The sequence below is a fragment of the Tsukamurella paurometabola DSM 20162 genome, assembly GCF_000092225.1.
In the GTDB taxonomy this organism is placed as follows: domain Bacteria; phylum Actinomycetota; class Actinomycetes; order Mycobacteriales; family Mycobacteriaceae; genus Tsukamurella; species Tsukamurella paurometabola.
Genome location: NC_014158.1, coordinates 2,402,482 through 2,628,788, shown reverse-complemented (window position 1 = coordinate 2,628,788; position 226,307 = coordinate 2,402,482). Strand labels below are relative to the sequence as shown.

Annotated in this window: 224 protein-coding genes, 2 tRNA genes, 3 rRNA genes, 3 pseudogenes and 3 riboswitches (2 of these 235 only partly in view); of the genes and pseudogenes, 136 read left to right on the top strand and 96 right to left on the bottom strand. The window is 67.9% G+C overall.

Going from position 1 to position 226,307, the window contains the following annotated elements; translation table 11 throughout:
- On the top strand, window positions 1-869 hold the 3' end of the coding sequence (gene ppc / locus TPAU_RS12685; RefSeq protein ID WP_013127158.1) for a phosphoenolpyruvate carboxylase. The gene continues 1,897 nt to the left of window position 1, outside the view; the window shows 869 of its 2,766 coding nt (coding positions 1,898-2,766); its start codon lies beyond the left edge, outside the window; its stop codon occupies window positions 867-869.
- Between the two features lie 28 nt (window positions 870-897).
- Window positions 898-1,341, top strand: a complete 444-nt coding sequence (locus TPAU_RS12680; RefSeq protein ID WP_013127157.1) for a limonene-1,2-epoxide hydrolase family protein — start codon at window positions 898-900, stop codon at window positions 1,339-1,341.
- A 7-nt stretch (window positions 1,342-1,348) separates the two neighbouring features.
- Here the strand turns inward: TPAU_RS12680 and TPAU_RS12675 are convergent, their stop codons facing one another.
- Window positions 1,349-2,941: a serine/threonine-protein kinase gene (locus tag TPAU_RS12675; RefSeq protein WP_013127156.1), complete on the bottom strand. Its 1,593-nt coding sequence runs from the start codon at window positions 2,939-2,941 to the stop codon at window positions 1,349-1,351.
- A gap of 95 nt (window positions 2,942-3,036) precedes the next feature.
- Entirely contained in the window at window positions 3,037-4,185 is a 1,149-nt protein-coding gene (locus tag TPAU_RS12670) for an acyl-CoA dehydrogenase family protein (RefSeq protein ID WP_013127155.1), read from the bottom strand.
- Between the two features lie 161 nt (window positions 4,186-4,346).
- On the opposite strand from TPAU_RS12670, the gene TPAU_RS12665 reads away from it, so the two are divergent.
- Window positions 4,347-4,745 carry a site-specific integrase gene (locus TPAU_RS12665; protein ID WP_049825841.1) on the top strand — a complete coding sequence of 133 codons (399 nt, stop codon included), beginning with the start codon at window positions 4,347-4,349 and terminating at the stop codon, window positions 4,743-4,745.
- Here TPAU_RS12665 and TPAU_RS12660 read toward each other — a convergent pair.
- Window positions 4,720-6,546, bottom strand: a complete 1,827-nt coding sequence (locus TPAU_RS12660) for an AAA family ATPase (protein WP_013127154.1) — start codon at window positions 6,544-6,546, stop codon at window positions 4,720-4,722. The genes TPAU_RS12665 and TPAU_RS12660 overlap by 26 nt on opposite strands.
- Window positions 6,547-6,786: 240 nt before the next feature.
- Here TPAU_RS12660 and TPAU_RS12655 point away from each other — a divergent pair, with 240 nt between their 5' ends.
- From TPAU_RS12655 to TPAU_RS12640, 4 genes are read left to right on the top strand one after another with little or no spacing between them, the layout of a single operon-like run.
- On the top strand, window positions 6,787-7,134 hold the full coding sequence (locus tag TPAU_RS12655) for a YbaB/EbfC family nucleoid-associated protein (protein WP_083773842.1): 348 nt from the start codon (window positions 6,787-6,789) through the stop codon (window positions 7,132-7,134).
- Window positions 7,131-7,436: a type VII secretion target gene (locus TPAU_RS12650; RefSeq protein WP_013127152.1), complete on the top strand. Its 306-nt coding sequence runs from the start codon at window positions 7,131-7,133 to the stop codon at window positions 7,434-7,436. Before TPAU_RS12655 ends, TPAU_RS12650 begins: the two co-directional genes overlap by 4 nt.
- Window positions 7,433-8,362 (top strand): WXG100 family type VII secretion target, encoded by a 930-nt coding sequence (locus TPAU_RS12645; RefSeq protein ID WP_013127151.1) that lies wholly within the window; start codon window positions 7,433-7,435, stop codon window positions 8,360-8,362. Before TPAU_RS12650 ends, TPAU_RS12645 begins: the two co-directional genes overlap by 4 nt.
- Before the next feature lie 17 nt (window positions 8,363-8,379).
- The gene (locus TPAU_RS12640) at window positions 8,380-9,072 is read left to right on the top strand and encodes a VOC family protein (RefSeq protein ID WP_013127150.1); all 693 of its coding nucleotides are present in this window, start codon (window positions 8,380-8,382) and stop codon (window positions 9,070-9,072) included.
- A 7-nt stretch (window positions 9,073-9,079) separates the two neighbouring features.
- Here TPAU_RS12640 and pgl read toward each other — a convergent pair whose 3' ends face one another.
- From pgl to tkt, 5 genes are read right to left on the bottom strand one after another with little or no spacing between them, the layout of a single operon-like run.
- Complete coding sequence (pgl, locus tag TPAU_RS12635) at window positions 9,080-9,844, bottom strand: 6-phosphogluconolactonase (RefSeq protein ID WP_013127149.1); 765 nt, start codon at window positions 9,842-9,844, stop codon at window positions 9,080-9,082.
- Window positions 9,841-10,758 (bottom strand): glucose-6-phosphate dehydrogenase assembly protein OpcA, encoded by a 918-nt coding sequence (locus TPAU_RS12630; RefSeq protein ID WP_013127148.1) that lies wholly within the window; start codon window positions 10,756-10,758, stop codon window positions 9,841-9,843. Before TPAU_RS12630 ends, pgl begins: the two co-directional genes overlap by 4 nt.
- Window positions 10,755-12,293, bottom strand: coding sequence for a glucose-6-phosphate dehydrogenase (gene zwf, locus TPAU_RS12625; protein WP_013127147.1), 1,539 nt, complete (start codon window positions 12,291-12,293; stop codon window positions 10,755-10,757). Before zwf ends, TPAU_RS12630 begins: the two co-directional genes overlap by 4 nt.
- Window positions 12,294-12,300: 7 nt before the next feature.
- The gene (tal, locus tag TPAU_RS12620; RefSeq protein ID WP_013127146.1) at window positions 12,301-13,407 is read right to left on the bottom strand and encodes a transaldolase; all 1,107 of its coding nucleotides are present in this window, start codon (window positions 13,405-13,407) and stop codon (window positions 12,301-12,303) included.
- Between the two features lie 4 nt (window positions 13,408-13,411).
- Window positions 13,412-15,511: a transketolase gene (gene tkt, locus TPAU_RS12615; protein ID WP_013127145.1), complete on the bottom strand. Its 2,100-nt coding sequence runs from the start codon at window positions 15,509-15,511 to the stop codon at window positions 13,412-13,414.
- Window positions 15,512-15,872: 361 nt separating this feature from the next.
- On the opposite strand from tkt, the gene TPAU_RS12610 reads away from it, so the two are divergent.
- From TPAU_RS12610 to TPAU_RS23545, 5 genes and pseudogenes are all read left to right on the top strand, one after another.
- Complete coding sequence (locus TPAU_RS12610) at window positions 15,873-16,853, top strand: heme o synthase (protein WP_041944418.1); 981 nt, start codon at window positions 15,873-15,875, stop codon at window positions 16,851-16,853.
- Window positions 16,854-16,857: 4 nt separating this feature from the next.
- A pseudogene (locus TPAU_RS23840) lies at window positions 16,858-16,953 on the top strand (maleylpyruvate isomerase family mycothiol-dependent enzyme); the annotation flags it as partial.
- 11 nt (window positions 16,954-16,964) lie between these two features.
- The gene (locus TPAU_RS12605; protein ID WP_013127143.1) at window positions 16,965-17,486 is read left to right on the top strand and encodes a maleylpyruvate isomerase mycothiol-dependent enzyme family protein; all 522 of its coding nucleotides are present in this window, start codon (window positions 16,965-16,967) and stop codon (window positions 17,484-17,486) included.
- 15 nt (window positions 17,487-17,501) lie between these two features.
- Window positions 17,502-17,948 (top strand): annotated as a pseudogene (locus tag TPAU_RS23550) (transglutaminase domain-containing protein); the annotation flags it as partial.
- 3 nt (window positions 17,949-17,951) lie between these two features.
- Window positions 17,952-18,338, top strand: a complete 387-nt coding sequence (locus tag TPAU_RS23545; RefSeq protein WP_245537956.1) for a hypothetical protein — start codon at window positions 17,952-17,954, stop codon at window positions 18,336-18,338.
- A 62-nt stretch (window positions 18,339-18,400) separates the two neighbouring features.
- Here the strand turns inward: TPAU_RS23545 and TPAU_RS12595 are convergent, their stop codons facing one another.
- Together TPAU_RS12595 and TPAU_RS12590 are read right to left on the bottom strand one after the other, a co-directional pair.
- Entirely contained in the window at window positions 18,401-18,976 is a 576-nt protein-coding gene (locus TPAU_RS12595) for a TetR/AcrR family transcriptional regulator (protein WP_013127141.1), read from the bottom strand.
- Window positions 18,977-19,032: 56 nt separating this feature from the next.
- Window positions 19,033-19,998 carry a quinone oxidoreductase family protein gene (locus TPAU_RS12590; protein ID WP_013127140.1) on the bottom strand — a complete coding sequence of 322 codons (966 nt, stop codon included), beginning with the start codon at window positions 19,996-19,998 and terminating at the stop codon, window positions 19,033-19,035.
- Between the two features lie 59 nt (window positions 19,999-20,057).
- Here TPAU_RS12590 and TPAU_RS12585 point away from each other — a divergent pair, with 59 nt between their 5' ends.
- Window positions 20,058-20,627 carry a dihydrofolate reductase family protein gene (locus TPAU_RS12585; protein ID WP_013127139.1) on the top strand — a complete coding sequence of 190 codons (570 nt, stop codon included), beginning with the start codon at window positions 20,058-20,060 and terminating at the stop codon, window positions 20,625-20,627.
- Between the two features lie 3 nt (window positions 20,628-20,630).
- On the opposite strand, the gene TPAU_RS12580 is transcribed toward TPAU_RS12585, so the two are convergent.
- The 5 genes from TPAU_RS12580 to mptB all read right to left on the bottom strand — a co-directional run bounded on the left by TPAU_RS12580 (window position 20,631) and on the right by mptB (window position 25,547).
- The gene (locus TPAU_RS12580) at window positions 20,631-20,924 is read right to left on the bottom strand and encodes a hypothetical protein (protein WP_013127138.1); all 294 of its coding nucleotides are present in this window, start codon (window positions 20,922-20,924) and stop codon (window positions 20,631-20,633) included.
- Window positions 20,921-21,901, bottom strand: a complete 981-nt coding sequence (locus tag TPAU_RS12575; RefSeq protein WP_013127137.1) for a COX15/CtaA family protein — start codon at window positions 21,899-21,901, stop codon at window positions 20,921-20,923. The genes TPAU_RS12580 and TPAU_RS12575 overlap by 4 nt, the downstream gene beginning before the upstream one ends.
- A gap of 135 nt (window positions 21,902-22,036) precedes the next feature.
- Window positions 22,037-22,822 (bottom strand): ABC transporter permease, encoded by a 786-nt coding sequence (locus TPAU_RS12570; RefSeq protein WP_013127136.1) that lies wholly within the window; start codon window positions 22,820-22,822, stop codon window positions 22,037-22,039.
- A gap of 1 nt (window position 22,823) precedes the next feature.
- Window positions 22,824-23,756 (bottom strand): ABC transporter ATP-binding protein, encoded by a 933-nt coding sequence (locus TPAU_RS12565; protein ID WP_013127135.1) that lies wholly within the window; start codon window positions 23,754-23,756, stop codon window positions 22,824-22,826.
- Window positions 23,757-23,762: 6 nt separating this feature from the next.
- Window positions 23,763-25,547 carry a polyprenol phosphomannose-dependent alpha 1,6 mannosyltransferase MptB gene (gene mptB, locus TPAU_RS12560; protein WP_013127134.1) on the bottom strand — a complete coding sequence of 595 codons (1,785 nt, stop codon included), beginning with the start codon at window positions 25,545-25,547 and terminating at the stop codon, window positions 23,763-23,765.
- Between the two features lie 105 nt (window positions 25,548-25,652).
- Here mptB and TPAU_RS12555 point away from each other — a divergent pair, with 105 nt between their 5' ends.
- Genes TPAU_RS12555 through TPAU_RS12525 form a run of 7 tightly spaced genes read left to right on the top strand, consistent with a single transcriptional unit; the run spans window position 25,653 to window position 31,919 of the window.
- Complete coding sequence (locus TPAU_RS12555; RefSeq protein ID WP_013127133.1) at window positions 25,653-26,363, top strand: helix-turn-helix transcriptional regulator; 711 nt, start codon at window positions 25,653-25,655, stop codon at window positions 26,361-26,363.
- Entirely contained in the window at window positions 26,360-27,817 is a 1,458-nt protein-coding gene (gene sufB, locus TPAU_RS12550; RefSeq protein WP_013127132.1) for a Fe-S cluster assembly protein SufB, read from the top strand. The genes TPAU_RS12555 and sufB overlap by 4 nt, the downstream gene beginning before the upstream one ends.
- Entirely contained in the window at window positions 27,817-28,995 is a 1,179-nt protein-coding gene (sufD, locus tag TPAU_RS12545; RefSeq protein ID WP_013127131.1) for a Fe-S cluster assembly protein SufD, read from the top strand. Before sufB ends, sufD begins: the two co-directional genes overlap by 1 nt.
- A 20-nt stretch (window positions 28,996-29,015) precedes the next feature.
- Window positions 29,016-29,792, top strand: a complete 777-nt coding sequence (sufC, locus tag TPAU_RS12540; protein WP_013127130.1) for a Fe-S cluster assembly ATPase SufC — start codon at window positions 29,016-29,018, stop codon at window positions 29,790-29,792.
- 2 nt (window positions 29,793-29,794) lie between these two features.
- Entirely contained in the window at window positions 29,795-31,060 is a 1,266-nt protein-coding gene (locus tag TPAU_RS12535; protein ID WP_013127129.1) for a cysteine desulfurase, read from the top strand.
- On the top strand, window positions 31,060-31,515 hold the full coding sequence (sufU, locus tag TPAU_RS12530; RefSeq protein ID WP_013127128.1) for a Fe-S cluster assembly sulfur transfer protein SufU: 456 nt from the start codon (window positions 31,060-31,062) through the stop codon (window positions 31,513-31,515). Before TPAU_RS12535 ends, sufU begins: the two co-directional genes overlap by 1 nt.
- On the top strand, window positions 31,512-31,919 hold the full coding sequence (locus TPAU_RS12525) for a metal-sulfur cluster assembly factor (protein ID WP_013127127.1): 408 nt from the start codon (window positions 31,512-31,514) through the stop codon (window positions 31,917-31,919). Before sufU ends, TPAU_RS12525 begins: the two co-directional genes overlap by 4 nt.
- Here TPAU_RS12525 and TPAU_RS12520 read toward each other — a convergent pair.
- From TPAU_RS12520 to TPAU_RS12505, 4 genes are all read right to left on the bottom strand, one after another.
- Window positions 31,916-32,617 carry a DJ-1/PfpI family protein gene (locus tag TPAU_RS12520; RefSeq protein ID WP_013127126.1) on the bottom strand — a complete coding sequence of 234 codons (702 nt, stop codon included), beginning with the start codon at window positions 32,615-32,617 and terminating at the stop codon, window positions 31,916-31,918. The two genes, TPAU_RS12525 and TPAU_RS12520, sit on opposite strands and share 4 nt — an antisense overlap.
- 37 nt (window positions 32,618-32,654) lie before the next feature.
- A complete protein-coding gene (locus tag TPAU_RS12515) occupies window positions 32,655-33,638 on the bottom strand; it encodes a GlxA family transcriptional regulator (RefSeq protein WP_013127125.1) in 984 nt (327 codons plus the stop codon).
- A gap of 64 nt (window positions 33,639-33,702) precedes the next feature.
- Entirely contained in the window at window positions 33,703-34,584 is an 882-nt protein-coding gene (locus tag TPAU_RS12510) for a bifunctional helix-turn-helix transcriptional regulator/GNAT family N-acetyltransferase (RefSeq protein ID WP_041944416.1), read from the bottom strand.
- Between the two features lie 42 nt (window positions 34,585-34,626).
- Entirely contained in the window at window positions 34,627-35,076 is a 450-nt protein-coding gene (locus TPAU_RS12505; RefSeq protein ID WP_041944415.1) for a hypothetical protein, read from the bottom strand.
- A gap of 92 nt (window positions 35,077-35,168) precedes the next feature.
- Between TPAU_RS12505 and TPAU_RS12500 the strand changes: the two genes are divergently transcribed.
- Together TPAU_RS12500 and TPAU_RS23190 are read left to right on the top strand one after the other, a co-directional pair.
- On the top strand, window positions 35,169-36,392 hold the full coding sequence (locus TPAU_RS12500) for an acyl-CoA dehydrogenase family protein (protein ID WP_013127122.1): 1,224 nt from the start codon (window positions 35,169-35,171) through the stop codon (window positions 36,390-36,392).
- Between the two features lie 81 nt (window positions 36,393-36,473).
- Window positions 36,474-36,644: riboswitch (M-box (ykoK) riboswitch) on the top strand.
- A 227-nt stretch (window positions 36,645-36,871) separates the two neighbouring features.
- Window positions 36,872-37,009 carry a hypothetical protein gene (locus TPAU_RS23190; RefSeq protein ID WP_013127121.1) on the top strand — a complete coding sequence of 46 codons (138 nt, stop codon included), beginning with the start codon at window positions 36,872-36,874 and terminating at the stop codon, window positions 37,007-37,009.
- A gap of 72 nt (window positions 37,010-37,081) precedes the next feature.
- Here TPAU_RS23190 and TPAU_RS12495 read toward each other — a convergent pair whose 3' ends face one another.
- On the bottom strand, window positions 37,082-37,654 hold the full coding sequence (locus tag TPAU_RS12495; protein ID WP_013127120.1) for a LysM peptidoglycan-binding domain-containing protein: 573 nt from the start codon (window positions 37,652-37,654) through the stop codon (window positions 37,082-37,084).
- 127 nt (window positions 37,655-37,781) lie between these two features.
- On the opposite strand from TPAU_RS12495, the gene trxA reads away from it, so the two are divergent.
- Window positions 37,782-38,150 carry a thioredoxin gene (gene trxA / locus TPAU_RS12490; protein ID WP_013127119.1) on the top strand — a complete coding sequence of 123 codons (369 nt, stop codon included), beginning with the start codon at window positions 37,782-37,784 and terminating at the stop codon, window positions 38,148-38,150.
- Here the strand turns inward: trxA and TPAU_RS12485 are convergent.
- From TPAU_RS12485 to TPAU_RS12475, 3 genes are read right to left on the bottom strand one after another with little or no spacing between them, the layout of a single operon-like run.
- Window positions 38,119-39,174 carry a lycopene cyclase family protein gene (locus TPAU_RS12485; RefSeq protein ID WP_013127118.1) on the bottom strand — a complete coding sequence of 352 codons (1,056 nt, stop codon included), beginning with the start codon at window positions 39,172-39,174 and terminating at the stop codon, window positions 38,119-38,121. The genes trxA and TPAU_RS12485 overlap by 32 nt on opposite strands.
- Window positions 39,171-39,797 carry a response regulator transcription factor gene (locus TPAU_RS12480; protein ID WP_013127117.1) on the bottom strand — a complete coding sequence of 209 codons (627 nt, stop codon included), beginning with the start codon at window positions 39,795-39,797 and terminating at the stop codon, window positions 39,171-39,173. The genes TPAU_RS12485 and TPAU_RS12480 overlap by 4 nt, the downstream gene beginning before the upstream one ends.
- Window positions 39,794-40,882, bottom strand: coding sequence for a sensor histidine kinase (locus TPAU_RS12475; RefSeq protein WP_049825839.1), 1,089 nt, complete (start codon window positions 40,880-40,882; stop codon window positions 39,794-39,796). The genes TPAU_RS12480 and TPAU_RS12475 overlap by 4 nt, the downstream gene beginning before the upstream one ends.
- 109 nt (window positions 40,883-40,991) lie before the next feature.
- On the opposite strand from TPAU_RS12475, the gene TPAU_RS12470 reads away from it, so the two are divergent.
- The 7 genes from TPAU_RS12470 (at window position 40,992) to TPAU_RS12440 (ending at window position 50,041) form a co-directional block, all read left to right on the top strand.
- Window positions 40,992-42,464: an ArnT family glycosyltransferase gene (locus TPAU_RS12470; RefSeq protein ID WP_013127115.1), complete on the top strand. Its 1,473-nt coding sequence runs from the start codon at window positions 40,992-40,994 to the stop codon at window positions 42,462-42,464.
- A 33-nt stretch (window positions 42,465-42,497) separates the two neighbouring features.
- A complete protein-coding gene (gene lgt / locus TPAU_RS12465; RefSeq protein ID WP_013127114.1) occupies window positions 42,498-43,532 on the top strand; it encodes a prolipoprotein diacylglyceryl transferase in 1,035 nt (344 codons plus the stop codon).
- 10 nt (window positions 43,533-43,542) lie between these two features.
- Window positions 43,543-44,964, top strand: a complete 1,422-nt coding sequence (gene pyk, locus TPAU_RS12460; protein WP_041944412.1) for a pyruvate kinase — start codon at window positions 43,543-43,545, stop codon at window positions 44,962-44,964.
- 24 nt (window positions 44,965-44,988) lie between these two features.
- Window positions 44,989-45,879: an acyl-CoA thioesterase gene (locus TPAU_RS12455; protein WP_013127112.1), complete on the top strand. Its 891-nt coding sequence runs from the start codon at window positions 44,989-44,991 to the stop codon at window positions 45,877-45,879.
- Window positions 45,876-46,445 carry a hypothetical protein gene (locus tag TPAU_RS12450; RefSeq protein ID WP_013127111.1) on the top strand — a complete coding sequence of 190 codons (570 nt, stop codon included), beginning with the start codon at window positions 45,876-45,878 and terminating at the stop codon, window positions 46,443-46,445. Before TPAU_RS12455 ends, TPAU_RS12450 begins: the two co-directional genes overlap by 4 nt.
- A 98-nt stretch (window positions 46,446-46,543) precedes the next feature.
- Window positions 46,544-49,276 (top strand): ATP-binding cassette domain-containing protein, encoded by a 2,733-nt coding sequence (locus TPAU_RS12445; RefSeq protein WP_049825838.1) that lies wholly within the window; start codon window positions 46,544-46,546, stop codon window positions 49,274-49,276.
- Between the two features lie 42 nt (window positions 49,277-49,318).
- Window positions 49,319-50,041, top strand: coding sequence for a rhomboid family intramembrane serine protease (locus TPAU_RS12440; RefSeq protein ID WP_013127109.1), 723 nt, complete (start codon window positions 49,319-49,321; stop codon window positions 50,039-50,041).
- A gap of 2 nt (window positions 50,042-50,043) precedes the next feature.
- Here the strand turns inward: TPAU_RS12440 and TPAU_RS12435 are convergent, their stop codons facing one another.
- Entirely contained in the window at window positions 50,044-51,024 is a 981-nt protein-coding gene (locus TPAU_RS12435) for a cytochrome c oxidase assembly protein (RefSeq protein ID WP_013127108.1), read from the bottom strand.
- Window positions 51,025-51,154: 130 nt separating this feature from the next.
- Here TPAU_RS12435 and TPAU_RS23185 point away from each other — a divergent pair, with 130 nt between their 5' ends.
- A complete protein-coding gene (locus TPAU_RS23185) occupies window positions 51,155-51,460 on the top strand; it encodes a type 2 periplasmic-binding domain-containing protein (protein ID WP_013127107.1) in 306 nt (101 codons plus the stop codon).
- 28 nt (window positions 51,461-51,488) lie between these two features.
- Here the strand turns inward: TPAU_RS23185 and TPAU_RS12425 are convergent, their stop codons facing one another.
- The gene (locus tag TPAU_RS12425) at window positions 51,489-52,106 is read right to left on the bottom strand and encodes an ANTAR domain-containing response regulator (RefSeq protein ID WP_013127106.1); all 618 of its coding nucleotides are present in this window, start codon (window positions 52,104-52,106) and stop codon (window positions 51,489-51,491) included.
- Window positions 52,107-52,186: 80 nt separating this feature from the next.
- Here TPAU_RS12425 and TPAU_RS12420 point away from each other — a divergent pair, with 80 nt between their 5' ends.
- The 4 genes from TPAU_RS12420 to TPAU_RS22950 all read left to right on the top strand — a co-directional run bounded on the left by TPAU_RS12420 (window position 52,187) and on the right by TPAU_RS22950 (window position 55,079).
- Window positions 52,187-53,293 (top strand): alpha/beta fold hydrolase, encoded by a 1,107-nt coding sequence (locus TPAU_RS12420; RefSeq protein WP_013127105.1) that lies wholly within the window; start codon window positions 52,187-52,189, stop codon window positions 53,291-53,293.
- A gap of 45 nt (window positions 53,294-53,338) precedes the next feature.
- Window positions 53,339-53,412, top strand: a tRNA-Leu gene (locus tag TPAU_RS12415).
- A 150-nt stretch (window positions 53,413-53,562) separates the two neighbouring features.
- Window positions 53,563-54,057, top strand: coding sequence for a hypothetical protein (locus tag TPAU_RS12410; RefSeq protein ID WP_013127104.1), 495 nt, complete (start codon window positions 53,563-53,565; stop codon window positions 54,055-54,057).
- On the top strand, window positions 54,054-55,079 hold the full coding sequence (locus tag TPAU_RS22950; RefSeq protein WP_013127103.1) for a hypothetical protein: 1,026 nt from the start codon (window positions 54,054-54,056) through the stop codon (window positions 55,077-55,079). Before TPAU_RS12410 ends, TPAU_RS22950 begins: the two co-directional genes overlap by 4 nt.
- Here the strand turns inward: TPAU_RS22950 and TPAU_RS23540 are convergent.
- Window positions 55,065-56,024, bottom strand: a complete 960-nt coding sequence (locus TPAU_RS23540; protein ID WP_049825836.1) for a tyrosine-type recombinase/integrase — start codon at window positions 56,022-56,024, stop codon at window positions 55,065-55,067. The genes TPAU_RS22950 and TPAU_RS23540 overlap by 15 nt on opposite strands.
- Window positions 56,025-56,484: 460 nt before the next feature.
- Between TPAU_RS23540 and TPAU_RS12400 the strand changes: the two genes are divergently transcribed.
- A complete protein-coding gene (locus TPAU_RS12400; RefSeq protein ID WP_245537791.1) occupies window positions 56,485-57,606 on the top strand; it encodes a GNAT family N-acetyltransferase in 1,122 nt (373 codons plus the stop codon).
- On the opposite strand, the gene TPAU_RS12395 is transcribed toward TPAU_RS12400, so the two are convergent.
- Complete coding sequence (locus TPAU_RS12395; RefSeq protein ID WP_041944411.1) at window positions 57,590-58,180, bottom strand: TetR/AcrR family transcriptional regulator; 591 nt, start codon at window positions 58,178-58,180, stop codon at window positions 57,590-57,592. The two genes, TPAU_RS12400 and TPAU_RS12395, sit on opposite strands and share 17 nt — an antisense overlap.
- A gap of 60 nt (window positions 58,181-58,240) precedes the next feature.
- On the opposite strand from TPAU_RS12395, the gene TPAU_RS12390 reads away from it, so the two are divergent.
- Window positions 58,241-59,104 (top strand): haloalkane dehalogenase, encoded by an 864-nt coding sequence (locus TPAU_RS12390; RefSeq protein ID WP_013127099.1) that lies wholly within the window; start codon window positions 58,241-58,243, stop codon window positions 59,102-59,104.
- 41 nt (window positions 59,105-59,145) lie between these two features.
- On the opposite strand, the gene TPAU_RS12385 is transcribed toward TPAU_RS12390, so the two are convergent.
- Complete coding sequence (locus tag TPAU_RS12385) at window positions 59,146-59,532, bottom strand: hypothetical protein (protein ID WP_245537790.1); 387 nt, start codon at window positions 59,530-59,532, stop codon at window positions 59,146-59,148.
- A 13-nt stretch (window positions 59,533-59,545) separates the two neighbouring features.
- Window positions 59,546-60,780, bottom strand: a protein-coding gene (locus TPAU_RS12380; protein ID WP_086012687.1) for an IS3 family transposase whose coding sequence is annotated in 2 segments (ribosomal slippage) — window positions 59,546-60,471 and window positions 60,471-60,780 — 1,236 coding nt in all. Because the reading frame shifts where the segments join, the coding sequence is not laid out codon by codon here.
- 147 nt (window positions 60,781-60,927) lie between these two features.
- Here TPAU_RS12380 and TPAU_RS12370 point away from each other — a divergent pair.
- A complete protein-coding gene (locus tag TPAU_RS12370; protein ID WP_245537922.1) occupies window positions 60,928-62,193 on the top strand; it encodes an IS256 family transposase in 1,266 nt (421 codons plus the stop codon).
- Here TPAU_RS12370 and TPAU_RS12365 read toward each other — a convergent pair.
- The gene (locus TPAU_RS12365) at window positions 62,174-63,487 is read right to left on the bottom strand and encodes an HNH endonuclease signature motif containing protein (RefSeq protein ID WP_013127097.1); all 1,314 of its coding nucleotides are present in this window, start codon (window positions 63,485-63,487) and stop codon (window positions 62,174-62,176) included. The two genes, TPAU_RS12370 and TPAU_RS12365, sit on opposite strands and share 20 nt — an antisense overlap.
- A 91-nt stretch (window positions 63,488-63,578) precedes the next feature.
- Here TPAU_RS12365 and TPAU_RS12360 point away from each other — a divergent pair, with 91 nt between their 5' ends.
- Window positions 63,579-63,911, top strand: a complete 333-nt coding sequence (locus TPAU_RS12360; RefSeq protein ID WP_148227402.1) for a hypothetical protein — start codon at window positions 63,579-63,581, stop codon at window positions 63,909-63,911.
- On the opposite strand, the gene TPAU_RS12355 is transcribed toward TPAU_RS12360, so the two are convergent.
- Genes TPAU_RS12355 through TPAU_RS12345 form a run of 3 tightly spaced genes read right to left on the bottom strand, consistent with a single transcriptional unit; the run spans window position 63,912 to window position 67,333 of the window.
- Complete coding sequence (locus TPAU_RS12355) at window positions 63,912-65,216, bottom strand: KasA/KasB family beta-ketoacyl-ACP synthase (protein WP_013127095.1); 1,305 nt, start codon at window positions 65,214-65,216, stop codon at window positions 63,912-63,914.
- Between the two features lie 41 nt (window positions 65,217-65,257).
- On the bottom strand, window positions 65,258-66,403 hold the full coding sequence (locus TPAU_RS12350; RefSeq protein WP_041944410.1) for a DUF7802 domain-containing protein: 1,146 nt from the start codon (window positions 66,401-66,403) through the stop codon (window positions 65,258-65,260).
- A 9-nt stretch (window positions 66,404-66,412) separates the two neighbouring features.
- Window positions 66,413-67,333 (bottom strand): metal-dependent hydrolase, encoded by a 921-nt coding sequence (locus tag TPAU_RS12345; protein WP_041945019.1) that lies wholly within the window; start codon window positions 67,331-67,333, stop codon window positions 66,413-66,415.
- A gap of 65 nt (window positions 67,334-67,398) precedes the next feature.
- On the opposite strand from TPAU_RS12345, the gene TPAU_RS12340 reads away from it, so the two are divergent.
- Window positions 67,399-68,007, top strand: coding sequence for a TetR/AcrR family transcriptional regulator (locus TPAU_RS12340; protein WP_013127092.1), 609 nt, complete (start codon window positions 67,399-67,401; stop codon window positions 68,005-68,007).
- A 43-nt stretch (window positions 68,008-68,050) separates the two neighbouring features.
- Window positions 68,051-68,314 (top strand): Rv1893 family protein, encoded by a 264-nt coding sequence (locus TPAU_RS12335; RefSeq protein ID WP_013127091.1) that lies wholly within the window; start codon window positions 68,051-68,053, stop codon window positions 68,312-68,314.
- Here the strand turns inward: TPAU_RS12335 and TPAU_RS12330 are convergent, their stop codons facing one another.
- Window positions 68,315-69,091, bottom strand: a complete 777-nt coding sequence (locus tag TPAU_RS12330) for a helix-turn-helix transcriptional regulator (protein WP_041944409.1) — start codon at window positions 69,089-69,091, stop codon at window positions 68,315-68,317. It abuts the gene before it with no gap.
- A 66-nt stretch (window positions 69,092-69,157) separates the two neighbouring features.
- On the opposite strand from TPAU_RS12330, the gene TPAU_RS12325 reads away from it, so the two are divergent.
- The gene (locus TPAU_RS12325; protein ID WP_013127089.1) at window positions 69,158-69,667 is read left to right on the top strand and encodes a VOC family protein; all 510 of its coding nucleotides are present in this window, start codon (window positions 69,158-69,160) and stop codon (window positions 69,665-69,667) included.
- Here TPAU_RS12325 and TPAU_RS12320 read toward each other — a convergent pair whose 3' ends face one another.
- Window positions 69,668-70,165 (bottom strand): LppP/LprE family lipoprotein, encoded by a 498-nt coding sequence (locus TPAU_RS12320; protein ID WP_160160266.1) that lies wholly within the window; start codon window positions 70,163-70,165, stop codon window positions 69,668-69,670.
- Window positions 70,166-70,296: 131 nt separating this feature from the next.
- Between TPAU_RS12320 and TPAU_RS12315 the strand changes: the two genes are divergently transcribed.
- Window positions 70,297-71,310, top strand: a complete 1,014-nt coding sequence (locus TPAU_RS12315; protein WP_013127087.1) for a glutathione S-transferase family protein — start codon at window positions 70,297-70,299, stop codon at window positions 71,308-71,310.
- Here the strand turns inward: TPAU_RS12315 and TPAU_RS12310 are convergent.
- Window positions 71,290-72,375 carry an alkene reductase gene (locus TPAU_RS12310; protein WP_013127086.1) on the bottom strand — a complete coding sequence of 362 codons (1,086 nt, stop codon included), beginning with the start codon at window positions 72,373-72,375 and terminating at the stop codon, window positions 71,290-71,292. The two genes, TPAU_RS12315 and TPAU_RS12310, sit on opposite strands and share 21 nt — an antisense overlap.
- 41 nt (window positions 72,376-72,416) lie before the next feature.
- Here TPAU_RS12310 and TPAU_RS12305 point away from each other — a divergent pair, with 41 nt between their 5' ends.
- A complete protein-coding gene (locus TPAU_RS12305; protein ID WP_013127085.1) occupies window positions 72,417-72,776 on the top strand; it encodes a MerR family transcriptional regulator in 360 nt (119 codons plus the stop codon).
- Here the strand turns inward: TPAU_RS12305 and TPAU_RS12300 are convergent.
- Complete coding sequence (locus TPAU_RS12300) at window positions 72,773-73,588, bottom strand: aminoglycoside phosphotransferase family protein (RefSeq protein WP_013127084.1); 816 nt, start codon at window positions 73,586-73,588, stop codon at window positions 72,773-72,775. The genes TPAU_RS12305 and TPAU_RS12300 overlap by 4 nt on opposite strands.
- Before the next feature lie 34 nt (window positions 73,589-73,622).
- Here TPAU_RS12300 and TPAU_RS12295 point away from each other — a divergent pair, with 34 nt between their 5' ends.
- On the top strand, window positions 73,623-74,045 hold the full coding sequence (locus tag TPAU_RS12295; RefSeq protein WP_013127083.1) for a nitroreductase/quinone reductase family protein: 423 nt from the start codon (window positions 73,623-73,625) through the stop codon (window positions 74,043-74,045).
- 3 nt (window positions 74,046-74,048) lie between these two features.
- Here the strand turns inward: TPAU_RS12295 and TPAU_RS12290 are convergent, their stop codons facing one another.
- Both TPAU_RS12290 and TPAU_RS12285 read right to left on the bottom strand, forming a co-directional pair.
- Window positions 74,049-74,663 (bottom strand): hypothetical protein, encoded by a 615-nt coding sequence (locus tag TPAU_RS12290; RefSeq protein WP_013127082.1) that lies wholly within the window; start codon window positions 74,661-74,663, stop codon window positions 74,049-74,051.
- A gap of 39 nt (window positions 74,664-74,702) precedes the next feature.
- Window positions 74,703-76,175 carry an MFS transporter gene (locus TPAU_RS12285; protein ID WP_013127081.1) on the bottom strand — a complete coding sequence of 491 codons (1,473 nt, stop codon included), beginning with the start codon at window positions 76,173-76,175 and terminating at the stop codon, window positions 74,703-74,705.
- Window positions 76,176-76,284: 109 nt separating this feature from the next.
- Here TPAU_RS12285 and TPAU_RS12280 point away from each other — a divergent pair, with 109 nt between their 5' ends.
- Both TPAU_RS12280 and TPAU_RS12275 read left to right on the top strand, forming a co-directional pair.
- Window positions 76,285-76,956: a TetR/AcrR family transcriptional regulator gene (locus TPAU_RS12280; RefSeq protein WP_013127080.1), complete on the top strand. Its 672-nt coding sequence runs from the start codon at window positions 76,285-76,287 to the stop codon at window positions 76,954-76,956.
- Window positions 76,957-77,041: 85 nt separating this feature from the next.
- Entirely contained in the window at window positions 77,042-78,817 is a 1,776-nt protein-coding gene (locus tag TPAU_RS12275) for a phosphocholine-specific phospholipase C (protein WP_013127079.1), read from the top strand.
- Here the strand turns inward: TPAU_RS12275 and TPAU_RS12270 are convergent.
- From TPAU_RS12270 to TPAU_RS12260, 3 genes are all read right to left on the bottom strand, one after another.
- On the bottom strand, window positions 78,804-79,823 hold the full coding sequence (locus TPAU_RS12270) for a HEAT repeat domain-containing protein (RefSeq protein WP_013127078.1): 1,020 nt from the start codon (window positions 79,821-79,823) through the stop codon (window positions 78,804-78,806). The genes TPAU_RS12275 and TPAU_RS12270 overlap by 14 nt on opposite strands.
- Window positions 79,824-79,847: 24 nt before the next feature.
- The gene (locus TPAU_RS12265; RefSeq protein WP_013127077.1) at window positions 79,848-80,504 is read right to left on the bottom strand and encodes a HEAT repeat domain-containing protein; all 657 of its coding nucleotides are present in this window, start codon (window positions 80,502-80,504) and stop codon (window positions 79,848-79,850) included.
- A 136-nt stretch (window positions 80,505-80,640) separates the two neighbouring features.
- Window positions 80,641-80,826 carry a YegP family protein gene (locus TPAU_RS12260; protein WP_013127076.1) on the bottom strand — a complete coding sequence of 62 codons (186 nt, stop codon included), beginning with the start codon at window positions 80,824-80,826 and terminating at the stop codon, window positions 80,641-80,643.
- Window positions 80,827-81,034: 208 nt separating this feature from the next.
- On the opposite strand from TPAU_RS12260, the gene TPAU_RS12255 reads away from it, so the two are divergent.
- The 8 genes from TPAU_RS12255 (at window position 81,035) to TPAU_RS12220 (ending at window position 90,288) form a co-directional block, all read left to right on the top strand.
- Complete coding sequence (locus TPAU_RS12255) at window positions 81,035-82,177, top strand: SPFH domain-containing protein (RefSeq protein ID WP_013127075.1); 1,143 nt, start codon at window positions 81,035-81,037, stop codon at window positions 82,175-82,177.
- Window positions 82,174-83,412 (top strand): TFIIB-type zinc ribbon-containing protein, encoded by a 1,239-nt coding sequence (locus TPAU_RS12250; protein ID WP_013127074.1) that lies wholly within the window; start codon window positions 82,174-82,176, stop codon window positions 83,410-83,412. The genes TPAU_RS12255 and TPAU_RS12250 overlap by 4 nt, the downstream gene beginning before the upstream one ends.
- Window positions 83,409-83,843, top strand: a complete 435-nt coding sequence (locus TPAU_RS12245; RefSeq protein WP_147291091.1) for a hypothetical protein — start codon at window positions 83,409-83,411, stop codon at window positions 83,841-83,843. Before TPAU_RS12250 ends, TPAU_RS12245 begins: the two co-directional genes overlap by 4 nt.
- 9 nt (window positions 83,844-83,852) lie before the next feature.
- Window positions 83,853-86,606, top strand: coding sequence for a DNA polymerase I (gene polA / locus TPAU_RS12240; RefSeq protein ID WP_013127072.1), 2,754 nt, complete (start codon window positions 83,853-83,855; stop codon window positions 86,604-86,606).
- Between the two features lie 263 nt (window positions 86,607-86,869).
- The gene (locus tag TPAU_RS12235; RefSeq protein ID WP_013127071.1) at window positions 86,870-88,117 is read left to right on the top strand and encodes a reverse transcriptase family protein; all 1,248 of its coding nucleotides are present in this window, start codon (window positions 86,870-86,872) and stop codon (window positions 88,115-88,117) included.
- Between the two features lie 186 nt (window positions 88,118-88,303).
- Window positions 88,304-89,203, top strand: coding sequence for a patatin-like phospholipase family protein (locus TPAU_RS12230; RefSeq protein ID WP_013127070.1), 900 nt, complete (start codon window positions 88,304-88,306; stop codon window positions 89,201-89,203).
- Between the two features lie 43 nt (window positions 89,204-89,246).
- Window positions 89,247-89,852: an HAD family hydrolase gene (locus TPAU_RS12225; protein WP_013127069.1), complete on the top strand. Its 606-nt coding sequence runs from the start codon at window positions 89,247-89,249 to the stop codon at window positions 89,850-89,852.
- 94 nt (window positions 89,853-89,946) lie between these two features.
- On the top strand, window positions 89,947-90,288 hold the full coding sequence (locus TPAU_RS12220) for a helix-turn-helix domain-containing protein (RefSeq protein ID WP_013127068.1): 342 nt from the start codon (window positions 89,947-89,949) through the stop codon (window positions 90,286-90,288).
- Between the two features lie 3 nt (window positions 90,289-90,291).
- Here TPAU_RS12220 and TPAU_RS12215 read toward each other — a convergent pair whose 3' ends face one another.
- The 5 genes from TPAU_RS12215 to TPAU_RS12195 form a co-directional block, all read right to left on the bottom strand.
- Entirely contained in the window at window positions 90,292-91,116 is an 825-nt protein-coding gene (locus TPAU_RS12215; RefSeq protein WP_013127067.1) for a hypothetical protein, read from the bottom strand.
- Between the two features lie 147 nt (window positions 91,117-91,263).
- Complete coding sequence (locus tag TPAU_RS12210) at window positions 91,264-91,683, bottom strand: hemophore-related protein (RefSeq protein ID WP_013127066.1); 420 nt, start codon at window positions 91,681-91,683, stop codon at window positions 91,264-91,266.
- Window positions 91,684-91,715: 32 nt separating this feature from the next.
- On the bottom strand, window positions 91,716-92,069 hold the full coding sequence (locus TPAU_RS12205) for a hemophore-related protein (RefSeq protein WP_041944406.1): 354 nt from the start codon (window positions 92,067-92,069) through the stop codon (window positions 91,716-91,718).
- A 139-nt stretch (window positions 92,070-92,208) separates the two neighbouring features.
- Complete coding sequence (locus tag TPAU_RS21930; RefSeq protein ID WP_013127064.1) at window positions 92,209-92,670, bottom strand: hemophore-related protein; 462 nt, start codon at window positions 92,668-92,670, stop codon at window positions 92,209-92,211.
- A 137-nt stretch (window positions 92,671-92,807) separates the two neighbouring features.
- Entirely contained in the window at window positions 92,808-93,590 is a 783-nt protein-coding gene (locus TPAU_RS12195; RefSeq protein ID WP_083773838.1) for a class I SAM-dependent methyltransferase, read from the bottom strand.
- Between the two features lie 154 nt (window positions 93,591-93,744).
- Here TPAU_RS12195 and rpsA point away from each other — a divergent pair, with 154 nt between their 5' ends.
- The 3 genes from rpsA (at window position 93,745) to coaE (ending at window position 97,526) form a co-directional block, all read left to right on the top strand.
- Complete coding sequence (gene rpsA, locus TPAU_RS12190) at window positions 93,745-95,244, top strand: 30S ribosomal protein S1 (protein WP_013127062.1); 1,500 nt, start codon at window positions 93,745-93,747, stop codon at window positions 95,242-95,244.
- 132 nt (window positions 95,245-95,376) lie between these two features.
- Window positions 95,377-96,621, top strand: coding sequence for a hypothetical protein (locus tag TPAU_RS12185; protein WP_013127061.1), 1,245 nt, complete (start codon window positions 95,377-95,379; stop codon window positions 96,619-96,621).
- Window positions 96,622-96,635: 14 nt separating this feature from the next.
- A complete protein-coding gene (gene coaE, locus TPAU_RS12180; protein WP_013127060.1) occupies window positions 96,636-97,526 on the top strand; it encodes a dephospho-CoA kinase in 891 nt (296 codons plus the stop codon).
- On the opposite strand, the gene TPAU_RS12175 is transcribed toward coaE, so the two are convergent.
- The 3 genes from TPAU_RS12175 to TPAU_RS23720 are packed head-to-tail and all read right to left on the bottom strand — an operon-like array spanning window position 97,502 to window position 99,625.
- Complete coding sequence (locus TPAU_RS12175) at window positions 97,502-98,059, bottom strand: zinc finger SWIM domain-containing protein (protein WP_013127059.1); 558 nt, start codon at window positions 98,057-98,059, stop codon at window positions 97,502-97,504. The genes coaE and TPAU_RS12175 overlap by 25 nt on opposite strands.
- Before the next feature lies 1 nt (window position 98,060).
- Complete coding sequence (locus tag TPAU_RS23725) at window positions 98,061-99,104, bottom strand: DEAD/DEAH box helicase (protein WP_281054790.1); 1,044 nt, start codon at window positions 99,102-99,104, stop codon at window positions 98,061-98,063.
- Complete coding sequence (locus TPAU_RS23720) at window positions 99,101-99,625, bottom strand: SNF2-related protein (RefSeq protein WP_281054789.1); 525 nt, start codon at window positions 99,623-99,625, stop codon at window positions 99,101-99,103. The genes TPAU_RS23725 and TPAU_RS23720 overlap by 4 nt, the downstream gene beginning before the upstream one ends.
- A 216-nt stretch (window positions 99,626-99,841) precedes the next feature.
- On the opposite strand from TPAU_RS23720, the gene TPAU_RS12165 reads away from it, so the two are divergent.
- Window positions 99,842-100,600, top strand: coding sequence for a TetR/AcrR family transcriptional regulator (locus TPAU_RS12165; RefSeq protein ID WP_013127058.1), 759 nt, complete (start codon window positions 99,842-99,844; stop codon window positions 100,598-100,600).
- Here the strand turns inward: TPAU_RS12165 and TPAU_RS23835 are convergent.
- Entirely contained in the window at window positions 100,587-101,396 is an 810-nt protein-coding gene (locus tag TPAU_RS23835) for a ribonuclease FAU-1 family protein (protein WP_013127057.1), read from the bottom strand. The two genes, TPAU_RS12165 and TPAU_RS23835, sit on opposite strands and share 14 nt — an antisense overlap.
- An 84-nt stretch (window positions 101,397-101,480) precedes the next feature.
- On the opposite strand from TPAU_RS23835, the gene TPAU_RS12155 reads away from it, so the two are divergent.
- The 3 genes from TPAU_RS12155 to TPAU_RS12145 all read left to right on the top strand — a co-directional run bounded on the left by TPAU_RS12155 (window position 101,481) and on the right by TPAU_RS12145 (window position 105,290).
- On the top strand, window positions 101,481-102,512 hold the full coding sequence (locus tag TPAU_RS12155) for a TRM11 family SAM-dependent methyltransferase (RefSeq protein ID WP_013127056.1): 1,032 nt from the start codon (window positions 101,481-101,483) through the stop codon (window positions 102,510-102,512).
- 34 nt (window positions 102,513-102,546) lie between these two features.
- On the top strand, window positions 102,547-104,709 hold the full coding sequence (uvrB, locus tag TPAU_RS12150) for an excinuclease ABC subunit UvrB (RefSeq protein ID WP_013127055.1): 2,163 nt from the start codon (window positions 102,547-102,549) through the stop codon (window positions 104,707-104,709).
- 134 nt (window positions 104,710-104,843) lie between these two features.
- Window positions 104,844-105,290 (top strand): universal stress protein, encoded by a 447-nt coding sequence (locus TPAU_RS12145; protein ID WP_013127054.1) that lies wholly within the window; start codon window positions 104,844-104,846, stop codon window positions 105,288-105,290.
- A gap of 13 nt (window positions 105,291-105,303) precedes the next feature.
- On the opposite strand, the gene TPAU_RS12140 is transcribed toward TPAU_RS12145, so the two are convergent.
- From TPAU_RS12140 to TPAU_RS12130, 3 genes are all read right to left on the bottom strand, one after another.
- Complete coding sequence (locus TPAU_RS12140) at window positions 105,304-107,586, bottom strand: HelD family protein (RefSeq protein WP_041944405.1); 2,283 nt, start codon at window positions 107,584-107,586, stop codon at window positions 105,304-105,306.
- 149 nt (window positions 107,587-107,735) lie between these two features.
- Window positions 107,736-108,938, bottom strand: coding sequence for an FAD-dependent monooxygenase (locus tag TPAU_RS12135; RefSeq protein WP_245537789.1), 1,203 nt, complete (start codon window positions 108,936-108,938; stop codon window positions 107,736-107,738).
- Window positions 108,922-109,491, bottom strand: coding sequence for an MBL fold metallo-hydrolase (locus TPAU_RS12130; protein WP_083773944.1), 570 nt, complete (start codon window positions 109,489-109,491; stop codon window positions 108,922-108,924). The genes TPAU_RS12135 and TPAU_RS12130 overlap by 17 nt, the downstream gene beginning before the upstream one ends.
- 136 nt (window positions 109,492-109,627) lie before the next feature.
- Between TPAU_RS12130 and uvrA the strand changes: the two genes are divergently transcribed.
- Complete coding sequence (gene uvrA / locus TPAU_RS12125) at window positions 109,628-112,486, top strand: excinuclease ABC subunit UvrA (RefSeq protein ID WP_013127050.1); 2,859 nt, start codon at window positions 109,628-109,630, stop codon at window positions 112,484-112,486.
- A gap of 126 nt (window positions 112,487-112,612) precedes the next feature.
- Window positions 112,613-112,846 (top strand): glutaredoxin-like protein NrdH, encoded by a 234-nt coding sequence (gene nrdH / locus TPAU_RS12120; protein ID WP_013127049.1) that lies wholly within the window; start codon window positions 112,613-112,615, stop codon window positions 112,844-112,846.
- A 70-nt stretch (window positions 112,847-112,916) separates the two neighbouring features.
- Here nrdH and TPAU_RS22945 read toward each other — a convergent pair whose 3' ends face one another.
- Both TPAU_RS22945 and TPAU_RS12115 read right to left on the bottom strand, forming a co-directional pair.
- Window positions 112,917-113,255: a hypothetical protein gene (locus TPAU_RS22945; protein WP_013127048.1), complete on the bottom strand. Its 339-nt coding sequence runs from the start codon at window positions 113,253-113,255 to the stop codon at window positions 112,917-112,919.
- An 83-nt stretch (window positions 113,256-113,338) separates the two neighbouring features.
- Window positions 113,339-113,728, bottom strand: coding sequence for a hypothetical protein (locus TPAU_RS12115; RefSeq protein ID WP_013127047.1), 390 nt, complete (start codon window positions 113,726-113,728; stop codon window positions 113,339-113,341).
- Window positions 113,729-114,056: 328 nt separating this feature from the next.
- Here TPAU_RS12115 and infC point away from each other — a divergent pair, with 328 nt between their 5' ends.
- The 7 genes from infC (at window position 114,057) to TPAU_RS12080 (ending at window position 119,521) form a co-directional block, all read left to right on the top strand.
- Window positions 114,057-114,647 (top strand): translation initiation factor IF-3, encoded by a 591-nt coding sequence (gene infC, locus TPAU_RS12110; protein ID WP_013127046.1) that lies wholly within the window; start codon window positions 114,057-114,059, stop codon window positions 114,645-114,647.
- Between the two features lie 42 nt (window positions 114,648-114,689).
- Window positions 114,690-114,884 (top strand): 50S ribosomal protein L35, encoded by a 195-nt coding sequence (rpmI, locus tag TPAU_RS12105; protein WP_013127045.1) that lies wholly within the window; start codon window positions 114,690-114,692, stop codon window positions 114,882-114,884.
- A 49-nt stretch (window positions 114,885-114,933) separates the two neighbouring features.
- The gene (gene rplT / locus TPAU_RS12100; protein WP_013127044.1) at window positions 114,934-115,314 is read left to right on the top strand and encodes a 50S ribosomal protein L20; all 381 of its coding nucleotides are present in this window, start codon (window positions 114,934-114,936) and stop codon (window positions 115,312-115,314) included.
- Window position 115,315: 1 nt separating this feature from the next.
- Window positions 115,316-116,113 (top strand): TrmH family RNA methyltransferase, encoded by a 798-nt coding sequence (locus TPAU_RS12095; RefSeq protein ID WP_013127043.1) that lies wholly within the window; start codon window positions 115,316-115,318, stop codon window positions 116,111-116,113.
- Between the two features lie 152 nt (window positions 116,114-116,265).
- Window positions 116,266-116,913 carry a response regulator gene (locus tag TPAU_RS12090; RefSeq protein WP_013127042.1) on the top strand — a complete coding sequence of 216 codons (648 nt, stop codon included), beginning with the start codon at window positions 116,266-116,268 and terminating at the stop codon, window positions 116,911-116,913.
- Window positions 116,910-118,031 (top strand): sensor histidine kinase, encoded by a 1,122-nt coding sequence (locus tag TPAU_RS12085; RefSeq protein WP_013127041.1) that lies wholly within the window; start codon window positions 116,910-116,912, stop codon window positions 118,029-118,031. Before TPAU_RS12090 ends, TPAU_RS12085 begins: the two co-directional genes overlap by 4 nt.
- 65 nt (window positions 118,032-118,096) lie before the next feature.
- Window positions 118,097-119,521: an acyltransferase family protein gene (locus TPAU_RS12080; RefSeq protein ID WP_013127040.1), complete on the top strand. Its 1,425-nt coding sequence runs from the start codon at window positions 118,097-118,099 to the stop codon at window positions 119,519-119,521.
- Here the strand turns inward: TPAU_RS12080 and TPAU_RS23300 are convergent.
- Window positions 119,459-120,112: pseudogene (locus TPAU_RS23300) on the bottom strand (2-phosphosulfolactate phosphatase); the annotation flags it as partial. The gene TPAU_RS12080 and the pseudogene TPAU_RS23300 overlap by 63 nt on opposite strands.
- Window positions 120,113-120,116: 4 nt before the next feature.
- On the bottom strand, window positions 120,117-120,452 hold the full coding sequence (locus TPAU_RS12070; protein ID WP_013127038.1) for a DMT family transporter: 336 nt from the start codon (window positions 120,450-120,452) through the stop codon (window positions 120,117-120,119).
- A gap of 188 nt (window positions 120,453-120,640) precedes the next feature.
- Here TPAU_RS12070 and pheS point away from each other — a divergent pair, with 188 nt between their 5' ends.
- Window positions 120,641-121,696 (top strand): phenylalanine--tRNA ligase subunit alpha, encoded by a 1,056-nt coding sequence (pheS, locus tag TPAU_RS12065; RefSeq protein ID WP_013127037.1) that lies wholly within the window; start codon window positions 120,641-120,643, stop codon window positions 121,694-121,696.
- Window positions 121,697-121,742: 46 nt separating this feature from the next.
- Window positions 121,743-124,235 carry a phenylalanine--tRNA ligase subunit beta gene (gene pheT, locus TPAU_RS12060; RefSeq protein ID WP_013127036.1) on the top strand — a complete coding sequence of 831 codons (2,493 nt, stop codon included), beginning with the start codon at window positions 121,743-121,745 and terminating at the stop codon, window positions 124,233-124,235.
- A 7-nt stretch (window positions 124,236-124,242) separates the two neighbouring features.
- Here pheT and TPAU_RS12055 read toward each other — a convergent pair whose 3' ends face one another.
- Window positions 124,243-126,105 carry an NAD(P)-binding domain-containing protein gene (locus tag TPAU_RS12055; RefSeq protein ID WP_013127035.1) on the bottom strand — a complete coding sequence of 621 codons (1,863 nt, stop codon included), beginning with the start codon at window positions 126,103-126,105 and terminating at the stop codon, window positions 124,243-124,245.
- Between the two features lie 169 nt (window positions 126,106-126,274).
- Here TPAU_RS12055 and TPAU_RS12050 point away from each other — a divergent pair, with 169 nt between their 5' ends.
- Window positions 126,275-127,468: a helix-turn-helix domain-containing protein gene (locus TPAU_RS12050; protein ID WP_041945010.1), complete on the top strand. Its 1,194-nt coding sequence runs from the start codon at window positions 126,275-126,277 to the stop codon at window positions 127,466-127,468.
- Window positions 127,469-127,495: 27 nt separating this feature from the next.
- The gene (locus tag TPAU_RS12045; protein ID WP_041945009.1) at window positions 127,496-128,155 is read left to right on the top strand and encodes a PIG-L deacetylase family protein; all 660 of its coding nucleotides are present in this window, start codon (window positions 127,496-127,498) and stop codon (window positions 128,153-128,155) included.
- A 16-nt stretch (window positions 128,156-128,171) separates the two neighbouring features.
- Here the strand turns inward: TPAU_RS12045 and TPAU_RS12040 are convergent, their stop codons facing one another.
- Window positions 128,172-128,387, bottom strand: coding sequence for a hypothetical protein (locus TPAU_RS12040; protein ID WP_013127032.1), 216 nt, complete (start codon window positions 128,385-128,387; stop codon window positions 128,172-128,174).
- A gap of 151 nt (window positions 128,388-128,538) precedes the next feature.
- Here TPAU_RS12040 and argC point away from each other — a divergent pair, with 151 nt between their 5' ends.
- The 8 genes from argC to argH are packed head-to-tail and all read left to right on the top strand — an operon-like array spanning window position 128,539 to window position 137,183.
- Window positions 128,539-129,573: an N-acetyl-gamma-glutamyl-phosphate reductase gene (gene argC, locus TPAU_RS12035; RefSeq protein WP_013127031.1), complete on the top strand. Its 1,035-nt coding sequence runs from the start codon at window positions 128,539-128,541 to the stop codon at window positions 129,571-129,573.
- Window positions 129,570-130,772 carry a bifunctional glutamate N-acetyltransferase/amino-acid acetyltransferase ArgJ gene (argJ, locus tag TPAU_RS12030; protein WP_013127030.1) on the top strand — a complete coding sequence of 401 codons (1,203 nt, stop codon included), beginning with the start codon at window positions 129,570-129,572 and terminating at the stop codon, window positions 130,770-130,772. Before argC ends, argJ begins: the two co-directional genes overlap by 4 nt.
- Entirely contained in the window at window positions 130,769-131,674 is a 906-nt protein-coding gene (gene argB / locus TPAU_RS12025; RefSeq protein WP_013127029.1) for an acetylglutamate kinase, read from the top strand. The genes argJ and argB overlap by 4 nt, the downstream gene beginning before the upstream one ends.
- A gap of 8 nt (window positions 131,675-131,682) precedes the next feature.
- Window positions 131,683-132,864, top strand: a complete 1,182-nt coding sequence (locus tag TPAU_RS12020) for an acetylornithine transaminase (RefSeq protein ID WP_013127028.1) — start codon at window positions 131,683-131,685, stop codon at window positions 132,862-132,864.
- Window positions 132,861-133,799: an ornithine carbamoyltransferase gene (gene argF, locus TPAU_RS12015; RefSeq protein WP_013127027.1), complete on the top strand. Its 939-nt coding sequence runs from the start codon at window positions 132,861-132,863 to the stop codon at window positions 133,797-133,799. The genes TPAU_RS12020 and argF overlap by 4 nt, the downstream gene beginning before the upstream one ends.
- Window positions 133,796-134,281: an arginine repressor gene (locus TPAU_RS12010; protein WP_013127026.1), complete on the top strand. Its 486-nt coding sequence runs from the start codon at window positions 133,796-133,798 to the stop codon at window positions 134,279-134,281. Before argF ends, TPAU_RS12010 begins: the two co-directional genes overlap by 4 nt.
- Before the next feature lie 23 nt (window positions 134,282-134,304).
- On the top strand, window positions 134,305-135,726 hold the full coding sequence (gene argG, locus TPAU_RS12005) for an argininosuccinate synthase (RefSeq protein ID WP_013127025.1): 1,422 nt from the start codon (window positions 134,305-134,307) through the stop codon (window positions 135,724-135,726).
- 8 nt (window positions 135,727-135,734) lie between these two features.
- Window positions 135,735-137,183, top strand: a complete 1,449-nt coding sequence (gene argH / locus TPAU_RS12000; protein WP_013127024.1) for an argininosuccinate lyase — start codon at window positions 135,735-135,737, stop codon at window positions 137,181-137,183.
- A 70-nt stretch (window positions 137,184-137,253) separates the two neighbouring features.
- Here the strand turns inward: argH and TPAU_RS11995 are convergent, their stop codons facing one another.
- From TPAU_RS11995 to TPAU_RS11985, 3 genes are read right to left on the bottom strand one after another with little or no spacing between them, the layout of a single operon-like run.
- Entirely contained in the window at window positions 137,254-137,871 is a 618-nt protein-coding gene (locus tag TPAU_RS11995) for a TetR/AcrR family transcriptional regulator (RefSeq protein ID WP_013127023.1), read from the bottom strand.
- Window positions 137,868-138,626: an ABC transporter permease gene (locus tag TPAU_RS11990; protein ID WP_013127022.1), complete on the bottom strand. Its 759-nt coding sequence runs from the start codon at window positions 138,624-138,626 to the stop codon at window positions 137,868-137,870. Before TPAU_RS11990 ends, TPAU_RS11995 begins: the two co-directional genes overlap by 4 nt.
- The gene (locus TPAU_RS11985; protein WP_013127021.1) at window positions 138,623-139,354 is read right to left on the bottom strand and encodes an ABC transporter ATP-binding protein; all 732 of its coding nucleotides are present in this window, start codon (window positions 139,352-139,354) and stop codon (window positions 138,623-138,625) included. Before TPAU_RS11985 ends, TPAU_RS11990 begins: the two co-directional genes overlap by 4 nt.
- 152 nt (window positions 139,355-139,506) lie before the next feature.
- Here TPAU_RS11985 and TPAU_RS11980 point away from each other — a divergent pair, with 152 nt between their 5' ends.
- The 14 genes from TPAU_RS11980 to recN all read left to right on the top strand — a co-directional run bounded on the left by TPAU_RS11980 (window position 139,507) and on the right by recN (window position 155,141).
- Complete coding sequence (locus tag TPAU_RS11980; RefSeq protein WP_013127020.1) at window positions 139,507-139,998, top strand: DUF4334 domain-containing protein; 492 nt, start codon at window positions 139,507-139,509, stop codon at window positions 139,996-139,998.
- Window positions 139,995-141,071, top strand: a complete 1,077-nt coding sequence (locus TPAU_RS11975; protein WP_013127019.1) for an NAD(P)-dependent alcohol dehydrogenase — start codon at window positions 139,995-139,997, stop codon at window positions 141,069-141,071. The genes TPAU_RS11980 and TPAU_RS11975 overlap by 4 nt, the downstream gene beginning before the upstream one ends.
- Window positions 141,072-141,081: 10 nt before the next feature.
- A complete protein-coding gene (locus TPAU_RS11970; protein WP_041945005.1) occupies window positions 141,082-141,288 on the top strand; it encodes a Trm112 family protein in 207 nt (68 codons plus the stop codon).
- A gap of 8 nt (window positions 141,289-141,296) precedes the next feature.
- Window positions 141,297-141,884 carry a DNA-3-methyladenine glycosylase gene (locus TPAU_RS11965; RefSeq protein WP_013127017.1) on the top strand — a complete coding sequence of 196 codons (588 nt, stop codon included), beginning with the start codon at window positions 141,297-141,299 and terminating at the stop codon, window positions 141,882-141,884.
- Window positions 141,885-141,918: 34 nt separating this feature from the next.
- A complete protein-coding gene (gene tyrS / locus TPAU_RS11960) occupies window positions 141,919-143,187 on the top strand; it encodes a tyrosine--tRNA ligase (RefSeq protein ID WP_013127016.1) in 1,269 nt (422 codons plus the stop codon).
- Window positions 143,188-143,838: 651 nt separating this feature from the next.
- Window positions 143,839-145,357, top strand: a 16S ribosomal RNA gene (locus tag TPAU_RS11955).
- Between the two features lie 395 nt (window positions 145,358-145,752).
- A 23S ribosomal RNA gene (locus TPAU_RS11950) occupies window positions 145,753-148,841 on the top strand.
- Window positions 148,842-148,973: 132 nt separating this feature from the next.
- A 5S ribosomal RNA gene (gene rrf, locus TPAU_RS11945) occupies window positions 148,974-149,090 on the top strand.
- The 16S, 23S and 5S rRNA genes sit together here, the layout of an rRNA operon.
- 134 nt (window positions 149,091-149,224) lie before the next feature.
- Window positions 149,225-150,472: a hypothetical protein gene (locus tag TPAU_RS23525; RefSeq protein WP_083773837.1), complete on the top strand. Its 1,248-nt coding sequence runs from the start codon at window positions 149,225-149,227 to the stop codon at window positions 150,470-150,472.
- The gene (locus TPAU_RS23520; RefSeq protein WP_013127013.1) at window positions 150,469-151,419 is read left to right on the top strand and encodes an HAD hydrolase-like protein; all 951 of its coding nucleotides are present in this window, start codon (window positions 150,469-150,471) and stop codon (window positions 151,417-151,419) included. The genes TPAU_RS23525 and TPAU_RS23520 overlap by 4 nt, the downstream gene beginning before the upstream one ends.
- Window positions 151,420-151,429: 10 nt before the next feature.
- A complete protein-coding gene (locus tag TPAU_RS11930; RefSeq protein WP_013127012.1) occupies window positions 151,430-151,663 on the top strand; it encodes a hypothetical protein in 234 nt (77 codons plus the stop codon).
- Window positions 151,664-151,665: 2 nt separating this feature from the next.
- Window positions 151,666-152,481, top strand: coding sequence for a TlyA family RNA methyltransferase (locus TPAU_RS11925; RefSeq protein ID WP_013127011.1), 816 nt, complete (start codon window positions 151,666-151,668; stop codon window positions 152,479-152,481).
- Window positions 152,478-153,365 (top strand): NAD kinase, encoded by an 888-nt coding sequence (locus tag TPAU_RS11920; protein ID WP_013127010.1) that lies wholly within the window; start codon window positions 152,478-152,480, stop codon window positions 153,363-153,365. Before TPAU_RS11925 ends, TPAU_RS11920 begins: the two co-directional genes overlap by 4 nt.
- A gap of 3 nt (window positions 153,366-153,368) precedes the next feature.
- Window positions 153,369-155,141 carry a DNA repair protein RecN gene (recN, locus tag TPAU_RS11915; RefSeq protein WP_013127009.1) on the top strand — a complete coding sequence of 591 codons (1,773 nt, stop codon included), beginning with the start codon at window positions 153,369-153,371 and terminating at the stop codon, window positions 155,139-155,141.
- 36 nt (window positions 155,142-155,177) lie between these two features.
- Here recN and TPAU_RS11910 read toward each other — a convergent pair whose 3' ends face one another.
- On the bottom strand, window positions 155,178-156,197 hold the full coding sequence (locus TPAU_RS11910; RefSeq protein ID WP_013127008.1) for a questin oxidase family protein: 1,020 nt from the start codon (window positions 156,195-156,197) through the stop codon (window positions 155,178-155,180).
- Between the two features lie 176 nt (window positions 156,198-156,373).
- Here TPAU_RS11910 and steA point away from each other — a divergent pair, with 176 nt between their 5' ends.
- The 12 genes from steA (at window position 156,374) to TPAU_RS11850 (ending at window position 169,030) form a co-directional block, all read left to right on the top strand.
- Window positions 156,374-157,564 carry a putative cytokinetic ring protein SteA gene (gene steA / locus TPAU_RS11905; protein ID WP_041944401.1) on the top strand — a complete coding sequence of 397 codons (1,191 nt, stop codon included), beginning with the start codon at window positions 156,374-156,376 and terminating at the stop codon, window positions 157,562-157,564.
- Window positions 157,565-158,485: a copper transporter gene (locus tag TPAU_RS11900; RefSeq protein ID WP_013127006.1), complete on the top strand. Its 921-nt coding sequence runs from the start codon at window positions 157,565-157,567 to the stop codon at window positions 158,483-158,485.
- A gap of 64 nt (window positions 158,486-158,549) precedes the next feature.
- Window positions 158,550-160,295 (top strand): CTP synthase, encoded by a 1,746-nt coding sequence (locus TPAU_RS11895; RefSeq protein ID WP_013127005.1) that lies wholly within the window; start codon window positions 158,550-158,552, stop codon window positions 160,293-160,295.
- Window positions 160,288-160,935 (top strand): NUDIX domain-containing protein, encoded by a 648-nt coding sequence (locus TPAU_RS11890; RefSeq protein WP_013127004.1) that lies wholly within the window; start codon window positions 160,288-160,290, stop codon window positions 160,933-160,935. Before TPAU_RS11895 ends, TPAU_RS11890 begins: the two co-directional genes overlap by 8 nt.
- 40 nt (window positions 160,936-160,975) lie before the next feature.
- Entirely contained in the window at window positions 160,976-161,914 is a 939-nt protein-coding gene (xerD, locus tag TPAU_RS11885) for a site-specific tyrosine recombinase XerD (protein ID WP_245537788.1), read from the top strand.
- 176 nt (window positions 161,915-162,090) lie between these two features.
- The gene (locus tag TPAU_RS11880; protein ID WP_245537920.1) at window positions 162,091-162,972 is read left to right on the top strand and encodes a ParA family protein; all 882 of its coding nucleotides are present in this window, start codon (window positions 162,091-162,093) and stop codon (window positions 162,970-162,972) included.
- Window positions 162,969-163,856, top strand: a complete 888-nt coding sequence (locus TPAU_RS11875) for a segregation and condensation protein A (RefSeq protein WP_013127001.1) — start codon at window positions 162,969-162,971, stop codon at window positions 163,854-163,856. Before TPAU_RS11880 ends, TPAU_RS11875 begins: the two co-directional genes overlap by 4 nt.
- Complete coding sequence (gene scpB, locus TPAU_RS11870) at window positions 163,853-164,566, top strand: SMC-Scp complex subunit ScpB (protein ID WP_013127000.1); 714 nt, start codon at window positions 163,853-163,855, stop codon at window positions 164,564-164,566. Before TPAU_RS11875 ends, scpB begins: the two co-directional genes overlap by 4 nt.
- Before the next feature lie 46 nt (window positions 164,567-164,612).
- On the top strand, window positions 164,613-165,572 hold the full coding sequence (locus TPAU_RS11865; protein WP_013126999.1) for a pseudouridine synthase: 960 nt from the start codon (window positions 164,613-164,615) through the stop codon (window positions 165,570-165,572).
- Window positions 165,573-165,583: 11 nt separating this feature from the next.
- On the top strand, window positions 165,584-166,261 hold the full coding sequence (gene cmk, locus TPAU_RS11860) for a (d)CMP kinase (RefSeq protein ID WP_041944400.1): 678 nt from the start codon (window positions 165,584-165,586) through the stop codon (window positions 166,259-166,261).
- Window positions 166,258-167,706, top strand: a complete 1,449-nt coding sequence (gene der, locus TPAU_RS11855; protein ID WP_013126997.1) for a ribosome biogenesis GTPase Der — start codon at window positions 166,258-166,260, stop codon at window positions 167,704-167,706. The genes cmk and der overlap by 4 nt, the downstream gene beginning before the upstream one ends.
- Window positions 167,693-169,030 (top strand): MFS transporter, encoded by a 1,338-nt coding sequence (locus tag TPAU_RS11850; protein WP_013126996.1) that lies wholly within the window; start codon window positions 167,693-167,695, stop codon window positions 169,028-169,030. The genes der and TPAU_RS11850 overlap by 14 nt, the downstream gene beginning before the upstream one ends.
- A gap of 6 nt (window positions 169,031-169,036) precedes the next feature.
- Here TPAU_RS11850 and TPAU_RS11845 read toward each other — a convergent pair whose 3' ends face one another.
- Both TPAU_RS11845 and TPAU_RS11840 read right to left on the bottom strand, forming a co-directional pair.
- Window positions 169,037-170,182, bottom strand: a complete 1,146-nt coding sequence (locus tag TPAU_RS11845; protein ID WP_013126995.1) for an MlaD family protein — start codon at window positions 170,180-170,182, stop codon at window positions 169,037-169,039.
- 114 nt (window positions 170,183-170,296) lie between these two features.
- Window positions 170,297-171,073, bottom strand: coding sequence for a siderophore-interacting protein (locus tag TPAU_RS11840; RefSeq protein ID WP_013126994.1), 777 nt, complete (start codon window positions 171,071-171,073; stop codon window positions 170,297-170,299).
- Between the two features lie 161 nt (window positions 171,074-171,234).
- On the opposite strand from TPAU_RS11840, the gene TPAU_RS11835 reads away from it, so the two are divergent.
- The 4 genes from TPAU_RS11835 to TPAU_RS11820 all read left to right on the top strand — a co-directional run bounded on the left by TPAU_RS11835 (window position 171,235) and on the right by TPAU_RS11820 (window position 174,756).
- Complete coding sequence (locus TPAU_RS11835; protein ID WP_013126993.1) at window positions 171,235-172,611, top strand: DUF2252 domain-containing protein; 1,377 nt, start codon at window positions 171,235-171,237, stop codon at window positions 172,609-172,611.
- Window positions 172,612-172,688: 77 nt separating this feature from the next.
- Window positions 172,689-173,252, top strand: coding sequence for a hypothetical protein (locus tag TPAU_RS11830; RefSeq protein ID WP_147291090.1), 564 nt, complete (start codon window positions 172,689-172,691; stop codon window positions 173,250-173,252).
- Window positions 173,203-174,000, top strand: a complete 798-nt coding sequence (locus TPAU_RS11825) for a DUF1684 domain-containing protein (protein ID WP_013126991.1) — start codon at window positions 173,203-173,205, stop codon at window positions 173,998-174,000. Before TPAU_RS11830 ends, TPAU_RS11825 begins: the two co-directional genes overlap by 50 nt.
- 21 nt (window positions 174,001-174,021) lie before the next feature.
- Complete coding sequence (locus tag TPAU_RS11820; protein WP_013126990.1) at window positions 174,022-174,756, top strand: tyrosine-protein phosphatase; 735 nt, start codon at window positions 174,022-174,024, stop codon at window positions 174,754-174,756.
- A 21-nt stretch (window positions 174,757-174,777) separates the two neighbouring features.
- Here the strand turns inward: TPAU_RS11820 and TPAU_RS11815 are convergent, their stop codons facing one another.
- On the bottom strand, window positions 174,778-175,236 hold the full coding sequence (locus TPAU_RS11815) for a hypothetical protein (RefSeq protein WP_013126989.1): 459 nt from the start codon (window positions 175,234-175,236) through the stop codon (window positions 174,778-174,780).
- A 285-nt stretch (window positions 175,237-175,521) separates the two neighbouring features.
- On the opposite strand from TPAU_RS11815, the gene TPAU_RS11810 reads away from it, so the two are divergent.
- Window positions 175,522-175,595 (top strand) — tRNA-Pro (locus tag TPAU_RS11810).
- A 2-nt stretch (window positions 175,596-175,597) separates the two neighbouring features.
- On the opposite strand, the gene TPAU_RS11805 is transcribed toward TPAU_RS11810, so the two are convergent.
- From TPAU_RS11805 to TPAU_RS11795, 3 genes are read right to left on the bottom strand one after another with little or no spacing between them, the layout of a single operon-like run.
- The gene (locus TPAU_RS11805; protein WP_160160265.1) at window positions 175,598-176,389 is read right to left on the bottom strand and encodes a DUF998 domain-containing protein; all 792 of its coding nucleotides are present in this window, start codon (window positions 176,387-176,389) and stop codon (window positions 175,598-175,600) included.
- A 48-nt stretch (window positions 176,390-176,437) separates the two neighbouring features.
- Window positions 176,438-177,016: a GNAT family N-acetyltransferase gene (locus TPAU_RS21920; RefSeq protein ID WP_013126987.1), complete on the bottom strand. Its 579-nt coding sequence runs from the start codon at window positions 177,014-177,016 to the stop codon at window positions 176,438-176,440.
- A complete protein-coding gene (locus TPAU_RS11795) occupies window positions 177,013-177,720 on the bottom strand; it encodes an NAD(P)-dependent oxidoreductase (protein WP_245537787.1) in 708 nt (235 codons plus the stop codon). The genes TPAU_RS21920 and TPAU_RS11795 overlap by 4 nt, the downstream gene beginning before the upstream one ends.
- Before the next feature lie 65 nt (window positions 177,721-177,785).
- Between TPAU_RS11795 and TPAU_RS11790 the strand changes: the two genes are divergently transcribed.
- Complete coding sequence (locus tag TPAU_RS11790) at window positions 177,786-178,442, top strand: TetR/AcrR family transcriptional regulator C-terminal domain-containing protein (protein ID WP_013126985.1); 657 nt, start codon at window positions 177,786-177,788, stop codon at window positions 178,440-178,442.
- Here the strand turns inward: TPAU_RS11790 and TPAU_RS11785 are convergent.
- Together TPAU_RS11785 and TPAU_RS11780 are read right to left on the bottom strand one after the other, a co-directional pair.
- A complete protein-coding gene (locus tag TPAU_RS11785) occupies window positions 178,439-178,837 on the bottom strand; it encodes a GlcG/HbpS family heme-binding protein (RefSeq protein WP_013126984.1) in 399 nt (132 codons plus the stop codon). The two genes, TPAU_RS11790 and TPAU_RS11785, sit on opposite strands and share 4 nt — an antisense overlap.
- On the bottom strand, window positions 178,830-179,606 hold the full coding sequence (locus tag TPAU_RS11780; protein ID WP_013126983.1) for an SDR family oxidoreductase: 777 nt from the start codon (window positions 179,604-179,606) through the stop codon (window positions 178,830-178,832). The genes TPAU_RS11785 and TPAU_RS11780 overlap by 8 nt, the downstream gene beginning before the upstream one ends.
- Window positions 179,607-179,711: 105 nt before the next feature.
- Here TPAU_RS11780 and TPAU_RS11775 point away from each other — a divergent pair, with 105 nt between their 5' ends.
- The 3 genes from TPAU_RS11775 (at window position 179,712) to TPAU_RS11765 (ending at window position 181,566) form a co-directional block, all read left to right on the top strand.
- On the top strand, window positions 179,712-180,266 hold the full coding sequence (locus tag TPAU_RS11775; RefSeq protein WP_013126982.1) for a TetR/AcrR family transcriptional regulator: 555 nt from the start codon (window positions 179,712-179,714) through the stop codon (window positions 180,264-180,266).
- Window positions 180,267-180,382: 116 nt separating this feature from the next.
- Complete coding sequence (locus TPAU_RS11770) at window positions 180,383-181,117, top strand: NAD(P)H-dependent oxidoreductase (RefSeq protein WP_013126981.1); 735 nt, start codon at window positions 180,383-180,385, stop codon at window positions 181,115-181,117.
- On the top strand, window positions 181,117-181,566 hold the full coding sequence (locus TPAU_RS11765; RefSeq protein WP_115329622.1) for a nitroreductase/quinone reductase family protein: 450 nt from the start codon (window positions 181,117-181,119) through the stop codon (window positions 181,564-181,566). Before TPAU_RS11770 ends, TPAU_RS11765 begins: the two co-directional genes overlap by 1 nt.
- Before the next feature lie 58 nt (window positions 181,567-181,624).
- Here the strand turns inward: TPAU_RS11765 and TPAU_RS11760 are convergent, their stop codons facing one another.
- Window positions 181,625-181,810, bottom strand: a complete 186-nt coding sequence (locus TPAU_RS11760) for a hypothetical protein (RefSeq protein ID WP_013126979.1) — start codon at window positions 181,808-181,810, stop codon at window positions 181,625-181,627.
- 201 nt (window positions 181,811-182,011) lie between these two features.
- The gene (locus TPAU_RS11755; RefSeq protein ID WP_013126978.1) at window positions 182,012-182,575 is read right to left on the bottom strand and encodes a maleylpyruvate isomerase N-terminal domain-containing protein; all 564 of its coding nucleotides are present in this window, start codon (window positions 182,573-182,575) and stop codon (window positions 182,012-182,014) included.
- A 52-nt stretch (window positions 182,576-182,627) separates the two neighbouring features.
- Here TPAU_RS11755 and TPAU_RS11750 point away from each other — a divergent pair, with 52 nt between their 5' ends.
- The gene (locus TPAU_RS11750; RefSeq protein ID WP_041944997.1) at window positions 182,628-183,464 is read left to right on the top strand and encodes an alpha/beta fold hydrolase; all 837 of its coding nucleotides are present in this window, start codon (window positions 182,628-182,630) and stop codon (window positions 183,462-183,464) included.
- On the opposite strand, the gene mobA is transcribed toward TPAU_RS11750, so the two are convergent.
- Window positions 183,461-184,021: a molybdenum cofactor guanylyltransferase gene (gene mobA, locus TPAU_RS11745; RefSeq protein WP_013126976.1), complete on the bottom strand. Its 561-nt coding sequence runs from the start codon at window positions 184,019-184,021 to the stop codon at window positions 183,461-183,463. The genes TPAU_RS11750 and mobA overlap by 4 nt on opposite strands.
- Complete coding sequence (locus TPAU_RS11740; protein WP_013126975.1) at window positions 184,018-185,214, bottom strand: molybdopterin molybdotransferase MoeA; 1,197 nt, start codon at window positions 185,212-185,214, stop codon at window positions 184,018-184,020. The genes mobA and TPAU_RS11740 overlap by 4 nt, the downstream gene beginning before the upstream one ends.
- 132 nt (window positions 185,215-185,346) lie before the next feature.
- On the opposite strand from TPAU_RS11740, the gene fdhD reads away from it, so the two are divergent.
- From fdhD to TPAU_RS23180, 15 genes are all read left to right on the top strand, one after another.
- Window positions 185,347-186,201: a formate dehydrogenase accessory sulfurtransferase FdhD gene (gene fdhD / locus TPAU_RS11735; protein WP_013126974.1), complete on the top strand. Its 855-nt coding sequence runs from the start codon at window positions 185,347-185,349 to the stop codon at window positions 186,199-186,201.
- 41 nt (window positions 186,202-186,242) lie between these two features.
- Window positions 186,243-188,588 carry an FdhF/YdeP family oxidoreductase gene (locus TPAU_RS11730; protein WP_013126973.1) on the top strand — a complete coding sequence of 782 codons (2,346 nt, stop codon included), beginning with the start codon at window positions 186,243-186,245 and terminating at the stop codon, window positions 188,586-188,588.
- 278 nt (window positions 188,589-188,866) lie between these two features.
- Window positions 188,867-190,318, top strand: coding sequence for a M28 family peptidase (locus TPAU_RS11725; RefSeq protein ID WP_049825832.1), 1,452 nt, complete (start codon window positions 188,867-188,869; stop codon window positions 190,316-190,318).
- A 45-nt stretch (window positions 190,319-190,363) separates the two neighbouring features.
- Window positions 190,364-192,673 carry an accessory Sec system translocase SecA2 gene (gene secA2, locus TPAU_RS11720; protein WP_013126971.1) on the top strand — a complete coding sequence of 770 codons (2,310 nt, stop codon included), beginning with the start codon at window positions 190,364-190,366 and terminating at the stop codon, window positions 192,671-192,673.
- Window positions 192,674-192,677: 4 nt separating this feature from the next.
- Entirely contained in the window at window positions 192,678-193,286 is a 609-nt protein-coding gene (locus TPAU_RS11715; protein ID WP_013126970.1) for a CDP-alcohol phosphatidyltransferase family protein, read from the top strand.
- A 112-nt stretch (window positions 193,287-193,398) separates the two neighbouring features.
- Window positions 193,399-193,803, top strand: coding sequence for a glycine cleavage system protein GcvH (gcvH, locus tag TPAU_RS11710; RefSeq protein ID WP_013126969.1), 405 nt, complete (start codon window positions 193,399-193,401; stop codon window positions 193,801-193,803).
- 147 nt (window positions 193,804-193,950) lie between these two features.
- Entirely contained in the window at window positions 193,951-194,391 is a 441-nt protein-coding gene (gene odhI, locus TPAU_RS11705; protein WP_013126968.1) for an oxoglutarate dehydrogenase inhibitor Odhl, read from the top strand.
- Between the two features lie 5 nt (window positions 194,392-194,396).
- Window positions 194,397-195,131 (top strand): transcriptional regulator FtsR, encoded by a 735-nt coding sequence (gene ftsR, locus TPAU_RS11700; RefSeq protein ID WP_013126967.1) that lies wholly within the window; start codon window positions 194,397-194,399, stop codon window positions 195,129-195,131.
- 38 nt (window positions 195,132-195,169) lie between these two features.
- Complete coding sequence (locus tag TPAU_RS11695; protein ID WP_013126966.1) at window positions 195,170-195,688, top strand: bifunctional nuclease family protein; 519 nt, start codon at window positions 195,170-195,172, stop codon at window positions 195,686-195,688.
- A gap of 193 nt (window positions 195,689-195,881) precedes the next feature.
- Window positions 195,882-196,499 (top strand): MerR family transcriptional regulator, encoded by a 618-nt coding sequence (locus TPAU_RS11690; protein ID WP_013126965.1) that lies wholly within the window; start codon window positions 195,882-195,884, stop codon window positions 196,497-196,499.
- Between the two features lie 43 nt (window positions 196,500-196,542).
- Window positions 196,543-197,730, top strand: a complete 1,188-nt coding sequence (locus tag TPAU_RS11685) for a macrolide family glycosyltransferase (protein ID WP_013126964.1) — start codon at window positions 196,543-196,545, stop codon at window positions 197,728-197,730.
- 48 nt (window positions 197,731-197,778) lie between these two features.
- A riboswitch (glycine riboswitch) is annotated at window positions 197,779-197,880 on the top strand.
- An 87-nt stretch (window positions 197,881-197,967) separates the two neighbouring features.
- Entirely contained in the window at window positions 197,968-200,787 is a 2,820-nt protein-coding gene (gcvP, locus tag TPAU_RS11680) for an aminomethyl-transferring glycine dehydrogenase (protein WP_013126963.1), read from the top strand.
- 52 nt (window positions 200,788-200,839) lie between these two features.
- Window positions 200,840-201,523, top strand: a complete 684-nt coding sequence (locus TPAU_RS11675; protein ID WP_041944395.1) for a hypothetical protein — start codon at window positions 200,840-200,842, stop codon at window positions 201,521-201,523.
- Window positions 201,520-202,737 carry a hypothetical protein gene (locus TPAU_RS11670; RefSeq protein ID WP_013126961.1) on the top strand — a complete coding sequence of 406 codons (1,218 nt, stop codon included), beginning with the start codon at window positions 201,520-201,522 and terminating at the stop codon, window positions 202,735-202,737. The genes TPAU_RS11675 and TPAU_RS11670 overlap by 4 nt, the downstream gene beginning before the upstream one ends.
- Before the next feature lie 80 nt (window positions 202,738-202,817).
- Complete coding sequence (locus tag TPAU_RS23180; protein WP_013126960.1) at window positions 202,818-202,955, top strand: hypothetical protein; 138 nt, start codon at window positions 202,818-202,820, stop codon at window positions 202,953-202,955.
- Window positions 202,956-202,990: 35 nt separating this feature from the next.
- On the opposite strand, the gene TPAU_RS11665 is transcribed toward TPAU_RS23180, so the two are convergent.
- From TPAU_RS11665 to TPAU_RS11640, 6 genes are all read right to left on the bottom strand, one after another.
- Window positions 202,991-204,097 (bottom strand): substrate-binding domain-containing protein, encoded by a 1,107-nt coding sequence (locus tag TPAU_RS11665; RefSeq protein ID WP_013126959.1) that lies wholly within the window; start codon window positions 204,095-204,097, stop codon window positions 202,991-202,993.
- Between the two features lie 10 nt (window positions 204,098-204,107).
- Window positions 204,108-204,860, bottom strand: a complete 753-nt coding sequence (locus TPAU_RS11660) for a spermidine synthase (RefSeq protein ID WP_218022110.1) — start codon at window positions 204,858-204,860, stop codon at window positions 204,108-204,110.
- Window positions 204,861-204,925: 65 nt separating this feature from the next.
- Window positions 204,926-207,112 (bottom strand): malate synthase G, encoded by a 2,187-nt coding sequence (locus tag TPAU_RS11655; RefSeq protein ID WP_013126957.1) that lies wholly within the window; start codon window positions 207,110-207,112, stop codon window positions 204,926-204,928.
- Between the two features lie 43 nt (window positions 207,113-207,155).
- On the bottom strand, window positions 207,156-208,895 hold the full coding sequence (locus TPAU_RS11650) for an ATP-binding cassette domain-containing protein (protein WP_013126956.1): 1,740 nt from the start codon (window positions 208,893-208,895) through the stop codon (window positions 207,156-207,158).
- Window positions 208,892-210,073, bottom strand: a complete 1,182-nt coding sequence (locus TPAU_RS11645) for a type III polyketide synthase (RefSeq protein WP_013126955.1) — start codon at window positions 210,071-210,073, stop codon at window positions 208,892-208,894. Before TPAU_RS11645 ends, TPAU_RS11650 begins: the two co-directional genes overlap by 4 nt.
- A 33-nt stretch (window positions 210,074-210,106) precedes the next feature.
- Entirely contained in the window at window positions 210,107-211,672 is a 1,566-nt protein-coding gene (locus TPAU_RS11640; protein ID WP_013126954.1) for a fatty acid desaturase, read from the bottom strand.
- Between the two features lie 242 nt (window positions 211,673-211,914).
- On the opposite strand from TPAU_RS11640, the gene TPAU_RS11635 reads away from it, so the two are divergent.
- Window positions 211,915-212,721 (top strand): LppX_LprAFG lipoprotein, encoded by an 807-nt coding sequence (locus TPAU_RS11635; RefSeq protein WP_013126953.1) that lies wholly within the window; start codon window positions 211,915-211,917, stop codon window positions 212,719-212,721.
- A gap of 16 nt (window positions 212,722-212,737) precedes the next feature.
- On the opposite strand, the gene TPAU_RS11630 is transcribed toward TPAU_RS11635, so the two are convergent.
- The 12 genes from TPAU_RS11630 to TPAU_RS11575 form a co-directional block, all read right to left on the bottom strand.
- On the bottom strand, window positions 212,738-213,754 hold the full coding sequence (locus tag TPAU_RS11630; RefSeq protein WP_013126952.1) for an ABC transporter substrate-binding protein: 1,017 nt from the start codon (window positions 213,752-213,754) through the stop codon (window positions 212,738-212,740).
- 9 nt (window positions 213,755-213,763) lie between these two features.
- Window positions 213,764-214,549 carry an ABC transporter ATP-binding protein gene (locus TPAU_RS11625; protein WP_013126951.1) on the bottom strand — a complete coding sequence of 262 codons (786 nt, stop codon included), beginning with the start codon at window positions 214,547-214,549 and terminating at the stop codon, window positions 213,764-213,766.
- Between the two features lies 1 nt (window position 214,550).
- Window positions 214,551-215,522, bottom strand: coding sequence for a FecCD family ABC transporter permease (locus tag TPAU_RS11620; protein ID WP_083773941.1), 972 nt, complete (start codon window positions 215,520-215,522; stop codon window positions 214,551-214,553).
- A gap of 104 nt (window positions 215,523-215,626) precedes the next feature.
- Window positions 215,627-215,752, bottom strand: a riboswitch (cobalamin riboswitch).
- Window positions 215,753-215,844: 92 nt separating this feature from the next.
- A complete protein-coding gene (locus TPAU_RS11615) occupies window positions 215,845-216,366 on the bottom strand; it encodes a M23 family metallopeptidase (RefSeq protein ID WP_013126949.1) in 522 nt (173 codons plus the stop codon).
- 94 nt (window positions 216,367-216,460) lie between these two features.
- Complete coding sequence (locus TPAU_RS11610) at window positions 216,461-217,351, bottom strand: hypothetical protein (protein ID WP_013126948.1); 891 nt, start codon at window positions 217,349-217,351, stop codon at window positions 216,461-216,463.
- Entirely contained in the window at window positions 217,348-218,421 is a 1,074-nt protein-coding gene (locus TPAU_RS11605; protein ID WP_013126947.1) for a hemolysin family protein, read from the bottom strand. Before TPAU_RS11605 ends, TPAU_RS11610 begins: the two co-directional genes overlap by 4 nt.
- Window positions 218,414-219,766: a hemolysin family protein gene (locus tag TPAU_RS11600; RefSeq protein WP_013126946.1), complete on the bottom strand. Its 1,353-nt coding sequence runs from the start codon at window positions 219,764-219,766 to the stop codon at window positions 218,414-218,416. The genes TPAU_RS11605 and TPAU_RS11600 overlap by 8 nt, the downstream gene beginning before the upstream one ends.
- 165 nt (window positions 219,767-219,931) lie before the next feature.
- A complete protein-coding gene (gene guaB1 / locus TPAU_RS11595) occupies window positions 219,932-221,371 on the bottom strand; it encodes a GMP reductase (protein WP_013126945.1) in 1,440 nt (479 codons plus the stop codon).
- A 34-nt stretch (window positions 221,372-221,405) separates the two neighbouring features.
- Window positions 221,406-221,846: a TM2 domain-containing protein gene (locus TPAU_RS11590; RefSeq protein WP_013126944.1), complete on the bottom strand. Its 441-nt coding sequence runs from the start codon at window positions 221,844-221,846 to the stop codon at window positions 221,406-221,408.
- Between the two features lie 121 nt (window positions 221,847-221,967).
- Window positions 221,968-222,909, bottom strand: coding sequence for a M56 family metallopeptidase (locus TPAU_RS11585; RefSeq protein ID WP_013126943.1), 942 nt, complete (start codon window positions 222,907-222,909; stop codon window positions 221,968-221,970).
- A gap of 20 nt (window positions 222,910-222,929) precedes the next feature.
- Window positions 222,930-223,319, bottom strand: coding sequence for a BlaI/MecI/CopY family transcriptional regulator (locus tag TPAU_RS11580; RefSeq protein WP_013126942.1), 390 nt, complete (start codon window positions 223,317-223,319; stop codon window positions 222,930-222,932).
- Between the two features lie 268 nt (window positions 223,320-223,587).
- Window positions 223,588-223,818: a PspC domain-containing protein gene (locus tag TPAU_RS11575; protein WP_013126941.1), complete on the bottom strand. Its 231-nt coding sequence runs from the start codon at window positions 223,816-223,818 to the stop codon at window positions 223,588-223,590.
- Between the two features lie 98 nt (window positions 223,819-223,916).
- Between TPAU_RS11575 and TPAU_RS11570 the strand changes: the two genes are divergently transcribed.
- The gene (locus TPAU_RS11570; protein WP_013126940.1) at window positions 223,917-224,342 is read left to right on the top strand and encodes a PaaI family thioesterase; all 426 of its coding nucleotides are present in this window, start codon (window positions 223,917-223,919) and stop codon (window positions 224,340-224,342) included.
- A 69-nt stretch (window positions 224,343-224,411) separates the two neighbouring features.
- On the opposite strand, the gene TPAU_RS11565 is transcribed toward TPAU_RS11570, so the two are convergent.
- Window positions 224,412-225,863 (bottom strand): NAD(P)/FAD-dependent oxidoreductase, encoded by a 1,452-nt coding sequence (locus tag TPAU_RS11565; RefSeq protein ID WP_013126939.1) that lies wholly within the window; start codon window positions 225,861-225,863, stop codon window positions 224,412-224,414.
- 76 nt (window positions 225,864-225,939) lie between these two features.
- Window positions 225,940-226,307, bottom strand: partial view of a CGNR zinc finger domain-containing protein gene (locus tag TPAU_RS11560; RefSeq protein ID WP_013126938.1) — the 3' portion only. It continues 202 nt past the right edge of the window; 368 of the gene's 570 nt are visible here — the last part of the coding sequence; the start codon falls outside the window, past its right edge — the gene reads right to left on this strand; it ends in the stop codon at window positions 225,940-225,942.

Here is a 226,307-nt window from a genome sequence, read left to right as displayed (position 1 = left end):
TCCTGGCGCAGCCGCCCGGCGCGGTCCGCGGCACGCTGCGACTGACCGAGCAGGGCGAGATCATCGCGGCGAAGTACGCAGAGCCCGCACTCGCCACCCGCAACCTGGAATCGCTGCTCGCGGCGACGCTGGAGTCCACCCTGCTCGACGTCGAGGGGCTCGGCGACGATGCGGAGGAGGCCTATGCCGTACTCGATGAACTCGCCGCTCTGGCGCGCGAGGCCTACGGCGATCTGGTGCACCGCACCGACGGTTTCGTCGAATACTTCACCACGTCGACGCCCGTCGAGGAGATCGGCTCGCTGAACATCGGGTCGCGACCCAGTTCGCGTAAGCAGACCTCGAAGATCTCGGACTTGCGGGCGATCCCCTGGGTGATGGCCTGGTCGCTCTCGCGGGTCATGCTCCCCGGCTTCTACGGCACCGGCGCCGCCATCGAGAAGTGGATCGACGGCGGTCCCTCCCGCCTGGAGCAGTTGCGTGCCTTGTACCGCCGCTGGCCGTTCTTCCAGACCGTGCTCTCGAACATGGCGCAGGTGCTGGCGAAGTCCGATCTCGGGCTGGCGGCGCGGTACGCCGAGCTGGTGCCCGATGCGGCGCTGCGTGAGCGGGTGTTCGGCAAGATCGCCGACGAGCATCGCCGCACCATCGAGATGTACTACGCGATCGCTGAGACCGACGACCTGCTCGCCGATAATCCCGCGCTCAAGCGTTCGGTGTTCAACCGGTTCCCGTATCTGGAACCGCTCAACCACTTGCAGGTGGAGCTGTTGCGCAGGTACCGCGCCGGAGACACCGATCCGCAGGTCCAGCGCGGCATCCTGCTCACCATGAACGGTCTCGCAACGGCACTCCGGAATTCGGGATAGCCATTGATCCGGCGGGTACCGTCGAGACATGACTGAGGTTGCTGTCCTGGACGATCAGGCGACGGTGCGCAAGTTCCTCGCCGACCTCGCGGACGCGCGTGTCGAAGACGCGCTCGCCGCCTTCGACGAGAACGTGGTCTACACGAACGTCGGCCTGCCGACGTTACGCGGCCGGAATCAGGCGGGGCGGGTGGTGAAGCTGCTCGCGAAACCCGGCCTGGGGTTCGGCGTCGAGCTCACCTCCAGTGCCGCCGAGGGCGGTACGGTGCTCACCGAGCGGATAGACGAGCTGCGGGTGGGACCGTTCCGGATGCGATTCTGGGTGTGCGGCAGGTTCGATGTGGTCGATGGCCGGATCGTGTTGTGGCGCGACTACTTCGATAACCTCGACGTCTTCAAGGGAATCATCCGAGGGGTGCTCGCCCTGGCGATCCCCGGTGTTCAGCGCCCGATGACACCGATCACGCGCTGACGCGCGCTCACCTCTGGGTGGTGCCCTCGGGCCCGCGGGTATCGGATATCAGCTTCGCGAAGCAGTGCGCGTTATCGAGTCCTTGGGAGCGGCACCAGCCGTTGGCAGGATCCGGTGTGTCCCAGCTCTGCCCGGCGTAGACGGGTACCCAGAAGATCTTGTTGGTGCTGAATACGGTCCAGTCCGGGCTGAAGAGCACCCGGACATCGCCGAATCGCTGGTCGAAGTAGCCGATCTCGCCGAGGATATCGGCTTCGTACCAGGTCTTCCCGTCGTCGGTCGCACCCGCGAACTTCGACGCGAGCTGTGCGACCCACCGATTGTTCAGGGTCGCCTTGGCGACCGGAAGGTCGGTGGCGGCGCGGCTCTGGAGCGCGACGCGAGGGTCGACTTGCGGGGCTGTGGTCGGCGGTGTGGTCGCTTGCGCAGCCGTCCCCGCCGTGGTCTGCGACGGTGCGGAGGCGGTCACCGTTGCCGTGCTCGCGGCGGGCGATGATCGCCGGTCGGTGAGTGCCAGATAGCCCAGAACCGCGGTCGCACCGACCAGGACGGCAGCGACCACGGCGAGGACCGGCACCATCCGGCTGCGCGATGGCGGTGTCGCCGGCGCACGGTCCGCCGGTGGATATGACGGTGCGACCGGGTAACTCGGCGGTGGAGCCGCCGGCGGGGAGGTGACGGTGCGCGGTCGCGGTGCAGAGATCACCGTCGGGTCGGACCGGCCCGGGACGGGGCGAATCTGCGTGGCCACCGAATCGGTGGGTCCGGGGCCGGCCCCGGCGACTGCGCGACGTGCCGCCGCTGCGAGTTCTCCGCACGAGGAGAATCGTGCTGCCGGATCCTTCGCCATCCCGCGAGCGATCACCTCGTCCATGGCGGGTGGCACGGCCGCTTCCGCGGAGGGCCGTGGGATGGGCGAGGCGAGGTGTTGTTTCACCATCGCGCCGAGGCTGCCACCGCGGTACGGCGGATGGCCGGTGAGTGCCTCGTACAAGACGCAGGTCAGCGAGTACACGTCGCTCGCGACGGTAGCCGAGTCACCGTCGAACCGCTCCGGTGCGGCATAGGCCTGCGATCCGACGAAGATCCCGGCGGATGTCATCCGCGACTGCGTATCCGTCACTGCCAGACCGAAATCGAGCAGGTAGGGAAAGCCCGCGTCGGTCAGCTCGATGTTCGCGGGCTTCACGTCGCGATGCACCAGCCCCTTGGCGTGTGCGGCGTCGAGTGCACCGGCCACTTGATCGACGAGGGCGACGGCGCGGCCGGGCGGGAGCGGACCGTCGCGCAGCACCTCGGACAGATTGCGCCCCTCGACCAACCGCATGTCGATGTACAGCACGCCGTCGATCTCGCCGAAGTCGTGGATCGGGATGACGTGCGGATCGGAGAGCCGGGCCACCGTCTGCGATTCCCGGGTGAATCGCTCGCGGAACTGCGGATCCTGGGAGGCCGAGACGTGCAGGAGCTTGAGCGCCACATCGCGGTCTCGGCGTTCGTCGTGCGCGAGGTACACCTCACCCATGCCGCCGCTGCCCAGGAGCGGGCCGATCGAATAGGGCCCGAGAGTGCTGCCGCTGCGTGTTCCCCTACCGCTCATGATTGCCCGCACCCCCGTCTCGCGACGATCGTAACCGGACGACGAGGGCGCCGCGACGATTCCGTCGCGGCGCCCTTCGTGGAAATCGTGCCCGGTCAGAGGGTGCGGGCGATGATCTCCTTCATGATCTCGTTCGTGCCCGCGTAGATCATCTGGACGCGGTTGTCGACCCAGAAGCGGGCCGCCGGGTACTCGGCCATGTAGCCGTAGCCGCCGAACAGCTGCAGGCATTCGGACGCGACTTCCTGTGCCCGGTCCGAGGTCCACCACTTGGCCATCGCGACGGTGGGGATGTCGAGCTCGCCCTTGACGTGCTTCTCGATGCAGTCGTCGACGAAGACCCGCGCGATGGTGGTCTCGGTGAGCGCCTCGGCGAGCTTGAACTTGGTGTTCTGGAACCCGAAGATGGGGCGGCCGAAGGCCTCGCGCTCCTTGGTGTAGCGCAGCGTCTCCTCGAAGATGACCTCCATGCCGGACACGCAGGCCTGGCCGATGATCAGGCGCTCCTGCGGCAGCTGCTGCATGAGCTGGTAGAAGCCCTGGCCCTCCTGCGTGCCGAGGAGGTTCTCGACCGGCACGTGCACGTCATCGAAGAACAGCTCGGAGGTGTCCTGGCCCTTCTGGCCGATCTTGTTGAGGATGTTGCCCTTGCGGAAACCTTCGCGGTCGGCCTCGACCAGGATCAGCGAGATGCCCGCGGCGCCCTCGTCGGGGTTGGTCTTGCACACCAGGACCACGATGTCGGCCTGCTGACCGTTGGTGATGAAGGTCTTGCTGCCGTTGATGACGTACTCGCCGCCGGTCTTGATGGCGCGGGTCTTCACGTTCTGCAGGTCCGAGCCGGTGCCGGGCTCGGTCATCGCGATGGCACCGACGGCCTCGCCGGAGGCCATCTTGGGCAGCCACGCCTGCTTCTGCTCCTCGGTGCCGTACGCGAGGATGTAGTGCGCCACGATGCCGTTGTGCAGCGACACACCCCAACTGGTGTCGAAGGCCTGAGCCTGCGCGGCGATCAGCACCGACTCGTGCCGGAAGTCGCCGCCACCGCCGCCGTACTCCTCCGGGATCGACAGGCACAGCAGGCCCAGCTCGCCGGCCTTGTTCCAGAGGTCACGGTCGACGTGGTGCTGCTCGGCGAACTTCTCGATATGGGGGGTGAGTTCCTTCGCGAGGAACTTGTCCGCGAGGTCGCGGAGGGCGTCGAGCTCATCGTTCATCCAGCTCGAGCGGCGGCGTGCGGCCATGGGAGACCACCTTTCTGCAGTCGGATCTGCGGAGGGTTGCTGCCACACACTTAATCAGACCGCCCTGACCAGAAACAAGCACGGGTGCATGTTCCTGCGAAACCGCCAGGTGAGAGAGTTCTGCTCAGCTCCTATCATCGGTGCCGCGGTGCGGCCAGCGGATGACCCCAGTGGAGCAGGCCGCCGCACTCACGGTCCACGAGGCAGGGGAGCGGCTGGCGTTCGACTGGGCTGAGCCGATCCACCACAAGGTCTACTACAAGAACGTATACCGGCCCGCGCTGTTGCGGGCGAGCCTTGCGCTCGATGCGGACGGGGTGCGGCCGATCCCGGCGAACACGACGGCGCATAGCCTCCGGCACACCTACGCGAGCTTCTGCGTCAGTGCGGGCCTGCCCCCGAAGCAGATCGCCGGCTACATGGGCCACAGCTCGACCGTGGTGACGATGGAGGTGTACGCCCACCTATTCGAGGACGACCACACCGACGCTATGGCCGCCCTCGGATCGGTGTCGACCCCGCGCCGGAGCAACGTCACTCCGCTGCGGGGGTGGGGGTAGTTTGGGAATCGGATTGGGGCCTCGTCGTGCCGAGAAGTGACGATATGGCGTCCAAAGTCGGCCTGAAGTTCTCAAAAATTTCTGCTGATTTCTTCGGTTGGGCACAGACCTGCTCGCATAGATAGGTCTTCTTGATCGATTTGACCGTCGCTCCGCCACCGTAGCTGTCCGGCTTCTCTTGGATGGCATACGCGTCCTCGGTGAAGACTGAGTCGGGTAGCAGGTTCTCTACGCCTTTGCTGCAGCGAGCACCGGGTATTTGTTCTATCGGCACGATGTGTAGCTTGCCGGAGCTACTGGACGTGGCCTTGGCGTCGCAATCGTATAGAATTACGACATCCTTGGAGACGAGTGAAGGGTTGGCTCGGATGAATGATTCAGCCTTCTGCAGGCTTGAGTCGCCTGTGTTTCGGCCACCGCCTGATCCTCCAGGTTCCCCAACCCACTCAAATAGGTCGGCCAGATCATCGTAACCAAGGGCAATAGAAGCTGCTTTAAAGTAGTCTCGGTCAGTAGTGCCCCCGACCAAGATTGTTGGCGTATTCGATTCCCGGAGTCTTTGGTCTACGATTTCCTCAAACCTACGAGTGTCGTAAAAAGTCTCAAGCGCGGCCTTGAATTCTGTGTATGATTCCGCGTTGATGTTCTGACCCGAAGGTAGGTCGACGATATTGATCTTGCCTGGAAACTTGGACTCCATGCCCAATGCGAAGAACGGCGAGTGGCTGGAAATAATGAATTGGATACGTGGGAACATGGCGATTAGCTCAGGAAGTGCGCTCATTTGAAGTTCGATATGGATATGCGCGTCCAGTTCGTCGATGATGGCGACTCCGGTCAATTCCTCGGGAGTTATCCTGAGCTGGTCGCTGCGACGAAGTAGTGAGCCGAACACGGATAGGAGGGTGCCTTCGCCCGCTGACAGGCTCTTAAGGCCCGACCATAGGTTGACGCCGCCCTTGTGAATTCCAACCTTGGAACTGGCGTGGCGGCTGGACCAATAGAAGGCGGCATCGCTTGATCTGGTGATAGCCTTAAGTATGTTGTTGGCTTGAATGAGTGGCGTCTGACCGACCATGAACTGCGTTGTGTCGCACGTCACCACAACTTTGCTTTCTTCGGATTTCGCTAGGTATGCCGCTTCGAGCACCGGGAGTCGCGATTCTGCGAGGACGCCCAATAGCCATTGCGCGAACTCGTCGAGGCTTCGCTCAACGTACATAGGGTTATTGAGATTGTTTCTAAATCGATCCGAGGTATCAAATTTTTGATCGGGAATCGCCTCGGTGTTGAACCAGTACGGAGTCTCTGACCTGTTTGATGGGAAAAATATGTAGGCGCCGTTCCCGAACACCTGCCGCGCCGCCTCATCGTTGAGGATGATCTCTTTTGAGGATTCTTTGGCGTCCCAGTTTGCGCCTTCGAGGAGCGTGTCCGGAATTAGTGATTTAGCATCGTCGACAGAAATATCTCCGGCATTCTCCCGGTAGAAGACAGATTCGGCTCCGTTTGTGTACTTGACTATCGCAAACCCGTTGCTGGCGCCGGTGGTAACTGTGCTAGCACCTAGAATGCGGAAGTAGCTTCGTCCAAACCCTTTTAGGGTAAGTACGTCGTCGTAAACTTTGCTCGCACCTAGTAATAGAGGCTCGGCCAACGTTGAGAGAAGGTTCGTCTTGCCTGCGCCGTTGCGTCCTACAAACAAGGTCGGGATAGGCCGGTCGTTCTCGTCGACCTCAAACTTGACATAAAGATCCTTGATCGGTCCGCTGTTGTGGATGTATGCCTCGCGGGTGTACACAGGTCGCCTCCTCGCGTTCGCTCCTCCAAGTGGAGCCGCCTCATAGGTCATCTTCTCACTGAGGTCTGACAAGTAGGGTCGGCTCGCCGTACGCGGTGTCGTCGCGGTGTCGTTCGCCGGAACGGTGGCCTTCCGCCCCTCTCGCAGGTCGTCTACCTGCGAGAACAGAAAGTTGGAACCGTTCGCGGACCCGGTGCGTCTAATTGATGCGGAAGAAACCAACGAGATCGGGGGAACGAGTTGGATACGACACCGCAGGTCTGGTCGGACGCGGCGCAAGCGAATGCTGTGCTCGATCAGGCCGTCGAGGTTCGTGAGCTCCTGGCCCGGGTACAGGGCACAGGGACGAGTGCACGGGGGGATGTGCGCGTCACCGTCGGTCTGGGGGGACGGCTCACGGGGGTAGTGATCGCGGGTCGCGCAGGGGAGCTCTCGGGGGAGGCTCTCAGCGCGGAGATCATGACGGCGGCCTCCCTGGCCGAGAAGGCTGCGGCCAGGGAGGTCCACTCGATCGCTACCGAGTTCTATCCGGACCTGGACTTCTGGGATCAGTACACGGATCCATCCACGGGGGAGGCGGCGCGATGAGCGACGACCTGTGTCTCGACCCGGCTGCGCTGGAGGCACATGCCACGAAGCTCGCCCGCATCGCCAGCCAGGTGGAAGCAGTCGGGAAGGCGGCATCGCTGCGGGTGGGCGACGGTGACTACGGCGCCGCATTCGGGTGGTTCGCCTCGATCGTCAACGAGATGTTGGCCGGCACCGAGGAATCCATCAACAACCACAGGGACGACCTCCAGAAGAACGTGTCCGCATTCCGCTACACGATCAGCCACTACGTTTCGACGGACCGGTCCGGTGCGGCCGAAGTGACCCGGGCGGGGTCGTGAGCGGCGGCGAGAGCGGATTCGAGACCGTCGCGGGCGGCGTCGCCGGAATTCCGGTGGCCGAGCAGGGCGTCGATCTGGTCAACGCCGCGGCGGAGGCGCTCGACGGCGAACTGACCGGGGGTGCCGCCGCGGCAGCATTCGGCGTGGGAAGCGAGATCTACTCGGCGGCACAGGACCCGATCGGCTACTTCGCCGCTTCCGGGGTCGGGTGGGTCATCGAACACGTTCCATTCCTCAAAGACGCCCTGGATGCAGTCTCGGGGAACCCCGAAGACATCGACAGAGTCAGCAAGGAATGGAAGGAGAAGGTCGGCGAAGCGCTCGTCACCGTCGGTGACGACGTGCGCGCTGCCGCCGCGGTCACCACCGACGGGTGGAGCGGGGACGCCGGTGACGCCTACCGCAAGGCGACCGAGTCGCTCGCCACCATCAGTGACGCGATGAGTCGGTCCGCGGCGAAGAGCGCAGGCGGCCTTGCGGCGGCTGGCTCCTTCGTCGTCGAGGTGCGCAACACCATCCGTGACGAGCTGTCGAAACTGTGTGTCTGGGTCGTCGCCACGGTGGCCGCAGGAGCAGCGGCATCGGTACCGACCGCGGGCGCCTCCGTCGTCACCGCCACGAACAGCGTGCTGTATCGGGCCGCCGTCACTGCGCAGCGATTCTCCTCGCTGCTGCAGAAACTAGGGGCGAAGCTCAAGACCATGGCAACGAAGATGTCCGACCTGACCTCCGCGACACGAGCGTTGCGAGCGGCCACCAACAGCGTCGACTGGCAGGGGGCCGTGAACGCCGCCACCACGGTCGCCGGGAGTTCGCCCGTCACCGCATCGGCGAGGGAATGGGGGATTACCGGCATTGGCAGCGCGCTCAAGGTTGCGGGTGACGGTATGGCGGCGAGTGCCGCGTCGGCGCCCCCGGCGAGGTGATGCGGCAGGATGGCGGAGTGACCTCCACATCCACGCGCGACCTGGCGATCCTCGACGTCCCGCCGGAGGCGAGTGCGGCCCACGCGCGGCTACTCGGCACCGAACCGGCGGACCGCTACACCGCGGGCGGTATCGACATCGCGGTCGAAGCGCCGTCGTGGGCGGGTGCTTCCGGGATACTCGTCGCCACGGACGACGCCGCTGCCGCTGCGCGACTCATCGAACGGCGCGGCCTGCACATCACCGCCGTCGACGGCGGATTCGCCGGTGTCGCTGATGGACTCGCGCTCGGACTCGTCGGTCCGACGGCGCCAGGATCGACTCCGGGGGCGGAGATCATCGGGGTCGACCATGTGGTGCTGACGTCACCGAACAGCGACCGGATCATCGCGACCCTGTGCGGACGACTCGATTTCGACCTCCGACTCGATCGGGTGCAGAGCTGGGGCGTGCATCAACTGTTCTTCCGGCGCGGCGATCTGCTGGTCGAGGTGGTACTCGCCGAGGGCGACGATGTCGACCCGTCCGGCCCCGATGCACTGTGGGGCATCGCCTGGCGCACGACTGATGCCGATGCCACGTCCGCTCGACTCACCGACCAGGGAGTCACCGTCAGCGAGGTCCGGCGCGGCGCCAAGCCGGGAACCCGAGTGGCCACGATCAAGGATCCCGCCCTCGGCATCCCGACGATCGTTCTCGAACAGTCCTAGACTGCGGTCAGGGCAACTGCGATGCGGCGGCCGGATCCAGGTACCAGACCGTTTCCTCGGATCCGTGCGCCCCTGCGCACGGCCAGTCATCCGGATCGGCTCCGCCGACGCCCGCGGCCACTGCCTCCGCCTTCTCGGCGCCGGAGACCAGCAGCCACACCCGCCGGGCCGCCGCGACCGCGGGCAACGTCAGCGTGAGCCGGTTCGGGGGAGGCTTGGGCGAATCGTGTACGGGCACCACAGGAAGCTTCCGCTCACGCACCGCATCCGTATGTGGGAACAGTGAATTGATGTGGCCCTCGCCGCCCATGCCCAGGAGGTGCACATCGAACTGCGGCACCACGCCGTCGCCGGCCGGGACGGCATTGCCGCGCCGGGTCGCGTTCTGCGCCAGGCGCTGCGCGTACACCTGGGCGGCGAGCGTCGCGTCGCCGCTGAACTCGTCGGCGGCGGGATAGCGGTACACGTTGTCGGGGTCGATCGGCACATGATCGAGCAGGAGTCCCCGCGTCTGCAGTTCGTTGCGATCGGCGCTGCGGTCTGCGACGAACCTCTCGTCCCCGAAGAAGATGTCCACGTTCGCCCAGTCGATCTCGCGGTCGCGCAGTGCTGCGGCGACACCATTGCCATTGCTACCGCCGGTGAGCACGATCGATGCGAAGCCGCGCTCGGCCTGCGCCTGTGCGATCACCGTCGCCACATCATCGGCTGCGGCGGTGACGAGCGCTGCCGCATCGTCGAACCTGCGCACCGTCGTGGTCGAATCCGTCACTCGGACACCTCCGTTCGATCAACGCCGGCCACGCCGGCCAGCGCCTTTTCGTAGATCACATCATCGTCCAGGCGGCGTAGTTCCTCGGCGAGGCAAGCCGCGACATCGCGCCGACGCACCGCGACCCGGCCGTCCGGCTGTCCGGTGCGGGTGAGTACCGCAGTCGAATTCTGGTCGAACTCCAGCGCGAGCGGGCCTCCGGGGCGGTTGAGGCGTACCCCGAAACCGCCGATCCGCCGGGACACCGGGACCCCCAACTGGGCATGAAGCCAGCCCGCTAACAGATCGGTGGCCGCACTCGAGGCGGGACCGGTGACCTCGGCGGACGTGACCTTCTCGTAGGGCGGCTGATCGAGAGCCGAGGCGAGCAGGGCCCGCCACGGCGTGATTCGCGACCAGGTCAGGTCGGAGTCTCCGGGACGATAGCCCTCCAGCCGTTCCCGGAGCGCCCCGACGCCGTCGGCCGCAGACGTGGCATCGGTGATCCGGCGCGACGCGAGCTTGCCGAGGCGATCCTCCGCCGGGATCGCGGGCGCCGATCCGGGCCACCACGCGACCACGGGAGTATCCGGGAGCAGGAACGGGACCACGACGGAAGCACCGTGATCGGCCATCTCGCCGTACAAGCGCAGCAATACCACTTCGGAGGCACCGGCGTCGCCGCCGACGCGGATCTGCGCATCAAGGCGGGTGTCTTCCGAACGTGATCCGCGCGCCAGAACGATCACCCGGCACGGATGCTCGCGCGAAGCGGAGTTGGTCGCCTCGATGGCGCTCTCCGTGGACTCGCCTTCCTCGGCCGAGATGATCAGCGTCAGGACACGTCCCAGGGCGATCGCGCCGCCGGACTCGCGCAACCGCACCAGGCTCTTGGAGACCTCCTGCGTCGAGGTATCCGGGAGATCGAGAATCATGGTCGGCGCCACGTCCTTCCGGTGCGCTCCAGCATCGCGTCGGCGGAGCTGGGACCCCAGGTGCCGGATTCGTACTCCTCCGGATGCCCGTTCGCGGCCCAATGCTCCAACGCGGGATCGAGTATCCGCCAGGACAATTCGACCTCTTCGTTCACCGGGAACAGGGACGGCTCGCCGAGCAGCACATCGAGGATGAGCCGCTCGTAGGCCTCGGGGGACGCCACGGTGAAGGCCTCGCCGTAGCTGAAGTCCATGTTCACATCACGCACCTCCATCGAGGCGCCGGGGACCTTCGAACCGAACCTGAGTGTGACTCCTTCGTCGGGCTGCACCCGGATGACGAGGGCGTTGTGCCCGAGTTCCTCGGTCATCGTGTCGTCGAAGGGCAGATGAGGTGCGCGCTTGAACACCAGCGCGATCTCGGTGACGCGGCGCCCCAGCCGTTTACCGGTACGCAGGTAGAACGGGACTCCCGCCCATCGCCGGGACGCGATCTCGACGGTGATCGCCGCATAGGTCTCCGTGGTGGAAGTGTGGCTGAAGCCGTCCTCCTGCAGGAGGCCCACGACTTTCTCGCTTCCCTGCCATCCGGGCCCGTACTGACCACGGGCCGTCGTCTCGTCGAGGGGCTCCACGAGCGATGCGGCGGAGAGCACCTTGATCTTCTCCGACTGCAGCTCCGAGGGGCGGAAACTGGTGGGCTCCTCCATCGCGACCAGCGCCATCAACTGCAGCAGATGATTCTGGATCACATCGCGAGCGGCGCCGATGCCGTCGTAGTAGCCGGCTCGACCTCCGAGGCCGATGTCCTCGGCCATGGTGATCTGCACGTGATCCACGTAGTGGCTGTTCCACATCGGCTCGAAGAGCTGATTCGCGAAGCGCAGGGCCAGGATGTTCTGCACCGTCTCCTTGCCGAGATAGTGGTCGATGCGGAACACGGACTGCTCCGGGAAGACCTCGTTCACCACGGCATTGAGCTGCTTCGCCGACTCCAGGTCGTGGCCGAACGGCTTCTCGATCACCACCCGACGCCAGCCGCCCTCCGGATTCTCCGGTCCCGCACCGTCGGCCAGCCCGGACCGCTTGAGCTGCTCGCAGACGGTGGGGAAGGCATCCGGCGGAACGGACAGGTAGAACGCGTGATTGCCGTCGGTGCCGCGGGTCTCGTCGAGATCGCGCAGCGTTTCGGCGAGCCGGTCGAACGCCGTGTCGTCGCCGAACTCGCCCTGGACGAATCGGATGCCCTCCGCCAGCCGATCCCACACTTCTTGACGGAATCCCGTGCGCGAGTTCTGCTTCACGGCATCGCGGACGATCTCACTGAAGTCCTCGTGGCTCCACGACCGCCGGGCGAAGCCGACCAGCGCGAAGCCGGGCGGAAGCAGGCCCCGATTAGCGAGGTCGTACACGGCGGGCATCAGTTTGCGGCGCGCCAAATCGCCGGTCACACCGAAGATCACCAGCGCGGACGGCCCCGCGATCCGCGGGAGCCGGCGGTCTCGCGGATCGCGAAGCGGGTTCGTCCAGGTCATCCGGCGGTTAGGCCCCGGCCTTGAGCTGCTCCGCTGTCGCGTCCAGCAACTGCTGCCACGCTTGCTCGAACTTCTCCACGCCCTCGGTCTCGAGCTGATCGAAGACGTCCGAGAGGTCTACTCCCACGCCCTGCAGGTTCTCGAACACCTGCAGCGAATCCTCGGCCTGGCCGATGATCGTGCCGTCGACGACCTCGCCGTGATCGGCGAACGCCGCCATGGTGGCGCCGGGCATGGTGTTCACGGTATTCGGAGCGATCAGGCCTGCCACGTACAGCACGTCCGAATAGGCCGGGTTCTTCACACCGGTCGATGCCCACAGCGGCCGCTGGACGTTCGCGCCCTCGATGTTGGCGAACCGAGCGCCACCGAAGACCTCCTCGTAGGCGGCGTACGCCAAGCGGGCGTTGGCGAGGCCGGCCTGACCACGCAGGGCCAGTGCCTCGTCGGTGCCGATCGCGTCGAGCCGCTTGTCGATCTCGGTATCCACGCGGGACACGAAGAACGAGGCGACACTGTAGATCTTCGAGACGTCGTGGCCGTTCTTCGCGGCCGCCTCGATGCCTTCCAGGTAAGCATCCATCACCTGGCGGTGTCGCTCGACCGAGAAGATCAGCGTCACATTCACCGAGATGCCCTCGGCGAGAACGCGACTGATCGCGGGCAGGCCCGCCATGGTGGCCGGGATCTTGATCAGGGTGTTCGGCCGGTCGACGATCTTCCACAACTCGATGGCCTGGGCGACGGTGCCGTCGGTGTCATGGGCCAGACGGGGATCGACCTCGATCGAGACCCGGCCGTCGAGGCCTCCGGTCCGCTCGAAGACCGGCGCCAGCACGTCGCACGCGGCACGCACGTCGTCGGTGGTCACCGTGCGGATCGTCTGATCGACATCCGCGCCGCGGGCGGCGAGCTCGCCGACCTGGGCGTCGTACTCGGTGCCCTTGGACAGCGCCGCCTGGAAGATGGCCGGATTGGTGGTGACACCGGTGACCGAGTCGGTCTCCGTGAGCTCCTTGAGCTTTCCGGTCTGGATGAGGCTGCGCGACAAGTCGTCGAGCCACACCGAGACGCCGGCCTCGTACAGCGCTGCCAGATGGGGGTTCTGCGTCATGTGCCTATCCCTTCAGGTTGGCGAGGGACTGCTCGGCCTTCTGGGCCACGTTCTCGCCGGTGAATCCGTACTTAGCGAACAGGACCTTGTCCGAGGCGGACTCGCCGAAGTGCTCCAGCGAGAGCACCTCGCCGAAACCGCCGACGATGCGCCACCACGACTGTGCAATGCCCGCCTCGACCGCGACCCGCGCCTTGACCGACGGAGGCAGCACACTGTCCTGGTAGGCCTGGTCCTGGGCGTGGAACCACTCCACCGAGGGCATCGAGACGACGCGCGCCTTGATGCCCTTCGCGGCGAGCAGCTCCGCGCCCTGGAGGGCCAGCTGCACCTCGGACCCGGTGCCGATGATGATCACGTCCGGCGTGCCGCCATCGGCTTCCTTGAGGACGTAAGCGCCGCGGGCGACGCCCTCGGCGGAGGTGCCGGGCAGGATCGGCACGCCCTGGCGGGTGAGGATCAGGCCGGTGGGGCCGTTTCCGCCGGTGCGCTCGAGAGTGGCCTTCCACGCGGCGACGGTCTCGTTCGCATCGGCCGGACGCACCACGTTCAAGCCCGGGATGGCGCGCAGTGCAGCGAGGTGTTCGACCGGCTGGTGCGTCGGACCGTCCTCACCGAGACCGACCGAGTCGTGCGTCCACACGTAGATCGGATCGATGTCCATGAGAGCGGCGAGGCGAACCGCGGGACGCATGTAGTCGGCGAACTGCAAGAACGTGCCCCCGTACGGACGGGTGGGTCCGTGCAACACGATGCCGTTGAGGATCGAGCCCATGGCGTGCTCGCGGATGCCGAAGTGCAGGGTGCGGCCGTAGGGCTGCGCGTTCCAGTCGTCGGTCGAGATCGACGGCGGGCCGAAGGAGTCGGCGCCCTTGATCGTGGTGTTGTTCGACCCGGCGAGGTCGGCGGAGCCGCCCCACAGCTCGGGCAGGGTCTGGCCGGCTGCCGCGAGGAAGGCGCCCGATGCGGCGCGGGTCGCGATGGCCTTGTCGTCGACGCCCCACGTGGGGAGTTCGGCGTCCCAGCCCTCGGGGAGCGTGCCGGCCTCGAGCCGGTCGAGCAGCGCCTTGCGCTCCGGGTTGGCGGAGGCCCAGGCGTCGAACTTCGCGTTCCACGCCTCGTGCTCGGCCTGGCCGCGCTTGACCAACTCACGGGAGTGCGCGATGACCTCGGGGTCCACGTCGAAGCTCTTCGCCGGGTCGAAGCCGAGGATCTCCTTCACCGCGGCCACTTCGTCGGCGCCGAGCGCCGAGCCGTGCACGCCGCCCGTGTTCATCTTGTTCGGGGCGGGGAAGCCGATGATGGTGCGCACGATGATGATCGAGGGCTTGTCGGTGACGGCCTTGGCGGCCGCGGTGGCCTCCTCGATCGCGGTGACGTTCTCGCCGCCCTCGACGTACTGCACGTGCCAGCCGTACGCCTCGTAGCGCTTCGCGACGTCTTCCGACAGCGCGATGTCGGTGTTGTGTTCGATGGAGATCTTGTTGTCGTCGTAGAACAGGATCAGGTTGCCCAGCTGCTGGGTACCGGCGAGGGAACTGGCCTCGGAGGTGACGCCCTCTTCGATGTCGCCGTCGGAGGCGATCACGTAGATGAAGTGGTCGAACGGACTCTGTCCCGGCGCGGTCTCCGGGTCGAACAGGCCGCGCTCGTACCGCGAGGCCATCGCCATGCCGACGGCGGAGGCCAGGCCCTGGCCGAGCGGACCGGTGGTGATCTCGACGCCCTTGGTGTGCCCGTACTCGGGATGGCCCGGGGTCAGGGACCCTTCGGTGCGCAATGCCTCGATGTCGCTCAGTTCCAGGCCGAAGCCGCCCAAGTAGAGCTGGAGGTACAGCGTGAGACTGGAGTGGCCGCAGGAGAGCACGAACCGGTCCCGGCCGATCCAGTGCGTGTCCGACGGGTCGTGCACCATCACCTTCTGGAAGAGGGTGTAGGCCAGGGGAGCGAGGCTCATGGCGGTACCCGGGTGGCCGTTGCCGACCTTCTGCACCGCGTCGGCCGCCAGCACTCGGGCGGTGTCCACCGCACGTGTGTCGAGATCGGTCCAGTCGGCGGGGTGATGCGGGGTGGTGAGGGCTTGGATCTCGGCGGTGCTGGTCACGGCGGGCGGGTTCTCCTGATCGCGGGCGTACGGGTCCAACAGGTGCGATGAGCACGGCTCCGCGGCGCGGTTCGAGCGCCCTGCTCACGCTGAGCGTGAACTCTTCCGCACACGCGGCGTGAGTTCTTGGTCGCGCCGCGCATGAGTAGTTCTTCACGTTCAGTGTGAACCCTACTCGGCGGTGCTGCACGGTCTGCGGAAACGGCCCGCCTCCCCGCCTCGATTCGGTCAGCCAGACCCGGAGGACTACCATGGCCTGTAGTAGTCGATCCGGCGAACGGTCGTGATCGGTGTGGAAGGCGCGCGCCGCGTGCAGCGAGCCCGGTTCAGCCCCGGGCGTGTCAGGAGAGATCGGGTGCCGATGGTTTTCAAGGGCGGGCACGGGACCAACACCCCCAGCGCTCGCGCCGAGGCCGTGGCCGTCCCGAAGACCTTCGCCGGTCGCGCGCTGCAGACGGTCCTCGCCTACATCGCGCTGACCAAGCCCAAGGTGATCGAGCTGCTTCTGGTGGCCACCATCCCCGTGATGCTGCTCGCGGACCGCGGCCACGTGAACCTGGGCCTGATCCTGTCCACGCTGTTCGGCGGCTGGCTCGGTGCAGCCTCGGCGAACACCCTGAACATGGTCGCCGATGCCGATATCGACAAGAAGATGAAGCGCACCGAGCGCCGGCCGCTCGCGCGCCAGGCGGTGCCCACTCGGCACGCCCTGATCTTCGGCATCGCGCTCGCCGCCGCATCGTTCGCGTGGCTGAGCCTGACCACCAACCTGCTCGCCGCCTCGTTGGTCCTGGTGACCATCGCGTTCTACCTGTTCGTCTACACGATGCTGCTCAAGCGCCGTACGTCGCAGAACGTGGTGTGGGGCGGCGCCGCAGGGTGCATGCCCACCCTCGTGGGCTGGGCCGCCGCCACCGGGACGATCCAGTGGCCGGCGATCGTGCTCTTCCTGGTGATCTTCTTCTGGACGCCCCCGCATACCTGGGCACTGGCGATGCGCTACCGCGAGGACTACAAGGCCGCGGGCGTACCGATGCTGCCGGTGGTCGCACCGGAGACCACCGTCGCGCGGCAGATGGTCTGGTACACCTGGGCCACCGTGATCACCACGCTGGTACTGATTCCGGCGGCCGGAGTGGTGTACGCCGTGGCCGCAGCCCTGTGCGGTGCGTGGTTCCTCTACGCGGTGCACAAGTTGTACAATCAGACCAAGGCCGGTCAAGAGATCAAGCCGCTCAAGGTGTTCCTGCAGTCGAACAACTATCTGGCCGTGCTGTTCTGCGCGCTGTCGGTGGACTCGATCCTCAACTATCCGACCGTCGGTCACCTGCTCGGGCTGTAGCGACATGGGCGCAGACGATCGTCTGATCTGGCCGCTGATCTTCGCCGAGCGCGCCGCCCTGGCCGATGATCTGGCCGACCTCACCGAAGACCGTTGGGCCACCGCTTCGCTGTGCACCGGGATGACGGTGCGCGAGGTGCTCGCCCACCCACCGCCGGTGCCTCCGACAATCCCGTCGTCTGGTTCGCCGGCGTCCTGCGCAACCGCTTCGATTTCGATGCCAACGTCGCGCAGCGACTCGCGAAGCGGCTCGGCGACGATCCCGCTGACACCCTCCGGCGGTTCCGTGACGTTCAGACCAGCCGCACCAAGGCACCGATCCCCGTGATCGCGATGCTGGGGGAGTCGATCGTGCACGGCGAGGACATCCGCCGTCCACTCGGAATAGTCCGCCCGTATCCCGCCGATGCGCTCGACCGCGTCGCTGCGTTCTACGCGAACTCGGATCTGATGCTGCCCTCTGCCACTCGTGCCCGTGGCCTGCGGCTGCGCGCGACCGACGGTGACTTCACACTCGGTGATGGGCCGGAGGTGAGCGGGCCGACGATCGCCTTGATCATGGCCCTGACCGGCCGCGACGCCTACCTCGCCGAGCTCGACGGCCCGGGCCTGACGGACTTCGCAGCGCGCTGACGGGATCGCTCACCAATGCCTATGCTCGCAGGCGTGACGCTCGACTACCGTCTGCCGGGGCCCCTGACTGATCTGGATTCGGTACCTGCTGAGTTTCTTGAAGGAGTAGGTTCCGAACCGCTCGCAATCTGTAGTCCTGTCCACACCATGTTCGTTCAGCCCACCGATCCACTAGCCCTCGATCTTCCTCACGTACGCCTAGCCGATAACCACATTCGACCAGCTGCGCGACTGGCACATCGATTAGTCGACCTCGACCCACGGCCGCTCAATGAGCAGCGAGCACCGGGCCGCCAGGTAGTCGGGACATGCCGACACTTCGCTGTGCTGGCGTGCGCCCTGCTGCGGTATCGGGGAGTTGAGTCCAGGGTTCGGTGCGGCTTCGCGACCTATTTCGCACACCGCCGGGCCGTTGACCACTGGATTATCGAGTATCGGCCTGGCAATGGACGTCGATGGGTTCGCATGGATCCGGAAATCCTTGGTACGGCGATCGTGGAGCACCCCGAAGACCTTAGGCAGGGGCAGTTTCTTACGGGATGCGAAGCTTGGATGGCATTCCGACGAGGAGAGGTCGATGCCTCGCGCTTCGGCGTCCACGGCACTGAGAACTGGGGGCCAGCCGAGATTCGCGGTAACGCGGTGAAAGACCTTGCTGCTGTGAACAAGGTGGAGATGCTCCCCTGGGATGAGTGGGGAAGAATGACCGAGGCATACGAGGGAAAGTCAGGACGCGACTACGATTCCCTGCTCGACAAGGTCGCCGAGGCCTGCACCATTGACGACCCCATGGCGATTGCCGACGTCTACGAACATCCGGACCTTCGCGTTCCTGATTCAATGGTCGGTTGAGTCCGTCGACTCTCGAGCGGTGATTTGGGAGGCCCCTAGGGCCTCATGCATGTCGGGGCTGATCAGCCACGGGGGACGAGGGCGGCGCGCACCGTCGACCGGACGCGGCGGTCGACCTCCGCAGGAGATGAGGAGTCGAGTTTGCCGTCGAGGTGCAGGAAGGCGAGTCCGTGCACCAGCGCCCACACAGCGGTGGCCGTCGCGTCCACGTCCTCGGACGGCAATGCTTGGGCGACGATGTGATGGAGGTACGCGGTGATCGCGTCGACCGCTTCGACGCGATCCGGGTCGGTGCCGCAGGGCTCGGCGAACATGGCCCGGAACAGACCCGTGCGGTGCAGCGCGAAGTTCACGTAGGCCACGCCGATGTCGGCAAGGTCGTCTGGCGATGACGGCGCCGGGCTCGCCTCCGCCAGCGTGGCGGCCAGCTCACGGTAGCCGACCGCCGCGACGGCGGAGATCAATGCGTTCCGGTCGGGAAAATGGCGGTACGGCGCGGCGGTCGACACCCCGGCCCGCCGGGCCACGGCGCGCAGCGACAGATCGCCGGCCCCGCCCTCCTCGTCGAGCAGCTCGACGGCGGCGGTGACGAGGGCGCCGGGAAGGTCGCCGTGGTGATACGTGCTCGTCGTGGTCATGGGGATAATCTACACGCGGTGTTGACACCGCTCACATGCGATTTCACCCGCACCGGTCAGGGGAGCAGCGCGACCGATCCCGTGGTTCTCCGCGCCTGGAGGTCGATGTGCGCGCGGGCGGCCTCGGCGAGCGGATAGGTCGCTCCCACCCGGAACCGGAGTGAGCCGTCGTGCAGCCCGTCGACGACGGCACGGCTGCGACGTGCGAACTCCTCCGGGGTCGCGACGTACGCGCCGAGGCTCGGACGCTGCACGTACAGCGAGCCCAGGGGATTGAGGCGTTGGAGATCGAAGGGGGGCACCGGTCCACTCGCCGCGCCGAACAGCACGACGATCCCGCGCCGGCGCACCGCCGTCAGCGACGCCTCGAAGGTGTCCTTGCCGACACCGTCGTAGGCCGCGGCGACACCCTCGCCCCCGGTGAGTTCGCGTGCCCGCGCGGCGACGTCCTCGTCGTAACGCACGACTTCCCACGCACCGGCATCGCGCGAAAGCTGTTCCTTCTCGTCGGTCGATACCGTCGTGATCACACGCGCGCCACGAGCCGCGGCGAACTGGGTGACCAGCAGGCCCGTTCCACCCGCGCCCGCGTGCACGAGCACCGTGTCGCCCGCCTGCACGGGGTAGGAATCGTGGGTCAGGTAGTGCGCCGTCATCCCCTGGAGCAGCACCGACGCGGCGACCTCCGGGGCGATCCCGTCGGGCACGACGACGGTGCGCTCGGCCGGGACGGCGACGAGCTCGGCGTACGACCCCGGTGCATCGCACCATGCCACCACGTCGCCCACGGCGCGATCGGTGACGCCCTCGCCGACGGCGACCACGGTGCCCGATCCCTCGCTACCCGGGATGTAGGGCAGGGCGGTGGGATACATGCCCTCGCGGAAGTAGGTATCGATGAAGTTGACGCCGATCGCAGAGGTGCGCACCACCACCTGGCCGGGGTCGGCCGACGGATCCGGCACCTCGCCGTAGTTCAAGACTTCAGGTCCGCCGTGTTCGCTCACAGTGATCGCACGCATGTGACGTTCAAACCCCGAAGGCGCCCGGCTATTCCCACCCCCGCCCGTAGGGTGAAGCCATGCGTTCACTCGTGTACTACGTGGCGGTCAGTCTCGATGGCCGGATCGCCGGTCCCGGAGGGGAATACGACTTCTATCCCGTCGACGAGGAGTACTCGCGACAGATGAACGAGGAGTGGGGCGACGGCCTTCCCACGGGGCTGCACGAGGCGCTGGGCATCACGCCGCCGCTCACCAAGTGGGACACCGTTGTCATGGGCACCACGACGTACCGGCTCGGCACCGACATGGGCGTGACCGACCCGTACTCGCACCTGCGGACGATCGTCTACTCGCGCTCGCTGGCCGCCGCCGACTTCCCGGCGGTGGAGGTGGTAGCCGAGGATCCCGTCGAGCACATGCGCGCGCTCAAGCAGCAGGACGGCGGCGACATCTGGCTGTGCGGTGGAGGGAAGCTCGCCGCGACCCTCGCTCCGGAGGTCGACAAACTGGCGTTGAAGATCTACCCGGTCACCGCGGGCGACGGCATCCCACTGTTCGCGGGCGGCTTCGCGCCGCAGCAGTGGAAGCTGGTCGCGCAGCGGGTGTTCGACATCGGCGTGATCCTGGCGCAGTACGAGCGCGCCTGAGCGCTACCTGCCCAGCGCGCGGTAGCCGGCCATGCGTGCGTGGTGGCCCGCCTCAGTCGTGGCCTTGCTGACCAACTCGCGGTCCCACTCGGACGTGTCGATCCCGGCCTTCTCGGCCGCGTCGCGTGCCTGTGCCTCGTTGGCGACGATCTGGTCGCCCATGACGCCGTCGTCACCGACGAGGGTGATCCGCACGCCCTCCTCGCCCATGTTCTGCAGTACGGCCTTGGCGCCGCCGTGCCGGCCGGCGAAGGCCTTCAGGCGGGAGACGACGTTCGACGGGGCCTGATCGCTCATACCGGCAGCATATCGCCAGCGCGGTCCGAGCCTCGCACCACCCGAGGCGACATCAGCCGGTACAGGATCGCGGTCTCGGCTATCACCGACATGGCGCCGGCCACGTGCAACACCACCAGCAGCGCCGGGACGCCGGTGAAGTACTGCACCACACCGATCAGCGATTGCGCGGCGACCACAGCGAAGAGAATCTTCAGCCGGCGGCGGACCGCCTCGGACGACGGCCCGCGGTAGATCAGGACCGCCGCGGCGATCAGGATCGCCACGTACAGCGCGACGAGTAATCCGTGCGTCAGCGAGAGCAGCGGAATCGATGCATCGAGTCGGTCGATCGCCTTCGGATTGGTGCGGTCACCCGCGTGCGGGCCGGCGGCGGTGACCACCACTCCGGCGGCGAGCACCAGGGACATGACCACCGCCGAGGCGGCCACCAGTGTGCGCGCACCGGCGGGTGCGGCTTCGATCTCGGCCCCGTCGTCGGGTTCGGCGACCTTCGCGTACAGCGTGGCCGCGATCCACACCATCGCGCATGAGACCAGCATGTGCGCGCCGACGACCCACCAGCGCAGGCCGGTGAGTACGGTGATGCCGCCGAGGATGCCCTGTGCGAAGGTGGAGAACGGCAGGATCCAGGCGTAGACCAGGATCTCGCGGCGCCGCCGGGCCCGGGTCACGGCCAGGACGATCGCGATCGAGGTGGTGACTACGATCCACACCGCGATCTGCCGGTTCCCGAACTCGATGGCCTGGTGCCACCACGGCACGTCTTCCTGCGGGATGGGGAGGAGGGAGTCGTCGAAGCACTTCGGCCACGTGGGGCAGCCGAGACCGGAACCGGTCACCCGGACCACGGAGCCCGTGACGGCGATCAGAGCCTGGGACAGCAGCGCCGCGAGGGCGAGGAGCCGCTGCGTCCGCATGCTGGGCATCGGCAGGCGGTCGACGAGGCGCAGGAACAGCTGATACACGCGGTTCATGGTACTGGGCGCTCCCGGCTCTACTACAGGGTGTCGGAGGTGCGGGTGGCGTGCGCTGTCGACGTCAGTGACAACGCCGAACGTGCTGGGGACGGTCCCGCCCGAGGCGGCGAGCAGCCAGGCGCGCGTCCGGGATCAGCCGGTGAATCGGAACAGGCGGACCGCGGCAGCGGAACCGAGCAGGCCCCACACCAGCAGGACGGCGATGCCGAACAGGTCCGGTCCACCGCCGGTGGTGGCACGGATCAGCGCCTCGGTCAGTGCGCCCGATGGGGACAGTCGGGCCAGGAGTACGACGGCATCGGGGAGGTGTCGATCGACGACCACGAGCGATCCGATCGCCGACATCACGAACCACAGCAGATTCGCCAGGGCGAGGACCACTTCGGCTTTCAGGGTGCCGCCGAGCAACAGGCCCAACGACGCGAAGGCGAACACACCGATCGCCAGGACGCCCGCGCCGAGCACCAGGCCCACGGGATCTGGCCGCCAGCCCAGCGCGAATCCGATGGCGCCGAGGATCAGCGCCTGGAGCCCGACCACGATCACCACGGCGAGGGTCTTGCCCGCGATCACACCCCACTTCGGCAGCGGGGTCGCGCCGAGGCGTTTCAGAGCGCCGTACCGCCTGTCGAAGCCCACGGCGATCGCCTGCCCCGTGAATGCCGTCGACATCACCGCGACCGCCATGATCGCGGGCACCAGTGTGTCGATCGTGAGCACGTCGTCGCCGATCGGGAGCACGGTGAGCCCGATGAGGAGCGCGATCGGGATGAACATGGTGAGCAGCAGCTGTTCGCCGTTGCGCAGCAGCAGTGTCAGCTCCATGCGGGTCTGCGCGGCGATCATCGCCGCCGGAGCGGCCGGCTGTGGTGCGGGTGCGAAGGTGCCGGCGGTGAACCGGGATTCGGTCGAGGTCACGTCATCCCCTCAGGTCGCGGCCGGTGAGGTCGAGGAACACGTCTTGCAGGCTGCGGGTGCCCACCCGGAGATCGGAGATCAGGGCGTCGCGGTCGGCGCAGAAGGCGGTGGCCGCGGCCAGCACGTGCGGGGTCACCGCCGCGCCGCGGATCACGTACACCGCGCGCTCGTGCGGCTCGTCGTCGACGGTCACGGTGAAGCCGGTGCCCAGCCGGTCGGCCAGTGCGGTGGTGTCCAGGCCCGACGGTGCCGTCAGCCGCAGTTCGTGTTCGGCGCCGGCCCGGGTGAGTTCCTCGGGAGTACCGTCGGCGACCGCGCGGCCGCGGTCCACGATGACCACCCGGTCGGCGAGCGCCTCGGCCTCGTCGAGCAAGTGCGTGGTGAGCAGTACGGAGACCCCGTCGCGGCGCAGCGCCGCGATCAGGTCCCACACCAATAGGCGGGCCTGGGCGTCGAGGCCCGCCGTCGGCTCGTCGAGGAAGACCAGTTCGGGACGGCCGACGAGGGCGCACGCGAGTGCGAGCCGCTGCTGCTGGCCGCCGGACAGTCGCCGGTAGCTCACATTGACGACATCGGCGAGGCCGAGTGTGGAGAGCAGCCAGTTGGAATCGAGCGGGTTCGCCGAGTAGGCGGCCACGAGGCGCAGCATCTCGCCCGCCTTCGCACCGGGGTAGGCGCCGCCGCCCTGGAGCATCACGCCGATCCGCGGCTTGAGCCGATCCGCGTCTGCCACCGGATCGAGACCGAGGACGCGGATGCTGCCGGAGTCGGGGGAATCGAAGCCCTCGCACATCTCCACGGTGGTGGTCTTCCCGGCGCCGTTGGGGCCGAGGAGCGCGAGCACGCTGCCCTCATCGAGGGTGAGGCTCAGCCCGTCGACGGCGACGACCTCACCGAAGCGCTTGGTGACGTCGGTCGCGGACAGTGCTGGCACGAAAGGTCAGCGTACTGGACGAGCCGCTCGCCGCCGCGCGCGGTCGCGGGGCAGCTCGAAGGTCAGATACACCGCGAGCGCCACTACGACCACCGTGGTCATCCCCGCTTTCGCGATCACGTAGGGCTCGATCTCGCCTCCGTTGGGCATCAGCATCACCGAGATCACACTCGAGACGATCACCGCCGCGAGCCGGAATCCCGGCGCGGTGGCCCAGGCCGCGAGGGGGACGATCGCCCAGAGCAGATACCAGGGCTGCACTACCGGGAACAGCAGCACCAGCGCGCCCATAGATATGCCGAGCGCCCCCACCGGGTGGATGCGGCCCGACAGTGTGGCGATCAGCATCCGCAGCACGATCAGCGCGCCGACGGCCGCCGCGATCGGCCGCGTGATGGCGAGGATCGCGGTGGTGTGGTCGCCGAGTCCGAGCAGCACGCCCACCTGTCCGGTGCCCAGGCCGAGCACTGTCGGTATCGACATCCACGATCGGACTTTGTTGGCCGTGCCCAGCGTCCCGGCATCGAGCCAGCCGTATCCCAGCCCCGTGCTCTGGCACACGGCCACGACCACGATCACCAGGATCACGCCGAGATAGATCGCGGACGCCGCCAGCGCGCCGAAGGTGCCTTTCGCATGCGGCCGGAAGTCGGTCAGGGCCTGCCGCCAGCCGCCGAGCCTGCCGCCGATGTCGGGGAAACTGCCACCCAATCTGCGGGTGAGCGCCATGCCGATGAAGCCGAGAGCGAGGACCGAGGTGATCTTGATCAGGCCTGACGCGGCGATGGTCGCGGCGCCCGCGGTGAGCAGCCAGCCGGTCGAGGTGGGTTTGAAGCCCTCGGCGAAGGCCAGCCCGGAGGAGATGGCACGCAACGCCCACTCCATCCCGACCAACATCATGCCGAGCATGAGCGCCTCGTTATGGATGCCGGCGATGAGATGGAAGATCACCAGCGGATTCGCTGCGCCGAGCCAGAGTGCCGCGACCTCACTGACCCCGCAGCGCCGCGCCAGCCGGGGCAGTGCCCACACGATCATGGCCACCCCGGCCAGCGCCAGCACGCGATGCAGCACCACACCGGCGACGATGTTCTCGCCGGTCAGATAGGTGATGCCGCGGCCGAGGTAGAGGAAGAGGGGTCCGTACGGGGCGGGTGTGTCGCGCCAGATGTTGGGGACCGAGCGAGTGAAGACGTGGTCGATACCGAGGGCGGCAGCGGGACCGATCTTGTACGGGTCGAGCCCCCGTGCGGTGATCTCCGATTGCGCGAGATAAGAGTAGACGTCCTTGCTGAACATCGGCGGCGCGAAGAGGAACGGTAGTACCCACAGCGCCAGGATGCGGTCGAACGCGGGGCGGGTGAGCCGTCGCGCAGGCGCGGGATCGCGATGCGCACCCGGCACGAGATAGCCCACGGTGTAGCGGCGCAGTAGTACCCAGGCGATCATCAGCATCGCGGTGCCCACCATGGTCACCGTGAGCGCGGTGGACTGCATGCGGAACATCAGTCCCAGCACGCGGCGACCGGCGATCGGGTTCTGCACCACCGGGAAGGCGCCTACGCCCAGTGCGCCGAAGGCGATGAGCACGGCGCCGACGCCGCCGAAGGTCGCGATCTTGCGCACCGAGGACTTCTCGGTGGCGGTCAGGTCGGGGTAGTGGCCCCGCTCGTTCGCATGCAGCCGCGTGACGGACCCGTGTTCGTCGCCGCCCGAACCCGGCGCCTTGCTCAGCCCGAGGAAGTCCGCGACCGCGCGGGCGCGTTCGGGGAGCGTAGGGGTTGCGGACACGATCGCAAGCGTAGACGGTGACGGTGCCGGTCCGGGTCGGGGTGGAGCGCGAAGCTTAGCCTGGCCTTGCTGGAAACGCCCCGCGATTTACGAAACAATCGTGTTGTGAAAAACGGGCAGCACGAGGCTGACGCCTCGACCACACAGCGTGACGGGGACACCCGCGACGCCGTGGTCGCGCTGCTCATGAACCGGGGCCAGGCCACCGCGGCCGATATCGGCGAAGCCCTGGGGATCACGACCACCGCCGTACGCCGGCACCTCGACAACCTGCTCGAAGCCGGCGACGTGACGGTGGCGCCACCGTCGGGCCTGGCGGGGAGGGGGCGCGGACGTCCCGCGAAGGAATTCCTGCTCACCTCCTCGGGGCGGCGGCGGCTCGGCCAGGGCTACGACGCCCTGGCGGTCGACGCTCTCCGCGCACTGCGTGACGTCGGTGGCGACGAGGCGGTGCGTGCGTTCGCGCGTCGTCGTGCCGAACAGGCCATCAGTGCGGACACCATCAGCCCCACCGAGTCCGCGGACCCGGTGGACGGTGCCCGTAGGATCGCGGCTGCCCTCTCGGAAGCCGGATTCTCCGCCGACGCCCGAGAAGTGGGCAACGGCGTTCAGATCTGCCAACACCACTGCCCGGTGTCGGAGGTCGCAGCCGAGTTCCCGGAACTGTGCGAGGCCGAAATTTCGGCGATCGAACAGGCGTTGGGAACGCATGTACAGCGCTTGGCCACCATCGCCAACGGTGACCGCGCCTGCACCACCCATGTGCCCCTCGAGCGCATGGGACCACGAGCAACACCCGCGAAGGAGCTTCGATGACAACGGTCGATAACGGCCCGCTGTCGGCGGCAGTCGACGATGCCAAGCTGACCCAGGAGGAGACGATCGCCTCCCTGGGCACGTACGGCTACGGCTGGCACGATTCCGACGCCGCCGGCGCCTCGGCCCAGCGAGGACTCTCCGAGGCCGTGGTCGCGGACATCTCCGCCAAGAAGAACGAATCCGAGTGGATGCTGCAGCAGCGGCTCAAGGCGCTGAGCATCTTCGATAAGAAGCCCATGCCCACGTGGGGCTCCAACCTCGACGGCATCGATTTCGACAACATCAAGTACTTCGTGCGTTCCTCGGAGAAGCAGGCCGAGAGCTGGGAAGACCTGCCCGAGGACATCAAGAACACCTACGACAAGCTGGGCATCCCCGAGGCGGAGAAGCAGCGCCTCGTCGCCGGCGTCGCCGCTCAGTACGAGTCCGAGGTGGTCTACCACTCCATCCGCGAAGACCTCGAGGAGAAGGGTGTCATCTTCATGGACACCGATACCGGGCTGCGTGAGCACCCCGAGCTCTTCGAGGAGTACTTCGGCTCGGTGATCCCGGCGGGCGATAACAAGTTCTCCGCGCTGAACACCGCCGTGTGGTCGGGCGGCTCGTTCATCTACGTGCCCAAGGGCGTCCACGTGGACATCCCGCTGCAGGCCTACTTCCGGATCAACACCGAGAACATGGGGCAGTTCGAGCGCACGCTGATCATCGTCGACGAGGATGCCTACGTGCACTACGTCGAGGGCTGCACCGCGCCGATCTACAAGTCGGACTCGCTGCACTCCGCGGTGGTCGAGATCATCGTGAAGAAGGGCGGCCGGTGCCGCTACACGACGATTCAGAACTGGTCGAACAACGTCTACAACCTGGTCACCAAGCGCGCCAAGGCCGAGGCCGGCGCCACCATGGAGTGGATCGACGGCAACATCGGGTCCAAGGTCACCATGAAGTACCCGGCTGTGTGGATGATGGGCGAGCACGCCAAGGGTGAAGTGCTCTCGGTCGCCTTCGCGGGCGAGGGCCAGCACCAGGACACCGGTTCGAAGATGGTGCACTTCGCGCCCAACACGTCGAGCAACATCGTGAGCAAGTCGGTGGCGCGGGGCGGTGGCCGGGCCAGCTACCGCGGCCTGATCCAGATCAACAAGGGAGCCCACGGCAGCCGATCCACCGTGAAGTGCGATGCGCTCCTGGTGGATACGATCTCTCGCTCGGACACCTACCCGTACGTCGACATCCGCGAGGACGACGTCACCATGGGTCACGAGGCCACCGTCTCGAAGGTCTCCGACGACCAGCTCTTCTACCTGATGAGCCGCGGCCTCACCGAGGACGAGGCCATGGCGATGGTGGTGCGCGGCTTCGTCGAGCCCATCGCGAAGGAGCTGCCGATGGAGTACGCGCTCGAGCTGAACCGCCTGATCGAACTGCAGATGGAAGGGTCGGTGGGCTAGTGACTGCCTCCCAGCTGAACGACGCCGTCGAGGCGCACCCGGTCGCCAACAAGGGCGAGCTGTTCACGTCCTTCGACGCCGCGGCCTTCGAGGTCCCCAGCCACCGCGATGAGGCCTGGCGGTTCACCCCGCTGCGCCGCCTGCGCGGTTTGCACGACGGGTCCGCCGTCGCCGATGGCACCGTGACGGTCTCGGTCGACGCGGTCCCCGCCGGGGTCACGGTCGAAACCGTCACCAAGGGCGACCCGCGTCTCGGCGAGGCCGGCGTGCCCTTCGATCGCGTTGCCGCGCAGGCCTTCACCTCGATGACCGAGGCCACCGTGCTCACCGTCGCCAAGGAGGCGGAGGTCGCTGAGCCGATCATCGTCCGGCTCGCCGGGCCCGGTGAGGGCAAGACCGCCTTCACGCACATCCAGGTGCGCCTGGAGCGTCACTCCCGCGCGGTGGTCGTGCTCGACCACACCGGTTCGGGTACCGCCGCCGAGAACGTCGAGGTCATCGTGGGCGACGGTGCGTCGTTGCAGATCATCGACGCGCAGGATTTCGCCGACGATGCCGTGTGGGTCACCCAGCACCACGTCCGCGTGGGCCGCGATGCCACCGCCCGGCACTTCGCCGTGCAACTCGGCGGTGAACTCGTGCGCATGACCCCGCGCGTGCAGTTCGATGCCCCGGGCGGCAACGCCGAGCTTCTGGGCTTGTACTTCGCCGACGCCGGGCAGCACCTCGAGCAGCGCCTGCTGGTCGATCACAGCGTGCCGAACTGCAAGTCGAACGTGGTCTACAAGGGTGCGCTGCAGGGCGATCCGGCTTCGAAGCTGCCCGATGCGCACACCGTGTGGGTGGGCGATGTCCTGATCCGCGCCGAGGCGGAGGGCACCGACACCTTCGAGCTCAATCGCAACCTGGTGCTCACCGACGGTGCCCGCGCCGATTCGGTGCCGAACCTGGAGATCGAGACCGGTGAGATCGCCGGTGCCGGCCATGCCAGCGCTACCGGCCGCTTCGACGACGAGCAGCTGTTCTACCTGCGTTCGCGTGGCGTCCCTGAGGACGAGGCCCGCCGCCTGGTGGTGCGCGGCTTCTTCCAGGAGCTGATCGATCGGATCTCCGTCCCCGAGCTGCGTGAGCGTCTGTCCGCGGCCATCGAAAACGAACTCGCCACCGCCGGCGTCTGATACTCGAAGAAGGAATCACTGTGTCTACTCTGGAAATCCGCGATCTGCACGTCAATGTGGTGCAGGCGGACGAGAACGCCGAGCCGATCGAGATCCTCAAGGGCGTCGACCTCACCATCAACTCGGGCGAGACCCACGCGATCATGGGCCCCAACGGTTCCGGCAAGTCCACGCTGAGCTACGCCATCGCCGGGCATCCCAAGTACGAGGTGGTCAAGGGCACCGTCACCCTCGACGGTGAGGACGTGCTCGCCATGTCGGTCGATGAGCGCGCCCGAGCCGGCCTGTTCCTGGCGATGCAGTACCCGGTCGAGGTGCCCGGCGTCTCCATGTCGAACTTCCTGCGCTCGGCCGCCACCGCGGTCCGCGGCGAGGCCCCCAAGCTGCGGCACTGGGTCAAGGAGGTCAAGGAGGCGATGAACGAGCTGGAGATCGATCCCCAGTTCGGCGAGCGCTCCGTGAACGAGGGCTTCTCGGGCGGCGAGAAGAAGCGCCACGAGATCCTGCAGCTGGGTCTGCTCAAGCCGAAGTTCGCCATCCTCGACGAGACCGACTCGGGCCTCGACGTGGACGCCCTGCGCGTCGTCTCCGAGGGCGTCAACCGCTACGCCGAGCGCGAGAACGGCGGCGTCCTGCTGATCACGCACTACACCCGCATCCTGCGCTACATCCACCCGCAGTTCGTGCACGTCTTCGTGAACGGCCGAATCGTGGAATCGGGCGGCCCGGAGCTGGCCGACGAGCTGGAGGAGAACGGCTACGTGCGGTTCACCCAGGGCGTCGCAGCCGGGTCGTGACCATGACGGCCGCAACGACTTTCGACGTCACCGCGGTGCGGGCGGACTTCCCGATCCTCTCTCGCACCGTGCGCGACGATAAGCCGCTGGTGTACCTGGATTCGGGTGCCACCTCGCAGCGGCCGCGGCAGGTGCTCGACGCCGAGTGGGAGTTCCTCACCACGCACAACGCGGCGGTGCACCGCGGCGCGCATCAGCTCGCCGAGGAGGCCACCGACGCCTACGAGGATGCCCGCGCGGCGATCGCCGACTTCGTCCGGGTGTCGCCCGATGAGCTGGTGTTCACCAAGAACGCGACCGAGTCGCTGAACCTGGTGGCCTACACCCTCGGCGACGACCGTTCGGCGGCTGTGTTGGGGGGACACCGGCTGCGGGAGGGCGACACCGTCGTCGTGACCGAGCTGGAGCACCATGCGAATCTGGTGCCCTGGCAGGAGCTCTGCCGCCGCACCGGTGCCACCTTGAAGTGGTACGGGGTCACCGACGACGGCCGCATCGACCTCGACTCGCTCGATCTCGACGAGTCCGTCAAGATCGTCGCGTTCACCCACATGTCGAACGTGACCGGTGCCTTGGCACCGGTGCCCGAGTTGGTGGCGCGTGCCCGCGCCGTCGGGGCCCTCGTGGTGCTCGACGCGTGCCAGTCGGTGCCGCACACCCCGGTCGACTTCGCCGCGCTCGACGTGGATTTCGCCGCGTTCTCGGGTCACAAGATGTACGGCCCGTCGGGTGTCGGCGTGCTGTACGGCAAGCGCGAGATCCTCGCCCAGCTCCCACCGTTCATCACCGGTGGCTCGATGATCGAGACCGTCACGATGGAGGGTTCCACCTACGCCGCTCCGCCGCAGCGGTTCGAAGCCGGTGTGCCGATGACGTCGCAGGCCGTGGGCCTCGGCGCCGCTGTGAAGTACCTCGGCGCGCTCGGTATGCCGCAGGTGGCCGCGCACGAGCACGCACTGGTCGGCGCCGCGCTGGACAGGCTCGGCGCGATCGACGGCCTGCGGATCGTCGGTCCCACCGACAACCATGAGCGCGGCAGTGCCGTGTCCTTCGTGGTCGACGGGATCCATGCGCACGACCTCGGGCAGGTACTCGATGACGAGGGCGTCGCGATTCGCGTGGGGCATCACTGCGCATGGCCGCTGCATCGCCGGTTCGGCGTCGCGGCCACCGCTCGTGCCTCGTTCGCCGTGTACAACACCGTGGATGAGGTCGATGTGCTGGCCGGGGCGATCGTCAAGGCACAGAAGTTCTTCGGGGTGATCTGATGCGCATGGAGCAGATGTACCAGGACGTGATCTTGGACCACTACAAGCACCCGCACCACCGCGGGCTCCGTGAGCCCTTCGAGGCCGAGGTGCACCATGTCAACCCCACCTGCGGCGACGAGGTGACACTGCGGGTGCACCTGTCCGACGACCAGGAGACCGTCGTCGACGTGTCCTATGACGGCCAGGGCTGCTCCATCTCCCAGGCGTCCACCTCCGTGCTCACCGATCAGGTGATCGGGCAGTCCGTGGGGGAGGCGCTGAAGATGGTGCAGAGCTATACCGAGATGCTCCAGTCCCGCGGCCAGATCGAGGGCGACGAGGATGTGATCGGCGATGGCATCGCTTTCGTCGGCGTCTCGAAGTACCCGGCGCGCGTGAAGTGCGCGCTGCTCGGCTGGATGGCGTTCAAGGACGCCACGGCGCAGATCATCGACCAGGAGAAGTCGGCATGACTGAGAACACCGAGACCACGACAACCGGCGCGCCCGAGGCTGCCGCAGCGGAGGCGCCGTCGGGGCCGAGCGCTGATAACCCGCTCAACCTGCCCACCCTCGACGACGTCGAGGAGGCCATGCGCGATGTGGTCGATCCCGAGCTCGGCATCAACGTGGTCGATCTCGGGCTCGTCTACGACCTCAAGGTGGAGGACGATGCCTCCGTCCTCATCGATATGACTTTGACCTCGGCCGCCTGCCCGCTGACCGATGTCATCGAGGACCAGACCCGCGCGGCCCTGGTCTCGTCCGGCCTGGCCACCGACGCCAAGATCAACTGGGTCTGGATGCCCCCGTGGGGCCCGGACAAGATCACCGACGATGGTCGCGAGCAGCTGCGCGCGCTCGGCTTCACTGTCTAGCGGACCGCAGCGATCGCCCGGTTCCACAGCAGCCGGGCGGCCGCCTTGAGTGGCGCAGGCTTGAGCACGTCCGCGCCCAGTAGTGCCACGGCACGCGCCTTGGTCGCCGGCGACGCCTTGCTGGTATGCCCGGAATCGAAGGGCGGCTGCGGGTCGTACTCGATCATCAATTGCACCGCCTCGGCTTTGGCTGCTCCGTCGGTCTGGCCGACGAGCCACAGCGCGAGATCGATCCCAGCCGAGACGCCCGCCGCTGTCGCGATATCGCCCTCGTGCACGATGCGCTGGTCGCTTACTGGCGTTACGTCGTAGGTGCGGAGTGCGGGCAGCATTGTCCAGTGGGTGGTGGCCCGTTTGCCTGCGAGGAGTCCGGCGGCCGCTAGCACGAGGGAGCCGGTGCACACCGACGTGGTCCAGGTCGCCCCGGGAGAAACCTTTCGCAGCCAGGTGAGCATGTCATCGTCGAGCGCGGCCGCGCTTGACCCAGGGCCACCCGGAACGAGCACGATGTCGGGTGAAGTCGTCTCGTCGAAGGTGTGCGTCGCTCCCACGAGTAGAACGCCGGAGTCCGCGGTGATCGGGCCGGTCTCCTTCCATACGAACCGGACTTCGTTCCCCGGCACCATCCGGAGCACTTCGTAGGGGCCGATGAAGTCGAGCGCGGTGAAGTCCGGGTAGACGACGATGGCGACCTGCATGGTGTTCTCCTCGGGTTCGTTGTCAGCAGACGCCGACTCAGGCAAAACTCCTGCGGTACCGGTCGGGCGAGGTGCCGACGCGGCGGCCGAACACTCGTCGCAGGGTCTCAGCGGAACCGAATCCGCACCGCTCGGCGATCACGGCGACGGTATCGGTAGTTTCCTCGAGTTGGCGGCGCGCCGCCTCGGTGCGGATCCGTTCGACGTAGAGTCCGGGAGATTCGCCCACTTCGTGAGTGAATATGCGACTGAAGTGCCGCGGACTCATACCGGCACGCCGAGCGAGAAGCGTGATACTGTGCGCCGCACCTGGTTCCGTCTCGATGCTCTGTTGTACGGCGCGGACCGGGGCGCGCTCGGCCCTGGGCATCCACACGGGTGCTGCGTACTGAGTCTGCCCGCCGGGACGGCGCAGGGGAAGTACCAGACCTCGGGCAACTGCCTGAGCTGCTTCGGTGCCGTGGTCCGCTTCGATCAGGGCCAGTGCGAGGTCGATCCCGGCGGTGACCCCGGCAGAGGTCCATATCTGCTCGGAGCTGCGCACAAAGATCGGATCGGGATCGACATCGATTGCGGGATACAACGTTGCGAGTCGCGCCGCCGAACCCCAATGAGTGGTAGCGCGGCAGCCGTCGAGTAGCCCGGCCTGGGCCAGCAGGAAGGCGCCGGTGCACACGCTGACGACCCGCCGTGCGTGTTGGTGTACCGCCCGGATCCAGTCGACGATCTCGGTGCTGCCGCGGGCGGTCTCGGCACCGGGCCCGCCGGGGATCACGACAGTGTCGATCCTGGCCGTGGGGTCGGGGAGCGGTTCGGTTGCGAAGCACAGGCCGGTGTTGCTGCGGACGGGCGGCGTTGTCGATGCGACCAATCGGATGTCGTAGTCCGCCCCGGTGGAGCGCCTTCCCTTCGCGGCGAGTGCATCGAGATGGGTGTTCGCAGCGGCGAGGGCGTCGAACGGCCCCACCACATCGAGCGGCTGCACACCGGGATACGCGAGCACGATCACCGCCTTGGTCATGAACGAAGTCTCGCCGAGAATGCAGATGGCGTCCAGGACCTATACCCCACAGATCAGGACAGCCTCATAACCCTTTCGCGAACCACAGCTGCGCGTAGGGGTTGTCGTTGTACGGGCTGGTCTCGTGATAGCCCAGCGTTCGGTACAGCGCGATCGCCTCGGTCAGGCCGGCATTGGTGTCCAGGCGCACGGTGTGCACCCCGGCGTGAGCGGCGCGCCGTTCGAGTTCGGCCATCAGGCGCCGGCCGAGCCCCATGCCGCGCACCGACGGCGCAGCCCACACACGTTTCACCTCCGCAAAGCCTCCGTCCTGGAAGGCGAGTGCGCCGCAACCGACGGTCTCCCCGTGCAGTGTGGCGAGAAGGAGCAGACCTGCGGGCGGGGTGATCGCCGCATCGCGAATGGCGCCGCCGACGCTCGGGTCGAACCCGTCCTGCAGTCGCTCACCCAGCTCTGTGTAGTACTGCCGTGCCGCGAATTGTGCTGCGGGAGAACTAGAATCGGCCTCGGCGATAACCAGCTGCGAGGCGAGGAGCAGTCGCTCGACTTCGGCCATCGCCGCCACCAACCGGTCCTGTTGGCCGCCGCTCAGCGGTTCGAGCAGTCCCCGTGCGGCAGACTCAGAACGCGCCTCCAACTCGGCGTACTCCGTGGCGCCGCGTTCAGTGATCCGCGCGGTGCGCACCCGGCCGTCCCCGTCGTCCCTGCCGATGGTGACGAGCCCATCGGCCTCGAGGGCGCGGAGCAACCGGCTGAGGTACCCCGAATCCAGGTCGAGCCGGGCACGCAGATCGCGCACGTCGACGCTCGCGTTCCGTCCGATCTCCCACAGCACGCGCGCCTGACCGAGGGGCCGGTCCTGCGCCAGATACCGGTCCTGGAGAACTCCCAGCCGCTGAGTCACCGCACGGTTGAAGCGCCGGACGTGCGCCACCTTCTCCTCCATTTGTCTGACTATAGTCAGACACTGTTGAGCGGTCTGATGGCGTCATACCGTTCGTCGCCCGTCGGTGACGTTGTCAATCATCGTTCGCAGGGTGCGGATGGTGGTGATGTAGTCGGTGTCGCAAACGCCGGAACGAAACTGCGCCAACCCCGCTCGGACATCGGGCCAGGTCTCGTCGAGCCGGGCGCGGCCCGCCGGTGTGAGGGTCAGTGCCCCGTCGGTGTCGTCGATCAGGCCGGTCGCCACCAGGCAGAGCGTGTCCGGGCGGAGCGCCTCGTCGAGGTCGCCGTGATGTCGGTGATGGTCGAGCACCACGTCGAGGGTGACGGCGTCGGTGCGCTCGGCGAGCAGGTTGAGCGTCCGCCACTGCGGCCGCGTGAGTCCGTGGCGTTCCAGGGTGGCGTGCGCGAGAGCGTCGGCCGACCTCCCGGCCTCGCCCGCCCAGTAGCCGACCGACTGGTCGCGTAGCCATTCCGCTGCATCGTCGTCCACCTGTCCGACGCTATTTCCTGAACCTCCGTTGAGGTCAACGATGGTGTGCAACACTGAACAGAAATAGAACATGTTTCACTGAAGGGGTGCCGATGTTCGAGTGGTCCGACGAAGACCTGATGATGCGGGATGCGTTGCGCGGATTCATCGACAAGGAGGTCCGGCCGCACGTCGACGAGCTGGAGACCGGCGCCCTGCCGCCGTACGACATCACCCGCAAGATGCTCAAGACCTTCGGTGTAGACCAGGTCAATCGCGAGAATCTCGAAGCGGAACTGGCCGCCGAGGAGGCGGGGGAGAAGCCGAAGAGCGGCGGATCGAGCACGCTCGCCTCGTCGATGTTCCTGATCCTCAACGTCGAGATGGCCGGCGTCAGTCTCGGACTGATCGGGTCGATGGGGGTGAGTATGGGGCTCACCGTGTCGACCATCAAATCCCGCGGCACGCTCGCGCAGAAGAAGCGCTGGCTCCCCGAGTTGGTCACCATGGAGAAGGTCGGCGCATGGGCGATCACCGAGCCGGACAGCGGATCCGACGCGCTCGGCGGGATGAAGACCACCGTCCGCCGCGACGGCGCTGGTGGGTACATCCTGTCCGGGCAGAAGACCTTCATCACCAACGGCCCGTACGCCGACACCATCGTGGTGTTCGCCAAGCTCGACGAGGGCGACGGTACGCCGCTGCGCGAGCGCAAGGTGCTCACCTTCGTGCTCGACAAGGGGATGGAGGGGCTCACGCAGGGCAAAGCCTTCAAGAAGATGGGCATGATGAGTTCGCCCACCGGTGAACTGTTCTTCGATCAGGTCGCGCTCGGTCCGGACCGCCTGCTCGGTGAAACCGAGGAGACGCCCGGCGGTGGCGGCGCCTCGGCGAAGGCCGGCTTCACGGCCGAGCGCATCGGTATCGCGGCGCTGGCGTTGGGCATCATCAACGAGGCGCAGCGTCTGTCGATCGACTACGCCCGCACGCGCACCCTGTGGGGCCAGGAGATCGGCACGTTTCAATTGATCCAGCTGAAGCTCGCGGAGATGGAAGTTGCGCGGATCAATGTGCAGAACATGCTGTTCACTGCGATCGAGGCCTCACGTGCAGGTAAGCCTCCGACGCTGGCCCAGGCGTCGGCGATGAAGCTCTACAGTTCGCGCGCCGCCACCGAGGTCGCGATGGAGGCGGTGCAGTTGTTCGGCGGCAACGGCTACATGGCCGAATACCGGGTGGAACAGCTGGCTCGCGATGCCAAGTCGCTGATGATCTACGCGGGCAGCAACGAGATTCAGATGACGCATGTTGCGAAGGGTCTGCTTCGCGGCGAGTGAACAGTCGGTGACGCGATGATGACGAGATCTTGACGCGAATGCGGTTGCCACGTGCCTGGAACCCGGTAATACTGGGATGTGTCAGTACCTCGCTAGGTGAGGCTCCTGCGCGAACACAGGCCACTGATCCGACGACGTCGAGAGACGCCCAGGGTTAGGACAGATCCTCCCGGATTAAGGGTTGATCCGAAGTGGCTTCCCGGACACGGGATCACGTCGCGCAGTGCCGAAGCCCGACGAGAGGGGTGCGAGGCCGGTCGACGCGTTGTCGACGGACCTCGTCCTTTCCTTCGTCGCAGCGCGGTGCGGGCGCAGCACCGCGACGATGCGACGAAGGAGGTGAGGACGGATGCCGTCCGGCGATAGTCCGTATTCCAGACCGGGTGCCCACCCGGCTTTCCCTGAATCTTCCTTCGCTTCACCCGCTTCGGGCGTAACCCCGCACGCGTGGTGAGGCCATGCACGAAAGGTGAACCATCATGATGGATTTCGCACGTCGCGTCTACGCACGCTGGACTATGACCCCGCAGGAACGGCACAACCTGCGCCTGGCGAACACGCCGCTCGCGGTGATCTCCGCCTCGCTCGGTGCTCATCCGCGCGGTTTCGGCGCCTGATTGCCGCTCCCGCAACAAGAACGGCCGGCCTTCGCATCGAAGGCCGGCCGTTGTCAACGCGCGATCAGGGGATCAGGGGATGGTGATGACCTGGCCCACGTTGATCAGGTCCGGGTTCGCGATGTTGTTGAGCTGCGCGATCTCGGTGTAGCGGTTGCCGTCGCCCAGGTACTGCTCGGCGATGGCCCACAGGGTGTCGCCCGAGGCGACGGTGTGGGTGCGCGGAGCGGGAGCCGGGGGCGCCGCCGGCGCCTCAGCGGCGACGGGCTCGGGCTCCGGGGCGGCCTCACGGGCCGGGGCGGGTGCGTCGGTGGCGGTGTTGGAGGCCCACTTGTCGGCGTCGCCCGCGTACACCACGAGATTGCGGTCGTCCTGCAGAACGATGCGATCAGCACCCGAGCCGTCGGTCTGCGTGGACCAGACGCCCTCGCCGGCACCGTTGTAGAGGACGAAGTTGCCGTCGGTCTGGAAGGTGGCGCGCTCGACACCCTTGCCGTCGGTGGCGCTGGCCCACACGACGGAGCCGGCGCCCTCGGTCAGCACGAGGTTGCCGTCGCTCTGCAGGGTCAGCGTGTAGGCGCCGTTGAGGGAGTCGAGGGTCTCCCCGAGGCCAAGCTGGTTACCTGCGCGAAGCACGTCGGTCATGTAAATCCCCTTAGTTGTACTCGGTGTACATCAGTGCCCGCGGCGCGAGCACGCCTAGAGGATAGCGATCTTCGGCGACAATTCAGCGAATGGGAATCATGCAGTCGGAAAATTTGTTGGAGGGGGCATGGCGACCACAGAATTGACCGCAGAGAAGTTCGACCAGACCGTGACCGGCAACGACATCGTGCTCGTAGACTTCTGGGCGTCCTGGTGCGGCCCCTGTCGCGCCTTCGCGCCCACGTTTGAGAAGGCATCGGATGCTCATCCCGATGTGGTTTTCGCGAAGGTCGACACCGAGGCTGAGCAGGGTCTCGCCGCAGCCGCGAACATCCGGTCCATCCCCACCCTGATGGTCTTCAAGAAGGGGAACCTGGTCTACAACGAGGCGGGTGCCCTGCCGCCGGCGGCTCTCGAGGATCTCATCGCGCAGGCCAAGGAGCTCGACATCGAGCCCGCAGACTTCAGCGCCACCGACGAGAAGCCGGCGGAGTAACCGCTGCGGCCAGGCGCCGTCGGAGACCCCACGGCGCCGCCGCGAACGCCGCGGTCATCGCCGCGGCGGTCGCGGCCGGTCCAGAACGCGCGGACAGGAACGTCCGGACGTGCCGGTCCGGCAGGTCGAAGAAGACCTCGAAGAAGGCCCGCTGCTGCGGGGCCGACATCCCGAGCAGTGCCCGCAGCGCCGCCGCCCGCAACCGATGCGCGAGTACGTCGCCGTCGCCGACCGGGTTCCGGCCTGCGCCACGAGCGCGCACCGCATGGTCGGCGAACCCCAAGGACGCGGCGACGGAGTAACCGGTCGCGGGGTGCAGGGTGGTTCCCCGGACGCCCACCCCGCACCACGATCGTCCGCGCGCCGTATCTGGGCTGAGTAGGGGGAAATCCACCTGCTCGTGCAGGTCACCGGCACGGACGCCGCGGTCGGCCAGTCGGGCGCGCAGGCGCGCTTCCAGCATGTCGACGCTGAGCGCCGGCGCCCCTGCCAGGCAGGTCTCCTCCACCAATACCGAATCCGGCGTGACCCGGACCGCGTACAGAAACGACGCAGGCTCCGAAGCGCCGACCCCGGGCGCCGGGCGCCAATCCATCCACAACTCGTCGTGTACGCCCGCGGGTACCAGGATTCCCGCCGCCGTCTGCCGGGGCGCTGTGCTCCGTGGTGCCGGACCACGAGCATCGATCACGAAGGCCTCGCCGTGCCCGTCCCGGTCCGCCGGTTCCGCGACGACGCCGACCCCGTCGAGGGTGAGTGCCGCTTGCAGGCGATCGGTGTCCAGCACTGCGTATTCGCGGCCCAAGGTCCGTCGGTGCCCGGCGAACACTTCCGGCGACGACCGCGCGGAGACCACGTCGGCCGGCAGCCACGGCGGAAGCTCGTCGGTCCACATGCCGAAGGTGCGGCGCCATCGGGCATCCGGAGCGGGATCGTAGGCACGCACCGTCATCCCCGCTGCGGCGGCGCGATGCGCGAGCGCCCGCCCCGCAGGTCCGAGGCCCAGTACGACGAGATCGGTCACAGTGCCGCCCCGAGCAGAGCCAGCTGCGTCCGGTTCGCGCAGTCCAGCCGCGTCATGAGCGCGGAGACGTAGCCCTTCACGGTCGATTCCGCGAGGAACAACCGCGCCGCGATCTCGGCGTTCGACGAACCGCAAGCCAACTCCCGCAGTACATCCCGCTCGCGCACGCCGAGCGCGTCCAGCCGCGGATCGCGCCGGGGGAGTTCGCCCGCGAGGCGCACCAGGCGGGCGAGGGCGTCGGGGGAGAGGAGCGACCCACCCGATGCCGCGGTGCGCACCGCCGACGCCAGCAGCGGTGGCTCGGCGGTTTTGACCACGAATCCCGCTGCGCCCGCCGCCAATCCGTCCACCAATACCGCATCGGTATCGAGGGTGGTGATCAGCACCACCGCCACCGGTGGATCCAGATCGCGCAGCGCGCGGGTCGCGACGATCCCGTCCACTCCGGGCATCCGCACGTCGAGCAGCGCCACATGCGGCGCCTGCGCGATACCCGACTCGACGGCAGCGGCACCGTCGGCGACCGCCGCCACCACCTCCAGATCCGGCTCCGCGGACAGCACCGCCCGCAGGTACTCCCGCACGATCGGATCGTCGTCGGCCACCAGCACGCGTACCGTCATCGCGCGACCGCCGGGAACTCCGCCTGCAGCACCCAGCCGCCGTCGGGAGACGGACCGTGACGCAGCGTTCCACCGATCAACGCGGTACGCGCCGCCAGTCCGCGCAGGCCGGTGCCGCTGCCCGTCGCGACCAGCCGGGAATCGGCTCTCGTCGACGGATTGTGCACGCGCACGCCGCGATCGGTCACCTGCACTACCACCGGTGCGCCCACCGCGTGCTTGCGGGCATTCGCGAGCCCCTCCTCGAGGACCCGGGCGAGGCAATCGGCAGTAGCACGGGGGAGCGGCACCGATACCGTCCCTGCCACGTCCACCTGCTGTCCCGCATCCCGGGCCCGCACCACCGCCTCGGTGATCGCGCCGCCGATCTCCGCCGGCGCTACCAGACCGTCCGTCGCGAGCCTCGCGGACGGAGCGTCCGCGGTCTGTAGTCCGACAACCACTCGGCGCAGATCCGCGAGCGCGGCCTGTGCGTCATCCTCGATACCCGGTTGCCCGGCGGCTCGCGCGGACAACACGATCCGGGTCAGCCGCGCGGTCGCCAGATCGTGCAACTGCGCGGCAAGGGCGAGCCGCTCGTCGGCACGAGCCTGCCGCTCGGCGAGGGCGCGCCGCTCCCGCTGCGCCGTCCGCAGTCGCACCCACAAGCCGGCGGTGCTCCCTCCGAGAACCGGCGCCAGCGCGCCCAGCGCACCGAACAGGGTGTGCGAGGACACGGCCACCGCGAGTGCGAACGCCGCGAACGGGGCGAAGGCCACCACCGCCTCCCGGCGACCGGTGACCGTCTGCGCCGCCGCCGCCGATAGCAACGACACCGCCACCGCCAGCCAGATCGTGGCACCCGCAGCAGTGGGCTCGGCCCACGGACCCATCACCAGGTAGCAGGAGGTCAGCGCCACCACGGGCGCTGCGATCGCGGGCCGCACCGCAGCCGCCACGGCGGACGCCGCGAGCATGGCCGCCACCCCGAGCCAGAGCCCGGGGCCACGTAGCTGCGGGTACAGCACCCACACCAGCGCCGTAGTTCCCGCCGCCGCGACCGCGAGGAGCGCGGCGTGCGCGGAGCGGGTGGCGGGCCGGGACATGCTTCCCATCGTAAGGAGCGGACGCGACGGCACGGCACCTACTTTCGTCGGTCGTCCCGCCTACCTCCGGCCCTACCCCGGCACACCGTCCGCAGCGAACCTGGACCGCATGACCCCGCCACCCGTCGCCCGAGCGCCGCTCGCCGCGGCCACCGTCGCCGTCCTCGCCGTGATGCTGATCGCCAGTCGCAATTACGGATACTTCTTCGACGAGGCCTACTTCGTCGTCGCCGGGCGCGACCACCCGGCTGCCGGCTACTTCGACCAGCCGCCGCTGGTGCCCCTGCTCGCCGCCGGTCTCGATCGGCTCGCACACGGAGACCTCGTGGTGCTGCGGCTGCCGGCCAGCATCGCGGTCGCCGCGATCACCCTGCTCGCCGGGCTTCTCGCGCGCGAGCTCGGCGGCCGGGGGTGGGCGCAGCTGTTCGCTGCCGCGGCGGTCGCGATGTCGCTGGTCAGCTCCGTGGGGCACTGGCTCGCCACGTACTCGCTGGATCCCCTGTGGTGGACGGTGATCCTGTATTGCCTGGTTCGCTGGACCCGAACCCGCGACGATCGGCTTCTGCTGCTCGCGGGCGCGGTCACGGGACTATCACTGCTCACCAAGTTCCTGGTGCCCGCGCTGTGGATCGCGGTGGCGCTCGGTGCCCTCGCCTGCGGACCGCGACGGCTCCTGAGCCGCCCCGCGCTCTGGGGCGGCGCCGCGATCGCGGTCGCCGCGGTGCTCCCCACCCTCTGGTGGCAGGCCGGCCACGATTGGGCGTACACCCGCATGGCCGCCGTGGTGCGCGCGGAATGGCCCGGCGGTGCCGGATTCGCACTGGTCGGACTCTTCGGTGCCGGCCTGCTGATCGGCGTTCCGCTCCTCCTCGCCGGGGTGATCTCGTTGCTCCGCTCGCAGCGCTACCGGTTCCTGGGCGTCGCGCTGGTGCTCGTGGTCGCGGCGATCGTGCTCAGCCACGGACGGGCCTACTACCTCGCCTCTGTGTACGCGCTGCCGATGGCGGCCGGCGCAGTCGCCGTCGAGCGGTGGGCCGCCGCCCGGATCGGCGGGCGAACCGGACGCCGTCGCGCCACCGCGGTCGTGGCCGGTCTCGTGCTCGCCGCATCGGCGGTGTCCTGGGTGTGGTCCACGCCGGTATGGCCGCGGGCGGTCGCCGACGATCTGCCCGCTGCGCCGTTCCGCGCGCCGGCGAGCATGGTCATCGACGGCGACACCATGCTGACGAACCTCGGCGACACCGTCATCGACGCATATCGCAGCCTCCCCCCGGGCGACCGGGACGGGCTCGCCATCGTCGCCGAGAGCTATCCGTTCGCAGCCGCGGTCGACTTCTTCGGTCGCGACGCCGGGCTCCCGCGCGCCTACAGCGGGCACCGCGCCTACTACTACTTCGGCATGCCCGCCGACGACACCCGCTCCGTGCTGTGGATCGGCGAACCTACGCCCGTGCTCGACGGTGCGTTCGCGCACCGCCGGGCGGTGCCGACCGCGCGCGACACGGACGGTCCGATCGCCTACCTGTACACCGGGCGGACCCAGTCCTGGCCCGCCCTATGGGAGAGGCTGCGCGCGCAGTGACGATCTGACCCGCGGGTCAGTAGGGTGTCGGGTGTGATTCTCGCGAGCATCCCCAGTCCGGCGCAGGGCGTGTGGCAGCTGGGGCCCGTCCCGATCCGCGCCTACGCACTGTGCATCATCGCCGGCATCGTCGTCGCCTGCTGGTGGGGTGATCGCCGCTGGGTCGCGCGGGGCGGCAAGCCGGGCCAGGTGGTCGACGTCGCCGTGTGGGCCGTGCCCTTCGGCCTCATCGGCGGACGGCTCTACCACGTGATCACCGACTTCTCGACCTACTTCGGGCCCAACGGCCGCGGCCTCGGGGCCGTCTTCCGGATCTGGGACGGCGGACTCGGGATCTGGGGTGCGGTGGCACTCGGTGGGGTCGGCGCGTGGATCGGCTGCAAGCGGATGGGCATCAAGATCGGCCCGTTCGGCGATGCCATCGCGCCCGCGATCATCGTCGCGCAGGCGATCGGCCGGCTCGGCAACTGGTTCAACCAGGAGCTCTACGGCGCGCCCACGAACCTGCCCTGGGGCCTGGAGATCTACGAGCGGGTCAACGATGTGGGCCAGCGCGGCCCCGATGTGCTCGACGGGCGCAGTGATGGCATCGTGCTCGCCGTCGTCCAGCCCACCTTCCTGTACGAGTTGATCTGGAACCTGCTCGTCGCCGCGTTCCTGGTGATCGTCGACCGCAAGTACCGGATCGGCCACGGCCGGCTGTTCGCGCTGTACGTGGCGGGGTACTGCCTGGGCCGGTTCTTCATCGAGATGATGCGCGACGATCACGCCACGCAGATCTTCGGCGTACGGATCAACGTCTTCACCGCTGCGATCGTGTTCGCCTGCGCGGTCGCGTACTTCGTGACCGCGCCGAAGGGCCGCGAGGATTCCGTCTTCACCACCGATGCGGAGCCCGCTGCTCCGCAAACCGGGGAGGGGACACCGGAGGCGGTCGCCGAAACCGCGTCCGATCAGCCCGGATCCGCCGCCGGCGCGGCGCCTTCCGATGATGCCGAAGTGAACGTCGAGGGGACTTCTACTGACGGGTTAACCAGTGAACCCGTCACGCGGAAATCGGAGGACTAAAGTGTCAGCAGTGACTCGTCGAACCAAGATCGTCTGCACCCTCGGACCCGCCGTCGCCACCGATGAGAAGGTCCTTGCTCTCGTCACGGAGGGCATGGACGTCGCGCGCCTCAACTTCAGCCACGGCGAACACGCCGACCACGAGGTCAACTACAACCGCGTGCGCGCCGCCTCCGATACCACGGGCCGCGCCGTGGGAATCCTCGCCGACCTGCAGGGACCGAAGATCCGGCTGGGCCGGTTCGCCGGCGACGGTCGCACGGTCTGGGAGACGGGTGAGACGGTGCGGATCACCGTCGACGACGTCGTGGGCACCCACGACCGGGTGTCGACCACCTACGCAGAGCTCGCGCAGGACGCCCGCCCCGGCGACCGGCTCCTCGTCGACGACGGCAAGGTGGGGCTCAAGGTGCTGTCGGTGGACGGCAACGACGTCGTCTGCGAGGTCACCGAGGGCGGCCCGGTGTCGAACAACAAGGGCGTCTCGCTGCCGGGGATGAACGTCTCCGTTCCGGCGCTGAGCGACAAGGACATCGAGGACCTCGAGTTCGCTCTCAAGCTGGGCGTCGACTTCATCGCCCTCTCCTTCGTCCGTTCACCGGCTGATATCGAGCGAGTGCACGCCGTGATGGATCGCGTCGGCCGCCGGGTACCGGTGATCGCCAAGCTCGAGAAGCCGGAGGCGATCGACAACCTCGAGGCCGTCATCCTGGCCTTCGATGCGGTGATGGTGGCCCGCGGCGACCTGGGCGTCGAGCTGCCGCTCGAAGAGGTGCCGCTGGTGCAGAAGCGCGCGATCCAGATCGCCCGCGAAAACGCCAAGCCTGTCATCGTTGCGACCCAGATGCTGGAGTCGATGATCGAGAACAGCCGGCCCACTCGGGCCGAGGCCTCCGACGTCGCGAACGCCGTGCTCGACGGTGCCGATGCCGTGATGCTCTCCGGCGAGGTGTCGGTGGGCAAGTACCCGATCGAAACCGTGCAGACCATGGCCAAGATCGTGCGGGCGGTGGAGGAGGGCGGTCCCTCGGTGCCCCCGCTCAACCACGTTCCCCGCACCAAGCGCGGCATCATCTCCTACGCCGCCCGCGATATCGGCGAGCGACTCAACGCCAAGGCCCTCGTGGCCTTCACCCAGTCGGGCGACACCGTGCGCCGCCTGGCCCGGCTGCACACCCGGCTCCCGCTGCTGGCGTTCACCCCGCTGCCGGAGGTGCGCAGTCAGCTCACTCTGTCCTGGGGTACCGAGACCTTCCTGGTCGACGGTGCCGACAGCACCGACGCGATGATCCACCAGGTGGATCAGTCGCTCGAAGGCATCGGCCGCTACTCCAAGGGCGACCAGGTGGTCATCGTCGCCGGTGCGCCCCCCGGGACCATCGGCTCGACCAACCTGATCCAGGTGCACCGGATCGGCGAGGACGACCACTAGACCCGGACCAGTACGCTCATCTGTATGACGGACACACTCACCGACTTCGACGCGTTCCTGGGCACCCTGGAACTGGCCGACCTCGGCGACGACACCTTCACCGGGCGGCACCCGGCGAAGGTGGCACCCCGGACCTTCGGGGGGCAGATCCTCTCACAGGCGATCGTGGCCTCGGGGAACACCGTTCCCGGTTCTCGCGATTCGCTGTTCCTGCACGCCGCCCACACCCACTTCATCAACGGCGGCGACGTTTCCCGTGACATCGAGTACCGGGTCACCAGGCTGCGCGACACCCGCAATGTGGCGAACCGGATGGTGTCGGTGGAGCAGGATGGCACCGTGCTCGCGCTGATGCAGCTGGCCTATCAGACCGACGCCCGCAATCCCCTCGTGCACGGCGATCCGGCACCGCAGGTGCCCGGGCCGGAGGGATTGCCGAACATCCAGGACACGCTGCGGGGCTACGAGGACGTCGTGACGATGTTCGTCGAGGCGCCCCAGCCGATGGATATGCGGTTCACCAACGACCCGGCCTGGATCGCCAAGGGCAAGGGCCTCGTCCAGGAGGACAACCGGGTGTGGATCCGCGCGGCCGGCGACCTGCCCGACGACCAGGTGATCCACGATGCGGCGATGGCCTACGCCTCCGACACCACGATCCTCGACTCGATCATCACCCGGCACGGCCTGTCCTGGGGATTCGATCGGATCATGGCGGTCACGCTGAATCAGTCCCTGTGGTTCCACCGCAGGGTCCGATTCGACGACTACAACCTCTACGCATCGCATTCGACGGTCGCCGATGGTGGACGCGGCATGTCCAACGGGCAATTCTTCGATCGTGCGGGTGTACTGGTAGCAAGCACGACACAGGAGGGCGTCTTGAAGTACTTCCCGGCAAGGAGCGCACAGTGACCACTCCCGAGACGACGGACACGCAACCGGCGCAGGAGCGTCCGATTCCGACGGTGCCCGAGGGCACTCCCGGCCGTGATTGGCGTGCCGCGCTGCCCGCCGCGCAGCCACCCGGCGCGCAGCAGCCCTGGCGTCGCCTCGGGCCGGGCAACCGCGCCTGGGTCGTGGTGATCACGGTGATCGCGCTGGTGATCGGTGGCGTGCTCTCGCTCTTCGCGGTGGGCGTGGGCACCGTCTTCAACGCCACCACCGTGCGCGGCGCCGTCTTGCTCGAATCCCAGCAGTACTCGGCCACCCAGGCCGGATGCATCGGTGCCGGCCCCGCACAGGGCGTCGAGCAGGGCGCCACCATCACGATCTCGGCCGGCGACGACGTGTACGAAGGCACCCTCGGCGAGGGACGGTTGCGGCAGGGGCGGTGCCAGCTCGGCTTCGATCTGACCGTCCCGAGCGCCGACCCGGACCGCAACTACGCCGTCTCCATCGGCAGTGTGCGGGCCACCTCGGTGAGCGGCGCTGAGCTCTCCAGCACCAACCCGATCATCGTCTTCGTGGCGCCGCGCTGACCGGCTCCACCTCCGCCGAACCGCGGCGCCCTCGCGCGCGGCTCGGCGCACGACAGATCACCGAGGCCGCTGCGCTCGCCGACGTCGCGGCCGCGCTGGTGCTCATCTCGCAGGTCTTCCCGCTGCTGGTCGGGCTCGCCTTCGCGGCGTGCATCCCGTTCGGTGTGGTCGGGCTCAGGCACACCTTCCGCACCTGCGCGATGGCCCTCGCGGTGGGTGTGTGCATGGCTTTCCTGCTCGGCGGAATCGCCCCCGTCACTCTCACCATCGAGACCGGGCTGGTCGGGGTGCTGCTGGGTGCATCCATCGGGCGCGGCTGGTCGACGGGGCGTTTGGTCCTGAACTCCCTACCGCTGCTGGCGATCCCGTCGTCGGCGCTGGCGGTGCTGCTCCTGGTGGTCTTTCCCGGCGCCCGGGAGGTGATCTTCAAGATCACCGGATCCACCATCACCGGTATCGCGCGCCTGCTGCGCACCATCCATCTCGGATTCCTCGGCGACGCCATGGTCGCGTTGTGGGAGTGGGCGCTGCGTTGGTGGGCACTCACCGTGCCGGCGGTCCTCATCGTGGCCGTGCTCTTCGTCGTGTGGTTCGCCCGCGTCGCCTTCGGCGCGTTGCTCGCCCGGGCCGACCGGGTGCTGCCCCGGGCCACGGGCCATCTCGCGGATCTCGTCGACGACGGCGACACCGACCGCACCGTGGGGCCGGTGCCGATCCGGATGCGTGGGGTGACGGTGCGCTACGGCGACCGCACCGCGCTCGACGTGCCCGAGCTGATGGTCGAATCGGGGGAGTTCCTCGCGGTGACCGGCCGCAACGGCACCGGAAAATCGACGCTGACCCGCGTCCTCGCCGGAGCCGAGCCGAGCACGGGCACGGTCGAGCGGCCCGGCGATCCGGGTCTCGGTGATCCGGGCGGGACCGCCGTCGTCTTCCAGCGCCCCGAATCCCAGGTACTCGGCGTCCGGGTGGGCGATGACGTGCGGTTCGGCCGTGATCTGCCCGAGGGCACCGATGTGGAAGCACTGCTGCGTCGCGTCGGACTGGGTGGGATGGCCGAGCGGGAGACGGCGACCCTGTCCGGCGGGCAGTTGCAGCGGCTCGCCGTATCGGCGGCCCTGGCCCGCGAGCCCGGGCTGCTGATCAGTGACGAGTCGACCGCCATGCTCGACGCCGAGGGCCGCGAAGCCGTTCTCGGCCTGATGCGCGGGGTCTCCGCATCCGGCACCACCGTCGTGCACGTGACCCATCACGAGACCGAGGCCGCCGCGGCCGACCGGGAGGTCCGACTCGGGCCGCCGCGCGCCGGCGAGGTGCCGTCGCCCGCACCCGCCCGGTCCCCTCGGCGTCCCGGTCCCGGTGCGCGCGGCACCGTCGAGCTGCGGGGCGTTTCGCTGGTGCGCGACGGGGGCACTCCGTGGGACCGCCCGGTCATCACCGATCTCGACCTGACCGTGCCCGGTGGCACCGCCCTCGCCATCACCGGCGACAACGGCGCGGGGAAGTCCACCCTCGCCTGGTTGATCGCCGGGCTGTTGAATCCGACCGCGGGCACCGTGACCGTCGACGGTGAGCCGGTGGTCAACGGGCGCGGTCGGGTGGTGATCGGCGTTCAGCACGCGCGCCTACAGGTGCTGCGCGATACCGTCTTCGACGATGTCGCGGACGCCTCCGGTGCCGGCGATGGCGGCGTGCGGTCCGCGCTGGCACTGGTCGGGCTCGACCCGGATGCGTTCGCCGACCGCCGCGCCGACGAACTCTCCGGCGGTGAACAGCGACGCGTGGTGCTGGCGGGCCTGCTCGCCTCCAGGCCGCAGGTCCTCGTACTCGACGAGCCGCTCGCCGGCCTCGATGACGAGGCCACCGTGACAATGACGGCGGCGCTCGAGGCTGCGAAGGCGGCCGGAACCACCCTGGTGATCGTCACGCATGATCTGGCGCCGCTGCGCGGCGTCGTCGATCGTGTGCACGATGTCACTGCCTCGGCGGAGCCGCCTCGGCCCGATCGGCCGCGCAGGCACCGGCCGCAGTTCGGCGATGTCGTGGGACGCCCACTGCCGCAGGAGAACACCGCACGCAGCGTGTGGGTGGGCACGAAACTGGCGGTGCTCCTGGCCACCGGCGTCGTGATGGCGGTGCGCACGGATTGGTGGAACATCGGCGCTGCGGCGCTCATCATGCTGGGCTGGTTCCTGCTGGCCGGGGCGCCGTGGCGCGCGATCCCGAAGTTGCCGCCGTTCTTCCTCGCCTTCGGAGCGATCAGTCTGTGGCTCGCGTCGCTGGGCGATGGCGCGACCGGCATCACGGTGTTGGGGATACAGTTCAGCCTCTCCGGCATCGACGTCTTCCTCCGCGGCCTGGTCTCCGTGATGGTGTCGCTGTTCGCGGCGCTGCTGTTCTGCTGGACCACTCCGCTCGGCGACGTCCCGGGATTCCTGCAGACCTGCCTGAACCGGCTCGGCGGCGTGGGCAAGCGCGGCGTGGCCTTCGCGTCGTCGCTGGCACTCGCCATCCGCCTGGCACCGCTCGCGCTGTCCGAGGTCCGCACGATGTGGGGTCTGGCCCGGCAGCGCCGGCCCCTGCGCGCCAACGGGAAACCGCGGGGCGTGAGCATCGAGGCGATCCTGGAACTGTTGCTGCTCGCCACGGTGCAGTCGTGCCGCCGGGCGGGGGAGTTGGCCGATGCGATCACCTCGCGCGGCGGTCTGGGCGTGGTGGCGCGACCGGATCGCGGGCCCCGCCGGCTCGACGGTGTCGTCGTCCTCGCCGTCACCGCGATCCTGGTGGTGGGATACGGCGTGGGGATCGTGTTCCCGGGCATGGTGCCCTAGCCCTGCTCGGTACTGCAACGCTCGACGTGGTGAACTAGTGCGGTGACCACCGTTTCGACCAGCCGCAGCTGGCAGCCCGTGCTGACCTATTCGCTGATCGCCGTCAACGTGATCGCCTTCGCGTTCAGCGCGAAGGCCTCCGGCAGCATTCAGTACAACATGTCGGCCCCGGAGGTGAAAGAGTTGGCGCTCTCCGAGGTGGCCACCGCCAACGGGTGGTGGTGGACCGCCATCACCTCGGGATTCCTGCACTTCGGTCCCATTCACCTGCTGGTGAACATGTACTCGCTGTATGTGCTGGGCCGCAATGTCGAGCAGGTGATGGATCGGGCGCACTACGGGGCGATCTACGCGATCTCGCTGCTCGGTGGTAGTGCTTCGGTGCTGTGGTTCGGCCTGGAGAACACCATCACGGTGGGTGCGTCGGGCGCGATCTTCGGCCTGATGGGCGCGGAACTGGTGCTGCTCTTGCGGATGAAGATGAACCCCACGTCGCTGGTGGTGGTGATCGGTGCGAACGTGATCGCATCGATGATGATCCCGGGCATCTCGCTCATGGGCCACCTGGGCGGTCTCGTCGCGGGTGCGGCGGTCGCCGCCGCGATGGTCTACGTGCCCGAGCTGTTGCCACGGGACAAGCGCACCGCCAAGCAGATCCAGGCCGTCGGCTGGGCGTGCACCGGCGTGATCGCCGCGGTCGTGGTGGCGCTCATCGCGGTACGGTTCGGCACCTACCCGGCGGTGAACCGTTTCGTGATCGGCTGACCTCAGCCCTGCCGCTGATTGAGCTGCCGCAGCCGGGCGTTGTACGCGGCCAGTGCCGCCTCGTCGTCGTCGACATCGACCTCGGAGTCGTCGGCACCGTCGCCGATGAGGGTGCCGCGGCGCGCGGAATCGAGCCAGGAGCCCATGCCGCCGCCGCGTTTACCCGTGGCCTCGGCGGTGATCCACTGGAAGGCGACGATCAGCAGGAGCAGCATCATCAGGCCGTCACCGCCGAACCACATGATCGCGCCGGCGGCGGACTGGTCCACGAGACCGGACGGGCCCCAGCCCGCTCGGGAAAGTGCGTACTCCGGGGCCAATTCGGTCGAGGTCATCATCAGCGTGACGCCGACCAGCGTGTCCGGGCCCATGGCGAGCAGGAACGATGCGAACCGCAGCGGATGCGACAGCTTGGTGGGGCCGCACAGCTCGTTGCCCACGAGCGGCAGCATGAACAGCCAGCCCGCGAACAGGTACACCGTGTATTCGGCATTGCGCAGCCACGGGTTCTCCAGTGCCAGATCCTGGAAACCGGTGAGGTGCGTGCCGATCAGCACCGCGGCGTACAGCGGCAGTCCCACGATCGGGCTGGCGAAGATCCGCATCACCGGGTTGCTCAGCACCGCCCGCACCCGCCGGTCGCCCTTCTCGCCCGTCGCTGTGGCGAGCAGCCGGATGGGCTGCGCCAACACCAGGAACAGTGGCACCACAGTGATCAGGTTCAGGTGCACCACCATGTGTGCCCAGAACAGGTGCTTGGCCAGATCGGCCATCACCGTGTTCACGGAGAACACGATGAGCGCCATCGCGATGAACCACGACAGGACTCGAGTCCACGGCCACGGCGAACCGGCGCGACGCGCCCGGAACACGCCGTAGCAGTAGAGGATCGTCGCGACGATCATGAGAGCCGACACGACGGGCGTGAAGACCCAGGTATGGAGGATGGACGGCGCGTGCGTCGCCACTGCTGAGGGAGGCATCGGTGCCCGTTGTACCACCCCGCGGAAACTAATCCAACCGACGTGTAACAAAGCGTGAGGCAGGATCGATGGAAGGGTGAAGGTCCTGTGCCAGCCCCCGGGGAGACCCGGCCCGACCGATGGAGAAGAGATGCCGAAGGTTCCCGAGCCCACGCCGCAAGAGGTGCGCGACTTCCTCAGCCCGATCTCGCATTGGTCGCACTTGAAGGCCAACGCCGAAGAGCAGTACCGCAAGACGATCCTCGCGGCGTATGCGGCCCGCATCCCGATCGTGCACATCGCGCGCTATACCGGCACCTCGCCGCAGGCCGTGAAGAAGGTCATCGACCGGCAGAACGACAAGGCCGTCGATGGCGCGCCGGCGTTCCCGAACACTCCGCGCGCGGGCTACTACCGCGACCAGGCGCTCCCGCAGCGCCCGATGCGCGCCATCTGAGACCAGGAGCCTCCGCCGGCGGCCGGGGTCACGACGTGGTCGTGCCGCCGGTCTGACCGCCGAGAGTGTCGATCACCAGGTGTGCGACGGTGCGCATGTTGGTCCGTCGGTCCATGGCGGTTCGCTGGATCCAGCGGAAGGCGTCGGGCTCGGAGAGCCCGTGGGCCTGCATCAGGATGGTCTTCGCGCGGTCGACCAGTTTCCGGGTCTCCAACTGCTCCGCGAGTGAGGTCACCTCGCGTTCGAGCGCGGCGAGTTCGGCGAACCGGCTGATCGCGATCTCGATCGCCGGCACCAGGTCGAGCTTGGTGAACGGTTTCACCAAGTAGGCCATCGCGCCGGCCTCCCGGGCCCGCTCCACGAACTCCCGCTGTCCGAAAGCGGTGAGCATCACCACCGGCGCGATCCGTTCCCGGGCGATCTCCTCGGCCGCGTCCAGGCCGCTGCGGACCGGCATCTTCACGTCCATGATCACCAGATCGGGGCGCAGTTCACGCGCCTTCTCCACGGCGATCTGGCCGTTCTCGGCCTCGCCGACGACGTCGTATCCCTCTTCCCGGAGCATCTCCGTGAGGTCGAGCCGGATGATCGCCTCGTCTTCGGCGACGAGCACGCGGTGCGCCACCGGTTCGCGGTCCTGCGGCATGGCGGTTCCCCTTCAGTCGGTGGGGTCTCAGGCTACCGGGCGGGAGAAAGGGCCCCGGACGTGCGCGGTACCGTCTACCCATGAACGTATTGAGTCTGGCTCGGTTGCGCAGCCGCGCGGAGAACCTCTGGGCCCTCACGCTCGGCGGCGGCATCCGCCCGGAGGTGCAGACGCCCCACGTCACGCTCGTTGACGAGCCGCACCGCACGCTGCGCCGGTACACCACCGACGAGGTGCGCGCCGAGGCCGCTGCCGCCGGCGCCGCGCCGGTGCTCCTGGTCCCGCCGATCGCCGCGCCCGCGTCGTGTTACGACCTCTCGCCCGAGGTGTCCGTGGTGGCACACCTCGCCGCCACCGGGCGGGTGCCCTACGTGGTCGACTTCGGCGAGATGGGGTACGGCGATAGGAATCTGGGATTCGAGGACTTCGCGCTCGATATCATCCCGCAGGCCATCGCGCGGGTCCTGGAGGACTTCTGGGGCGATGCGGTGCCCGACGGTGCCGGTGTCGATCTGTTCGGCTGGAGTCTGGGCGGCACGCTGTCGTTCCTCACCGCGGGCGCGTCGGCGCAGCCGATCCGCTCGATCGTCTCGATCGCGACGCCGTTGAACTACGACGCGCAGCCGCCGTACCCGCTGGTGCGGGCGCTGGCCCGCCCGGTCGACGGTGCCGGTCCCGGTGCGTTGTTCGGCTTGCTGGGTGGGATCCCCGCGCCCGTGGTGCAGGTGGCCTATCGCGCGACCTCGTGGGACCGGGAGCTCAAGAAGCCGAAGTTCGTGCTGGAGAACCTTGGTGATACCGAGAAGTTGGCGCGGATGGAGACGATCGACCGCTTCCAGCGGAAGTTCCCCGGGTATCCGGGCAAGCTGGCGGCGCAGCTGTGGGAGCGGCTGATCTACCGCGGCGAACTGGCGGCGGGGAAGGTCGAGCTGGGGGAGCAGGTGGTGGACCTGTCCACCATCGATGTGCCGATCCAGCTGTTCGGTTCGCATCGCGATGCGCTGTGCGCGTGGGACTGCGCTCGGCACGGGATCGAGCTGTTCAGCGGCTCGCCGCGGGTCGAGTTCGCGACCGTCGAGTCGAGCCATCTCGGCCTGCTCGCCGGTCCCGATGCGGTGCGTGAGACCTGGCCCGTGATCGATGAATTCCTCGCTTCGGTGGACACCGCGGCAGGCGTCGTTCGCTGACCGGGTAAGCTTGCTCGGCTGGCCGTTCACGACGGCCCGCCGGACGCCCCCGTAGCCCAATTGGCAGAGGCAACGGATTCAAAACCCGTCCAGTGTGAGTTCGAGTCTCACCGGGGGCACCGCATCGCCGCAGGTATGCGGCTTGCCAGGCAGGTTGTGTTCGCCGTTGAGAGCGCCCGTGCTACCCCCATGCCACCCAGGCTGCGCAACACGGGGTGGTGCGTCCGGAAAGTCCGAAACCTGTCGGTGCGCCGTGGGATGATCTGGCTGTGAATCAGATCTCTTTCCTCGGCCCGATCCGTCCGACCAGAGCGCGTGACCTACGTGCGGGTGACGAGATTCTCTTTCCCAGCGACGTAGTGCCTGGGGCTGTGCTGCGCGCGGTGATCACGGACCTGATGGAAAATGAGGAAGATCGGACCATCACGATCAACGGTGAGCTCATTGGTGAGGAAGCGCTGTTCTCGCATGAAGCGCCGCCGCTAGAATTAGTTGATCGGGTGGTTCAAGCCGGAGAGTCGCGTCCAGACGGGCGGACGGTTATCGTGCGCGGAGATGAGCTCTGGAAGTGGATCGGTGAGAAGTTCAACGATCCCCACGGGTCCACGGAGAAATTCGTTATCGGCGCTTTTGATCGATGCGTCAACCCGGACACCGGGGAGCCGATGGTCGAAGTGAAATTGCATTCGCTCTCCAATCGCAGGAAGATCGTAACGGCGGGGCTCGAACCTTCAGCGACGATCATCTTTGCGGAGACGCGGTGACTGACGAGCATTGGCCGCTGGACCAACTGGGACATTTCGCGTGCGGTTCTGGGATACACGTCGAGGCGAGCTGTTGTGGAGCGTCGTTTGCGACTCGTATTGGCGGATTTGTTGCTAAAATTCAGTTCCCGGTTCTAAGCACCCCGTGGCAGCGAGCAAAACTTGAAGCGCCAAGCAGCTTTGCGGTCGATCCAGCCATACCCCTGGCAGATGAGCGGGAGCCTCACCAAGAATGGGGTGTTGTCTCCCAATGGCGCACCCAGGTTGGGGCTTCCGAACAGGAGCCCGTATCGGTTCGCGTACAACGTCTCGGATTTACCATCGTTGATCGATTTCATGAACGGGAGGGGATCGCGCAGATTCACAAGGACACTCCCGCAGTGCTCGACCGATGGTGGGACTTGTTCTGTGCGTGGGTTTCAATTCTGTCTACTCAGGACCCCAGGGATCATCTGCGGTTGCAGGGGGCGGCCCGGCGTGACCCCGTCTGGATGTGGGTCGGTGGAGGGAAGGAGCGGCGCGGACAGACGGTTAGCAGTGATGCCATCCGCTGGGATCGGACTGGAACTCCGCTCGATCCGGCAACGGTTGAAACGTGCATGTACTTGGCGGGGACGGAAGAGTCGCCGCCCACTGAGTGGCTATTCGTACGGGACGCCAGGTCAGCGGTTGCTGCCGGTGACTACCGACGTGCAGTGATCGATGCCGGAACCGCTGCTGAGCTCGCAATTACGGAGCTATTGGATCAGCATTTGTCCGCTGTAGAAGAGGCTGTTGCGGAGGCGCTCATGTCCCGCAGCCGCGCTCTCGAGCAGCGCTCCAAGCTGATGAAAGAATTGGGCGCAGGGTTCATTCCCGATGGTTTTGCTGGCACTCTTCAGCGACCACGGAATGCGGCTGCTCACAGTGGGCAAGCCCCGACTCTCGAAGTGGCGCAGGGCGCAATCGCGGTTGCGGTTGCCCTTCTCGAACAGTCGACTCCGCTATTGGCCCTGGTGCCAGCCGAACTAGCGTCCGAATAGCTGAATGACCGGGGCGAGGTCTTGTGCATCCTCGGTGTTCGTGACGGGAGCCGGGGCGGGCAGTGTGTTGAGCGCGCCGCCGTCCTTACTGGGAATCCAATCGCCGTACGTGTCGAGAGTCAGGGTGTATTGCGCGTGGCCCATCCATTGCGAGACGAGCATGAAGTGGACGCCCGCCGACAGCTGCATCGTCGCGAATGTGTGCCGCCCGTAGTCGTGGAGCCGGACGCCGCGAACGGATGGCTGCGCGGGGAGTGCCGGGGCCGTGTCGGTGGCGGGCTTTGCTGGTCGAGCGGGTCGGCTCACTGGCAGTCCGGCTTCCACGAGGGCCGGGGCGAGGATGGTCTCGAACCACGTTCCCAGCTCGGGCGGCTGCGTCCAGTCGAGCGGCATCACGGTGCGCTCGCCCTTGACGCGGTAGCCGCCGTTCTTACGGCTCGGCCACAGGGGAGCGGTGGCGTCGTAGTCGTCGCTCTCAGGGCCGTGCGGGTGCACGTCGCGGAGGTAGGCGTGCATCCTCTCGGCGAGCCAGCCCGGTAGCGGAACCGACCGGCGCGACTTCCTGGACTTTGGGGTGCTGGTGGTCCACGTGCCGCCCTTGCGGTCCTTGGTCCTGCGGACGTGCACGACGCACTGGACGGGGGAGTCCGTGCCGTCGGTAGCTGCGCTCGCTGGTCGGGTGGTGAACTCTAAGTCCTGGACTTCCAGTCCGGCGCACTCTGCCTTGCGGAGACCCGAGTAGGGGAGGAAGTACGCCAGTAGCTCGTAGATGGGGTAGAGCTTGCCGACGTTCCGCGCGGTGGCGGCGACCTGCTCGGCGGTGAGTGGGTGATGCTTGAACTTCTCTCGGTCGCCTACGGCGCGGCCGGTGTTGAAGTCCACCTGTTCGCAGGGGTTCGTGGGGATCGCGCCGTGGCGGGTGGCGTACGTGAGGACGTTCTTCAATCCCAGCCAGGCGTGATTGACGGTCCTGGGGGCGAGCTTGCGCGCTGCCAGGTCCGCGAGGAACAGCTCGCAGTCTCGCGGGGTGATACTGGCGACGGCCTTCGCGGCGAACCGGTCGAGCGCGTACCGCTGACGACGCGCTCGTAGTCGCGAAGGAGTTGGCCCTGCGCGACCTTAAGCGCCTGACTCTCGGTCGATTCCTGCGCGTAGCGCCCAACGCTATTCAAACTCGTACGCTCACCCGTGAGTGTGCGCGCTCGACAAGCACACGATGCCTGATGGCGCATCTCGGGAGTTCGAGTTTCAGCAGGGCACCACGCTGCCGCAGTGCGGCTTCATCATCTGTGATTCACCCCACTCACTGGGGTGAATCACAGATGGCACCTGTCCGGTACTTTGGTACGCCGTGGCGGACAACGCGCGAGGACCTACGCGGCACACGATGCGGCCCAGGTTGCCCGTGAACGGCGGTGGCGCGGGCGTCGAACTGACGGTCGGCGGTGTTCCCGTGGCCGAGCGCGACTTCTTCATCGAGGAGTTCCACGGTGTCACGATCGTGGTCGCCCTTCCGGCGCTCAACGCCCTGGCGGTGCAGGTGGTCGCGCGCACGGTCGACGAGTTCGTGGCCGGTGACACCCGGTTCGTCTTCGTGGTTGCGACCGAGTGGGTTCGGGACACGATCGCTGCTGTCGGTGGACGCGAAATGAGCAGTCCGACCGCGTGGAGCGACGAGGCGACTGCCGAGCTATGGCTCAGCGTTGCGGAGTCCTCATGCGTTGTCGTCGGGGTCGACCGCTCAGCTGTCGCCCGCACCGCCGGTGTGATCAGCGCGGGAGTCCGCGCATCGAAGATGGTCCTGACCGATCCCGGAGGCGGCTGGGACGATCCACCTCGCAGCTTCGCCGACATCGATGTGCATCATGACCGCATCTCCGCCCATCTCGCCGCCCGCGGACTTGACGACTACATTCCAGCTGCTCGGCAGGCGCTCGCGGGAGGCGCCTACAGCGTGAACCTCTGCCGTGCTGAAGATCTGGAGTTCGAGCTGCTCACCTTTGAGGGGCGAGGCACAGTGCTGACCCAGGGGCGCTATCTCCACATCGAGCCGCTTCGCGTGGATGACTTCCCCGCCATCGAGGCGCTGGTCGCGCAAGGGGTGGGCGACGGGACCCTCAAGCCGCGCCATCGGATCGAGGTTGCGAAAATGGCGGCCAGTGGCATCGGCGCGCGGGTCCTGCGCACCGGACATCTCGCCGGCATCGTCGGGCTCGAAACAGACCGTTACGCCGGAACCGGCTTCGGTGAAGTCTCGGGGCTGATCACGGTTGCAGAGTTCTCCGGTCTGGGTGCCGGCGGCCTGCTGATGGATGGGTTGCTCGACATCTGCCGCGAGAAGGGGTTGGCGAATCTGTTCGCGGTGACGGTGAGCGCTCAGGCGGCCGATTTCTTCGCGAAGCGCGGCTTTCGAGAGGTGAGCCGTGAAGACGTCCCCGCGGCCAAATGGGAAGGCTACGAAGCTGATCGCTTCGATCTAGCTCGCTGCTTCGTGCGGTCGGCACGCCCTGTTACGTCGACTGAGTGATTCCGCGGAGGTACGACTCGAAAATCCGGTGCTCGGTAGCCGCTGTGCCGCGCAGCGCAATACGGCGAAAGGTCAGTGAATCCGTCAGCCCGACGACTTCTTCGGCGCGGCCGGTGGGCAATCCGGCGCGATCCAGTGCGGTTCTGGCGATGTCCAGTGACCGATTCCCCACCTCGGAATCCTCGGTGAGTGTTGCGAGGAGGTCTGGTCGGTCGCGGAGTTCGAGGATCAAGGCGTAACGCGCGCGCATATCGTCCTCGCGCCCGGCGAGGCCGTTGACGAGCGTGACAAGAAGATCAGCCAACTCGTCGACCGTGAGGGCTTCCTCGGTGTTGACCGCGTCGGCTAGAACGCGGGTGTCGGTCAGCGTGCGTGAGGCGAGCGACTCCACGATCACCGTGAGCAGGGCGTCACGCGTGCGAGCGAGGTGCGATGTCGAGCCCTGAGGGAGGCCGGCTTCATGATCGACGGCGCGATGTGTGAGCGCGCGCACGCCGTCGCGCGCGATGATCCGGATCGCGCTCTGCGCGACGGTGTCCCGCCGGGAGTCGCGGCGGACTGGTTCCTGTGGCACGCCGTAATGCTACAGGTGTAGCGTAGGTGCTACACCTGTAGCGTAAATGGGGGAGTGGTGATGTTCGTCGACGTCGTACCCGATCGCGGGCTCTATCCGTTTGAATCGCGCTGGTTCACATCGTCGGCTGGGCGTATGCACTACATCGATGAGGGCTCCGGCCCTGTGCTGTTGTTCTGCCATGGGACACCGACGTGGAGCTTCGTCTACCGCCGCATCGTGACGGCATTGCGCGACCGCTACCGCTGCATCGCCGTCGACCACCTCGGTTTCGGGCTATCCGAGCGACCGGACGGATTCGGCTACACCATCCCTGATCTATCCTCGGCGCTCGGCGAATTGATCGATGACCTCGACCTCGACGGGGTAGTGGTCATGGGGCAGGATTGGGGCGGCCCCATCGGGTTCGGTGCCGCCGTCCGGCGGGCGGAACGGGTTCGCGGAATCGTGCTCGGAAATGCCGTGTTCTGGCCGAACGACGGTCTTGACAAGCGGATTTTCAGCGCTGTGATGAGCAGTCGCCCGATGCAGCGCAGGATCGTCGACGAGAACCTCATGGTCGATCGCGTGCTTGCATCGGAGCTCGGCACAACTCTGTCGGCCGCCGAATTCGAGCACTACCGCGCCGTGCAGTCTGTACCCGAGGCGCGCGCTGCACTCGCTGTGATGCCCAAGGAGATCCGCGCAGCTCGTCCGTTTCTCGCCGCACTCGAACGCGAGGTACCCCGGTGCCTCGGGGGCAAGCCAGCACTCGCCGTGTGGGGGATGCGCGACAAGGTCTTTCGCCCGAGGGCGTGCCTGCCACGCATCCGCCGTGCGTTCACGGATCTTGAGGTGGTCGAGCTCCCGGGGTCAGGGCACGTCATTCAGGAATCGGCACCGTCGGCGATCGCAGCCGCGATCGCCAGACGGTTTCCCGTGTGATGTGGCGCGGAGGGGCTACGCAGTCACGCAGGCAGACGAACTCAGGCGGCGTCGGGTAGTGCATCCGGTGGCGCCCCGCGCCAGGTGTTGTCGGTGTCGTGTTCGGCGAGGAGTGTTTCGAGCAGGGGTGGGCCGTGCGGGCCATCGAGGAGGGCGTCGATGTCGGTGTAGGTGCTGCCGATCCGGTCCTCGTACTGCGCGCGGAGGTCCTGTGTACGCCATTGCCTGCGGAGTTGTTCGCGGGTGTGGTGCCAGCGTTCGAGGGCTTGGTAGTAGAGCTCGGCGGCGTGGTGGTTGTGGTTGATGCGGTGCTTGCCGGTGGTGTCGGCGTTGCGGCGCCATCCGATCCGCCCGGCGTAGTCGCCGGTGGGGACGACGATGGTCTCCATCCCACTGGGTGTGGGGCCTTGCCCCTGGATCTTGGACACGATGTCATTTCGGTTATGCCGCTTGCGTGAGCGTAGCGCGGTAGGCGGTTTCGTAGGTGTTTGGTGTGATGTTGCCGATCGCGGAGTGCCGGCGGCGGGTGTTGTAGCGGTTGGCCCACCGGAACACGGCCCGGTAGGCCGTGGCCTGGTCGCCGAACGCTGGTCGGCCTTGGAGGAGTTCGCGTTTGAGGGTCGCGTTGAAGCTCTCAGCGAGGGCGTTGTCCGCGGACGAGCCGATCGCTCCCATCGACTGGGTCACGCCGAAGTGCTCGCAGAGGGCGGTGTAGGCCTTCGAGGTGTAGACCGACCCGTGGTCGGAGTGAAAGATCGCCCCAGCCAGGGTGCCGCGTTCGCGCTGCGCGGCCCGTAGTGCGTTTTCGACGAGCTCGGTGCGCATGTGAGTGGCCATCGACCAGCCTGCCAGCTTGCGTGAGCCCAGGTCGATGACCGACGCGAGGTAGAGGTTGCTGCCGTCGGCGATGGGCAGGTAGGTGATGTCGCCGACGTAGCGGCGACCAGGACCGCCGGTGCTGAAGTTCCTGCCGATCAGATCTGGGAAGCGTCGACCGGACTGATCCGGGACGGTTGTCTTCACACGCTTGCGGAGCCGGATTCCGGCCAGGCCGTGCTCACGCATCACGCGCGCCACGCGCTTGTGGTTGACCCGCTCACTCTCGGCTGCGCCGGCGTTGAGGTCAGCGGTGATCCGAGGCGCTCCGTAAGCACGATCCCCGCCCTGTTTCGGGTCTTGCAGCACCCGGATCCGGCCCGCCAGCACCGAGTCAGCCGCCGTCCGCGCGGCCCGCCCCTGCGCTGCAGCGAGCCACGCGTAGAACGACGACCGCGCGATCCCAATCACCTGGCACAACCGCTTCACGCCGTAGGCGTCCTTGTGGTCCTCAACGAACTGGAAGCGGTTCACCAACTCGTCTCCCCGGCGAAATACTTCGCCGCCTGACGGAGAATGTCGCGTTCCTCAGCAAGCTTTGCCTGCTCGACCCGCAACACCCCATTCTCGGCCTCCAGCCTCGTGATCCTCGCCGCCTGCGACTCCCGCCGCCCCACTGACACCCCCGCCGCAGCCGACGCGGTCCTCGTCCCGGAGCCGAGCTTGTCGACCCACCCCTTCAACGATCCCCGGGACACACCCAAATCCGCCGCGATCCCCTGCAACGTCGCACCCGGCGTCGACTCATACAAGTCCACCGCCCGGCACCGGAACTCATCGGTGTAACTCTTCCTGGCCATCCTTGGATTCTCACTTCCCCCAGCCATGTGCTGGATTACACGTGTCCAAGAACAGGGGAGTATCGGAATTTCGGTGTAAGTGGCCCGACTCGCTGACCAGAGCTGGTTGGTGGGAAAGAGGGTCTGATGACCGAGACACTGCATGTCATGGACGATGGCAGGCAACCAACTGAGCAGGAGCTGCAGCTCGCGCGGGAGCTCGTCGCGCAGGCCCGGGAGCAGGGTGCGTCGATGAGCGCGCCGGGGATGCTGCGGGCGTTGACGAAGACGATGCTCGAGACCGCCCTCGATGAGGAGATCACCGAGCACCTGGGCTACGACAAACACCACATCGAGGGTCGAGGAAGCGGGAACTCCCGCAACGGTGCCAGGACGAAGACAGTGATCACCGAGACCGTCGGGCCGATCGAGATTGAGGTGCCACGCGATCGGGAGGGCTCGTTTGATCCGAAGATCGTCGCCAAGCATCAACGTCGTCTGAATGGGGTTGATGAGATCGTCTTATCCCTCGCTGCGAGGGGGCTGACCAGCGGCGATATCGTCGCGCATTTCGATCAGATCTACGGCGCCTCGATTAGCAAGGACACGATCTCCCGGATTACGGACAAGATCGTCGAGGAGATGACCGGCTGGTTCAACCGGCCGCTGGAGCCGATCTATGTCGCGGTGTTCATCGATGCCCTGCACATCAAGGTCCGCGACGGGCAAGTCGCTAACCGGCCGTTTTACGCGGCGATCGGCGTTGATCTCGACGGGCACAAGGACGTCCTAGGGATCTGGGCCGGCGAAGGCGGCGGGGAGTCGGCGAAGTTCTGGTACGCGGTGCTGAGCAGCCTCAAAAGCCGCGGCGTGAACGACGTGTTCTTCCTCGTCTGTGACGGATTGAAGGGCTTGCCGGCGTCGGTGGCCGCGGTCTGGCCGGAGACGATCGTGCAGACCTGCGTGATTCATCTGCTGCGCAACAGCTTCAAGTACGTGCCTCGCCAGCACTGGGACACTCTCAAACGCGATCTCAAGCCGATCTACACCGCCATCGACGCCACCGCCGCAGAGGCAGCTCTGGACGCTCTCGACGACACCTGGGGGCAGAAGTATCCGACGATGATCCGGCTCTGGCGCAATGCCTGGGACGAGTTCATTCCGTTCCTGGACTACAACATCGAAGTCCGGCGGGTGCTCTACTCCACCAACGCCATCGAGAGTCTCAATGCCAGGTACCGGCGGGCAGTCAAAGCCCGCGGGCATTTCCCGACCGAGCAGGCAGCGTTGAAAACGCTGTACCTTGTGACCAGGGCGCTCGATCCGTCCGGTCGGGGCCAGAACCGGTGGGCGGCCCGCTGGAAACCCGCCCTGAACGCGTTCGCGATCACCTTCGCCGACCGCATCCCCGGCCTCAACCGAGACCAGGGCTAACAACGCCACTTACACCGAAAATCTGACACTCCCAAGAACAGGGGGTAAGGCCCGTGGGATTGACTTTGGCGTGGTGGGCATCGCAGGCGAGGGTGAGGCTGGTGATGTCGGTGCGGCCTCCGTTCTGCCATTCGGTGACGTGATGGACCTGGGTGCGGGTGGCGGGGGCATCGCAGCCGGGTGCGGTGCAGCCGTGTTCGCTGCCGTAGAGCGCGATTCGCTGATCGGCGGTGGCGAGACGCTTCTCTCGACCGAGGTACAGGGGTCGTTGGTGGAGGTCGAGGAGGAGGAAGTATTTCGGGTTGGTGCCGGCCATGCGGATGGCGTCGGTGATGGAGAGTCGTCCGCCGGTGGTGGTGGTCGCGATCCCGGTTTCGGATTCGAGTTGGTCGATGCTCATGGTGATGATCGGAACGCATGGCAGTCCGCGGTGTTGGCCGAGTTCGCCGGACGAGACCGCGAGTCGCAGGGCGTGCGTCAATGCGTCGTGTTGGCGTTGGGCGAGGCTGCGGTGATCACGCTGCGCCGCCTCCGAGAGTTCCTCGGCGGTGGCGCCCTCAGCCGGGCTGTCGGGGTCGTCCGGGTTGTTCATCCCGGGGCGGGCGTATTTCGCGAATACCGCTTCCATCAGTGCCCGGCATTCGGCGGAGAGGGTGCCGCCGAAGTCCGAGATCAGATTCTTATCCTGGCGCCCGATTTCCAGTCCGCGGGCGCGGCGTGCTTTCTCCGGGTTCGGCTCCACTCCATCGGGGTCGAGCAGCTCGATCGCCCGCCGGCCGACCTTGGCTACGTGTTTGGGGGTGGCCTCCCGCGCCGCCGTCACCAGAATGTCTTCCAACACGTCGGGCTTGTCCACGCTGGGTGGGCAGGTGCGGAACACCTGCTCGATCGTCAGGGCGTGCCGTTCACTGATCGCCCCCTGCCGTTGCGCCGCCATCGTCAACGCGAACCGCGGCTGCGCAACACCACAGGGCAGGTGCTCGATCGCTCGGCCTCGCGCACCGGCAACCCGGTCGCGGGCTTCGGTGCCGGCGAGCCGCAACCGATCGATCAACATTTCCTTGAGGCCGGTGTAGCCGAGGGTGCCGGGCAGGCCCTGCTCGTGCGCGACCTGCACCAGCGCGTGCTGCGCCACCGGCACTCTCCGCACCGCAACTTCCAGCCGTGACAGCGAAGCTAACACCTCCGGCGAGGACAACAGCACCGGGTCCGCGGAGGCCAGGATTTCAGTGGCGTGTTCGAAGGCGGCGAGCGCATCCAGATACTGCGCTGACGTGCACACCGCCTCGGTCATCGCCGCCTCCCTCCCGCTTCCCATTCTACTCGAAAGTTTCGAGACTGCAATCAGTTTCGAACATGATCTCGACGCGGCGTTATTGTGAATCATGGCTACGATGTCGAGAATTTCAGATACGGGGAAATCGAGCGCGCACCCGGTCATTGCCGCAGCCCGTTGGATCGGGGGATCGATCGTGCTCGCGGCACTGATTGGAACCCTCGGCGCGGTCGGCGTCACGGCGTCGCAGAGTCGCGGAGGTGAACCGACGCTGCAGCCCGTGCGTAACCATGATGGTCGGTACACCGACAAATACTGCATCGTGCAGAGCGACGGAACAGTCATCGAGTGCTCGAAGCTCGACGGCGGTCTCACGATCTACAGCAACGGCCAGAAGCCCTTCATCGTGCAAGACGCACCCATGCCGTCGAGTACGAACTGATCAGTACTTACCGAAGGCGAGAGCCACATCGTGGCCGCCGAACCCGAAGGAGTTGTTCAGGGCGTAGGTGACCTCGCCGCGGCGCGCAGAACCGTGCACCACGTCGAGCTCGATCTCCGGATCCTGGTTCTCCAGGTTCAGGGTGGGCGGGATGACGCCATCGCGGATGGAGAGCACCGTCAGTGCTGCCTCCAGTGCGCCGACCGCGCCGATCGAGTGCCCGAGCGCGCTCTTCGGTGCGTATACCGCGGCATCGGTGCCCACGGCTGAGATCGCTTTGGCCTCAGCGACATCGCCGATGGGTGTCGCGGTCGCGTGCGCGTTGATCAGATCGATATCGCGGGGCGTCAGCCCCGCCACTTCGATGGCCCGCTTCATCGCCCGGGCCGCCCCGCGGCCTTCCACATCGGTTTGGACCATGTGGAAGGCGTCGGAGGTGATGCCGGCGCCGAGGAGGCGGGCGATCGGTGTGGCGCCGCGTGCCAGGGCGTGTTCCTCGGTTTCGATGATCATCAGGGCCTGGGCTTCGCCGAAGACGAAGCCGTCGCGGTCCTTGTCGAACGGGCGTGATGCCGCGGCCGGATCGTCGTTGCGGGTGGAGAGGGCGCGCATCATCGAGAACGGTGCGATGACTGGGCTGTCGATGCGTCCTTCGATGCCGCCGCAGACGGCGATGTCGGCGTCGCCGAGCACGATCTGGCGCCAGGCGTGGGCGATGGCCTCGTTGCCGGTGGAGCAGGCGGAGACCGGTGCGATGGCTCCGGCGCGGGCGCCGATTTCCAGTGCCGAGACGGCGCAGGCGCCGTTGGGCATGGACATCTGGACCGCGAAGGGGGAGACCTTGCGGACGCCGTGATCGCGCAGTGCGTCGACGGCTTCGACCATCGATTCGCCGCCGCCGAGGCCGGTGCCGACGACCGCTGCGAGGCGGGCCGGGTCGACGTCGGGTCGGCCGGCCTTGTCCCACAGGCGCTTGGTCATCACGTGCGAGGCCTGCTCGACGTAGGACATGCGGCGCTTGGAGACGTGCTGTTTGCTCACGTCGCCGGCGTACTTGCGGTCCGGACGTTCGGGCACCTCGGAGGTCGGATCCTCGAGCAACTGCCCACCGATCCGCACCGGCAGATCCGCGATGTCGACACCGATGAAATCGCCCTTGAGTTCGCGGATACCGCTCTGCCCGTCCAGCAACGCCGACCACGTCGACTCGGTATCAGTGCCGAGCGATGTGGTCAGCTCGATCGCGGTCACGACCACGCTGGGGAACTGTCCGCCGAGGGTGGTGAAACTCCGAATGTCAGCCATGCCTCCATCAGAACCGACGGCGGCCAACCCGTTCGCTGTCGTCAGGTGAGAAGTTCGCCGCGAGCCGTTGTGGGCTCGTCACGAACCGATCGGTCCTTGAACCGGACGGTCCACGTGGCAGCGAGACTCGCGAACCCGATCACGAAGCACAGCAACGCATACGGCAGGCTCCCGATCGGATCACCGTCCGCTGTCCACCCTCCGGAGGCGCCGAGATACGCCGGCAATGCCGCGAGCCAGAGCGCGGCGAACACCGCCAGATACAGCGTCCCGTATCCCTGCACCAGCGAGTTGCGCGGGCCCAGCGCCGATGCGTCGCCCGCTCGCACCGCCGACCAGCTCCGCCACATCGCGACCGCTCCGACCGCCGACATCAGAGCCAACTCCAGCAGATACACACCGCCGCGTACCGCGTCGCCAGCCAGTCCGATCACGGTCGCCGGGAGCGGCAGCACGAACGTCCCGACCGATGCGGCCAACCCGACCACCACGATCCGTCGAACGAGCTGCGGACCCGTGAACCGCGCACCGTCGTCGACCTGGCGGCCTACCAGGAACTGCACGCAGAGTGCCAGGGACATCGGCCAGAGCGCCGCGAAGACGACCACCGATCCCACCGGCACGGACGCGAACATGGGCTGATTGATCGGATTGTCGAGCGACCACTCCCACCAGCGCAGCTGCGGTCCGAGGTGATCGAAGATTTCGTAGAAGGCGTGATGGACCAGGCCGACGGCGCAGGCGCCCACGAGGACTCCGTACCGGCGGAAGACCCCGAGCCGGCGCACTGTCTCGAAAGCCATCGTGGCCATGAGCGGATAGATCGCGACGATGTACAGCGGCAGCCGCCCCCAGAGGAACTCGACCGTGAACAGATTGTGCGCGAACATCGTGTCCACGTAGCCGTCGATGCCGAACGCGCCGGGGAAGTACAGGGGAGGCTCGATCACGAACAGGTAGGCGGTGGCGCCGAACCACACCGCCAGATTGGTCGCGTCGCCGTGGGCGCGCCAGCGTCGCCAGGCGTACACCAGCGCGAGGACCGAGCCGACGATGATCGTCAGCTCCAGGACCGGGAGCGTCCAGTTCTCCAGCGCGAACGGGCTGCGGAAGGACACGAGACCGCCCGTATCGTTGCAGGTGAAACCCATCCGCCGGGCCAGCCCATCGAAGGTCGGCGTGCACATGTCCACCGCTCAGACCTCCGCGGCCGCCGCGGAGTACCAGCGTGTGCAGTCGTACCCCGCGTCGTAGCGCGCGAGCCACTCGCCGGCCAGTGCGGGCAGGTTCTCGTGCGCGGGGTCGTGCCCCGGCGTCTGGCTGCGCACGATGCCCTTGAGGGCGACCATCTGCTCGCCCCGCGGCAGCACATCGAAGGCGCGCGGCATGGAGCCCTTGGTCAGGTGCGGCGCGAGCCCCACCAGCAGCTTCTGCTTGAGCCGGTACCGGGCGAACATCGAGAGCGCATCCACCTGTCGGTCACGCAGTGGCACATGCTGATTGAAGCCGGCGCAGGCGATCCGGATCACCTTGAGCACATGCGCGAAGATCGACGGAGCCATGCGCATCCGGTACAGCTCGCTGCCCACCATCGCGTTGTAGATGATGAGCGCCGAGCTGCGGTGTTCGACCTCTTCCACGAAGTGCCACAGGAACATCGAGGCCACCCGATCGTCGCCGGGCCGGAAGAGATGCTCCTCGTTGTCGAGCATGAGCTTGAACACCGGGGTGAACGTGGCCTCCAGATCGGCGGTGTACGCCAGCCGGTACTGCTGCGAGGTGGCCTCGGTGAGTAGGTCGAACTCGCCGATCACCGCATCCAATGTGTTTTCCAGGCCCGGGTACCGCGCGATCAACGCCTGCACGTGTCGACGGTGTGCGGCGGAGTGATGCCCCTCCTGCTGCATGAACGCGGTGGCCTCCGCGGCGACCTCCGGGTCCGCGAACTCCTTGCGCAACTGCAGGATCAACTTGACGATCATCTTCTCGAAGCCGACGGCCAGGAAGGAGACCGCGTTCATCATCGACGAGAAGCCGGGGTTGTCCGGGTTCCAGAGGAACGGGACGGGCGCCTCATCGAAGTGGAAGTCCATCGTGCGCGGATGCAGGTCGGTCATGGTGAGACCATACATATATAACGTGTTCTGTATGGTGTGATTGGATGAACCGGTAACCTGGTGCGATGGCACGCAGGGGTTGGAACGGGACGCCGCCCGCCGACGACGGCGAGGCCGCGGCGCGCATCGTCGCCGCTGCGGCGGAGCTGATCGGCACGCGTGGCACCACCTCGATAGCCGAGGTCGCCGAAGCGCTCGGTGTGATCCGGCAGACGGTGTACCGGTACTTCCCGACGGTCGATGCGTTGCTCCAGGCAGCGGCGGTGCAGGCCGTCGGCGGGTTCCTCGACCGCCTCGCAGCGCACCTGGACGGCATCACCGACCCCGCCGACGCCGTGGTCGAGGGCATCGTCTTCACGCTCGACCAGGTACCTCGCACCCCGCACCTACGGCTGATGCTCTCCGGTGCACACTCGCACACGGAGGCCATCGCCTCCGATCAGGCCATGGCGTTCGGTATGACCATGATCCGGCGCTTCGACGTCGACTGGCCGGCCCACGGCTACGACGAGCCGGCACTGCGCGAACTCGTCGAGTTCCAACTACGGATCATGCAGTCCTTCTTCATCTCTCCGAGCATTCCGTCGCGCAGCCCGTCCGACCTGCGGAACTATCTCACCCGCTGGATCGCGCCCGCCGTCACCGACTCCGGCGGGCGCACTCGCCCCGAGTGAGCTCGCTCGGGACTATCCTGAACGCACCTGCTGAGGAGGCCCCATGATCGGGAAGCGGATCAAGGACAACATCGATGCCGCGGTGAACGTTGCAACCAACTCGGTCGCCCGGTCCGGCGAGATCGTCGAGGGCGCCGCGCAGGCGCTGCGCGGCGACGTCAAGGGCGGCATCGGCAAGATCGCTACGAGCGCCACCGATATCGCCACGACGGCCGCTTCGGAAGGCGTGAAGATGACGCGGCAGAATCTCGACGGTGTGCGCGAGGCCACCGACAAGGTGGCCGACGAGGTCAACAAGCCCCGGTGATCACCGCAGGTCGCGGCGGTATCCTCCCGGCGTGAACCCGAGCACCTTGCGGAAGTCGCGGATCAGGTGCGCTTGATCCGCGTACCCCAGGTCGGCGGCGATCCGCGCCATCGGAAGATCGGGCTCGGTGCGCAGCAGCTCCGCCGCATGCTGTAATCGTCTCCGGTGGATCAACGCCAGCGGTGTCAGGCCGATGTACTTGCGGGTCAACCGCTGTACCGTTCGCGCCGACGTGCCGGTCGCCGCGGCCACATCGTCGACGGTGCGCAGTGTCTCGTCGTCCTCGATGAGTGCCGCGAGCCGATTGGCGAGCAGCCCCTCCGCCGAGGGGCGAGGGCCCGCACGCAGCCACGACTCGTAGGCCGCGCACGCGGCTCCGACATCCCCGCGTGCCATCGCGGACGCGACCGGTTCGCTCAGGTCAGGCAGATCCATGGGGGAGTAGGTATCGAGGATCGCCTGCGGATCAGCGGTGAGAGCGGGCGTCGCGGCGGGTTTGAGCAGTGCACCCACTGCGAACCCGCGCCCTGTCAGATCACGGTGACCGATCGCCGTCGCCGCCCCCGAAAGGCCCGTCACCGCCTGCTCGACCACCAGGTTGAGCGCCGGGAAGGGCAACAGCTCCTGCCGGGAGACGCGGCCGGGAGCGATGTCCCACTGCGAGATCCAGAACCACCGCACGAGCTCGGATACGTCCGCCGAGGGGACGCGGCGCTCGAACGTCGGTAACGCCGCCGGGTACAACACGCCGCGACGGTTCCGGCTCGGATCATCCACACCGCGATCGTAGGCTGTCGCGAATGTTCAATCCCGCGGATGCGGCCGGTTCGTACCGTCGTTCCCATGACTGAGAACACGATCCAGAACGCCACCGCCGCGCACGGCGTCCACACCACCCATGGCGTCCCGCACGGCGCGACGTCACTGACCCCCTTTCTCGCGATCCCGAACGCCAAGGCCGCCATCGACTTCTACCGAGACGTCTTCGGCGCGCGCGTCATCGCCGTCACCGAGTTCGACGGTGTCGTCGTGCACGCCGACCTCGATTTCGGAACGGGGCGAATGCAACTCGGCGAGCCCAACCCGCAGTACGGGCTCGTGGCGGCCCCGGACGGCGACGCGGACTGCTACTCCCTGGGGCTGTACTGCCGCGATGTCGACGACGTGGTGGCGCGCGCAGAGACCGGTGGTGCCACGATCCGCGAACCCCTCGCGAACTTCGTCTCCGGAGACCGCTACGCCAGCATCCGTGATCCGTTCGGCGTGCGCTGGTCGGTCATGACGCGCGTCGAGGATCTCAGCGATGAGGAGAGCGCCGCCCGGGTCGAGGCGTGGGCCGCCACTCAGGCCTGATCAGTCGGCGACCGGCGCGGGAATCGGGTCGAGCGGGCGGGGCGGTGACTGCGGCATCGTCTGGAACCGCACGTCCGCCCGGCCCGACGGTGCCGCGTTCGGATCGCTCGGCTCGAGCCACGCGAATCGCACGGTGATCTGTCCGGGGCCCGCGCTGCCCACGACCGACGTGTACGCGTTGGCCCTCTTCGTGGGTGTGCCAGCGAACTTCCGGTGGTCGAACGACAGGATCTGCACAGGTGAGCTGGCGGTGCCCTGCGGGGTGTCGAGGCGAACCCAGTTCAGTGTGCAATCGACGGATCCGCCCATCGCCCCGACCTGCCACGCGACGCCGGGGAACGGTGGTGCCACGGTGCGTACGGCGTCGTCGATCACGTTCTGCGGCAGCTCCGGGCAGGCCACGGGAGCGGCGGCGGCGGGCCCTGCGCCGATGCCGGCACCGGCGAGAGCCCCCACGGATGCCGCGATCACGCTGAAGGCGAGCTGTGGTGTGCGCATGTCTTCGAACCCTTCGGTCGGGGCAAACATCGACGCGGTCTCCATCGACACGACACCGTGATTATCGATGCTCAGGACCTCGTCGTTACGCCGTTCCGCGAGATCCTGCGGACGCGCCTAGGGTGAACACCATGAGCGATGCATCGCAGCAGACCGACGAACAGGGCGCCTACATCACCGCGGATCGTCCGTACGAGCGCGATACCCGGTACATCGAAACCCGCATCACCAGGGACGGCGCCGACGGCTATCCCGTCGAAGCGGGGCGTTACCGCCTCGTGGTGAGTTACGCCTGCCCGTGGGCGACGCGAACCATCATCGTGCGCCGGCTGCTCGGCCTCGAGAACGCCATTTCCATGGGGATCTGCGGTCCCACCCACGACAAGCGGTCCTGGACCTTCGACCTCGATCCCGGCGGTGTCGACCCGGTGCTCCAGATCCCGCGTCTCCAGGACGCCTACTTCAAACGCGTACCCGACTATCCCAAGGGCATCACGGTTCCGGCCGTCGTCGACGTGCCGTCGGGTGCCGTGGTGACCAACGACTTCCCGCAGATCACGCTCGACTTCTCCTCGGAGTGGGTCGACTTTCACCGCGACGGTGCGCCGCAGCTCTACCCCGAAGATCTGCGCGCCGACATCGACGAGGTGAACAAGCACGTCTACCGCGATGTGAACAACGGCGTCTACCGGTGCGGCTTCGCCGGCTCCCAGGAGTCCTACGACGCCGCCTACGATCAGTTGTTCAATCGCCTCGACTGGCTGAGCGACCGGCTGCAGAACCAGCGATACCTGGTGGGAGACACCATCACCGAAGCCGACGTGCGGCTGTTCACCACACTCGCCCGGTTCGATCCGGTGTATCACGGCCACTTCAAGTGCAACCGCCAGAAGCTCAGCGAGATGCCGGTGCTGTGGGCGTACGCGCGAGACCTGTTCCAGACCCCCGGTTTCGGTGATTCCACCCACTTCGCGCACATCAAGAGCCACTACTACGAGGTGCACCGCGATATCAACCCGACCGGCATCGTGCCCAAGGGGCCTGATCTGGCGAATTGGTTCACCCCGCACGGCCGGGAGAAGCTCGGCGGTCACCCGTTCGGCGCCGGCACCGCCCCCGAACCGCTACCGATTCCCGCAGGCTGACAGCGCACTCGGGTAGTCGGTGTAACCGGCGGCGGTGCGCCCGTAGAGCACATCCTCGCGGATCTCCGAGAGTGGAGTTCCGGTGCGGATTCTCTCCACCAGATCAGGATTCGCGATGAACGCCCGCCCGAACGACACCAGGTCGGCAAGGCCGCGACGGAGTGCTTCCTCGGCGCCCGCGGCGTTCGTGGGGGCCCGGTTCTCTCCGATGTTGGCGATGAGCGGGCCGTCGAATCGCGGCCGGAGATCAGCGAGTGCCGGGTACCGATCGTCATCGGTCAGGTGGAGATACAACAGGCCACGGCCGCTCATCTCGTCGATCAGGGCACGGTACAGGGGAGCGGGGTCGCGTTCGATCATCGAGAATTGCGGATTGCCCGGAGACAGGCGCAAGGCCGTCCGGTCGGCGCCGATCTCCTCCGCGACCGCATCCACCACCTCGACAGCGAAGCGCATCCGGTTGTGCACAGAGCCCCCGTATCGGTCCGACCGGAGGTTGGTGTTGTCCGCCAGGAACTGGTGGATCAGGTAGCTATTGGCGCCGTGCAGTTCTACGCCGTCGAATCCCGCGTCGATCGCTCGTCGAGCGGAGGCGGCGTAGTGATCGATCGCCGCCTCGATCGCAGCAAGCGACATCGCCGACGGGGCGGGCCACGCCGCCTTGGTCCCGTCGAGTAGGTGCAGGACATCGCCATCGGGCACCGCTGACGGTCCGGCCGGAACCGAACCGTCGAGTCGCGCGGCGGGATGGCCTTTGCGGCCGCCGTGCATGAGCTGTGCGACGATCCTGCCACCCTCGGAGTGGACCGCCGACGCAACGGCGGCCCACGCGTGCTGGTGCGCAGCGGTCTGCAGACCGGGGATCCAGGCCTCGCTCTGACCGAGAGAATGGGGCCAGATGCCCTCCGTCACGAGGAGGCCCGCGGAGGCGCGTTGCCGGTAGTACTCGATGACGTCGGTCGTCGGCGAACCGTCCTCGGTGGACCGTAACCGAGTCATCGGTGCCATCACGATGCGGTTGGGAACGGCGAGGGTATCGCTTCGATACGGGGTGAGCAGGCGCATGGCCGTAGGCTAGAACCTGACATTGATGTGAGGGGCAAGCGATGCGGATCGGAGAACTCGCGAATCGGACCGGTGTGAGCGTCCGGTCGCTGCGATACTACGAGGAGCGCGAGCTCCTCCTGGCCACGCGCACGCCGAGCGGGCAACGCGAGTACCCGGAGGCCGCCGTCGATCGGGTGATCCGGATTCAAGAGCTGTTCGCAGCAGGATTGAGCAGTGCGGTGATCGCCCAACTCCTGCCGTGCATTCACGATGTCGACGGCACTCCGAACGCCTCGGTGACGCCGTGGCTGGCAGACACCCTCAACGGCGAGCGGCAGCGCATCGACCGCTCGATCCGCGACCTGCTCCGGGCGCGTGAGGTCCTCGACGGTGTGATCGACGCGGCCCGGACCGACTAGAGACCGGCGGCCGATGCGGCGAGCTCAGCGACCGCGAAGTCGCGTTCCATCTCCTCGCGTTCTCCGTCTTCGGCGAACCACGCGGCGGAGAGCCCGGCGAAGGCGATGACCCAGCGCAGCAACCGTTCCCGCTCGAGGCCGGCGGCCTCGACGATCACGTCGAGCTGCCTGCGGAACCGCGCCGGATCGGCTGCAGACGACAGATCGGGATTGGTCAGCAGGTTGGCGTAGTCGAAGCCGCGCTCACCGATCACGTTCTTCGGGTCGATCGCGAGCCAGCCGCGGTCACCGAAGTCGAGCACGTTGTCGTGGTGCACATCGCCGTGCAGCACGACCACCTCGCGCGCATCGTCGAGTAGCTCGCAGGCCACCGACCACGACCGTGCGAACCGAGGATCCTCGTCGTGCACCGCGGTCAACGACGCGAACCATGGGCGCAGCTCGACCAAATCGGTGTCCGGCAGTCCGGGACGAGGACGGTGCAGATGCGCGATCGTCGCGCACAGAACACGGGTCGCCTCGTCGTCCCGGCCGTTGTCGGCCATCTCCATCAGGCGGCGAGGTCCCGTCGCTCGCTCCATCAGCACGATGTCGTCCGCGGATTCCAGGACGCGGGCGGCACCGTCGCCGTCCCACCACCGCAACACGGAGGCACCGGCGCGTTCCTCGGGTGTCCGCGCGTGTTTGAGCATGGCCGCCGTCCCGCGGTACCGAACGGGCAGCAGATCGCTTCCCGGTGTCGCGAACGGGTCGCCGTCGCGAGTGAGACGCCACCTGGACAACGCGTCACGCCAATCGAATTCCGCCTGCATCGCGTGCCAGCCTAGTTGGGAGCACAATGGTGCCGTGAGCGACTTCAACAAGGACATCATCGAGGAATTCCGCACCAACAACGGCACCGTCTCGGCCATGGGCTTCGGACGCGCCCTGGTGCTCGTCCACAGCGTGGGCGCCAAATCGGGGGAGCCTCGGATCAATCCGCTCGTGGCACTCCGCGATGAGGACGGCTGGCTCATCCCCGCCTCGGCCGGAGGATCCCCGAAGAACCCAGCCTGGTACTACAACCTGGTGGCCCAGCCGGCCATCGAGATCGAGTACGCCGACGACGAGGGTGGCATCTCCACCGCGAAGGTGAGCGCCCGTGAGCTGACCGGTGCCGAGCGCGATGCCGCCTGGAAGCGATTCGAGGAGCGCTCGGAGGGGTTCGCGAAGTACCAGGAGACCGCGGGTGACCGGGTGATCCCGGTGTTCCGCCTCGACCCGCGCTGAGAGCTACCGGCGGAAGCGGGCGGCGGTGGCGACACCGAGGGCTACGTCGCCGTAGTCGCCGCCGAGGGCGCGGCGCAGGGTGTCCTCGTCGAGGTTCTCGCCCGCAGTCAGGAGTTCCTCGATGGCCTCCGTATCGGCGGGGTACTCACCGTCGACGTTGTCCTCATAGGCCTGCGACAGCATGTCGGCGAGTACGCCGGCGGCGGAATCCGGGTCGGTCGCGGGCCCGGGCGCGAAGTGCGCCTTGGTGATGAGGTCCGGATTGTGGCCGACCGCCGACCACGACGTCCCGTCGAAGCCGTACGCGAAATTCGGTGCGGCCGCACCATCGGCGAGCGCGGCGAACCACCAGCGCGGTGCCCCGGCGGCCACCAGATCCTCGCGACCCGCGATGTCCAGCTCGCCGGCGACCCGGTCGAAACCGACGATGCTGGCACGGCCGCCGGACAGGAGCGCCAGATCGAACTCCGATCCGCCACCGTCCGCGAAGTGCACGATTCCCGGTGCTGCGGGCCGGAGATCCTCCTCCTCGAAGACCGCCGCGACCACCGCGGACCACCCCGCAAGCATCGACCATGCATCAGCCGGGGCGGGGAGGAGAACGTCAGTCACCGTCATGAACGCGATAGTAAACGCGGATATTCACAGCGTCAAAGATCATGCGACGGTGATCACTTCCCGGGTGCCGCGCAGCACGACCCACGCCGCTACCGCGGTGGCGACCAGGAGCACACACGACGTGCCTACCGTGGTGGTCACGGCGTCGACCCAGGCGATCCGCGCGTTCTCCGCCAGTTCCGCCCCCTCGGACCCGCCGATCGCCGAGGCCTGTGCCAGGGTGTCGCCGAGCGTGCGCGACATGCCATCGTGCCGGGTGAAGACGGCGGTCGCCACCGAACCGAGGATCGCGAGTCCCATGGCCGTCCCCAGTTCGAAGCTCATCTCCGACATCGACGAGGCCTGGCCCGCACGCTCGGGTGGGGCGGCGGCCAGCGCGGTCTCCGAGACGAAGGTGAACAGCGTCCCGTACCCGACCCCGGCGACCACGGTTCCGGCCACGTACAGCCACGTCGGACCGTCGACCCCGAGTCCGATCAGGAGGAACTGCCCGGCCGCTGAGAACAGCAGCGCCGCGGTGAACGTCCACTGTCGCCCGAGATACTGGCGGATCCAGGGCGCCCGCATCGAGAAGTAGGCCACGGTGGCGGCGGCGGGCAATCCGAGGAAGGCGGCGGCGAGGACATCGAGGCCGACCACCGACTGCAGATAGATACCGGTCAGGTACGACATCGAGCTCAACGTCGAGATCGCGATGATCGTGCCGCAGATCGCCATGCTGAAGACCTTGTTGCGGAACAGGTCGAACGGGATCAGTGGGTGAGGGGAGCGCCGTTGCTGCGTGATGAACGCGGCGAGCATCACCAGGCCGACGGCGCCGATCCCCAGCGTGGTCGCCGTGACGCCGTGACTCGCCGAGGCCTTCACCGCGTACACCAGCGGGAAGATCGCCGCCATCGACAGCGCGACGCCCGCCAGGTCGAAGGGCGCCGAGGTATCCGTGCGCGATTCGTCGAGCAGGAGGGGCCCCGCCACCAGGAACGCGAGGAAGATCGGCGCGTTGATCAAGAACACCGAGCCCCACCAGAAGTGGTGCAGCAGGAGCCCACCCAGCACGGGCCCCACCGCCACGCCGAAGGAGAACGCCGCGGTCCAGATCCCGACCGCGATGCCGCGGTCGCGCGGGTTGCGGAACATGCTCGCGATCAAGGCCAGACTCGCGGGCAGCAAGGTGGCTCCGCCGATACCCATCAGTGCGCGCGCGGCGATGAGGAAGCCCGCGCTCGGCGCGAACGCGGCCACCACCGAGGCCACACCGAACAGGGCCGCTCCCGCGACCATCAGTCGCCGCCGTCCCACCCGGTCGCCGAGGTTGCCCATCGTGATCAGCAGACCGGCCAGCATGAACGGGTAGATGTCCAGAATCCACAGCTGTTGCTCGGAGCTGGGATGCAGTGCCGCCGTGACGTGCGGCATCGCCAGGTACAGCACCGAGGCGTCCATGGAGACCAGGAACACCGGCAGCAACAGGGCGGCCAGGCCGGCCCAGGCGCGGCGCGCAGTGGTGGACACGAGAAGACTCCTCAACGAGCTCGACGGTGGCGCGTACGGCGTACGCACTGGCAGCTGGGTACACTGTACGCAGAACGTTCGGGCACGGTCAACGCAAAAGGAGACGGTTGTGTCGGAGACCGCCCTCACCCGGGACGCGATCGTCGCCGAGGCCGTGCGCCTCGCCGACGAGGGCGGGCTGGAGAAGGTCTCGATGCGGCGCATCGCCGAGGCGCTCGGTACCGGTGCCATGTCGCTCTACCGGCACGTACCCGATAAGGAAACGCTGATCCGCGAGATGGCCTCCGCGGTGGGCACCGGTGCGCTGTATCCCGAAGAGTTGCTGGGAGATCCCGACTGGCGCCATCGCGTGCACCTCGCCGCCGAGATCGATCTGAGGCTCTACCTCCGGCACCCGTGGGTGCTCCTCGCGCACGCCATGCCGCGAGCCGCGATCTCGCCGTCGTCGGTGGCCTGTTTCGATTGGCTCGTCGAGGCCCTCGATCACCTCACCGGCAGGGTGGACGATTCCGCGGAACTCGCCCTCCACGTGTGGAACCACGTCCAGGGTGCCGGACTGGGTGCCGTGGGCCGGGTGCTCGTCGCCCCCGGATCCTCGCTCGACGGTGTGGGGTTCGTCGCGGGCCTCGCCGACGACCCGCTCATCGACGATCTCCCGCGGATGAGTGAACTCGTGGCCATCGAGCGGCCGGAGTTGTGCCAGGCCATGCCGTTGTTGCGGTCCGGCATCGAGGCACTGTGCGACGGCTTCGCCGCCCGCTACGGCGACCGCCGCGAGTGAACGACGAGGGAAGGTCGTGAACTCGCCGACGCGGGTTCACGCCCTTTCCACCCGCGATTCAGCCGGATGCGTCAGCGTGAGCGGGATGAAGCCCGCAACGAACCGGCGCGTCTTCCTCAAGGGTGCGCTCGCCGCCGGGGGAGCCGGCGCAGGCCTGCTTCCCGCCTCACTGCAGTCCGCCATGGCGCAACCGGCCTCCGCCGGAGGTCTGAACGATCTGCGGCACGTGATCTTCCTGATGCAGGAGAACCGGTCCTTCGACCACTACTACGGCACTCTGCGCGGCGTCCGCGGTTTCGACGACCCTGCCGCCATGCGGCTCCGCGGCGGCCACGGCGTGTTCGATCAGCCCACCCGCACAGGCCTTCCCGTGCAGCCGTTTCCGGTGCGTGGAGCCGCGGAACGCCAGCAGATGGACGCGCAGAACATCGATGCGCTCGACCACACGTGGAAGGGCGGGCAGGCGGCCCTGGCCGGTGGCTGGAACGACGGGTGGATCCCCGCCAAGACCGACTCCACCATGGCCTACTACGACCGCCACGACATCCCGTTCCACTACGCCCTCGCCGACGCCTTCACACTGTGCGACCACTACTTCTGCTCCGTCCCCACCTCCACCTCGCCGAATCGGAACTACTTCTTCTCGGGGTACACCGGATTCGAACCGGGCACCGGTGCCCGGGCCGTGGAGAACAGCGCCTACGACCGCGGACACCCCGGCTACGACTGGCCGTGTATCGGCGAGATCCTGCAGGACGCCGGAGTCTCCTGGCAGGTGTACCAGGAGTGGGACAACTTCACCGACAACAACATCGAGTTCTTCCGCCGCTTCAAGCAGGTCTCGTCCGCCGTGTTCCGCGACTTCGGTACCGAGATCGACGACTTCTACCAGGGCCTGCGCGCGCTCCCCGCCGATGAGGCGAGCCGGCGCGCCGGCGCGGTCGATGCCCGCGCCCGCACCCTGCCCCAGCCCGACCGGGACCTGTTCTTCCGCGGCCTGCGCCGCGGTGCTCAGGGATCGCTCACCGACCGGATCGCTGCCGATATCGCCACCGGGACTCTGCCCGCGGTGAGCTACGTGGTGGCCTCCGAGCGGGAGTCGGAGCACCCCAGCGCCTCGTCGCCGCGGGCCTCCGCGAACCTCGTGTACCGGATTCTGGACGCACTCGGCGGTAGCCCCGACGTGTGGCGGCACACCGCGCTGTTCCTGCTCTACGACGAGAACGACGGCTACTTCGACCACGTTCCGCCACCCCGTCCGCCACGCACCGCGACCGACGAATGGGTGGGCGAACTGCCGCTCGGACTGGGTAACCGGGTGCCGATGACGATCGTCTCCCCGTGGACCATCGGGGGCTTCGTCGCCTCCGAGACGTTCGACCACACCTCGACGTTGCGTTTCCTCGAACGCTGGCTGGGTATCTCGGTGCCGCACATCTCGCCGTGGCGGCGCACCGTGGCCGGAGACCTGACCAGTGCCTTCGACTTCCGTGTGCCCCGATCGCTGCCTCCGGCCGAGCGGCCGGCCGCGACCGGTAGTCTCACACCACGCTGGAAACCGCACGCCCCGGCAGTGGGAACGCGCCCCACTCAGGAACCGGGCACCCGCCCGATGCGGCCCGTGCCCTATCGGACCGAGGTCACCGCGAAGCGCCGGTCCGACGGGCTGCGCGTGCGACTGCGCAACACCGGAACGCGCAGCGCGCACTTCACCGTGTTCCCTTACCACGCACCCGATTCCACGCCGTTGCACGCGGATGTGCGGGGGTCGGTCGAGCTCACGGTGCCGCTGGCCGGCGACCGTTACGATGTCATGGTGCTCGGCCCGGCCGGCACGCACTGGACATTCACCGCTCCGTAGTACCCGCCCCGGACCGCACGCGCAGCACGTACTCGGCGGTCCGGGCGATCCGCTCGTCCGCATCGCCGCGCAGTGCATCGAGCGCGGCGGTGGCCGCCGGACCCGCGAACTCCGCGAGCGCCTGGACCACTCGTTGCCGCACCGAGTATTCGCCGCTTCCGGCGAAGGCGGACATCAGGTCCGCGATAATGCCCTGCTCCCTCTCCGGGCCCAGCGCGATCACCGCGAGGGCCTCCGCGGCGGGCACATCGCGATCGCCGCGCAGGATCATCGCGATCAACTCCGGTACCGCCACGGTGTCGCCGCGTGCGCCCAACTCGATCGCGACCACACCGCGCACCGTCGGGTCGTGATGCCCGAGAGCGGCGCGCAGGGCTGCATCGCCGGGGAATTCCGCGAGCGTTTCCGCTGCGCGACGCCGCACCAGCTGATCAGGAGACTCGAGGGCCTGTTCGAGGACCCGGACCGCGTCGCCGAGGTCGCCGGCCGTCGCATCGTCCTGCACCAACGCCCAGCGCAGCGCACCGGCCACATTCAGATTGTCCTCCCGGAGCAGGGCGTCGGCGAGCACGACGCCGGGTGCCGCGCCGACTGCGTCGAGGGCGGCATGTTGGCGCTCGCCGGTCGACGGTGCCGCAAGGCGCCGTAGCAGCGAGACCACATCGAGCACCTCATCCCAGGCTCGCGGTTCCGCCGCCGCCACCTGCCGGAGGCGGGCCAGCAGCGTGGTCTGCGTCTCGATGGTCTGCTGCGTCTGTGCGATCAGATCATCGACGAGGGCCGATGGCGTAAAACCGGGATCATCGAGGGCGCGGCCGATCTCCTTGAGTGACAAGCCGAGCGTGCGCAGGCTCTCGACGTGGAAGATGCGCCGCAGATCGGTGTCGGCGTACTCGCGATACCCCGCGACGGTGCGGCCCGACGGCCGGACCAGTCCGAGTGCGTCGTAATGCCGCAGCATTCGCGCACTCACGCCCGACCGTCGTGCCACCTCGCCGATCTTCATGCCCGCCTCCTCACGCCCGCTTCGTCAGCCCCGCGCGGCCTCGTCCGCCGCACGGGTGCGCTCCGCGCCGAGCGCTGCCGCACGCCGCGCCGAATGCATCGCAGACGTGATGTCCGCATCCGGATCCTCCGACAGCCGCATCGTAGCCGCGGCGTGTGCCCGGACCTCCGGATCGGCGGACCGTCCCGCAGCCTCCGCCGCCGCCACGCCGGCCGCCCCCAGCGCGACCAGGGCGCGGCTCAGACTGCGCCGGGTATCGGGCTCCCCTCGACCCAGTTGCGCAGCGAGCACCGTCGCGGTGGCGGCGCGCTCCGCATCGGGTACCAGGATCACTGCGGCCCGCCACGCGCTCCGGGCGACCTCGTCGTCATCGTCGGCCAGCAGTGGGGCGACCGCGGGCCAGACCGACCCGTCCCCGATCTTGGACAGCGTGTGCAAAGCCTGGCTTCGCGCCTGCGCCGCAGGGGAACTCAGCTCGCCGACCAGAAAGGGCACGGTGTCCTCGGGCGGCAGCCTGGTGAGCGCCCAGGTGAGCATGTCGCGGACGAAGAAGTCCGGCTCCACCGCGCACCGTGCGATCAGTCCCGCAAGGGAGTCGGGGTCGGCGGTGCTGCCGAGCACGAGCGCCGCACGCAAGCGCGCCGACGAGTTCGGATGATCGAGCTGGTCAATGAAAGCCATGACGGCCACCTCCTTCGGTGACCTCCGAGCATCGACCTTGCCACGGTGACAAGGTCAAGGCGATCCGCAGAAAAGCCTGGTGAAACGCGTCGGGGAGGGCGTGAAGCCCTCCCCGGATCGAGCGATCGCCGCGCGGTCACTCCTTGTCGACGTCGACCACCTTCGCGCCCTCGACGGCGCGGGTGACGGCCGCGGCACCGTCGTGAGCGCCCTTGCGCGTGGCGTACGCCTGGCCCGAGGCCACGACCTCACCGTTGCCGGCCTTGAGACGGAAACGGAACTTGCCGGAGTTGTCCTCGTACACCTCGAACTTGCCTGCCATGGTGGAGCACCTTTCGTAGGGTGGAGACCCCTCCTCCGGGGCCGAGTGCAGCGTAGATCCTCGATGCATCGAATGCGCGGCGAAAGGCTCCGGCACACGCCGGTGCGATCGCCGTGATCGCAATCCCGGTCTCAGCGACCCCTCAGCCGTTGCCAAGCGGCGTGACTATCGTGGAATTCGTAACTCACTACCGAGGGGATGCACAGGCATGGGGATCTTCGACAAGGTCCGGGGCGAACTCGTCGACATCATCGAGTGGCTCGAGGACGATCGCTCGGTCATGGCGTGGCGGTTTCCGCGCTACAACAACGAGATCAAGAACGGTGCACAGCTCATCGTCCGCGAGGGCCAGGAGGCGCTGTTCGTCTACCGCGGCCAGCTCGCCGACCGGTACGGCCCCGGCGGCTACACCCTGGTTTCGGAGAACATGCCGGTCATGTCCACGCTGCAGGGCTGGCCGCATGGTTTTTCGAGCCCGTTCCGCAGCGAGGTCTACTTCGTCAACCGTCGGCCGATCACCGATCTGCGGTGGGGCACCCCCAATCCGGTCACCATCCGGGATCCTGATTTCGGCATGGTCCAGGTGCGCGCCAATGGTCTCTGCGTGGTCCGGGTGATCGATTCGCCCACCTTCCTACGACAGGTGATCGGTACCGACTCCAATGTCGACTCGGACGAGATCGCCGAACTGCTGCGCCGCACCATCGCCACCGCATTCTCCGACATGTTGATGGAGACCGGTGTCGGCGCGATCGAACTGCAGGGCCGCCAGCGCGAGCTCTCGGAGAAGCTGCGCGAGTACGTGCAGACCCGGATCCAGGGACCGTACGGCCTCGCCTGTGAGGCGATCGAGATGAACATCTCGCTGCCCGACGAGATCACCCAGGCGATGACGCGTGGCGTCGCCCGTGGTGTCGAGGAGAAGGGGTACTACGGCAACGTCGGCGATATGAACCGATTCCAGCAGGGCCGGGCAGCCGACTCGATGCTGGGCGCCGCGACGAACCCCGGCGGGGGCGCCGCGGGCGACTTCATGTCGGCCGGTATGGGCATGGCGATGGGGCAGCAGTTCAGCCAGAGTTTCCAGAACCAGCAGAACGCCGCCCCGAACCCGGCGGGACAGTCGGCGCCCCCTCCGCTCCCCGGTGGCGGTCAGCAGTTCCATGTCGAGCAGAACGGCCACGCAGTCGGACCGCTGCCCATCGAGGAGTTGCGTGGCACGAACCTCACGCCGCAGACGCTGGTGTGGTCCGCCGATATGACGGGGTGGACGCCGGCGGGTGAGGTTGCGGCGCTGCGGAGCCTGTTCGGTCAGACCCCTCCGCCGCTGCCGCCCCAGCCGAGCCGATGACGTCCCCGCCACCGCTGCCGGGGCAGCGGCCGGCGCAACCCGACCGGCCGGAGGGCGGGCCGGCGCAGCAGATCCGGCCCCTCGCTCCGCCCCCGGCGCCCACCGACTATCCGAACACGGCGCCCGACCGCGCGATCCTGCACGTCACCGAGCAGACGCGCACGTATCCGTGTGCCAATTGCGGTGATTCACTGGTCTTCGACCCCTCCACCGGCGGGCTCCGCTCGCCGGGCTGCGGCAGCACCTTCCCGGTGATGCTCGACCGGGACAAGCGCATCGTGACGCACCCGCTGGGGCCCACCATGACCGCGCTCTACGCGCAGGCGAGGTCCACGGCCGCACCGCAGGTCGTCGATCACGAGGTGGTGTGCCAGAACTGCGGTGGACATACGCTGTTCAGTGGGACGCTCACCGCGGTGCGGTGCCCGTACTGCAATACGCCGATCCAACGCAAGGACATTCAGGTCGCGCCGGCCCGGCTGCCGATCGATGGGATCATGCCGCTCCAGATCAGTGATGCCCAGGCGCGCAGCAACATCGAGGCGTGGGTGAACAGTCGCTGGTTCGCGCCCCGGGAGTTCAAGAAGTACCGGGTGCTCGGCTCGTTCACCAGCGTCTACCTCTCGTACTACAGCTACGACGCCGAGGTGTTCACCGACTACTCGGGCTCGCGCGGCGAACGCCGTACCCGACGCGACCGGGACGGGAACGTCCAGACCTACACCGACTGGTACCCTGCCCGCGGTCGCGTGCACGACAGCATCCGTCAGCTCACCGAGACCGCTAACACCGGGCTCGACGACGCCCGGGTGCGGGCCCTCGAACCCTGGCCCGCCGAGCGGGCGGTGCCGTACACGCCCGAATTCGTGGCCGGGCACCTGGCCCGCACCTACGACGGCGATGCCGCGCAGGTCTTCGAGGCACAGGCGCGGCCGCGGATCAACCGGATCGTCGAGAACACGGTGCGTCGCGACATCGGCGGCGACGAGCAGCGCATCCACCGCATGAACCCGGTATTCCAGTCGATCGACTTCGTCTACCTGCTGATGCCGGTCTGGCTCCTCACGGTGACGTTCGCGAACCGGCCCTTCCAGGTGTTCGTCAACGGGGTCACCGGTGAGGTGCAGGGCCAGCGGCCGTGGAGTGCCATCAAGATCACCGTCGCCGTGCTGCTGGGCTTGCTCGTGGTCGCCGGTGGGGTGTACCTCTACATGCAGAGTCAGGGAGGTTCATGATGTCGACGGTGATCATCGTCCTATTGGTGCTGGTCGTGCTCGCGGTGCTCGGAACGACGGTGTTCGCCGTCGCTCTGGTGCGCAACAGTCGCCGGCAGCAACAGGCGGAGGGCGCGATGCCCTTCCCGAGCCGTGCGCCGCTGTCCTGGTCCGGCTCGCACGTGCCCGAAGCCAAGCTGCACCGCCGCATCCGTGACGCGGTGCGCGCCTTCGAACAGCCGGCGGGCGTCCTGACTGCTGCACAACTCGACGCGCAGGTGCGGCTCACCGTCGCCGCACAGGAGCTCGACGATCGGCTGGTCACGATCGCCGCGCTGCCTCCGGCGGCGAAGGGCGAGGAACTCGAGCGGGCCGCCGGCGAGGTGGCTGATCTGGAGCGCCGGATCGGCGAGACGGTCGCGCCCGGAAAAGCTATCGGTGGGTCTCACTAGACTGCGGGTGTGACTGCAGCGAACCCGGCCCAGACGACCCCCGCCGCCTCCGCAGACCCGTCGGAGGTGGGGAAGCGGCCGGTGATGCTGCTCATCGACGGGCACTCGATGGCCTTCCGCGCCTTCTTCGCGCTACCGCTGGACGGCGGACGGTTCCGCACCAAGTCCGGGCAGCCCACCAACGCGGTGTACGGCTTCACCTCGATGCTGATCAAGCTCCTCAAGGAGGAGGCCCCCGGCTATGTGGCGGCCGCCTTCGACGTCTCCCGGCAGACCTTCCGGGCCGAGATGTACCCGGAGTACAAGGCGCAGCGTTCCTCGGCCCCGGATGATTTCCGCGGCCAGGTCGACGTGGTCAAGGACGTGCTCGCAGCGATGGGCATCCCCACCATGGCGCAGGAGGGGTACGAGGCGGACGACATCATCGCCACGATGACCACCCGAGCTCAGGAGCAGGGGTTCGACGTACTCATCGTGACCGGCGACCGTGACGCCCTACAGCTGGTCAACGAGCACGTCACCGTGCTCTACCCGCGCAAGGGCGTCTCCGATCTCACCCGGTTCACCCCGGAGGAGGTCGATGCGAAGTACGGTCTCACCCCGTCCCAGTACCCCGATTACGCGGCGCTGCGCGGCGACCCGTCGGACAACCTGCCCGGTATTCCCGGCGTGGGCGAGAAGACTGCGGCCAAGTGGATCCGCGAGTACGGCAGCCTGGAGGGACTGGTCGAGAACGTCGACAAGGTGAAAGGCAAGGTGGGGGACTCGCTCCGCGAGAACCTGGCCACCGTACAGCTCAATCGGCAGATCACCGAGATGGTCAAAGACATGGCGCTGCCCTATGAGCCGCAGGATCTTGCGCTGCAACCCTGGAACCGCGAGGCCATTCACCAGCTCTTCGACGACCTCGAGTTCCGGGTGCTGCGCGACCGGATCTTCACCGAACTCGCCTCCTCCGAGCCGGAAGCCGAGGAGGGCTTCGAGATCTCCGGCGGCATCGTCGCGCCGGGTACGGTCGCCGAATGGCTCGCCGAACACGCGTCGTCGGGCGAGCGGTCCGGGCTCGGTGTCGTGGGCCCGGACGTGGTGGTCGACGGTGACGCCGAGGCCGTCGTGATCGCCGCGCCCGACGACGAGGGCGGCTACATCGCGCTGGAGACGCTCACACCGCACGACGAGGCCGCGCTCGGTGCCTGGCTCGCCGACGCGACCAGGCCCAAGGCCGTGCACGAGGCGAAGTGGGCCATGCACGGGCTGGAGAGCCGCGGATGGGAACTGGGCGGACTCACCTCCGATACCGCCATCGCCGCGTATTTGGTTCGCCCCGGACAGCGCAGCTTCAACCTCGATGATCTCTCGGTGCGGTACCTGCACCGCGAACTGCGGGTCGAATCGGCGGCGGGCGACGACACCCAGTTGTCCCTGCTCGACGATCCCGACGATTCGGCGGCGGAGAAGGCGCAACAGCAGATCCTGCGCGCCCGCGCCGTGGTGGACCTCGCCGCGGCACTCGATGAGGAGCTCGAGAAGATCGAGTCCAAGCCGCTGCTGGAGGAGATGGAACTCCCGCTGCTGCGGGTGTTGGGCGTCATGGAAGCCACCGGCATCGCCGTCGATACCGATCACCTGGAATCGCTGCACAGTGACTTCAGCGACCGTATCCGGGCCGCGGAGGCCGCCGCCTTCGAGGAGATCGGCGAGCAGATCAATCTCGGTTCGCCGAAGCAGCTCCAGGTGATCCTGTTCGAGAAGCTCGGCCTGCCGAAGACCAAGAAGACGAAAACCGGGTACACCACCGACGCGGCCGCGCTGGAGGCGCTGTACGAGAAGGAGCCGCACCCGTTCCTGCAATACCTGCTGGAGCACCGCGATGCGACGCGGCTCAAGGTCACGGTGGAGGGACTGCTCAAGGCGGTGGCCTCGGACGGACGGATCCACTCCACGTTCAACCAGACCGTGGCCGCCACCGGCCGGCTCTCGTCGACCGATCCGAACCTGCAGAACATCCCGGTGCGCACCGAGGCGGGCCGGCAGATCCGGCACGCGTTCGTGGCGGGTGAGGGCTACGAGACGCTGATGACGGCGGACTACAGCCAGATCGAGATGCGGATCATGGCGCATCTGTCGAGCGACGAGGGCCTCATCGAGGCGTTCAACACGGGCGAGGATCTGCACAACTTCGTCGGTGCCAAGGCCTTCGGCGTCCCGATCGACGAGGTGACGCCGGATATGCGGCGCCGGGTCAAGGCGATGTCCTACGGCCTGGCCTACGGCTTGTCGGCATTCGGCCTGGCCGCCCAGCTCAAGATCTCCCGGGACGAGGCCAAGGACCAGATGGAGGCCTACTTCGCCCGATTCGGCGGGGTGCGCGACTACCTCCAGGACGTGGTCACCGAGGCCACCCGCAACGAGTACACCGAGACCATCTTCGGTCGTCGGCGCTACCTGCCCGATCTCACCTCGACCAACCGGATGCGCCGCGAATCCGCGGAACGGATGGCGCTGAACGCGCCGATCCAGGGCAGCGCCGCCGACATCATCAAGGTAGCGATGATCAACCTGGACAAGCAGATCCGTGCTGCCGGCCTGACATCGCGCATGTTGCTCCAGGTGCACGACGAGCTGGTGCTCGAAGTGGCGGCGGGTGAACGGGACGAGCTCGAGAAGCTGGTGCGCGACACCATGGGCACCGCCGCGGAACTGTCGGTGCCACTCGAGGTGTCGGTGGGCTACGGGCGCAGCTGGGACGACGCCGCACACTAGCGGGCACCTGCGCTTGTTCATCGAACGGGGAATCGCCTCGGCGGCCTCCGACGGTGCCCTGTGGCACTGTGGAGACATGCGACGTCGCTCGGGGGAGGCGGGATCCGCGCGATCCATCCCAGCGGTAACCGCTGGGCGCACCACACGGCTACACCACGCGTCCCACGCCGGACGGGGCGCTACGCGCCCTCCTCGGCGCTGCGGGCGACTGTTTCAGGTCCGCCGAGCGGCGTTCGCATCCCACTCCCTGCGAATGGCTTGACGTGCCGGCCGTCGAGATCGCCCGCGCACTGGCCCGCGCACAGCTCCGTCAGGCCATCCGGATCGCGGTCCAGCTCCACCCCGAGGAGTGGAATCGTGTCGAACTCGCCGCCGACCTCGGCGCCGTGCTCCCGGCGGAGCTCGCGGAGGAGGTCGCCCGGTTCGTGATCGCGTCGGCCCCGACGAAGCCGCGCGGCGCCATCCTGGCGAACCTGCTCCAAGACTTCCGGGTCGAGTCCCTTCTCGAACCCGAGCCGGCCCGGGAGACTCCCGACCGCCCGCTCGTCGACCTCGCGGCGGTGGCGGCGATGCTCGACGTGACGGTCCCGGAACTCGAGTGGTTCGCCGACACGGGTAGCTGGCTGCGGCACTCGAGCCGTCCGCTGCGGCACTACCGCGTTCGCCGGATGTCCAAGCCCGCCGGGGGAGTCCGGGTCATCGAGGCGCCTAAGCCGCGGCTGTGCGAGGCGCAACGGCGCATCCTTCGACACGTCCTCGACGCCGCGGCCCCGCATCCGGCGGCTCGCGGGTTCCTGCCCGGCGGTTCGGTCCTGCGCTACGCCGAACCACATGTCGGGGCGGGGTCCGTGATCCGACTCGATCTGAAGGACTGTTTCACGACGGTGGGGGCGAGCAGGGTGCGTGCCGTGTTCCATCGCCTCGGGTATCCGAACGCGGTCGCCCGAGTCCTCGCGGCGCTGTGCACCACCGAGACCCCTGCTGACGAACTGCACGGCCTCGACGCCTGGCAGGCGGCCACCTTGCGCTTCCGGCACCTGCCGCAGGGGGCTCCGACGTCGCCGACTTTGATGAATCTCTCACTGCGGCAGCTTGATTCTCGCCTCACCGGCCTCGCGCGTGCTCAGGGGGCGAGATATACACGATACGGCGACGATCTCGCGTTCTCCGGGGCGCCCGACGCGTCGCTGATCGCCGGCGTGGTGCCGAAGATCGTCGCGGCCGAAGGATTCGCGGTGAACCCGCGAAAGACGCGGATCATGCGACGGGGATCCCGTCAGGAGCTCGCCGGACTGGTGGTCAACGATCGGGCCCAGGTTCCGCGCCACGAGTACGACGCCCTGCGGGCGCTGTTGCACAATGCCGCCCGATTCGGCCCCGCCAGTCAGAACCGCGACGGTCACGACGACTTCCGAGGCCACGTCTACGGCCGGATCGCCTGGGTGGGACAGGGCAATCGCGAGCGCCGCGAGCGGTTGCTCGCCCTGGCGGAGCGGGTTCCATGGGAGTGACTGCCGCGAATATTCGGATGCGTCCACTCCGGCGGAGGTGCTAACGTCCGTGCCGATCGTGAACCGACCGCAGGAGGTGAGCCCCGTGACCGCAGTATCCGTTGGGGGTGCTCCACTGCAGCGCACGATCGCGCGACAGACGTAGTCGCGGGAGCGCCCGGTTGTCATCACCGAAAGGCGACTCCCATGCATACCACTGAAATTTCGTGTCCTTCGCGTCGTCGGCGCGCGCTCGTCCTCGGCGGCGGTGGATCCGCCGGCAACGCGTGGCTGATCGGCGTGGTCGCCGGCCTTCGCGAGGCCGCTCTCGACGTCACCGAGGCAGACCTCATCGTCGGCACCTCGGCCGGTGCGACTGCGGCCGTGCAGATCACCACCGCCGATCCGGCGCACCTCCTCGCGGACATCCTTGCAGCTCCTTCGCCCGGAACCCCGGGTGCCGCCCGCGCGTCCTCGGACATGGTCGCCGAACAGATGCGCCGTACCGCTGAGATCATCGATTCCGCAGGAGATCTCGCAGACATGCGGCGGCGAATGGGTGCCTTCGCCCTGTCCCGACCGGCGTCGTCGGACGCGGGGGCACAGCAACGATGGCGCGCCACGGTCGCGTCCCGACTCCCGACGACGGACTGGCCGGTGCAGGCGGTGACGCTCACTGCCGTCGACGCCGTCAGCGGCGTTCCCGTGATGTTCGACCGGAACAGCGGTGTCGCGGTCGCCGACGCCGTGGCCGCCAGTTGCTCCAGCGGATTCGCCCTCCGCATCGGCGACGGATGGTTCATCGACGGCGGCTATCGCAGCAATGCCGACAACGCCGACGTGGCAGCCGGATACGAGCGAGTGCTGGTGCTCAGTCCGTTCGGCGGCGCGACTCGCACACCGGCGAACTGGCGCGCAGGCCTCGCGGCTCAGGCGGCCGAGCTGCGCGCCGCCGGGACGACGGTCGAGATCGTCCGGCCGGACTCCGCTGCCCGGGCGGCGTTCGGGGACAACATGATGGACCTATCAGCCCGGGCTCCGGCGGCGCGGGCGGGGGCGGCACAGGGACGGGATCTCGCTGCGCAGCTGCGGGCATTCTGGTCGTGAGCCGCCTGGGGCCCGCCCTCGCCGGGCCGGTAGCGTCGGTCCCGTGTTCACCATCGGCTTCGACCTCGACCTCACCCTGATCGATTCGCGCCAGCGGATTCTGAGTGCGGCCCGTCGATCGTTCACCGATCTCGGGTACACCGTCGGCGACGCGACGCTCCTGCCGTACATGGGGGAGCCGATGGGCGACGTGGCCGCCACGGTGGTGCCGGGTATCGACACCGCCGCGTTCATGCTGCGTTACCGGCATCACTACGACACCGACCGGGACACCCCCGTGCCGGTGTTGCCGGGCGCTCACGAGGTGCTCGCCGCGATCCGGGCCGCCGGAGGCAGTGCCGTCGTGGTCTCGGCGAAGCAACAGGCCGCGGCCGAGCGCGCCGTCGCCGAGGCCGGCCTCGATGTGGCCGCGGTGGTCGGTGACCACTTCGGCGCGGCCAAAGGCGAGGCCCTGCTCCGCTTCGAGGACGTGCGTGCCTACCTGGGCGATCACATCGAGGACGCCGCGGCGGCCCGCGTTGCCGGTTGCCCGTTCATCGGGGTCACGACGGGTGAGTTCTCAGCGGTGGAATTGGGTGCGGCCGGGGCACAGCACACCGTCGCTGATCTGGTTTCCGTCACGCCCCTGTTGCACCTGCAACGGCGTTGAGATAGATATGCAGTCATGCCGCTGAGACTGCAATCGCATCACATCCCAACATGTAGGGCAGGCTTCGTCGCCCGCGCGGGACATCGTGGGTGACGTGAGCGGACCACAGATCGATTGGGAGTCCTACGGCGACTCCCTCGCGTACCGCCTGCTGACGCTGCGGAAGGCCCGAGGGATATCGCAGGAGAAGCTCGCCGAGCGGGCCGGGCTTCATCGGAACCAGATCTCCAACATCGAGCGCAACGTCAGCTCCGGTGACCGGTTCTCCGACCCGCACATGTCCACGCTGTATCGGCTCGCAGCAGCGCTGGACGTGCCGCCCGCGCTGCTGCTACCGGACGCGGATCGCCGGGTGGCGCCGCGATCGGCTGAGCAGGACGGCGCCGATGCGGCCGCAACCGTCGAATCCTCGCTGCTGGTGGCGATCGGTGAATAGCGGTCAGTACGTGCTCAGGATCAACTCGGTCTTGAGCACGTCGCCCGGGAGCAACCAGCCCTTCGCGCTCAGGGTGTCGATCGCCTTCTGACGCAGGCTCTGCGCGGTGGACCGGTCATCGGCCTTGAAACTGAACTCGATCACCGTTTGGCCGGGCATCGGGAGCACCTCGATCGCGGGCTTCACGCCCTCCCAGGAGCCCTTCCACTCCTTCGAGGTCACGGGGCCGTGTACACGGGATGCCTGGAGCGTGTCCTTGCCCCAATTCTTCGACTTCCAGTTCTCCAGCTTGCCGGGGATCTGCCCTACGACCAGCGCCAGGGCGGTCGACGAGTCCGGCAGCGCCGTACCCGACAGACCGCTTGACGACGAGGTCTTCTTATTGGCGAAGCTGAGTGTCTGCTTGCCGTAGGTCCAGTCGACCTGCGCCTCGTAGTTCGTATCCGACGAGTCGAAGCCCGCGCCGTTCGCGGTGGTGAGCGCGGCATCCACATCGCCGTTGGTCACGGGAAAGCGCTTCTTGTAGTTCAGGTCCAGGCTCTTGCCGGCCTCGTGCCGCAGGCGCACCGACCACCCCTCGCCGGAGAGAGCCTTGGTATCGGTGTCGAAGTACTCGTAGGACAGCGATGTGGACGACGAGCCGATGCCGAAGGTCGACTTCACTGCAGTCGATGGTGCGCCGCCGTCGAGCGCCGCGGTCGTCAGGTTGAGCTTGACCTCGTAGTTCGGGACGGCGTTGCCGGCGGCGTGCGCGGTAACGGGGGACAGGGCGGCGATCGCGGTGGCGGCGAGAGCGGCGAGAACGTTTCGGCGGCTGAGCAGTGTCATGCGCGCCAGGTTTCACCTCGCCGATGGCGATCAGGCGAACGTGCGGTGACCGCGCGTCGACCATTCGACGTGCACACGACGTCCGGACGCGAACGGCGCCGCCCCCGGGATCCGGGGTGCGGCGCCGTCGGCGATGGCGGTTGCGCGCTACTTCTTCGCCGGTGCAGGCTTGGCGGCCGGCGCGGGCTTGACGGTGCCGCAGGTGCGGTAGGCATCCGCGAGGGCGCGCTGCACGTTCTGCTGCTCGGCGATGATGCCGAGGCCCGCGGCCGAACCGGTGAACGCCAGGCCGGCCAGCTTGAACTGACGGGTGGTCGGGTCCGATGTCGCGATATCCGCGAACTGCTGCGGGCCGCCGGCGATCTGCTCCAGGCGCCCGGTCAGCCCCGGCGAGGAACGATCGATCGCAGCGCGCAGCTGGCCAACGTTGCACGAGGTGCCCGGCACGGCCCGCGAGAGGGTCGGGTCGGCAGGCTTGGGGGCGGGAGCCGCCGCGGCGAACGGAGCGCCGGCGAGCGACACCGCCCCGACGGCGGCGACGGTGGCGGCGATACGGCGGAGAGTCATTGATGTGGGCCTTTCGGGTCCGGTGATCGGGCTCAGTAGTTCGGGCACGTGGCGATCACCTTGGTGATCTTCGCGTCGATGTCGGCACGGTTGGCCTTGTAGTAGGCCGCACCGGCCGGGTTGTCCGCCGCCAGCTGCTCGATCAGCTTCTGCCGCTCCTCGGGCTTGGCCACGAGAATCCGTGTCGCCTTCTCGCGGCCGCCGGGAGTGCCGTTCATCACGGCGATCGCCTCGGGAGCGATCATCTGCGTGGCGCGCTCGACCTGAGCGACGGTGCACTTGGTGCCCGGCACCTTGTCGTTCGGTGCAGCGGAGGCGACGGCGGGGGCGAGGGCCAGTCCGGCCGCGACGACTGCGGCTCCGGTGATGATGCGCGTCCGAATCATGTCTGTCTCCATTCTCTGCGCCCCCCTGAATCGGCGGGGCGGCGGCGACTGCCGGGGCGACGATACCGGCTGGAGATGAACGACGAAAGGACGGCACCGGGAAAGCGCAACCCGGTGCCGCCCAACCTGTACCCGGGTATCAGCTGGTCGCGCAGGTGGCTTTGACCTGCGCGATCTTCTCTTCGACCTGCTGCTTGGAGGGCTTCGTCCGCGGCGTTCCGTCGCCCTTTTCGCCAGGTTTGCCGGCGCCGTGCTGGGGCGGAGTCTTGCCCGGGTTGGCCTTCCGCCACTCGTCGATCTTGGCCTGATGCGCCTTCTTCGCCGCCTCGCGCGCGGCCGCCCGCTGCTCCGGTGTCTGCGTGAGCGCCTGGTCGAAACGCTCCTTCGCCGTGGGATTGGTGCTGATGCGTTTCCAGAACTCGGGCGCGACCTTCGCCGTGGCGCGCTCGACCTGGTCCACGGTGCACTGGGTGCCGGGCACCGGGGACGCCGGCGAGACCGGGGCGGCGCTCGCGGTGGCGGGGACGATCAGGGCGGCGCCCGCCGCCACGACAGCGGTTGCGGCGGCTGCACGGCGGAAGCGGTGGGTGGAATGGTTCATGGGTGCTTCTCCTTACTGAGAGATCACCGTCGGATCCCTCCCCGGCGAGTAGAGGCGGCCGCGCTGAAGCGGGGGCCGTCCTCGGCTGTGAGTTTCCTGGAACTCGGACATACCGGTACGCAAGGACGCGGGGGAGCTCAGGACGGGAGTTCGCAGCAGAAGATCGCGGTGCCCGGGAAGATCGCGCCGCGCAGCGGACTCCACTGACCCCACTGCTGGTCGAAACCCTCGGGCCATTCCGGTTCGATGATGTCCGTCAGGCGTAGTCCGGCACCCACGATCTCCCGGACTCGGTCACCGATCGTGCGATGGTGCTCCACGTACGTCGGGGCGCCGGCATCGTCGGTCTCCACATACGGTGACCGGTCGAAGTAGGAGAGGGTGGCCACCAGGCCGTCGGGGCCCGGATCGTCGAGGAAGATCCACCGCATCGGGTGGTTGACGGAGAACACGAACCGCCCACCCGGTCGCAGCACCCGCGCCGCCTCGGTCATCACCCCCGCGGAATCGGCGACGAACGGTATCCCACCGAACGCCGAGACCACCAGGTCGACGGCACCGTCGGCCACGGGCAGGCGCTCCGCACCGGCCTGGACCAGCAGCGGATTGCCGCCGCGCACATGCGGCAGTCCGCGCCGCAGCATTGCGGCGGAGATGTCGATGCCGACCACCGTGGCTCCCCGCCCGGCGAGCCACCGGGAGCACGGTGCGCTGCCGCACCCGATCTCCACGGCGACGGCGCCGGCCACCTCACCGAGCAGTCCGGCCTCGGACTCGCGCAGGCCCTCGGGGCACCACACGAAATCGCCGTCGGCGGTGTCCACACCGAGAAAGGCGGCGTGTTCGGCGTGGTAGGCGTCGGCATCGGAATCCCACCAGGACCGGTTCGCTGCCTCGGACCCGGCGCTGTCGTATCGCATGTCCGGTTTGGGGCGGTAATGCACCGGCGTGAGCCTCTCTCGCGAGGGCGGTTTGCCCAGCTAGCACCGGGTGGCGTAGGGTATAGCACGCGTGTGCCCATGCACGCGCGATTTCGACCCAACTACGAGCACCCTGTCCGGAGCAACTTACCCAATGCCCACCTCCACTGTTACGTCCCCGCAGGTCGCCGTCAACGACATCGGCTCCGCGGAGGACTTCCTCGCCGCAATCGACGCGACGATCAAGTACTTCAACGATGGCGACATCGTCGAGGGCACCATCGTCGAGGGCACCATCGTTAAGGTCGATCGTGACGAGGTTCTCCTCGACATCGGTTACAAGACCGAAGGCGTCATCCCCTCCCGCGAGCTCAGCATCAAGCACGACGTCGACCCCTCCGAGGTCGTCAACGTCGGCGACGCGGTCGAGGCCCTCGTCCTCACCAAGGAGGACAAGGAAGGCCGTCTGATCCTGTCCAAGAAGCGTGCGCAGTACGAGCGCGCCTGGGGCACGATCGAGGAGCTCAAGGAGAAGGACGAGGCCGTCAAGGGCACCGTCATCGAGGTGGTCAAGGGTGGCCTCATCCTGGACATCGGTCTCCGCGGCTTCCTCCCGGCTTCGCTGGTCGAGATGCGTCGCGTGCGCGACCTCCAGCCGTACATCGGCAAGGAGATCGAGGCCAAGATCATCGAGCTCGACAAGAACCGCAACAACGTGGTCCTGTCGCGCCGTGCATGGCTCGAGCAGACCCAGTCCGAGGTCCGCAGCGAGTTCCTGCATCAGCTGCAGAAGGGCCAGGTCCGCAAGGGCGTCGTGTCCTCCATCGTCAACTTCGGTGCCTTCGTGGACCTGGGTGGCGTCGACGGCCTGGTGCACGTGTCCGAGCTGTCCTGGAAGCACATCGATCACCCGTCCGAGGTGGTCACCGTGGGCGACGAGGTCACCGTCGAGGTCCTCGACGTCGACCTGGACCGCGAGCGCGTCTCGCTGTCGCTCAAGGCGACCCAGGAGGATCCGTGGCGTCAGTTCGCCCGGACCCACGCCATCGGCCAGATCGTGCCCGGCAAGGTCACCAAGCTCGTCCCGTTCGGCGCGTTCGTGCGCGTCGAGGAGGGCATCGAGGGTCTCGTCCACATCTCGGAGCTGGCCGAGCGCCATGTCGAGGTCCCGGACCAGGTCGTCTCGGTCGGCGACGATGCGATGGTCAAGGTCATCGACATCGACCTCGAGCGTCGTCGTATCTCGCTGAGCCTCAAGCAGGCCAACGAGGACTACACCGAGGAGTTCGACCCGTCGAAGTACGGCATGGCCGACAGCTACGACGAGAACGGCGAGTACATCTTCCCCGAGGGCTTCGATCCCGAGACCAACGAGTGGCTCGAGGGCTTCGACAAGCAGCGCGAGGAGTGGGAGGGTCGCTACGCCGAGGCGGAGCGTCGCCACAAGATGCACACCGCGCAGATGGAGAAGTTCGCCGCCGACGAGGCCGCCGAGGCCGCTGCGGGTGGACCCGCCGCCGGTGGTGCCAACTACTCGAGCGAGTCGACCTCGTCGAGCGACCGTGGCGAGGATGCCCCGCAGAGCACCGGCGGTTCGCTGGCCAGCGACGCGCAGCTCGCCGCCCTGCGCGAGAAGCTGTCGGGCAACGCCTGATAGCACGCAGACGAGGAACGCCCCGCATCCCTTCCGGATGCGGGGCGTTCCCCGTTTCGGGGGTAGGACCCATGCGCACATCACCGCGCGGCTATTTGACAATGATTTTCATAAGTCGTGACTATTGCCGTCATGAACCGTAGCCTCATCGCTCCCATCGTCCTGGCCGCCGCGTTGCTCGCAGCCTGTTCGTCGGGGGAGAAGTCCTCCGCCGCACCGTCGGGCTCCTCCGATGCCGATGCCCCATCGGGCGCCACCGAACAGCGCCGGCCCACGGCCCGCCTCGCGTACTCCTACGACGGTGGCGTGCAGGTACTCGATGCCTCGACCTTCGACGTCGTCGGCGACATCCGCGGCGACGGTTATCTGCGGCTGAACCCCGCGGGCGACGGGCGGCACGTATTCCTCTCGGAGAAGCAAGGATTCAGCCTGCTCGACCTGGGAGCGTGGTCGGTTCCGCACGGCGACCACCAGCACTTCTATGCTGCGGCTCCCCGGCGCACCGACATCCGCTTCGATGCACCGGAGCCCGGCCACGTGGTCCACCACGACGGCCGCACAGTGCTCTTCTCCGATGGTGCGGGCACCGCGACGTCGATCCCCTCGGCACAGGTCGGCGATCCGGCTGCGCCCCGAGCGACGTACACCGCGCCGAGGCCGCACCACGGCGTCGCCGTGGAACGCGCCGACGGATCGCTTCTGGTCACCGTCGGCGACGAGAAGACGCGCACCGGTGTGGCCGTGCTCGACAAGGCGCGCAGTGTGATCGCACAGAGTGACCAGTGCCCGGGAGTACACGGTGAGGGCGCCGCCGCCGGCGACGTGGTCGTCTTCGGGTGCCAGGACGGCATTCTGGCGGTCCGCGGCACCGCGATCACGAAGATCCCCGCGCCCACTGCGGGCTACGCACGGATCGGGAACGTCGCGGCCACTGAGGCGCACCGGGTGGTGCTCGGCGACTACAAGGTGGACAAGGAGGCGAAACCCGAACGTCCCACCCGCGTCAGCCTCGTGGATACGGCGACCGGCACGCTGCGACTGGTGGACCTGCCCTCCTCGTACAGCTTCCGGTCGCTGGCCCGCGGCCAGTTCGGCGAGGCGCTCGTGCTCGGCACCGACGGCGTACTGCGCATCCTCGACCCGGAGTCGGGTGTCGTCAGCCACCAGGTCAAGGTCACTGCTGCGTGGGTCGAGGACGCCGATTGGCAGCAGCCCCGCCCCGCGGTGTTCGTACTGGGTTCGACCGCCTTCGTCACCGAACCGGCGACCAAAGCGATCGTCGCGATCGACATCCCCACCGGCAAGGAGGTGCGCCGCGGCACTACCGCGCATGTGGTCGACGAGATCTCCGGAGTCCCCGGCGCCGCGCCGCAGTGACATAGGCTGAGCCCATGTTGCGGATCGGGCTCACGGGTGGAATCGGTGCGGGCAAATCGACGGTGGCGAAGGAACTCGCCTCGCTCGGCGCGGTGATCGTGGACGGCGACAAGATCGCCCGCGAAGTGGTCGAGCCCGGCACACCCGGGCTGGCCGCGCTCGTCGAGGCCTTCGGTGAGCAGATCCTGGCGGCGGACGGCAGCCTCGACCGGCCCGCCCTCGCCGCGATCGCCTTTTCCGATGACGAGTCCCGCGCCACGCTCAACGCCATCACGCATCCGCTCGTCGGGGCCCGGTCGCAGGAGTTGATCACCGATGCCGGCCCCGATGCGGTGATCGTGCAAGACATCCCACTGCTCGTGGAGAACCAGGCCGCGCCGATGTTCCACCTGGTGATCATCGTCTGGGTGGATGCGCAGGAGCGAGTGCGCCGCTTGGTGGGCTCGCGCGGCATGGCCGAGGAGGATGCACGCGCCCGGATCGCCGCCCAGGCCACCGACGAACAGCGGCGCGCCGTCGCCGATATCTGGCTGGAGAACACCGGCACCGAGGACGAGACCCGCGCGGCCGTCCGGGAGCTCTGGGCGACGCGGATCGTTCCCTTCGCCGCGAACGTGAACATGCACCGGCCGGCCGAGAATGCGCCCGAGCTCGACGATCCCGGCTACGGCGAGCGGCTGGCCGGCCGGCTGTGGGTCACGCTCGGCGCCGACGCGAAGTCGGTGACCACCGATGGTGCCGACGCACGGGTCGTGCTCGCCGAAGGAGTGGCCGAGGACGCCGTGATCGTCCGTCTCGGCGACGCCGGGTTCGCCCAGGTCGAGCCGGGCTTCTATCGTGGCTCCGATCCCGGCCGCGCGGTCGCGGTGCGGGTCGGCACTCAGGCCGGGGCCGGCACCACGTAGTAATCCCGTACGTGCAGCGCCGCCAACGGCGTCCAGCGCGGCGCCGGCCGCTCGTCCACCTCCTCCGTGGGCGCGGATGCGCCGTAGCTCTGGATCGCCAGCGCGGTCACGGGCTCGTGGTCGACGAGTGCCGCCAGCGCATAGGCCGCAGCGAGGACGTGGACGCACATCGTGGTGCGGGCCTTGCAGGAGCAGTCGGCGGCTTCCAGGGTCGGGGCGGGCTGCAGCCCGCGGCTGATCAACGCGGCGTGGATCGCGTCGTCGGGCTCGGTGCGCGAGCCCAGTTCCTCGCGGAGCGCCGTGGCGACGGTCGGCGCCATCGCCGCGAACTCGAGGTGCGCCACGGAAGCGCTCGCGCCGCTGTGCACGAGCGCCGTGACGCGTCCTCCGTCGAATTGCAGTGTGACGCCGCCGTTGCGGGCGAGCATCCGCGCGCGCGGTGCGTGCGTGTTCGGGGTACTCGCCGTGATCGGCTCCGCGATGCGGACGAGATCGGCACCCCACGTGGTGAATCCGAAGGGGTTCGTTGCCATATCAGTTCCCCCGGTTCCGGCGCAGGACGTCCATCAGGCCCTCATCATCGAGCGCAGCCAGTTCGGTGACGATCGACCCGTCGTCGGCGTGCACGCCGAGAAGTGCCTTGCGGCGGTGCATCTCGTCGATGTGCTCTTCGATAGTGGTCGCCGTCGTCAGCGTGGTGACGGTGACCGGCCGGTGCTGGCCGATGCGGTGCGCTCGGTCAGTGGCCTGCGCCTCCACCGCGGGGTTCCACCAGCGGTCGTAGTGCAGCACTTCGCTCGCCCGAGTGAGGGTGAGGCCGGTGCCGCCGGCTTTGAGGCTCATCACGAGGATCGCCGGCCCGGTGCCCGCCTGGAAGTCGTCGGCGATCGAGGACCGGTCCGCGAGTGGCAGTCCGCCGTAGAAGAAGGGCACGGGACGGCCCAGTACGGACGATGCGGCCGCGGCCAGCATGTCGCCCGTCTCGCGGTACTGCGTGAACACGAGGGTCGGACGGTGCGCCGCGACATTCGCCTCCAGGATCTCCAGCGCCACGTCGAGTTTGCCCGACCGGCCGCGATCCGGCGGCGGCGCGACACCATCGACCAACTGCGGGTGGTTGCAGATCTGTTTGAGTGCGGTGAGCACCGCGAGCAAGCGGCCGTGCCGCTCGAGCCCGCTGCCGAAGCCGTCGTCCGCGGCGCGGGCGAGGCAGGCGTCGTAGCGGCGGGCCTGCTCATCGCTGAGGTCGCACAGCACCGGGTTGTCGATCTTCGGCGGCAGTGCGCCGGCGGCGCGGTCCTTGGTGCGCGCCAGCATCACCGGCGCGACGGCGGTGCGCAGGCGGCGCAGGGCACCGTCGTCCCCCGACTCGACGGCGCGGGTGAATCGGCGGCGGAAGACCGCCTTCACCGGGAACATCCGCGGGGTGACGACGCGCAGGATCGCCCACAGGTCGTCGAGCGAGTTCTCGATCGGGGTGCCGGTCAGCGCGATCCGGAAGTCGGCGTTCAGCTCGCGGGCCGCACGGGAGACCTGCGTCCGAGGGTTCTTCAGCGCATGGGCCTCGTCGAAGATCACGGTGGTCCAGTGGGTCGCCGCGAGCTCGGTGGCCGACAGGCGGAGCCGGCGTACGAGACGATGGTCACCTGGTCGAGGAGAGCCGGTGCGAACCGGGCGATTTCACGCCGCCAGTTGGTGGCGAGGCTGGTGGGGCAGACCACCAGGTGCGGTCCCGGGCCGAGCCGGGTGAGAGTCCCGATCGCCTGCAGAGTCTTGCCCAGGCCCATCTCGTCGGCCAACAGCGCGCCGCCGTGATCGCGCAGGGTGCGCAGTAGCCACGCGACGCCAGCGGCCTGGTAGGGCCGCGGTTTCGCGTCGAGCGTGCCGTCGAGGGCCGTCGCCGTCGCGACGGTGTCGGCGAAGGCCGTGGCCGCGTAGGCGGCGGAGGTCACGGCGGTCCCCGTCGGATCGGGCTCGGAGTGCGCCGCGATCGGTAACGGTGCCTCCTCGCCCCGGCTCCGTGTGGTCCAGGCCGTGAGGGATGCGGACGGGCGTGCGGCGCCGGGCAGCGCGGTCACGTCGACGAGGTCGCAGCGCACGTCTGCGACGGCGAGGGCACCATCGACCGGGACGACGAGGGGGAGCGCCGTCGCGCGGGCGGGGTCGTGGAGGTGGTGGGAGGACCAGAGGGCGAACTGATGGAGGTCGGGGAGGTAGGTGGCTTCGAGGCTCAGGGCGCGTCCTTCATGCGAGTCGAATAGAGTACGTTGTACGGAGTACGTGCAACAGTGTACACAGTACGGAGAAAGGTGTCGATGAATCCCGAGGACGAGGGCCGTGCGCTGGTCAGGCTGTTGTGGCGGTCCGAGGCGGGTGAGTCCGCCCGGGGCCGCAAGGGGCCCAAGCAGCGGCTCACCGTTGACGAGGTGGTGGCTTCCGCGGTCGCACTCGCCGATGCCGAAGGCCTCTCTGCCGTCACCATGCGGGCCCTCGCCGCGCGTCTGGGCATCGGACCGATGAGCGTGTACACCTATGTGCCGACCCGCGACGTCCTGGTGGCGCTGATGGTCGACGCGGTCGCGCTGGCGCAGCCGCCGGCCGAGCCGCGATCCACAGTGCGCGAGTCCCTCATCGCCGTCGTGCGCGCCCGGCGCGACGAGTACCTCGCGCACCCGTGGTTGCTCGATGCCCCGTCGTGGCGAGATGTGCTGGGGCCCGGGAAGATCGGTCAGTACGAGGCCCAGCTCGCATTGCTCGAAGACCTGTCGATCAGCGACCTCGAACGCGATTGGCTGGTCGTGCTACTCGAGAGCTTCGCCGCCGGTGCGGCACGCAGCTCCGGTGCCCGCGGCGCGGCGTCACGGCCGATGACGGACGCGCAGTGGTGGGAGGTCGTCGGGCCGGAGCTGGCCGCCCGCATACCGCCCGGGAAGTACCCGATCGCCGGACGCGTCGGCACCGTCGTCGGTGAGCATTACAGCGGGCCGGGCGATCCCGACGCTGGGTTCGAGCTGGGTCTGCAGGTGCTGCTCGACGGCCTGGAATCAAGAATCCCGGGGCTCAGCGCCAGGTGACCGGCGCGCCCTCGGCGGCCAGCCACGCATCCACGCTGTGGCCGTGAGCAGCAGTGCCCGCGACCGCGCGGACGGCCGCGTGCAGGGCGCGCTCGGCGTCCGCCGCGCTCAGTAGGTCGGCCGCCGAGGCGGCGAGCAACTCGTCGACGTCGATGAGCTCGATCGGGCGGCCCGGGTGCTCGACCAGGTCGAGGTACCAGTCCTCGGTGTGCCAGAGGTACCCGTCGCGCCATACCCGCGCGACGTCGAGGTACACGCGCTGGTCGCGTTCGTGGCCCGGCGTGAAGTGGAAGATCGTGGCGCGCAGGTCGAACGCGGGGAGCAGCCAGGACTCGATCGCATCGAATCTCGGGTGATCGGCGCGGCGGACGACGTACAACCCGAAGGGCGTCTCCCGGAACTCCTCGACCTCGCGGAGGAAGCCCTTGGGGTCCGTGTTCGTCATCGCCGGCGGGTCGAAGACCTCGTGCTTGGGTGGATGCACGGCACCGTCGTCGACCGCGGGGTCGTCGGCGAACCGGAGCACCAACGTCACCTCCGTGCGGCCCCGCGGACGACCGACGACGGCCCCGGAGGGACGGAAGCCATGCCGACGCAGCAGCGCGCCGAGCGCATCGTCGTGTGTACGGACGAGGATTCCGTCGACGCCGGATGCCCGTTCGCGTGCCGCGCCGAGGAGCGCGGGCACGGCGTCCTCCGCTGCGTCAAGAACCGTCAGATCCAGCCAGCCGCCCTCCACCGCGCCGATCGCGGCAGCCCCGTCGACAGTGAGCTCGAACGTTTCTTCCGCCTGCATGTCCTTACCATACGGCGCCCGCGCGGCTGGTTTGCCCGACCGCGTGAAGCGTCCGTCCCGGACTCCCCACGTACCATCTCAGCCGTGCCTCAGTACCTCCTGCTTCCCGCCCCCGCTGCCAATCGCGTCTACGCCGAGGCGGCGACGTCGATGGTGCGGGCCGAACTCACCGTGCTCGGTCGTGGCGCACTCGCCGCATCGGTGGGGGAGATCGGGACCGACACCGTGGCGGGCGTGGAGTACGTGAGCTTCGACGCCGACCCCCTCGCCGAGCGGGATCTCGCCTACCTGGGTCTGACCTCGGCCTTCTATGCGCTGTTCGAGCGCGAGGGCGCGTTGCTGCGACCGGTCGCCGTACCTTCGCCCGAGAAGTACCCGACGGACCTGCTCACCATTCTCAAATATCAGGGCAAGACCAACGAGCAGTTCACGCGCCTGGTGCTCAACGTGACCGCGGCATCGACCGCGCGGCCGGCGGGCCTGCTCGACGGAACGCTGCGCGTACTCGATCCCGTCTGCGGACGGGGGACAACCCTCAGTCAGGCCGTGATGTACGGACTGGACGCGGTGGGCGTGGACGTGGACACCAAGGACTTCGAGCTCTACACCTCGTTCTTCACGACGTGGCTCAAGGACCACCGGTTCAAACACACCGCTGCCACCACTCCTGTGCGCCGGGACAAGACGGTGATCGCGAAGAAGTACGAGGCGAGTTTCGCCGCCGATAAGGCCGCCTATCTTGCGGGCGAGAAGCAGTCGCTCACGTGCTACGCCGCCGATACCCGGCGCACCGCCGAGCTGGTGCGGCCGGGCACCGTCGACGTGATCGTCGCAGACCTGCCCTACGGCGTGCAGCACGGCAGCCGCGGCCCCCGCGGCCTGGTGCGCAACCCCCTCGAACTGCTCGATGCCGCACTTCCCGGATGGGCCGCGACACTGCGCCGAGGCGGTGCCGCAGGCCTCGCCTGGAACGTGCGCGTGGCGCCCCGCGCCGATGTGGCCGCCGCCCTCACGAACGCCGGCCTGACGGTGCAGGACGGCCCGGGCTACGACGATCTGCAGCACCGCGTGGACCGGTCCATCACCCGGGACGTGATCGTCGCCCGCCGGGACTAGCGAACTTGTCGGTGGTGCGGCCTACGCTGGATACATGGCATTCGCGGCAGAGCAACCAGTGGTGGCGCACTCCGAGCACCGCCCGATCGGTGAGATCGAGCGCGCCTCGTCGGAGTTCCAGGTGGTCAGCGAGTACGAGCCCGCGGGCGATCAGCCGCAGGCGATCGAGCAACTCGCCGGCCGACTGAACGCGGGTGAGCGGGACGTCGTTCTGCTCGGCGCCACCGGCACCGGCAAATCGGCCACGACGGCGTGGCTGATCGAGAAAGTGCAGCGGCCCACCCTGGTGATGGCCCCGAACAAGACGCTGGCCGCGCAGCTCGCGAACGAGCTGCGGGCGATGTTGCCGCACAACGCCGTCGAGTACTTCGTCTCGTACTACGACTACTACCAGCCCGAGGCGTACATCGCGCAGACCGATACGTACATCGAGAAGGACAGTTCGATCAACGACGACGTGGAGCGGTTGCGGCACTCCGCCACCTCGTCGCTGCTGTCCCGCCGCGATGTCGTGGTCGTCGCATCGGTCTCGTGCATCTACGGCCTCGGCACCCCGCAGAGTTACCTCGACCGGTCGGTGCAGCTCGAAGTGGGCATGGAGGTCGACCGGGATGCCCTCCTGCGCCTGCTGGTGGACGTCCAGTACACCCGCAATGACATGGCGTTCACGCGCGGCAGTTTCCGGGTCCGGGGCGATACCGTCGAGATCATCCCGTCGTACGAGGAACTGGCCGTCCGGATCGAGTTCTTCGGAGACGAGGTCGAGGCGCTGTACTACCTGCACCCGCTCACCGGCGATGTGGTGCGGCAGGTCGAGAACCTACGGATCTTCCCGGCCACCCACTACGTGGCCGGACCCGAGCGGATGGCGCGGGCGATCGAGGGCATCGAGTCCGAGTTGGAGGAGCGGCTGGCGGAGTTCGAGCGGCAGGGGAAGCTGCTCGAGGCGCAGCGGTTGCGGATGCGCACCCAGTACGACGTCGAGATGATGCGGCAGGTCGGATTCTGTTCCGGGATCGAGAACTACAGCCGGCACATCGACGGCCGTGCGGCGGGATCGGCACCGGCCACGCTGCTGGACTACTTCCCCGAGGACTTCCTCCTGGTGATCGACGAGTCGCATGTCACCGTGCCCCAGATCGGCGCCATGTTCGAGGGTGACACCTCACGCAAGCGCAACTTGGTCGACTTCGGATTCCGGCTGCCGTCCGCAGTCGACAACCGGCCACTCACCTGGGAGGAGTTCACCGAGCGGGTGGGGCAGACGGTGTACCTCTCCGCCACCCCCGGCCAATACGAGCTCGGCCAGTCCGGCGGCGAATTCGTCGAGCAGGTCATCCGGCCCACCGGCCTGGTCGATCCGCAGGTGGTGATCAAGCCCACCAAGGGGCAGATCGACGACCTCATGCACGAGATTCGTGAGCGCACCGAGAAGGACGAACGCGTCCTGGTCACCACCCTCACCAAGAAGATGGCCGAGGATCTGACCGACTATCTCCTGGAGGCGGGAATCCGGGTCCGCTACCTGCACAGCGACATCGACACGCTGCGTCGCGTCGAACTGCTCCGGCAACTCCGGCTCGGCGAGTACGACGTGCTGGTGGGCATCAATCTGCTCCGTGAGGGCCTCGACCTCCCCGAGGTCTCGCTGGTGGCGATCCTCGATGCCGACAAGGAAGGATTCCTACGCTCCACCACCTCGTTGATCCAGACCATCGGGCGCGCCGCCCGCAACGTCTCGGGCGAGGTGCACATGTACGCCGACAAGATCACCGATTCCATGCGCAATGCGATCGACGAAACCGATCGCCGCCGCGAGAAGCAGATCGCCTACAACACCGAGATGGGCGTCGATCCGCAGCCGTTGCGCAAGAAGATCGCCGACATCCTCGACCAGGTGTACACGGAAGCGGACGACACCGAGGCAGCGATCGGCGGCCCGGGCCGCAACGCCACCCGTGGGCGCCGTGCCCAGGGCGAGCTGCGGTCGGCGTCGTCGGTCAGCGCAGGCATGTACGAAGGCGAGGACGTCAAGTCCATGCCGCGGGCCGAATTGGCGGACCTGATCTCCGAACTCACCGATCAGATGATGAACGCCGCGCGGGAATTGCAGTTCGAGCTCGCAGGCCGGATCCGCGACGAGATCGCCGACCTGAAGAAGGAACTACGCGGAATGGACGCCGCAGGCCTCACGTGACGGGCTGTGCGATTGCACCGGCCGTGTGTTCCGCGCCGCAACCCGCCTGTTCCGGGACGATATGCGGCTATTGTGTCGAAGAAGTTATGCCGAGAAACGGCACGAATGCACGCCCTAGAGAAATGAGGGACTCGATGAGTGGCTACAGCACCGTGGTGGTCGGCACCGACGGTTCGGAGTCGTCGCTGCGCGCGGTCGACCGCGCCGCGTCGATCGCCGGCGACAACGTCAAGCTGGTGATCGCGTGCGCGTACCTGCCGAGCGAGGCCGCGGATCCGGCAGCTGCCGATGTCCTGCGGGACGAGGCGTACCAGCTGCAGGGTGCCAACCCGGTCAACGACATGCTGCGCACCGCCGAGGGGCGCGCGTTGAAGGCCGGAGCCAAGAACGTCGAAAAGCGCGCCATCAAGGGCCAGCCCGTCGAGGCGCTGCTCGATCTGGTGAAGTCGCAGCCGGAGCCCTCGCTCCTGGTGGTCGGCAATAAGGGCATGAACTCCCTCACCGGCCGCCTGCTGGGTTCGGTGCCCTCCGATGCCGCTCGCAAGACCTCGGTGGACATCCTCATCGTCCACACCACATAGGCGACCCCCGCCGCTAGGCGGGCTCCAGCGCGCGCAGCGAACGCGGTAGCGACCCGGACGTGACCACGGTCAACGTCTGGGTCGCTCGCGTCAGCGCCACATACAGATCTCGCAGGCCCCTGTCGAATTCCAGCTCGGCCGGCTCACCCACGATCAGGCCGGGCTCCACCACGACCACGTGGTCGAACTCCAGGCCCTTCGAATCGCGGACCCCCATCACTCGCACCGATTTCGACGTGAGGCGGCGCAGCGGCGCCACCAGCTCCTGCGGTGCGAGTACGGCGGTCAGTCGGTCCTCGTCGGTGGGTAGCGCGGAGCGGACGGCTTCGACCAGGGCCGCGCGATCACCGTCGACCCGTACCAGCCGCGGCGGCTCCGCACCCGACCGCACCGAAGTGGGCGGCGCCAATGCGGGGTCGATCGCCGCGAGGACGTCCACCGCGAGGTCCATGATCTCCTTCGGGGTGCGGTAGTTCACCGTGAGCTCCGAGAGCTGGAACCGCCCTGGCACATAGGGATCGAGAGCAGCGTTCCAGCTGGTCGAACCAGCGGCGTCTCCGGTCTGCGCGGTGTCGCCTACCAGCGTCATCCATCGATTCGGGCTGCGCCGCATCAGCATCCGCCAGGCCATCGCCGAGAGTTCCTGCGCCTCATCGACGATCACATGCCCGAAGGTCCAGGTGCGGTCGTCGCGGGCGCGGTCGGCGGTGGTGTTGAATTCGCGCACCGTCTGGCGCTCCGCCAACTGTTCGGCGTCGATCAGGTCGTACGCCATCAGGATCTCGGCATCGAACTCGTCATCGAGATCCTGAGGTGCGGAACCGGTTAGGATGTCGAGGGCTTCCTGCGCCTCCTCCAGCCGTTGCCGCCACCGCCGCTCGGCCTCGTCGGCATCGGTGTCGTCATCACCGATGAATTCGGCGATCTCGTCGAGCAGAGGAGCATCGGCGGGGGAGAACGCCGGCGCACCGTTCGGATCCGTGACCGCCGCTCGGCGCAACTCCTCCCGATCCGCATCCGACAGGTCGGGCGCGGCCTCCGCGAGGCGGTCTCCATCGCGCCACAGCTCCACCAGCACCCGCTGCGGCGTCAGTGCCGGCCACAGCGAATCCAGCGCGCCCAGAACCTCCGGATCCTGGGCGAGCTCGTCGCGGATATCGGAGATATCGGTGCGGGAGAGCAGCATCGAGTTGTCGACCACCGAGGATCCGATGGTCGCGGCGTGCTGCGCCGCGAGGGCGTCCAGCGCGGATTGCCGGAAGATCGCACGGGCCGTGTTGTGCGGCCGTCGTGACGAACGAGCCCGGCCGCGGGCCTTCGTCGCGATCTTCTTATCGAGCGTGAGCGGGTAGCCGTCGAACTTCATCACGATCGGCTCGTCGGGCACCGTCTGCCAGCCGCGCACCGCCTGCTTCATCACCTCGACCATGTCGGTCGAACCCTTCAGACGCGCGGCCGCCGCCGAATCCTCCAGCGTGGCCACGACTCCCGGGTACAGGTCACCGATCGTGCTCAGCAGCACGCCGGTCTCACCGAGGCTCGGCAGCACCTGGCTGATGTAGTTGAGGAAGGTCTCGTTCGGGCCCACGATCAGTACGCCTGTGCGGGACAGGTTCTGCCGGTAGGTGTACAGCAGGTAGGCGGCGCGGTGCAGCGCCACCGCCGTCTTGCCGGTACCCGGACCACCCTGCACCACCAGGACGCCGCGATGCTCGGACCGGATGATCGTGTCCTGTTCGCGCTGGATGGTTTCGACGATGTCGGTCATCTGCCCGGTACGGGCCCGGTTCAGGGCCTCCACCAGCGCGGACTCGCCCGCGACGTTCGAGCCCAGGCCTTCGCCGGCGCCGTCGTCGCCGGTGAGAGTGAGCCGCTCGTCGACCACGCCCCGCAGCTCCCGGCCGCGGGTGCGCACGTGCCTGCGCACCCGCACGCCCTCGGGCTGGGCCGGCGTGGCGAGGTAGAACGGGCGGGCCAGGGGAGCGCGCCAGTCCAGCAGCAGCGTCGAGAGATCCTCGTCGTCGTCCAGCACGCCGATGCGGCCGATGCGCCGAACCCCGTCCGCCGGGTTGTCGGACTCGACCATGTCGAGCCGACCGAAGTACAGGTTGTTCTCCGCCGAGTCGTATTTCGCGATGTCGTCGGTGTAGAGCTGGTGGTACGAGTCCCGCTCGGAGATCTCCTGCGGGTTCTCCCCGACCTCCTGCAGATTGTCGGTGCGGCGTCGCTGCGCCGTGTCCCGCATCGCGTCGATCCGCGCGTAGACGCGGTCCAGGTGCGCCTGCTCCTCGGCCATCAGGTCGACGCTGGAGACGGGGTTCGTCGTCACGGTGCTCCTCGTGGGCGGACCTCCGGCGGGAGGCGGCGGCAAAGAATCAGACCATCTATTCTCCACGACAACCGGCCGGAGCGCTCGTGGCGAACGTCACCGGTGCCGATCGAAGATCAGGACAGCGGCCCGGAGTCCGCGACGCCGTCGTAATCGGGAAGATCGATGCCGTTGATCGCCCGTTCGATCAGGGCGAAGTCCCAGTCCTGCGGAGCGGCCTCGCCCGCCGCGACGGCGTCACGGCCACGGGCGTTGAGCTGGGCTATCTCCTGATTGGCGGCCACGAACGGGCGCATCAGGCGCTCGTAGGCGGCGAATCCGGCGTCCGGATCCCAGTGTGCGGCGGCCAGCTCGCCCGCGAGGACGTAGGCGCCCACCAGGGCGATCCCGGTGCCCTGTCCTGACATCGGCGACGAGCACGAGGCGGCGTCGCCGATCAGCCCCACCCGGCCCGCCGACCACCGATCCATCACCACCTGCGCCACCTGATCGAGGTAGAAGTCCGGCGCGTCGTCGAGATGGGCCAGGATGCGCGGCGTCAGCCAGCCCAGGCCCGCCATCCGCTCGCGCAGCACCCGCTTCTGCGCTGCGATGTCACGGTGGTCGAGGGTGAACTCGGGCGCCGAGAACGAGAAGAGCGCCATGCCGAGCGTTGCGTCCCGGATCGGTCGCAGGCCGGCCGTGCGGCCCCGCGCCTCACAGGTGATCAGCCAGCGATCCAGGCCGAACTCGTTGGGGACCGTATAGAAGGCGAGCGCGTGGCCGAGGTGTCGGACGTACCGCTCATGGGGTCCGAAGACCAACGCACGCAGCGATGAATGCAGACCGTCGGCGCCGATCACCAGGTCGTACCGTTCGCGGGTGCCGCTGGTGAAGGTCACATCGACGCCGTTCGCATCCTGGGTCAGCTCGGTGATCCGGTCGCCGAACCGGTAGTCGACGGCGTCGCGCGTGGCGTCGTAGAGCACCTGAGAAAGATCGCCGCGAAGGATCTCGATCTCGGCGATGAAGCCGTCGCCGTCGTCGTCCTCCGCACGGAACGTCTCCAGGACGGTGCCCGCCTCGTCGACCACGTACGCCCCCGCGGTGTCGGTGCAGGCGGCGCGCACCTGCGCGTCCAGCCCCATCCGGGCGATGACCTCCTTGGCGACGCCGCGTGCGTCCACGGCCTGCCCGCCGGGGCGCAATGCGGGCGCCCGCTCCACGACGGTGACGGTCGCGCCGCGGCGGCTGAGCCAGTGCGCCAGTGCGGGTCCGGCGATGCTTGCGCCGGCGATGAGCACCCGGGGGTGGTTCACGGTGTCACCAGCCGCGCTCACGCCATTGTGCGAGGTGCGGGCGCTCGGCGCCGAGAGTGGTGCCCTTGCCATGGCCCGGGTGGATCACGGTGTCGTCGTCATAGCGATCGAACAGCTTGGTGGTGACGTCGGTGTAGAGCCGGTCGAAGTCCTCGGGCGAGCCGGTCTTGCCGACGCCGCCGGGGAACAGGCTGTCGCCGGTGAACAGGTGCACCGGCGCATCGTCGATCTCGGGCCGCAGGGCGAGGGCGATCGATCCGGGGGTGTGCCCCACCAGCTCGATCACGTCGAAGGTGAGCTCACCCACGGTGAGCACTTCTCCATCGACAAGGGTGCGATCCGTGGGGGCGTCGATGCCCTCGGCGTCGTTCACGCCGGCGGCCGCGGGAACGCCGAGTCCCTCCCGAACGTCGGCGAGCGCATACCAATGGTCCAGGTGGCGGTGGGTGGTGACGATGAGTTCCACGCCGCCGATCTCCCGCGCCGTGGCCAGGATCCGGTCGGCCTCGTTGGCCGCGTCGATGAGCACGGTGCGGCCCACGGAATCACTGACCAGGTAGACGTTGTTGTCCATACCGCCGACGGAGAGCTGATTGATCGTGGTGGTCACGAACGTCACGCTACCGCGCCGGGAAAAACTTGTCGGTGGGCTTGCATAGCATTGGTCGGGGCTCGTCTACGGGTCTGCACGGCTCGACGGAAGGAAGACGGTGGCGGATCGCCTGATCGTGCGCGGGGCGCGCGAACACAACCTGCGGGGAATCGATGTGGATCTCCCGCGCGACAGCCTCATCGTCTTCACCGGGCTGTCGGGTTCCGGCAAGTCCAGCCTCGCCTTCGACACCATCTTCGCGGAGGGACAGCGGCGCTACGTCGAATCGCTGTCGGCGTACGCCCGCCAGTTCCTCGGCCAGATGGACAAGCCCGATGTCGATTTCATCGAGGGCCTCTCGCCCGCGGTGTCGATCGACCAGAAGTCGACCAACCGCAACCCGCGGTCCACCGTGGGCACCATCACCGAGGTCTACGACTACCTGCGCCTGCTGTACGCCCGCGCAGGCACCCCGCACTGCCCCGAATGCGGCTCGGTGATCGCGCGGCAGACGCCGCAGCAGATCGTCGATCAGGTGCTCGACATGGAACAGGGCACTCGGTTCCAGGTGCTTGCGCCGGTGGTGCGCACCCGCAAGGGCGAGTTCGTCGACTTGTTCAATCAGTTGCAGACCCAGGGCTACGCCCGCGCCCGGATCGACGGGGTGGTCTACCAGCTCAGTGAGCCGCCGAAGCTCAAGAAGCAGGAGAAACACGACATCGAGGTGGTCGTCGACCGGCTCGCCGTGAAGGCCTCGTCGAAGCAGCGGCTCACCGACTCCATCGAGACCGCCCTGCGGCTGGCCGACGGTATCGTCGTGCTCGATTTCGTGGACCGCGAGGAGAACGACCCCGAGCGTGAACGCCGGTTCTCCGAGAAGATGGCCTGCCCCAACGGGCACCCCATTGCGGTCGACGATCTGGAACCCCGTTCGTTCTCGTTCAATTCACCGTACGGTGCCTGCCCCGAGTGCGACGGCCTCGGCGTCCGCAAGGAGGTCGACCCGGACCTCGTCGTACCCGATCCCGAGTTGTCGCTCGCCGAGGGCGCCATAGCCCCCTGGGCATCCGGCCAGACCGCCGACTACTTCCTGCGGCTGCTTTCCGGTCTCGCGGACGCGATGGGCTTCGACCTGGACACCCCGTGGAAGAGCCTGCCGGCCAAGGCCCGCAAGGCGGTGATCGAGGGCTCCGAACACCAGGTGCACGTCAAGTACAAGAACCGGTACGGCCGTACCCGCTCGTACTACGCCGAATTCGAGGGCGTGATGCCCTTCCTGCACCGCCGGCTCGAATCCACCGAGTCCGAGCAGATGAAGGAGCGGTACGAGGGCTACATGCGCGACGTACCGTGCCCCGTCTGTCAGGGCGCTCGGCTGCGTCCCGAGATCCTCGCGGTCACCCTCGACCACCCGCGATTCGGCGAGAAGTCCATCGCCGATGTGGCCGCGATGTCGGTGGGCGAGTGCTCCGACTACCTGTCCGATCTCAAGCTCGGCGCCCGGGAGGCCGCGATCGCCGGCCGCGTCCTCAAAGAGGTGCAGGCCCGGATCGACTTCCTGCTGGACGTGGGCCTGGAATACCTGTCGCTCTCGCGGGCTGCCGGCTCTCTCTCGGGCGGTGAGGCGCAGCGCATCCGGCTCGCCACCCAGATCGGCTCCGGTCTCGCGGGCGTGCTGTACGTGCTCGACGAGCCGTCCATCGGCCTGCATCAGCGCGACAATCGCCGCCTCATCGACACCCTGGTGCGGTTGCGCGACCTGGGCAACACGCTGATCGTGGTCGAACACGACGAAGACACCATCCGTACCGCCGACTGGGTGGTCGACATCGGCCCGTACGCGGGTGAGCACGGTGGCAAGGTGGTGCACAGTGGCACCTACAAGGCGCTGCTGAAGAACAAGGAGTCGCTGACAGGCGCCTATCTGTCCGGACGCAGGGCACTCCCGGTGCCCGCGGTGCGTCGGCCGATCGATAAGAAGCGCCAGCTCAAGGTGGTCGGCGCCCGCGAGCACAACCTGCAGGGGATCGACGTTTCGTTCCCGCTGGGCGTGCTCACCGCGGTCACGGGCGTCTCCGGCTCGGGCAAGTCGACCCTGGTCAACGACATCCTGGCCACTGTGCTGGCCAACAAGCTCAACGGTGCACGGCAGGTACCGGGACGGCACAGCCGGGTCACCGGCCTGGACGATCTGGACAAGTTGGTCCAGGTGGATCAGTCGCCGATCGGCCGCACGCCCCGGTCGAACCCGGCCACCTACACCGGCGTCTTCGACAAGATCCGCACGCTGTTCGCCGCTACCACCGAAGCCAAGGTGCGTGGTTATCAGCCGGGCCGGTTCTCGTTCAACGTCAAGGGCGGGCGGTGCGAGGCCTGCTCGGGCGACGGCACGATCAAGATCGAGATGAACTTCCTGCCGGACGTGTACGTGCCGTGCGAGGTGTGTCACGGCGCCCGGTACAACCGCGAGACGCTGGAGGTGCATTACAAGGGCAAGAACATCGCCGAGGTACTCGATATGCCGATCGAGGAGGCCGCCGACTTCTTCGAGGCGGTCACCTCGATCCACCGCTACCTCAAGACACTGGTGGAAGTGGGTCTCGGTTACGTGCGGCTCGGACAGCCGGCCACCACGCTCTCGGGTGGCGAGGCGCAGCGCGTGAAGCTGGCCGCTGAGTTGCAGAAGCGGTCGAACGGGCGCACCGTGTACATCCTCGACGAGCCCACCACGGGCCTGCACTTCGAGGACATCGCGAAGTTGCTTCAGGTGATCGACGGGCTGGTGGACAAGGGCAACTCGGTCATCGTGATCGAGCACAACCTGGACGTGATCAAGACCGCCGACTGGATCGTGGACATGGGGCCGGAAGGTGGCAGCGGGGGAGGCACCGTGGTCGCGCAGGGGACACCGGAGGATGTGGCCGCGGTGCCCGAGTCGTACACAGGGAAGTTTCTCGCGGAGGTTCTGGCCACGTAGTGCGGTGTGTCGGGCTGGGGATCGAACTGTGGAATGGCGGTGGATTGGTTGGGGACATCTGTGGAGAGAAAACTCATCATCTTGGGGTAATTGCATCCGTGTGACACAAGATGTAGTGTTATCTGCATGAGCAGCGTGACCGTTTACACCAAGCCCGCATGCGTGCAGTGCACCGCGACCTACCGCGCCCTCGACAAGGCCGGGATCGAGTACACGTCGGTCGATATCAGTGTCGATTCGGATGCCCGTGACTACGTGCTGGCCCTCGGCTACCTGCAGGCTCCCGTCGTCGTGATCGATGGCGGTGACCACTGGTCCGGCTTCCGGCCCGACCGGATCAAGGCGCTGCAGGCCGCCTGACCAGGCGCTCCTGCTCGAAACGCTGTGAGGCGGCCCCGAATCGGGGCCGCCTCACTCGTCTATCGGCGTACTACCAACGGTGGCAGTGCCCGGGCGTCCAACGCCCGGGCACCCAGCGCGGCTGCTCGTACCAGCCGTTATGCCACCTCGGGGGCACCCAGTAGCCCGGATGCCACCCGTTCCAGTCGACCCAGCCGGGGCGCCAGAAGCCGGGCTGCCACCAGCCCGGGTGCCAGCGGCCGCTCTCCCAGTAGCCGGGCTGCCAGCGCCCGGGCTCACATGCCCCCGGTCCGCCCGGGTGCTGGACCGCGGGGGTGGGGGCCGCGACGGCAGTGGCTGCGCCGCCCAACGGAACCATCACAGATGCGGCGACGATGACGCCCGCCGCGAGCGTTCGCAATTTCTTCATATTCGGACGGTACGCCCGGTGTGACCTGGAACACTAGATGCGTTTACCCAGGTCAGGGTGACTTTGGGGGATAACCCTGAGGCTTAGCTGTACACCGGTCCCGTGTATTTCTCGCCCGGACCCTGGCCCGGTTCATCCGGGTAACTGCTGTATTCACGGAAGGCGAGCTGAAGGCTCTTCAGCCCGTCCCGATACGGCCCGGCGTGCGGGCCCAGGTACTCCACCGACGCGGTGGTCAGGCCCGCCAATGCGGTGATCAGTCGGCGCGCCTCGTCGAGGTCGAAATGCGGGCTGTTGCGGGGATCGAACTCGGCTCCGTCCTCATCCTGGTCCGGGGACGCGAGCCCGAGCTTCTCTGCCGCGGCGCTCATCAGCATCATCCACGCCGACGAGATCACCTCGATCGACGGCGACTCCGCGAGGAGTCGATCCAGCGAGGCGGGCTCGGGCGACGAATTCGGATTCTCGGTCACGACTGCTACACTTTCATGTGCGACCGCTCCGGCATGCGCCGGGGCAGCAAGTGGAGTCCACTCCCACCACGCCGACTTCAGGTCGGCTGGTCCGGTCGCCGCGAAGTGTCCCACCTGGGAATTTCTTCTGCGGTCTCCTCGTTGGAGGAGGGGTTGATCGTCGGCGTACGCCGCGGCGGCCCGAATCGGTCGGTGTGGGCCCCGCCAGGTGTTGATCGCCTGGACGGGGCCTTTTCGCTGTGTGGGAATCCGGGCCTCTGGGCTGCGCGGCGGTCTACGAAGAAGACCGCTCGCAAGGCTAACGCGAGTACCTAACTGAGGAGGCCCCATCAGCACTGAGACACGCACCAACGGTCAGATCCGCGTCCCCGAGGTCCGGCTTGTCGGTCCCGGCGGTGAGCAGGTCGGGATCGTGCGGGTTGAGGATGCGCTCAAGCTGGCGTACGAGGCGGATCTCGACCTGGTCGAGGTGGCACCCAATGCACGCCCGCCCGTGTGCAAGATCATGGACTACGGCAAGTTCAAGTACGAGGCCGCGCAGAAGCAGCGCGAGTCCCGCAAGAACCAGCAGATGACCGTGATCAAGGAGCAGAAGCTCCGTCCCAAGATCGATGACCACGACTACGAGACCAAGAAGGGGCACGTAGTCCGCTTTCTGGAGCAGGGCTCCAAGGTCAAGGTCACGATCATGTTCCGCGGCCGCGAGCAGTCGCGTCCGGAGCTGGGATTCCGTCTCCTGCAGCGCCTGGGCGCCGATGTCGCCGAGTACGGCTTCATCGAGACGTCCGCCAAGCAGGACGGCCGCAACATGACCATGGTCCTCGCCCCGCACAAGGGTGCGAAGACCCGCGCCAAGGCGCAGCAGGACAAGGAAGCCCCGGTGGCACGGCCCGCCGCGCCCGAGGCTCCGGCCCAGTAACGAGTTCCTCGCCACCGGCCACGAACAACGAAAGAGACGAACATGCCGAAGAACAAGTCCCACAGCGGTACCGCGAAGCGCTTCAAGATCTCGGGTAGCGGAAAGGTCCTGCGCCAGAAGGCGGGCCGTCGCCACCTGCTCGAGCACAAGAGCTCGCGCGTGACCCGTCGCCTCGACGGTGTGGCCGAGGTCGCCCCGGCCGACGTGCGTCGCGTCAAGAAGCTGCTCGGCAAGTAAGCCGATTTTCGTACCCGCTAGAACTTTTCACACGTAAGGACCCAGAACTATGGCACGCGTCAAGCGCGCAGTGAACGCTCAGAAGAAGCGTCGTTCCATCCTCGAGGCCTCGAAGGGCTACCGCGGTCAGCGGTCGCGCCTGTACCGCAAGGCCAAGGAGCAGCAGCTCCACTCGATGACCTACGCGTACCGCGACCGCCGCGCGCGCAAGGGCGATTTCCGCAAGCTGTGGATCACCCGCATCAATGCCGCGGCACGCGCCAACGACATCACCTACAACCGCTTCATGCAGGGCCTGAAGCTGGCCGGTGTCGAGGTGGACCGCAAGAACCTCGCCGAGCTCGCCGTCTCCGACTCGGCCGCGTTCACCGCGCTCGTGGACATCGCCAAGAAGGCGCTGCCCGCCGACGTGAACGCCCCCGCCGCGTAACTTGACGCACCCCACGGAACGACCCGCGGACCCGCTCTTCACCGAGCGCACCCCGCGGGTCGTTTCCGCATCCAAGCTCCTGCGTGCCGCCGGTCGCCGCAAAGCCGGGTTGTTCCTGGCCGAGGGCTCCAATGCCGTCACCTCCGCGCTCGCAGCGGGTCTCGTGGATGAGATCTTCGTGACGGAGGACGGCGCAGCGCGCTATCCCGACTTGCTCACCGGCCGGGTCGCGTACGTCACCGACCGGGCGATGCGCGGGCTCTCCGACACCGTCACCCCGCCCGGGATCGTCGCGGTCTGCCGGGCGCTCCCCGAGGGTCGCGTGCCCGACGGTGCACGGCTGGTCGCGGTCCCCGTCGACGTGGCCGAACCGGGCAACGCCGGCACCGTCATCCGAGTCGCGGATGCGGTCGGCGCCGACGCCGTCCTGCTCGCGGGTGACGCCGTCGATCCGATGAACGGGAAGGTGGTGCGCGCCTCCGCGGGGTCTGTCTTCCATCTTCCTGTCGTGCAGGAGCGCGACGCGTCCGCGGCGATCGCGCAGCTCAAGGAATCGGGCCTGACGGTGCTCGCCACCGCCGCCGACGGCGAGGTCTCGCTCGACGACGCCGACGAGATGCTCGCCGCGCCGACCGCCTGGCTGTTCGGCAACGAGGCGCATGGACTCCCGCGCGGACTGCAGGCCGCCGCAGACCACCGCATCGCCATCCCGATCCGGGGCCGCGCCGAATCGCTCAACCTCGCCACCGCCGCGTCGATCTGCCTGTACGCGAGCTCACGAGTGCATCACCGCGGCTGACCCCGCCGATCGGCGGGAGGGTTCCCGTCGGGCGGGTCACCGGACCGGACGGCCGTCGGCTGTACCTGCCTGCCCGCTCCCGCGAAGATCGAGCCTGGACCGGCCGCCCCGTAGAATCGGCGGTCTGGACACAGGCGATCGGAGGAACCGGGATGGTGCGGATCGTCGTGGTCGACGATGAGGCGCTGGTGCGCCGCGGATTCGAGTTGATGCTCGGGCACGCCTCGGATCTGGAGGTGGTGGCTGCCGTCTCCGGCGGCGAGGCATACGACACCGTCAGCCGACTTGCCCCCGATGTGGTCCTCCTCGATATCCGCATGCCCGATGTCGACGGGTTGACGCTGCTCGACAAGTTCACCCGGATGCCGTCTCCTCCGGTGGTCGCCATGCTCACCACCTTCGATTCGGACGAGTACATCGCCCACGCGCTCCGCCGGGGAGCGGCGGGTTTCCTGGTCAAGGACACCGACCCGGATCACCTCGTGCAGCTCGTGCGCAGCCTGGCCGAAGGTGGGGTCGTCCTCTCACCGAAGGTGGCGTCCCAGGTCGTGAGTGGTTTCCTCGGCGGCGTCGCGGTCGATGACCTCGGCACCGAGCGGCTCTCGCCCCGGGAGCGCGAGGTCCTGGTGCTGCTGGCCGACGGGCTGTCGAACCTCGAGATCGGCCGCACGATGCACCTCAGTGTGGGCACGGTGAAGGATCACGTGAGCGCGCTGCTCGCGAAGCTCGGCGTGGCGAATCGCGTGCAGGCCGCGCTGGTGGCTCAGCGGGCGGGGCTCCTGGAGGAGCGGCCGCAGTGACCGGTGCTGAGCGCGAGCGGCTGCGGACGCTCAGCGGAGAACTCGTGCTCGTCGTCCTCGCTGCGCTGGACGCGTGGTCGGTGCGCAATCCGGTGTTCGGCTGGAACGATGCCCTGCTGATGGTGGCTGTGCTCGCCCTGCCGTTGCGGAACCGGGCGCCGCTGGTGGTGTTCGCGATCGCCCTGGTCGTCGCGATCGAAGACGGCGTCGTGGTGATTCCGACCGTCGCGATGTATGCGGTCGCCGTGAACTTCCAGCGGGTGATCGTGCCACTCGCGGCGGGCGCCGCGCTCGCCGGCACGATGACCGTCTCGATGTTGTCCGCCGCGGCGGCGGCGCAGGAGACTCCGCCGACTCGCGAACTCGTCTCCACGATCGGGTACAGCGTCGCGATGGTCGGTGCTCCGCTCGCCTTCGGCAGACTGGTGCGGGCCCGCCGTGAACTGGCCGCGCAACTCGCCGAATTGACTGAGGCACAGGACGACCAGCGCCGACTGCACGAGCACAACGTCCTGTCCCGCGAACGGGCGCAGCTGGCGCGCGAGATGCATGACGTCGTCTCCCATCAGGTCAGTCTCATCGCTGTGGAAGCGGGTGCATTGCAGGTGACGGCGACCGATGAGGCGGCCCGGGAATCCGCACGATCGGTACGCCGTCTGGCAGTGAGCACACTGGATGAGTTGCGGCACATGGTCGGTGTCCTCCGGGCATCGGGAACCGAGGCGAACGGATTGGCGCCGCAACCGACGGCGGGGGATCTCCCGCAGCTGATCGCCACCAGCGGGCTCAGCGTGAACCTGGTAGGCGAGGTGCCGGGTGATCTCAGCCCCGCCGTGGCGCGGGCGGTGTACCGCACGACCCAGGAAGCCTTGACCAATGCCCGCAAGCACGCCCCGGGCGCGGGTGTCGAGGTCACGGTGGAGGCGGTTGGCCGCGGGCTCCGTGTGCGGACCGAGAACTCCCGCCCGACCCGCGTCGCCCTGGACCTGCCGGGCTCGAAGGTAGGACTGCTCGGCCTGCGAGAACGGGCGGAGAGCCTGGGGGGAACGCTGCAGGCGGGTCCCACTTCGGCGGGCGGATTCGTGGTGACGCTGGCGGTGCCGGACCGGACCGCCTGACGGGTCGAAGCCCTCACCCGGATCGGGTAGGACTACTCATCCGTGATGTCCGGCGGGCCGGGACCATGGTGGACATGAACCTGTTGCCCTCACGCTCCGCCGTCGTCGACGGCACACCCGACACCCGTGATCGGGCGATCGACGTGGCGCGGCTCGCCAGCCTGCTCGTGGTGATGTTCGGCCATTCGGTGCTCCTCCTGGCCACCATCACCCCGGCCGGTGTCTGGGTGGGCAACACTCTCGGCGCCCTGCCGTCGCTGCAGCCCATCACCTGGTTCCTGCAGGTGATGCCTCTGTTCTTCCTGGCCGGCGCCGCTTCGGCCGCGTACGGCTTGAAGCCGGGGACGGCCTGGGGTGGCTGGTTACTGGGGCGCGCGCAGCGACTGTGCCGCCCCGTGTTCTGGTACCTCGCCTTCTGGTCGGTGGTCCTGCTCGGTGTGCGGGTCCTGGCAGGCGAATCCAGCGCGGCGCGGCTGGGGCAGGAGAGCGTGGCACTGCTCTGGTTCATCGGGGTGTACCTGATGGTGCTCGCCTTCGTTCCGGTGCTGATGCGGCTGCGCACGGGACGCGGCGTTGCGACCGTGATCGCGGGGCTCGTCACGGCCGCCGCTGCCGTCGACGGTGCGCGGCTGGCCACCGGATCGGTGGAGGCAGGCGCTCCGAATTTCCTGCTGGTGTGGCTGATCCCCACGGTGATCGGCGTCGCGTACGCCAAGCGGTTGATCCCGACCGGGACCGCGCTGGTGATCGCCGCCGCGGCATTCGCCGGCGCCGTCGCACTGGTGGTGTTCGGACCCTACGACGTGCCGCTCGTGGTGACCGGAGCGGAGACGTTCTCCAACACCACACCGCCGACGGTGCTGCTCGGCCTGCATTCGGTGTGGACCAGCCTGCTGTTCGTGGCCGCCGCGCCTGCGATCGGCCGGTGGGCGCGCCGGCCGAGGGTGTGGTACCCGGTCGCGGTGGGTAACGGGGGAGCGATGACGCTGTACCTGTGGCACATTCCTGCGATCGCTCTGGCCGCGTTCGCGCTGCACAGTGTGGGCATCGATGCCGTCGATCCGCATCAGGACGGATTCTGGGGGCTGATGGCACTGCGTGCGGTGGTCTTCGCCGGGGTGATGTTCGCACTGTTCCTGGCCCTGTCGCCGCTGGAGCATCGACGGATCCCCTGGTGGGACGACCGGGAGAGTGCGCGTGGGGCTCGCGGCGCCGTCGTCGGCACGCTGGTGTGCATCGCCGGTATCGCGGTGCTGCTGATGGCGAAGGAGGGGCTCGGCACGCGCGCGGGCTGGACGGCCCTCGCGGTGTTCGTGCTGGCGTTGGTGCTCGCTCGCACCTCAGCCCGCACGGAACGCCCCGTGGCCCAGGACCGGGACCCGGTCGGTGGCGCCCACCTCGGCCGCGACCTCGACGTCGTCGCCGAAGCCGATCCCGATCAGCTCGCGGCCGGAGGCGCAATCGCGCAGCGATGCCCGCACGGTCGCTGAGACCGCACGCCAGGCATCGCGCGCCACGATCGCTTCGGGCGACGGAGCGCCAGACAGGCCGTCGATCACGGCGCCTGCGCCCCACAGATCCTCGACTGCGGGTCGCAACCCGCCCTCGGGCCACCGCTCTCCGGCGGGGATCACGGCGACCACGGTCCCCGGCTCCGACCGGGCGGTGATCCAGGCCGCGACCGCAGGCGCGTTGCGCAGCGAGGCGGCGAGCACGGTCGCGCGGCCGCCCGCCAACTCGTGCACGATCGTCGAACCGTTCGGCGAGGGCAGAACGAGGCGCCGGAGGCCGGTCGCGGCCCGGATGGTCGACGGTGACAGGCTCACCTGTCCGGGGCGCGCCGCCCTACGGCCGACCGCGAGGTGCGCATCGTGCTCACGTGCGAAAGTCTGTGCCGACTCGTCGCGCCACCGGTAGGGAAATACCGTGATGCCGCGCTCGAGGGCGACGCACAGGCTGGTGGTGAAGGAGAGGACATCGATCACCACCACGATGTCGGCGCCCACGGCGATCGCGCGCGCACCGTCGAGTCCCCACTCGCAGCGGATCGCCGCCGCGTCTTGTCCGTGCTCACGGTTCATCGGGTCAGTGGCCGCCCGAGCCGGACAGATTGATGATCACCACCCCGGTGATGGTCACGGCCATCCCGACCATGGTCACCCAGGAGATCCGGTCGTGGAACAGCACCGCCGCGCCGACGGTGATCAGGACCGTTCCCGCCGCCGACCAGATCGCGTACGCGACTCCCACGGAAATCTCCCGGAGCGAGAGTCCGAGGAAGGCGAACGCGCCGATGTACCCCGGTACCACGATGAGCAACGGCCACAGATTCTTGAAACCGTCGGTGGCGCGCAGCGACAGCGTCGCCGCCACCTCGCACACGATGGCGAGGAAGAGCAGGATCGCGGCTGTTCGAGACATGGGGCGGGCCTTCCCGGGAACGTGCCGGTGTGGCACGGGTGTCCTCGAATGTTTGCGGTGTCACTGTCGCCTGTCAACAGGGAGCGATCGCGCCGTCGTGTACCAGCGGTAATGCATTGTCGGCGGGGAACGGGCGTCGACTACGCTGGTCGGGTACCGTCCCACCCGCACCGAGGAGCTTGAGAGCAGTGTCGGAAGTCCAGAACGCCCCCGTCGACGACCTCAGCGAAGCCGCGCTCGATGCCTTCGCCTCGGAGGCCGCGAACGCGTTCGACGCTGCGACCGACCTGGACGCACTCAATGCTGCACGACTGGCGCACCTCGGCGAGAAGTCGCCGCTCGCCCTGAGTAAGCGCGCCCTGGGCTCCATCCCCAAGGAGGAGCGTAAGGACGCAGGCAAGCGGGTCAACGTGGCGCAGGGGCGTGCCCGCGCCGCGTACGAGCAGCGCAAGGCCATCCTCGACGCCGAGCGCGACGCCGCGGTGCTCGTCTCCGAATCGATCGACGTCACGCTGCCGTCGGCGCGCGCGGCGCAGGGTGCCCGTCACCCCGTCAGCATCATCGCGGACGAAGTGGCCGACTTCTTCGTCGGCATCGGCTGGGAGATCGCCGAGGGCCCCGAGGTCGAGACCGAGCACTTCAACTTCGACGCGCTCAACTTCCTGCCGGACCACCCGGCCCGCTCGATGCAGGACACCTTCTACGTCGCGCCCGAGGGGTCGCGGCAGGTGCTGCGCACCCATACCTCCCCGGTGCAGGTGCGTTCGATGCTCACGCGCGATGTGCCGATCTACGTGGCCTGCCCCGGCCGCACCTTCCGCACCGACGAGCTGGACGCCACCCACACCCCGGTGTTCAGTCAGGTCGAGGGCCTCGCGGTCGATAAGGGCCTGACGATGGCGCACTTGCGCGGCACCCTCGAGGCCTTCGCCAAGGCGATGTTCGGCCCCGAGACCACCACCCGCATGCGGCCGAACTACTTCCCCTTCACGGAACCGTCGGCCGAGGTCGACGTGTGGTTCCCCAACAAGAAGGGCGGCGCCGGCTGGATCGAGTGGGGCGGCTGCGGCATGGTCAACCCGAACGTGCTGCGCGCCTGCGGCATCGACCCCGACGAGTACTCGGGCTTCGCGTTCGGCATGGGCCTCGAGCGCACCCTGCAGTTCCGCACCGGCCTCTCGGACATGCGCGACATCGTCGAGGGTGATGTCCGCTTCACCCTGCCCTTCGGCGTCCGCGGCTAGCGCCGCCCACCGCTTCCACAGCCTCACCAGGAGAAGGACTTCCACCGTGCGCGTTGCACAGTCATGGCTCACCGAGATCCTCCGCCGCGACACCCCGGACTGGGGCGTCACCGCCGACGAGCTGGACGCCGGGTTCGTGCGCGTCGGCTTCGAGGTCGAGGAGCTCGACTCGCTCGACACCGTGACCGGCCCGTTGAAGATCGGCCGCGTCGTGGCGATCGAGGAGCTCACGAACTTCCGCAAGCCGATCCGGTTCTGCCAGGTCGACGTCGGCGAGGCCGAGCCGCGCGACATCGTCTGCGGCGCCCGCAACTTCGCCGAGGGTGATCTCATCGTCGCGGCGCTGCCCGGCGCCGTGCTGCCCGGCGGCTTCGCGATCGCCACGCGCCAGACGTACGACCACACCTCCGACGGCATGATCTGCTCGGTCTCCGAGCTCGGTCTCGGCACCGACCATTCGGGCATCCTCGTGCTGCCCGCGGGGACCGCGGAGCCCGGCGACGACGCCAAGCAGGTGCTCGGCATGGACGACACCGTGATCGAGCTCAACGTGACGCCCGACCGCGGCTACGCTTTCTCGGTGCGCGGTCTGGCCCGCGAGCTCGCCTGCGGGTACGACCTGCCCTTCACCGATATCACCACCCCGTCGCCCGTGCAGGGGGCGGGGGTCGGCGGCGTGGACGTCACCGTCGAGCCCGAGTCCGGCTGCACCCGCTTCACCGCGCTGCGCGTCGAGGGCATCGACCCGAAGGCTGTGAGCCCGTGGTGGCTCCAGCGCCGCCTGCTCACCTCCGGCGTACGCCCGATCAGCCCGGCGGTCGACGTGACGAACTACCTCATGCTGCTCAGCGGCCAGCCGCTGCACGCCTTCGACGCCGACACGGTGCGCGGCGGCCTCGTCGTGCGCGCGTCACGCCCCGGCGAGACCCTGGAGACCCTCGACCACGTCGAGCGCACGCTCGATCCCGAGGACACGGTCATCGTCGACGACTCCGGACCCGTCTCGCTCGCGGGCGTCATGGGCGGCGCGAGCACCGAGGTGGGCGACGAGACCGTCAACGTGATCCTCGAGGGCGCCGTCTGGAACCCGGTCAAGGTGTTCCGCACCGGTAAGCGGCACAAGCTCAGCTCGGACGCCGCGAAGCGCTATGAGCGCACCGTCGATCCCGCGATCTCGGTGTGGACGGTCCGGGAGGCGGCGCGCCTGCTCACCGAGATCGCCGGCGGCACCGTGGTGGGCGAGCTCACCGACCTCGGCGGCTACGGCGACCGGCCGCAGGTCACCATCGCCGCAGACCGTCCGGACCGTGTCGCGGGCATCACCTACGCCCCGGGTACGACGGTGCGCCGCCTCACCCAGATCGGTTGTGCCGTGGAGGGGGAGAGCAGCCTGGCGGTGACCCCGCCGACGTGGCGTCCCGACCTGAACATGGTCGCCGACCTGGTCGAGGAAGTGCTGCGGCTCGAAGGGCTGGAGCAGATCCCACCCGTGCTGCCCGCCGCCCCCGGAGGCCGGGGGCTCAGCGCCCGGCAACGTCGCCGCCGCACCGTGAGCCGCTCGCTCGCGCACACCGGCCACATCGAGGTGCTCACCAGCCCGTTCCTGCCCGCCGGCGTCTTCGACACCTGGGGCCTGGAAGACGACGACCCGCGCCGGAACACCACGACGGTGCTCAATCCGCTCGAAGCCGATCGGCCCTCGCTCGCCACCACTCTGCTGCCCGGTCTCCTGGAGATCTTGGCGCGCAACGTCTCACGCGGCCAGCGCGATCTCGCGCTGTACACCATCGCGCAGGTCGTGCTGCCGCACGGCCGCGACGGTCGGCGCGCCGACGGGACGACCGTCGCCGTCGATCCGATTCCCGTCGACCGGCGCCCCACCGCGGAGCAGATCGAGGAGCTCAACGCCTCGCTGCCGAGCCAGCCCGAGCACATCGCGCTCGTCTTCGCGGGCCGCCGCACCCCCGCGGGACCGTGGGGCGAGGGCCGCGCCGCCGACGCGACCGACGCCTTCGAGGCCGTGCGCGAGATCGGCCGCGCGAGCAACGTCGACCTCACGCTGCGGGCGGCGCAGTACGCGCCCTTCCACCCCGGCCGCTGCGCGGAGGTCCTGGTCGGTGAGACCGTCGTCGGTCACGCCGGTGAGTTGCACCCGGCCGTGCTGGAGCGCGCCGGGCTGCCGGCGCGCACCTGCGCGGTCGAGCTCGATCTCGATGCGATTCCGCTGGTGGAGAACCTTCCCGCGCCGGTGGTCTCGCCGTTCCCGGCGGTGCTGCAGGATGTGGCGGTCGTCGTCGACGCCGACGTCCCCGCGGAGGCCGTCCGGTCCGCGCTGGCCGACGGTGCCGGGGAGCTGCTGGAGGCGATCTCGCTGTTCGACGTGTTCACCGGCGCGCAGGTGGGCGAGGGCCGCAAGTCGATGGCGTTCTCGCTGCGGTTCCGCGCGGGCGATCGCACCCTGACCGAGGACGAGGCCTCCGCCGCCCGCGACGCGGCGGTGGCGAAGGCCTCATCGGTGGTCGGGGCGGTGCTCCGCTGATCCCGGGCTAGCTGGTGTGGTGCACCTCGGCCAGCTGGTAGACGGGGGTGTCGATGCCCTCGTAGCGGGCCTTGAGCTGCAGGGCCAGGTACAGCGAGTAGTGCCGTGACTGGTGCAGGTTGCCGCCCATCATCCACAGGCCCGGTACCTGCGTGGGCTTCCACATGTTGCGCTGCTCGCCCTCCCAGGGGCCCGGGTCCTTGGTGGTGTCGGACCCGAGGCCCCAGCACTTGCCGAGCCGGTCGGCGGTGTCCTGGCCCATGAGGTCGGCCGCCCAGCCGTTCATCGAGCCGTAGCCGGTGGCGTACACCACGAGATCGGCCGGCAGCACGGTGCCGTCCTGGAGCACCACAGCGTCCTCGGTCAGGTGGTCCACGCCGCCCCTGGCCAGCGTGATCGAGCCGTCGATGATCAGACCCGCCGCGCCGACGTCGATGTAGTAGCCCGAGCCGCGGCGCAGGTACTTCATGAACAGGCCCGAGTCGTCGTCACCGAAATCGAGTTCGTATCCTGCCTTTTCGAGGCCGGCGTAGAAATCGGCGTCGATCTCGCGGACCTTGTCGTAGATCGGCTTCTGGAACTCGTTCATGATCCGGTAGGGCAGCGAGGCGAAGATCATGTCCGCCTTGTCGGTGGTCACGCCGTTCGCGACGGCTCGCTCGCTGTACAGGTCGCCGAGCCCGTGTTCCATCAGCGACTCCGACTTGATGATGTGCGTGGAACTGCGCTGCACCATGGTGACCTCGGCCCCGGCTTCGATGAGCGCCTTGCTGATGTCGAGCGCGGAGTTGTTGGCGCCGATCACCACCACCTTCTTGCCCGCATACGCATCGGGTCCCGGGTGGCGGCTCGAATGATGCTGCTCGCCACGGAAGTCCTCCATGCCAGGGAAGTCGGGCACGTTCGGCTTGCCCGACATGCCGGTGGCCAGCACCAGTTGTTTCGGGTGCAGAGTGAGTCGTTCCACGGCCTCGTCGCCGGTCTCGTCGTCGCGGGTCACCTTGAGGACCTCGACGGTCCACTCGCCCTTCACCTCGTCGTAGGCGGCGGAGAGGGCCTCGGTGCGCGACCAGTACGGCACCTCCATGACGCGGGTGTACATCTCCAGCCAGTCACCGATCTTGTCCTTGGGCGCGAAGACGGGCCAGTTGGCCGGGAACGGCAGGTAGGGCAGGTGGTCGTACCAGACCGGATCATGCAGGCACAGCGACTTGTACCGGCCGCGCCACTGGTCGCCCGGGCGGTCGTGCTTGTCGATCACGAGTGCCGGCACGCCGAGTTGCCGGAGACGGGCGCCGAGTGCGATGCCGCCCTGCCCGCCGCCGATCACCAGGGTGTCCGGTTGCACGGCGTAGCCGAGTTCGGCCTCCTCCTGCTCGCGGCGCTCGGCCCAGGTGGCGGCGGTATTGTGCGCGCCGTGTACCGCCCCCATCGGGCGGCGCTCGCCGAAGGATTCCTCATGGCCCTTCAGCTCGCGCAGGGTGGTCAGCAGGGTCCAGGCACGATCCACGCCGTCCTCACCGGCGCGCACCCGCAGGTGTCCCTTGCCGCGGCCGACACCGGTCTCGAAGCCGATGAAGGCCTCGGCCACCTCGTCGCCGGTCGCGGGATCGGTGGTCACGAAGCCGCTGGGATCGGCGCCGTCGAGGCGTTCGGTGAGCATCGCCGCGATCTGATCGCGTCCCTCGCTGGTATGCAGGTTCCAGGTGAACGACACCAGGTCGCGCCAGAATCCGCCGGGTTCGAACAGATCCGTCACGGCGGCGATGTCGCGGGCGACGAGCGCCGCCTCGAACCGTGCCAGCCATGCGTCCACTCGCTGCTGCGGATCGGTGAGGGTGTTCGGTTCCACGTCGGCGATCGCGGTCATGGGGTGCTCCTTCGTCTCGAACGGCTGATCTGTGTGTTCTGCATCACACTCCGGTGGGACGGGTGCGACAAGGGTTGCGTCCGGTTGCAGCGGGGGCGCGGGATGCGCGCCCGACGTCGAATCCGCCGTGGCGGCCCTCGTCGCCGTGCAGAATCGGGGTGTGGCACAGATGGTCGAGCCCGCGGTGGCGCACGGCGAGGATCCGCGGTCGTACGCGCGGCTCCTCGCCGAGGTCTACGACGCGACGATGGCGGGCGAGCGTCCCCCGGCCCGGCCGCGCGAGGTGATCGGTGATTCCTGGGAACGGGTTCGCGCCGCGGGTCTCCTGCCCGACGACGATGCCGCGCCCGCGGTGAACGCCGCCGAGGTGGCGCGGTTGCGCCGTGCATCGGGCTTGGCCTCGGTCATCGATGATCTGGAGGGCGGGCTCGCACCGATCATCGACGGTGGATCGAGCATCATGGTCGTCTCCGACGCCGAGGGGCGCTTGCTCTGGCGCACCGGAGCCCCGCGTGTGCTGCGCCAGGCCGATGCGTTGGGCTTCGTCGAGGGCGCCGCCTGGGGCGAGAATGACGTGGGCACCAACGCGATCGGTACCGCGCTCGCCGCCCGCGGTGCCGTGCAGACCTTCTCCGCCGAGCACTTCGCGCGCAATCAGCACCCGTGGACCTGCTCCGCCGCTCCGATTCGGGACCGCCGTACCGGCGCCCTGCTGGGCGTCGTCGATGTGAGCGGACCGGCGCATACCGTGCATCCCACCACGCTCGCCCTGGTCGCGGCGGTTGCCGGATTGGCGGAGGCGCGACTGCGGGAATCGCATCAGGCCGGGCTGGAGCAGTTGCGCACCGTCGCGGCGCCGCTGTTAGCGGGGATCACGGGCCCCGGGCTGGTCGTGGACACGCACGGCTGGGTCGCGGCGGTCGGCAGGCTCGGGCATCGGGCCCGGGTCACGTTGCCCGCGGTGATGGAGGGCTCGCACCTGTGGCTTCCGGAGTTGGGTGAGTGCACCGTCGAACCGCTGCCCGGCGGGTGGCTGCTGCGGCCGGTCGCGACCGATTCCCTGGCCGAGCGCACGCGGGTCACCGTCGACGTGCGGGCCGATCGGACGCCCGAGGTGAGCGTGCTGGGTGCGGCGGGTCAGTGGCGGCACCAGCTGTCGCCGCGGCACGCGCAGATCCTCGAACTGTTGGCCGACGGTGCCGGGCACACGGCCTCGCAGCTCGCTTCGTCGTTGTTCGGTGACGGTTCGCGGGTGGTCACGGTGCGCGCGGAGATCTCGCGGCTGCGACGAGTGCTCTCAGGGTTGATCGCGGCGCAGCCGTACCGGTTCGCCGACGGCGTCTGCGTCGAGTTGCTGCGCTGACCGGTCCCGACCTCTAGCGTGAGTGCCGTGAGCGAGCCGCAGATCTTCCCCGAGGACTGGAACACGGCGCTGGTGCTGGTAGCGCATCCGGACGATCCGGAGTACGGGATGGCGGCGGCCGTGGCTCGGTGGACGGCGCAGGGCAAAGCGGTGGCGTACGGGCTCGCGACGTCGGGTGAGGCGGGGATCGAAGGCATGTCGCCCACGACCGCCGGGCCGGTACGCGAGGAGGAACAGCGACGGTCCGCCGCGGTCGTCGGGGTGGACGACGTGCGGTTCTGGGGCTTTCCCGATTCGAACGTCCGCAACACCCCGGAGCTGCGGGCTGCGATCGCCGCGTCGATCTCCGAGCACGCGCCCGATCTGGTGTTCACCATCTGGGGCGGCGCCGAATGGGCACCCGGCGCACCGAATCAGAGCGACCACATGGAGTTCACCGCCGCGGTCGCCGAAGCGGCCCGGGCGGCCGGCGTCACGGCGTATCAGAGTTCGCCCGAGCCCACCCTGGTGGTGGATGTGACCGGGTACACCGAGCGGGCGGTCGAGTCGCTCGCGGAGCACAGGCAGTACTTGTCTGTGCTCGATCCGTCGACGCCGGTGATCGAGCAGGCTCGTGAACAGGTGAAGTGGGCGTGCCTCCCGCGAGGGGAGTTCGCGCACGCCGTCGGGTTCTCCGCGCTGCCGTAGGCGGGCGGCGGCGTGGTCAGCTGATGTGGAAGGCCTGCGTGATGTGGTTGCCGCGGGTGTGATCGCCCACCAGGCTGGGGCGGCCCCGGCCCATCTTGACCAGCATGGCCCGGTTCTCCACGCGCGGTGCGAAGCCGTCGAGGATGCGGTTGACGGTGCCGCGCACGCCGCGCTCGCGGCGCGCGGTGGCCAGCGACAGCGGCTGCGTCATGGCGTTGGCGTTGTTGTTCATGTTCAGTCCTTCGGCGGATGAGATCGTTTCGTTACGTTCTTCCACCATGCCGACGGTCCCTGACGAGGGGCTGAGTCTCGACTGTGGGTTGCCGGGAACCGTGAACCGGGCCGCATGTGAATACGCTTGCATAGTGATGCATAATCATTGCATGACTGTTTCCGTGGCCATCGCGGGCGCGAGCGGCTACGCCGGGGGAGAGATCCTGCGGCTGCTGCTGAACCACCCGCACTACCTCGCCGGCGAGCTCACCATCGGCGCGCTGACCGCCGGTGGAAACGCCGGCAGCACGCTGTTCGAGCACCATCCGCACCTGCTGCCGCTCGCCGATCGGGTTCTGCAGGAGACCACCCCGGACATCCTGCGCGGTCACGATGTCGTCTTCCTCGGCCTGCCCCACGGTAAGTCCGCAGAGATCGCCGAGGCACTGCCGCCGTCCACACTCATCATCGACTGCGGCGCCGACTACCGGCTCAAGGACGCCGCCGATTGGGAGCACTACTACGGCAGCAAGCACGCCGGCACCTGGCCCTACGGCCTCCCGGAGCTCCCCGGCAACCGCGACGTGCTCTCCGGTGCGAGCCGGATCGCCGTCCCCGGGTGTTATCCGACGGTGTCGACCCTCGCTCTGCTGCCCGCCGTCGTCACCGGGATCGTCACGCACGATGTCACCGTCGTCGCGGTGAGCGGCACCTCGGGGGCCGGCCGCGCCGCCAAGGTCGACCTGCTCGCCTCCGAGGTCCACGGTTCGGCGCGCGCCTACGGCGTCACCACGCACCGCCACACCCCGGAGATCAGCCAGAATCTCTCGGCCGCAGCGCATACGCCGGTCACCGTCTCGTTCACCCCGGTGCTGGTGCCGATGGCGCGAGGCATCCTCGCGACCTGCACCGCCCAGACTCGCGCGACGCAGGAACAGGCCCGCGCGGCCTACGCCGCCGCGTACGCCGACGAGCCTTTCGTGCACCTTCTCCCGGAAGGTGTACAGCCGCAGACGAAGTCGGTACTCGGCAGCAACGCCGTCCAGGTTCAGGTCGCCGTCGACGAGCGCGCCGGTCGGCTCGTCGCGACGGCTGCCATCGACAATCTCACCAAGGGCACCGGCGGCGGCGCCGTGCAGTCCATGAACCTCGCGCTCGGCTGGTCCGAGACCGCTGGCCTGTCCACCGTAGGAGTCGCACCGTGAGCACTTTCAAACTCGTTCGGAATCAGGGTGTCACCGCGCCCCTGGGATTCAAGGCGGCGGGCATCGCGGCCGGTATCAAGGCCTCCGGTAAACCCGACCTGGCGCTTGTGCTCAACGAAGGCCCGCATTACACCGCGGCCGGTGTCTTCACACGCAACAAGGTCAAGGCCGCCCCCGTGCTGTGGAGTGAGCAGGTGCTCAAGGACGGTCGCCTGCGCGCGGTGATCCTCAACTCGGGCGGTGCCAACGCGTGCACCGGACCCGGCGGCTTCCAGGACACCCACGCCACCGCCGAGAAGGTCGCCGATGCGCTGAGCCACTGGGGCAGTGAGACGGGTGCCGGCGAGGTCGCCGTGTGCTCGACAGGGCTCATCGGAGACCGGCTGCCCATGGACAAGGTGCTCGCCGGCGTCACGGAGATCGTGCGCGAGATGGGTGGCGGCATGACCGGCGGAACCGATGCGGCGCACGCCATCATGACCACCGACACCGTGCCGAAGGAGACCGCACTGCACCACTCCGGTGGTTGGAACGTCGGCGGTATGGCCAAGGGCGCCGGCATGATGGCGCCTTCGCTCGCAACGATGCTCGTGGTGCTCACCACGGATCTGGTCGCCACACCGGAACAGTTGGATGAGGCGCTGCGCTACGCCACCGCCTATACGTTCGAGCGGCTCGATGTGGACGGCTCCACTTCCACCAACGACACCGTCCTGTTGCTCAGCAGCGGCGCCAGCGAGAAGCACTGCACGCAGGAGGAACTCAATGCCGCGGTGCGCGCGGTCTGCGATGATCTCGCCGCACAGCTGCAGAGTGACGCCGAGGGAGTGACCAAACGCATCCTCATCACCGTGACCGGTGCGGTCTCCGAGGAGGAGGCGCTGATCGGTGCCCGCGCGATCGCCCGCGACAACCTGGTCAAGACCGCGCTGTTCGGTAGTGATCCGAACTGGGGCCGCGTCATGGCGGCGATCGGCATCGCGCCCATCGATCTGGTGCACGACAAGCTGACCGTCTCCTTCAACGGGCAGCCGATCGCTGAGAACGGTTGTGGCGTACCGGGGGCGCGAGAGGTAGACCTCTCCGGTCCCGAGATCGACGTCACCGTCGATCTCGGTCTCGGGCGTGGCGCCGCGACGATCCGCACGACGGATCTCTCGCACGCCTACGTCGAAGAGAACTCGGCGTACTCCTCATGAGCGCGCCCGATCTCACGCCGCTCGATAAGGCTGGCGTGCTCGCCGAGGCCCTGCCCTGGTTGCAGGAATTCCACGGCAAGACCGTCGTGATCAAGTACGGCGGCAATGCCATGGTCGACGACGATCTCAAGCGCTCCTTCGCTCAGGACATGGTGTTCCTGCGCACCGCCGGCATTCACCCCGTGGTGGTGCACGGTGGCGGTCCGCAGATCAACGCCATGTTGCGGCGCCTCGGCATGGAGGGGGAGTTCCGTGGCGGCTTCCGTGTCACCACCCCCGAGGTGATGGACGTGGTCCGCATGGTGCTCTTCGGCCAGGTGGGGCGCGAGCTCGTCGGGCTGATCAACTCATACGGCCCGCTCGCGGTCGGCATGTCGGGCGAGGACGCGCATCTGTTCACCGCCACCCGAAGGCAGGTGATGGTCGACGGTGAGCTCACCGACATCGGCCTCGTGGGTGATGTGACCTCGGTGAACCCGGATGCGGTGAACGATCTCATCGCGGCGGGCCGCATCCCGGTGATCTCGACCATCGCTCCCGACGCGGGCGGTGTGGTGCACAACATCAACGCCGACACCGCCGCCGCGGCCCTCGCCGAGGCACTCGGCGCCCAGAAGCTGGTGGTTCTCACCGACGTCGAGGGGCTGTACACCGACTGGCCCGACCGGTCCTCGCTCACCTCGGAGATCGACACCGACGCCCTCACCGCACTGCTCCCGAGCCTGGACGCCGGCATGGTGCCGAAGATGGAAGCGTGTCTGCGTGCGGTCAACGGCGGCGTGCCCACCGCGCACGTGATCGACGGCCGGATACCGCATTCGGTGCTCCTGGAGCTGTTCACCCGCGAGGGCATCGGCACCATGGTGACCGCGCCGGTCGCCGCCCCATCAACCTGGATCTGAGAGAAACGATGACGAATCAGTCGATGCAGCAGCGGTGGAAGGCCGCCGTGATGGACACCTACGGCACTCCGCCGATCGCCCTGGTGTCCGGGCGCGGCGCGCAGGTCACCGACGCCGACGGCAAGGAATACGTCGACCTTCTCGGCGGTATCGCGGTCAATGCACTCGGGCATGCCCACCCGAAGATCATCGAGGCCGTCACGAAGCAACTCAGTACGCTCGGTCACGTTTCGAATCTCTACATCAGCGAGCCCGTGGTGCGCCTGGCCGAGCGGCTCACCGAGGCCGTCGGCGTGCCGGGAACCCGTGTCTTCTTCGGCAATTCGGGTGCCGAGGCCAACGAGGCCGCGATCAAGATCGGCCGGCGCACCGGCCGCGCCGCGATGGTCGCCGCCGAAGGCGCCTTCCACGGGCGCACGATGGGAACGCTCACCCTCACCGGTCAACCGCCCAAGCGCGAGCCGTTCCTGCCGCTCCTGGAGTCGGTGACCCACGTGCCCTACGGCGATGCGCCCGCCCTCGAGGCGGCCGCCGAGGGGGCCGCCGCCATCTTCCTCGAGCCGATCATGGGGGAGGGCGGCGTCGTGGTGCCGCCCGCGGGATATCTCGCCGCCGCCCGCGCTGCGGCCTCCAAGGCCGGCGCACTGTTGGTCTTCGACGAGGTGCAGACCGGGATCGCACGCACCGGAACACTTTTCGCGTACCAGAAGGCAGGCGTCACGCCCGACGTCTTCACGCTGGCCAAGGGACTCGGCGGCGGCCTGCCGATCGGCGCCACCGTCGCTGTCGGCGCCACGGGCGATCTGCTCGCCCCCGGCCAACACGGAACCACCTTCGGTGGCAACCCGATCGCCGCCGCAGCCGCGAACGCCGTCCTCGACGTGATCGAGGAGGAGGGGCTGGCCGAGCGCGCCGACGCGCTCGGTAAGCACATCTGTGCCGAGATCGAATCGCTCGGTCACCCGCTGGTCACCGGCGTGCGCGGCTCCGGCCTGCTGCTGGGCATCACCCTGGCCCGACCCGTGGCCAAGGCGATCGAGACCGGTGCGCGGGATGCGGGATTCCTGGTCAACGCCGCACAGCCCGATGTGGTCAGACTCGCCCCGCCCCTCGTCCTCACCGACGAGCAGGCCGACCGCTTCGTCTCAGCCCTACCCGCCCTCCTTGAATCAGCCCAGGAGACATCATGACCCGTCACTTTCTCCGCGACGACGACCTCAGCCCCGCCGAACTGCGCGAGGTGCTCGCACTCGCACCGGAGTTGAAGGCGTCGCCCTTCTCGCGTCGCCCGCTGGAGGGCCCTAAGGGCGTCGGCGTGCTGTTCGATAAGAACTCCACCCGCACGCGGTTCAGCTTCGATGTGGGTATCGCCCAGCTCGGCGGGCATCCCGTGGTGGTGGATAGCAAGTCCACACAGATGGGGCGCGACGAATCGCTGGCCGATACCGCGCGGGTGCTGTCGCGGTTCGTCGACGCGATCGTCTGGCGCACCTATTCGCAGGCCGGTCTCGAAGAACTGGCGCAGCATTCGACCGTGCCCGTGATCAACGCATTGTCCGACGATTTCCACCCCTGTCAGATCCTCGCGGATCTGCAGACCATCGCCGAGCGCAAGGGCGCGGAAGGCACCGGGTCGGTGGCAGGGCTCAAGCTCACCTACCTCGGCGATGCAGCCAACAACATGGCCAACAGCTACATGCTGGGCTGCGCGAACGCGGGCATCGACGTCACCGTCAGCGGTCCGGAGGGCTTCCGGCCCGATCCGCGGTTCGTGGAGGCGGCCCGCGAGCGGGCGAAGCAGACCGGCGCCGAGGTCAGTGTGATCGACGATCCGGTGCTCGCCGTCGCCGGTGTCGACGTGGTGGTCACCGACACCTGGGTTTCGATGGGGAAGGAGGACGACGGGCTGGACCGCACCGCACCGTTCCGCCCCTACCAGGTGAACGCCGAACTGCTCGCGCACGCCGATCCCGATGCGATCGTCCTGCACTGCCTGCCCGCCCACCGCGGTGACGAGATCACCGACGAGGTGATCGACGGCCCGCAGTCCGCCGTCTTCGACGAGGCAGAGAACCGGCTGCACGCCCAGAAGGCGCTGCTGGCGTGGTTGTTGGAGCAGTCATGACCGATCAGCCGCTCGCCACACGCGCCGGACGGCAGGCGGCGATCGTCGAGATCCTGGCCAACCATCAGGTACACAGCCAGGCTGAATTGCAGGCGCTCCTGGTGCGCAACGGCTACGAGGCGACCCAGGCCACGATCTCCCGCGATCTGGACGAACTGGGCGCGGTGAAACTGCGCGGCGCCGATGGTGGCACCGGCGTCTATGTGGTCCCCGAGGACGGCTCACCCGTGCGCGGTGTCTCCGGCGGCACCGAGCGGCTCTCCCGGTTGCTGGGAGAACTGCTGGTGTCCACCGACCACAGCGGCAACATCTGCGTCCTGCGTACTCCGCCCGGTGCCGCCAACTTCCTCGCGAGCGCCCTCGACCGGTCCTCGCTGCCGGAGGTGGTCGGCACCGTCGCCGGCGACGACACCGTGCTCGTCATCGCCCGCGAGCCGTTGACCGGCAAAGACCTCGCCGAGCGCCTGGTGGCGCTGGCGTAATCCCTGACAGATAGGCTTTCCCCATGTCTAAGGTCCTCTCCACCCTGCCCGTCGGCGAGCGTGTCGGTATCGCCTTCTCCGGTGGCCTCGACACCTCCGTGGCCGTCGCCTGGATGCGCGACAAGGGCGCCGTCCCCTGCACCTACACCGCAAACATCGGCCAGCCCGACGAGCCGGACATCGACGCGGTTCCCGGCCGCGCCAAGGAGTACGGCGCCGAGATCGCGCGACTGGTGGACGTGCAGCCGCTGCTGGTGCAGGAGGGCATCGCCGCGCTGCAGACCGGCGCCTTCCACATCCGCTCGGGCGGCAAGACCTACTTCAACACCACTCCGATCGGCCGCGTCGTGACGGGCACCATGCTGGTGCGGGCCATGAAGGAGGACGGCGTCGACATCTGGGGCGACGGCTCCACGTACAAGGGCAACGACATCGAGCGGTTCTACCGCTACGGCCTCATGGCGAATCCGTCGCTGCGCATCTACAAGCCGTGGCTCGACTCGCAGTTCGTCACCGAGCTCGGCGGCCGCAAGGAGATGAGCGAATGGCTCGTCGCGCACGGCTTCCCGTACCGTGACTCCACCGAAAAGGCCTACTCGACCGACGCCAACATCTGGGGCGCCACGCACGAGGCGAAGGACCTGGAGTACCTCAACACCGGCGTCGTCATCGTCGACCCGATCATGGGCGTCGCCCCGTGGGACGAGTCCGTCGAGATCACGACCGAGGACGTCACCGTCACCTTCGAAGCCGGCGTGCCGGTCGCGATCAACGGCGTCGAGTACTCCGACCCGGTCGAGCTGGTCCGCGAGGCCAACCGCATCGGCGGCCGCCATGGCCTGGGCATCTCGGACCAGATCGAGAACCGGATCATCGAGGCCAAGTCGCGCGGCATCTACGAGGCGCCGGGCATGGCGCTGCTGCACGCCACCTACGAGCGCCTGGTGAACGCGATCCACAACGAGGACACCATCGCCACGTACCACAACGAGGGCCGTCGGCTGGGTCGCCTGATGTACGAGGGCCGCTGGCTGGACCCGCAGTCGCTCATGCAGCGTGAAGCGATCATCCGCTGGGTCGCGTCCGCCGTCACGGGCTCCGTCACGCTGCGCCTGCGCCGCGGCGACGACTACTCGATCATCGATACCAGTGGCCCCAACCTCTCGTACCACCCCGAGAAGCTCTCGATGGAGCGCGTCGGCGACGCCGCCTTCGGCCCCGACGAGCGGATCGGCCAACTCACCATGCGCAACCTCGACATCGCGGACTCGCGCTCGCGCCTCGAGCAGTACGCGGTCCAGGGCATCGTCGCGGGCGAGACCGCGGCACTGGTCGGCGAGCTGGAGCAGGGTGGCGCCGATGCCATCGTGTCCGGCGGCGAGAAGATTCCGTCCGCCCTCGACGAGGCGAGCAATCACGCCGCGTTCGACCTCGGCACCGACTAGGAGATCCGTTGAGCGAGAACGCGGGTAACGCCGGGAAGCACGGCACCAACGAGGGCAGCCTCTGGGGCGGACGGTTCGCGTCCGGCCCCGCCGAGGCGATGGCCGCGCTGAGCAAGTCCACGCACTTCGACTGGGCGCTGGCCCCGTACGACGTGCGCGCGTCGCAGGCGCACGCCCGCGTGCTCAACCGCGCGGGGCTGCTGTCCGACGCGGACCTGGAGGCCATGCTCGCGGCGCTCACCCGACTCGGGGACGACGTCGCTTCCGGCGCCTTCCAACCGGCCGAGTCCGACGAGGACGTGCACGGTGCGCTGGAACGCGGGCTCATCGAGCGGGCCGGCCCCGAGGTCGGCGGCCGGCTGCGCGCGGGCCGGTCGCGGAACGACCAGGTGGCCACCCTCTTCCGGATGTGGCTGCGCGACGCGGTGCGGCTGGTCGCCGTCGGCGTGCTCGACGTGGTGGACGCCTTCGTCGCGCAGGCGCAGGCCAACCCCGACGTGATCCTGCCCGGTAAAACGCACCTGCAGGCCGCGCAGCCGATCCTGCTCTCGCACCACCTGCTCGCCTACACGCATCCGTTGCTGCGGGATGTGCAGCGGCTGCAGGATCTGGACAAGCGGATCGCGATCTCGCCGTACGGTTCCGGTGCCCTGGCCGGGTCGTCGCTGGGGCTCGATCCGGATGCCATCGCGGCCGATCTCGGTTTCGATTCCGCGGCGGATAACAGCCTCGACGCCACCGCCTCACGCGATTTCGCCGCCGAGGCGGCGTACGTGTTCGCGCAGATCGCCGTGGACCTGTCGCGCTGGTCCGAGGATGTGATCCTGTGGAGCACGGCCGAGTTCGGCTACATAACTCTCGCGGACGCGTGGTCCACGGGCAGTTCGATCATGCCGCAGAAGAAGAATCCCGATGTCGCCGAGCTCTCCCGCGGCAAGGCCGGCCGGCTCATCGGCAACCTGTCGGGACTGCTGGCGACGCTCAAGGCGCAGCCGCTCGCGTACAACCGCGACCTGCAGGAGGACAAGGAGCCGGTGTTCGATTCGGTGGAGCAGCTGCGGCTGTTGCTGCCGGCCGTCGCCGGGCTCACCGCCACGCTCACCTTCCACCCGGACCGCATGGGTGCTTTGGCCCCGGCCGGTTTCACCCTCGCCACGGACGTGGCGGAATGGATGGTGCGGCAGGGAGTGCCCTTCCGCGTCGCGCACGAGGCGGCGGGCGAGTGCGTGCGCGCCGCCGAGTCCCGCGGCGTCGGCCTCGACGGTCTCACCGACGAGGAGTTCGCGGCGATCCACCCGGCGCTCACCCCGCAGGTCCGCGAGGTGCTCACGGTGCGCGGCTCCGTCTCCTCCCGTGACGCCCGCGGCGGCACCGCCCCGTCGGCGGTGGAGAAGCAGCTCGAGCGCGTTACCGCCACCCTGCCCGCTCTCCGCACCTGGGCCGAAACCACCGCCTAACCACCCCTCGGCCGCGATTGAACACTGTTATCGCGACGCCCACCTGGGAGAATCGTCGCGGTAACAGTGTTCAATCGCGGTCGGGGTGATGCAGCGGGCCGGTGATGACCTGCTGGAGCGGGGGAGCGGCGAGGTCGACGACCTCGTCGACGGTGAGCGAGGCGAGGGGCTCGAAGCCGACGATGTACCGCGCGACCAGCAGTCCGAAAACCTGGGCCACCATGAGATTCGCGCGGAGCACACCGTCGCCGGGGCCGGCCTCCATCCGGCCGATCAGCTCGGCGAGGGCGATCTCCAGCAGGAAGCCGCGGACGATCGCCGGGTCACCGCTGTTGCCGAGGTTGGTGCGGATCACCGCGACGCCTACGTCGCGCAGGGGCCCGTCCCACATGGTCAGGAGGGCCCGCAGCAGTGCGCGGGCGGCATCGTCGAGGGGTGCCTCCCGCAGCGGCGCCCGCACGAACTCGGGGTCGACGGGGATCGCGAGCGCCGCGAGGTACAGATCCTGTTTCGTGCCGAAGTAGTGGTGCACGAGAGCGGAATCCACGCCTGCGGCCTCCGCGATCGAGCGGACCGTGGTGCCCGCGAGCCCGCCGCGCGCGAACGCGGTCCGGGCGGCGGTGAGGATCTCGGCGCGGGTGTCCGGGCTGCCGGTGCGCCGGCCGGATCTACGGGCGGGCCCGCTCACGCGACTGTGCGCGGCAGGGTGGCCGCGGCGAGCGCCAGCGCGGCGACGGCGAATCCGGCGACCACCGCGAGCGAGGTCCACATCGTGGTGGTCGCGGAACCGTGGGCACCCACCTCCTGCAGCGCCTTCACCGCGTACGTCATCGGCAGGACGTCGGCGATGCCCTGCAGCCAGCCGGGCATGGCGTCGTGCGGGACGAGCAGGCCGCACAGGAAGATCTGCGGCACCACGACGATCGGCATGAACTGCACGGCCTGGAATTCGGTGCGGGCGAAAGCGCTGAACAGTAGTCCCAGCGCGACGCCGAGCCAGGCGTCGACCACCGCGATGAGTATCACCAGCCACACGCTGCCGGCCGTCTCCATGCCGAGTAGATACGCCGCCACCGTGGTCGCGACCACCGCCTGCGCCGTCGCCGCGACCGAGAAGGCGACCGCGTAGCCGAGCAGCAGGTCGGCCTTGGCGAGCGGTGTGGTGAGCAGCCGTTCGAGCGTGCCCGAAACCCGTTCGCGCTGCATGGCGATCGAGGTGACGATGAACATCAGCGCGAAGGGCAGCACGCCCAGGAGCACCAGTGCGATGCGGCTGAACAGCGCTGTGCCGCCGGGGGAGTCGCGGTAGAGGAAGTACATGAGCGTCAGCAGCGCCGTGGGCACCACCACGATCATGGCGATGGTCCGCGGATCAGCACGCAGCTGCCGGAGCACGCGCAGCGTGGTCGCGCGGGTGATGCTCGGATTCAGGACGGTGCTCATGCCGTGGCCTCCTGTTCGCGGACGAGCGCGAGGAACGCGTCGTCCAGGGTGGGTGCGCCGGTGCGGGCCAACAGGTCCGACGGTGCGAGCTCGGCGACGAGGCGCCCCTCACGCAGCAGGAGCAGGCGGGCGCAGTGCGCGGCCTCGTCCATGACGTGGCTGGAGACGAGCAGCGTGGTTCCCGCGGCGGCCATCGCCGTGAACCGTTCCCACAGCTCAGCGCGCAGCAGCGGGTCGAGGCCGACGGTGGGCTCGTCGAGGATGAGTAGCTCCGGGTGAGCGACCAGCGCGCACGCGATGCTCACCCGGGAGCGCTGGCCGCCCGAGAGCGCATCGGCCCGGCGGTCGGCGAACGCGCCCAGGCCGACGGCGTCGATAGCCTCGGCGGCGTCGGTCTGCGTGGTGGCGCGACGTGCGGGGTACAGCGCGCCGAAGTATTCGACGTTCTGCGCCACGGTGAGGTCGCCGTAGACGGCGGGGGACTGCGTGGTGTAGCCGACGCGGGCCCGCAGGTCCGGACTGCCTGCGGGGCGGCCGAGCACCGTCGCGGTGCCGTCGGTGATCCGCTGTGCTCCCACGATCACCCGCATCAGGGTGGTCTTGCCCGAGCCCGACGGGCCGAGCAGGCCGGTGATCGCTCCCGCGGGGATCTCGGCGCTGATGTGGTCGAGGACTGTGGTCCGGGATCGCACGACGGTGAGGTCGGCGAGGGTGATCGCGCTGGTCATGGCGCCTCCAAGTAATTCACTCTACGATGAATTCATCGTTTGGTGAATTGTGCGCTCCTGGGCCCGTGCGCGTCAAGAGATGACATCGCACAACCGGTGAACGTGTTCCCGTTTCTGGTCGCCCACTGGAGAATCACCGATAACATCGAGGTATGACTGCAGAGCGCACCGTGCGCGATCTCATCGATGATCCGCGCCAATCCGATCCCCACGAGCTCGCCACGCTGTTCGCGCAGCTCGAACCCGTGAGCATCGATTTCCTCCTGGGGAGCTGGCGCGGCGGCGAGCTTCCGTCCGGGCACCCGATGGACGGAGCATTGGCGACGGCGCGCTGGTACGGCAAGACCTTCCGATCCGCGAACGACGTGCAGCCGCTGGTGTGCCTCGATGAGAGCGGTGAGAAGTTCTCCAACATCGCGCTGGGCAAGGGGGAGGCGACGTTGCGGCTGATCGACTTCGACGGCACGGTGACCGCCTCGATGGTCTACGACGGGCAGCCCGTGATCGACCACTTCGCCAAGGTCGACGACGACACGGTGATGGGCATCATGACCGGGAAGAAGCTGCAGGCGCCCTACTTCTACTTCTATCTCGAACGAGACAGCCGCCCCGCACCGTCCGGTGGCTGCCTGGCGGACCGATGACCGGCACCGTCGCACGGGCCGTCATGGCGCGGGGTGCCGCTCCGTCGCGCCTGGAGGTCGAGATACCGGACCCGGCCGGCAATCAGGTGCTGGTGCGGATCGCCGCCGTCGGCGTGTGCCACACCGATCTCACCCTCGCTGCACAGTGGCCGGAACAGGGCCTGCCGGTGATCCTGGGGCACGAGGGTGCCGGCACCGTCGAGGCACTCGGCCCCGAGGCGACGGGGCTCGCCGTGGGCGAGCGCGTCTGCCTCACCTTCGACAGCTGCGGTGCGTGCGAGTTCTGCGCGGGCGGCACGCCGGGCTACTGTGACCAGGCGATCACTCGGAACTACCTGGGAATCCCCGGGATTCGCTCGGGAGACACCCCGGTTACCGGTGGCTTCTTCGGGCAGTCCAGCTTCGCCGGGTACGCGCTCGCCACCGACCGCAACGTGATCCCGATCGGCGAGCTGCCGTTCGAGCTGGCCGCCCCACTCGGGTGCAGTGTGCAGACCGGCGTCGGCACGGTGACCCGGGCGCTGCGGGTGCAGCCGGGCGAGTCGGTGGTCGTGTTCGGCACCGGAGCCGTGGGGCTCGCTGCCGTGATGGGCGCCGTCCTGGCCGGCGCCACCACCATCGTGGCCGTGGATCCCCGGGCCGACCGGCGCGAGCTCGCGCTGCAACTGGGCGCCACCCACGCCGTGGAGGCGGGACCCCAAGCGGCACAACAGGTTATCGAGGCGACCGGTGGAGGCGCCCATGCCGCGGTCGACACCACCGCCCGGCCCGAGGTGCTCGCTCAGGCTGTGCTCACCCTGCGACCGCGGGGTTCTCTCGCGGTGGTGGGGCTCGGTGCCGCGTCCGCCGAGCTGCCGGTGATGCTGATCATGACCCGAGGGCTGCGGGTGATCGGCGTGATCGAGGGTGACTCCGACCCCGCGGAATTCCTGCCCGAACTCGCCCGTGCGGTCGCCGACGGCAGGCTACCGGTGGATCGCATCGTGACCACGTTCACCGATTTCGACCAGGCGTGGGTTGCGGCGAAGGAGGGCACGGCGGTCAAACCCGTGTGGATCCCGAAGGCTGGGTAGCATGGCGGACATGCCCATCGACGCGACGCTGCTGAAGATCCTCGCCTGCCCGCAGGACAAAGGGCCGCTGCTGTACGTGCCGGACGAGCTGTTCTACAACCCGCGGCTACGGCGCGCCTACCCGATCGAGGACGGGTTGCCCGTTCTTCTGATCACGGAGGCGCGTGACGTCGACGACGCCGAACACGAGTCGATCCTGGCGCGCGCTGTCGGCTAACTCGTCACGTGACGAATTCCCGGGACGTGCGGGCCCGGCTCGCTGACCACCCACTTCGCGCTGCGCGACTGATTTTGGGATCCGTTCTGGAGGTCGGGCCGGTGCGGGCGCGGATCGTCGAGGTCGAGGCGTACGGATCCCCTGAAGGTGGGCGCTGGCCCGACCCCGCCGCGCACACCTATCCCGGGCCCACGCCGCGCAATGAGGTGATGTTCGGACCTGCTGGTCATCTGTACGTGTACCTCTCGTGCGGCATACATCAGTGCGTGAACATCACCGCGGGTCCCGACGGTGAGGGCGGGGGAGTCCTGCTCCGGGCCGCCGCCATCGAATCGGGCGTCGACCTGGTGCGCGAGCGCCGCGCGGTCCGCGATCCCGACGCCCGGCTTGCGGCCGGACCGGGACGACTCGGCCAGGCACTCGGGATCACCGTGGCCGACAAGGGGATCGACGTGCTCCGACCGTTCTCGGAGGTCAGGCTGGAGATCGCAGCCCGACGGGGCCCGGTCGCGGCGGGACCGCGGATCGGGATCACCAAGGCCGTCGACCTGCCGTGGCGTCTCTGGCTCGCCGGGCATCCATCGGTGAGCCGCTGACCACGGGCTTCTCCAGATCGGCCACAATGGATGCGTGAGTGCAGACATTCTGGAGGAACTGTCCTGGCGCGGCCTGATCGCGCAGTCCACCGATCTCGAGGCGCTTCGCGAGCGTCTCGCCGCGGGGCCGATCACGCTCTATGCCGGATTCGACCCCACTGCGTCGTCGCTGCACGCGGGACACCTCGTCCAGTTGCTCACGCTGCGCCGTTTCCAGGAGGCGGGCCACCGCCCGATCGTGCTGGGCGGCGGCGCGACAGGGCAGGTCGGCGACCCCCGTGACGTGGGCGAACGCGTGATGAACTCCGTGGACACCGTGGCCGAGTGGGCCGCGAAGATCGACACCCAGCTGCAGCGATTCGTCTCTTTCGAGGGTGAGAACGCTGCGATCCTGGTGAACAACCTGGACTGGCACGGGCAGATGAACGTGCCCACCTTCCTGCGGGACGTGGGTAAGCACTTCTCGATCAACGTGATGCTCGCCCGCGACACCGTCAAGCGCCGCCTCGAGTCCGACGGGATCAGCTACACGGAGTTCAGCTACATGCTGCTCCAGGCCTACGACTACGTGGAGCTCGCCCGCCGGTACGACGCCGCGTTGCAGACCGGCGGCTCCGATCAGTGGGGAAACATCGTGGCCGGTGTGGACCTCAACCGGAAGATCGACGGCCGGCACGTTCACGCCCTGACTACCCAGCTCGTGACCTCGTCGGACGGTAAGAAGTTCGGCAAGTCGACCGGTGGCGGCTCGTTGTGGCTGGATCCGGAGTTGACCAGCCCGTACGCCTGGTACCAGTACTTCGTGAACACGGCCGACGCCGATGTCATCCGCTACCTGCGCTGGTTCACCTTCCTGTCGAAGGACGAGATCGACGAGCTGGAGCGGGAGACCACCGAGGCACCGCAGAAGCGCACCGCGCAGAAGCGGCTCGCGGCGGAGATGACCACGCTGGTGCACGGCGCGGACCAGACCCGCGCGGTAGAGCTGGCCTCGCAGGCGCTCTTCGGTCGCGGCGACCTCGCCGACCTTCCCGAGTCGACGCTCGCCGCCGCGCTGGAAGAGGCGTCGGTGGCCGAGGTCCGAGCGGGGGAGCCGCGCACAATCGTCGATCTCCTGGTGGCGACGGGGCTCTCCGATTCGAAGGGCGCCGCACGTCGCGCCGTGCGTGAAGGTGGCGCCTACGCCAACAATGTGAAGATCGAATCGGAGGACTGGGAACCCACGGCCGGCGGCCTCTTGCACGGTTCGTGGCTGGTGCTCCGCCGCGGTAAGAAGTCGTTTGCGGGCGCCCGGTTCCTCTGAGGCCGTCAACTGCGCAGGTCAGCGGCACGCGAGCGGATCGCACGGGGGTGTTCCGGCCACCGAGAACCGCGATGTGCGACGGATCACATTGGTAGGATTTCCCGGGCTCCCGCCGAGCCCAAGCCTCTGACCTGCGCAGATTAACGGCAAGTTACAGGCTGACCAGCGGATTTGATTGTTCGTTCCACGGTGCGTAACTTATTCCAAGTCAGCGAGACGCCGACCAGGACGGGGCCGAAAAGCCCAGGTCAGACGGTAGATCGAAGACCCGGCACGATGCACGAGCCGGCCTCGGATTTGACTCCGAGACCGACTCTGATCTAAGCTGGAACGGTTGCTCCAGAGAGGCCCGCCTTGACAGGCGAGTTACAACGGAGTAACTTTGAACAAGTGCCTGCGAAGGTGCGGGCCAGACCCGGAGGGTGTGGCCGGCCGCGTTGGGCGTGTTCTTTGAGAACTCAACAGTGTGTCGATGAATTGTCAGTGCCAATTTTTGGCACGCACAATAACAATTTTTGTTGTTTTGTGTTGTGGCTTTTCTCGTTTATTTCTTTGCGAGATATTTTTTTGAAGACATTGATTTTTGTCAGTGTTTTCGTTTTGTTCAGGATTTCCTGGATTACGCTGAAACATTTTGTGTTTCTAGTGTTTTTTATGGAGAGTTTGATCCTGGCTCAGGACGAACGCTGGCGGCGTGCTTAACACATGCAAGTCGAACGGTAAGGCCCTTTCGGGGGTACACGAGTGGCGAACGGGTGAGTAACACGTGGGTGACCTGCCCTGTACTTTGGGATAAGCCTGGGAAACTGGGTCTAATACCGGATATGACCTTCTCCTGCATGGGGGTTGGTGGAAAGCTTTTGCGGTACAGGATGGGCCCGCGGCCTATCAGCTTGTTGGTGGGGTAATGGCCTACCAAGGCGACGACGGGTAGCCGGCCTGAGAGGGCGACCGGCCACACTGGGACTGAGACACGGCCCAGACTCCTACGGGAGGCAGCAGTGGGGAATATTGCACAATGGGCGCAAGCCTGATGCAGCGACGCCGCGTGAGGGATGACGGCCTTCGGGTTGTAAACCTCTTTCAGTAGGGACGAAGCGCAAGTGACGGTACCTACAGAAGAAGCACCGGCCAACTACGTGCCAGCAGCCGCGGTAATACGTAGGGTGCAAGCGTTGTCCGGAATTACTGGGCGTAAAGAGCTCGTAGGCGGTTTGTCACGTCGTCTGTGAAAACCCGAGGCTTAACCTCGGGCCTGCAGGCGATACGGGCAGACTTGAGTACTGTAGGGGAGACTGGAATTCCTGGTGTAGCGGTGGAATGCGCAGATATCAGGAGGAACACCGGTGGCGAAGGCGGGTCTCTGGGCAGTAACTGACGCTGAGGAGCGAAAGCGTGGGTAGCGAACAGGATTAGATACCCTGGTAGTCCACGCCGTAAACGGTGGGTACTAGGTGTGGGTTTCCTTCCACGGGATCCGTGCCGTAGCTAACGCATTAAGTACCCCGCCTGGGGAGTACGGCCGCAAGGCTAAAACTCAAAGGAATTGACGGGGGCCCGCACAAGCGGCGGAGCATGTGGATTAATTCGATGCAACGCGAAGAACCTTACCTGGGTTTGACATATAGAGGATCGCCGCAGAGATGTGGTTTGCCTTGTGCCTTCTATACAGGTGGTGCATGGCTGTCGTCAGCTCGTGTCGTGAGATGTTGGGTTAAGTCCCGCAACGAGCGCAACCCTTGTCTCATGTTGCCAGCACGTAATGGTGGGGACTCGTGAGAGACTGCCGGGGTCAACTCGGAGGAAGGTGGGGATGACGTCAAGTCATCATGCCCCTTATGTCCAGGGCTTCACACATGCTACAATGGCGCGTACAGAGGGCTGCGATACCGTGAGGTGGAGCGAATCCCTTAAAGCGCGTCTCAGTTCGGATTGGGGTCTGCAACTCGACCCCATGAAGTCGGAGTCGCTAGTAATCGCAGATCAGCAACGCTGCGGTGAATACGTTCCCGGGCCTTGTACACACCGCCCGTCACGTCATGAAAGTCGGTAACACCCGAAGCCGGTGGCCTAACCCTTGTGGAGGGAGCTGTCGAAGGTGGGATTGGCGATTGGGACGAAGTCGTAACAAGGTAGCCGTACCGGAAGGTGCGGCTGGATCACCTCCTTTCTAAGGAGCATTTAGTGCCGTTTGTCAGCCCGAGTGTGGCTGCGCGGTCGCTCATTATGGGTGGAACACTGACTTTCTTGGGCTCTTTTCTCCTGCTGTGTGTGGGGGTTCGGGGTTCATCGATACACTGTTGGGTGTCTGAGAGGGCACGTTCTTCTCTTGCTGCTTCATGTCTGTGCCTGCGGTTGTGGGTGTCGGTGGGGTGGTGTGTGTTGTTTGAGAATTGTATAGTGGACGCGAGCATCAACTTCTGTTCCAGTTTTCTGGTTCAGTGGTTTTTGTTTCTGTAATTTTACATGTTTCTGTGTAAGCATTTTGTTTGTGTTTTTTTGGCGCTTATGTCATGAGAATGCATTGAGCATGCGTTGTTGTGTGTTTGGTGTGTGTTTTGTGTGTTGTAAGTGTCTAAGGGCGCACGGTGGATGCCTTGGCGCAAGGAGCCGATGAAGGACGTGGGAGGCTGCGATATGCCTCGGGGAGCTGTCAACCGAGCTGTGATCCGAGGATTTCCGAATGGGGAAACCCAGCACCAGTCATGTGGTGTTACCTGCCGCTGAATATATAGGCGGTGTGGAGGGAACGAGGGGAAGTGAAACATCTCAGTACCCTCAGGAAGAGAAAACAATAGTGATTCCGTGAGTAGTGGCGAGCGAAAGCGGATGAGGCTAAACCATGCACATGTGATACCGGGTAGGGGTTGTGTGTGTGGTGTTGTGGGGTTCATCGTTTCAGTTCTACCTGGCTGGACGACAGTAAGAAATCATCATGTTAGGTGAAGTGGCCTGGAATGGTCTGCCGGAGAGGGTGAGAGTCCTGTAACCGAAAACGTGGTGACTGTTGTGATGGATTCCCGAGTAGCAGCGGGCCCGTGAAATCCGCTGTGAATCTGCCGAGACCACTCGGTAAGCCTAAATACTACCTTGCGACCGATAGCGGACTAGTACCGTGAGGGAAAGGTGAAAAGTACCCCGGGAGGGGAGTGAAATAGTACCTGAAACCGTGTGCTTACAATCCGTCAGAGCCCTCGTTGTGGGGTGATGGCGTGCCTTTTGAAGAATGAGCCTGCGAGTCAGTGCTCGGTGGCGAGGTTAACCCGTTGTGGGGTAGCCGTAGCGAAAGCGAGTCCGAATAGGGCGTGTGAGTCGCCGGGTCTGGACCCGAAGCGGAGTGATCTACCCATGGCCAGGGTGAAGCAGCAGTAAGATGTTGTGGAGGCCCGAACCCACTTAGGTTGAAAACTGAGGGGATGAGCTGTGGGTAGGGGTGAAAGGCCAATCAAACTCCGTGATAGCTGGTTCTCCCCGAAATGCATTTAGGTGCAGCGTCACGTGTTTCTTGCCGGAGGTAGAGCTACTGGATGGCCGATGGGCCCTCACAGGTTACTGACGTCAGCCAAACTCCGAATGCCGGTAAGTGAGAACGTGGCAGTGAGACTGCGGGGGATAAGCTTCGTAGTCGAGAGGGAAACAGCCCAGATCGCCGGCTAAGGCCCCTAAGCGTGTACTAAGTGGAAAAGGATGTCCGGTCGCGAAGACAACCAGGAGGTTGGCTTAGAAGCAGCCACCCTTGAAAGAGTGCGTAATAGCTCACTGGTCTAGTGGCTGGGCGCCGACAATGTAGCGGGGCTCAAGTACACCGCCGAAGCCGCGGCACTCACAGTTTTGACTGTGGGTGGGTAGGGGAGCGTCGTGCAGCCGTAGAAGCAGCAGGGTGACCTAGTTGTGGAGGCTGCGCGAGTGAGAATGCAGGCATGAGTAGCGAATGACAAGTGAGAAACTTGTCCTCCGGATGACCAAGGGTTCCTGGGCTAGGTTAATCCTCCCAGGGTGAGTCGGGACCTAAGGCGAGGCCGACAGGCGTAGTCGATGGACAACGGGTTGATATTCCCGTACCCGTGTCAGATCGCCCCTGATGAATCAGTTGTACTAACCGTCCTGAAGCACCTTGATCACCTTCGGGTGACGGTGGTGTGGATGCACGGGACCTCGGCTGGTAGTAGTCAAGCGATGGGGTGACGCAGGAAGGTAGTGGGGCCAGTCAGTGGTTGTACTGGTGTAAGCCTGTAGGGCGAGATCTAGGCAAATCCGGATCTCATGATGCCTGAGAGGTGATGCGTAGCCGTTGCGGCGAATTCCATGATCCTATGCTGCCGAGAAAAGCCTCTAGCGAGATCTGATGTGGCCCGTACCCCAAACCAACACAGGTGGTCAGGTAGAGAATACCAAGGAGATCGAGAGAACTGTGGTTAAGGAACTCGGCAAAATGCCCCCGTAACTTCGGGAGAAGGGGGACCTCGTCTGGTGATGATCTTTACGGTCGGAGCTGGGTGGGGTCGCAGAGACCAGAGAGAAGCGACTGTTTACTAAAAACACAGGTCCATGCGAAGTCGTAAGACGATGTATATGGACTGACGCCTGCCCGGTGCTGGAAGGTTAAGAGGACCGGTTAGCCGTAAGGCGAAGCTGAGAATTTAAGCCCCAGTAAACGGCGGTGGTAACTATAACCATCCTAAGGTAGCGAAATTCCTTGTCGGGTAAGTTCCGACCTGCACGAATGGCGTAACGACTTCTCTGCTGTCTCAACCACAGACTCGGCGAAATTGCAGTACGAGTAAAGATGCTCGTTACGCGCGGCAGGACGAAAAGACCCCGGGACCTTCACTATAGCTTGGTATTGGTGTTCGGTTCGGTTTGTGTAGGATAGGTGGGAGACTGTGAAGCGGGCACGCCAGTGTTCGTGGAGTCGTTGTTGAAATACCACTCTGATCGTATTGGATACCTTAACCTCGGACCATGATCTGGTTCAGGGACAGTGCCTGGTGGGTAGTTTAACTGGGGCGGTTGCCTCCCAAAATGTAACGGAGGCGCCCAAAGGTTCCCTCAGCCTGGTTGGCAATCAGGTGTTGAGTGCAAGTGCACAAGGGAGCTTGACTGTGAGACTGACAGGTCGAGCAGGGACGAAAGTCGGGACTAGTGATCCGGCACCGGCAAGTGGAAGCGGTGTCGCTCAACGGATAAAAGGTACCCCGGGGATAACAGGCTGATCTTCCCCAAGAGTCCATATCGACGGGATGGTTTGGCACCTCGATGTCGGCTCGTCGCATCCTGGGGCTGGAGTAGGTCCCAAGGGTTGGGCTGTTCGCCCATTAAAGCGGCACGCGAGCTGGGTTTAGAACGTCGTGAGACAGTTCGGTCTCTATCCGCCGCGCGCGTTAGAAACTTGAGGAAGGCTGTCCCTAGTACGAGAGGACCGGGACGGACGAACCTCTGGTGTGCCAGTTGTTCCACCAGGAGCACGGCTGGTTGGCTACGTTCGGAAGGGATAACCGCTGAAAGCATCTAAGCGGGAAGCCTGTTCCAAGATTAGGTTTCTCACCACCTTGAGTGGGTAAGACCCCCTACAGACTATGGGGTTGATAGGCCAGAACTGGAAGCGCAGTAATGCGTGCAGGTGACTGGTACTAATCGGTCGAGGACTTACCACACACATAACATTCGCCAAAACGAACACGTGTGTGCTAACAAGAGCATGTAACAATGAAAGAAACCAAGCCGCAGGGTTTGGTTCGCGTCCACTATGCAATGTCTGAGACAACACATGTGTTGTTTCGCAGTGTTACGGCGGCCATAGCGGAGGGGAAACGCCCGGCTCCATTCCGAACCCGGAAGCTAAGCCCTCCAGCGCCGATGGTACTGCACTCGTGAGGGTGTGGGAGAGTAGGACACCGCCGGACTAAAATTAGATACAGGATGAAAGCCCTTGGGGATCGTGTCGAGCACATCGTGCTCCACACCCCAGGGGCTTTCGCCGTTGGAAGTACAGTAATGGGGATGAGTCGCCGGGACGGCGGCGGGAAGCGGGTGGAACGTGGCAGCTGAGTCGGGTCGCGACGGCGAGGAGCGCCGGCAGCGCGCAGGATTCGTCAATCCTGCCGACCGCGGACGAGGCGGCGATGCGTCACGGCGCGACCAGCCCCGGTCCACGGGAAGCCGTCCGGCGAGTGAGCGGTCCGGTGCCGACCGGGCGGGCGGGTTCCGTGGGCGCGATGACAACCGAGGTGGGCCGCGCGGCTCGGATAACCGTCGCGACGGGGATCGCCGTGGCGGACCCCGTCGCGACGATGGTCGCAGCGGCGGTACCCGTGGCCGGGACGACCATCGATCCGGAGGTGGCTACAAGGGCCGCGATGATCGACGCTCCGGAGGCGGTTACCAGGGCCGGGATGATCATCGGTCCGGCGGCGGATCCCGTGGCCGCGATGATCGTCGGGACGGCGGGCGCCGGGGAGACGGCCCCGGTGGAGATCGCCGTGACTTCCGCTCGGGCGACAACCGAGGCGGTCCGAGCAGCCGGAACGGCTCGCGTCCTCACAAGGCCAGCAACCGCGGAGGCCCGTTCACGCCGCGCGATGACCGGCGCACGGACACCCGGCCGCGTACCAAGCCCGGCGAACCGTCGATCCCCAACGACGTCGATCCGAAAGAGCTCGACGGTGCCATCCGCCGCGACCTGTTGAGCCTCGACAAGAACAACGCCGAGATCGTCTCGGGGCACCTGGTACAGGCCGGGCGGCTCCTCGACTCCGATCCCGCGGCGGCACTGGAACATGCCCGTGCTGCCCGGGAGCGCGCCGGCCGCATCGCCGCCGTCCGGGAGGCGTGCGGTATCGCCGCGTACATGAATGGCGAATGGGCCGAGGCGCTGAGCGAATTGCGGGCCGCGAAGCGGATGGGCGGCGCGATCAATCTGCTGCCGATGATCGCCGACAGCGAACGCGGTCTCGGTCGCCCGGAGAAGGCCATCGAGACCGCTCGCGGCGACGAGGCGGCCAAGCTCACCGGCGATGACCGGACCGAGCTGCGGATCGTCGAGGCCGGCGCCCGGATGGATCTCGGCGAGTTCGACAAGGCCGTGGTGACGCTCCAAGCCGAGGATCTCGATCCCGCACGTCGCGGCTTTCATCCCGCGCGCCTGTTCTACGCCTACGCCGAGGCGCTGCTTGCGGCGGACCGTCGGGCCGATGCCCTGACGTGGTTCCTGAACGCGGCCGCCGCCGACGAGGAGGAGTTCACCGACGCCGAGGATCGCGTCGCCGAGCTCTCCGCCGAACAGTGACCACCACTCTCGTCGCAGGCTACGACCTGCTGCTCGTGGATCTCGATGGCACCGTCTACGCCGGTCCCGTCGCCATCCCCGGTGCCGCGGACGCGTTGACGGGCCTGCCCGTCACCTACGTGACCAACAACGCGAGCCGAGCACCGTCGGATGTGGCGCACCATCTGCGGGACCTCGGCTTCGCCGCGCCTGACGATTCGGTCGTCACCAGCGCGCAGGCCGGCGCCCGGCTGCTCGCCACGCTCGTCCCTCCCGCGACGCCCACCCTCGTGGTGGGCGCGCCCGCACTCCGTACCGAGGTGATCGAGCGGGGCCTCGTCCCCGTCGAGACCGCCGAGGAGGCGCGCGCCGTCGTCCAGGGACACAACCCGGAGACCGGCTGGGCGCGACTGTCCGAGGCTGCGCTCGCCATTCGCGCTGGAGCCACCTGGGTCGCGACCAATACCGATGCCACACTGCCCACCGAGCGCGGCCTCATGGTCGGTAACGGCTCGATGGTGGCAGCGGTGGCGCACGCCACCGGCGCCGTGCCGCGGGTCGCGGGCAAACCCGGCACTCCGATTCTCGCCGACGCCGTTGCCGCGGCGGGCGCCACATCGCCACTGGTGGTGGGGGATCGGCTCGATACCGATATCGAGGGCGGCAACGCGCTCGGTGTCGACACCTACTTGGTGCTCACCGGTGTCAACGATGTCGCGGATGTGATCGCCGCGCCCGACGCCCACCAGCCCACCTACATCGCCGACACTCTCGCCGGGCTGCACGCACCCGCCGCGCAATCGCTCCCGGGGCCGCGGCCGGGATGGTCCGCCGCAGTCGAGGGCGATCGGCTCGTCGTGACCGGAGCGGCCGACGCCGACGCCGCCGACGCGAAGTACGTGGCGGTCGCCGCGGCACGCGAGCTGCCTGCGGAGCGCCGGGCGAGCCTGGCGCTCGTCGTCCGCTAGCGTGGAACCGATGAATCCGGAACAGTACGGCGGCGCGTCCAGCGGCGCCAGTGACCCCACGGCGGTCCGTACCGCCGTGGAGGAGCTGATGCACCGGGTCGACGAGCTCGAAGCCGCACCCGTCGAAGACCTCGGCAGCGTTGCCGGTGTCGGTGAGCTCGCCCCCCTCGGCCGCCAGTCCGCGCTCTTCGAACAGGCGCATCAGCTGCTGGTCGACGCCCTGGACAGCGTGGAGCGAGCCTGACCATGGCCCGCAGAGTACGGCTCGACGCCGAGCTGGTCCGCCGCGGTATGGCGCGCTCTCGCGAGCAGGCCCGCGAGCTGATCGAGTCCGGTCGCGTCACCGTCAACAAGCAGGTGGCCCGCAAGGCCGCCAATCAGATCGACCCCGCCGACCCGGTCCATGTCACCGCTGTCGCCGGTGAGATCGACTGGGCCTCCCGCGGTGCCCACAAGCTGATCGGTGCGCTCGATGCGTTCCCCGACGTCACCGTCGCCGGACGACGATGCCTCGATGCGGGAGCGTCCACGGGCGGGTTCACCGACGTCCTGTTGCACCGCGGGGCCGAACGGGTGTACGCCGTCGACGTCGGCTACGGCGAACTGGTGTGGCGGCTGCGCGACGACGCCCGGGTCACCGTCATGGATCGCACCAACGTGCGCACACTGGAACCGGGAGCGCTGGACGGACCCGTCGACCTGGTGGTCGGCGATCTGTCCTTCATCTCGCTGAGCCTGGTGCTGCCCGCGATGGCGGCATGCACCGCCGTCGGGGCGGACCTGCTGCCGATGATCAAGCCGCAGTTCGAAGTCGGCAAGGGCAACGTCGGCTCCGGCGGTGTGGTCCGCGACCCGCAGCTGCGGGCGAGTGCCGTTCTCGCCGTCGCTCGAACGGCCGCCGACCACGGCCTGCGCACTCGCGGCGTCACCTACAGCCCGCTCCCGGGACCGTCGGGCAACGTCGAGTACTTTCTCTGGTTGCGCCGCGAAGACGGGCCGGTGACGCTCCCCGCGGACGTGGACGAGATGATCGCAACTGCAGTGGCGGAAGGGCCCCAATGAGCGACGAACGCACGTTCCTCGTAGTGGTGCACACGCTCCGCAAGGACGTGGACCGCACCGTCGACCAGATCCACGAGCGGTTGGACGCTGCGGGGGTGCGGATGAAGCTGGAGAGCGACGTCAGCGACGCGCCCGACGATGCGGCCTTCGGCTGCGAGGTCGTGGTGGTCCTCGGCGGTGACGGTGGCTTCCTCCGCGGCGCCGAACTGGCCCGGCGGGCCGATGTCCCGATCATCGGAATCAATCTCGGTCACGTCGGATTCCTTGCCGAGAGTGAGGTCGACACCGTCGGTTCGACGATCGATGATCTGGTCGCACGGCGCTACACCGTGCATCCCCGGATGACCCTCGATGTCGATATCCACGACGGCACCGACCTGGTCGCACAGGGCTGGGCGCTCAACGAGGTCTCCGTCGAGAACCGCTCCCGGCAAGGTCTGCTCGAGCTCGTCACCGAGGTCGACGACCGCCCGGTATCTCGATTCGCTTGCGACGGAGTACTCGTCGCGACGCCGACCGGCTCGACCGCCTATGCCTTCTCGGCCGGCGGCCCGGTGATGTGGCCCGACCTGGAGGCCCTACTCATCGTCCCCAGCAACGCCCACGCACTGTTCGCGCGCCCCATGGTGACCAGCCCGCGATCGGTGATCGCGATCGAGGTGGAGGGCAGCCGGCACGAGGCGATCGCCTTCTGCGACGGCCGCCGCACCCTCGAACTGCCCGAACGTGGGCGCATCGAGATCCGGCGTGGTGCCGAGCCGGTGCGGTTCATCAAGCTCGGCGCGGCGCCGTTCACCGACCGCCTGGTGCACAAATTCCAACTGCCCATCAGCGGCTGGCGCGGACGTCGCGACGGCGACGTCGGTACCGGAAGTGGGGGATAGCGCATGCTGGAAGAGATCCGGATCGATTCGCTCGGTGTGATCGAGCAGGCCGCCGCCGAATTCGCCGAGGGCCTGACCGTGCTCACGGGCGAGACAGGTGCGGGCAAGACCATGGTGGTCACCAGCCTGCACCTGCTCGCCGGTGCCCGTGCCGATCCCGGCCGGATTCGCGCCGGGGCGGACAAGGCCGTCGTCGAGGGCCGCTTCTCGCTCGCCGGCGCCAGCTCCGCCGACCAGGTCCGGGAGGTGGTCGACGGTGCCGGAGGCGATCTCGACGACGACGCCGTGATCGCCGTGCGCAGTGTGGCCGCGGATGGCCGTTCACGCGCCTACCTCGGCGGGCGCAGCGTCCCCGTCGGCACGCTCGGTGAGTTCGCCGGGCCCCTGCTCACCGTGCACGGCCAGAACGACCAACTTCGACTACTGCGACCCGAGCGGCAGCGCGACCTGCTCGACGCCTTCGCCGGAGCTCCCGCCCTCAAGGCCCTCGCGACGTACCAGGCCGTCCGCGACGAATGGCTCGCCGCCCGCGCCGAATTGGCCGACCGGACCACCCGCTCGCGCGAGCTCGTGCTGGAACAGGATCATCTGACGTCTGCGCTCGCTGAGATCGACGGCCTCGAACCGCTTCCCGGCGAGGACGTCGAGACGATCGCCAAGATCAAGCGGCTCTCCGACCTGGATTCGTTGCGGGAGGCGGCCGATACCTCGTACGCCGCGCTCACCGGCGCAAGCTACGGCGCCGACGGTGAGGGGGTGGGCTCGGTGCTCGATCTCCTCGGCACCGTGCGGGCCGCACTGGCGGGGTCCGACGATGCCGCGCTGCGCGGACTCTCCGAACGGGTCGACGAGGCCGCGACGGTCGCCGGCGACATCGCCACCGAATTGAGCTCCTACCTTGCGGATCTCCCGAGCGATCCATCCGAGTTGGAGTCGCTTCTGCTGCGCCAGTCCGAACTCAAAACGCTCACCCGCAAATACGCGCCCGATATCGACGGGGTGATCGCGTGGGCCGACGACGCCCGCGAGCGGTTGGCTGGAATCGACACGTCCGCTGAGGGGCTCGCCGCCCTACAGGGCAGGGTCACCGAGCTGGAAACCGCGCTCATCGGGGCTGCGGCGGCGCTCACCGCCGCCCGCGTCAAAGCCGCCGGCACACTGGGGAAGAAGGTCACCGGGGAGCTCCGCAAGCTCGCGATGGGTGGCGCGTCGATCACCGTCGACGTCGCGCCGGACCTCGACGAATCCGGGATCGTCGTCGACGGTGTCGCCCGTCGCGCCGGGGCGCACGGCACCGATGCGGTCGAGTTCCGGCTCGTCGCGCACGACGGCGCCAACCCGCTGCCGATCGGCAAATCCGCATCGGGCGGCGAGCTCTCGCGTGTCATGCTCGCATTGGAGGTGGTCCTCGCCGCCACCGAACAGGGCCTGACGATGGTGTTCGACGAGGTGGATGCCGGTGTCGGCGGTAAGGCCGCCGTCGAGATCGGGCGCAGGCTGGCGGCGTTGGCACAGCGGCACCAGGTGATCGTGGTGACCCATCTACCGCAGGTCGCCGCCTTCGCCGATACCCATCTCACTGTGGGCAAGCAGACCGCGAAGAAGTCGGTGACCTCCACGCTGACCGCGCTCAGTCGCGAGGAACGGATCGCCGAACTGGCCCGGATGCTCGCCGGCCTCGGTGATTCCGACACCGGCCGGGCACACGCCGAGGAGCTGCTGGAGGCCGCCGAGAGCGACAAGGTCGCGCAGACCGGTTCGCACAAGGGCGAGTAGCGGGGAGGGCGTATCGACTCAGCGGACACCCCTACGTCAGGCGGTGGGAACGGCTGCGATCGCGACCTCGCTGGCGACCAACGACCGGTCGTCGGCGGTCCACGCGTAAACGTCGAGGACCGTGTCGGTCAGCTTGATGACGTGTTCGTCGCCGTGGTGAACGGCTCGGTCGATCAGGTCGTCGGGGGACGCGGCGGTGGAGCCCGACGGACGTGCCTCGTCCGGTGCGTACGCGGCGAAGACGGCGGCTGCGGCCGACCATCCGGCGGCAGCGGTCGGGGCGTGAAGCTCGGGCGGTAGCGCCGCCAGCGCGCGCCGCAGGGCGTTCGGTGCGGTCGCGGCGTGAACGAGCATCACCGGGTTGCCGTGCGCATGGGTGGAGTACCGCAGGACCGCCGCGGTGACGACCGCGCGTAACAGGCCGTCGGCGTCGTCCCCCGGGGCGAGGGCGCGTTGCGCCTGCGGCCACCCGTCGAGTTCGTCGAGCTGCGCCAATCGAGTACCGATACCGCCTTCGGGATGCGGGACTCCGGGGATCGCCGCGAGCGCATCGGTTGCCGGAAGGGTTCCCGCAGGCGCGGTCGAGCGTGGCACCGGCTGCCAACGCGTCGCCCAATAGCTCAGCGCGAGCGCCAGTTCCGCGATCCGCTCTGACGATTCACCCCAGGTCAGGAGTGCGTCCGCGGCGTGGCCCACACGGATCGCCCCGTGGGTCGCTCCCGCGGCGACGCCCGGGAGCAGCCGAGGCCACCAGTGCGCGAGGACGTCCTGCCACGCTGCCTGATGGAAGGCATCGCGGAAGCTGGTGATCCACGCGCCGAGCGCGGTGGGGTCGCCGAGGTCGTCCGGCCAGCGCGCGGGCTGCGCCGCCGCAGCAGGCGCCTCGTCGAGTCTGAGCACGTATCCGTCGAGCCACCTCGCGACCGAGGTGCCGCGGCCGCGTCGCACCAGCGACTCCACAACCATCGGGCCGTGATTGCTGAGCCAGCCCTCGAATTCCGGACCGGTGCGGTGCAGTCGGGCGTACGCCTCGTCGAGTTCTTCGTATGCGGTCATGGGCTCATGCGATCACGTCAATCGCGCTTGAGGTCAAGGGCTCCGCTCGCGCGGGGACGCCGGCTCCCGGCGGGGAGCGGGGCGCGGGAGCCAGTGCGGCGCAAGTTGCTCAAAGTTTCAGGTGTTGTCGGCGCGCCTCACGTGATTCATGTGACTGGCGGGGCAGTATGGCAGCCATGAAGCTCACTGGTCTGCTGTCCCGGAACACGTCGAACCTGCCCGGCGTCGTGGGCACCGCGCGGGTCGACAAGGACACCACTCGACTCCTGCGCCGCATCGGCCCCGGCGACATCGTGGTGTGCGACGAGCTCGATCTCGACCGCACCACCGCCGATCTCATGGTCGAGGCGGGCGTCGCCGCCGTGGTGAACGCCTCGCCGTTCATCTCCGGCCGCTATCCCAACCTCGGCCCCGAGGTGCTGGCCGCCGCCGGCATCGAACTCGTCGACGACGCCGGCAAGGAAGTCTTCTCCCGCATCAAGGACGGCGCCAAGGTGCGTGTCCACGAGGGTGTCGTCTACGCCGGCGAGCGTGAGCTCGCCGAGGGCGAGGAACTCACCGATAGTGACGTGACCTCGCGGATGCTCGCCGCCCGCTCCGGTGTCGTCGATCACCTGGAAGCCTTCGCGGGGAACACCGTCGAGTTCATCCGCGTCGAGTCGCCGCTCCTCATCGACGGCGTCGGCATCCCGGACGTCGAGGTCAACCTCAATGACCGGCACGTCCTGGTCGTGGCCGACGGCCCCGACCACGTTGAGGATCTCAAGCGTCTCAAGCCCTTCATCAAGGAGTACGCCCCCGTCCTCATCGGTGTGAACCGCGGCGCCGACGCCCTGGTCAAGGCCGGCTACCGTCCGGATCTCATCGTCGGCGATCCGGAGATGATCACCACCAACACGCTCCGCTCCGGCGCCCAGGTCGTTCTCCCTGCCGCACCCGACGGTCACGCCCCCGGGCTCGAGCGCATCCAGGACCTCGGTATCGGCGCCATGACCTTCCCCGCATCGGGATCGGCCGCCGATCTCGCGCTGATCATCGCCGATCATCACGGCGCCTCGCTGATCGTCTCGGTGGGCCATTCCGCCTCGCTGGAGGAGTTCTTCGACGCCGGTCGTCGTGAGTCGAACCCGTCGACCTTCCTCACCCGGGTCAAGGTGGGTACCAAGCTGGTCGACGGCAAGGCCGTCTCCACGCTGTACCGCAGCCGCGGGCACGGCGGCGCGGTCGCGCTCTTCATCCTGGCCGCGCTGGTCGCCGTGGTCGCCGCGGTGCTGGTCTCCAACCAGGGCACCGACGTGGTGCAGTGGATCATCGACCAGTGGAACCACTTCGCGCTCTGGGTCCAGGGCAAGTTCCGGGCACTGTAAGTGCCCGGCCGGTCGCGCCGCCTCCGCTCGCCGGGTGCACGCCGGCCCGCGCTGTTCTGGGCGGCGATACTGCTCGCACTCGCCGTCGGCATCGCCCTCGGCGGGGGAGTGCTGTCTCGGTTCACCGCCGACGGTGACGTTCGGGACCTACGCACCCAGGTGCAGGACTTGGAGCGGCGTAACGAAGCCCTCGACGCCCGCACTCGCGCCGGCGACGCCTTCGCCGATGCCGCCGCGCCGGGCACGCTGGGCCGCTCGCTGACCGGGTTCCCCGTGCTCCTGGTGGTTGCGCCCGGCGCTGACGGCGGCGACATCAGTCAGATCTCGCGCCGGGTCACACAGGGCGGCGGCACCGTCGCCGGTACCGTGCGCCTGACCGAGGCCCTCTACGCCGACGACCAGTCGGAGCGGCTGCGCGGCACCGTCGACAACGCGGCTCCCGTCGGCGTCACCCTCGACGCAGGCCAGGTCGACCCTCGCGCCCGCGCCGGCGACCTGATCGGTTCGATCCTGCTCGGCAAGGGTTCGGCACCCGCCGTTTCCCAGGGCGGCACTGATGCGCTCGTCACACTGCGCCAAGCCGGATACCTCGCCTTCGACGGCCCGACGGTGCCCAGCGCCCGCGCCGCGATCGTGGTCACCGGCGGGGCCGTGCCCGGTGAGCACGCCGGGCAGGGGCAGGGAATCGGCCGGCTCGCGGCCGGACTTTCCCGGCACGGCGACGGATCCGTGCTGGTCGGGCGCACCGGCTCGGCCACCGGATCCGGACCGATCGTCGTGGTCCGCCAGGACCAGGATCTCTCGGCGCGGCTCGCCACCGTCGACGATGCCGACACCACCGTCGGACAGGTGTCGACCGCCTTGGCGCTGATCCAGGCGACGCGCGGAGAAGTACGCGCGTACGGTACCGGCGTCCGCTGACGACAGTGATACTCTGGAGTCCCGTAAATGAAGCAGGTTTATCCGCTCGAATACGGGAGTCTCGTTGCCTTCTCCTCGGCCCCACGCTCGTGTAGCCACCAAGCACATCTTCGTCTCCGGGGGCGTCGCGTCCTCCCTGGGTAAGGGCCTCACGGCCTCCAGCCTCGGACAGCTCCTCACCGCGCGCGGCCTGCGCGTGACGATGCAGAAGCTCGATCCGTACCTCAACGTGGACCCGGGCACCATGAACCCGTTCCAGCACGGCGAGGTCTTCGTCACCGAGGACGGCGCCGAGACCGACCTCGACGTCGGCCACTACGAGCGGTTCCTCGACCGCGACCTGTCCGGGCGCGCCAACGTGACCACGGGCCAGGTGTACTCCACGGTGATCGCCAAGGAGCGGCGCGGCGAGTACCTCGGCGACACCGTCCAGGTGATCCCGCACATCACCGACGAGATCAAGGCCCGCATCCTCGCGATGCAGGCGCCCGACGAGCAGGGCCACGCGCCCGACGTGGTGATCACCGAGATCGGCGGCACCGTCGGCGATATCGAGTCCCAGCCCTTCCTCGAGGCCGCACGACAGGTGCGCCACGATGTGGGCCGCGACAACGTCTTCTTCCTGCACGTCTCGCTGGTGCCGTACCTCGCGGCATCGGGTGAGCTCAAGACCAAGCCCACCCAGCACTCCGTCGCCGCGCTCCGCAGCATCGGCATCACGCCCGATGCACTCGTGCTGCGCTGCGACCGCGAAGTGCCCGAGGGGCAGCGCAACAAGATCGCGCTCATGTGCGACGTCGAGGTCGAGGGCGTCATCTCCTGCCCCGACGCCTCATCGATCTACGACGTGCCGAAGGTGCTGCACGGTAACCAACTCGACGCCTACGTGGTCCGCAAACTCGGACTGCCCTTCCGCGATGTCGACTGGAGCGTGTGGGGCGACCTGCTCAAGCGGGTCCACGAGCCGCGCGAGACGGTGCGGATCGCCCTGGTGGGCAAGTACATCGACCTGCCCGACGCCTACCTGTCGGTGACCGAGGCGCTGCGCGCCGGCGGCTTCGCGAATTGGGCCAAGGTGCAGATCACCTGGGTGCCCTCCGACGACTGCGAGACCGACGCCGGTGCCGCCGCCGCGCTGCGCGATATCGACGGCATCCTCATCCCCGGCGGATTCGGTATCCGCGGCATCGAGGGCAAGGTCGGCGCCATCCGGTACGCGCGCAAGCGCGGCCTGCCGCTGCTGGGACTGTGCCTCGGCCTGCAGTGCATCGTGATCGAGGCGGCCCGGTCCGCCGGTCTCGACGGCGCCAGTTCGGCCGAGTTCGAGCCCGATGCGAAGTACCCGGTGATCTCGACCATGGCCGATCAGGAGCAGGCCGTCGCGGGCGAGGCCGACCTGGGCGGCACCATGCGCCTCGGCGCGTATCCGGCGGTGCTGGAGCGCGGGTCGATCATCGCGGGTGCCTACGGTGCGACCGAGGTGTCCGAGCGGCACCGTCACCGGTTCGAGGTGAACAACGCCTACCGCGACACGATCGCCGAATCCGGTCTGAAATTCTCCGGCGTCTCGCCCGACGGGCACCTCGTCGAGTTCGTGGAGTACCCGAAGGAGGTGCACCCGTTCCTCGTCGGAACCCAGGCGCACCCCGAGCTCAAGTCGCGGCCCACCCGGCCCCACCCGCTGTTCGCCGCGTTCATCGCCGCCGCGCTGAAGTACAAGGCCGAGGAGGAGCTCCCGGTGGACGTACACGGCGCTCCCGCGGCGAAGGCCGAAGGCGAACTCGCCGACGAGGACACCGTCGATGCCTGATCAGCTGCACGATTTCGAGGCCGTCTCCACCGAGAAGGTCTATGAGGGACCGATCTTCGCCGTTCGCCGCGACGAGGTGACCATGCCGGGCGGCGGCACCGCCGTGCGCGACGTGGTCGAGCACGACGGTGCCGTCGCGGTGGTCGCGATGAACGACGACGGCGCGATCGCCATGGTCAACCAGTACCGGCACCCGATGGGGCGCCGCCTGCTGGAGATCCCGGCGGGCCTGCTCGACCACTCCGGTGAGGAGGAGCCCGTCGCCGCCGCGCAGCGCGAGCTGGCGGAGGAGACCGCGCTCGGAGCCCGGGAGTGGCACGTGCTGGTCGATCTGGCACCGTCACCGGGGTTCACCGACGAGATGGTGCGCGTGTACCTCGCGACCGACCTGCGCTACTGCGAGATGGCGGAGCAGGAGGACGAGGAGCTCGATATGACCGTCGAGTGGATTCCGATGCCGGATGCGGTGCGCATGGTGCTCTCGGGTGAGATCGTGAATTCCACCTCGGTCAGCGCGATCCTCGCCGCCACCATGGTGACCGACGACGACACCCCGCTGCGCTGCGCCGACGCCCCCTGGCCGGGCCGCCCGACCGCGCTCGCCGCGCGTAAGGGCCGCCCGGTGGAAGCGGGGCAGTAGGACCGTGGCGGTCGGCGCGCGGGTGACCACGGGCGGGACTGTGAACACCCCGCTCGACGAAGCGTTGCGCGCCTACCTCGACCACCTCACCGTGGAACGCGGCGCCGCGGCGAACACCCTCAGCAGCTATCGCCGCGATCTCGACCGATACCGCGAGTACCTGGTGGAGCTCGGCATCGACGATCTCGCATCCGTGACGTCCACGCAGGTCAGTGGGTTCCTGGTCGCGTTGCGGGAAGGCAGCGACGGGCGGCCTCCGCTGGCGGCGAGCTCTGCGGCGCGCTCGCTCATCGCCGTCCGCGGACTGCACCGATTCGCGGCGGCGGAGGGACTGACGGCCTCGGATGTGGCGCGCGAGGTGCGACCACCCGCACCGGCGAAACGGCTTCCCAAGGCGCTGTCCATCGACACGGTGATCGCGCTCCTGGAGGCCGCCGGGGGCGACGGCGAGTCGGATACCCCGTCCCGGTTGCGCGACCGGGCGCTCCTGGAACTGCTGTACTCGTGCGGGGCTCGCATCTCCGAGGTGACGGCCCTCGACGTCGACGACATCGATGTGCAGTCCCGGTCGGTGGTGCTGATGGGTAAGGGCGGCAAACAGCGGGTGGTGCCGATCGGACGGCCCGCGCTGGCGGCGATCGAGGCCTATCTGGTGCGCGGGCGGCCATCGCTGGTGAAGAAGTCGAACCCCGCACTCTTCCTCAACGTGCGCGGTGGGCGGCTGTCACGGCAGTCGGCGTGGCAGGTGCTGGCGACCGCTGCCGAGCGGGCCGGGATCGACACCGACGCCGTGCACGTCTCGCCGCACACTCTGCGCCACTCCTTCGCGACGCACCTGCTCGAAGGCGGTGCCGATGTGCGCGTGGTGCAGGAACTGCTGGGCCACGCTTCGGTGACCACGACGCAGGTCTACACGCTGGTCACGGTCCAGGCGCTGCGTGAGGTGTACGCGCAGGCACATCCGCGCGCGGTGCGCTGACAACGCCGGGCTCCCGCGGCTCGCCGTTCGCGCCGATCCGTAGAATCGGCCGGCGTCGACCGACGCGAGCGCGCCGCTGCGCTCGTCGGCACGGCGGGCGCATTAGGGTGTGAGAGAACGGTGAAGGAGGTGGGCTAGTGGCGGCAGCGCCGGACGCGGAGAACCCGGGCCTGGACCTGGGTGAGCTGCAGCACCACCACGTGGCCCGCGGCGCTCAGGACGAAGACCTCGATCAGACCGGTCGCCCGCGCATCGAGTTCCCCGAGCCCACTCCGAAGGCCACCCACGGTCCTGCCCGCGTGATCGCGGTGTGCAACCAGAAGGGCGGCGTGGGGAAGACCACGACCACCATCAACCTCGGAGCCTCGCTCGCCGCGTACGGACGGCGCGTGCTGCTCGTCGATCTCGACCCGCAAGGCGCTCTGTCCGCAGGGCTCGGCGTGGCGCACCACGAGCTCGAACTCACCGTGCACAACCTCCTCATGGAGTCCCGGATCTCCGCCGACGACGTGCTGTTGCGCACTCGGGTCGACGGCGTCGACTTGCTGCCGTCGAACATCGACCTCTCGGCCGCCGAGATCCAGCTGGTCAACGAGGTCGGCCGCGAGCAGACTCTCGGTCGCGCGCTGTACCCGGTGCTCGACCGGTACGACTACATCCTCATCGACTGCCAGCCCAGTCTCGGCTTGCTCACGGTGAACGCTCTGGCCTGTGCCGACCAGGTGCTGATCCCGATGGAGTGCGAGTTCTTCGCGCTCCGCGGCCTGGCGCTGCTCACCGATACCGTCGACAAGGTGCGCGACCGACTGAACCCGCGGCTCGACCTCGCGGGCATCGTGGTCACCATGTTCGACGCGCGCACGCTGCACTCGCGCGATGTGATGGCCCGCGTTGTCGAGGTCTTCGGCGACGCCGTCTACCGCTCGGTGATCTCGCGCACCGTCCGCTTCCCGGAGACCTCGGTGGCCGGTGAGCCCATCACCTCCTGGGCACCGAAATCCTCGGGTGCGAACGCCTACCGCGCGCTGGCGCGCGAGGTCATCGCGCAGGAGAAGTGACCGATACCGCGGCCCCGGAGCCGATCGAAGCCGATGCCCCGCTCGAGGCCGCTGACGCGGATGCGCTCGAGCCGACCCCACCGTCGGGCTTCCAGGTGCGGCTGGCGAACTTCGAGGGACCGTTCGACCTGCTGCTCCAGTTGATCGGTGCCCACCGGATGGATGTCACCGAGGTGGCGTTGCACGTGGTCACCGACGAATTCATCGCTTACACCCGGAACCTCGGGGCCGCCGCCGATCTCGACGCCACCACCGAATTCCTCGTGGTCGCGGCCACCCTTCTGGACCTGAAGGCCGCGCGCCTGCTGCCCGCCGGCGAGGTCGAGGACGACGACGACCTGGCCCTGCTCGAAGCCCGCGACCTGCTGTTCGCGCGGCTGCTCCAGTACCGGGCGTACAAGCAGGTGGCCGAGCTCATGGCGCAGTTGGAGGCCAAGGCGAACCGCCGCTATCCCCGCGCCGTCGGACTCGAGCAGCGGTTCGAGGAGTTGGTGCCCCCGGTGCAGATCGGTGTCACCCCCGAGCAGTTCGCGATGGTCGCCGCCGCGGCGTTCACTCCGAAACCCACACCGACGGTGGGCCTCGGCCACCTGCACGTCCCGAAGGTCTCGGTGCCCGAGCAAGCCACACTGATCGCCGCCCGGCTGCGGGAGCGGCCCGGGCACTGGTCCGGATTCGCCGAGATCGTCGCCGATTGTGATTCCGGCATCGCGGTGATCGCTCGATTCCTCGCGCTGCTGGAGCTGTACCGCGAGCGCGCGATCCTGTTCGACCAGCCCGAGGCGCTCGGCGAACTCAAGGTCCGCTGGTCGGGCGAAAAGGACGATGTGGCGCTGCGCGCCGACGACGAGTACGACGACGTACCCACGCAGGAGGACGAGTGAGCGACGAGCGGCCCACCCCCGACGAGCCCGCACCCGATACCGATGCTCCCGCGGACCTCGTTCCCGATGACGACGGATTCGCCCTGGTCGAGGGTATGGAGAACGATGAGCTGCGGTGCGCACTGGAGGCCCTGCTGCTCGTGATCGATGCCCCTGCCTCGGCCGAATCGCTCGGTGCTGCGCTGGAGGAGCCCGAAGAGCGGATCACCGCCGAGCTGCGGACGTGGGCGGCGGAGCTGACCGATCGGCGCTCCGGTATGGAATTGCGGGAATCCGCCGAGGGCTGGCGCTTGTACAGCCGGGCCGAGTACGCGCCCTACGTCGAGCGTCTCCTGCTCGACGGTGTGCGATCCAAGCTCACCCGCGCCGCGCTGGAGACCCTCGCCGTGATCGCCTACCGGCAGCCGGTGAGCCGGTCACAGGTGAGCGCGGTGCGCGGCGTGAACGTGGACGGTGTGATGCGCACCCTCGCGGCCCGCGGCCTCATCGCGGAAGTGGGCAGTGACGCCGGCGCCACCACCTATGCCACCACCGAGCTGTTCCTCGAGCGGCTCGGGCTCACGTCGCTCGACGAGCTGCCGCCGCTGGCCCCGCTGCTGCCCGAGGTGGATGTGATCGAGGACCTCAGTTCCACCCTCGACGACGAGCCGCGGTTCGCGAAGCTCGGGCGCAAGAGCACCGACGTGATCGGGTTCGATCCGGACGCCTGAGCGTCGAGTACCGAATTCGTCCGCGGCCTGCGATGATGGAGGGATCATGAACAGACCCGCTCGCCGTGATGGCACACCGGACCGATCCACCCCGAACAACAAACGCAAGGCGGCGCCCCGTCAGGGCCCGCGCCGCAGCCCCTCGGAGGCGCCTCCGCGGAACAACACGCCGCGCCTATCGAACGCGAAACCCGCACGCACGCAGAATGTTCCCGTGCGAGATCCCGGCGACCGCGCACCGTCGAATCCGGGCGGCAGCGCCCTGCCGGATGGCGAGAAGATCCGCCTGCAGAAGGTCCTCGCCCAGGCCGGCGTCGCCTCGCGCCGGGTGGCGGAGGAGATGATCGCCGACGGCCGCGTCGAAGTCGACGGCGAAATCGTCACCGAACAGGGACTGCGGGTCGACCCGTCGGTCGCCGTGGTGCGGGTCGACGGCGTGCGCGTGGTGGTCAACGAGAACCTGGTGCACCTCGCACTGAACAAGCCGCGCGGCTGGCATTCGACGATGAGCGACGATATGGGCCGCCCCTGTGTGGGCGATATCGTGGCCGAACGCGTCGCCGCCGGTCAGCGTCTGTTCCATGTGGGCCGGCTCGACGCCGACACCGAGGGCCTGCTGCTGGTCACCAACGACGGCGAGCTGGCGCACCGCCTGATGCACCCCTCGTACGAGGTTCCCAAGACCTACCTGGCATGGGTCGCCGGAGAGGTGCCCCGCAACCTGGGCAAGAAACTGCGCGACGGTGTCGAGCTGGAGGACGGCCCGGTCACGGTGGACCGGTTCTCGGTGCTCGAAGCGGCGGAGGGCAAGTCGACGGTGCGGGTGGTCCTCCACGAGGGCCGCAAGCACATCGTGCGCCGTCTCCTGGCGGAGGTCGGGCATCCGGTGCAGCGGCTGGTCCGCACACATGTGGGCACCGTCGCCCTCGGCGACCAGCGGCCGGGGTCGCTGCGGGTGCTCGGGCGCGACGAGGTCGAGTCGCTGTACAAGGCGGTGGGAATGTGACTGACACGATTATGGTGATCGCGATGGACGGCCCGTCGGGCACAGGTAAGTCGACGGTGGCCCGCCGCCTCGCGGAGAGCCTCGGCGCCCGATACCTGGACACCGGCGCGATGTACCGGGCCGCCACCGTATGGGCTCTCGATCACGAGGTGGACCTCGGTGATCCCGTCGCGATCGCCGCCGCGACCGAAGACCTGCCGCTCGCCATGAGCTGTGATCCGTTGTCGGAGCAGGTCGAACTGGACGGAGAGTCCGTGGCGCGGCGGATCCGTGAGGACGATGTGACCGCGGCGGTGTCCGCGGTCTCGGCCGTACCGGCGCTGCGCGAGCAACTGGTCGAGTATCAGCGCGCGGTGGCCGCCGACGATGAGACGCCGATCGTGGTGGAGGGCCGGGACATCGGCACCGTCGTCTTCCCGGACGCGCCACTGAAGGTGTACCTCACCGCCTCCGCCGAGGCACGGGCGCAGCGGCGGCATAAGCAGAACATCGAGCTGGGAATCCCCAGCGACTACGACGCGGTCCTAGCGTCCGTGCAGCGCCGCGACGGCCTGGACTCGACGCGGAAGGTCTCGCCCCTGCGGCCCGCCGACGATGCGGTGATCGTGGACTCCTCGGACCTGACGCTCGAGGAGACCGTCGCCGCGGTGGCGGATCTGACTGCGCGACTGGAAGAGAGTGTGCGATGAGCGACGAACTGGAATTCGCGCCCGTCACCGAGGACGGTGTGTGGGAGGACGAGTCCGATTTCGAGGGCTACGGCGACGGCGATCTGGCCGACTTCTCCGAGCTGGAGGCGGAGGCCGCCGAGGCGAGCGCCAAACTGCCGACGGTGGCCATCGTCGGCCGGCCGAACGTGGGTAAGTCGACCCTGGTGAACCGCATCCTGGGGCGCCGCGAGGCCGTCGTCGAGGACATCCCGGGTGTGACCCGCGACCGGATCAGTTACGAAGCGGACTGGGCCGGACGACGGTTCCTGGTGCAGGACACCGGCGGTTGGGAGCCCGATGCGAAGGGCATGCAGCAGTCGGTGGCCGCGCAGGCCGAGGTGGCGATGCGTACCGCCGACGCCGTGGTGGTGGTCGTGGACGCCACCGTCGGCGCGACCTCGACCGATGAGGCCGTCGCGCGTGTGCTGCGCCGATCGAAGACGCCGGTGATCCTGGCGGCCAACAAGGTCGACGATCAGCGGGTCGAATCGGAGGCCGCAGCGCTGTGGAGTCTGGGTCTTGGTGAGCCGTACACCATTTCGGCCGCGCACGGTCGCGGCACCGGCGATCTGCTCGATGTGATCCTGGAGAAGCTCCCGGAGACCCCGCGCGAGGGCACCGGCGGCTTCGGCCCCCGCCGCGTGGCGCTGGTCGGTAAACCCAACGTGGGCAAGAGCTCCCTGCTCAACAAGCTCACCGGTGAGAATCGGTCCGTGGTCGACAACGTGGCCGGCACCACCGTCGATCCCGTCGACTCGCTCGTCGAGCTGGGCGGAAAGACGTGGAAGTTCATCGACACCGCAGGCCTGCGGAAGAAGGTGAACCAGGCCAGCGGCCACGAGTTCTACGCGTCGCTGCGCACCAAGGGCGCCATTGAGGCGGCGGAGGTGGCGATCGTGCTGATCGACGCTTCGCAGCCGATCACCGAACAGGATCTGCGCGTGCTGTCCATGGTGGTCGAATCCGGTCGCGCACTGGTGATCGCCTACAACAAGTGGGATCTGGTCGATGAGGACCGGCGCTATCAGCTCGAGAAGGAGATCGACCGGGAACTGGTGCAGTTGCCGTGGGCGCAGCGGGTGAACATCTCCGCCCAGACCGGCCGGGCATTGCAGAAGCTGGTCCCGGCGATCGACACCGCGCTCGAGTCGTGGGACAAGCGCATTCCGACGGGCCGGCTCAACAACTGGCTGCGTGATGTCATGGCTGCGACGCCGCCGCCGCTGCGGGGCGGGAAGCTGCCGAAGGTGCTGTTCGCCACGCAGGCCGGAACCAGGCCGCCCACCTTCGTGCTGTTCACCACGGGCTTCCTGGAGGCCGGGTACCGCCGGTTCCTGGAGCGGAAGCTGCGCGAGGAGTTCGGATTCGAGGGTTCACCCGTCCGCGTGAACGTGCGCGTGCGGGAGAAGCGTGCCCGCAAGTAGCGCGGCACCGTCGAACGCCGGCGGGGAGGTCGCGCCGCCGCGCAGTCGCCTGCTGGCGTGGTGCTCCTGGGACTGGGGGAGTGCCGCGTTCAACGTCGTGATCGTCACGTTCGTGTTCTCGGTGTACTTGACCGATTCGGTCGGGAAGGATCTGCCGGGTTCGATTCCGGCCACCGCCTATCTCTCCGGAGCTCTGGCGGTCGCCGGAATACTGGTGGCGATCCTCGCGCCGGTCTTGGGGCAGCGCTCGGACGAGGCCGGTCGGCGCAGGTTCTCGCTTGCGGTATGGAGCGGCCTGTTGTTCCTGACGATGCTGGCGTGCTTCTTCGTCCGTGACGAGTACCAGTACCTGTGGCTCGGGCTGTTGTTGTTGGCCACCGGTACGGTCTTCTTCGAGTTGGCGAACGTGCCCTACTACGCGATGCTGCGGCAGGTGTCGACGCCGGCGACGATCGGCCGGGTGTCCGGTATCGGCTGGGCATCGGGCTATTTCGGTGGCATCGTGATTCTGCTGGTGTGCTATCTCGGCTTCATCTCCGGCGACGGCGACACCCGCGGGTTCCTCGGACTGAGTACCGACGGCGGTCTGAACGTCCGGCTGGTGGCCCTGTTCGCTGCCTTGTGGTTCGGGATCTTCGCGCTCCCGGTGCTGTTCGCGGTTCCCGAGGTCCCGCGCGATCCGTCGGCCCCGGCGCGCCGGGGGATCGTGGACGCGTACCGGTCGTTGTTCGCGTCGGTGGTGCACCTGTGGCGATCGGACCGCAACGCCGTCTACTTCTTGATCGCCAGCGCCGTGTTCCGCGATGGGCTCACCGCCACGTTCACCTTCGGGGCGGTGCTCGCGGTGAGCGTGTACGGCATGTCCTCGTCGACGGTGCTGCTGTTCGGTGTGGCCGCCAATGTGTTCGCCGCGATCGGTGCTCTGGTCGCGGGCCGCTTCGATGACGCAGTGGGGCCGAAGGCGGTGATCGTGGTGTCGCTGGCGGGCATGATCGTTGCCGGCGTCGTGCTGATGTTCGTCTCCGGAACCACGATGTTCTGGATCTTCGGGCTGATGCTCACGGTGTTCGTGGGCCCGGCGCAGTCGTCGGCGCGGAGCCTCTTGGCCCGCATGGCGGTGCCCGGTCACGAGGGGCAGATGTTCGGGTTGTATCAGACCACCGGCCGCGCAGCCTCGTTCCTCGCGCCCTCGTTGTTCACCGCGTTCGTCGCGGTCTTCGGCAGCGAGCGTGCCGGCATCGCCGCGATCGTGCTGGTTCTCGCGGCGGGCCTACTGATGCTGCTTCCGGTCACTCCGGCCCAGGACCGCGCGCTGGCGTCCTGACGCGCCTCAGCGCGGTGCGGGTGCCGGCGTGGCGCTCGGCGCGGCGGACGGTGACGCTGTGGCGGTCCGCGCGCCGGATCCCTTCTCTGCGCGCGTGGCGGGCTTCGGTTGCGTCGGCGCCGCCTCGGGCGGCAGCCCGGCGCTGATGGCCGGGAAGTAGGCCTGCAAGCGCACATTGAGGACGGGACCGTTCGGCGTGTCGGGCATCGCCCTGCGCACGTTGTCGAGGAGCTGCCCGAACTGGATGCCCACGCCCGCGGCGCTGCCGTTGGGGAAGGCGTTGAGGATCGGTTTCATCAGGCTCACGCCGACCGGCGACAGGGTCCGGAGTGCATTCAGTGCTTCGGGTGTGAGAATCGCCTGCAATCCGGCGAGCAGGCCGGAGCGCTCATCGTTGATGCCCTGGTCGAGCATCGGCTTGATCTTCTTGCTGTTGCCGTTGTGCAGCAGGGGCAGCGTGGACTGGATCTGGAAGCCCGGCAGCATGGCGGCCACCGACGAGTCGGCCGCCGCCAGGGTCTCGGTGATCACCGGGAAGGTCTCGGCGGTGCTCAGCTTCTGCGTGTCCTTGACCGACTGCGCCACGTTGCCGAGCGCGGTGAACAGCGGCAGCATCGCCTTCGACGACGCGTCGAAGTTCATCAGCAGCTGGCTCATGTTCGGGCGCAGGGCGTCGTTGTTCACATCGCCGATGGTCACGATCATATTGGCCACGGTGTTGTCGGTGATGGCCTTGGTCGGCGCGATCACCGCACCGTTCTGCAGCGGCCCACCGCCATCGCGCGGCGTCAGCACGACCTCCGAGACGCCGAAGAGGTTGCCGGCCGAGAATGCCACCTCGACGTTATTGGTCAGGGAGCGGCCCTCGGGGCCGTCGAGAGTGAGAGTGACGCCCTGCTGGCCGTTGCCGAGTCCGGAGATGGCGGAGACGTTGCCGACCTCGACGCCCTGGATCCGCACCTTCGCACCGTCGACGATCCCGGCGGCCACCGTGGGGGTGCGCAGAGTCACCGAGAACAGATCCCGCGGGCGGAATTCGTTGTAGGCCCACACCGCCAGTGCGATCACCGCGATCACCACGACGAACGCGATCCCGCGGGTTCGCAGCTGCTTCGCGCTGGGGGCGAATCCCGGAACCGGTGCTAAGTCCACAGATAGACAAATTATCCGCAACTGTCTGAAATACGTGCTCCCGCGGGCTGCTTTGTGTTGACAATCACCAACCTGCGTTAACTGTGACGGCAGACACTGCGGCCCGCTGTCGGGCTACTCGATCTGCCCGATGGGCTCGCGCTTCTCGGCCTGGAAGGCGTCCTCGGCGCGGCCGCGCGCCCAGTATCCGGAGATCGACAGACGCTCCCGCGGAAGGCCGAGCTCGCGCAGCACTCGCCGAATCGCCTTGATCGACTCCCGTTCGCCGTGGGCGAAGACGTGTGCGGTGCCGCGATCCTCGGGCCAGCGCGCGGTGCGTACGGCGCGGGAGAGGAATTCGGTATCGGCCGTGTCCGGGTTCGTCAGCCACCGGACCTCGATACCCGACGGTGCGGCCAGCTCGATCCGTTCGCCGTCGGTGGTCTCGATGAGTGCGAGACCGTGGGCGTCGGCAGGGAGGGCTTCGAGTGCCGAGGCGATCGCGGGCACCGCCGAGAGGTCGCCGGCCAAGAGGTGCCAGGCCGCATCGGGATCGGGCGTGTACGAGCCGCCGGGGCCCATGAGGGTGATGCTGTCACCCGGCTCCGCGCGCTGTGCCCAGGGGCCCGCGAGGCCTTCGTCGCCGTGCACCACGAAATCGATCGTGATACGCCGAGCCGGGCGGTCGAAACTGCGGACCGTGTACGTGCGGGTGACGTCGCCGAAAAGCAGCTTCACGTAGCTGTCGGTGCTCGGTAGGCCGGGCAGTTCCGGGTCGCCGAAGGTGGCCAGAGCGTCGCCCTCCGCGACGACGCGCACGAGATGCTCACTCAGTCGCTCGGTGCGGACCACGGTGAGTTGGTACTGCGGCCGCGTGCGGCGGGGCTTTGTGGGGGTGGGGTTTTCGGTCATATCGCTACTCCAGACTTAGGTCTTGGAACCATGCTACCGAACGGAAGTTAGGATTACCTATCCTGTTCGGCGGGGACGGCTGCCGACCTGGTCGGGATCGAGACAATTTGCGACACCAACCGGCCGCGCTGGGTGGACCGGCGGGTCTAGCATTTTCCGGTATGACAGCGACATCGCCGAGCGGCAAAGAACTCCGGAAGAACGCTCCGCGTTCCTCGCATGCGGCCTTCACCGTGGACGACCGCGATCCGGTGGCGATCATCCGTGAGCAGAACGAAACCCGGCTCCAGGATCTGGTTCCCGTGCGGGTCTCCCGGATGCTGCACTCGCCGTTCTCGTTCTATCGCGGAGGCGCGGCGCTCATGGCGCATGATCTGTCGAGCACGCCGAACATCGGTGCGCACGTGATGAGTTGCGGTGACGCGCACATCTCGAACTTCGGCCTCTTCGCCTCGCCGGAGCGACGACTGCTGTTCGACGTCAACGACTTCGATGAGGCGGCCTTCGCGCCGTGGGAGTGGGACGTCAAGCGCCTCGCCGCCAGCATCATGATCGCCGCCCGCGACAACAGCTACACCGATGAGCAGGGCGTCGAGGCGGTGGTCACGGCGGTGGGTGCGTACCGCCAGCGGCTCGCCGAGCTGATGCAGCAGGGCGCACTCGACCGGTACTTCGTCTCCGTCGACGTCGACACCCTGAGCGCGGCCGCGGACGAGAGCGGCGATCAGACACTCAAGGAGCTGATCGAGCAGACCGCGAAGAAGGCGCGCAAGCGTACCTCCGCCCGGATGGTGGAGAAGATCACCGCTACGAGCGAGGACGGTGCGCCGCAGATCGTTGCGCAGCCGCCGACGCTGGTGCCCGCACCGCCCAACCTGGTCGCTGAATTCGAAGGTGCCTTCGCTCGTTACCTCGATTCCGTCCGCGCCGATGTGGCCGTGTTGCTGTCACAGTTCACGGTGCTCGACTGGGCTCTGCGTGTGGTCGGAGTGGGAAGTGTGGGTACCCGCTGTTTCATAGTCCTATTGGGGCGGGATCTGCCCGGCGGCGGGCACGAGACGCTGTTCCTCCAAGTGAAGGAGGCGTCGCAGTCCGTGCTGGAGACCTTCGGCAAACTCGGACCGTCGGTGATGCCGCCGCGGGTACCGACCAGTGGTGCACAGGCCTTCCGAGTGGTCGTGGGGCAGCAGACGTTGCAGGCGCAATCCGATCCGTTCCTCGGGTACACGCCGACCATCAACGGCCACGACTACTACTGGCGGCAATTCCGCGATATGAAGGGCTCGGTGGCCACCGAGCTGCTCACCCTCGACCAGTTCGAGCGCTACGGCCAGGCCTGCGCCAGTCTGCTCGCCCGATCGCATTCGCAGTCGCCCGCGGCACTGACGGCCACCCAGTACCTGGGCAAGGGTACGGAGTTCGACGAGGCCATCGGTGCCTTCGCGACCGGCTATGCGGACCAGAACGAGAAGGACTACGCCGCAGCGCAGGCCGCGGTCAAGGCGGGCACGCTGCCGTGCGCCGAGGAGGGCGTCTGACTCGCCGGCGAGTATTAGCGCGACCTTGACGGCCAGGGGTCTTTCGTCGCGTCGCAGCCGGGCGTAGACCGGTAAACGTGACTTTGATGGAGGTACTTCCCTCGCTCGCCCGGGCCGCGGTTGCCCGCTCCTTCGATCCCACGATCTGGCCCGACGGCACCGCCATGGATGGCGATGAGGTGCTGATATCCGGGGAGCCGGCGGGCCGGTTCCTGGGTCGCGGACCGTCGTCCGACGGTGTGCTCGTGACCCGTGTGGGCCGTATGGTGCGTTCGGGTCCGGTGGTGCTCTGCAACATCGACGGACCGATCCCGCCGCACCACACCCTCGCCGATGTCGCGTGGCCCGGCGTGCGTCTGGCCGGCGCCCGAATGCGTCAGCTGCTGATCCGCGGGACCGACGGTGCGCGCCTGGCCGCGCGCGTCGAGGTTCCGGCCGACGTCCCGCTGGACGCACTGATCGTCCTGGCTCTCACCCCACCGAAGACGAACAGCGTTCCGCCCGCATTGCGTTCGTGGTGCGCGGAATGCGACGAACCTGCCGGCGCGGTGCGTTGGACCCACTGGACCAGTGACGACCCGAGGAGGAACCATGACGGCCACGACGAGCGCGTTCACCGACACCTGGAACGCCTGGCATAGTCGCCGCGAACGCGAGCTCGCGGCGCCGTTGGGATGGCTCGCCATCGCCCGGCTCGAATGGCTCAGCACGCAACCGCAGCGGTTCGACGGGATCCCCGGCACCTGGCACCACGACGGCGTCGCCGCGTATGTGAGCGCCGCTCCTGGTGAGGATATCGATGTGGACGGGAGCAGGCGGTTCGAGAGCGGTGCCACGGCCCCGGGGCACCTGATCGGCGCCGGCGGTCGGCAGATCGAGGTCGCCCATCGCGGCGACGGGTACCTCATCCGGGTGCACGATCCGCACGCGCCGGCGGTCCGTGCCTTTCGCGGTGTGCCCGCCTACGAGCCCGATCCGGACTGGGTGCTGCAGGCCCGGTTCGAGCCCTACGACACCCCGCGTGAGGTGACCGTGGGGGCTGTCGCCGAGGGTCTCGAGCACGTGTACGTTTCACCGGGCGAGATCATCGTCGACCACGACGGAACGCGGACGCGGCTGATCGCCTTCAACGGCAAGGTCGACGGCCTGTCGGTGTTGTTCACCGACGAGACCTCGGGAGTGACCACGTACGCGGCGAACCGAAGCTTGGCGGTCGAGGCGGCACCGTCCGTGCTGGCCGCCGGTGGCGACGTACTGCTCGACTTCAACCGGGCGGTGAACCTGCCGTGCGCGTTCATCGACTTCGCGACCTGTCCGCTTCCGCCCGCGGGCAATCGACTGCCCTTCGCGGTCACGGCGGGGGAGAAGATCCCGTACGAGCGCGCCTGACCGATTCGCTACGCTCGCTGGGTGTACAACTTCCGCGATGTGGCAGGCCGTGAGGGATACGCGGCGAACGGCGGCCGGATGCGGAGCGGAATCCTGTACCGGTCGAATGCCCTCGATGCGGAGTCGGTCGACGATGTCCGGTTGCGTGGGCTCGGGCTCACCCGGATCTTCGATCTGCGCACCACGGCGGAGGTGAGCCCGCGGCCCGATGTGGTTCTCGCCGGAGCGGAGTACCTGCGGTTCAATGTGATCGGTGATGAACTGTCGCTGGACGCGCTCGACCCTGCGTCGCTCACTGATGCCGCCGGCGCGCGCGAACTCCTCATCGATGTGAACCGGCTGTTCGTGCGCGATGCGAACGCCCGCGCAGAATTCGGTGCTCTCCTGCGAAGCATCGCCGATCACGATGGCGCACACGTCTTCCACTGCAGCGCGGGGAAGGACCGCACCGGATGGGCGGCCGCACTGGTACAGCGCCTGGTCGGCGTGTCGATCGACGATGTGATGGACGACTATCTCCTGACCAACGAGTATTCGGCCGCCGCGATCGACGCCATCGCGGCGAAGGCCGCCGAGGGCCGGGGTCGCGACGTCGGTGAGGCCGCACGGGTGCTGGCGGGCGTCTTCCCCGAAGCGCTGCAGGCGGCCTTCGAGGAGGCCGACACCCGCTACGGCGGTGTCGAGGGATACGTGCGCGACGGCTTAGGCGTGGACGAGAGCACCGCCGAGCGGTTGCGCCGCAAGCTCGTCGGGTGATGCCGAAGAACAGCGGCAGGGCTAGCGTGCGCGCTTGCCCTGCGGCGAGAACACTCCGGACGCTTGTTTGAATCCGTTCCGGTCCAGGGTGCACTCGAGTCCACCGCCGCGCAATGCGGTGCATGAGGCGCCGAGTACCGACAGGCGGGCGCCGTCGGGAAGGCCGCGGAAGCGTTCCTGCGGAGTGCGGTCCTCCAGGTAGCGCCAGCCCTTGTCGGATACTTCGATGACATTGGGCCGCACCACGCGCCGGCCGACCGTGATCCGGGTGCCGGCGGGCGGTGCGATGGCGCAGCGGATCGTGGTGGGGTCCGGGCTGATCGTGCAGTTCCGGTTCGCCCCTTCGTAGCGGTACTGAAACGAATAGTCGCCGCCGTCGGTGCGATACCGGTCGGCGTCGATCGCCGGTTCCGCGTCGGCGGGCGTCGCGGCGACCACGACAGCCGCGGCCGCCCCGATCACCAATAACGCACGCCTCATGCAGTCAACTGTAGCGTGATGGGTGCTGTTCGTGCAGGTCAGTTGATTCGAAGCGTCCGATCGTCGCCCTCGCGTGGGGTGCTGCGCACTCCGGTGGCCGTCGCTGTACACCAGTGAGCCGGGGGAACGGATTGCTTGCGGGCCTGGCGTCGTCGGGTGTCAGCCACAGGATCTTTCCGCCGGGGAGATCTCAGGTCTTGTGCGCGGTCGGGCAGAGCGGCCAGGCGATTTCTCGACCGCCGATGTCGTGGGGTAGTCTCGTACAGCACCGCGCGAGCGGGGCCACGGGCTGTGGCGCAGCTTGGTAGCGCACTTGACTGGGGGTCAAGTGGTCGCAGGTTCAAATCCTGTCAGCCCGACATCACGATCGCGGGCCCTCCTGGAGGGCCCGCGATCGCTTTTCTCGCACCTCTCGTCCGCGTCCGGGAGTGCCGTCGTACCGGAAGGCGACCAGCAGGAGGGCGGCGCCGACGAACACCCGCCACCATAGGAACGGATCGATCGCAGCGCGCTCCGTGCCGCCCGGCCCGATCGGATTGCCCCAGAGGATCACGAGGGCGGCGAGGCCCGAGACCGCGAAGAGCACAGCGGTTACTCCGGCGAGGCTGCGCCGACGACGCAGGAGCAACATGACGGCGATCGCCATCAGCGCCATGCCGGTTACGTGCTCGAGGTAGGCGGCGATCGGGTGTACCACGATGCGCACCCGAGAGCCACCAGGGAATTCCCCTGCGCTACCTGGGAACAAGCCCACGCAGGCGAGGGCGATGCCATTCACGGTCGCGAGGACGAGCACTATCCGGTCCCAAGGCCGAGGTATCCGGGGGAGCAGCGCGACCGCCGCCGCAACACCCAGAGCTCCGACCACGACGAACGCCGCGTTCATCAGCGGGTACCAGGGCGAGCAGATGTACCGGTCCGCCACGGCCATATCGCCGAATCTGCTCATGTCCCCGAGGCATTCGGGCACACCGAGATCGCTGATCATGTTCTGGGTCCAGCTATACGGCTGCGGCCAGCGCGCCGCGACCACCAGTTCGGCAAGGAAGTACAGCACTGACGCGGCGAGCAGGGCACCCGCGAGCACGGTGCGTCGACGGCCGACCTCCGTATGCGGTCGTAGCGACGGGAGGCGCGAGATCGTTAACGGCACAAAACACTGTGTATCAGGCGATGCGCAGCAGCGCATCCCGGCGGCGCCTCACTGGGATTCGCGCCACATCGGCCAGAGCGGGGGAGCCCCATCACCGGCAACGATCGGTGCGCCCAGATCGATGAAGCCGTGGCGGGCGTAGAACCGGCGGTTGTCCACCGAGGATGCCTCCAGGTAGACGGGGAGGTTTCGCTCGGCTGCGCGGCGGTTGCCCTCTGCGAGCATGATCGCGCCGATCCCGTGCCCTCGCCGGTGCCGGTCGACTGCCATCGACGGCAGATAGACGTGCGGTACCGACGGCCGCACCAGGGCGGTGGATGCCTGGATCGAGCGCAATCGTTCGGGCAGCCGCGTGTCGTGGGCCACCCCCATTCCCGGCATCGGTGCGTCGACCCATATCGAGGCTCCGACCGCGACGTCGTTCGCCTCCGCCGCCACGATCGCGCAGCCCCCTTCGATCGCTGCAGACAGTGCGGTGGTGAACATCGCCATGACGAGCGCCGGACGAGACTCCGCGTCCGGGTGGGTCCAGGCGGTGAGCGCATCGTCGCTGAAAGCCGCTGCGCACAAGGTGGCGAGATGATCGAGCTCCTCCGGCCGGGCGAGCCGCGCCACCGGCGTGGTCACGGGACCACCGCGGCAGTCAGCGCGCGGCGGCTCACGATCGCCGGGGCCCGGCCGATGAGGGCGTCATCGTCGAGTGCCTCGATCATGAACAGCGCGTAGTCGATCCGGCGGGTGCGATTCATCGCTAAGAGTGGATCGCCGACGCTCTCGGCCCACACGGGTAATCCCTCGCTCGGCCCCTCCTCGAGAGTGCTGCCTCGCGCGAGGGTCCAGCGGCGGTTGCTGGCGAAGATCGCGTGCGCTGCCGCGACCTGATCATCGATGTCCATCACCCGGATGGCGCGCAGCACACGGGTGACGGCGGCCTGGGCGAGTCGGGTTGTCCGCGGGTACCGATCGCGCTTGTCGCGGGCGACGTGCCATCCGCAAGAAAAGATCAGTCTGGCATCGGATTCCGCGAGATCCAGCACCGCCCTCGCGGTTCCGGAGGAATATCCGCGCACACCCCAGGGGGCCAGAACGGTGAGCACTGCATCGCAACCGGAGACGGCCGCAGCGATCGCGGTGCGATCGTCGGTGTCGCCCGGAATGATCGTGATTCGGTCGGCGATATCGGCGAGTTTGTCGACGCTTCGCTCCCGGCACACACCTGTCACCTGATACCCGCGGTCGAGCGCGTGCTCGACCAGGTAACGGCCGAGTTTGCCGGAGGCGCCGACCACGCAGACCCTGCGGATGCCGTTGGTAACCATGATTGCTCCCATCTCTAAGGCTTACAATGTAAGTAGAGTAGACTTACCGTGTAAGTACAAGCAAGAGGAGGGCGGAAGTGACGGAGCGACAGCGGGTCCCGTTGACGCGTGATCGGGTCGTGGCGGCCGGGGTCGCGCTGGCCGATGCGTCCGGTCTGGCCGCCGTCACGATGCGGGCGGTCGCCGGCTCGCTGGGAGTGGAGGCGATGTCGCTGTACAACCACGTGGCCAACCGTGCGGACCTGCTCGACGGCATGATCGACGCTGTCTTCGGTGAGATCGGCCTCCCTGTGGAGGGCGACCAGTGGCGCTCCGGATTGCGTGCCTTAGCCGGGTCCACGCGCGACGCGCTGCGTCGCCATCCCTGGGCGATCGGACTGATGGACTCTCGACAGAACCCGGGGCCCGCCACGCTGCGGCATCACGACACGGCCCTGGGGTTGTTGCGGCGAGCCGGATTCGGGGTCCGTGAAGCGGTGCGTGCGGTGGCTGTCCTGGACGGCTACGTCTACGGCAGTGTGCTCACCGAGCGGAGTCTGCCGGTCGGTGATGACCGGTCCCTCCGGGACGCGGCGGAGGAGGCGGTGTCCGCCATCTCCGCCGCCGACTATCCCTACCTCGTCGAGGTTGCGTCCGACCATGCGCGCACCGGGTTCGACGATCCCGGCTTCGATGCGGAGTTCACGTTCGGCCTCGACCTGATCGTCGCGGGGCTCGAACCCGGCGCAGGCTAGGACGATGCCGCGCGGGCGAGAGCGTCGTCCTGGTCCGGTGAGCCGCCCGAGGCTCCGAGTCCGCCGATGAGCGTGCCGTCGGTGTCTAGGAGCGGTACACCGCCGCCCACGAGCAGCAGGCCGGGGGAGTGGACGTGATCGAAATGCAGTGCGGGCTTGCCGATCTCGATTGGTGCTGCCAAAGCGGCGGTGGGCGCCTGGAATATCACTGAGGTGCGCGCCTTCGCGATGGCCAGCTCGTTGGAAGCCAGCCATGCATCGTCCATCCGAGCGAAGGCGACCAGGTTCGCGCCCGTGTCGACGATCGCGAACACCGCCTTCATGCCCTCGGCTTCCGCGGCACTGATCCCCGTAGCGATCAGGTGGTTCGCGTATTCCAGTGTCAGCTCAGGCATTCTGGGTCCACTCCGTTTCCTGCCACTGCTTCGCGGCATCGATCGTGGCGCGCGGCCGCATGGTGCGGTACAGGTGTTCGTCGGCCGGGATGATCTCGACCATCGCATCGATCATCTCCTGCGGATCGGCCTGATCCGCGAGGCTGTCACCGAAGTCCGGCATCGGGACCACGGCGGTGTCGGCGTCGTACCACTGCACGTAGCTCTCGGCGCCGGTGTCGTTGAACCCGGTACCGAAGACGCCGGGGTTCACGGTGGCCACCTGTACTCCGTGTGTGGCCAGCTCGGCCTTCATCGACCCGGCTATCGCCTCGATGGCGTGCTTGGTGGCGCAGTACGCACCCAAGAACGGAACCACCAGGATGCCGCCCATTGAGGATGTCCAGACGACCTTGCCGGACTTGCGCGCCACCATCTTCGGCACGATCGCTTGTACCAGCGCGAGGTGGCCGAAGACGTTGATCTCGAACGACTCGCGTACCCGATCGAGCGGGATGTCGACCATCGAGCCGCCCTCCATCACGCCGGCGTTGAGCACCAGCACATCAGGGTCGTATTTCGCCGCGTGGGCGATGTCGATGTCGTCGAGCAGATTGAGCTTGATCACCTCGAGGTCGACGCCCGCAGTCGCGGCGTCCGCGCGCAGGCTTCGCACCTGGGGCCACGTCTCGGCGGCAGCGACCACGGTGTGGCCAGCGCGTGCGAGCTCGATCGCAGCGCCACGGCCGAAACCAGAACTGGCTCCGGTGATGAGGATCTTCTTCGGCATGGATTCGCTTTCGTTCGTCGGGGTGCGTGCTCTTCGAGCGTGCAGTCGATCGCGCCGTTTGTCAATAACTGGTTAGTTACAAAAGTCTTCGGTACTCTCCGTCAGGTGCCACCCGACGCGACGGAGACGAAGCGGCGGATTCTCGCCGCCGCTCGGCAGGAGTTCGCCGAGTTCGGCCTGGCCGGGGCGCGGATCGATCGGATCGCCGATCAGGCGCAGGCCAATAAGCGTTCGATCTACATGCATTTCGGGCCCAAGGAGCACCTCTTCGACCTGGTGGTGAGCTCAGCGCTCGCCGCGATGGCAGAGGCGGTGCCCTTCGACTCCGGGGATCTCGCCGACTATGCCGTGCGATTGTTCGACTACGTGCATGAGCATCCGGACACGCTGCGACTGACCACCTGGGCCAATCTGGAGCGTCCCGGCGCCACAGCCGCCGAGATCGCGACCTACCGAGCGAAGACAGACGCCTTGGATTCCCGATACGCTGATCGCTCCGCCGACGTGCTCACCCTGGTGCTCGGGCTCGTGACCGCCTGGGCGTCCGCGTCGCCCGCCCTCGTCGGCTTGCAGGCCCACCGAAGCCCGTCCGTCGATGCGCGACGCGCGATGCTCTCCGATGCGGTCGGCGCCGTGGTGCGCGCCTTCGGTGAGGAGTGAGACCGGACCGCTCGGGCATTCGTTGATCCGCAACTCTCGCGAGCGGATTCGCGATGTCGGCAGCTCGTACCGGTCACGTCCGGAATCGCCGCACTGTCGACCGGGTTGCTCCAGGTATGGATCAGTCACACGGTGAGAGGCGCGCACTCTGGGTGTTCGCGCACCCACGGCAGGAATCCCTCAATGCTGCGCTTCGCGACGCGGGTGTCGCGTCGCTGCGCGAGGACGGGTGGACCGTGGACGTCGCCGACCTGTACGCCGAGCGATTCGATCCGGTGCTGATCGACGGGGGCGGCGAGGACGTTCGCGCATACCAGCAGCGCCTGCTCGCCGCCGACCTGCTCGTTCTGCAGTTCCCGCTGTGGTGGTACGGCATGCCGGCCATTCTCAAGGGCTGGATCGACAGGACCTTCGAACGCGGATTCGCTTACGACGTCGTCGATCCCGACACCGGGCGTGCACGCAAGTACGGCGACGGCGGGCTCGCCGGCAGGCGAGCCCTCGCCGTCGTGACCGCCGGCGACCGGCAGGCATCGATCTCGCCCCGCGGCATCAGCGGCGACATCGAGGACATCTTCTGGACACTGCTCCACGGCACCTTCTTCTACACCGGTATGGACGCGCTCACGCCACACGTTCTCACCGGCGTGCACGGTGCGACCGACAATATGGTGCGCGTCATGACCGAGGGGCTTCGGCGACGACTGCGCACCGTCACCACCGAGGAGCCGATTGCGTACCTGCCGATGACCGACGAGCATTACGACCACTCGATCGCCCTGCATGCGCACATCGCGGCGGGGGAGTCCGGCGGCCGTGCACATCGCGCCGGTCCCGTGCCCCGGGCATGATGGGGCCCATGACTCTCTCAGACACGGTGGCGGAGATCGGGGCCTGGGGCCTTGAGAACGGGCACCGCGCCCTGCTCGCGCTCACCGGAGGCCGTTTCCCGAAGCGCCTCCTCGGCATGCAGACGCTCGAACTCCACACCATCGGCCGCACGTCGGGCCAGCGCCGCAACACCATGCTCACTGCGCCGCTGTACTCGAAGGACCGCGTCGTGGTGGTCGCCTCCAAGGGCGGCCACTCCGATCATCCCGACTGGTACAAGAACCTCACGGCGAACCCGGATGTCGAGATCACCGTCGACGATGTGACCACGCCCTGGACCGCGCGCCCGGCCACCCCCGAGGAGAAGGCCGCACTGTGGCCGCAGATCGTCAAGACCTACAGCGGCTACGACGGGTACCAGAAGCGCACCGACCGCGACATCCCGGTGGTGATCTGCACTCCGCGCTGACCCGCAGACGACACTGCGGCCGGATCGACGAACGATCCGGCCGCAGCGTAGGGATGAATCAGTTACCGGACAGCTTGTCCTTGGCCGAGTTCACGCCGTCCTGAATGCTGTTCTTGGCCTTGTCAGCGGCCTCCGAGGCGGCATCGCGCGCGTTCGCAGCGTCCTGCCCGAGCTTGGCGCCGGCCTCCTTGGCCTTGTCCTTGAGCTCGTTGGCCTTGTTCTTCGCGTCATCGGCGAAAGACATGCGCTGTCCTCCCTGTTCTCGAGTGCGGCGAGGGTCTTCCCCCGCCGCGGGAGACAGTACCCGGCTCGCGGGTCCTCCGATTGCGATTGCAGTGCTTCTTCATGTGATGTTCAACTCCTGCCGTACGCCTCGAAGGCCATGAGGCAGGAACTGATCGCCGAGCGGGCAGGCCGTGGCGCGGCGAGGCGTATCCGTGCCGGGTCAGAACGCGGGATCGCGGCCGATGAACGCCATGAGCGAGACCACCTCGTCGGAATCGGCGGGCGGTTCGATCGGCGCGCCGAACTGGCCCGACTGCTGCAGCATCTCACCCATCGATTCCAGGCCGGTGTGCAGGCCCCTGGCGAAGGTCTCATCGAGATCGGGCGTGATTGCGTTGGAGCGGGCCAGATCCCAGGTGTGCATGAACACATCGGCGGTGTAGAAGCGGTCGACGAGCTGATTGAGCGGCAGCTCTCCCATCATCTGCGTGGATACGATCCGGTCGGCGTCCGGCGCATCCAGCAGCCCCTGCACCGCCGCGGTGAGCAGGCCGAAGGCCTCTGCGGGTGCCACGGCGTTCGCCGGCGCGCCGATCAGTTCCACGCCGACCGACTCCAGGAACCCCGGCAACCACTCCACCAGGTGGGAGACCACATCGCGGGCCCGCCACTCGGGCACCGGGGTCGGTGCATCCCAGTCGGAGATCGAGCGGGAGACCTCGGCGAAGGTGGCGGCGACGGCGCGGTGCCGGGCGGCGGGATCCAGTGCGGTGAGATCAGTCATGGCGACACTGTCGCACGGCCCGGTGACAGACGTCTCGCCTAGCCTCGATGTCGTGACCGAGTACCTCAGCATCCGGACCCCCGCGGGCACGTTCGATGCGCTCGCCGCGGGCCCCACGGACGGCCGTCCCGTTCTGTTCCTGCACGGATTCCCCGAGGCGGCCGTCGAGTGGGAGTATCAGCTGGAGGCGCTCGGCGACCGCGGCTTCCGCGCCGTGGCACCCGACCAGCGCGGCTACTCGCCGGGCGTGCGTCCCGAGCGACCGGCCGAGTACGCGATGACGGCCCTCGTCGGCGATGTGATCGCCGTCGCCGATGCGCTCGGCTGGCCTACTTTCGATCTCGTCGGGCACGACTGGGGCGGTGCCGTCGCGTGGTGGACCGCTGATGAGCACCCCGATCGGCTGCGTTCGCTGACGGTGGTCTCCACACCGCACCCCGCCGCCCTCGCCGAATCGCTCCGTACCGACGAGGAGCAGCGCGCCAGTTCGCAGTACATGCTCCGGTGGCGCGAGACTCCCGCCACCGAGAACGCGATGCTCGCCGACGAAGGCCGCGCCCTGCGCCTGATGTTCGACGGTGCCGTGCCCCGCGGCACCGTCGACGACTACATCCAGCGATTGCGGGAGCCGGGCGCGCTCACGGCCGCCCTGAACTGGTACCGCTCCGGTCGGCCGGCGACGGCGATCGGATCGGTCACGGTGCCGACCCTGTACATCTGGCCGACGGATGACGCGGCCTTCCGGTCCACGGTCGCCTTCGCGACGCAGCGATTCTGTACCGGTCCCTACCGCTTCGAGATGCTCGAGGACGTGACCCATTGGGCTCCCGAACAGGTACCCGAAGCGATCACCGGCATGATCGTCGAACAGCTCGAGGCCACCCGCTAGCGGCCGTCCGCCCGGAAACGTTCGACGTCGGCCCAGGTGTCCAGGTCGACGGCGTCACCGTGGTCCGCCACAGCCTCCAGGCGCAGCTGATCGGTCACCGCGCGCATCGCGGCACCGTCGACCCGCGGTAGCGCCGCCACCGCCCGCCGCAGGGCGGGCAGGCGGTACCGGCCGGCGAGCCACTGCATCCGACCGCCCGCATCGCGGAGCACGAGTGCGTCGATGGCGTCGGGGAACGAAGCGGCGGACAATCGTTGGACGATGCCCGCGGCTCGCGGAAGATCGCACGCCAGCACCAGCACCTCGTCGCCTCCCTCCGGGGTCACCGCGAGCCCCGCGGCGAGGGCGGCGACCGGCCCGCCGAACGGGGGCGCTTCGCGCACCACGGTGATGCCCGGCCGGGCCAGTGACGGCGGCCCGACGGCGATCACGGCGTGACCCCGCAGCGCCGCGTAGACGCGGTCGACGAGCGCGACGCCATCGATCTTCACCGACGCCTTGTCGGCGCCGTCGAGGCGGCTCGCCCGGCCTCCGCCGAGTACCAGAGCGACGCTCACAGCACCAGCACCGCGACCGGATCGCCCTCCGCGACGCGGTCGACCCCCGCCGGGACCAGCGCCAGGCCGTTGGCGGACGCGAGCGAGGCGACCAGGTGTGATCCGCTGCCGCCGGGAGCGGGCCGCACCGTTTCCGGGCCGACCACCACGGGCAGCACCTGATCGCGCTGGGCGGGAGAGTGCCATCCCGCGGCGGCACGCCGGATCACGGTGGGGCGCTGCACCTCCCGGTGGCCGGCCAGTGCGCGCACCGCGGGCCGGACGAACATCTCGAAGGACACCGCGACCGCGACCGGATTCCCGGGCAGACAGAACAGCAGCGTCCCATCCGGCGCCGTCCCGAAACCCTGTGGCTTCCCGGGCTGCACGGCTACCGACTCGAACCGCACGCCACCCGACGCACCCAGCACGGAGCGCACCACGTCGAAGGCCCCGACGCTGGCGCCTCCCGTCAGCACGACGGCATCCGCGCGCACCTCGGCGAGCGTCGCGGTGAGCGCGGCGGCATCGTCGGCGACCGTGCGCACCGTCACCACCTCGGCTCCGGCGTCACGAAGCGCGGCCACCAGCAGGAAGGAGTTCGAATCGGGGATCTGCCCACGCGCCGGGACGCCCGACGGTGCCACCAGTTCCGAGCCCGTCGCGATCACCGCGACCCGCGGGCGCGGGTGCGCGAGGACGCGCTCGTGCCCCGATGACGCGATCGCGGACAACTGCCACGGGCCCAGCACGGCGCCCGTGGCCACAGTCACCGCCCCTGCCGGTGCGTCCTCCCCGCGGCGCCGCACATGCGCCCCGGCGAGCGGTGCGGCGCGGACCACGATCGCGCCGGGTGCGGCTGCGCCCGGGGTGACTCCGAGGTCCGTCGCCTCCAGCGGCACGATCGCATCGGCATCGGTGGGCACCGGCGCTCCCGTCATGATTCGCACCGCCTCGCCGGGACCGAACCGCGGATCGGCGGAGCCTCCTGCGGGCACATCGGCCACCACGCGCAGCCGGGCGCCCACGGCGGCATCCGCCGCGCGCACCGCATACCCATCCATCGCGGAGTTGTCGAACAGCGGAACCGGCCAGCGGCCCACCACGTCCTGCGCCAGGACCAGGCCGTCGGCCTCGGCGAGCGCCGTGTCGACCGGGGGCAGCGGCAGCGCCGCGGCCAGAATCCGGTTCCGGTGCTGATCGACCGTGATCACCTTCGATTCGCCTCCGAAACCCTCGTACGTGTGGTGCGGGCAGCGTATCGGGCGGGACGCCGCGATGTGATCCGCGAGTCAACCCGGCCGTCGCATCGAAATCCGGCAGCGGGCCGGAGTAGCGTCGACGGCATGGGCCGGATCACGACGCGCAGGGCGGTGACGAAGATCGTCGTCGGCTCCGGCGCGGACCGTCGGGTGGACACGCTCGCGGTCGAGGAGCCCCTCGAGATCCGTGTCGCCGGCTCACCGCTCGCGGTCAGCATGCGCACTCCCGGTCACGACGTGGAACTCGCCGCGGGCTTCCTGGTCTCCGAATCGGTGATCAGTCGTGGCGAGCAGTTCGCGTCGGCGATCCACTGCGGCGGCCCGGGCACCGGGGGAGAACTCAACCAGTACAACGTCCTCGACGTGGCTCTCGCGCCCGGCGTCGCCGCGCCATCGATCGGTGTGACGCGCAACTTCTACACCACCAGTTCCTGTGGCATGTGCGGTAAGGCCAGCATCGACGCGGTGGAGACCGTCTCCAGTTACGACGTGGCGGGCGACCAGGTGGTGATCGACGCCACCGACCTGGCCGACTTCCCCGCTCGTTTGCGCGCGCGGCAGGCGGTCTTCGACAAGACCGGTGGGTTGCACGCCGCCGCGCTGTTCGACGCCGCAACCGGCGAACTCCTCGTCCTGCGTGAGGATGTAGGCCGGCACAACGCCGTCGACAAGGTGGTCGGCTGGGCCGTCCTGAACGACCGCCTGCCGCTGCGCGGCACTGTGCTCCAGGTGTCCGGTCGCGCCAGTTTCGAGCTCGTCCAGAAGGCCGTCATGGCCGGAATCCCGGTCCTCGCAGCGGTGTCCGCGCCGTCGTCGCTGGCCGTCGAGCTCGCGGACCGGGCCGGCCTCACCGTGGTCGGCTTCCTGCGCGGCGAGACCATGAACGTCTACACCCGCCCCGAACGCATCGCGGTCCATGCCCCGGCCGCGGCACGGTGAACCCGCTTCCGCCCCCAGCCCAGCACGAAGGAGCCGACAACATGGCGATCGACAACGACCCCAAGGAGACGAGCATCCGGGTGCCGGGCCTGATGCCCGACGTTCCCCGGCAGGGGGGCTACGGTCCGATCACCGACGGTGCCTGGTCGTCGAGTCCGTACCACCACGCGGCGGCCTCCTGGGGAGCCGCGAAGTCGGTGGGGACGATCCTTTTCAAGCAGCGCGAGTTGATCCGCGGCACCCACTCGATGTTCGTGATGAACCACCCGGGCGGCTACGACTGCCCCGGGTGCGCGTGGCCCGATGACAAGAAGCTCACGCTGGACTTCTGCGAGAACGGCGTCAAGCACGTCACCTGGGAAATGACCCCGAAGCGAGTGGGGCGCGAATTCTTCGCCGCCCACACCGTGACCGAGCTCGCCGACTGGACCGACTTCGACCTCGAGGACCAGGGCCGGCTCACCGAGCCCATGGTCTACGACGCCGCCTCCGACAAGTACGTGCCGATCTCCTGGGACGCCGCTTTCGCGCTGGTGGGGGAGGAGCTGCGCGGCCTCGCCAGCCCCGATGAGGCGGCCTTCTACACCTCCGGGCGGCTCAGCAACGAGGCGACGTTCCTGTATCAGCTGCTGGCGCGTGAATACGGCACCAACAATCTTCCGGACTGCTCGAACATGTGCCACGAGGCCTCGGGGCGCGCATTGCAGGCATCGATCGGCACCGGTAAGGGGACCTGCGACCTGGATGACTGGGAGGAGGCCGACGCCCTGTTCGTCATGGGCGTCAACGCCGCTTCGAACGCACCCCGCATGCTCACCGCTCTCGCCGACGCCACCCGCCGCGGAGCCCAGGTGGTGCACATCAATCCGCTGGTCGAAGCCGGCGCCACCAAGACGATCGTGCCCCACGAGATGGTCGACATGGCGCTGTTCAAGTCGACCTCCGTCTCCGATATGAACCTGCAGGTCCGACCCGGGGGCGATCTCGCCCTGATGCGCGGCATGGCCAAGGTGGTCTTCGAGGCCGCCGAGACCGATCCCTCGGTGATCGACGGTGCCTTCATCAATGATCACACCGCCGACTACGAGGCCTATCGCGAGCTTGTGACCGGCACTCCGTGGCCCGAACTCGCCGAGCAGGCGGGACTGTCGGAAGCACAGATCCGAGCGGTCGGCCAGGTCTACCTCGACGCCGGTCGCAGCATCATCGCCTGGTGCCTGGGCGTCACTCAGCACGAACACGGTGTCGACACGGCCCGCGAGATCATGAACCTGCTTCTGCTGCGCGGCAACATCGGCCGCCCCGGCGCCGGCCCCTCGCCCGTGCGCGGCCACAGCAATGTCCAGGGCAACCGCACCTGCGGCATCGACCACCGCCCGCCGCCGTGGACCGACAAGCTCGACGCGGTCTGCGGTATCACCTCGCCCCGTAAGCACGGTCTCGACACCGTGACCACTATCGAGGGCATGCACGACGGCTCCGTCAAGGTGTTCGTGGGCATGGGCGGCAACTTCGTCATGGCCGCGCCCGACACCGCGTACACCGCGGCGGGCCTGCGCCAGTGCGAGCTCACCGTGCAGGTCTCCACCAAGCTCAACCGCAGCCACCTGGTGCACGGCCGTAAGGCCGTCATCCTGCCCTGCCTCGGCCGCACCGAGAAGGACGTGCAAACCGCGGGACTACAGGGCCAGACCGTCGAAGACGCCATGAGCATGGTGCACATCTCCACCGGCAAACGCCGTCCCGCCTCGCCCGAGCTGCGGTCCGAGCCTGCGATCATCGCCGGCATCGCCGCCGCGACTCTGCCGGACAGCCGGACTCCGTGGGCGTGGTACGTCGAGGACTACGACCGCATCCGCGATGTCATGGCGAAGGTGTTGCCCGGCTTCGAGGGCATGAACCAGCTGATCAAGCAGCCCGGCGGATTCCGCATCCCGCAGCCTGCTCGGCAGCGTGAGTTCCACACCCCCTCGGGGAAGGCGGAGTTCTCACTTGCACCGCTGCCCAACGTGATCCCCGCCGACTCACAGACGCTGGTGCTCCAGACCATGCGCAGTCACGACCAGTGGAACACCACCATCTACTCGGCGAACGACCGCTACCGCGGGATCAAGAACCTGCGGGAGCTGATCTTCCTCAACGAGGAGGATATGGCCGAGCGCGGGCTGTCCGAGGGCGATTTCGTCGACATCACGGCCACCTCGCGCGACGGCAGCGTGCGGACGGTCCGGAAGTTCCGGGCGCTGCGCTACGACCTGCCGCGGGGCAGTGCCGCGGGCTACATGCCCGAGATGAACGCGCTCATCGGGATCGCCGACTTCAGCACCCAGAGCGACCAGCCGCTGATGAAGAACGTGCAGGTGCACGTGGAGCGCAGCGCCAGCTGACCTCAGGCCGTGACGATCTCCGTGAACCGTCCACCTGCGCCGGGGTCCAGAGCGCCGGATCGCCGCCGAAGTGCGGGTCGGCGGTGGCCTCGATCGACACCGCCGCAGCGGAACCGAGCTGGTGGGCACGCGGGTACGTGGCGTAATCGACGGTGCCCGCCGGTGCCGACCATTCGACCTCGACCTGATCGATGTGCGTGTTCGCCGGGCGGATCATGGCTCAGTTGTATCTAATGGCTGCCATGGTGCAAAGGCTAAACATCTCGACCTCAGTCCGAATGGTCTCGCTGATCGCGGTGGCGGGCGTCGGCCTCGCCGCGTGCGGTTCGTCCACGGATCAGGCGACACCCTCGTCGTCGTCCGCGGGAGCACCGTCGAGCGCGTCCGAGACCCCGAAGCGACCGGCCCCGCCCGGCGGCGCCGACGATCCGGCCGCCACCGCCAAGGCGCGCAGCCTCTCCGACGCCGCCCAACTCGACGGTGCCGTGGCACACCTGCGAGCCTTCCAGGACATCGCGAACCGCAACGGCGGCAACCGCGCCCTCGGCAGCCCCGGCTACCAGCAGAGCGTCGAGTACATCGAGAACGCGCTCCGCGCGGCCGGCTACGACACCAAGCGACAGACCTTCCAGGCCAGCTCGTGGACCGTCTCGAAGCAGGAGGCCAGCCTGGGAGACGCGCCGCTGAAGGTCTCCGCGCTGAGTGGCTCGGGTGCCACGGACGGCGACCTCACCGCCAAGGTGGTGGCCACCGGCAACCAGGGCTGTGCCGACGCCGATGTCAGCAAGGTGACGCCCGGCTCGGTCGCGGTGGTGCAGCGCGGCAACTGCACCTTCGGAGAGAAGTACAAGAAGGTCTTCGCGAAGGGGGCCGCCGCGCTGATCGTGATCAACAACCAGGACGGAGACTTCAAGGGCGGCACGTTGGGCCTCGACGACGGTGCCGGCATCCCCGTGGTTGGTGTCTCCAAGGTCGACGCGGCGGGCCTGGTCGACGGCGCACAGGTGCAGTTGACGGTCGACGCCAAGACCGTCAAGGCCGATACCTGGAACGTGATCGCCGAGACCAAGAAGGGCAACGCCGACGCCGTGCAGATGGTGGGGGCGCATCTCGACAGCGTGACCGACGGCCCCGGTATCAACGACAACGGCACCGGCTCCGCAGCGGTGCTGGAGACCGCCGTGAAGCTCGGCGCCGACGCCGACGTCAAGAACAAGGTGCGCTTCGCCTTCTGGGGCGCCGAGGAGGAGGGCCTGCTGGGCTCGGAGAAGTACGTCGCGGACCTGCCCGAGAGCGAGCGGACCAAGATCGCCCGCTACCTCAACTTCGACATGCTCGGTTCGCCCAACGGCGTCCTGTTCGCCTACGACGGCGACGGCTCGTCGAAGCTCGAGGGCAGCACCGTGGGGCCCGACGGCTCCGGCGTGATCGAGCAGGTGTTCCAGCGGTACTTCCAGGGCAAGAACGTGCCGGTCTCGTCGAGCGCCTTCGACGGGCGATCGGACTACGGGCCGTTCATCGCCCAGGGCATCCCGTCGGGCGGCGTGGACACGGGCGCGGACGGGAAGAAGACGCCCGAGGAGGCGCAGAAGTGGGGTGGTGACGCCGGAGTCACCTACGACCCGAACTACCACAGCGCCAAGGACACCATCGACAACGTGAACATGGATATCTACCGTTCCGCGGTCGGTGCCGTCGCGTGGGCCACGGGGTACTTCGCCGCGCTGTAACCCACCGGTACGCTCGGAGCTGGTCGAACCGACAGCGGAGGTCACGTGGGCAAGTTCAGCAATAAGATGTGGAAGGTGCTCGGCGCGCAGAGCACGCGAAACCAGTCGAGGTCCGTTGCGCTGATCGAGCAATCATCCGCATTCGACGAGTGGGCCGCGGGGCTGACGGACGAGGAGTTCGCCGACGCCGCGCTCGCGCTGGACGTGTACAAGCCCAAGGCCGACGACCGCGCGAAGTTCATCGCGATCGCTCGGGAAGCAGCCGACCGCACGCTGGGGCTGCGTCCGTTCGACGTCCAGTTGCAGGGGGCCGATCGGCTGCTCGAGGGTGACGTCGTGGAGATGGCCACCGGTGAGGGCAAGACCCTCGCCGGTGCCATCGCCGCGGCCGGAATGGCGTTGTCCGGCCGCAGCGTCCACGTGATCTCGCCCAACGACTATCTGGCGCGACGCGATGCCGAGTGGATGAAGCCGTTCTTCGATCTGCTCGACGTGACCGTTGGCTACGTCACCGAATCGTCGACCCGCGAGGAGCGTCGAGAGGCCTACGCCCGCGACGTGGTCTACGGCTCGGTCAACGAGATCGGCTTCGATGTGCTGCGCGACCAGCTCGCCACGCGTGCCGAGGATCTCATCTCGCCGAAGCCCGATGTCGCGATCGTCGACGAGGCCGACTCGGTGTTGGTCGACGAGGCTCTGATCCCGCTGGTGCTCGCCGGCTCGGTGAAGGGCGACGTGCCGCAGGCCGCGATCATGGAAGTGGTCGCGCGGCTGCGGCAGGGCAAGCACTACGAGATCGACGCCAACGGCAAGTCGGCGTTCCTCACCGACGACGGTGCGCGCCTGATCGAGGAGGAATTGGGCGGCATCGAGCTGTACTCGGATGCGCACGTGGGTTCCACACTGCCGCAGGTGAACATCGCCCTCCATGCGTATGCACTAGTGGAGCGCGATGTGCACTACATCGTGCGCGACGGTGCCGTGAAGCTGATCAACTCCTCCCGCGGCCGCGTCGCCGAGTTGCAGCGCTGGCCCGACGGTCTGCAAGCCGCGGTCGAGGCCAAGGAAGGGCTCGCGCAAACCGATTCCGGCGAGGTCATCGACACCATCACCGTGCAGGCGCTGCTGCAGCGCTACGCCCTGGTCTGCGGTATGACCGGTACCGCGATCGCAGCCGGCGAGCAGTTGCGCCAGTTCTACGACCTGGGGGTCTCGCAGATCCCGCCGAACACCCCGAACGTGCGTGTCGACCAGCCGATGCGGGTCTACGACAACAAGGGCAACAAGGTCGCCGGCATCGTCGAGTACGTACGCGAACTGCACGAGACGGGTCAGCCGGTGCTCATCGGCACGCACGATGTGGCCGAGTCCGAGGAACTCGCGCACATGCTGAAGATCTCCGGCGTCGTCGCCACGGTGCTCAACGCCAAGAACGACGCCGACGAGGCCCGGATCATCGCCGAGGCGGGTACCAAGGGTGCGGTCACCGTCTCCACCCAGATGGCCGGCCGCGGCACCGACATCAAGCTGGGCGGCAGTCACGCGGGCGACGACAGCCCGGAGCACGACGAGGTGGCCGAGCTCGGCGGACTCGCCGTGATCGGCACCGGCCTGCACGACACCGAACGTCTCGATCAGCAGCTGCGCGGCCGTGCCGGCCGGCAGGGCGATCCCGGCACCTCGGTGATCTTCGCCTCCGTGGAGGATCCGATCGTGGAACGGCACCTCCCGCTCAAGCGGTCACCCGGTGGCTTCGACCCGGACACCGGCGAATTCCCCCGCGGCGGTAAGGCCGCCGACATGCTCGATTCCGCGCAGCGGGTGGCCGAGGGCGCGATGCTCGAGACCCACGCCAACACCTGGCGCTACAACGACCTGGTCAACCAGCAGCGCAACCTGGTGATGGCGCGGCGGCACGCTCTGCTCACCACCGATAAGCCGCTCACCGAGTTCACTGAACTCGAACCCGACCGGGTCGAGGAGCTGCGGGCCGCAGGCATCACGGACGAGGTTCTCGAACAGGCTGCGCGCGAAGCCTTCCTGTACCACCTGGACCGGGTGTGGGCCGAGCATCTCGCCTTCGTCGCCGAGGTGCAGACCACGATCCACTTGCGCGCTCTCGGCAAGCAGTCGCCGCTCGACGAGTTCCACCGGCTCGTGATCGAGGAGTTCCGCAAGCTCGCCGAGGAGGCGATGCGCCGAACCCGCGAGACGCTGCAGGAGGCCGAGATCACCGAGGACGGCATCGATCTCGACGGTGCCGACCTCGGCCGGAACACACTGACGTGGACCTACATGGTGCATGACAATCCGTTCGCCACGAAGGGCATGGCGAACATGTTCGGATTGATCTAGGGACATGAGCGACGCCGCGGCGCCGGCTCCCGACCCGGCACCGTCGGGCCGGATCGTCAACGTGCCCAACGCGCTCAGCGTGTTGCGGCTTCTCGGTGTCCCGCTGTTCCTGTGGCTGCTGCTGGTGGAGAAGAACGATGCCTGGGCGCTGGTGGTGCTCATGGTGTCCGGTTTCACCGATTGGCTGGACGGGAAGCTGGCGCGGCTGCTCAATCAGCAGACTCGGCTGGGGGAGTTGCTCGATCCGGCCGCTGATCGGCTGTACATGATCGTGGTGCCGATCGCGCTCGCGATCCGCGACATCATTCCGTGGTGGGTGCTGGTGCTGATCGTCGGTCGCGAGGTGATTCTCGCGGGCACCGTGCCGTTCTTGCGCAGCCGGGGAATCACCGCGCTGCCCACGCTGTACCTGGGTAAGGCCGCGACGATGGCGCTCATGTACGCGCTACCGATGCTGCTGGCCGGGACCTTCGACAACGGGCTAGGCGCAGTGATGCACCCGCTGGGCTGGGCCTTCCTCATCTGGGGTCTCGGGATGTACTGGTGGACGCTCGCGCTGTACTGGTACCAGACGGTGCTCGTCGTCCAGCAGCTCCCGCGGCGCGCCTCGTAACCACACCGGTCACAGGGGTTAACACCGGGGGCGTGTTGCTCGACCCCCGTTCCGCCCACTAAGTTGAAACCGCCGCGCGCCCGGCGCAGCCCTCGCGAAAGGAAGTCTCGAAGTGAGCGCCAGCTTTCCCGGAGAATTGCTGTACACGCCCGATCACGAGTGGTTGCTGAAGAAGAGCGACACCGTGGTGCGGATCGGCATCACCGAGTACGCGCAGGACCAGCTGGGCGATGTGGTGTTCGTGCAGCTCCCGGACGACGACGCCGAGGTCACCTCGGGTGATTCCTTCGCCGAGGTCGAGTCCACCAAGAGCGTCTCCGATATCTTCGCCCCGCTGGCGGGCCGCGTGGTGGCCGTGAACGGCGAGCTGGACTCCAGCCCGGATCTGATCAACTCGGACCCGTACGGTGAGGGCTGGATCGTCGAGATCGAGGCGCCCTCCCCGGAGGACCTCGAGGCGGCCCTGGGTGAGTTGCTCGACGCCGACGGCTACAAGGCGCTGACGGCCGAGGCGTGACCTGAGCGCGAAGCCCGTTTCTTAGAACGGCTTTAGAGCCCGGGAATCCGGCCGCCCCCGCGGCGCCGGTCGCGGTACCGTGGAGAACACATCCCGAGGTACCGCAAACTTGAACACCTGTGCAGTAGGAACTGACGAAGGAGCGATGTGAGCGAGAACGACAAGGGCTTCGATGAGGCCCCCGTGGAGACCACCTCGGTGTTCCGTGCCGACATCATCCGCGAGATGGACGCCACCGGCGGTGCCGAGAGCGATGCGCCGGTCACGGGACTGGAGAACCTCCCGGCCGGCGCGGCCCTGCTCGTGGTGAAGCGCGGCCCGAACGCGGGCTCTCGCTTCCTGCTCGATCAGGAGGCGACTTCCGCAGGCCGCCATCCCGATAGCGACATCTTCCTCGACGACGTCACCGTCTCCCGGCGGCACGCCGAGTTCCGAGCGGTCGAGGGCGGCTTCACCGTTGTGGATGTGGGCAGCCTGAACGGCACCTACGTCAATCGCGAGCCGGTCGACGCGTCGCCGCTCTCGCACGGTGACGAGGTGCAGATCGGCAAGTTCCGCCTGGTGTTCTACGTACCTGCCGCAGGCTGAATCCGGTGACGTCCCCACGTCAGGAAACCACCGCCCCGAGCGCTATGTCGATCGGGGCGGTGTTGGAACAGCTCCGCGCGGAGTTTCCGGACGTGACCATCTCCAAGATCCGATTCCTCGAGTCGGAGGGGCTGGTCACTCCCGACCGGTCCCCGTCGGGATACCGGCGCTTCTCGCCCAAGGACTGCGAGCGGCTGCGGTACGTGCTCACCGCTCAGCGTGATTACTACCTGCCGCTGAAGATCATCAAGGAGCAGCTGGACGCGCACGACCGCGGTGAGAGCGTCGAGGGGCCCGCTCCGCGGGCGCCGCGCACGCTGACCGCCGTGTCCTCGAAGACTGCTCCCGCCACCGACTTCTCGGCTCGGCGGCAGACCCGGATAAGCCGGTCGGATCTGCTGGCCCGCTCGGGCGCAGATGAGGCCTTCCTCCGCGAACTGGAGCGTTCGGCGCTGCTCACTTCGGGCAAGGCGGGGTTCTTCGATGAAGACGCCGTCGAGCTGGTGCGGGCGGCGAAGGCCCTCGCCGAGTACGGCCTCGAGGCGCGGCACCTGCGCGCCTTCAAGACCTCCGCCGACCGTGAGGCCGGGCTGATCGCGCAGATCGCCAATCCCGTGGCCCGTGGCGGTGACGCCGGCGCAGCCGAGCGTGCCGCGGAACTGATCCGCGAGCTCGCGGCGCTGTCGGTCACCTTCCACACCCAGCTGGTGAAGGCCGCCGTCAAGGACGCCGTTCGGTAGTCGGTGCAAGCCTTTTCGTGCGCCGGTAAGCTGATTCCATGATCGAGATGACGGTCGCGGGCATCCGGATGGACCCGCCGCAGGACGATCCGGTGCTGCTCCTGCGCGAGGTCGGTGGCCCCCGGTACTTGCCCATCTGGATCGGGCAGGGCGAGGCCACGGCCATCGCCATCAAACTGCAGGGTGTCGAACCGACCCGGCCGCTCACGCACGACCTGATCGGCGATCTGCTCGAGACGCTCGGCCGTTCGCTCACGGAGGTCCGGATCACCGGGCTTCAGGAGGGCACCTACTACGCCGATCTCGTGCTCGACGGTGATCAAACGGTCTCGGCGCGCCCTTCCGATTCGGTGGCCATCGCCGTGCGCTTGGCTGTGCCGATCTTCGCGGAGGAAGAGGTGCTCGCCGAAGCGGGCCTGATCCTGCCGGATGAGGAGATCGATTCTGAGGCAACCGAATCCGGCGAAGAAGCGCCTGCCGAGGAGGAAGTCGAGAAGTTCAAGGAGTTCCTCGACTCGATCTCCGCGGATGACTTCAAAGCGCCGGGTGAGTCCTGACCCTCGAAGGTCACGATTTGGTCTCGACCTCAACTTCAACTTGAGGTTATGGGTGTGTCGCGTTGATTCGGACGCTTCGGCCCCCTAGCGTTCACGCCGGACACCGCGAATGGCACCGAGGGAATTACACCGACGGCCGGAACGCGGGAGGCGTACTCTAAGGGTGCGCACGGGACCTACGAGGGAGACGGCAGTGACCGATCAGGTTGGCACCGGGCAGGGCGACGATCAGCCGACGAGTGTGCTCGTCGGCACACAGGGCTCGCTCGACGACATCGCTCCGGGCCTGTTCCCGAACGACACCATCCCGGATGAGCTGCTCGGTTACCGCGGTCCGAGCGCCTGCCAGATCGCCGGCATCACGTACCGCCAGCTCGATTACTGGGCGCGCACCTCGCTCGTCGTGCCGTCCATTCGTAGCGCAGGCGGCTCCGGCACCCAGCGTCTGTACTCCTTCAAGGACGTCCTGGTCCTGAAGATCGTCAAGCGCCTGCTCGACACCGGCATCTCACTGCAGAACATCCGTGTGGCCGTCGACCACCTGCGCCAGCGCGGCGTCGAGGATCTCGCCAAGATCACGCTGTTCTCCGATGGCACCACCGTGTACGAGTGCACCAGTGCCGAAGAGGTCGTCGACCTGCTTCAGCACGGCCAGGGCGTCTTCGGTATCGCCGTCTCCGGTGCGATGCGCGAACTCACCGGTACCATCGCCGACTTCCCCGGCGAGCGGGCCGATGGTGCCGCGGCCGAAACGGCGCCCGAGGACGAGCTGGCCTCGCGCCGCCGCAACCGGTCGCGCGCCACCGGCTAAAGCCGTTGCGGCGCCGTGTGCGCGCCGCCTAGGGTTCATCGCCGTGGCCCACATTGCGATGTTCTCCATCCCCGCCCCCGGGCATGTGCTCCCCGCGCTCGATCTGTTCGCCGAGCTGGTGCGCCGCGGCCACCGGGTCAGCTACGCCAACGATCCGTCGATGCGCGCGACCGTCGAGGCGACCGGAGCCGAGCTCAAGCCCTACACGTCCGTGCTTCCCGGACTCGGTGAGAACGCTGAGACCGGTGCGGAGGACGCCTTCGCCGGTGATGTGATCGACCAGCTCACGGTGTTCGCCGATGAGTACGAGAACCAGCTGCCCCAGTGGTTCGCGCTGTACGAAGATGACCGCCCCGACCTGATCCTCTACGACATCGCCGGTGCCATGAGCCTGGTGCTCGCCCGCTCCTGGAACATTCCGACGCTCCAGATCTCACCCACCTATGTGGCGTGGGAGGGCTACGCCGACGATATGGCCGAATTCCACACGATGTTGCGCACCGACCCTCGGGGAGTCGCGATGCTCGCTCGACAGGACGCCCTGCTAGCGCGGTACGGCATCGAGACGGATTCGCTGGTGTTCATCGGCACGCCGGAACGGTCACTGGTGCTGATCGCGCCGTCCATGCAGCCGAACATCGAGCGGGTGGACCGCGCGATCTACACGTTCACCGGCCCCGCTCGTCGCCTGCCGGCGGCGGCACCGTCGGGCGGGGAACGCCCGATCACCCTCCTCGTGTCGTTCGGGTCCGCGTTCACCGACCAACCGGTGACCTACCGCGCCGCGTGCGATCTCGCGCTCGCCCGGCCCGACTGGCGGGTGATCCTGCAGGTCGGTGGGCGCACTGAACCCGCGACGGTGACCGCCTCCGACGGAACGCTGCCCGGCAACGTCGAAGTCCACCGGTGGATCGACCAGGTCGCGGTACTGCAGGAGACCGATGTCTTCCTCACCCACGCCGGTATGGGCGGTAGCACCGAGGCGATGCTCACCGGCACGCCCGTCATCACCGCCCCGCAGGCGGCCGATCAATTCGAGAACGCCGAGATGTTGGCGGCGGCAGGGATCGCCGTGCCCGCGCCGCAGACACCGACCGGTGTCGCACTCGGACAGGCCTGCGACGCAGCGCTGCAGCTCAGCGGTCGTGCCGCCGAACTAGCAGCGGAACTCGCCGACCTCGGCGGACTCGATCGCGCCGTGGATGTGGTGCTCGACCGGCTGCCCGCGTAGTCGCCGTACGGGCGTCCTACTGAACTGGGTTAGAATCGTCACGCGTCGCAACACCGCGTGGGAGAGCCCAGCGGGCCGGTCGAGCCCGCAGGCGCCGAAGGAGCAACACCTCTCCGTCAATCTCTCAGGCAACAGGACCATGCGGGTTGGGCGCCTCAGGAGCCGCCGGTGACTGAGGGGGAGGGCAGCGCCGGTCGTTCCCCGCGCCCGGCACGTCACGGCCCCGGAGGTTCCCCAGTGTCTGCCAGCAACTTCCCCGCTCGCCATATCGGCCCCGATAGCGGCGACCTCGACCAGATCCTCCGCGTGATCGGTGTCGATAGCCTCGACGACCTGGCCCGCGCCGCAGTACCTTCCGCGATCCTCGATCCCGCCGACGATAACGGCCTCGGTGCCCTGCCCGCAGCGATCGACGAGCACGAGGCACTTGCCGAACTACGTGCACTCGCCGACCGCAACACGGTGGACCGCACCATGATCGGCCTCGGCTACTACGACACGCTGACCCCACCGGTGCTGCTGCGCAACATCATCGAGAACCCGGCCTGGTACACCGCCTACACGCCGTACCAGCCCGAGATCAGCCAGGGCCGCCTCGAGGCCCTGCTCAACTTCCAGACCATGGTCTCCGACCTCACCGGTATGGAGATCGCCAACAGCTCCATGCTCGACGAGGCCACTGCCGCCGCCGAGGCCATGACCTTGCTGCGCCGCGCCGGCAAGTCCACGAGCCCGCGCCTGATCGTCGACCGGGACGTCTTCCCGCAGACCCTCGCCGTGATCGAGACCCGCGCCGAGCCGCTCGGTATCGAGGTGCTGGTCCACGATGTGACCACCGGCCTGCCCGAGGGCGAATTCTTCGGCGTCATCCTGCAGACCCCCGGCGCTTCGGGCCGGATCGCCGACGTGCAGTCCGTGATCGACGGTGCCCACGAGCGCGGAGCGCTCGTCGCCGTCGGCGCTGACCTGCTGGCGATGACTCTGCTGACTCCTCCCGGCGAGCAGGGCGCGGACGCCTGCTTCGGGACCACGCAGCGCTTCGGCGTGCCGCTCGGCTTCGGCGGCCCGCACGCCGGCTACCTCGCGGTGCATTCGAAGCACGCGCGGCAGATCCCCGGCCGCCTCGTGGGGGTCTCCGTGGACGCCGACGGCAACCTCGCCTACCGCCTCGCGCTGCAGACCCGTGAGCAGCACATCCGCCGCGAGAAGGCCACGAGCAACATCTGTACCGCGCAGGTGCTGTTGGCCGTCCTCGCCGCGATGTACGCCTCGTACCACGGTCCGGAGGGGCTCAAGGCCATCGCGCTGCGCGTGCACGCCCGTGCGTCGGAGTTCGCCGCCGCGCTCGGCGACGCCGTCGTGCACGCTGACTTCTTCGACACCGTGCTCGTGCAGGTCCCGGGCCGTGCGGACGACGTGCTCGCCGCCGCCAAGGCCGCCGGCTACAACCTGTGGCGCGTCGACGACGACCACATCTCCGTCGCCTTCGACGAGACCAGCACCCCGGCCGACGTCGCCGCCGTGCTCGCGGCCTTCGATGCGAAGCCGGTCAACGCGGCACCGTCGGACATCGAGAACCGGACCTCCGAGTTCCTCACGCACCCGGCGTTCCACGCCTACCGCACCGAGACGGCGATGCTGCGCTACCTGCGCAAGCTCGCCGACAAGGACATCGCTCTGGACCGCTCGATGATCCCGCTGGGCTCGTGCACCATGAAGCTCAACGCGACCGCCGAGATGGAGTCCATCACCTGGCCGGAGTTCTCGCGGCTGCACCCGTTCGCGCCCGCCGCGGACACCGAGGGCATCCGCGCGCTGATCGCCCAGCTGGAGGAGTGGCTGGTCGCGATCACGGGCTACGACAACGTCTCGCTGCAGCCGAACGCCGGCTCGCAGGGCGAGTACGCGGGCCTGCTCGCGATCCGCAACTACCACCTCTCGCGTGGCGACGCGCACCGCACCGTGTGCCTGATCCCGTCGTCCGCGCACGGGACGAATGCCGCGTCGGCCGTGATGGCGGGCCTGAAGGTGGTCGTAGTCGCCTCGCGCGAGTCCGGCGACGTGGACACCGCGGATCTGAAGGAGAAGATCGCCAAGCACGCCGATGAGCTGGCGGCGATCATGATCACCTACCCGTCCACGCACGGCGTGTACGAGCACGAGGTGCGCGAGATCTGCGGCGCGGTCCACGAGGCCGGTGGTCAGGTCTACGTCGACGGTGCCAACATGAATGCCCTGGTCGGGCTCGCCCGGCCCGGCAAGTTCGGCGGCGACGTCTCGCACCTGAACCTGCACAAGACCTTCTGCATCCCGCACGGCGGCGGCGGCCCCGGCGTGGGCCCGATCGGCGTCCGCAGCCACCTCGCGCCCTTCCTGCCCGGGCACCCGCTCGAGCCGTCGCTCGGGAACGGCCCGACGATCTCCGCGGCCCCGTTCGGTAGCGCCTCGATCCTCCCGATCACCTGGGCGTACATCCGGATGATGGGCGCCGACGGCCTGCGTCGCGCGACGCTCACCGCGATCGCCTCGGCGAACTACATCGCGGCGCGTCTGGGCGAATCCTTCCCGGTGCTCTACACCGGCGAGAACGGCCGGGTGGCGCATGAGTGCATCCTGGACGTGCGAGGCATTTCCAAGGAGACGGGCGTCTCCATCGACGACGTCGCGAAGCGCCTGGCGGACTACGGTTTCCACGCGCCGACGATGAGCTTCCCGGTGGCGGGCACGCTCATGGTCGAGCCCACGGAGAGCGAGTCGCTGGGCGAGATCGACGAGTTCTGCGAGGCGATGATCGCCATCCGTGCCGAGATCGACCGCGTCGCGTCGGGGGAGTGGCCGGTGGACGACAACCCGTTGCGCGGGGCCCCGCACACCGCGGAGTGCCTGGTCGCCGAGTGGGATCACCCGTACTCGCGCGAAGTCGCGGTGTACCCGCAGGGCCTGCCGTCGGGTGGCGCGCGTGCCAAGGTGTGGCCGTCCGTCCGGCGCATCGACGGCGTCTACGGCGACCGCAACCTGGTCTGCTCCTGCCCGCCGATCGAGGCATTCGCCGAGTAGGCCGACGATGCGGAAGCGGGCAACCCTTCTCCGCTGAAGTAAACTGCCGATTATGGATCGGTGGGCGGCGATGTCGAGCTCCTTCTGGGGCGTGCTCGCGCCCGCGGGGACGCTCCTGATCGTGCTGGCGATCTTCGCGTGGAAGAACCGTGGCCAGAACATTCGGCTCTCGGGCTCCGACATCCTCGTCGGCTTCGGGGTGGGTTTCGCGGTGACTCTGGTGATCAGCGCTGTCGTGCGCCCGCAGCTGCCGTTCACGTCGGGTGTGGCGGCCTCCGGTCCGCTGCTGATCGGGTACCCGCTCGCCCTGACGCTTGCCCTTGTACGAACGCGCCGGCGGCGCAGTCGCGCGGCGCAGGACGCTGAAGCCGCGCGGGCACAGATCCCGCCGGCAGCGCGCGAGTACTTCCGTGCCTGCGACTTCCCGTCGCGCGCGGGGGCTGCACTCACGTCGGCGCGGCCTCCTACCCCAGAGGCCGCGACCGACCTGGTTGCCTACTGGATCTTCGCCGCCCTCGACAGCGGCGACTACGTGGACTTCTCGCGGACCGTTCACTACACGACGGCGCTGCGCGGCTGGCGTCTGTCGTCGCCGACGCTCATCGAGGCAGTTCCAGTGCTTACCGCGCCGTTCCTGCGCAGCGGCGACGAATGGGTTCCCGAGGTCGACCGTGCATTCCGTCGCACCGCAATCGCACTGCTCACCACCCGCTTCGGAACCCCGGTGGCGGCATGAGCTATCTCGGCGGGGTGATCGTCGGGTCGATCGCGGTGATGTTGCTGGTGGCAGTTCCCATCGGGATGGTGATCGGGTCGCACGATCGGAAGCGGCGGCCGAAGGACTGGATCGTCGACTACTCCTGGTCGCTGCTGTGGACGGTCGTGTTCACGACCGTGGCGAGCATCCTGTGGCCGGAAAGGCCGCGATTCCTCGACGGCGTCGTATTCGGAATCGCCGTCGTCCCCATCGCCTTCCTCCCCGATGTCGCGTACACGATCCGGCACCGTCGGGACACCGAGCCTGCGGAAATATCCGCTCCGGGGGCGAAACCCGAACGAAATCGCAGAATCGATCTTCCTGTCGCAGGTTTCGGCGCGGATGTGGAAGCGCACTTCGCTGATCCGATGGTCCGCGCGCGATATGTGATCGCAGCGCACCGGCGTGGACTGATCTCCGACACGGACCTGCCTCATGCTGCGGCCGGCCTCGGCGACCTATCGGAGATCGGCTACGACCGGACCCAGGAGCAAGCCGACGCGGATGTCGCCGAGCAGCTCATCTACTACGCCCTCCGCACCGGCGATGCTCGCCGGCACCGGGAGGCGCTTGTCGCACTGGAACCGACGGTGGACGTGAGCACGAGGGCGCGGGACGAGCCCGAGTGGATGCGCATCCATCGCCGGGAAAGGCTGAGGGAAGGCCTCATCGACTACTTCGACGCCAGGTACGGGCCGCAACTGACCGAGACCGTCCACACCCATTTCGCCGATCCGACGGTGCGCGCCCACGCCCTGATCGCGGCCTACCGGTTCCACGCCACGCCATCGGGGGATGTCCCGCAGCGTGCCGCCGAGCTTATCGCCGACCTGCCCGGTGCAGGGGAAGCGTGGACGGAACTGGCGATGGCGCCGCCCACCAGTGCGCGGTCGGACATCGAACCGATCCTCGACCGCGCCGCCGACGAGATCGGCTATTGCCGGACACCCGCGGAGGCCGAGCGCGACCTGTACGAGGCTGCAGCCTACCGCGCCGTGGTCGAGTCGAGTGTGAGTGACGAGGCCCGGCGGCTCTGGGAACTGAGCATGCGCGACGACGTGTATTTCGAGGGCGCCGTCGACCCGGCTCTGACGGCGTTGCTCTGGGCGCATACCGCGGCCGGTGACGATATCGACGATCAGATCCGGGACACCCGCCACACCCTCATCGCCTACCTCAACGGCCGCTACTAGCGATTTTCGGTGCCTTTCTGCGGCCGAAACCGCGCTCATACCGCAGAAATCCACCGAAAGGTGTCACCGGCGCGGGGACGATGGCTGCCGCGATCGCGTTCACACGCTGGGTGGGCTGGGGCGAGTCGCCGTTCCCGAGTTACGTCCCCTTCGGCGTGCTCACCAGTTCACCGCGGGTCTTTGCGGCTCTGCGGGTGCACGACGAGCAGAATCGGTAGCTACCCGGACCACCCGAGCGATGCGACGAGACGGGTCACTTGGGGGTGATCGCGTCGGCGATCGCCATGACCGCTGGGTTCGCCGCGGGTGCGAGTGGCTGGACGGTGCCGAAGGACACCGACGAGGTCTTGTCCGGCGTGGGTTGACCCGCGACCCGGAAACCGGCCTCCGCGAGCGGCTTCGCGTTCTCGCCCTTGCCGATGTAGGCGACGAAGTCGGACGCAGCGCGACGCTGCGCCTCCGTGACGCCCTCGCGATCGAGCACGGCGGCCGGATAGGTGGCTGCGGCGGTCGGCCCCGCCGGATACACCGCCACGGGAGCGGTCTCGCCCCGACCGCGGGCGAAGGCGTACAACTGCTGCTCGGTGACCGGGACGGCGCGCAGCGAATCCGACGGCACCATCAGGCCCTCCAGCGCCGCGGTGGCGTTCGCCGTCTTCGGTGCCGCGCTCGCCCAGCGGTTCAACGTGCCGGTCACCAGCGGGCCGCGCGCGGCCTCCTCGTCGATCGCGGCGCCACCCGTGCGGGCAACAGCGGCAGCCACGGACTGGGCCGCCAGATAGGTGCCGTCGGCGCCGGAACCGGCGGTGGGCAACGAGATCCCGAGATCGGCTTGGCGTGCGGGCACGTCGACCCAGCGGACTCCGTCGAAGGCCTGCCGTGCTGAACCACGCACCGCCAGGACACCCGGCGATGATGCGATGGACGTGGGCTGCCCCGACAGTTCGGCCGGCTTCGCGGCGGCCAGGCGTGCCGTCCAGATGCTGCTCTCCGGGATCCACACCGCCGGTGCCGGACCGAGTTTCGGATCCCACGTCCCCGCCAGCGCGGACAGTGCGACGGGGGAGTCGACACCCGTGACCTCCGCCCGCGGGCAGTAGTCGTTCGAGACCGTTCCCGACGAGTTGAATCCGTCGGCAACGCGGCGCAGGGATTCGACCAGCGCGGGCGCGGCGGCCACCTTCAGCTGGAGATCGCCCTCGACGCAGGTCGCGGCGGCATCGCGGCCCTCCTGCTCGGAACGGCCCAGCAACCAGAGCATCGCCCCGGCCACCGCGATCACCACCAGGACCGCCGCGATCGCCGCGATCACCCAGCGTGCGAGGCCGCGAGAACCGGATCCTGATCTATGCGTACCCATCGAGAGCAACCTACCCGAAGACGCCGCGAGGTGGGGGAGGCGAGTCTTGCGCGTTCGCCCTGGTGATGGGCTTCGCGCCACCGATGAACCGGGTCAGTTCGGCACCGTCGAGCAGCGTGCCCGGGAACGGATCCCCGGCCAGTCGGCGGGGGAGGCCATCGGGCACCGTTCCGGCCACCAGGACCAGGTTCCCGAACCGTCGCCCCTTGACGATCGCGGGCTCCGCGGCGATCACCACCGTCCCGAACGCCTCCGCGACCGTCGCGGCCATCGCGCGAGCGAAGGCGAGCGGGGGACCGTCGCCGATGTTGAGCGCGACCGCCGCGCCGGGCGCGAGCAACGGGATCAACGAGGCGAAGAATTCCCGCGTGGTGAGCGCGGCCGGGGTGCGGGCCCCGGCGAACACGTCGAGCACGAGCAGGTCGACGTTGCCCTGCAGGCCCCCGGGAAGCAACGCCGCCGCCTCGGCCGCGTCACCGCAGCGCACCTTGATCTGCTCTCGCTTGGGCAGCGGCATGGCCGCCCGCACGGCGTCGATCAGTGCACGGTCCGATTCGATCACCTGCTGCCGTGATCCCGGCCGGGTCGCCGCCACGTAGCGGGGCAGGGTGAATCCGCCGCCGCCGAGGTGCACGGCGGTGATCGGCTCGCCCGGCGGGCGCACGAGATCGACAACGTGCCCGATCCGGCGGACGTACTCGAAGACGAGATTCGTCGGATCATCGAGGTCGACGTAGCTCTGCGGAGTTCCGTCCAGGAACACCGTGAACGCGCCGGGCCGGTCACGATCGTTGTCGATCGTGACCGGCCCGGTCTGGCCGTCCTCGGTCAGCTGTTCGCGGCCTTGAACTCGCGCCGACGCGCATGCAGGATCGGCTCGGTGTAGCCGCTCGGCTGCTCGCCGCCCAGCAGGATCAGGTCCTTCGCGGCCTGGAAGGCGATGTTCGAGTCGAAATCGGGTGCCAGCGGCCGGTACTCGGGGTCGCCCGCGTTCTGCTGGTCGACCACCGGCGCCATCCGCTTGAGCGACTCCACGATCTCATCCTCGGTCACGATGCCGTGCCGCAGCCAGTTCGCCAGCAGCTGCGAGCTGATGCGCAGCGTGGCGCGATCCTCCATGAGCGCGACGTCGTGGATGTCGGGCACCTTCGAGCAACCCACGCCCTGGTCGATCCACCGCACCACGTAACCGAGGATCGACTGGCTGTTGTTGTCGAGCTCCTCGCGCTTCTCGGCGTCGGACCAATCGGTCTTCGGAGCCAAGGGGATGGTGAGGATGTCGTCGACCGAAGCCGGATCCCGCTTGGCGATCTCGTTCTGGGTCTCGAACACGTCCACCAGGTGGTAGTGCAGCGCGTGCAGCGTCGCGGCCGTGGGCGAAGGAACCCATGCGGTCGTAGCGCCGGCCTTGGGCTGGGCGATCTTCTGCTCCAGCATCGCGGCCATCAGGTCGGGCATGGCCCACATGCCCTTACCGATCTGCGCCTTGTGCTGCAGTCCGGCGTGCAGGCCGATGTCGACGTTGGAGTCCTCGTAGGCGGGGTACCAGGTCTGTGCCTTGAGCTCGCCCTTGCGGACGATCGGTCCGGCGACCATCGAGGTGTGGATCTCGTCGCCGGTGCGATCGAGGAAGCCGGTGTTGATGAACACCACGCGATCGTTCGCGGCGGCGATCGCGGCCTTGAGGTTCACCGAGGTGCGGCGCTCCTCATCCATGATGCCCATCTTCAGGGTGAGGGCGGGCAGGCCCAGGATCTGCTCGACGCGTTCGAAGATCTCGGCGGCGAACGCCACCTCCTCGGGGCCGTGCATCTTGGGCTTGACGATGTAGATCGAGCCGGTGCGCGAGTTCTTGACCTCGCCCGACAGTCCGTGGATCGCGATCAGCGAGGTGACGATGCCGTCGAGGATGCCCTCGCCGATCTCTTCGCCGTCCAGCAGGATCGCGTCCGTGGTCATCAGGTGGCCCACATTGCGCACGAACAGCAGCGAGCGGCCGTGCAGAACCAGCTCCGAGCCGTCGGTCGCGGTGTAGACCCGGTCCGGGTTCAGCGTGCGGGTGAAGGTCTTGCCGCCCTTGGTGACCTCTTCGGCCAGGTCGCCCTTGTTCAGGCCCAGCCAGTTCCGGTAGCCCACGACCTTGTCGTCGGCGTCGACGGCCGCGACCGAGTCCTCGAAGTCCATGATCGTGGTGACCGCGGACTCGACGAGCACGTCCTTGACGCCCGCGCGATCGGTGGAGCCGATCGGGGACGCCGGATCGATCTGGATCTCCAGGTGCAGGCCGTTGTGACGCAGCAGGATGCCGGTCGGCGCGGCGCGCTCACCGGTGTAGCCGACGAAGGCCGACGGGTCGGCGAGGCCGACCGAAGCGTCCTCGCTGGCGCCCGACGCCCCGGCGACGGTCGCGAGCAGCTCGGTGCCGTTGATGCGGTACTCGGTGACATCCGCGTGCGAGCCCGACTCGAGCGGCACGGCCTGATCCAGGAAGTCCTTGGCGAAGGCGATCACCTTGTCACCGCGGACCTTGTTGTAGCTCGTGCCCTTCTCCGCGCCGTCGGCCTCGGAGATGGCATCGGTGCCGTAGAGCGCGTCGTAGAGCGAGCCCCAGCGCGCATTCGAGGCGTTGATCGCGAAGCGGGCGTTGAGGATCGGCACGACCAGCTGTGGGCCCGCGGTCGAGGTGATCTCGGTGTCGACCTTGTCGGTGGTGATCTCACGGTCCTCGGTGGCGGGCACGAGGTAGCCGATGTCGGTGAGGAACTGCTTGTAGGCGGGGAAGTCCACGGGTCCCGGGGCCGCCGCGTGGAAGTCGTCGATCTTCGCCTGCAACTCGTCGCGCTTGGCGAGCAGTGCCTTGTTCTTCGGAACGAGGTCGCCGATCAGCTTCGCCGCACCGGTCCAGAAGGCGGCCTGGTCTACGCCCGTGCCCGGAAGGGCCTCGTTGTTGATGAAGTCGTAGAGAACCGTCGCGACATCGAGACCGGCGACGGACGTGCGGGCGGTATCGGCCATGGCTATCAAACCCCTCAATACACAGTCGTAAGCAGTACGCGCATCATGTTACTCCGCGCAGGTTCCCCGTCCGCTCCGCGGTGACCACCTGGCCGTAGTCCAGTTTGACGAGCTGATCGGCCCTGTCGAAGTACCGGTCGTCGTGGGTGATGACGACCACGGTCTTCCCGCGCGCTCGCAGATCGGGGATGATCCGATCGTAGAAGACGGCGCGGAACCGCGGGTCCTGATCAGCGGCCCACTCGTCGAACAGATACACGGGCCGGTCTTCCAGGAGCGCCGTGAGCAGCGCAAGTCGCTTGCGCTGCCCGGACGAGAGGGCCACGGTCGACAATCGCCCGCCCTCGACGGAGACCGCGTGCGCCAACTCCAGTTCGTGCAGCAGCAGGCGCACCCGATCGTCCAGATCGTCGGCCGCGAGCCCCAGGTAGTCATCGAACAGGTGGAAATCGGAGAAGACCGCTGCCGTGTGCTGTCGGAACCACTCGGTGTTGCGCGTACCAATGGCCTCCCCGCCCAGCAGCAGATCGCCCGAGCGCGGCGGGTACAGTCCCGCGATCACCTTCGCCAGGGTCGATTTACCGCTCCCGTTGCCGCCGACCACGAAGGTCACCTCGCCCGGTCGCAGCGCCAGGTCGACCGGGCCGAGCCGGAAACCGCGCGGAGCCGCGGGCCCGCCCGGGTGCCGAGGCGGACCGGGGTGCGGCGGCCCACCGGGCGAGGTCGGGGGATGCGGAGGATGTGTGCCGGGCCGCCCCGTGGGCGGCTCGGGCAGGTACTCGTAGCCCACACCGCGTAGCTCGACGGTGGCGTCGGCGGCCGGCGGCCGTCCGTCGTACGGCAGTGCCGACTCATCGCGCGGCGCCTCCAGCGACAGGTCCATTCCGCGGATCTTCGCCAGAGCCACATCGCCGCGCACCAGGTCCGGGATCCGGTGCATCAAGCTCTGCATCGGCATCGAAAGGAAGGTGGTCACCAGGACGTAGCCGATCATCGTCTCCCGCGGAAGTTCGAGCGCGCGGGCCAGGACGAACAGGATCAGCACCATGGTGCCCAGCTGCACCACCTGTCCGAGCGCCTGCCCGCCGGCGAAGCGCGTTCCCGCGGCCACGTGCCGTCGTCGCAGAGCCGATGCGGTGCCCACCAGGCGGCGGTCCAGGAAGTCGGCGCGTCGGTCGCGGTGCAGTTTGAGTTCCTTGATGCCATGGGTCACCTCGTGGAACGAGCCGATCAGAGCGTCGTCGAGCTCCCGGGCTCGACGGAAGTGCTCACGCACCTTCCGCAGCACCGTCTCCACACAGGCGATCCCGATCACCGTGCCCGCCACGGACACCGCGAACAGCGCGCCCGAGACCGTCGCCAGGTACGTGAGCGCACCGATGATCGTGGCCACGTCGATGCACAACCCGGGAATCCCGGACACCGCCATCGACAATGAGCGCACATCCTCGGTGAGTGTTGCCAGCAGACGGTGGTCGCCGAGCCGTTCGATGTGCTCCAGCGGCGCGGCGAGCACTCGCTGCGAAAGCTGCACGCGGAGCCGGAACACCGCCGCCTGCGCCAGATGGAGCAGAACCAACTGCGAGGCGACCCCGGCGGTGACCACGACTGCGGCGGTCACCACGAACTCGGTCCCCGTCACGGTGGGCATCGGGCCCGGCGCGACCAGTCCGTTGATCAACGTCAGGAGGTACGCGTTCGCGCCGCCCGCGATCAGGCCCGCCACCACGGCCGCGGCGATCGCGGCCGGCGAGATGGAGAGCAGGAATCTCAGGAGCTTCACGATGGACCGCCCACGACGTCGAACAGGAAGCCCTCCACCGTTACCCCGGGGGCGAAGGAGAAGGCGAGCCCGGTCTCCTGGGTGCCGCCGGCCGCCCTTGCGCCGAGCAGGCGTTCGAGCACGAACAGCAGCGAGACGCTGAGCATGTTGCCGTGCTCGGCGAGCACCGCCCAGCTGGTCTGCGACGCCGACCGCGGCAGGCCCAGCGCGGCGCTCGCCGACTCGATGATCTTCGGGCCACCGGGGTGGATCGCCCAGTGCGCGACGTCCTCCCGCCCGAGACCGTTGCGGGCGAGAACCCCGTCGATCACCGGCGATACGCCGTCCAGGATATACCGCGGCAGGGAGTGCGCGAGCTCACACGTGATGCCGTTCGCGTTGACGCCCAGCACGATCCCGTCCTCGGCGTCGTCGAGGAGATGTGCGAAGGTGTCCCGCACCACGATGTGACCGGCGGGCAGCGGGTGTCCCACCTCGCTCGCACCGATGAGCGCGGCGCCGCAGCCGTCGGCGAACAGCGACGAGATCACCACGTCGTTCGGATCGCCCGCGAACACCGCGTTCACCGAACTCAGTTCCAAGCACACCAGCAGAGACTTACGGTCCGGGTGAGCGCGCACGAAATCGCTCGCCACCCGCAATGCGTTCATCGCGGCGGCGCAGCCCATGAAGTTGATCACGACCCTACTGGTCGAGGCGGGCAGGCCGAGGGACCGGGTCACCGCGACATCGACACCGGGAGCGAGGAATCCGGTGCTGGTGACGAAGATCAGCTGCCCCACTTCGGTAGCGTCGACGGCGCCGAGCGCGCGGCGCGCCGTCTCGATCGCCAGCGGTGCGGCGTGTTCGAAGTACAGGTCCATTCGCTGACGGATCGTGTCCGGCCGGGCGCTGAAGTCGGCGAAGTCGTCGCTGAGCGGGTCGATCGCCAGATGCCTCGTCGCGACCGCAGTGTTGGCGTACACGCGGCGGATACGTTCGGCCTGAATCGGATCGGCGAATCGCGCGGCGACCCGTTCGGCGGAGACCGACTGGCCGTGGGCCTGAGCCGGCGAGCCGGTCGCGAGCGATTCGATCACCGCGACGGTGGTCGGCGGTGCCGGCGGAGCGCCGTGCCACAGCGGGTCCGGCAGCGGGGTCGTATCCGGCTCGCCGAGGCGGATCTGCGGGGCGATCATGGGTCCTCCTTGGAATGACTGAGGGCAGGGCGATCAGACGGTGCCGATGCCGGTGAAGCCTGCGACGACGTAGGAACCGGAGGTGCGCAGGGCCTTCGGTGAGAAGTGCTCGCGGAAGAACCCGTAGCCCTCGGCCTGCGCCGTGCGCGATTTCGAGAACAGGAACGTGCGCACCTGGTCGGGCAGACGGTCGAAGACGAAGCTGCGTGCGGGCAGCCAGTGCACGCCGAACGTCGCCGCCTCCTCTGCCATCACCTGTTCGGTGGCGATGTTGGCGAAACCGCTGCGCTGGTACGGCAGCACGTGGTGCACCCGGTGGCTGGACAGTCCCGCCGACAGGAAGCAGTCGACGTACCGGTTACCGGAGATCGTGAGGTCGTAGGCCTGGTGCAACTGATTGACCGCCCAGTCCTCGGTGTCCGGCTCCGGCAGGTGGTCGACGTCGGTCTCGAAGTCGTGACTGGCGACCACCAGGAAGGTGCTCACCCACAGCACCGCGACGAACTGCGCGACCCACGCCCAGACATCGCCGAGAAGCAGGAACAGGAAGAACTCGCCGATGAGCAGTGCGCGCATGCCGAAGGCGCCGACGAAGTGCGGGAGTGCGGCGCGCAGCGAACCGTACATATCGGCCACACCCACCTGGCGGGTCAGCCTGACGATCTCGAACAGCCGGGCGGTCATCCCGGTCGCGGTGTGCCCGAACTTGTGGAGCGTGTGGATGGGCACTCGGTACCACCGGGGGATGTCCATCATCATGGTGAACACGTTCTTCTTGATGTCCACTTCACTCTGCGTGTGCGGATGATGGAGCAGCGCGTGGCCGTCGGCGGTCACGAAGGACAGAGCCACGTAGTTGATGTCGAAGGCGTTCACCAGGACCTTGTTCGCGCCCTTCTGTGCGCGGTGAATGGCGTAGTGCCCGAACCCGGCGAGCGAACTGCGCAGGACCACCATGGCGATCACGAACAGCGGCAGGGGCATCCACGCGGGCAGCGACAGCCGGGTGGCGATCACCGCGACATAGGCGACGGTGAGGGCGACTGCGACTGCGTCGAACCAGCGATCCATCCGGGTGATACGGGCGGCCAGCGCGGGATCGGTCAGGCGCTTCTTGACCCGATGCAGCAGATCGTCCGGGTCGTCGAAGCGATATCGGGGCGTATCGCGCCAGCTATCGAAATCGTCTTTGAACAAGAATGCCGGCGCATTGTTCTTAGGATGCACATCTTCGATTCGTGCGTCCCGGTCCAAGGCGAAACGTTCCAGCATTCGCTCGATCTTCTCGGGGTCCTTGTGATACGACCCGATGATCGACGTGATATCCCGATTCTTGGAGCGGCCGATGAAGAATTCACCGCCGGGATGCTTGGTGATCCATTCCGAGAGGTCGTACGCGCGCCCCTTGTAAACCCATACATCGGACAACTGTGGTCCGCCGCCGGGGCCGGGGCCGCCGGGCGACGGTCCAGGCCGGACTTCGCGCCTTTGGTCCTGGTCATTCGCGTGTGCCGGAGGTGCCGGGCGTGCGCGCTGGAGATCGCGTGGTCCCGGATCATGTGTGCCCTCCCGCGGCGGCACGGTGGGGTTCTCTGTCACTCGTCGTCCTCCTGGCAGACGGATTTCCTGGCGTTACTCGTTACTGTTTCGCCTTCCACTAATGGATCACCAAAAGATGGCCAATGCCCCACCTCTAACGTCCGATTCCTCCCGATTCGACGATCGAATCGAACTCTTGATTTTGCGACCGATGATGCATACTCGATCAAGGGAAACCCGGAATCCATGTTTCTCCGGGCGTCGAATGACGGCGCCTGAAATTCGATGTCTAAGGGGGGCTCATGAGCCTGAAAACGTCTCGTGCAGCGATCGCGCTGCTTGCGGTCGGTGCAGTCGCACTCACCGGTTGTGCCGACAAGAAGTCCGAGGCAGGTGGCGAGGGGAGCGCCACGGCGAGCACGGCGGCAGGATCAGCGTCGTCCAAACCGCTCGACGCGAATGGACTGCCACAGGCGGACATCGTCTCCGAAGCCGCTAAGGCCACCCGCGAGACCTACTCCGAGCACCTGGTGCTCACCGTGGACAAGGCCATCCAGGGCCTGCCGGTCTCCAGCGTCAACGGAGACATCACCTCCGACAAGGCCACCAAGAAGGTGGCCGCCAAGGGGGATGCGAACGTGCGCATCCAGGAGAACTACGTGCAGACCAAGTTCGTGGTCATCGACGGCACGCTGTACGCCGACCTCGGCGGACCCAAGTATCAGTCGATGGGGCGGACGGGAGAGAAGGGTGTGTACGACCCCGCGGTCATTCTCGACATGGACAAGGGCCTCGGCAAGGTCGTCGAGTCGGTGCAGAGCCCGAAGGTCGACAAACGCGAGAGTGTCAACGGGCTCAAGGCCGTCAAGGTCACCGGCACCGTCGACCCGACGGTGCTCGACCCGATCCTGCCGCAGATCACCGAGGTCGCGCGCCGCGGTGGCAGCACCACGCTGCCGATCACACTGTGGATCGTCGACGATCCCGGTGCGAACCCGCAGCCGAAGCCGAATGTCACCAAGTTCCAGGTGAACCTCAAGGACGGCACCATCGACCTGAACCTCACCGACTTCGGCAAGAAGGTCGAGGTCACCAAGCCGGCGACGTAGCGAACGCGGACCGCGGTCAGAAACCCTTGGAACGCAAGTACTTCGCGAGGGTTTCCACGCTGCCCGGGGTGCGCGGTCCCTCTACCAGCGCTGCGTACGGGAGGGTGATGAAGTTGCCCTCCCGTACCGCGGTGGTTCCCGCCATCAGCGGCTGCGACCGCAATTGTTCGACCTTCGCCTGCGGTGTGTTCTCGGGCCCCGTTCCGTAATCGACGATCATGATCACCTGCGGATCGCGCTGTGCGGCCGCCTCCCACGACGCCGTGGTCCAGGAATCGTTGAGATCGCCGAACACGTTCGCGGCCCCGGCCGACTCGATGATCGCCTGCGGAGTGCCGGTGCGCCCTGACGTGAACGGATCCTGGGAGCCGCTGTCGAAGACGAAGACTCGTGCCCGGCGTGCCGGGTCGGTAGGAGCTGCGGCGCGTGCCGCGTCGATCCGCGCCCGATAGTCGGCGACCAGCTTCGCTCCGCGCTCGGGTACGCCGAACAGCGTGCTCAGGTCGGTCAGATCGGTGAACAGGGCGTCCAGCGGCGGCATAACCCCGCGTTGTTTGCCGCCGGGTTGCCGGCAGGCCTCCGTCAGCTGGTACGGCACGGCACCGATCTGCCGGATCCAGTCCGGTGTCACACCGGTGGTCTCCTGGAAGCCGTAACTCCACCCGCCGAACACCAGGTCCGGCTTCGCCGCCTGAATCACTTCGCGGGTGAACGCCGTCCCCAGATTCGGGGCGCGATCGAAATCGGCCTTCCACGGCGAGGTCTGATAGTCGACGTGCTTACCGTCGTACGTGGTGTAGCCGGCGATCCGGTCGGTGAGTCCCAGGGCGAACAACAGCTCGGCATTGCCGGTGTCGTTGACCACCACCCGCTTCGGCGGCGACGACACCGTCAGCGGTGCACCGCAGTTGGTGACCGTGGCGGCGGGCCCGTCGCTCGTCGGGGGCGCGGCCTCCTCGACCTTCGCGCCGCACCCGGCGAGAAGGAACGCGGCGGCGAGCGCGGCGGCGGGCCGCACGGGGAATCCGTTCATGGATCTGTCCTACTTTCCTCGGGGAGCGGGGTGGAACGTCTCGTCGAAGATCACCTGGGGGACGTGCAGGCGCGGATGCCGCACCACATGGACCCCGATACCGAAATGCCGCGCGATGACCTGGGGAGTGAGGATCTCGTCGGGCGTCCCGGAGCACGCGAGGGCACCGTGATCGAGTACGTAGAGGCGGTCACAGTACTGCGCCGCAAGATTGAGGTCGTGCAGCACCGCTATCACGGTGACGCCGAGCGCACGAGCGGCGCTGAGAACAGCGAACTGGTGACGGACATCCAGGTGGTTGGTCGGCTCGTCGAGTACCAGGACGCGGGGCTCCTGTGCGAACGCCCGCGCGATCAGTACCCGCTGCGCCTCCCCGCCCGACAGGGTGCCGAACTGCCGGTCAGCGAATGCCGCCGCGCCCGCCGCGGTGAGCGCCCGGTCGACTGCGGCCTCGTGCACGGCGGGCGGCACGCCGCGGCGCCGGTGCGGCAGCCGACCGGTGTCCACGATCTCGCGGCCGGTGAATCCGATGTCGAAGGGCGCGTGCTGCATCACCGCCGCCACTTGGCGCGCGTTCTCGGCGAGACTCACCGCGGTCACGTCGGCATCGTCGACGGTGACGGTCCCGGCGTTCGGCGTGAGGACCCGATACGCGCATCGCAGCAGTGTCGACTTGCCGCTGCCGTTGGGGCCCACCACGCCGATGAATTCTCCGGACTCGGCGGTGAGGCTCACGCCCGCGATGATCCGTGCGCCGCCGACCGCGACATCGACCCCGTGGTACTCGACCCGCACGCTACGCACCTCCGACGGTGCGGCGCCGCATCAGCGCGATGAATACGGGTACCCCGACAGCGGCGGTGATCGCCCCCAGGGGCAGCTCCTGCGGTGGTACCGCGGTGCGCGCGACGATATCCGCGAGCACCAGGAACACAGCGCCCAGTGCGGGCGCGACGAGCAGCACTCGGCGATGGTCCGCGCCCACCATCAGCCTGGCCACGTGGGGCACCACCAGCCCGACGAATCCGATGGCGCCGCACACCGAGACGACGATGCCGGTCATCGCCGCGGTCACCACGAACAATGCGGTACGGAAACCCGACGCGGACAGGCCCATCGAGATCGCGACCTCGTCGCCCAACGCCAGGGCATTGAGACGGCGTGCGTTGGCGCGCAGTACCACGAGCCCGATGGCGACCGTCACCGTCACCATCGCGGTCGTCCGCCAGGTGGCCGACGAGAGGCTGCCGAACAACCAGAACATCACGGTGCGGGCGGCATCACCGCGCGGTGCGAGGAACACCAGCACCGTGGTGGCCGCCGAGAAGCCGTACGCCAGAGCGGTACCCGTGAGTACCAGGCGCAGCGGGGACAGGCCGCCGCCGCGGTAGGCGATGAGGTACACCAGCGCCGTCGCCGCGAGTGCACCGAAGAAGGCAGCGGTAGGGAGGGCGTAGAGGCCGAGTGTGCCGAGGACACCGAACAGAGCCACCGAGGTGGCACCCACCGATGCACCCGAGGAGATGCCCAGGACATACGGGTCGGCGAGGGCGTTGCGCACCATCGCCTGTACCGCCACGCCGATCGCGCTCAGTCCCGCGCCCACTACTGCCGCGGTGAGTACGCGGGGAATCCGGGAATCGGCGACGATCCGGTAGGCGGTGGCCTGGTCCGCCGGGACGACCCCACCGGAGGCGAAACCCCACAGGTAGCGAGTGGAATCGCGCCACGGAATGTGCACCGTGCCCAACAGCACACCCAGCCACATCACGCCGAGCAACGCCAGCAGCAGGACGACGAGCAGCACTGCGATACGGCGCGACGGAACCACCCGCACTCCGCGACTCCCCTCGGGTCGTGAGTGACCGCCCACTCCGGGCGGTCGCGGTGGCAGGTATCGGGCTGGTAGTACACCGTTGCGGGGCAGCCCCGGATTCGCACCGGGTTCCCTCTTGCGCCACGCGCTCTCGCGCGCGGACCATCGCTGCGGGCAGTCTAGGCGGCGCTATCGGGCGTGAGCGCCGCCGGGGTTCCCCGGCGGCCGGTCGGCTGACGGCGCGCCGGGACCCGCAGGCGGCCTCGACCGGGGGTCACGGCCACAGATTGGGGTTCAGATCCGATCCGTATCCGCCGTACCGAGGACGGCGTTCCAGGTGCAGGTGCGGGCCCGTGGTGTTACCGGTATTGCCGGAGTAGCCGATCAGCTGGTTGGTCGCGACGCGCTGGCCATCGCTCACCACCCGCCGCGACAAGTGGCAGTAACCCCAGTCCGAACCGTCGACGTTGTCGTTGATCAGGATCATCGTCCCGTACGCGGACCCCCAGTTCGCCCGGCCGGTGCGGACATCACCGCCGATGGTGGCGTAGACCGGGGTGCCGATGGGGCAGCCGATATCGACGCCGGTGTGGTACCCGGCGGCCCAGGAGCCGGGCTGACGCCATTGCGCGGTGATCGGGTGCGCACCCGCATCGCGGATCGGACGCACGTAGGTCGCGGCGTTCGCCGCCGGCGTGAATGCGGCCCCGGCAGAGGCGAGGCCAGCGGCGACCGCGCTACCGAGGAGCAGCCGTCGTCGACTCAGTAGTACCGGTGATTCGAGGCGATCTGTCATGAGTCTTCTCTCTGAGAGTCCATGAAAGGAACCGACCGTGAGCAACGCTCACGTTCAGCGCGAGTATGTCACCACTGCGAAGTCAACGCTCGGTCTACGCGGACGTGTCGGCACCCGGCCAGGCGCGGACGACCGCGAGCAGGCGTTCGCGGATCGGGGCTGCGCGCTGCGCCAACTCGGCCTGCCGACGCACGTACTCCCGGCGACCCGGGGCCGTCTCGATCGCGATCGGCGCGAAGCCGTAGGCGACGAGGTCGTACGGGCTCGCCATCATGTCCAGTTCGCGGGCGTCCCGTGCCAGCTCGAAGGCATCCGCCACCAGGTCCGACGGTACGCCGGGCGCCAGTTTGAACGCCCACTTGTACAAGTCCATCCCGGCGTGCAGGCAGCCGGGCTGCTCGGAGCCGATCTGCCCCTCGCGGGTGAGCTCGGTCGCGTTGCGCGGCGCCGCCTCCGGGGTGAAGAACCGGAACGCGTCATAGTGGGTGCAGGTGAGCTGCCCCGCCCGCACCACCTCGTCGGTGCCCTCCGGGCCGAGGCGCAGCGGTACGGGGTGCCTTGCCTGGTCCGCTTCGCGGTAGACCATCGCCCACTCGTGCAGTCCGAAACAACCGAACACCGGGCGCCGCGCTGCGGTGGCCGCCAGCAGGCGCGCCACATAGGCGGCGGTGTCGGCACGCTTGGCGAGCACCGCCGGATCCAGCATCACCCGCGTCCCGGAGACCCGGTAGCCCCGCGATCCGTCGAACTGCTCCGCCGCGGCCTGACCCTCCAGGGCCGTCCCGAGTCCCGGATGCCAGCGCAACAGCTGCGCCGGACGGTGCCCGTAATAGGTGAACAGGAAGTCCCACACGGGATGCTTCTCGCCGCGTCGCGCACGCTCACGATGTGCCTGGACGAACGGTCCGAGCCGATCGCGGTGCGCGGCGGCCCGGGGGAGCCACTGCGCATCGGTGAGGACTGTGGGGTTCGGTGCGGAACTCACACCCGGTGCGTTCCATCGCGCACGGTGCCCACGAACTCCTCGACCACGTCCTCCAGGGCGACGATGCCGATCGTGCGACCGTGATCGTCGGCGACGGCGGCGAGATGCCCACCGAGACGACGCAGATGCGAGGTGGCCTGGTCCAGCGAGAGCGCGCCGTCGACCACCGGGAGCGGTCGGATGCGGCCGGCGCCGATCACGGTGTCCGGCCCGACCGAGGCGTCCATGATGTCGGGCAAGACATCCTTGACGTGCAGGTAGCCCGTGAAAGCGCCGCCTCGGCTGCGCACCGGGTACCGCGAGAAGCCCGTCTCGGCGACAGCGGATTCGATATCGCCGAGGGTGGGTCCGTAGGTGCCACCCGGCCCCGCAACGGCCTGCAGCCCGCGGATCTGCGCGAGCGGGATCGCCACATCGGCGACGGTGCGTCGCGAGGTCTGGAGCGCGCGGGTAAGTCGCAGCTGTTCCTCCGCGTCGATCAGGCCCTCGTCGTGCGATTCGGCGATGAGCTCGGACAGTTCGCCCGCCGAGATCGTGCCCTCCAATTCGTCGCGAGGTTCCACGCCCAATGCACGCAGCACCAGCGTCGCGAGCCAGTTGTACACCGCGATCACCGGGCGCATCAGCTTCGAGAAGGCGACGAGCGGCGGAACCAGCAACATGGCCGCCGACTCCGGGCCGGCCAGTGCGATGTTCTTCGGCACCATCTCGCCGAGCAGGATGTGCAGCACCACCACCAGGCTGAGCGAGATGGTGAACGAGATCGGATGCAGCAGCGCCTCCGGCACGTTCGCCCACTCCATCGGCTTCTCCAACAGATGAGCGATGGCGGGTTCACCCACCTTGCCCAGCAGGATCGAGCAGATGGTGATGCCGAGCTGGCAGGCCGCCAGCATGAGCGAGAGGTTCTCCGAGGCCTTGATCACCGCTCGGGCGCTGTCGCGCCCCTGGTCGACCAGCGCCTCGAGCCGGTCGCGGCGGGCGGCGATGAGCGCGAACTCGGCAGCCACGAAGAACGCATTGGCGGCGAGCAACAGCACGGTGAGGCCGACGGCCAGGAGGTCATTCATCGGTCACCTCCACCAACTCGACGAGGTCGACGCGGCGGCCGTCCATCCGGGCCACCCGCGCGATCCAGCTGCGATCGGTACCGGATTCGTCGTCCTCCACACGATGCGGCGGCAGCTCGGTCTGATCACCCACCTCAGGGATCCGGCCCAGCAGGAACATCACCAGGCCACCGAGAGTGTCGTAGTCGCCCTCCGGTGCGCGGTACCCGGTATCGCGTTCGAGTTCGTCGATGCGGAGCAGGCCTGCGCACAGGTAGCCGGTGTCGGTGCGCTGCACGTCGACCGGCTCGTTGTCGTCGTGCTCGTCGCGCACGTCGCCGACGATCTCCTCGATCAGATCCTCCACCGTGACGATCCCCGCGGAGCCGCCGTACTCGTCCACGACCAGCGCCATTTGCAGGCCGTTCGCCCGCAGCTGCTCCATCAGTGCGTCGCCGTCCAGCGCCGCCGGGACCACCGGGGGTGCCGTGGCGATCGAGCCCACGGTGGTGGACGCGCGACGGTCCGCGGCCACGGTCAGGGCCTGCTTGACGTGAATGAAGCCCACGGTGTCGTCGAGGTCGCCGCGGATCACCGGGAACCGCGAATGCCCCGAGTCGATCGCCAGCGCCACCAGATCCGCCACCGTGTCGTCGACCCCCACCGAGTGCACCCGCTGTCGCGGGGTCATCAGCTCCTCGGCGGTGAGCTCACCGAACTCCAGCGAGCGGCCCACCAGTTCGGCCGTCATCTCATCGATCGCGCCCTGTGCCGCGGAATTGCGGACCAGCGCGCTCAATTCCTGTGCGGACCGCGCCGAGCTCAGCTCCTCGGCGGGTTCGATGCCAAGCCGGCGCACCAATCGGTTGGCCGTCGTATTGAGGAAGGTGATCGCCCAGCGGAAGACCGTGGAGAACGCCGCCTGCGCACCGGCGGTCAGGCGGGCGGTGTTCAGGGGCCGGGCGATGGCGAGGTTCTTCGGCGCCAGCTCGCCGAGCACCATCGACAGCGAGGTCGCGATCACCAGCGCCAGGATCAGCGTCAGGGCCGACGACCAGACGCCGGGCATACCGGTCCATTCCAGCGCCGGGCGCAGGAACTTCGACAACACCGGTTCGGCGAGGTATCCGGTCACCAGCGTGGTGATGGTGATGCCGAGCTGGGCGCCGGACAGCTGGAACGACAGGGTGCGGTGCGCACTCTGCACCTGTTTCGACCGGCGGTCACCCCGGTCGCGGACATCGGCGTCGATAGTCGACTTCTCGAGGGCGGTCAGTGAGAACTCGGCCGCCACGAACAGTGCGGTGCCCAACGTGAGCGCGAGGAATCCGACGACCGCAGCGATCGTGATCAGCGTGCTAGACATCGCCGCCTCGGGTCATGGTCGCGGTGCGGGCTCGCCACGTCGGCATCGGCGTGGCGGCTCGTCGTCGGCGGCGCCTGCCGGGTCTTCGGACCTTCAATGTCCCTTTCCATCCCCATCGATGATCACAGCTGCGAGCAGTCTACCGAGGTGATCGAACAGATTGCGTCACCAACCGCCGGGCAGTGGCCGACCCTCGGCGAATCCGGCGGCGCTCTGTACGCCCAGGGTGGCCCGTTCGTGCAGCTCCGGCAGCGTGCGAGCACCGGCATAGGTGCACGAGCTGCGCACACCCGAGGTGATTCGGTCCAACAGATCCTCAACGCTCGGCGCCTCGGGATCGACATGGATCCGCGAACTCGAGATGCCCTCCTCGAACAGCGACTTGCGGGCCCGGTCGAACGCGCTCTCACCCTGGGTGCGGGCGGCCACGGCACGCTTGGAGGCCATGCCGAAGCTCTCCTTGTAGGCGGAGCCGTCGGTGGCGAACTTCATATCACCGGGTGACTCGTAGGTGCCGGCGAACCAGGAGCCGATCATGACGTTCGACGCGCCTGCGGCCAGCGCCAGTGCCACGTCGCGGGGGTGCCGCACGCCGCCGTCCGCCCAAACATGGGCACCGAGTTCGCGGGCGGCCACGGAGCAATCCTCGACGGCGCTGAACTGCGGGCGACCCACCCCGGTCATCATTCGGGTGGTGCACATGGCGCCGGGCCCGACTCCCACCTTGACGATCGTCGCGCCCGCGTTGACCAGGTCGCGGGCGCCCGCGGCGGAGACCACGTTCCCGGCGGCCAGCGGCAGTCCCAGGTCGAGGGCGGCGACCGCCTCGAGGGCATCGAACATCTTGGCCTGGTGCCCATGGGCGGTGTCGACGACGAGTACATCGGCTCCGGCCTCCGCCAGGGCGCGGGCCTTGGCCGCCACGTCGCCGTTGATCCCGACGGCCGCGGCGATCCGCAAACCGCCGTTCGCGTCGACGGCGGGGGTGTAGATCCCGGCGCGGACGGTGCCGGTGCGGGTGAGCACGCCGTGCAGGCGACCGTCGGTCTCGACCAGGACCGCGAGATCAGTGTGGGCGCCGTCGAGCAGGTCGAAGACGGTGCGCGGGTCGGTGCCCGCGGGCGCGGTGACGAAGACCTCGGTCATCACATCGCGCAGGCGGGCGAACCGGTCGACGCCCTCGCATGCGGCGGTGGTGACCAGGCCCAGCGGCCGTTCGGCGTGATCGAGGACCACGACCGCCCCGTGGGCCCGCTTGGGCAACAGGGCGACCGCGTCGCTCACCGAATCGTCGGGGCCGAGCGTCACCGGTGTATCGGCGACCAGATCGCGGCTCTTGACGTAGGAGATGGTCTCCGCCGCGGCCTCCAACGGAAGGTCCTGGGGGAGCACGACGATGCCGCCGCGACGGGCCACCGTCTCCGCCATCCGCCGGCCCGCGACCGCGGTCATGTTGGCGACGACGATGGGAATCGTGGTGCCGGTGCCGTCCACCGACGAGAGATCGACATCGAACCGAGAGGTCACATCGGAGCGGTTGGGAACCAGGAAGACGTCGTCGTAGGTGAGGTCGTACGGCGGGCGATCATCAGCGAGGAAGTGCACGTGTCGCCATTCTACCCGCGCGGCGTGGTGCCCGTCACGACCGCAGGGGACGCCCCTGACCGTCCTTGACGCTGCCCGTGAACATGAGGATGGCGTCGATGAACGTCCAGAGGCCGAGCACGAACCAGATGAAGAAGGCGACGACGCTGCCGATGCCGAACGTGACGAATCCGACCAGGAAGAAGAACCATCCGGCGAGGTTGCAGAGCAGCTGAACAACGGCGATGGCCACCGACCCGATGTAGAACCGTCCGGCGCCGTACCCACCGAGGAACAGTTGGAGCAGGCCTGCCGCGACCTTCGACTTGTCCGAAACCGGAACTGCGGAGAGCTGGCCGTAGCCGGGAAAGGGCGGGAGCCCCGGATGAGGTTGAAGGTATCCCTGCGGTCCGGGTACCGGGCCGTATCCCGGCTGATATGCCTGCGGCAGCTGCGGCAGTCGGTCTCCCGGCTGATGGAAATACGGATCGGTCACGCTGTTCCCCTCATCCCCCGATGAATGTCGGCTCAGCGTACCGGTTCCCGTGACGCTCGGCCGGAGTTCGCACCGGGACCCGTCACGAACTAGTGGCCGTCCCTGCCACCTGCGGCCCGCGTCAGTGGGTGAACAGGCGGTACAGCTCGGTGAGCCACGGCACCGCGACCGCGACCGTGGGGATCACCAGGACCAATCCGGCGGTCAGATAGATCCCCGCGTTGAACAGGGCGCCGGCGGCCGGTTCGGACAGTCGCTCCACGCGGACCACCGTGCCGGTCGATCCGACCGCGAGCGCACCCCGCGGTGCGGGGCTCTTGGCGCACGTGACCAGGGCATTGGCGAGAGGGAGCGGACCGGCCGCGGCCACGGCTTTATCGTCCGCGAGGAGCTCGACCAACAATTCCACGGAGTCCAGGGCGGCCGAAGACCGCACGCCGCGAGGGAAGGCATGGTGTACGGCGGTGAAGGCCTCCAGCACGAGATCGTGCCGTGAGCGCAGGTGGGCCCGTTCGTGCGCCAACACCGCGGTGAGCTCGTCGTGGCTGAGCTGGTTCAGCGTTCCCTCGCTGACCACCACGCGGTGCCGCAGCCCGGGCAGACAGTAGGCGAGGGGCTCGTCCACGCCGAGGATGCGCAGGTCGGCGGCCGAGACGGGGTGGTCGCCGTCGACCGCCTGGCTGAGGATGTCGACGACGGTGCGGTGCCTGGCCCGGCGCCGACGGGTGCGGATCGCGAGCTTGACGGTGGAGGTGATCAGTCGAGCGCCGATGACCAGGGTGAACGCGAAGGCGATGACCGAGACCGTCCACGGCACGATGCCGAGCTGCCGGATCTCATCGATCGGATTGGTGGTCGGGCGGCCGTCGGGACCCAGCACGAGCAGGCGGCTCGCAATGGCGAGGCCGGCGCTGAACGCGGAGAGGACGGCGGCCAGAGCGATCGCCTGCCAGAGCACCAGCGCAGCGCGGGGGGCCCGGACCGGCCAGCTCGCCTTGGAGAGCCACAGCGGCACCGGCCCCGCGAGTAACAGGGCCAGCAAGCCGAAGAGGATCGCCGCCATCACACGAGCCTATCGGCTCGTCAGGGGTGGGTGCGACCGTCGGCCGCTTGATCGGCCTCGAGCTTGGCGAGGGCGCGGCGCAGGGCCTGTGCCTCGTCGGCACCGACACGCTCGACGAAGTGCACGAGCGCCGCTTCCCGTGAGCTGTCGGCCTGCGCCAGTGCGTCGAACATGAGGTCGGCCACGAGTTCCTCGCGGCCGAAAGTCGCGGCGTACCGGTGTGCGCGATCGGTGCGGAGTTGACTGACCAGCTTCTTCTTCGCGAGGCGCTGCAGCACCGTCATGACCGTGGTGTATGCGAGTTCGCGGTCGGCCGCGAGCGACTCGTGCACCTGTCGCACGGTCTGCGGTTCGGTGGATGCCCAGAGGTGATCCATGACCGCGCGCTCAAGATCTCCCAATGCCGCCATTGTTCAGATTCTACTCGTGATGGCCTGGATCGCTACGACGGCGTGTCGTAACCCACATCACGGACATTAGGGCTTGCTTAGTTAGGCGAGCCTGCCCTAGAGTGATGGATGTCGCCGAGAGCGACGAGTGATCCACATCAGACCGTGTTGCGAACTGAGGGCTGCAGTTGTCACGCCCGGTCTGTGCGACGGCGGGTCCCACGAAGGCTGAGCGTGGGGCCCGCCGATCACTCTCTCCGGGCCGTGTCGCGTGCCCGCATTCGCCGCGTCAGCCCTTCGGCATGACGAGCCACAGCAGCAGGTAGACCAGGAACTGCGGGCCGGGCAACAGGCAGGACGCCACGAACAACACGCGCACCAGTGCGGGTTGGACGCCGAAGTAGCGGGCGATGCCCGAGCACACACCGCCGATCCAGTTGTTCTGCAGGTCTCGCGCGAACCGCTTGGGTGCCTGCGGGGAGGTGTAGGGAGTGGGGTCGAAGTTCAGGTTCTGCGTCATGTCTCCACAGTGCCGCGCCGAGCACGCTCCCCGCATCGGGGTCTACCCCGACGCGCACCCGGACATTCGCTGTGCCGGCCGGCGAATAGGGTGTCTCCATGACGCAACCCACTGCAGGACAGCAACAGGTCATCGACTCCATCCTGGAGCGCGGAGCCGCCGGATTCGACACGATCCTGGGACTCGAATACACCGCGGTCACCCCGGACGGTGTCACCGCGACGCTCACCCTGCGCCCGGAGTTGCACCAGCCCTTCGGTATCACTCACGGCGGGGTCTACTGCTCGATCGTCGAGTCGGTCGCCAGCGTCTCGGGTGTGGTCTGGCTGGGCGGCACGGGACACGTGGTCGGTGTCAACAACAACACCGATTTCCTGCGTGCCGTGGCCAGCGGAACCCTCTCGATCCGCAGCACTCCGATCCATCGGGGCCGTCGCCAGCAACTGTGGCTGGTGGAGATCGGCGGAGACGACGGCAAGCTCATCGCCCGCGGACAGGTCCGCCTGCAGAACATCGAGGGCTGACCCGCTCCGAAGACGACGGTGCGCGCCCGCCCCGAGGGGTGAGCGCGCACCGTCGGCGGCGACAACCGGTCAGCCGGCCTTCTCCGCCTTCTCGGCCTCGGGCTTCGGGGCGGTCGGTTGCGCGGCCGCGGCGGCGGCCTGTGGTGCCGAGAGCGCAGCGGGCGAGCTGGTGTGCACCGGCGGGATCACCTTGGTGCCGCTGTTCTGCAGCGCGTCCAGCGCCGTGCGCGCGTACACCTGCTGCTCGGTGATCGTCATCTGACCGCGCTTGTTGGTGAGGAACGTGACGCCCCACGAGGTCAGGGTGATCACGCGGTTCTGGTATCCGACGATGTACCACAGGTGCAGTGCCAGCCAGCCCAGCCAGGCGAAGAACCCGCTGAACTCGAGCTTGCCGACCTTCGCCACCGCGCTGGCGCGCGAGACCGTGGCCATCGAGCCCTTGTCGAAGTATTTGAAGGGCTTGCGATCCGCGGGGCTCTGTCCGGCCAGACCGGCCTTGATCGCCTTGGCGGCGTAGGTCGAACCCTGGATCGCGCCCTGCGCCATTCCGGGAACACCGTCGACCGCCATCATGTCGCCGACGACGAAGACGTTCGGATTCCCGGGGACCGTGAGATCGGGGAGCACCTTCACGCGGCCCGCGCGGTCGACCTCGGCGCCCGACTGTTCGGCGATGATCTTGCCCAGCGGGCTGGCGGAGACACCGGCCGACCACACCTTGCACTGCGCCTCGATCCGGCGCTCGGTGCCGTCCTTCTCCTTCACCACCAGACCGTCGGCGTCGACGTCGACCACCATCGCGTTGAGCTGGATCTCGACGCCCATCTTGCGCAGCCGATCGGCCGCGGCGTTGCCCAGCTTCTCGCCCATCGGGGGCAGTACGGCCGGCGCGGCGTCGAGCAGGATGACCCGCGCTTCCGTGGGATCGATATTGCGGAATGCGCCCTTGAGAGTGTTGTCCGACATCTCCGCGATCTGCCCGGCCAGCTCCACGCCGGTGGGCCCCGCTCCGATCACGACGAAGGTGAGCAGCCGCTCGCGCTCGTCGTGATCGTGCGACAGTTCCGCCTGCTCGAACGCGCCGAGGATCCGGCCGCGGAGTTCGAGGGCGTCGTCGATGGTCTTCATACCCGGAGCGAACTCGGCGAACCGGTCGTTGCCGAAGTAGGACTGATTGGCGCCGGCGGCCACGATCAGGCTGTCGAACGGCGTCACGGTGACCCGGTCCAGCAGGTGACTGGTGACGGTGCGGTTCTCCAGGTCGATGTCGGTGACCTCGCCCAGCAGGACCTGGGCGTTCTTCTGCTTGCGCAGCACCACCCGGCTGGCCGGAGCGATCTCGCCCTCGGACAGGATTCCCGTTGCCACCTGGTAGAGCAGTGGCTGGAATAGGTGGTGCTGGGTCTTCGCGATCACGGTCACGTCGACGTCCGCGCGCTTGAGGGCCTTGGTGCCGAACAGGCCACCGAAACCGGAACCGATGACGACCACCTTATGGCGGTGCGTTCCCTCGCTCATTACTCTTCTCGCTCCTGCGCTGGGGATGAGATGCCGGTGGTTCCGGCCCTGTGCACCCCCTACGGTAGACCTCCACTCACGGCTCGTCGCGGCGCCCGCCAGAACTCGACGCCTGACGTTCGCGGTACGCGGCGACGTGTGTGCGATTGCCGCAGTTCCCCTCGCTGCAGAACCGGCGCGAGCGATTGCGGGACAGGTCGACGAGGACTCGATCACAGTCGTCCGCGGCGCAGACCTTGAGTCGGTCGACGTTGCCGCTGCGCACCAGGTCGACCAGGGCCATCGCGAACTCCGCGCGCATGCGCACCGGGATCGGCGCATCGTCCGGGGTGAAGTGCAGGTGCCAGTCCCAGCTCCCGTGTTTGGTGAGCCGCGGCTGCTGTGGGGACTGCGCGAGCATCTCGTTGACGATGTGCGCCACGTCGGCGGGGTCGTGTGCCGCCC

What these genes read in the sequence shown, in the direction of transcription:
- TPAU_RS12675 (WP_013127156.1), bottom strand. Translation starts at nt 2,941, where the DNA reads ATGAGCGGTAGGGGAACACGCAGCGGCAGCACTCTCGGGCCCTATTCG.
- TPAU_RS12420 (WP_013127105.1), top strand. Translation starts at nt 52,187, where the DNA reads ATGAACGTATTGAGTCTGGCTCGGTTGCGCAGCCGCGCGGAGAACCTC.
- TPAU_RS11835 (WP_013126993.1), top strand. Translation starts at nt 171,235, where the DNA reads ATGACAGCGACATCGCCGAGCGGCAAAGAACTCCGGAAGAACGCTCCG.
- TPAU_RS11620 (WP_083773941.1), bottom strand. Translation starts at nt 215,522, where the DNA reads ATGTGGCTGGGTGTGCTGTTGGGCACGGTGCACATTCCGTGGCGCGAT.
- TPAU_RS12090 (WP_013127042.1), top strand. Translation starts at nt 116,266, where the DNA reads ATGGTGCGGATCGTCGTGGTCGACGATGAGGCGCTGGTGCGCCGCGGA.
- TPAU_RS11645 (WP_013126955.1), bottom strand. Translation starts at nt 210,073, where the DNA reads ATGATCGCCCCGCAGATCCGCCTCGGCGAGCCGGATACGACCCCGCTG.
- TPAU_RS11730 (WP_013126973.1), top strand. Translation starts at nt 186,243, where the DNA reads ATGGCGATCGACAACGACCCCAAGGAGACGAGCATCCGGGTGCCGGGC.
- TPAU_RS12590 (WP_013127140.1), bottom strand. Translation starts at nt 19,998, where the DNA reads ATGCGTGCGATCACTGTGAGCGAACACGGCGGACCTGAAGTCTTGAAC.
- TPAU_RS11890 (WP_013127004.1), top strand. Translation starts at nt 160,288, where the DNA reads ATGCCTGATCAGCTGCACGATTTCGAGGCCGTCTCCACCGAGAAGGTC.
- TPAU_RS12475 (WP_049825839.1), bottom strand. Translation starts at nt 40,882, where the DNA reads ATGTCCCGGCCCGCCACCCGCTCCGCGCACGCCGCGCTCCTCGCGGTC.
- steA (WP_041944401.1), top strand. Translation starts at nt 156,374, where the DNA reads ATGAAGCTCACTGGTCTGCTGTCCCGGAACACGTCGAACCTGCCCGGC.
- TPAU_RS11725 (WP_049825832.1), top strand. Translation starts at nt 188,867, where the DNA reads ATGGTCTCGCTGATCGCGGTGGCGGGCGTCGGCCTCGCCGCGTGCGGT.
- TPAU_RS12130 (WP_083773944.1), bottom strand. Translation starts at nt 109,491, where the DNA reads ATGGACAACAACGTCTACCTGGTCAGTGATTCCGTGGGCCGCACCGTG.
- TPAU_RS11840 (WP_013126994.1), bottom strand. Translation starts at nt 171,073, where the DNA reads ATGACCGAAAACCCCACCCCCACAAAGCCCCGCCGCACGCGGCCGCAG.
- TPAU_RS11815 (WP_013126989.1), bottom strand. Translation starts at nt 175,236, where the DNA reads ATGAGGCGTGCGTTATTGGTGATCGGGGCGGCCGCGGCTGTCGTGGTC.
- TPAU_RS11695 (WP_013126966.1), top strand. Translation starts at nt 195,170, where the DNA reads ATGATCGAGATGACGGTCGCGGGCATCCGGATGGACCCGCCGCAGGAC.
- TPAU_RS12670 (WP_013127155.1), bottom strand. Translation starts at nt 4,185, where the DNA reads ATGGCCGCACGCCGCCGCTCGAGCTGGATGAACGATGAGCTCGACGCC.
- TPAU_RS12510 (WP_041944416.1), bottom strand. Translation starts at nt 34,584, where the DNA reads ATGGAGGAGAAGGTGGCGCACGTCCGGCGCTTCAACCGTGCGGTGACT.
- TPAU_RS11655 (WP_013126957.1), bottom strand. Translation starts at nt 207,112, where the DNA reads ATGGCCGATACCGCCCGCACGTCCGTCGCCGGTCTCGATGTCGCGACG.
- TPAU_RS11975 (WP_013127019.1), top strand. Translation starts at nt 139,995, where the DNA reads ATGACCGGCACCGTCGCACGGGCCGTCATGGCGCGGGGTGCCGCTCCG.
- TPAU_RS23835 (WP_013127057.1), bottom strand. Translation starts at nt 101,396, where the DNA reads ATGCAGGCGGAAGAAACGTTCGAGCTCACTGTCGACGGGGCTGCCGCG.
- TPAU_RS23185 (WP_013127107.1), top strand. Translation starts at nt 51,155, where the DNA reads ATGCCGAAGGTTCCCGAGCCCACGCCGCAAGAGGTGCGCGACTTCCTC.
- TPAU_RS11985 (WP_013127021.1), bottom strand. Translation starts at nt 139,354, where the DNA reads ATGACCAGCGCGATCACCCTCGCCGACCTCACCGTCGTGCGATCCCGG.
- TPAU_RS12255 (WP_013127075.1), top strand. Translation starts at nt 81,035, where the DNA reads ATGGGGATCTTCGACAAGGTCCGGGGCGAACTCGTCGACATCATCGAG.
- recN (WP_013127009.1), top strand. Translation starts at nt 153,369, where the DNA reads ATGCTGGAAGAGATCCGGATCGATTCGCTCGGTGTGATCGAGCAGGCC.
- TPAU_RS12595 (WP_013127141.1), bottom strand. Translation starts at nt 18,976, where the DNA reads ATGACCACGACGAGCACGTATCACCACGGCGACCTTCCCGGCGCCCTC.
- TPAU_RS12580 (WP_013127138.1), bottom strand. Translation starts at nt 20,924, where the DNA reads ATGAGCGATCAGGCCCCGTCGAACGTCGTCTCCCGCCTGAAGGCCTTC.
- coaE (WP_013127060.1), top strand. Translation starts at nt 96,636, where the DNA reads ATGTTGCGGATCGGGCTCACGGGTGGAATCGGTGCGGGCAAATCGACG.
- TPAU_RS12310 (WP_013127086.1), bottom strand. Translation starts at nt 72,375, where the DNA reads ATGCGCCTGCTCACCCCGTATCGAAGCGATACCCTCGCCGTTCCCAAC.
- TPAU_RS12455 (WP_013127112.1), top strand. Translation starts at nt 44,989, where the DNA reads ATGACGGACACACTCACCGACTTCGACGCGTTCCTGGGCACCCTGGAA.
- rpsA (WP_013127062.1), top strand. Translation starts at nt 93,745, where the DNA reads ATGCCCACCTCCACTGTTACGTCCCCGCAGGTCGCCGTCAACGACATC.
- TPAU_RS11930 (WP_013127012.1), top strand. Translation starts at nt 151,430, where the DNA reads ATGAATCCGGAACAGTACGGCGGCGCGTCCAGCGGCGCCAGTGACCCC.
- rplT (WP_013127044.1), top strand. Translation starts at nt 114,934, where the DNA reads ATGGCACGCGTCAAGCGCGCAGTGAACGCTCAGAAGAAGCGTCGTTCC.
- TPAU_RS11575 (WP_013126941.1), bottom strand. Translation starts at nt 223,818, where the DNA reads ATGACGCAGAACCTGAACTTCGACCCCACTCCCTACACCTCCCCGCAG.
- TPAU_RS12365 (WP_013127097.1), bottom strand. Translation starts at nt 63,487, where the DNA reads ATGACCGAGGCGGTGTGCACGTCAGCGCAGTATCTGGATGCGCTCGCC.
- TPAU_RS12500 (WP_013127122.1), top strand. Translation starts at nt 35,169, where the DNA reads ATGTTCGAGTGGTCCGACGAAGACCTGATGATGCGGGATGCGTTGCGC.
- TPAU_RS11780 (WP_013126983.1), bottom strand. Translation starts at nt 179,606, where the DNA reads ATGCCGAAGAAGATCCTCATCACCGGAGCCAGTTCTGGTTTCGGCCGT.
- TPAU_RS12250 (WP_013127074.1), top strand. Translation starts at nt 82,174, where the DNA reads ATGACGTCCCCGCCACCGCTGCCGGGGCAGCGGCCGGCGCAACCCGAC.
- TPAU_RS12175 (WP_013127059.1), bottom strand. Translation starts at nt 98,059, where the DNA reads ATGGCAACGAACCCCTTCGGATTCACCACGTGGGGTGCCGATCTCGTC.
- rpmI (WP_013127045.1), top strand. Translation starts at nt 114,690, where the DNA reads ATGCCGAAGAACAAGTCCCACAGCGGTACCGCGAAGCGCTTCAAGATC.
- TPAU_RS11980 (WP_013127020.1), top strand. Translation starts at nt 139,507, where the DNA reads ATGACTGCAGAGCGCACCGTGCGCGATCTCATCGATGATCCGCGCCAA.
- TPAU_RS12535 (WP_013127129.1), top strand. Translation starts at nt 29,795, where the DNA reads ATGACGGCCGCAACGACTTTCGACGTCACCGCGGTGCGGGCGGACTTC.
- TPAU_RS12470 (WP_013127115.1), top strand. Translation starts at nt 40,992, where the DNA reads ATGACCCCGCCACCCGTCGCCCGAGCGCCGCTCGCCGCGGCCACCGTC.
- TPAU_RS12575 (WP_013127137.1), bottom strand. Translation starts at nt 21,901, where the DNA reads ATGAACCGCGTGTATCAGCTGTTCCTGCGCCTCGTCGACCGCCTGCCG.
- argC (WP_013127031.1), top strand. Translation starts at nt 128,539, where the DNA reads ATGACTGTTTCCGTGGCCATCGCGGGCGCGAGCGGCTACGCCGGGGGA.
- TPAU_RS12520 (WP_013127126.1), bottom strand. Translation starts at nt 32,617, where the DNA reads ATGCAGGTCGCCATCGTCGTCTACCCGGACTTCACCGCGCTCGACTTC.
- TPAU_RS12650 (WP_013127152.1), top strand. Translation starts at nt 7,131, where the DNA reads ATGAGCGACGACCTGTGTCTCGACCCGGCTGCGCTGGAGGCACATGCC.
- TPAU_RS12265 (WP_013127077.1), bottom strand. Translation starts at nt 80,504, where the DNA reads ATGGCTTTCATTGACCAGCTCGATCATCCGAACTCGTCGGCGCGCTTG.
- argG (WP_013127025.1), top strand. Translation starts at nt 134,305, where the DNA reads ATGTCTAAGGTCCTCTCCACCCTGCCCGTCGGCGAGCGTGTCGGTATC.
- TPAU_RS12525 (WP_013127127.1), top strand. Translation starts at nt 31,512, where the DNA reads ATGACTGAGAACACCGAGACCACGACAACCGGCGCGCCCGAGGCTGCC.
- TPAU_RS12355 (WP_013127095.1), bottom strand. Translation starts at nt 65,216, where the DNA reads ATGGCTGACATTCGGAGTTTCACCACCCTCGGCGGACAGTTCCCCAGC.
- TPAU_RS11765 (WP_115329622.1), top strand. Translation starts at nt 181,117, where the DNA reads ATGGGGCCCATGACTCTCTCAGACACGGTGGCGGAGATCGGGGCCTGG.
- der (WP_013126997.1), top strand. Translation starts at nt 166,258, where the DNA reads ATGAGCGACGAACTGGAATTCGCGCCCGTCACCGAGGACGGTGTGTGG.
- TPAU_RS11770 (WP_013126981.1), top strand. Translation starts at nt 180,383, where the DNA reads ATGGATCAGTCACACGGTGAGAGGCGCGCACTCTGGGTGTTCGCGCAC.
- TPAU_RS11715 (WP_013126970.1), top strand. Translation starts at nt 192,678, where the DNA reads ATGAGCGACGCCGCGGCGCCGGCTCCCGACCCGGCACCGTCGGGCCGG.
- TPAU_RS11760 (WP_013126979.1), bottom strand. Translation starts at nt 181,810, where the DNA reads ATGTCTTTCGCCGATGACGCGAAGAACAAGGCCAACGAGCTCAAGGAC.
- TPAU_RS11925 (WP_013127011.1), top strand. Translation starts at nt 151,666, where the DNA reads ATGGCCCGCAGAGTACGGCTCGACGCCGAGCTGGTCCGCCGCGGTATG.
- TPAU_RS12350 (WP_041944410.1), bottom strand. Translation starts at nt 66,403, where the DNA reads ATGTGCACGCCGACCTTCGATGGGCTGGCCCGGCGGATGGGTTTCACC.
- TPAU_RS12205 (WP_041944406.1), bottom strand. Translation starts at nt 92,069, where the DNA reads ATGATTCGGACGCGCATCATCACCGGAGCCGCAGTCGTCGCGGCCGGA.
- sufU (WP_013127128.1), top strand. Translation starts at nt 31,060, where the DNA reads ATGCGCATGGAGCAGATGTACCAGGACGTGATCTTGGACCACTACAAG.
- fdhD (WP_013126974.1), top strand. Translation starts at nt 185,347, where the DNA reads ATGGGCCGGATCACGACGCGCAGGGCGGTGACGAAGATCGTCGTCGGC.
- TPAU_RS12290 (WP_013127082.1), bottom strand. Translation starts at nt 74,663, where the DNA reads ATGACGGTGACTGACGTTCTCCTCCCCGCCCCGGCTGATGCATGGTCG.
- uvrB (WP_013127055.1), top strand. Translation starts at nt 102,547, where the DNA reads ATGGCATTCGCGGCAGAGCAACCAGTGGTGGCGCACTCCGAGCACCGC.
- TPAU_RS11865 (WP_013126999.1), top strand. Translation starts at nt 164,613, where the DNA reads ATGAACAGACCCGCTCGCCGTGATGGCACACCGGACCGATCCACCCCG.
- TPAU_RS12145 (WP_013127054.1), top strand. Translation starts at nt 104,844, where the DNA reads ATGAGTGGCTACAGCACCGTGGTGGTCGGCACCGACGGTTCGGAGTCG.
- TPAU_RS23190 (WP_013127121.1), top strand. Translation starts at nt 36,872, where the DNA reads ATGATGGATTTCGCACGTCGCGTCTACGCACGCTGGACTATGACCCCG.
- TPAU_RS12345 (WP_041945019.1), bottom strand. Translation starts at nt 67,333, where the DNA reads ATGACCGACCTGCATCCGCGCACGATGGACTTCCACTTCGATGAGGCG.
- tal (WP_013127146.1), bottom strand. Translation starts at nt 13,407, where the DNA reads ATGACGCAGAACCCCCATCTGGCAGCGCTGTACGAGGCCGGCGTCTCG.
- sufB (WP_013127132.1), top strand. Translation starts at nt 26,360, where the DNA reads ATGACAACGGTCGATAACGGCCCGCTGTCGGCGGCAGTCGACGATGCC.
- TPAU_RS11635 (WP_013126953.1), top strand. Translation starts at nt 211,915, where the DNA reads ATGAGCCTGAAAACGTCTCGTGCAGCGATCGCGCTGCTTGCGGTCGGT.
- TPAU_RS12390 (WP_013127099.1), top strand. Translation starts at nt 58,241, where the DNA reads ATGTTCGTCGACGTCGTACCCGATCGCGGGCTCTATCCGTTTGAATCG.
- TPAU_RS12080 (WP_013127040.1), top strand. Translation starts at nt 118,097, where the DNA reads ATGGTGGACATGAACCTGTTGCCCTCACGCTCCGCCGTCGTCGACGGC.
- TPAU_RS12245 (WP_147291091.1), top strand. Translation starts at nt 83,409, where the DNA reads ATGATGTCGACGGTGATCATCGTCCTATTGGTGCTGGTCGTGCTCGCG.
- nrdH (WP_013127049.1), top strand. Translation starts at nt 112,613, where the DNA reads ATGAGCAGCGTGACCGTTTACACCAAGCCCGCATGCGTGCAGTGCACC.
- TPAU_RS12165 (WP_013127058.1), top strand. Translation starts at nt 99,842, where the DNA reads ATGAATCCCGAGGACGAGGGCCGTGCGCTGGTCAGGCTGTTGTGGCGG.
- TPAU_RS12020 (WP_013127028.1), top strand. Translation starts at nt 131,683, where the DNA reads ATGACGAATCAGTCGATGCAGCAGCGGTGGAAGGCCGCCGTGATGGAC.
- TPAU_RS11675 (WP_041944395.1), top strand. Translation starts at nt 200,840, where the DNA reads ATGGATCGGTGGGCGGCGATGTCGAGCTCCTTCTGGGGCGTGCTCGCG.
- TPAU_RS12610 (WP_041944418.1), top strand. Translation starts at nt 15,873, where the DNA reads ATGGTTTTCAAGGGCGGGCACGGGACCAACACCCCCAGCGCTCGCGCC.
- TPAU_RS12050 (WP_041945010.1), top strand. Translation starts at nt 126,275, where the DNA reads ATGGTCGAGCCCGCGGTGGCGCACGGCGAGGATCCGCGGTCGTACGCG.
- TPAU_RS12370 (WP_245537922.1), top strand. Translation starts at nt 60,928, where the DNA reads ATGGACGATGGCAGGCAACCAACTGAGCAGGAGCTGCAGCTCGCGCGG.
- TPAU_RS11795 (WP_245537787.1), bottom strand. Translation starts at nt 177,720, where the DNA reads ATGGGAGCAATCATGGTTACCAACGGCATCCGCAGGGTCTGCGTGGTC.
- TPAU_RS12680 (WP_013127157.1), top strand. Translation starts at nt 898, where the DNA reads ATGACTGAGGTTGCTGTCCTGGACGATCAGGCGACGGTGCGCAAGTTC.
- TPAU_RS12305 (WP_013127085.1), top strand. Translation starts at nt 72,417, where the DNA reads ATGCGGATCGGAGAACTCGCGAATCGGACCGGTGTGAGCGTCCGGTCG.
- zwf (WP_013127147.1), bottom strand. Translation starts at nt 12,293, where the DNA reads ATGACCTGGACGAACCCGCTTCGCGATCCGCGAGACCGCCGGCTCCCG.
- TPAU_RS12140 (WP_041944405.1), bottom strand. Translation starts at nt 107,586, where the DNA reads ATGGCCGAGGAGCAGGCGCACCTGGACCGCGTCTACGCGCGGATCGAC.
- TPAU_RS12480 (WP_013127117.1), bottom strand. Translation starts at nt 39,797, where the DNA reads ATGACGGTACGCGTGCTGGTGGCCGACGACGATCCGATCGTGCGGGAG.
- TPAU_RS12260 (WP_013127076.1), bottom strand. Translation starts at nt 80,826, where the DNA reads ATGGCAGGCAAGTTCGAGGTGTACGAGGACAACTCCGGCAAGTTCCGT.
- trxA (WP_013127119.1), top strand. Translation starts at nt 37,782, where the DNA reads ATGGCGACCACAGAATTGACCGCAGAGAAGTTCGACCAGACCGTGACC.
- TPAU_RS12185 (WP_013127061.1), top strand. Translation starts at nt 95,377, where the DNA reads ATGAACCGTAGCCTCATCGCTCCCATCGTCCTGGCCGCCGCGTTGCTC.
- TPAU_RS11570 (WP_013126940.1), top strand. Translation starts at nt 223,917, where the DNA reads ATGACGCAACCCACTGCAGGACAGCAACAGGTCATCGACTCCATCCTG.
- TPAU_RS12055 (WP_013127035.1), bottom strand. Translation starts at nt 126,105, where the DNA reads ATGACCGCGATCGCCGACGTGGAACCGAACACCCTCACCGATCCGCAG.
- TPAU_RS12335 (WP_013127091.1), top strand. Translation starts at nt 68,051, where the DNA reads ATGATCGGGAAGCGGATCAAGGACAACATCGATGCCGCGGTGAACGTT.
- TPAU_RS12040 (WP_013127032.1), bottom strand. Translation starts at nt 128,387, where the DNA reads ATGAACAACAACGCCAACGCCATGACGCAGCCGCTGTCGCTGGCCACC.
- cmk (WP_041944400.1), top strand. Translation starts at nt 165,584, where the DNA reads ATGGTGATCGCGATGGACGGCCCGTCGGGCACAGGTAAGTCGACGGTG.
- TPAU_RS11990 (WP_013127022.1), bottom strand. Translation starts at nt 138,626, where the DNA reads ATGAGCACCGTCCTGAATCCGAGCATCACCCGCGCGACCACGCTGCGC.
- TPAU_RS12210 (WP_013127066.1), bottom strand. Translation starts at nt 91,683, where the DNA reads ATGACTCTCCGCCGTATCGCCGCCACCGTCGCCGCCGTCGGGGCGGTG.
- TPAU_RS12425 (WP_013127106.1), bottom strand. Translation starts at nt 52,106, where the DNA reads ATGCCGCAGGACCGCGAACCGGTGGCGCACCGCGTGCTCGTCGCCGAA.
- TPAU_RS12320 (WP_160160266.1), bottom strand. Translation starts at nt 70,165, where the DNA reads ATGCGCACACCACAGCTCGCCTTCAGCGTGATCGCGGCATCCGTGGGG.
- TPAU_RS11615 (WP_013126949.1), bottom strand. Translation starts at nt 216,366, where the DNA reads ATGACAGATCGCCTCGAATCACCGGTACTACTGAGTCGACGACGGCTG.
- TPAU_RS11785 (WP_013126984.1), bottom strand. Translation starts at nt 178,837, where the DNA reads ATGCCTGAGCTGACACTGGAATACGCGAACCACCTGATCGCTACGGGG.
- TPAU_RS11665 (WP_013126959.1), bottom strand. Translation starts at nt 204,097, where the DNA reads ATGGGTACGCATAGATCAGGATCCGGTTCTCGCGGCCTCGCACGCTGG.
- TPAU_RS12070 (WP_013127038.1), bottom strand. Translation starts at nt 120,452, where the DNA reads ATGTCTCGAACAGCCGCGATCCTGCTCTTCCTCGCCATCGTGTGCGAG.
- TPAU_RS12665 (WP_049825841.1), top strand. Translation starts at nt 4,347, where the DNA reads ATGACCCCAGTGGAGCAGGCCGCCGCACTCACGGTCCACGAGGCAGGG.
- argF (WP_013127027.1), top strand. Translation starts at nt 132,861, where the DNA reads ATGACCCGTCACTTTCTCCGCGACGACGACCTCAGCCCCGCCGAACTG.
- TPAU_RS12010 (WP_013127026.1), top strand. Translation starts at nt 133,796, where the DNA reads ATGACCGATCAGCCGCTCGCCACACGCGCCGGACGGCAGGCGGCGATC.
- TPAU_RS11605 (WP_013126947.1), bottom strand. Translation starts at nt 218,421, where the DNA reads ATGAATGACCTCCTGGCCGTCGGCCTCACCGTGCTGTTGCTCGCCGCC.
- TPAU_RS12325 (WP_013127089.1), top strand. Translation starts at nt 69,158, where the DNA reads ATGACTGAGAACACGATCCAGAACGCCACCGCCGCGCACGGCGTCCAC.
- TPAU_RS12435 (WP_013127108.1), bottom strand. Translation starts at nt 51,024, where the DNA reads ATGCCTCCCTCAGCAGTGGCGACGCACGCGCCGTCCATCCTCCATACC.
- TPAU_RS12230 (WP_013127070.1), top strand. Translation starts at nt 88,304, where the DNA reads ATGCATACCACTGAAATTTCGTGTCCTTCGCGTCGTCGGCGCGCGCTC.
- TPAU_RS12195 (WP_083773838.1), bottom strand. Translation starts at nt 93,590, where the DNA reads ATGCGATACGACAGCGCCGGGTCCGAGGCAGCGAACCGGTCCTGGTGG.
- TPAU_RS11920 (WP_013127010.1), top strand. Translation starts at nt 152,478, where the DNA reads ATGAGCGACGAACGCACGTTCCTCGTAGTGGTGCACACGCTCCGCAAG.
- TPAU_RS21930 (WP_013127064.1), bottom strand. Translation starts at nt 92,670, where the DNA reads ATGAACCATTCCACCCACCGCTTCCGCCGTGCAGCCGCCGCAACCGCT.
- argB (WP_013127029.1), top strand. Translation starts at nt 130,769, where the DNA reads ATGAGCGCGCCCGATCTCACGCCGCTCGATAAGGCTGGCGTGCTCGCC.
- TPAU_RS12515 (WP_013127125.1), bottom strand. Translation starts at nt 33,638, where the DNA reads ATGACCAAGGCGGTGATCGTGCTCGCGTATCCCGGTGTGCAGCCGCTC.
- TPAU_RS12270 (WP_013127078.1), bottom strand. Translation starts at nt 79,823, where the DNA reads ATGAAGATCGGCGAGGTGGCACGACGGTCGGGCGTGAGTGCGCGAATG.
- TPAU_RS11600 (WP_013126946.1), bottom strand. Translation starts at nt 219,766, where the DNA reads ATGTCTAGCACGCTGATCACGATCGCTGCGGTCGTCGGATTCCTCGCG.
- TPAU_RS12495 (WP_013127120.1), bottom strand. Translation starts at nt 37,654, where the DNA reads ATGACCGACGTGCTTCGCGCAGGTAACCAGCTTGGCCTCGGGGAGACC.
- TPAU_RS11585 (WP_013126943.1), bottom strand. Translation starts at nt 222,909, where the DNA reads ATGGCGGCGATCCTCTTCGGCTTGCTGGCCCTGTTACTCGCGGGGCCG.
- TPAU_RS12340 (WP_013127092.1), top strand. Translation starts at nt 67,399, where the DNA reads ATGGCACGCAGGGGTTGGAACGGGACGCCGCCCGCCGACGACGGCGAG.
- TPAU_RS12360 (WP_148227402.1), top strand. Translation starts at nt 63,579, where the DNA reads ATGGCTACGATGTCGAGAATTTCAGATACGGGGAAATCGAGCGCGCAC.
- TPAU_RS12300 (WP_013127084.1), bottom strand. Translation starts at nt 73,588, where the DNA reads ATGCAGGCGGAATTCGATTGGCGTGACGCGTTGTCCAGGTGGCGTCTC.
- TPAU_RS11580 (WP_013126942.1), bottom strand. Translation starts at nt 223,319, where the DNA reads ATGGCGGCATTGGGAGATCTTGAGCGCGCGGTCATGGATCACCTCTGG.
- TPAU_RS23545 (WP_245537956.1), top strand. Translation starts at nt 17,952, where the DNA reads ATGGATCCGGAAATCCTTGGTACGGCGATCGTGGAGCACCCCGAAGAC.
- TPAU_RS11630 (WP_013126952.1), bottom strand. Translation starts at nt 213,754, where the DNA reads ATGAACGGATTCCCCGTGCGGCCCGCCGCCGCGCTCGCCGCCGCGTTC.
- TPAU_RS12315 (WP_013127087.1), top strand. Translation starts at nt 70,297, where the DNA reads ATGAGCGATGCATCGCAGCAGACCGACGAACAGGGCGCCTACATCACC.
- TPAU_RS12275 (WP_013127079.1), top strand. Translation starts at nt 77,042, where the DNA reads ATGAAGCCCGCAACGAACCGGCGCGTCTTCCTCAAGGGTGCGCTCGCC.
- TPAU_RS11970 (WP_041945005.1), top strand. Translation starts at nt 141,082, where the DNA reads ATGCCCATCGACGCGACGCTGCTGAAGATCCTCGCCTGCCCGCAGGAC.
- TPAU_RS11565 (WP_013126939.1), bottom strand. Translation starts at nt 225,863, where the DNA reads ATGAGCGAGGGAACGCACCGCCATAAGGTGGTCGTCATCGGTTCCGGT.
- TPAU_RS22945 (WP_013127048.1), bottom strand. Translation starts at nt 113,255, where the DNA reads ATGAAGAAATTGCGAACGCTCGCGGCGGGCGTCATCGTCGCCGCATCT.
- TPAU_RS23180 (WP_013126960.1), top strand. Translation starts at nt 202,818, where the DNA reads ATGGCTGCCGCGATCGCGTTCACACGCTGGGTGGGCTGGGGCGAGTCG.
- TPAU_RS12585 (WP_013127139.1), top strand. Translation starts at nt 20,058, where the DNA reads ATGCGTTCACTCGTGTACTACGTGGCGGTCAGTCTCGATGGCCGGATC.
- TPAU_RS12630 (WP_013127148.1), bottom strand. Translation starts at nt 10,758, where the DNA reads ATGATTCTCGATCTCCCGGATACCTCGACGCAGGAGGTCTCCAAGAGC.
- TPAU_RS11670 (WP_013126961.1), top strand. Translation starts at nt 201,520, where the DNA reads ATGAGCTATCTCGGCGGGGTGATCGTCGGGTCGATCGCGGTGATGTTG.
- TPAU_RS11825 (WP_013126991.1), top strand. Translation starts at nt 173,203, where the DNA reads ATGACGGCCACGACGAGCGCGTTCACCGACACCTGGAACGCCTGGCAT.
- TPAU_RS11910 (WP_013127008.1), bottom strand. Translation starts at nt 156,197, where the DNA reads ATGACCGCATACGAAGAACTCGACGAGGCGTACGCCCGACTGCACCGC.
- TPAU_RS12215 (WP_013127067.1), bottom strand. Translation starts at nt 91,116, where the DNA reads ATGACACTGCTCAGCCGCCGAAACGTTCTCGCCGCTCTCGCCGCCACC.
- TPAU_RS11755 (WP_013126978.1), bottom strand. Translation starts at nt 182,575, where the DNA reads ATGACTGATCTCACCGCACTGGATCCCGCCGCCCGGCACCGCGCCGTC.